This window comes from Snodgrassella sp. (genome assembly GCF_024103505.1).
In the GTDB taxonomy this organism is placed as follows: Bacteria; Pseudomonadota; Gammaproteobacteria; order Burkholderiales; family Neisseriaceae; genus Snodgrassella; species Snodgrassella communis.
Map to the genome: position 1 here is coordinate 1 of NZ_JAGGIJ010000006.1, position 192,338 is coordinate 192,338.

Genomic DNA, 192,338 nt, shown 5'->3' on the forward strand with positions numbered 1-192,338 from the left:
AACCTGAGCAGCCAGAACAACCTGAGCAGCCAGAACAGCCTGAGCAGCCAGAACAGCCAGAACAGCCTGAGCAGCCAGAACAACCTGAGCAGCCAGAACGGCCTGACAACTCTGAGAATTCAGCGGCTGTTGTTATTGAAAATAATTCACCAAATGGTCAAACTTATGCGACAACTGGTAAGCTTGTTGGATCTACCGGTATTAGGGCTATCAACAATTCCGATACTGGCGCGATTAGTATAAGTGTTGCTGATGAGGTAGTAGGTGAAACAGGTGCCGGTATCCATACGTCTGGTATAGCTGGTGCAACAAACGTTATTACCTTGCAGAATGGTGCAATTGTTTCCGGTGCTTCGGGAATTGCTATTCAGGATGATGATACTAATGCTAATGTCACTCTTGAGGACGGTTCTAAAGTTATCGGTGCAATCCAGCTTGGTAAAGGTAGTGACACACTTACTATCAATCAGGATGCTGATATTTCTCAATTGACGGCCATTGATGGTGGTGAAGGTAATGGTGACATTGATACCCTAAATATCCATGGTACACTCAAAGGCTCTTCTGTCAGCAGCGGTAGTGAGGGTAATATAGCTATTCTTAACTGGGACAATATCAATGTTAAGAAACAAGGCAAGCTTACTTTAACTGGTAATCTGGAAACCACTAAACTTGTGATTGAGAATGAGGGAACATTAGATCTTTCTCCATCACCTGTGTTAGCGAAAGCTATAGTACCGATTCAGGAAACAACCATTAGTGGTGATGTTGAAAATGCAGGTACTATTAGTCTAAGTAGTAATCACAGTGCTGGTGACCTGTTGATAATCAAAGGTGACTATACCGGCAATAACGGTATATTAGAGCTTGATACCGTTAGCACTAGTGCTACTGACAGATTACGTATTACGGGTAATGCAACCGGTACAACTTCTGTTACAGTACATAATGATGGCGGTCTCGGTGCTGATACTGGTGATACTGATGGAATCAACATTATTAATGTCCAAGGTACCAGTGAAGACGAAGCATTTAGTTTAGCTGGTGGCCATGTTGATGCTGGTGCTTTCGAATATCATCTGTCAAAAGGCGATGCTGATGGCGAAGGCGATGACTGGTATCTGCGCTCTAGGGTTGTAGATCCTGCATCATCTAAATCAAAAGTACTGTATCGTAAAGAAGTACCATTGTATGCTGCTGTGGGTGCTCAGTTGCGTCAAGCTGACAGTACTATGCTGGGTAATATGCATCAACGCTTGGGCAGTACGGCACAGTCTGATTCACGCATGAGCTGGGGTAGAGTTATTGCCACACGCGCTGACATTGAGCAGAATGGTGCCGCGAATGCTCGCAGTAAAGGCGACTATACTGGTCTACAGCTGGGTAGCGATATCTGGCAACATAACGGCTGGCATGTTGGTGGTTATGTCGGTTATCTGTATGGAGATTTGGATGTTGATGGCTTTGCCAGCGGTGTGAACGGCAGTGTTGGTAAAAATGCCACTAAATCTTACTTCCTCGGTGCCTATGGCAATTACACCCATGACAATGGTGCTTATGTAGATTTAGTACTGCAGGGCGCACGGCATAATGTTGACATTAAACCTAACGGCAACGCAAATAGTAAACAGAAAGGTCACGGTGTAACTGCTTCTGTTGAAGCTGGCAAACCGTTCTCTTTAGGTAACAGTGCGTGGAAGCTGGAGCCGCAAGCTCAGATCGTACATCAGTGGTTGGATCTGGATGACAGTAATATCAGTGGTAACACTACTGTTAAACAGGGACACGATGATGCATGGCTGTTCCGTGTCGGTGCTCGTATGGAAGGCAATTATCAGACCGGTAAAGGAACAATGCGTCCACATGCACGTGTGAACTTGTTCTATTCTCCTAATGGAACTGATCACACTACCTTTACTACTCGAAATGCCTCTACCACATTGCATAGTGGCGGTGGACATACCAGCGCTGAGGTAGCTGTTGGCGGAAGCTATGATGTCAACGATAATGTCTCAGTTTATGGTGAGGTTGGCCATACTTGGTCTAATGGTGGTGATACCAAAGTAAAAGCGCCAGTAAGTGGATCTGTAGGATTGAAAGTTCTCTGGTAAATTAAACTGAAACTTTGCGTATAAAGCGCATATCCTACACAAACCGGTACCATGTAATTTGGTACCGGTTTTATTATGTTTTCTGCCTTTATCACATCAACACTAATAATAAATATACGCGGTATAGTGCTTTCTTTGAACTTTTCCACAACACAGGAAAAAGGCTGAAATATAGGGAAAACGGGTATTTTGCGAGGAAAAAGGGCGAAAATTTGGAATTTAGCTTTTGTACTATCCTAGGCAAAAATTGCGCGATTTTTGAAATTTTTTAAGCAGATTGTAAATAAGGTTTGAGCAATGTTTAACCTGTTGCTAAAAGCCAGTTTTATAGCTTTGGATAATGTGTTTTGAACGTAATAGTTTTTTGCCTTCAGTATTACGTTGCCGTAAAACTTAAATTAAGCGTAAAAGTTAAAATATATTTTTTAAGACATGTTGTTACACAATATTTTTTATTTAGCTTTATAGTTTGTAACTTTTCGAAGATTCTACAACTCAAGAACATGATTAGCGTTGTAGCTTTTTCTTTATTGCTGTTTGCAATAAAGAAATTATATATATTTAGCACGTCAAATTCATTTGCTTATAACTGTGCGAATATGCAAAAGATAGCGTTATACATATATGCAAATCTTCTTGTTTAAAAAGTAACAGCTAAACAAAATTGCTTTATTGAAGTATCAGAAAGATTAAATTTCTTAATCACCAAGCACATTGGAAGAGTAAAAAACACAAAAGAATGCATTAGTAATATTGCTGTCGCAGTACAAAAGAATCAGCGAAAAGGTGCAAAAGTTTTTTTCGTCCCGCATATGCAAGCCGATTTGTCACTTGTGAAACTTATAGGGCAGATAAATAGTTAAGTGTATATGTGTTTTTTCTGTAAAGAGAACACTAAGAGGGGCAAAAAGCACCGCAAGTCTGCCATTAGGCTTAATACTATTTAATTTAACTAGAACAACATATAAAAATATCAATTACATATTGATTCCATAGTAAACTTAATTATAATTTCGAATACCATATTGCATATCAACAGTAATTAAATAATATATTAATAGCAATATTAGTGTTGGTTGGTTTTTATCAACACTATTTTAATGCTGTAAATGGTATTATCTATTTAAATATACTATTTTGTTACTTACAGCTTTTTTATTACGCAGCATGTTTTTGTACAACTATCTTTCAAGCTAAATGAAGCCTAATCGCTGATATTTTTAAATCCAGTTATTCAGCGCCGACGGAATTAAGTCATTTTCTGTTACTGATTTACTTCAATTATCTTATTAATAATTGGAATTGTATTATTTAATGTTATTACTGAATACAGATTTTGTTCTTTTTTGTTGTACTTGTTTAATCAAGCCACTATTAAAAAGCTTTATCAGTTAGTAAGTTTTATTCAAGTCATCCCTAAGGCTGGAAAACATATGTCTATTAAATATGACATTAATTCACTAAGCGGATAAAACAGCTTTATTACTTTCATATAAAGCTGTTTTTAAATGTCTATTTACAAAAAATGAGTTATTGTACTGTGGTCATCGCACTTTAGAATATTGTTAGCGGCCAGAATAACAACTACAAATGGCATAAAACCATATTATCACGATGCATTAATTCTTCTTCAGCGATATAACCCAAAAGAACTTCAATCATATGTGAGGGCTGGCGCAATAATCGCGATATTTCCCGGTCATTGTAATTAATCAGGCCACGAGCAATTTCGATACCAGCTTGATTACATACAGATACTAATGCTCCACGATCAAAATGACCAGAAACACCAATGCAACCTACTGATAATAAACTAGAATTATGCATTGTAAGTGCTTGAGCTGCACCATCATCAATGGTGAGTTTACCCACCAGTTGTAATTGTCCTGATAACCACTGCTGACGCGCATTCAGTCGGTTATCATCCGGTGTAAATAATGTACCGACCTCGTTACCATCAAGCAAATGCGAAAGTACATTATCGGCATGTCCATTAGCGATACAGGTTGCTGCACCACTTAAAGCAGCCCGTCTGGCAGCCAGTACTTTGGTATACATTCCTCCCGTACCTACACTGCTACCTGCACCACCAGCCATATTTTCCAGATCCGGGTGGCTGGCTGCAATTTTATGGATAAATTTGGCGTCGGCATATTGGCGCGGGTCGCGGTCATACAATCCATCCTGATCCGTCAGGATAATCAGCACATCTGCTTCAATCAGATTAGTAACCAGTGCCCCCAGAGTATCATTATCACCAAGCTTGATTTCATCAATGGTAACGGAATCATTTTCATTAATTATTGGCACAACGCCCTGCTTCAGCAGAGTACGGATGGTACTGCGTGCATTCAGATAGCGGGTACGATGGCTCAAATCATCATGAGTAAGTAAAATCTGTGCTGTCTGGATATGCAGCGACTCAAACGCAACTTCATATGCCTGTGCCAGCCCCATTTGCCCTACAGCAGCTGCTGCCTGTAATTCGTTAATCGCTTTTGGTCGTACGAGCCAGCCCAGCCGTTTCATTCCTTCTGCAATCGCACCACTGGAAACCAGCACCACCTGAACACCACGGGCTCGCAATTGTGCAATCTGCTGTGCCCAGTTATTCAGAATATTCTGGTCTACCCCATCTCCACCATTGGTAACAAGGCTAGAACCTACCTTTACCACCACACATTGAACTTGGCGGATATTAAATTCTGAATTATTCATGCTTACCTTGCAGTTGTTATTTTAACGGTTATATGAGTCATTTTACCTGTGGTTATTATCTTTGATAAGGGTATTCAACGGTTACAAAAACAGCAGCCATTGGGGCTGCTGTCTGAAAGAGCAAAGCGTTTTAACTATGCAGCAATGCCTGTACACACCAAGCCATCACGCTGTCCGGCACAACACCCCATAGCAGTAACAGTAAACCATTAACAGATAAAACTACTTTACCCAGAAAGGTCATGTTAAAAGTAGACTCTGCAACAGAATTATGTGTATCAAAATACATGGTTTTAACCACACGCAGATAATAGAAAGCCCCGATCAGTGACATGACTACTGCATATACAGAAACCCACAGATAACCACTAGCGAGTAATGCCTTGATAACCGCCAGTTTGGCATAAAAGCCCATCAACGGCGGAATACCGGCCATGGAAAACATCGCCAGCAGCATTAAAAATGCATACCAAGCATTTTTCTGATTCAGGCCAGCCAGATCGCTGATATTCTGGCATTCAACATCTCTGCCGGACAACAACATCAGAATAGCAAACGCTACAGAAGCCATTAAAGCATAGGTGATGGCGTAGTATATGGCTGCGGTACAACCAGTTTGCCCAGCCAGCAAGGCCAGTAGGATAAAACCCATGTGTGCAACGGTAGAAAAACCAAGCATACGTTTGATATTGGTTTGCATGATAGCGGCCAGATTACCGACTAACAACGAAGCAATACCCAATATTAGTAATAATTCACGCCAGCTTTCCCATTGGGTGAGCAAGCCATAAACCAGAATGCGGAAAGCAAATACTGTGGCGGCAATTTTTGGTGCGGTACCTACTAATGCGGTAACAGCGGTAGGTGCTCCCTGATACACATCAGGCACCCACATATGGAAAGGCACGCCACCCAGTTTAAATACAATGCCGGCTACAATAAATACTACGCCAAGTTTTAATAGCCACGGATTGGCACTGTTTTGACTGGCAGCCAACACCTGCTGCAATTGCAAAGTACCTGTTGCACCATAAATCAGTGAAATACCATACAGCAGCAATCCCGAAGCCAGTGCACCTAGCACAAAATATTTCAGTGCTGCTTCAGCTGCACGACCACTGTCGCGTTGCAGGGCAATTAGAGCGTACAGCGCCAGTGACAGCAATTCCAGCCCTACATACAGGGTAAGAAAATGACAGGCTGAAACCATGATATTCATGCCCAATAAGGCAAACAGGGTCAGTGTATAAAATTCGCCCTGATAGATATTCTTGGCGCGCAGATAAGACTGGCTGTAAATAAACAAGGCAATCACCAAAATATACATGCATATCTTGGCTAGCTGTGCCATACCATCCAATACAAACATATCATGGAACGCATATTGAGGCTGTTCTTTCCAAACCAGAAACTGTGCGGTTGCCGTTAAGATCAATCCAATGATTGACAAGGTACAGGTTATCCAGCGTTGTTTGTCATTGAGCCATAAATCCACCAGCAGCACTGTGAACAGTACTACAGTCAGCACCAGTTCCGGTACAGCGGGAAATATTGTTAAATCTGTCCAGTTCATTCACATTTCCTTACAGTTTGCTTTGTGCCGCTTGGACAATTAAATCATTTGCTGCCTGATGAACAACGGCGATAAATGGTTCGGGATACAAACCAAAACCGAGTACCGCTATGGCCAGAATCACCAGTATAAGCAGTTCGCGTTTATTCACATCTTTTAATTGCGCCACTTCGGGTTTTTTGATGGTGCCAAAAATAACCCGTTTAAACATCCACAGGGTATAGGCTGCACCATAAATCAGGGTTAACGCAGCCAGAGCACCAATCCAGAAATTGGTTTTTACTGCACCAACAATTACCATGAATTCGCCCACAAAACCGGAAGTACCGGGTAAGCCGGCATTGGCCATGGCAAACAGCAGCATGAAAGAGGCAAATACGGGCATACTGTTTACCACGCCACCGTAGGCAGAAATATCGCGGGTATGCATGCGGTCATACATGACACCAATACTCATGAACATGGCAGCAGAAACAAACCCATGTGACACCATTTGCATGATGGCACCTTTAAAGGCCCATTCATTCAAATATCCGCCGGTAAACAGGAAGAAACCTAAGGTAACAAAACCCATGTGGCTGATGGAAGAATAAGCCACCAGTTTTTTCATGTCTGTCTGTACCAGCGCTACCATACCAATATAAATCACCGCTACCAGACTCAGTACGATGATTACTGGCGCAAAATAACGCGCGGCATCCGGCAGGATAGGCAGCATAAAACGCAAGAAGCCATAGGCACCGATTTTCAGGGTAATGGCAGCCAACACCATTGAACCGCCAGTGGGCGCTTCCACGTGTGCATCCGGTAGCCATGTGTGGACTGGCCACATTGGCACTTTCACTGCAAAAGACAGGAAAAAACCAATAAACAGTAAAATCTGCGCCGTCATGGCAATGTGCTTGATGTTGTGCCATGCTTCAATTGAGAAGCCTCCAGTCTGGGTAGACAGATACACAAAACCAACCAACATCAGCAGCGAGCCCATCAGGGTATACAGGAAAAACTTGATGGATGCGTATACGCGCCTTGGACCACCCCAGATACCGATAATCAGATACATCGGAATCAGCATACCTTCAAAGAACACGTAGAACAAAATGGCATCCATGGCTGCAAACGCGCCATTAATCAGTCCCGACATAATCAGGAAAGCTGCCATATATTGTGCTGGCCGTTTCTGAATAACCTGCCAGCCAGCCAGCACCACCAGTAAGGTTGTGAAGCTGTTCAGAATCACAAACAGGACAGATAGGCCATCAACACCTAATGCATAGTTGATGTTGAGACTTTCAATCCAGACATGAAATTCTGTGAATTGGAAGCCACCATTTAAACGATCAAATTTGCAAAACAGCGGTATGGTGATTAAAAAGGAAACCAGCGCACCGATTAAGGCCAGCATTCTGGCTATACCAGCGTGCCTGTCTGAGCCAGTCGCCAGCACTACGATGCCGGCTGCTACAGGCAGCCAAATCGCCAAACTGAGTAAGTTATCGTACATATTTATAGCCTAAAGATACCAAGTTGAATGCTTTCAATTAACCGCCGAACATGGTTTTCAGCAATGGCCAGAAAGTCCACGCTACCAGCACAAACACACCAACCACCATTGCGGTTGCATAGGTATAGATGTAGCCGGTCTGAATCCGCCGTACCAAAGCTGCAATAGTAGCCACGACGCGCGCGGCACCGTTAACGATTAATTTATCAATGATGAAAACGTCGCCTACTTTCCAGAACAACGTTCCCAGCAGACGGCTGCCTTTGGCAAAAACGTTATAGTAAAGTGCATCCAGATAGTATTTGTTATCCAGCAGGGCATAAACTGGACGGATAGACGCCACGATTCTGGCTGGAATATGCGGTTTTTTCATGTAGAAGAACCACGCCAGTACTACCCCGGCAATCACCAGCCATAACACAGGTGTGGTTAGGCTGTGTAAGGCCATGGCAAAGATGCCGTGATATTCTTCTTCTACCGTAGCCAGCGCCGGATGCGCTGCACTGTTAATGAATATCACATGCTGGTAGAAATCACTAAACAACATTGGTTTGATGGCCCACATGCCGACAAATACTGAAGGAATAGCCAGCAGAATCAGCGGAATGGTTACCACTAGCGGGCTTTCATGCGGATTATCCTGTGGACGCAGACCATGGTGCTCTTCGCTGTGATGATGCTCACCATGCTCGGCTTTACGCCATTTTTCTTCGCCGTGAAAGACCAGAAAATACAGGCGGAATGAGTAGAAAGCGGTCACAAAGACACTGGCTACCAGCGCGACATAGGCAATACTGCTGAATGGCAGATTTGACGCTTTGACTGCATCGATAATGGAATCCTTGGAATAGAAACCAGAGAAGAATGGGGTACCAATCAATGACAGGGAACCAATCAGCATACAAATCCATGTTACCGGCATATACTTGCGCAAGCCGCCCATATGGCGCATATCCTGATCATGGTGCATGCCCATAATCACGCTACCGGCCGCGAGGAATAACAGGGCTTTGAAGAAAGCATGGGTCATGACATGGAATACGGCAATATTATAGGCTGAAGCACCCAGTGCCACAGTCATATAACCAAGTTGTGACAAGGTGGAATAGGCAATCACTCGCTTGATGTCGTTCTGAATCATGCCCAGAAAGCCCATAAACAGCGCGGTAATGGTGCCAGATACCATAATCACACCCAGTGCAGTATCAGACAGCTCATATAGTGGTGACATGCGTGACACCATGAAAATACCGGCTGTCACCATGGTGGCGGCGTGAATCAGTGCAGAAATCGGAGTTGGTCCTTCCATTGAATCCGGCAGCCATACATGCAATGGAAACTGGGCAGATTTACCCATCGCTCCTACGAACAGCAGAATGCAGGTGACGGTAATTAATGACCAAGGATGGCCGGGAATCAGTTCGATGGTGGCATTTTTCACTTGATCTATATACTGAAACACATCAGCATAGCGCAGACTGCCGCCAAAATAAGCGAGTATCAAGCCAATTCCCAATACAAAGCCAAAGTCGCCAACACGGTTAACCAGAAATGCTTTCAGATTGGCAAAGATAGCGCTGTCACGTTTGAAGTAAAAACCAATCAGCAGATAAGATACCAGCCCCACTGCTTCCCAGCCAAAGAACAGCTGGATAAAGTTATTACTCATTACCAGCATCAGCATGGAAAAGGTAAACAGGGAGATATAACTGAAGAAGCGCTGATAACCATCATCATCACTCATGTAACCAATGGTATAGATATGCACCATCAATGACACGCTGGTGACAATCACTAACATAGTGGCGGTTAGGTTATCAATCAGGAAGCCAACTGAAAAATCCAGCCCGCCCATGGTCAGCCAAGTATAGACGTTTTCATCAAAAGGCTGGCGGGTGCCGTTCATCAAACCATAAAGCACCCACGCAGATAATGCCGCAGAAATAGCCACACCGGCAATGGTCACACTATGTGCTCCCCTACGACCAATCAGCTTGCCACACAAGCCGGCCAGCAGTGAACCGATGAGCGGAGCCAAAGCAATAATCAGATAAATAGACATAATTTTCTCTTGTTCCTCTCACCCGTTAGCCTTTGAGGCTATCCAGATCCTGTACGTTGATGCTCTGACGGTTACGGAAAATCAGCACCATAATCGCCAGACCAATAGCAGATTCTGCCGCAGCGACTGTCAGAATAAAAAAGACAAAAATCTGTCCGGCTGTGTCACCGAGATAACGGGAAAAAGCCACGAAATTAAAGTTTACCGCCAGTAGCATTAATTCAATTGACATCAGCAGCACAAGTACGTTTTTGCGGTTCATAAAAATGCCCATGGCAGAAATGGCAAATAGTATCGCGCTGAGAACCAGATAATGGGTTAAGGTAATCATGCTTTTTCCTCTCCTGCTGTCGCTTCTTCACGGGTTTCGGTTATTGGTGTAGCCACTTCAGGCTGCATTTTCACCATACGGAAACGGTCTTTGGCCTGCACTTTAACTTGTTCGGCCGGATTGGTACGACGTGGATTAGGTGTTTGCCGGTGTACCAGTGCAATGGCAGCAACCATCCCCAGCACCAGCAATATAGCGGCCAGTTCAAACGGTAACAGATAGGTCGTGTAAATCTGCATACCTAAGTCACGTACATTACTGTAATCAGCAGGCAGTGGTTTGTCTGTACCCAAATGTGCCAAATCCAGCTGTGGATTTACCAGAATCACAATCAGCAGTGCAGCAGTCAGAATACCCACCAGTGCGGCAATGGGCGCATGACGCCAGAATCCAGCGCGCATCTGTTCAATATCAATATTCAGCATCATGATGACAAACAGGAACAGCACCATTACTGCCCCTACATAGACCACTACCAGCACAATGCCCAGAAATTCGGCCTGCATCAGAATCCACATCATGGCACTGGCACAGAATGTCAGCACCAGAAACAAAACTGCATGTACCGGATTTTTGGCAATCACTGTATTGATTGCGCCCAGCAGAATAACCGCAGCAAATACATAAAACAGTATTAATGGTAAATTCATGACTACCCCTTAGCGATACGGTGCATCTGCGGCTTTGCATTTGGCGATATCTTCTTCATAACGATCGCCAATGGCCAGCAACATGGGTTTGGTGAAATACAGATCTCCGCGTTTTTCACCGTGATATTCGAAAATCTGTGTTTCTACAATAGCGTCTACTGGACAGGCTTCTTCACAGAAACCGCAGAAGATACATTTGGTCAGATCGATATCATAACGGGTTGTTCGCCGTGTCCCGTCCTCGCGTTTTTCCGACTCAATATTAATCGCCATTGCCGGGCATACGGCTTCACACAGTTTGCAGGCAATACAGCGCTCCTCACCATTGGGATAGCGCCGTTGTGCATGCAGACCACGGAACCGAACCGATTGTGGCGTTTTTTCTTCAGGAAAATAAATGGTTTCTTTACGTGCAAAAAAGTTTTTTAAGGTTACTTTCATGCCCGCAAGCAACTCGGTCAGTAGAAAAGTTTTAATTATATTTGCCATATCAGTGCCTCTCCCTGTTTAACGCCATAAAGACAGGGGTGAAATCATCCACAAACCCAATACAATCACTGCGACGATGGTTACCGGAATCAGTACTTTCCAGCCCAGACGCATAATCTGATCGTAGCGGTAACGTGGGAAAGTTGCCCGTATCCACAGATAAAAGTACAACACCAGCGCCATTTTCAGGAACATCCACAGTACGCTTGGTGTACCAATGAAACCCCAGCTTTGCGGGAAGGGGGATAACCAGCCACCAAAGAACAACAGTGCGGTCAGGGCAGCCACAAGAATCATGAATATATATTCGGCCAGAAAAAATAAGGCAAAGGCAAAACCAGAATACTCAACATGAAAACCAGCAACAATTTCCGATTCACCTTCGGCCACGTCAAACGGGGCGCGATTGGTTTCGGCCACTGCGGAAATCAGATACACCACAAACAATGGGAACAATGGCAGCCAGTTCCATGAAAAAACCGAACCACCGGCATAGCCTTTGGCTTGTGCCATCACAATATCGTGAAAATCCATGCTGCCGGATACCATTATCACCCCAATCAGGGCAAAACCCATCGCTATTTCATAGGAGATGGTTTGTGCCGAAGCACGCATGGCACCCAGAAAGGCATATTTGGAGTTGGAAGCCCAGCCAGCAATGATGACACCATACACAGACAGCGAGGTAATCATCAGGATATAGAGCAAACCGGCATTGATTCTGGTCAGAAACCAGCTTTCACTGAACGGAATCACTGCCCAAGCAGCAAAAGCCGGCATCAGCGACATCATCGGCCCGATATAGAACAATGCCTTGTTGGCCTGCGACGGGCGGGTAACTTCTTTAAATAACAGTTTTAATACGTCAGCGAAGGGCTGGATTAAGCCATAAGGGCCGGTTACGTTCGGGCCGACACGCAGCTGCATGTAACCGATAACTTTACGTTCAAAATAAGTCAGATAAGCCACGGTAAGAATCAGCGGCAGCATGATGATGACTATTTTGACAATGACAGACACCAGTAAGCCGAAGTCGTTACCCAGTAATTGTTGAAACCACGCTTGCATGATTATCCTTTACTCAATTCAACAGTGGTCAATAAAGCACCCAGTTGCCAGTTACTCTGATGTAATGGCAACAACAGTACGTTTTCCGGCAGGGTGTCGTCAGCAGCCACGGTAACGGCCACGGTACTATTTCCCTGTCTGGCCAGTGCAGTATCCCCATCAGCCAGCCCCAGCGTATTCAGCGTGGTACTGTGAATCCGCGCTGTGGGCACTGCGGCATGTACTGTGTTCTGTAAGGGCGCAGAACGACGCACAATGCCATCGGTAGCATACAGACTCACTCCGCCAACCCGCACCAGACTGATATTGGGATCAGTGGTCGCAACCGGTTGTATTTGGTTATTCAGTAAGGCTGGCAACTGGTCTTTAGCAAGTGCATCTGTCAGGATCTGCTGGGTGTTTTCATATTCAAACCCCGGCAGTTCAAGCACGTTGCCCAGTACACGCAATACTTTCCATAATGGTCTGGCTTCACCGTACGCCTGTACCACGCCATGGAAAGACTGCAAACGGCCTTCCATATTGATGAGGCTACCGGATGTTTCGGTAAATGGGGTGATTGGCAGCATGACATCGGCCACCTCACGCAATACCTCACTATCATACGCACTAAATGCCATCACTGTCTGCGCCTGTTTCAGTGCGGCAATAGCCGCAGCACCATTGGCGACATCCATGTCTGGCTCAACATTAAGCAACATCACGGCCTGTTTTGGCTGCGCAATCTGTGCAGTAATGGTATGTTCTGTTTTTCTGGCGGCCACACCAAGCACTTCGGCACCAATACTGTTGGCTGCCTGTGGCAATATCCCGAGAATGCTATCGGTAGCCACAGCCAAGTCCTGTGCTGCAGCATAAACAGCAGCGGCATCCGGATGATTCAGTACATCAGCACCAAGAATAATGCTGGCTTTTTGTGCCTGTAATAATGTCTGCCCTACTTCGCTGTTAAGTGCATTACTCAACCAGTCAATCCACTGATACGGATGCAGGCTCACCTGTGCCAGCAAGGGCATAAACAATTCTTCAGCAGCAGCGGCCAAAACAGCTATTTTGGTACCATTTTTGGCTGCCTGACGGATACGAGCTGTGAGTAGTGGCTGTTCCTGCCGCAAACGGGCGCCAACCACCAGAATCACTTCGTTTTCTGCCAGTTGTTCGATGTTCTGTCCCAGCCATTGAGCGCCTTTAGCAGCGGCCGCCAAACGGCCATCCAGCGAACGCAGACGACTGTCTACAGCATTAATACCAAGGCCATCAGCCAGTTTACGTGCCAGATACATTTCTTCAATGGTATTGGCCGGATTAACCCACATACCAATCCCATCGGCACCAAAGTCATGGCTGACACCATGCAAACCTTTGGCAACGTAATCCAGTGCAGTTTGCCAGTCGACAGTATGCCACTGGTTATTCTGTTTGATTTGTGGCTGAGTTAAGCGCTGCTGATACAGCCCAGCATAGGCAAAACGGTCACGATCACTGAGCCAGCATTCATTGATGGCTTCGTTTTCCAATGGCAATACGCGCCGTACGGTGTGGTCTTTAGTCTGAACAATCAGGTTGCTGCCCAAGGCATCATGAGCAGAAATAGATTTACGCCGGCTTAATTCCCATGAGCGGCTGTCATAGCGGAACGGTTTACTGGTTAAGGCACCAACAGGACACAAATCAATCACATTACCAGACAGCTCGGTTTCCAGTGTTTTACCGGCAAACGGAGTAATTTCGGAATGTTCACCACGATTTTTCATCGCCAGTTCCTGTTTACCGGCAATTTCTTCAGTAAAACGAATACAGCGGGTACAGTGTATACAGCGGCTCATTTCCGCAGCCGATACCAATGGCCCCATTTCCTTGCCGACCACTGCATGTTTGGCTTCGGTATAACGACTGGCACCTTTACCATAGCCCATGGATAAGTCCTGCAACAGACATTCACCGCCCTGATCGCATATCGGGCAATCCAGCGGGTGATTAATCAGCAAAAACTCCATTACCCCTTTCTGGGCATCTTTAGTCATGGGTGAATTGGTTTTAACCACCATACCATCGGTAACCGGTGTAGCACAGGCTGGTAATGGTTTGCGTGATTTTTCTACCTCAACCAGACACATACGACAGTTGGCGGCGATAGACAATTTTTTGTGATAGCAAAAATGCGGAATAAAGGTACCGGCCTGATGGGCGGCTTCTATCACCGTACTACCCTGCTCGACAGAGAGTTGTTTACCGTCAATTTGAATTTGTAACATAGGTTCGCAATCCTAATTAAGCAGATAGTGCCTTAGCACCAGCGATGTTCTTTCATGGGTTTGCCGTGTTTGATGTAGTGCTCAAACTCGGGGCGGAAATGCTTCATAAAGCCCTGTATTGGCATCACTGCTGCGTCCGCCAGTGCACAGATGGTGCGTCCGGACATATTGCTGCCAATTGATTCCAGCAAATCCAGATCCTCCGGCCGGCCTTTACCAGAGGCAATACGGTGAATAATGCGATATAGCCAGCCGGTTCCTTCACGGCAGGGCGTGCATTGTCCACATGATTCTTCAAAATAGAAATAGCTTAGCCGCTCCAGTGCTTTCACCATGCAGACATCTTCGTCCATGACGATTACGGCACCAGAACCGAGCATTGAACCGGCTTTGGCAATGGCGTCATAATCCATGGTCAGTTCCATCATGATGTCAGCTGGCAATACCGGCGCAGAAGAACCACCCGGAATCACTGCTTTGAGCTTTTTGCCATGACGCATGCCACCGCATATATCAAGTAAATCTTTAAATGGTGTGCCTAGTGGAATTTCATAATTACCGGGACGCTCAACATGGCCGGATACAGAAAAGAGCTTGGTTCCGCCATTATTCGGAATACCTTTATCGGCAAACTGCTGGCCGCCATCACGAATAATGAATGGCACAGAGGAAAAGGTTTCGGTGTTATTGACGGTAGTAGGTTTGCCGTATAAGCCATAGGACGCCGGAAATGGCGGCTTGAAGCGTGGCTGGCCTTTCTTGCCTTCCAGCGACTCCAGCAATGCCGTTTCTTCACCACAGATATAAGCACCATAGCCATGATGGGCATACAGTTCAAAGCTGAATTCACTACCTAAAATATTCTGTCCCAGAAAACCGGCAGCCCGTGCTTGTTGTAAAGCTGTTTCAAAGCGCAGATAGCTTTCGAAGATTTCGCCATGAATATAGTTATAACCAGCGGCCGCACCCATGGCATAGCCACCGATAATCATGCCTTCAATCAACGCATGTGGATTATAATCAATGATATCACGATCTTTGAATGTACCCGGTTCACCTTCATCGGTATTGCAGACAACATATTTAGTGCCCGGAAACGAACGCGGCATAAAGCTCCATTTCAGCCCGGTTGGAAAGCCGGCACCACCGCGACCACGCAGACCGGAAGTCTTAAGCTCAGCGATGACATCATCCGGCGCCATTTTTTCATTGATGATTTTTTTCAATGCCTGATAGCCACCGCGCGCTATATAGGCTTCCAGCGTCCAGCAATTGGGGTCGGAAGTATCAACCTGATCGAAAATCACGCCATTCTGGTACATTGCCATCAGTTCAACTCCGCCAGTTTCGCTTCAATGGCTTCTTCGCTCATAAAGCTACACATTTTATGATTATTCACTAACATCACCGGCGCATCGCCACAGGCACCCATGCATTCGCCTTCTACCAGCGTGTATTTCCCATCAGCAGTGGTTTCACCATAGCGAATACCAAGACGTTTTTGCAGATACTCACCAGCATTCACGCCGCCACGCAAGGCACAGGGCAGATTAGTACATACGGTAAGTTTGTATTTACCAACTGGTTTGAGGTTGTACATATTGTAAAAAGTAGCCACTTCCAGCGCCTGAGCTGGTGGAATACCAATATAATCAGCCACTTCTTCAATAGTTTCAGGCTGCAACCAGCCCAGCTCGGATTGCGCTATACGCAGAGCCGACATAATGGCACTGCGACGCTGATCGGCCGGATATTTGGCCAGTTCTGTATCAATTTGTTTTAAGCTATCAGCGGACAACATTATCTATCCACCTCCCCGAATACAATATCCTGTGTACCAATAATGGCAACCACATCCGCCAGCATGTGACCGCGCGCCATTTCATCCATGCCTTGCAAATGGGCAAAGCCCGGAGCACGGATTTTCATCCGGTAAGGTTTATTAGCGCCATCGGAAATCAGATAGACACCGAACTCACCTTTAGGATGTTCAGTAGGCACATAGACTTCACCTTCTGGCACATGCATACCTTCAGTAAACAGTTTGAAATGATGAATCAGTTCTTCCATCCCGTCCTTCATGGCAGCGCGAGGTGGCGGTGCCACGGTATGGTCGTCAATAATCACCGGGCCGGGATTGGCTTTCAGCCAGTCCACACACTGGCGGATAATGCGGTTAGCTTGACGCATCTCATGAATGCGGCACAGATAACGGTCATAGCAGTCGCCATTAATGCCCACCGGTATATCAAAATCCATCTCAGCATAGGCATCGTAAGGCTGTTTCTTGCGTACGTCCCATTCAATACCGGAACCACGCAACATGACACCAGTAAAACCTTTTTGCAGGGCTCGTTCTGGTGAGACCACGCCTATGCCGACAGTACGCTGTTTCCAGATACGGTTGTCGGTGAGCAGATTTTCATATTCATCCACACAGGCAGGAAAACGGTTGGTAAAGTCTTCAATAAAGTCCAGCAGTGAACCTTCACGGCTGGCATTGAGTTTTTGCAATACTTTGGCATTGCGATATTTGCTGGATTCGTATTTTGGCATGAAATCCGGCAAGTCACGGTATACGCCACCGGGGCGGAAATAGGCAGCATGCATACGTGCACCTGATACTGCCTCATAAATATCCATTAGATCTTCACGCTCACGGAAGGCGTAAAGAAACACTGTCATGGCACCGATATCCAGTGCATGCGAACCGATACCCATCAGATGATTAAGAATGCGAGTAATCTCGGCAAACATCACGCGGATATACTGGGCACGAATGGGTACTTCAATATTGAGCAGACGTTCAACCGACAGGCAGTAAGCCTGTTCATTACACATCATGGATACATAATCCAGACGATCCATATACGGCAGCGTTTGCAGATAAGTCCGTGTTTCCGCCAGCTTTTCCGTACCACGATGCAACAGGCCGATGTGCGGATCGGCACGAACGATGTTTTCACCATCCATTTCCAGAATCAGGCGCAATACGCCATGTGCAGCCGGATGCTGCGGTCCAAAATTGATGGTGTAATTACGTAACTTAGACACCGTACTGCTCCTCTCTCACCACGCGCGGGATAATCTCACGCGGCTCAATCGTTACTGGCTGATAAATAACGCGACCTTCGGCCTCGTCATAGCGCATTTCAACATAGCCGGAAACGGGAAAATCCTTGCGAAACGGATGACCAACAAAGCCGTAATCAGTAAGAATACGGCGCAGGTCGGGATGGTTGTTAAACAGAATGCCAAACATGTCAAACGCTTCACGTTCGTACCAGTTGGCGCCGTTATAGATATCGACAACAGAATCGACGGTGGGAAAGTCTTCGGCTTCAGCCCAGACACGGACACGGATACGCCAGTTATTGGTTACAGACAACAGATGGCTGACAACGGCAAAGCGCTTGCCTTGCCACGGTTCATCTTTGTAGCTCTGGTAATCAACACCACACAAATCAATCAGCGTTTCAAATTTCAGTTCATCATGATCGCGCAGGGTTTGCATCAGCTGATGGTAATCAGCGGCATCACACTCCAGTGTTAGTTCACCGCGATCAAGACAGTAACGTATCTTAGCGCCGAAAGTGGTTTCACACACGGCTTTCAGTGTTGCTATATCTGCCATATTTTCCTCACTTTCATACACGCGCAATTGTGGCGGTACGTTTAATTTTCAGCTGCAACTGCAACAGGCCGTAAACCAATGCCTCTGCGGTGGGCGGGCAGCCGGGCACATATACATCAACCGGCACAATGCGGTCGCAGCCACGCACCACAGAATAAGAGTAATGATAATAGCCGCCACCATTGGCGCAGGAACCCATAGACAATACCCAGCGCGGCTCGGCCATCTGGTCGTAAACACGCCGTAATGCCGGAGCCATTTTATTGCACAGAGTACCGGCCACAATCATCAGGTCAGACTGGCGCGGTGACGGGCGAAAAATAATACCGAAGCGGTCAAGGTCATAACGGGCAGCACCGGCCTGCATCATTTCTACGGCACAACAAGCCAAACCAAAAGTAGCTGGCCACAATGAACCGGTACGCACATAATTGAGTACGGTATCGGCAGTTGTTGTGACAAATCCTTTTTTTAAAACGCCTTCTATTCCCATTCCAGAGCGCCTTTTTTCCATTCATAAACAAAGCCGATAACCAGAATCAGCAGAAATACCATCATCGACCAGAAGCCATACGCGCCCAGCTCTTTAAACACCACAGCCCAAGGCACCATAAAGGCTACCTCAAGATCAAACAAGATGAATAAAATGGCTACCAGATAGTAACGCACGTCGAATTTCATGCGTGCGTTTTCAAATGCCTCAAAACCGCACTCAAACGGTTCCTGTTTCATTCTGTACGGACGATTGGGCCCGAGTAACAGACCGAGAGAAATAAACAGAACACCGGCGGCAAAGCCAACCAGTATGAATATCAAGATGGGGAAATAATTCGCCAGCATAGTTGCGCCGACCTTATGCAAATATTGGTAAAGTTGATGTATTGTAACTAATTTCGAACGTTATTAAAAGTACGTATTACATTAATCAATAATAAAAAAATAATATTTTCAATGGGATATTGATAATAATTATCATTATTATTATTGAAAGACTATTTTTGATTTCCCTTTTTTTCCCTCATATAAAATAATAAATGCACGTCATAAAATTTTTCTATTAATTCCTGCTGGTTACAACTTTTACAGCAAGATAGCATTTTATACTCATGCATATTAAATAAGCCAGATATACCGGTTTACTTATCAGATTAACTTTTATAAACTTGATTAGTCATAAAATAGCGTTTGTTAATTTTACAAATTTTAACTATGCACATTTATTAACAGCACTACAGTATAACCACTTGAAAATAAAAGGTATTAGTAATGCAATATCATCCCGTTTACTCGCCTGCTGAATGTCACGATATGAGCGACATTCGAAAAGAAATAGATCATATTGATTATACAGTGATTCAGTTACTTTCTGTCCGTTTTAATTATGTAAAGGCAGCCAGTAAATTTAAAAAAAGTACGACAGATGTTCAGGCCACAGAGCGTTTTAACAGTATGCTGGAAAAGCGCCAACAGTGGGCTGATGAGTTGGGATTGAATGGAGAAGTAATTAGAACATTATACGCCGATTTGGTTAAATATTTTATTGCCGAAGAATTAAAAGAGTTTGAACGCAAATAATTGAAGTGATTTGCGTTCACTCAGCCAATTTCTTGCACGCTATTCTGCTTCAGCGCGCCGAAAATCACGTATACGGAATCCCAGTGCAAACAAAGCACCAAAGTAAAGAACAATACCGGCAATAATCAAAGCACTTAACTGGCCAACTTTTGCCAAGCCATTACTATGCCAGTTAAATGGTAGCCATAGCTGCAATACCCATAGGCCGGCACCCATGATAATCAGTGCCAGAACCAGACGCACCAGAAAACGCCCCCAGCCCGGACTGGGTGTATACAATTTATGTCGCCGTAACAGGGTAAACAGCAGTGCCGCATTAATACAGGCACCCAAGCTGATGGCCAGAGCCAGACCAACATGATGCAGTTTCCAGACAAACAGCAGATTCATCAGTTGCGTCATGCATAAAGTGAAAATGGCGATTTTCACCGGTGTTTTGATGTTCTGACGGGCATAAAACCCCGGTGCGAGCACTTTAATCAGAATCAGACCAATCAGTCCCACAGAATAGGCCACCAGTGCACCCTGTGTCATCAGTGCATCGTATTCATTGAATTGCCGGTACATAAACAAAGTAGCGACCAGCGGGAATGACAATACCGCCATCCCTACTGCTGCCGGCAAGGTAAGCAGCATACACAAACGCAACCCCCAGTCCAGCAAAGCAGAAAAACTGGCAATATCATTGGTAGCCGAGTGTTTGGACAGCGTAGGCAAAAGAATGGTACCCAGAGCCACGCCAAGTACGCCTGTTGGTAATTCCATCAGCCGGTCTGCATAATACATCCACGATACCGAACCGGATTGCAGATAGGAAGCAAAAATGGTGTTAATTACCAGAGATATCTGAGCCACTGACACACCCAGAATAGCCGGAGCCATTTGCTTTAATACTCGGTTAACGGCCTCATCCCTAAATTTTAGCTTGGGCATAGTAAGAAAACCGAGCCGGAATAAATAAGGTAGCTGATACAGCAACTGCAATAATCCGCCCACAAATACTGCCCATGCCAGAGCCAGAACTGGCGGATGAAAATAAGGCGCCAGCCATAAGGCAAATACAATAAAAGAGATATTCAGAAAGGTAGGTGTAAACGCCGGAACAATAAACTGATGATAGGTATTGAGCACACTACCCACCAGTGAAGACAGTGAAATCAGAAAAATATAAGGAAAAGTTATGCGTAATAGCTGCACTGACAGGGAGAATTTATCGGCATCCTGCTGAAAGCCGGGTGCAGAAATATAAATCACCACCGGCGCAGCCAGAATACCGATGGCAGTAACAATAATCAGTACAAATGAAAGCAGACCGGCCACGTGCTGTACAAACGCCCGGGTAGCCTCTGGTGAACGAGTTTCCCGGTATTCGGCCAGAATCGGCACAAAAGCCTGCGAAAACGCACCTTCCGCAAAAATACGCCGCAGCAGATTAGGCAATTTAAACGCCACAAAAAAAGCATCAGTAGCCATACCTGCACCAAAACTGCGGGCAATAATGGTATCGCGGATGAAACCCAACACACGTGACAACATAGTCATGCTGCTGACTTTAGCCAAAGTACGCAGTAAATTCATCGGTAATGCCAATTGAAAATCAAAGGCGAAAGTGTACACTGGAATGCCAGCCGATTCTATACAGCCAGCGAAGCACCTTAAATCGCATTATTAACCTCGCCAAAGATTCACTGTACTGTCAAAAATGTATCCAGACAATAATTAACAGTTTACAAACAGTCCTAGTTATGGTTAAAAGACTGGAAGTATTTCTGATGGCAGAGATTTTGATTAAATTAAAATGATTTAAGGAGCACCCGATGAAAGTAGGCTTTGTTGGCTGGCGTGGAATGGTGGGTTCAGTATTAATGCAGCGTATGCAGGAAGAGAATGATTTTCAAAGCATTGCGGATGCGTATTTTTTCACAACATCAGCAGCAGGTACCGCAGCACCGGATTTTGGCCAGACCGCAAAAACTCTGCTGGATGCGCATAATCTTGATGTTCTAGCACAAATGGACATTATTGTTACCTGTCAGGGTGGTGACTATACCAAAGCAGTACACCAGCCTTTACGTGAACAGGGCTGGCAAGGTTACTGGATTGATGCTGCATCCACCCTGCGCATGAGCGATAAAGCAGTTATCGTACTCGATCCGGTAAACCGTCCGGTTATTGATGCAGCACTGGCAAATGGAATCAGGGATTTTGTTGGCGGCAACTGTACCGTATCACTGATGCTGATGGCACTCGGCGGCCTGTTTGAGCGGGATTTAGTGGAATGGGCCACCAGCATGACCTATCAGGCAGCATCCGGTGCAGGCGCACAGAATATGCGTGAGCTGATTAGTGCCATGGGCGCGATTGAAGCACAGGTTAGCTCCGAACTGGCAGATCCGGCCAGTGCCATTTTGGCCATTGACCGTAAAGTTGCCGAATTTTTGCGCAGCGATACCTATCCACAGGCACAATTTGGTGTTCCACTGGCTGGCAGCCTGATACCATGGATTGATGCCGATCTGGGTAACGGCCAGTCTAAGGAAGAATGGAAAGGCGCGGTAGAAACCAACAAGATTTTAGGCCGCAGTGCACACCCGATTGTTATTGATGGATTGTGCGTGCGCGTAGGTGCCATGCGTTGCCACAGTCAGGCATTAACCTTGAAACTGAAACAAGATTTACCAGTCGCTGAAATTGAAAACATTCTGGCCACCGCCAATGACTGGGTAAAAGTGGTGCCTAATGAAAAAACTGCCTCCATGCATGAGCTCACACCTGCGGCAGTAACCGGTACATTAACCGTACCTGTAGGCCGCATCCGCAAAATGGGTATGGGTGGCGAATATATCAGTGCCTTTACTGTTGGCGACCAGCTTTTATGGGGTGCGGCTGAACCTATCCGGCGCATGTTGCAGATTGTTTTGCAAAGCAGATAACTAACTGGCCGAAATCCAGCCATCATCATTTTTGGTAGCAACAGGACAGTTGGACATTTAACTGTCCTGTTTTACTATCCGTGCCATAACCGCAATCAGCTCAGCTTATCCCCGCACTCTGTCCAGAAAAAAACAGCCAGTCTACTGTGTCAGACTAGCTGAAAACTATGGCAGTTTCTACTTGAATAAAAACACTTACTGCACCAGCTCACTATGTTCATTGCTATTGAGTATTGCCTTATCAGTTTGATGCAGCCACTGGCTGGTTAAAGCACCCGCAGTCATGGCACCGCTGACATTCAATGCCGTGCGCCCCATATCAATCAATGGTTCCACAGAAATCAGCAAAGCTACCAGCGTAATCGGCAAACCCATTGCCGGTAGTACAATCAGCGCAGCAAATGTAGCACCACCACCGACACCAGCCACACCTACAGAGCTAATGGTTACCATCCCCACCAGTGTGACAATCCACCATGGATCCAGAGGATTAATGCCCACAGTCGGCGCAATCATGGTTGCCAGCATAGCCGGATACAGACCAGCACAGCCATTCTGACCAATGGTTGCACCAAATGAAGCAGCAAAACCGGCAATCGATTTCGGCACACCCAGACGCTGCGTCTGCGCCTCAACATTAAGTGGGATAGAAGCTGCGCTGGAACGACTGGTAAAGGCAAAAGTCAGTACCGGCCATACTTTCTGAAAATATTTACCCGGATTGATACCAAATATCCCCAGCAACAGACCATGAACTACAAACATCAGTGCCAGCGCCAGATATGATACCAGCACAAAGCCACCCAGCTTGACAATATCCTGCATATTAGAAGCTGCTACTACTTTGGTCATTAAAGCCAGCACACCATAAGGTGTTAACAGCATCACAACCCGAACCAGCTTCATCACCCAACTTTGTAACGTATCAATCGCCAACAACACCCGTTCACCCTTAGGTGCATCTTCCTTGAGCAACTTCAAAGCTGCCACACCCAGAAAAGCAGCAAAAATCACCACACTAATAATAGAAGTTGGATTGGCTCCGGTTAAATCAGCAAAAGGATTCTTCGGGATAAATGACAGCAACAATTGTGGTACCGATAAATCGGCCACCTTGCCCACATAATTGGTCTGAATCGCATTGAAGCGTGCTGTTTCAGCCTCACCCTGAATCAGTCCGCTGGCAGTCAGTCCAAACAGACTGGTCAGCAGCGTACCAATCAGCGCAGCAATAGCCGTAGTAAACAGTAATATCCCTATCGTCATCAGGCTGATCTTGCCTAGCTGGGTTGCATTATGTAGCCGTGCCACAGCATTCAGAATTGAAACAAACACCAGCGGCATTACCACCATCTGCAACAGCCCTACATAGCCATTGCCAACAACATTAAACCACTGTACAGAAGTTTCAATCACTGGACTGGATGTGCCGTAAACGAATTGCAGCCCCAAACCAAATACAATACCCAGAATCATACCCAGTAATACCTTTCGGGATAAGCTCCAGCAAGTAGTATGCGTACGGCTCAGCACCCATAACAACAACGCGAACACAACTGTGTTCGCGAGCAAAGATAAATTCATTTTATACTCCTGCGCCAGCAGCACATCGGCCAGCATTTGATACATAGTGCTAGCCCAGCATACGCAAAAGCCACCAGCTTGTGAAATAGCCTTTATGCATTCACTTATGCCTTTTTGTTATATACCAAATGAATATTAGACAACATAATTTAGCTTAATACATCCGCCTAATAACAACATTTTTTTGTTATCATGCACTTGTTCTGGTGACACAGAACAAATATCCTGTTTCAGATTTCCATACCGTCTATAACTTGTTTGATTGGTCACGTCCATGTCTGTCTATACCAGCGTTAGCGATGATGAGATGCGCAGTTTTCTGCGCGATTATCATTTAGGTCGGTTTATTGGTTTGCAAGGTATCGCCCAGGGCATTACCAACAGCAATTATTTTGTTACCACAACACAAGGGCGTTATGTACTAACAGTATTTGAGGCCATGTCTCAGGCTGAACTGCCCTACTTTCTGGATTTAACCCAACACCTGAGCGCCAATGGCGTAGCCTGCCCTGCCCCTATTGCACGAATCGACGGCCGTTTGGACAGTACATTAGTTGGCAAACCCGCCTGTCTGGTGACCTGTCTGTCTGGTGGCGATACCAGTAGCCCTTCTGCACTGCAATGTTTCAATACCGGAGCCATGCTGGCCAAAATGCATCTGGCCGGTACCAGCTTCCCGTTAACCATGAATAACCCACGTTATACCTCATGGTGGCATGAGGCCAGCAGCCGATTATCACCATTTCTGGATGCAGAAGACGAACGGCTGTTACAGGCAGAAATTGCTTTTTTTGATAAAAACGAGCGTACCGACTTACCTGCTGGCATCATCCATGCCGATTTATTCCGTGATAATGTCTTACTGAATGGCGAACAGGTAGCCGGCTTTATTGATTTCTACTATGCATGTAACGGCAACTTCATGTATGACTTGGCCATTGCCGTTAACGATTGGGCACGGCGGGCAGACAACCATCTCGACCACAACCTGCAACAGGCATTCATGCGCGGCTATGAAAGCATACGACCGCTAACTGATGCCGAACGGGATTACTTTCCGATTGCACAGCGGGCGGCTTGCATCCGCTTCTGGGTATCGCGTCTGCTTGATTACCATTTCCCGCAGGTTGGCGAAATTACCTTTATCAAAGATCCAAACGTTTTTCGCGATTTATTACTGAATCTGAGTACTTAACAATTGCAGTTCAAATTGCTTTTGTACTTGCCAAACAATCAGCGGAATGCAGACATAGAAACCATCTGCATCTGTATAAATGTGTACAACACCAGCCAAATTAAAACAACCTCATATTTAAAACAATGATACGCACTGAAATGCAATCATTAAATGACAATTGCCCCATAGCAATGCATCTAATGATTGCTTGAATTCTGACGTATACAAACTTACTTCGTAATCATTGTTACAAATTTAAAAATCACGGTTAGTAATCCTTATCTCAATAATTTGGTTTTTTCATCTATTATTTCAACTTAATAATAAATGGCGGCCTTATTAATAAAGTCGCCAATATTTAAAGAGAGACTGAATGATAAAATTAACTATTACCATCAACATAAAAATCCAAGAACAAATCAAAAATCAATTTCATTGCTGACGATTCTTACCGAAAACCGTTTCTTTCACAAACAATAAATAATTCTTATATTTAAAAATCAAAACGGTATCCGACATTTATTTGTTTTCGATCAAATCTATTACCCAGCGAATAAACCATGTCAGCATAAAAATTATGCCTTTGCTTTAATTGCACATTGACACCGATAGCATTATCCCACCAGTTACCACCAAAATCATATTTCTCTTTTGCAGCATGATTAAATGTATAAAATGTTTTACCACTAAATTCCTTTAGATAGCCTGTTTTAAAATAAATATCTACAGGATTTGCATTACCTTGAAGCGTGTATCCCAAAATAATACTTGCGCGTGCAATCAATGAATTATAACGGCCTAACTGAGTTGTTAAACCATTGGTCGCACTAATCGTTGCACCACTCTGATGAGAAAAAGTAACCTGAGCTTGGGGTTCCAAATACCATCCTTGTACATTTTGCTTTAGCGAAGATAGCTGAACACGTTTGCCAATTTCAGTGCCGATTGAAAAACCTTTAGTATTACCATGACCTTTAACATAATAGCCGCCACCGGTTAGACTATTGAACTTGTTAGACATATACATATACTTCACTAAGCCATCAACATAAAGACCCGTTTGGCGTTGTAAGGTAGCATAAAGCCCGGCAGAATAACTTTTAGAACGGCCATCACCAACATTATGATCCACATTACCTTTACTTAGACCACCCATAACACCGTAATAAACATTTTGATTACCAAGCTCCAGTTTTCGATCAATACCAAACTGCAAACCATAATAATTCATATTGAAATCAGATAAACGCTTATCATTAAAAGCGCTTAATTTACCTGTATATATCCGCCCCCATGATTCAGCATGAGTTATATCATTTGTGCGGATTTGTCCCATTCGTTGCAATAACGTCTGCGTTTCAACATAACTCATCAAATAATTTGAGTTAAGAATACTGGCTGCATTTTGCGCGGTATGCGTTAATAGTGGTTTTGGAGCAACTGGTTTATTTTGGCCGCCATTATCATTTGTATTGTTATTATCGCTGTCATTAGAAGCTACAGACCCTGATAACACCCAATCTTCAGTGCCGGCACCCCGATCATCACTGACTTTGGTTAACGTATTAAATTGATAGGCACCAATATCAAAAGACGGTGCAGACAAACCAAAATCAGCCCTACCTCCTTCTGTTTCAACCAATGTCAATTTTTCATTACCGGTTACCGTAGCCGCACCGGATTTATTATCAACAATAGTAATTTTATGACTACCTGCTGCTTGTCCTGTTCCTGTTATTTTAAGTAGATCATGTGCAGAATTTCTACCAATTGCAGTTCGCATTGCAAAAATACCCGCACCCGCTAAGGAGTCAGACATTAACGTCATCGCATTGGCACCATCAACAAAAGCCACCGAACTCGGAGCCGCATAGGTATAACCAAATTTTACTTTGGCATGATCACCAAGTGTTAAAGAATCAATACTTGAACTGCCGGTCATTTTCCACTGGCTGTCATCACCAGAAATGGCCAGATTAATCTCACCTTTATCTTGTGAATTAGATAGCGCATTATTTTCCATAGAGGTTAATAACGTTGAGCCATTAGCAAGATTAACATTAATGACACCTTTAGTAATGACGTCGCTACCTTCAATTAACTTACTAGCGGATGAAGAGACATCACCTTTAATATTAGATCTGCCAACAATATCCACCTCTCCAGCAAGTGCCACTATTGCATTATAATGTTGATCATCTTCAGAAATTATCCAGTTTTCATTTAAGCCACTATTAACCGTTAACTTGCCGCCGATTTGCTGCATGAAAATCGACGTACCATGCTCAGTAGTAAGATCTATCCCATTATCGAAATGAATAACGCTGCCTTCATCTGGCCTAGGATAGCTGTGATTAAATGGAACTTGGTCAAAGAAAATACCATCAGCGTTGTTACTACCAAACATTTTGATAATAACTTTATCCCTAAAAATTAATTTAGCGCCTAACGCATCAGAATTATTATTCCTTTGTGAATAAACACCATAACTGTTTTTGCCTGAAGAAATAATTTTTACTGCTTTATTAAAAGTTCCTGTTGAAGCTGCTGTAGTCGAATTATTGTAAGTACGAATACCAATAAACTGATCATTTCCCGTATCGGTTATAGAAACCTTTTCTTGAAACAACCCGTTTCCTGCACTTGCTATATAAATACCTGAACCACCTTTCAGACTTACATCAAGTTCACTATTAGCAATAACATCAGCAGATATGATATTAAAACCATAAACAGAATTGTAACCACCCGTGGCATTATTTCGAATAATAAATTTATCGGTACTACCAATATCACCAATAGTTAACACCTTGCCATTTTTAACACCAATCGCAGTACCGCGAGTATTCATATCAATATGCGGTGCAGTCGCAGAAGTGATTTTTATCTCGACGTTGTCATCCTTAGCCACAATACCCGTATTAGCATAATTTCCTATATTAAAATCACCGATAGTAATTGTGGCATTAGCGAATAGCGGAGTTATACATAACATTCCCGCTGAAACTTTAAATAATAAAATATTTGAAATTACTTTTTTCATTGAATCTACCAAAAATAAGGAATAATTATATTTATAAAATATTTACAGTAGCATTATAGTGATGTGAAAATAAGCATATGATCAAATACATACCTATTTTTATAATTTATCTATGCAAAATACTTTCCGATTGATACTGATATGTTCTCCGCCATTCTCACTGACCATACCTATACCGTCATAAAGGACAGATTGATATATCCCCTTATGAACTGATTAATTGATTAACATATAGAGCTAAATATTCCCCATACCACCATCAATAAGCATTTCTGATCCAAACATAAAAGATGATTCATCCATGGACAGAAAACAGTGGCTTTAGCGATCTCTATTCCTTTACCCATACACCGTATTATTACCAGCGTCTTCATTGCCTGTTGTAAATGTTTTACCGCCTCAGGAGCAATTATTGACTGATGGGTAACACCTGCTGCATTAATATATACAGCATCTAATCTGATTCAGATTTCAATTAATCTTGCAGCCAGATACTTCAATCTCAGACCCATCGCCGAGAAATATTAATATATTTGCGCCTAAATATTTTTAGCTTCTCATAACTTGTTTATTTCTACCTGTAATGGCTACATTAATACCTGCGGCCATCAATTCTCTGGCCATTGCCTGCCCTATCACACTAATTGCGCCTGTAATAAGTGCATATTTGCCTTGTCATTTTTTCATATTTTCCCTTGCAAAGTTAAATTCAGTATAATTTAAATAGTTTACTTATGAAAGTAGGTACCAAACAGATACCATTGGAAAATATTTATGCAGAATGAAAAAAATACAGATCAAAATTTTAACTGCCCTATGGTTAAATTCGTCAACCTGATTGCCGGAAAATGGGCTATCCCTATCCTATACCGCCTAATAATCACGAATGGGCCTATCCGTTTTGGCGAACTGAAACGTGCAATCTCGCCAATTACACAAAAAGAATTAACCAAACGGCTAAGGTTATTTGAACAAAAGGGATTAATCAGCAGGAAACTATATCCCGAAGTACCACCAAAAGTGGAATACCAGATAACAGAACTCGGAAAAACTTTAAAACCAGCCCTGAATTCTATAGCCCACTGGATGGAACAACACGAAAAAGAGTTGCTCTAATTAACTGGCTTGCATGCAAATCATTAAATCACGTGATATCACTTTTTAATTTAATAATAATTACTTCCATAAATTTATCAGGGGATATATCTCCTGAATTATCTTCACATGATATATTAATTTATTAGTGACACATTCATGACCCTTGTCATCATTCAGACAAGTATCTAACTTTTTACTTTTCATAACGTTACCAGCTTTATGAGCAAATAGAAACCTAATAGATAATCATGATGCAAATAGTAAAAGCAGACCTATAGTCATATTTAAATAACGCTTTGCAACCAGCCGACTATCATTTTGTTTAGAGACAACAACGCAGGTACAACAATAAAAGAAAAATATATCTTAAAGAAATAAAGCTTCTCATTACAGCCTTAATGTTTTCAGCAGCCATATTTAGCAAAACAATCTATTAACAGCACAATAATTCACACACAAAATAAAAAAATTAACCTATTGCTAATATTACAAAAAAACCAAGCAACAACAAATAATTAATTTTTTAATATTCATTTAAGCCTACATTTGCATAATCATTATTGCTGACTATAATCATTTCCATACTGCAAAGAAATTTTTATTAAAATCAACTTATAGAGGCATAATGAACACACATCAATCAACCCATTCCATCGCCAGAATCGTTACCCAAATAATTCTATGGCTGGTTACACTCTATCTGCTCATAGGAGGAGTCTGGTTAATCTGTCTGGGCGGTTCACCTTTTTACGCTATTCTTGCCTTAGCACTTGGGCTGTTCACTTACCTGTATCAGCTCAATTGCAGCAATAGCCTGTGGTACTTTGCCGCTATACTCATCGCCACACTGGATTGGGGCTTATGGGAATCCGGTACTGACTTCTGGGCACTGGCACCACGATTTGATATCCTGTTTCTCTTAGGTCTGTGGCTACTATCGCCTTGGTCAACACGTCAGTTAACCACACAACACAGTAGTAAAGCAGCTATTGCCATAGTTTTAACTACCATACTAGGCATTATGCTTTACAGCATTAATCACGACCCGCAAGAGATCAATGGCACCATCACACGTACCCAGCCGATACCAGCCGCAGATACCAATGATATTGCAGCAGAAGACTGGCCAGCTTACGGCCGCACTCAGAGCGGCAGCCGCTACTCACCATTAACCCAGATTAATACCAGCAACGTAAACCAGCTCAAAGTCGCCTGGACTTATCATACCGATGACTTCAAAACCGATAATGACTCAGCCGAAACCACCAACGAACTCACCCCAATCAAAATCGGCAATAAATTATTTATCTGTACACCACACCAGTTTCTGGACGCACTTGATGCCACTAGTGGCAAACGGTTATGGCGCTTTAATCCGAAATTGCGCAGTAACAAAACCTTTCAGCATCTTACCTGTCGAGGTGTCAGCTATTACGACGCCACAACAGCAAACAGTAGCGAAACCGCAGCATCACCCATATGCCCGCGAAAAGTACTGTTACCAGTCAATGATGGTCGTTTGATTGCTGTTAATGCAGATAATGGACAGAAATGCAAAGACTTCGGTAATGAGGGAGAAGTTAACCTGCAAGCAAAAATGCCTTACGCATTTCTGGGTGGCTACAACCCAACATCACCGCCTATAGTCACACCGAGCACCATTATTATCGGTGGTTCAGTCACCGATAACCTCTCCACCAAAGAACCATCAGGCGTGATACGCGGTTACGATGCCAATAATGGTCAATTAAAATGGGTGTTTGATACCGGTGCCAAAAATCCGAATGCCATGCCGGGCGAAAACACCACCTTCGTGCATAATTCACCCAATGCATGGGCGCCACTGGCCTACGACCAGCAACGCAATATCGTTTATGTGCCCACCGGCGTAGGTACACCTGATATCTGGGGCGGCCATCGCGACAAACTGAAAGAGCGTTATGCCAATTCCATTGTGGCACTGAATGCTTCCACCGGCAAACTGCTGTGGCACTATCAGACCACCCACCATGATTTATGGGATATGGATGTACCGGCACAACCTTCATTAATGGATCTCACCCTGCCATCCGGCAAACGAGTTCCGGCCATTTACGTCCTCACCAAAACCGGTAATGTTTTCGTGCTTAATCGTGAAACCGGCCAACCCATCGTACCGGTAACCGAAAAACCAGTACCACAAACCCTGAAATATGGTAACCCTACGCAAGGTGAGCACTATTCTGCCACCCAGCCATTTTCAGCGCTGAGTCTGACACCAAAAGACAAGCTCACCGATAAAGATATGTGGGGAGCAACCATGTTTGACCAGCTCATTTGCCGTATTCAGTTTAAACGTCTGAATTATGATGGCATCTATACTCCGCCTTCTGAAAACGGCACACTGGTTTTCCCGGGAAATCTGGGTGTATTTGAATGGGGCGGCATATCCGTCAATCAGGATCGCCAAATTGCATTGATGAATCCGATAGGTCTGCCATTTGTTTCCCGCCTGATTCCCACCAATCCAGACAGAACGCAACAAAAACAGGGTGCCGGTACTGAAAATGGCATGCAACCAATGTATGGTGCCCCTTATGGTGTGGAAATAAATCCCTTCCTGTCACCACTAGGCCTGCCCTGTAAACAGCCATCATGGGGGTTTGTTGCCGGAGTGGATTTACAAAGTAATCAGGTAGTGTGGAAAAAACGTATCGGTACCATTCGCGACAGCCTGCCAAAATTATTCGAATTACCACCATTGAAAATCGGCGTACCCGGCTTAGGTGGTGCAATATCAACAGCTGGTAATGTTATGTTTGTCAGTGCCACTCAGGACGACTATCTGCGAGCCTACGACACCAGCAATGGTAAGCTGTTATGGGAAGCCCGCTTACCTGCCGGTGGACAGGCAACACCCATGACTTACGCAGTTAACGGCAAACAATATGTAGTACAGATGGCAGGTGGTCATGGCTCATTTGGTACCAGAATGGGCGATTACCTAATTGCTTATACCCTACCTTAAGCTTTAATTAATATGGACAGCCAATAAACTGTCCATATTCTCAATCCAGCAAAAGCTTACCCATACAAAAAAAGACATGTTAACAACATGTCTTTTTTATCCTTAGTCTCAGTAAAGCTCAGACAACAATATTCACCAGTCGTTTAGGCACCACAATCACCTTTTTCGGTGTTTTGCCATCAACAAATCGTTGTACAGTTGGTTCAGCCAGTGCCACAGCCTGTACTTCATCATTACTGATATCAGCAGCAACCGTAATCTGCCCGCGCAGTTTACCATTTACCTGCACCATCAAAGTGATTTCATCCTGCACCAGTGCCGCTTCATCGACATGAGGCCATGCCGCATCCCATAAAGTTTGCTGCATAGACAATTCATTCCATAACGTTTCACACACATGCGGCACAATCGGCCATAGCAGACGCAATACCGACTCCAGCACTTCCTGTGCCACCGCTCGCCCCTGCTCTGAACGACAATCAGTACGATCATACTGATTCAGCAGCTCCATTACCGCAGCAATTGCCGTATTAAATTGCTGACGACGGCCATAATCATCCGTCACCTTAGCAATTGTACTGTGCAATTTCAGACGCAACGCTTTCAATTCAGATGCCAGCCCGTCCTGACTACCTGCAAACGCCGTTACACTGGCACCCTGCTGTAAATAATCATACACAGTACGCCATAAACGACGCAGAAAACGATGAGCACCATCCACACCAGCATCTGACCACTCCAGAGACTGTTCTGGTGGCGCAGCAAACATCATAAACAGGCGCGCAGTATCAGCACCATAACGATCAATCAGCTCCTGCGGATCTACACCATTATTTTTCGATTTGGACATTTTCTCAATGCCACCAATACAAACCGGTTTACCGTCTGCTTTCAACGTTGCAGCCAGTGGCCGGCCTTTATCATCCCGTTGTAAATCCACATCCTGTGGCGCGATCCACTCTTTACTGCCATTCGCACCCTCACGATAATACGTTTCACAAACCACCATGCCCTGAGTAAGCAAACGGGCAAATGGTTCATCAACATTCAACAGACCTTCATCCCGCATCAGCTTAGTAAAGAAGCGCGCATACAACAGATGCAAAATAGCATGTTCAATCCCGCCGATATACTGATCAGCATTCATCCAGTAATTGGCTGCGTCCTTATCCACCATAGCCGTATCACACTGTGGCGAAGCATAGCGCACCGCATACCAACTGGATTCAACAAATGTATCCATCGTATCCGTTTCACGGCGAGCCGGTTTACCACAGCATGGGCAGCTCGTTTCATAAAATTCCGGCATTTTGCTCAGCGGAGAACCCGCACCATCCGGCACTACATTTTCAGGCAACACAACCGGTAACTGCGTTTCCGGCACAGTCACATCACCGCAATCATCACAATGAATAATCGGAATCGGACAACCCCAGTAACGCTGGCGTGAAATACCCCAGTCACGCAGGCGATATTGCGTTTTCGGTGCACCGGCATTCTTAGCCTGCAAAATTTCACCTACACGCTCGAACGCAGCATGAAAATCCAGACCATCCAGTTCACCACTATTAACACACTGCGTCTGCTCCTTACTGCCATACCATTGCTGCCATGCTTGCGTATTAAACTCATCAGCAGCCTGAGTAGATGCAATAACCTGCTTAATCGGCAACTGGTATTTAGTAGCAAACTCAAAATCACGTTCATCATGTGCCGGTACAGCCATCACAGCACCATCACCGTAACCCCACAGCACATAATTGGCCACCCACACCGGCAGTACATCACCATTCAACGGATTAATAGCAAAGCGTCCGGTAGGCATACCTTTCTTTTCCATGGTAGCCATATCCGCTTCCGCTACCGAACCAGCCTTACATTCTGCTATAAACTGCTGCAATTGAGCATTATCCGTAGCAGCAGCAGTAGCCAGAGGATGTTCCGCAGCTACCGCAACATAAGTCGCGCCCATCAACGTATCTGGTCGTGTGGTATATACCTGTACAAAATCAGCGTACTCCCCCGTTAAACCCGCTTTACTGTCTTCAGCCAGCGCAAAACGCACCTGCATACCCCGAGATTTGCCAATCCAGTTGCGTTGCATCGTCTTAACCTGTTCCGGCCAGTGCTCCAGCGTATCCAAACCATTAAGCAACTCTTCGGCGTAATCCGTGATCTTGAAGTAATACATCGGGATTTCGCGTTTTTCCACAATCGCACCCGAACGCCAGCCACGACCATCTACAACCTGCTCATTGGCCAGCACAGTCTGGTCTACCGGATCCCAGTTCACCGTACCATTCTTCTTATAAATAATCCCCTTTTGAAACAGACGGACAAAAAGCCACTGTTCCCAACGGTAATATTCTGGCGTACAAGTAGCAACTTCCCGCTCCCAATCAATCGCAAACCCCAGACTCTGCAACTGCTTTTTCATATAAGCAATATTGTCATAAGTCCATTGCGCCGGTGCCACCTGATGCTTCATCGCTGCATTTTCAGCAGGCAAACCAAATGCATCCCAACCCATTGGTTGCATCACATTAAAACCATTCAGTAATCGATAACGGCTCAGTACATCACCAATCGTATAGTTACGTACATGCCCCATATGTAACTTGCCTGACGGATAAGGAAACATCGACAGACAATAATATTTGGGTTTCGGGCTAAAATCTTCAGCATTAAATAAACGGTATTCCTGCCAGCGTGCCTGCGCGGCCGGTTCAATCTTCTCGGGACAGTATTGTTCTTGCATCATGAATCATCAATTTATTGTATAAAAATAGACCACTATTATAACAGCTTACTCAAGACATCAGCCTGTAATTAATCATTTTAGCAACTGGATTAATCAGACCGTTATATCAATACCGCAAAAACACATCGCACATTCACCCAGATTACAATACCTTATGCATATAACATTCAATCAGACAAAAAAAACCACCGATACCAAGGGAGAGAATATCGGTGGACAATTTGCGGGAAAACACTAAAATTACTCAATATTGACTGTCAGGCAACAACAATACTGATACAATCATTATATCAATATAACCATTAAAAGCAGTTAAACTGTGCCAAGTCAGACAAAACAATTTATTTTAATCAGCACCATCAGCTAATTCATGTGAAGAATTAAATTTTTTCAACAATTTTAATGTTTTATCCGGATCATCATTACGTAATACTTTTTGTACCTCAGTTTCCAGTGTCAGCAGATCACTCTGAATAATCTGATTTTTTACCGCCAGAATATTATTTGCATTCATTGAAAACCGGCGTAATCCCATCGCCATTAACAACCGCGTATACTGAGCATCGCCAGCCATTTCACCACAAATCGACACCGGCTTATTCAAACGCGCCGCAGTACGGATAATATGCAATAATAACTTCAATACTGCCGGATGTCCCGGCTGATATAAATAACTCACACTTTCATCATTGCGGTCTGCCGCCAGCGTATATTGAATCAAATCATTTGTACCAACTGAAACAAAATCAATCAGTTTCAGAATAGAATTAACTGTCAACGCAGCCGATGGAATCTCCATCATAGCACCAACCTGAATATTTTCATCAAATTCTTCATAACGGTCACGTAACTGCTGTTTAGCTGTATTTAAATGCGTTAAACACTGCTGTATCTCCGTTACCGAAGAAATCATCGGCCACATCATCCGCACCGGCCCCAGAACAGCAGCCCGCATAATTGCCCGCATCTGCGTACGAAACATCACAGGTTCAGCAAGACATAAACGAATACCAGTCAAACCCAAAGCAGGATTCATAGCATTGCTGGTACCAAACCAGCGTGGATTTTTATCCACGCCCAAATCAATTGTACGAATGGTTACAGGCTTGCCTTTCAGCTTTTTAACCACATCTGTATATTCTGCATATAATTCATCCTCAGTAGGTAAAGTATCTCGGTTCAGATAAAAAAACTCACTGCGGTACAATCCAATGCCATCTATACCCAGATTATGCAATGCCTTAATATCATTAGCACTTTCAATATTGCCCAGCAACTCAATATTGATTCCGTCCTGCGTAGTCGCAGCCGTATTTTTCAGTTTATTTAATTGCCGCTTCAAGCTGCGAAATTCGCGCAAACGGCGCCGATATTCCTTCAAAATAACATTATCAGGTGCAATAATAACCACACCCATAGTGCCATCTACAATGATCAGCTCATCTTCATTAATCAATTCGCGCGCATAGCCCAATGCAATCACAGATGGAATATCCAGACTTCGTCCTAAAATCGCCGTGTGACTAGTCGGTCCACCAGCATCAGTTACAAAAGCCGCAATCCGACTGTCCTTGAAAAAAACAGTGTCTGCCGGTGACAAATCATGAGCAACCAGAATCGTATCTTCTTCAAAATCTTCGGTTTCAGCAACAACCTCAGTAGACAGACCGATCAGATTCTTAAAAATACGCTCAACTACCTGTAACATATCCTGCTTGCGTGCACGCAGATAATTATCTTCAATTGCATCAAACTGTTCCGATAGCTTATCTGTTTGCAGCTTTAATGCCCATTCAGCATTAACACCTTTCTCCTCAATAATATCAACGGGTTCTCTGGACAGACTCACATCCCCGACCAGCATCAGATGTAAAGAAATAAATGCTCCCAGCTCAGAAGGCGCATTTTGCGGAATATCAGTACGCAACTGCTCTAACTGACGGCGAGTCGTCTTAATCGCCTGCTCATAACGGGCAACCTCTGCTGATACTTCATCAATCGACAGCTCACGATGGGGTACATCGTCCATACCTCGAATCACCAGATGGGCTCGACCAATCGCTACCCCAGCTCCTACTGCCACGCCATGCAGCACAATACACATTATTCGTCTTCACCAAAACAATCGTTAATCAGCTCAACCAATGCCTGCATTGCCTGATTTTCATCCACACCGTCAGTCTCCAACTCAACCACACAACCCTGAGCTGCGGCCAACATCATCAACCCCATAATACTCTTACCATTAACCCGGCGATCTTTGCGCGTTACCCATACCTCGCACTGAAAACGACTGGCTACCTGCGTAAACCTGTTTGAAGCCCGTGCATGCAAACCAAGTTTATTAACAATCTCAATTTCCTTTTTTATCATGTCACAGCTCATCCTGATTAGAAATAGTCATAATGCCAGCAATAGCAGCTGTTTTAACCTCTTCAGCAAATTTATGCACATCATCCGCTTTGGCAAAATTTTGAAGTGCTTTAATCAGCATCGGAGCATTAAGCCCAGTAAGCAAAATAACATTGTCTCGCTTAATCATCCGACATACCAAATTACATGGCGTAGCACCAAAAATATCCGTCAGAATCAGCACCCCATGACCGTAATCCAAAGCTGACAGCTTTTCCACCACCTCTGTATGCTTACTTTCAAGCGAATCACTGCTGCGCACCCCAATTAGAGAAACCTTATCAGGCACAGAACCAAAAATATGCTGAATCAACTGCATATTTGCCTGCCCCACAGTCTCATGGGTAATAATCATCAAACCTATCATTGTATTACCTATTACTATTACAGCACTAAGTGTACCCAATAATTCCTTCTAAAGAAAAATAATTGCACCATTTACCCCTGAACAAGAAATAACGGACTAAACCCTAATACTGTATTCTCAGATAAAACTTACCATACTTATCACATAGTAGGAATAAAAATATCAAATAAAATAATATATTGACCTACAGTTCACCACCTTGTAGACAACGCAGAAATGCTTACCGTCTTAAACCATACAGATTAATTGGCTTACTACCAAATAACCAGTTAAATTAACCTTTCTTATAACAAAAAAAACAGCAAATGTTTAGTTATTAACAGAGCAATATATTTATTGAAACATTGCATTTCAAATTGTTAGAAACATAAATAGATACTCATCTATCAGATTAACTTCTAATTCACCATGTAATTTTTCTAAATAATAACTTTAACCATCTATAATACCCAACATCAGCACAAAATATCCCTCCTTCTCTCATCCTCCTATTTCAGAATGACATTTTTTCCCTTTAGATACTTTACAGCAGGCTTCTCTGTTATTAATAAAAAACATTTGTTCTCATCATTTCTGCCTTATATCCGAGTATGAGTATGAGCATGATTACTTATCATTATGCATTTTTAATAAAAGACACAATCATAACATCACCTTTCAACCTTAACTAACTACTGAGTAAGTTGAAATAGATAAGCTCATTATTCAAACCCATTATTTAATGAGCTATCCATTAGTTAACAACAGACATAACGATATAGTATTTTATATTACTAGATTAACTATTGATTATCTGAATTCTCTTCGGCTTCAAAGCAATCAATTAAAATATCCCACTCCCCATTCTCAATGGCGGGCAGCCCACCAGCAAGAACTAAGGTTTTGTCATTACAATCAATATATCCAGCACACGCCGATACTTCGGACGGTAAATCGGCACGAATCACTTCATCATCGACAATTTGCCACACACCATAATCTGATGTCGCCCATACTCTATCCTGATACCACACCATTTGACGGAAAGGCAACGCTAAATTACCACGATGAATCATACGCCATTCATCGTTACGACCTTTAAATACCGTACCACTTTGTGCACCAATATAGACAAATCCATCCTGACCGCAACAGACAGACTCAAGCAGCATATCGCTAGAGAAAAACACCTGACGCCATGTTTCACCATTAAACTGCCATAAATCCCCTTTGCCACCGCCAGCATATATCTCTGTTTCTGAAAAACCATCGATAAATTCGAAACCAGCGATAGAATTAGCCTCTTTTAAAGTTGGTCTTTTAATTCCATTATTTAATTCTTGCCAATTATTGCCATCGCCCCTTTTCGCTACATACCTAAAAGTACCCGCCACATAAGCATAGCCGCCAATGGAGCGAATATTTGTAATAACTGGTTCATCAGGTATTTGGTTGTCCTCTTCAGCACCGCTTCCAATTGCATAGATATATCCATTCATATCAGCAACATTAACTTGACTCAATGAGCGTGTTATCGTGGCAATACACATAGCCCCCCGTCCACTCCAGCTTACATTGCCCCATTGTTCATCTCCATGTTCATTATGATGATAAACGACTAACCTTTTTTTATACAACTCTTCATCCAGAACAGGATCCAAATCATCCCGAATCTTTTTTGCAAGAAAACAGATAAAACCGTTATCTTTTACTGCAACACCATTAATATAATAACCTTTAAAACATTTCATTATAGTCGGTTTGCATAATTTTTCATCTTTTTCCTTTAAATCTACTACCTAAAACAAAGCACTGATTATTACAAATAAAGTAATAAAGATGTTTAATACCCTATTTACATCTCATGCCTTATTATCTTATCAAGCCAACTATTCCAATCAATTTTATTTACAATCTGTAGGCACAAAATATAAACTAAATATTTTTATAACTATTCCTGAGTTTGACAATTTCAGGAGCGATTCCACAATAAACTTTCACCAAATTATTATTTTTAATTTATTAATCATAGGAAGATCCAACCCATAAATAACAATATCATTAAATTTATAAATGCAGCAAAATTAAAATTAATCGTATCATTCTCTATCCGCATACGGAACAGGTGAAAATCCATAACAATTTCAGAAAAAGATGCCATTTAACATCGCTAACATACGCATTCTGAGTTTTATCGAAATTTGATTTATTAACTGTCTGAAACAGTTATATTTAATTCAAACGCATATAACACTAATGTATTTTAAATATCTTAAGTTTTTATTTATATTTAATCTGAAATTTGATTTTTAATAAAACACTTACCTCATTACAGTAGTGATATACTCAACCGGTCTATTGCCCAGACTTCAAGCTATAATATGCTTCACTTGTTTCAGATAGCATTTTGGCATGGCTGAGAATATTTATTTAACAGCTCGCAGGAAAGATAATTTTAAGGCTGGGCTAACAACAGTGAACTCAATCAGAATGACTATCTCCTCTAGCCAGTTCTGTGCTTACAATCGGTAGCGCCGTATTGCACGGCATTCAGACAGATATCATTTTTCTAGTACAATACCATCCTGACAGCCATTACACTAACCACTTACAGCAATAATCCGGATGTTAAGAACCGTCTAAAATGGTGTCCGGAATTATACTGAATGTATTTGCTCAGGTGGCTTTAACTACGCCGTTCAACCCTTTTGCTATACCAGTACCAGCTATACTATTTATACTGGCAAGCTGATTATGACTATTGTCTAATCAGACTTTGAACCAGCATTGATTGCTATCAATATTAGCGTACATTAATCACACAGAAACTATTTTACTGATTAATTGTGAAATAGGCAGATACAGTTATTATCACAAATTATAAATACCAGATCCAATAAAAAAGACTGCTCTGATAGCAGTCTTTTTAAGTATAACATGTTGCAAACAAGGATTAACGTTTGAACATATTGCCGTATTTCTGATTGAATTTGTCTACACGACCGGTAGAGTCAACAATTTTCTGTTTACCGGTATAGAATGGATGACATGCAGAACATACTTCAATACTGAAAGTATCTTTTTCCATTGCGGATTTAGTTACAAAGGTATTACCGCAAGAGCAGGTCACGGTTACGTCGTGGTAGTTTGGTTGAATGCTGTTATTCATAGTATCGTCCTCGGTTGGCGGGTACAGGGGTTGTGCCTGTACCTCTTGAAACGGATGTTTGCAATCGGATAATTATACTCGCATGAGTAAGATTTTCAAGTAAATTAATACATAGCAACTGCGACATCAAGCCGGCTGCCAAACCTACAATAGCAGTTACCCGACTGATTACATCCTACTTTTTAAGTGTAACACTGCTGTCAAGACCTATACGTCTGACTCAAGCAGCCGCATATACCGAACAATTCAGGCACGGCGCCAGCTAGTACCACTAGCACCATCTTCCAGCACAATACCGGCCGCAGTAAGCTCATCACGAATACGGTCTGATTCTGCCCAGTTGCGTTCTGCACGTGCCTGTTGCCGTGCGGCAATCAGAGCCTCAATTGCAGCATTATCCAAACCCTGCGCCTTTTTACCTACCTCACCCTGCAAAAAAGCCTCAGGTTCACGTTGCAATAAACCCAGCAAACCGGCCAACCCTTTCAGGCACCCGGCTAGTTCAACATCATGAGTTTTGTTGATTTCATTCGCCAGTTCAAACAAAACAGCTACTGCTTCAACAGTGGCGAAATCATCATTCATAGCTGCATAGAAACGACGCGTATAATCATTTAACTGTGCATGTACAGTTATGTCTGCTGCCGGCGTATTTTTCAGGGCAGTATACAGACGGGTGAGTGCACCTTTGGCATCATCAAGATGTGCATCAGAATAATTTAATGGGCTGCGATAATGCGCACGTAAAATGAAAAAACGCACAACCTCAGCATCGTATTTTTGCAACACTTCGCGGATAGTGAAGAAGTTTCCAAGAGATTTGGACATTTTTTCATTATCCACACGAATAAAACCATTATGTAACCAATATTTAACATGGCTGGCAAAGTGATTCTGCTCATCACAACAACCCTGTTTTTCGGCGCCACAACTTTGGGCAATTTCATTTTCATGGTGCGGAAACTGCAAATCAGCACCACCACCATGTATATCGAAATATTTGCCCAGTAGAGCTTTGCTCATTGCAGAACATTCAATATGCCAGCCCGGGCGACCACGTCCCCAGGGACTGTCCCATGCAGGTTCCTGCGGTTTGGCAGCTTTCCACAGCACGAAATCCAGCGGATCACGCTTGTGTCCGTCAACATCAACCCGCTCTCCGGCACGCAGATCATCCAAACTTTTTCCGCTCAATTGTCCATACGGCGGGTATTCACGCACCGCATAAAAAACATCACCATTATCAGCTATATATGCTTTTCCATTTGCAATAATATCTTCAATCATGGCAATCATCTGCGCTATATATTCAGTAGCACGAGGTTCATGGTTGGGCGGGAGTACGCCCAAGGCTGCCGCATCTTCATGCATAGCCTGAATATAGAAATCTGTAAGCTCGGTAATACTGATACCACGTTCATTGGCGCGAGCAATAATTTTATCGTCTATATCAGTGATATTGCGGACATAATCTAGCTGATAGCCCAGTTCACGTAACCAGCGGGCTACGATATCAAATACGATCATTACCCGTGCATGCCCAAGGTGACAATAATCATAAACGGTCATACCACACACATACATGCGCACTTGCTGCGGATTAATCGGTGTAAATTCCTGTTTAGTTCTGGTTAAAGTGTTATACAAGCTGAGCATGTCTGTTTCCAAATTGACTAAGTGGTAGCAATGTACCCGAGTAATTTATTTGTATAAGGTTAATCTGGCTGTTTTCAAGAGCTAGAGAGCCTAAAAGCACGATTTATGTAGCCTAAATTGTAATATAGCGCGGTAAAATTGTCGCTTAAAGCAGTTCCAAACTCAAATAAATACCTTTTGCATACCAATATTCTGCCTAAGAGAGTTACTCTCTAAACCAGTCGCCTTACTTGCTTTTCTGCTACAGATGACATAAAACATTAATCGTGAGAACCAAAACAAGCTTTGAAGAGAAGGAGTAAGTATGACTATCATGAAACCACTGGCTGCGCTGGCAGCTGCAACCACTCTGGCCCTAAGTGGCTGCGTTACTGATCCGACTACTGGCCAAACACACGCCAGCAAAACAGCCGTTTATGGCTTAAGCGGTGCTGCCGTATGCGGTATTGTAGGCGCAATTACACACAACAGCCGCGGCGCGCGCAACGCGGCGCTAGGCTGTGGTGCCATTGGTGCCGGTATTGGTGCCTATATGGATTATCAGGAAAAATTATTGCGCCAGAAACTAGCCAATACCAATGTTGATGTTCAGCGCGATGGTAATCAAATTAAACTGGTAATGCCTGAAAACGTTACTTTTGCTACCAATAGCTCAGAATTAAGTGGCAGCGCCACTTCTTCCCTGTCTTCTGTAGCCGAAGTATTGGCCAAATACGTAGATACCAATATCACCATAGCAGGTTATACTGACAGCACGGGTAATGACAGCATCAATATTCCTTTGTCACAACGCCGTGCTCAGGCAGTTTCCAGTTTCCTGACCTCCCGTGGTGTGGCTTATAACCGTATAAGTGCAACTGGGTATGGTTCAGCCAGTCCGATTGCCAGCAATGCCACTGTTGAAGGCCGTGCGAAAAACCGCCGTGTGGAAATCCGAGTAAATCCTGTACAGCAGGCTCAGACCACAACCACACAGCAAACTACAACCTACGTACAGTAATTGCTGAAAAGGCCTGACAGATTACTAAGCAACTTAATCCGTCAGGCCTATAGGTGACTGGATAATCACGCTTCTTATTATGTGTATTCCTTTTGTTAATCTAATTATGATACTAGTATGGGCTTTCAGTGGTAATAGCAATCCTAATCGCGCCAACTTCTGCAAAGCCAATTTTATACTAATGGCAATTGGAGTAGTATTATGGTTTATAATCATAGCAGTATTTGGAAGTATTCTAGCCAACTCCACACCTGTATAATTAATTCATATTCTTAATAGTAGTAACCACAAAATTTGATTTGTTATATATTAAGATTTAGCGTATCTGATATATTGAATCGATTTCAAAACATAAAATATACAATGTGTGTAAAAAAGCACTTCTACTTGAAGTGCTTTTTTGATTTTAAATCATCTGCACTACATTATTATTTAAGCATTAATATTAATTTAATGATTGATTTAGTATAGTAGTTGACAATGTTTACATTTAATACCAAATTATTTTAAATCATTATTATTTTGAGTCCTGTCAAGTTTACAAATAAGGCCTAATCAGGCAGATATCTCTCCACAACCTCAAAAATTGTCTGCCATCTTAACGGATACAATTTAAAAATCTGAATCTGCCCAGTACAATCAAATGGCCACACATCATTCAAACCATTTCTATTTAAGCCATCGCAGAAACCAGCATCATCAATTACCAAAACATTTTGATTAAACCATCCAGCTTATTAATTATTCATAATTCAAAAAACCATAATCAAAGTTAATGGCATGGCTATAAATTCATACAAATATAATAGAGATTCTCAAGCAAAAACATTACCGGTTATAAGCGCAGCCCACTAGATAATCAGCCTGATTACCTAAATAATTTTACAGTTAATCTGGTGCTAATATGGGCGTTTGGTCAAAGTGGTAATTCTAATCGATTCAATTATTGTAAATCTTAAAGCATTATCTTTGCTGTCTGCATGGCACTTGGTAAGTATTATGCCACCACATAAGAATAAAAAATCATCATACTATTCAAATATATATACGCATAAGAACCAATAATCTGCATAGCCCTGATCAGATAAATCTATAAAAAAAGCACTTCGTTCTGAAGTGCTTTTTGCTATCGGTTCGTTTATGCATCCAATGAACGGTGCAGCTTCGCCTGCCGCTCAATGCGTTTGTTGACAAACCATTGCTGTGCCAGCGTTAGAATATTATTCGTCAACCAGTACAGTACCAGACCTGCTGGGAAGAAGAAGAACATTACCGAAAAGGCAACTGGCATGATTTTCATCATTTTTGCCTGCATCGGATCTGTTGGTGGCGGATTCATGAATGTTTGCAGATACATGGTTAGCGTCATCAGTACTGGCAGGATGAAATAGGGATCCTGACGTCCCAGATCGGTAATCCAGCCGAGCCATGGCGCACCGCGCAATTCTACCGAAGCAAACAAAGCCCAATACAAGCCGATAAATACCGGAATCTGCAACAGCATCGGCAAACAACCGCCAACAGGATTGATTTTTTCCTTTTTGTACAGCGACATCATTTCCTGCTGCATACGCATGCGATCATCACCGTATTGATCTTTCAATGCCTGCAAGCGTGGCGCCACAGCACGCATTTTAGCCATGGATTTATACGATGCATGGGTAAGCGGAAACAGAATTGCTTTCACAGTGAGCGTTAACAGAATAATCGCCCAGCCCCAGTTCTGTACCAAACCATGCCACCAGTTCAGCAGCCAGAATAAAGGTGAAGAGAACAACGACACTTTGCCGTAGTCTTTAATCATCTGTAGATGATCAGCAACTTTGGTAATGACAGAATAAATCTGCGGACCAGCGTACAGGGAAATACCGAAACTGCCAGTAGAATTGGCACCAATATCTTTTAAAGGTACACGCACACCAGTCGAATACAGGCCATCACTGCGTTTACGGATATCAATCTGGCAATCACTGCTGCCACAAACACTGCTGCCACCTTTGGGTTGCAGAATCCATGTAGTCATAAAGTAATGCTGGGTCATACCAATCCAGCCAGTGTTGGTTTTACGCTCATAATCTGCCCGGTCGCGACCAGAAGCATAATCACTGTCCAGATCCTTAAAGGCTACTTTTTCAAACTTACCATTCGGGGTATACAACACCGGGCCAGTATAAGTATGATCAAAATAACCGCTACCTTCCGGCTCTTTGTCATCGCGCAACACTCGGTAGGCCACATCCATTTGCAATGGCTGAGCATTATGATTGGTAATCTCATAACGCAGCCCAATCAGATAGCTGCCTTTGGTGAAGGTATAGACTTTGCTAACCTGCACGCCATCTTGTTCCGCAGCAGTCAAACGCACATCAAGCTTGTCACCGTTAAGCGTGTACTGTTTTTGTGCCGCAGTAAATGTGAGATTTTTAAACTGATAGTCGCCCTGACGGTTCAACAACACCGACTGGGCAATATACTGATGGCCATTAGTACCATTATCCAACAACACAAAAGGCTTATTAGCGTCACTGGTGGCTTTATATTTATTGAGTGTAAGCTGGCGTAAATCACCGCTTTTTTCATCAATAATCGCTTTAACAGTATCGGTACTAACCGTTATCGGCTCTGTTTTACTTAAAGCACCATCAGCAGCCACATTGGCAGAAGTAGCATTGCTGGTAGCTGATGTTTGTTGTGTTGCAGGCTGATTTTCAGGTTGTGGATATAACTTTTCCCAACCAATTAAAATCGCCATAGTCAGCACAAAAAATATCAATAATCGTTTGAAATCCATAGTGTATTCCGTGTGTGTTCGCTAAGGAAGTGGATCATGACCGCAGCCACCCCATGGATGACAGCGGCAAATGCGTTTTATCGCCAGCCAGCTACCCTTAAATACCCCGTATTTTTGCAGTGCCAGCACTGCATATTGCGAACAGGTCGGGCTATAACGGCAACGTGGTGGCAGCAGCGGGCTGATGGCATACTGATAAAACCGAATCAGACCCAGCAATAAATATCTCATTGCGACGTTGCTTTACACCCGTCAGTTGCCACAAGCAACTGCTGTAAAGTCCTGACTACGCCAGCATATTCCGTGTGCCGGAATGGCTGACGTATACGAATGATTATATCAACCGGAGGCAACTCATGCCGGTGCAGGCGAAACCATTCCCGTAACACTCGTTTCATGTAATTACGCCGGTTGGCACGTCTGGCCACTTTTTTGGCAACTATCAATCCCAGACGCGGGAAACCCAAAGCATTGCGTGCCTGAAAAACCTGAATCCAGGCACGGCTTTTTTGGCAACGTAACGCAAAAACGGATGAAAAATCATCCGTTTTTAATAGGCGATATTTTTTGCCAAAATGATAATCCATTCTTATTCTTACACAGCCAAACGTTTACGACCCTTAGCACGACGGGCTGCCAGTACAGCGCGTCCGCCACGAGTTTTGCTACGTACCAGAAAACCATGAGTGCGTTTGCGGCGGGTAACGGATGGTTGATAAGTGCGTTTCATAATTTATTCCCGAATTAACTCTAAATAAAACGTAGCATTACACAACAAGAACAGCACTTTGTCAATCAATATAATCTACAGCAAAGCTTGACGGCAACAGCTTTAACATAAAGTACAAATCATAGTCATAAACCTGTTTATTGCGTATAATTAGCATAATAGGTGCATTTTGTTTCCAGCCTTTAGCCAGTCCCGATTGACAGATAATTTAAGCTTCACGCATGACCCTGACAGAATTTTGGCCACAGTGCCTATTGCAATTAAAGCAAAGCTTACCCGCCCAGCAATACCAGATGTGGATTGCTCCGTTAACCGTAGGCGAGGAAAATGGCAACTGGGTAATTTTTGCACGTAATACATTTACGTTTAACCATATCCGCGAACGTTTCTGGCCTGCTGTAGAAAGTGCCAGACAAGCTATTTTGCCTGATGGCAGCACACCATTAATTCTGAAAATCGGTCAGGGGCGCCCCTTGCAGGCAGCCACACAGGCAGTATTACCAAGTACCCCAGCCAGCACGGCTACTGTAGACACGGCAGCCGCTACAGTAGTGACTGAAAATCCGGCCGAAATCATACCCAAAACAGACCCAGCAACTCCTGAGGCGACAGCCAAAACACGTGCAGCACCCAAACGGACTGAATCCGCTCAGGACATCATCGCCAAACGGCTGCGACACAGCCAGTCTAAAAGCGATAGTAGTCCTGCCGACAATGGCGAAAACAGCAATATCAAACCGGCCAAAGCAGAAAAACACGAAGCGGCTGCACCGGCAATTGCAGCCGATTCAGCTCATGAAAATAGTAAAAAATCCCGCTATACCGAAACCAACCTGAATCCTGAGCACACTTTCGCAGCTCTGGTACAAGGTAAAGGCAACCGTCTGGCTCATGCTGCCGCCCTGTCTATTGCTGAGAATCCGGGCAACAGCATGTACAACCCGTTTTTTGTCTATGGCAGTACTGGTTTGGGTAAAACGCATCTGGTACAAGCCATTGGCAACCAGCTCTTTGCCGCTGAAGCCAAAGTAAAAATACGTTACATTCATGCCGATGAATTTATTCGCGGCATCATGAACGCATTTCATGCCAAATCTTTTGATGCCATGCGCCAGCAGTATCAGCAGGTAGATTTGCTGATTATGGATGATGTGCAGTTTATTGCCGGCAAAGACCGCACCATGGAAGAGTTTTTTTACGTCTATAATCATTTAATTGACGAAAAAAAACAGGTTATTCTTACTTGTGATACCCTGCCTACCCATATTGATGGCATGGATGACCGCCTGAAATCACGTTTTTCCTGGGGGCTGAGTCTGGAACTCGAACCGCCAGAACTGGAAATGCGTGTGGCCATTCTACAGAAAAAAGCCGAGCTGGCGCAGGTAAAACTGGAAGATGAAGCCGCATTTTTCATTGCCAAACATATCCGCAGCAATGTACGCGAACTGGAAGGTGCATTTAAGCGTGTAGTGGCGCAGAGCCGTTTTGCCAGCCGGCCGATTGATGTGGGTTTGGCCACAGAAGCATTACAGGATATTCTGGCCGTCAATCACAAACCGATGACATTGGAACATATCCAGAATACAGTAGCCAAATTTTATGGCATTACCATCAGTGACATGGTGGGCAAAAAACGCACCCGTAATCTGGCTCGTCCGCGCCAGATTGCCATGACATTAGCCAAAGAGCTTACTCCACTTAGTTTACCCGCTATTGGTAGCGGATTTGGTGGTCGCGACCACACAACGGTTATGCACGCGGTAAAAAGCATCTCCAAACTCCGCAAAAATGATGCCGAAACAACCAAAGCGTATGAAACCTTAATGATGATTTTGCGAGATTAAACCAAGGAATAGAATATGCTGATTTTACAAGCAGAACGCGATAGTTTACTCAAACCGCTACAAGCCGTAACCGGCATTGTTGAACGTCGCCATACCTTACCGATACTGTCTAATGTATTACTGGAAAACCATCAGGGGCAAATTAAAATTCTGGCCACCGATCTGGAAATTCAGATTGATACCGTAGGGCCGAAAAGTGAAGCTGAGGACTTCCGCATCACCACCAATGCCAAAAAACTGCAAGATATTCTGCGCGCCCTGCCTGCCGGCGCCATAGTGTCACTGGGCTGGAGCAACAACCGTCTGGAGCTGAAAGCCGGTAAAAGCCGCTTTAATCTGCAAACCTTACCGGCAGAAGACTTCCCGCTGATGAGCGTTGGCGAAAATGTCGATGCTACCTTTACCCTGCCACAGGAAGCATTCCGCCAAATGCTGTCACAGGTACAGTACAGCATGGCTATTCAGGATATTCGTTATTACCTCAACGGCCTGCTGATGCAAACCGAAGGCAATCAGCTGCGACTGGTTGCCACCGACGGGCATCGTCTGGCCTATGCTGCCTGCAATATCGAAGCCGATTTACCTAAAGCAGAAGTCATTCTGCCGCGCAAAACCGTACTGGAGCTGTTTAAGCTACTCACCTTTCCCGAACAGCCGATAACCATTGAACTTTTGAATAATCAAGTGCGTTTTCGCTGCAATGACACCATTATCGTTTCCAAAGTAGTAGATGGTAAATTTCCGGATTACAACCGTGTGATTCCACTAGACAACGATAAAATCTTTCTGGCCAATCGTACCGAGCTGCTGGGTGCACTGGAACGGGCTGCTATTTTGGCCAATGAAAAATTCCGCGGTGCCCGTCTGCAAATCCAACCCGGCCTGCTGAGCGTAACCTGTAACAATAACGAGCAGGAAGAAGCGCGCGAAGAACTGGAAATTGCCTATCAGGGCGATACACTGGAAGTGGGCTTTAACATCAACTACCTCATGGACGTATTGCGTAATGTGCATGTAGAAGACTTGCAGCTGGCTTTTGGTGATGCAAACCGCTCTACCCTCTTTACCATCCCCAACAATCCGAATTTCAAATATATTGTCATGCCGATGCGTATTTAAATACCATTCATACAATAGTTTAGCAACTGCCGTAAATCACCTTGCCGTTATGAAACCAGCAAACTGATTTACGGCAGTTTATTATTTACATTCAGCATTATTATCCATAAATAAAAATCAGACAAAACATCATGTTAAATATAACAACTGGATGAAAAAAAACTGATTTTCTGTTATAATAGTCTTTTGGTCAATTGCCCTGAAACAAGCTTGTTTACACAGGCAAACCGGAATTGCGTTTAGCATCAAATCCCGGCTACAGGTACATCATTTAACAGCATGACCGCTGCTCCAGATTTAGTAAAGAATTCTTATGACAGATCACAGCTCTGAAGATTACGGTGCCGACAGCATCAAAGTACTAAAAGGTTTAGATGCCGTGCGCAAACGTCCCGGCATGTATATTGGCGATACCCAAGATGGTACTGGCCTGCATCACATGGTATTTGAAGTTCTGGATAATGCCATTGACGAAGCACTGGGTGGTTATTGTGATCACATCACCGTAGCCGTGAATGCTGATAACTCCATTACCATCGAAGATAATGGTCGCGGTATTCCCACCGATATGCACCCGGAAGAACACCGTTCTGCTGCCGAAGTGATTATGACCATTCTGCATGCTGGCGGTAAATTTGATAACAACAGTTACAAAATTTCCGGCGGCTTGCATGGTGTAGGCGTTTCTGTAGTCAATGCCCTGTCTGACTGGCTGCGCCTGACCATCTATCGCAATAATAAAGAACACTTTGTTGAATTCCGCCGTGGTGATGTTGTGGCTCCGCTCGTTGTAGTAGGCGATACCGACAAACAGGGCACACGAGTACAGTTCTTAGCCAGTACCGATACCTTCGGCAATATCGATTACCACTTTGAGACTCTGGCCAAGCGCATCCGCGAACTGTCCTTTCTGAACAATGGCGTGAGCATCGAACTTTTCGACAAGCGCGATGGCAAGCATGAAAACTTTGCCTTTAGTGGTGGTATTGCCGGCTTCGTACAATACATGAGCCGCAACAAAACAGCTTTACATGAAAAAGTTTTCTATGCTGCCGGTGAAAAAGATGGCATGAGCGTCGAATGTGCCATGCAATGGAACGACAGCTATCAGGAAAATGTACAGTGTTTCACCAACAATATTCCCCAACGTGATGGTGGCTCCCACCTGACTGCCTTGCGTCAAGTGATGACCCGTACCATCAACAACTACATTGAAGCGAACGAAGTAGCCAAAAAAGCCAAAGTAGACACCAATGGCGATGACATGCGCGAAGGATTAACCTGCGTATTATCCGTTAAACTGCCCGATCCCAAATTCTCATCTCAAACCAAAGACAAACTGGTTTCCGGCGAAATCGGCCCGGTGGTTAACGAAGTATTAAGCAAAGCCCTGTCTGAATTTCTGGAAGAAAACCCAACTGAAGCCAAAATCATTACCGGTAAAATTGTCGATGCAGCACGGGCGCGTGAAGCGGCACGTAAAGCACGTGAAATTACTCGGCGTAAAGGAGTGATGGATGGCTTGGGGCTGCCGGGCAAACTGGCAGACTGTCAGGAAAAAGACCCTGCTTTATCAGAATTGTATCTGGTCGAAGGGGATTCAGCCGGTGGTTCCGCCAAACAAGGGCGTGACCGTAAATTTCAGGCCATCTTACCGCTGAAAGGTAAAATTCTGAATGTAGAAAAGGCTCGCTTTGAAAAAATGCTGGCCAGTCAGGAAGTAGCCACCTTAATCACCGCACTGGGTGCAGGCATCGGTAAAGAAGAATTCAACCCTGAAAAACTGCGTTACCATCGCATTATCATCATGACCGATGCCGACGTAGACGGCGCGCATATCCGTACCCTGCTGCTGACATTCTTCTACCGGCAAATGCCTGAGCTGGTAGAACGCGGTTATGTTTATATAGCCCAGCCGCCGCTTTACAAGGCCAAACACGGCAAACAAGAGCGCTACCTCAAAGACGAATTTGAAAAAGACCAATTCCTGCTCAGTCTGGCACTGGACAAGATACGGCTAATTATTGGCGACAACACCCTTGAGGGTAATGCCTTGGCCGAAATTGCCAAACAATATATTCTGACACAAAACATAATTATGCGTGAAAGTCGCATCATTGACAGTGCCGTACTGAATGCCCTGCTCTACTGGAATGAGAATCTGGATTTAAGCACCGTAGCCAGTGCCGAAAAAGCCGTACAAACATTAACCACACTGGTTAATGATGACAATATCAGGCTGGAACGCATCGGTGCTGACGATGAAGTGCAAATGATTAAAATCACCCGTCAATTGCACGGTAATCAGATGGTTAGCTATCTGGAGCAAAAATTTGCTGAAAGCCGTGCCTACCAGAATATTCGCCAGACGGCCGCCACCTTAAGCGGCATCATCGATGCGCCGATTGAAGTGGTTAAAGGTGACAATAGCAACAAAGTTACCGGCTTTGCTCAGGCACTGGACTTACTGATGACTACCGCCCAGAAAGGGCTAAGTATTCAGCGTTATAAAGGGCTGGGCGAGATGAACCCCGAACAGCTATGGGAAACCACCATGGATCCCACCGTACGCCGGCTGCTGAAAGTCAGAATCGAAGACGCGATGGCTGCAGATGATGTCTTTGTTACCCTGATGGGTGATGAAGTTGAACCACGGCGCGCATTTATCGAAAACAACGCCTTAAATGCGCAGGTAGATATTTAAATCACCTTATCACACCAAAAGGATGGCTCAGCCATCCTTTTTTATCAATTATAGGAGCACGCTATAATCGAAGTATAGATTTATCCATTGAGACAATAAATAAAAATACATCATATGGCGATTTTATTGTTAAATTCTGGCCAAAATTTGTGCGGGTGCCAAGGTGAAAAACATTAATAAATTTATATACCCGATAATTTATATTATAGGGCTATTAATATTATTGGGTACTTCAACTAATAAATATCAGTGGATGCAGGGAATGGATAAGACGATAGTTCAATTGCCAGAAGATAGTTCTGCAAATACAGCGATTGGAACAACTATTTTAACTTTAATATTGGTTATTATGCAGATAATTCATTGCAAATTTGCCAGAAGCCGGCTTGAGAAAAACGCGGTAATTATACTGGCAGTGCTTACAAGCATGGTATGGGCGATTAAATTCAGTTAACAATTAATTTTATCCCATTTAAATTGCTTATATTGCCTCTTACCTTACGATAAAGCCAGATAGTCTGCCTGACAACTTTTCCAACAAACAGCTTGCTGCACCGGCACAGAGCAACCGGCTGCACAGCTATAACAACACAAATAAAACGCCGCTAATTCTTATCATAAAATATTATCAGCACTTGTTAAGCAAAGTGCCGATTAGCCAATCAAATCAGACGTGACAGTAATTAAAATCCACATCGCTTACAAGCATTGAATACAATAAATTTAAGCGTGCAATATTAAACAATAGTATTTCAGCCAGATGCCTCGTGGGTAGAATCTTGGCTATCAGACTGGCTAGCTGAATATACTGGCTACCACAAAACTGGCTGATGAATAATGAATCTGAGTTGCCCGCAATAACACCCATCAGCGGGAAAACCATAGAGTATCAGCACAGACTATATCCGTTTAACTGCACATATTAGCGTAGCCATATGGCACACTTAATCGTCCGCATCCAACCAAATACTGAATTGATATCTATTTAATCATCAAACACCGGCAAGAGAAATAAACAAAGAACAACTACCGCTTTGTTATACCACTTGCCCATAAAACATCAAACAATATCCAGCCAATCAAATATAAAATATTCACACAAACAACGTAACTTGTTGCACGCGAATTTATCCTGAGAAAGGAATATTAACCATTCCATTACGATTGCATGAAAGCATATTAAGCACGCCTGAATTAATCAGTTTTTATCAGGAAGATAAAACGTTAATTCTCATCTCCTCTTCCTGATGGTTCACAATTAAATTTCGCCACCTATGCCTTTAAACTTCTCAACCAGCTCAACAATTTTCTGGTATACCTTTTGTTTTTTGGGTAAATATTGCGGATTAAGCGGGCTCATTTTGGGCAGGATTTCGTTCAGCTCCGTGCCGTTGTCAGTAGCATATTCACGCCTTAATGAGGATGCAATATAACGTTTAGCAGCAGCTTCATTTAAATTTTCATCACCAATTAATGCCTTAACCTCAGCCTGTTGCTGCTGTTGGGCATACTGGTAAAAGGCATCAATCATACCGGCTTTATCAGCAATAGCATTTAAATCGGTATGTTGAATAAATTCAATAACCAATTCTTCCTTGGCACGATAGCCTAAACTGGAGCGGATTAAGCGCTGTGTATCGTCAACAATGACTTGTTTATTCTTATCTTGCTTGTTCTGCTCAAAAATTAATTCCAGAATATAATCCAAATTGATTTCTTGCGATTTTAATAAGTCCACCTCAAAAACCACATCATCCCAATCAATGGTTAGCTGCTCCTGTTTTTCAGCGGCTTGTTGTCTATACAGCCAGTCACGAATATCATGGTAAGTTGAACGGTAATTCTGGATTGCTCTTTCTGTTGGCAGCTTAATCTTTTGCATCCGTTCAAAAGCTTCATCTGAAACATAATACTGCGCTTTAAACTGTTCAACCGCCTGTTTATCCGTTGTATCCAGCTGTTGCAATGCCTTTAAAGCAATATATTCATCATAATTCTGTAATGCATTATCGGCACGTAAATACTGGCCAAATAATTTAACAAACGCTTTTTTATCTTTTTCAGTAATAATCTGATCCGGATGGGGAAAACGTTGCTGTAGCTCAGCCACAAGAGCTAAATATCCGCTATGGATTTCACCGGAAATCTCATCGGTGTAGCCTTGCATATATTCATCATAACTTTTTTCTAATACCACATCCTGAGTGTTTTTTTGGCCAAATAGTTTGATGGCGTCAATGGTGGCTGGTTCTAAATCACGAAATGCCACAATATTACCGCAGGTTTTGGTGTCATCATAGATACGATTGGTGCGTGAAAAAGCTTGGATTAAGCCATGAAAACGTAAGTTTTTATCGACAAATAGCGTATTGAGGGTTGGCGCATCAAAGCCGGTTAGAAACATACCCACCACGATTAATAAATCAATTTCCTGCTTTTTAACGCGCAAAGATAAATCACGGTAATAATTCTGAAATTGCCCGCTGCTAACATCATAGTTAGATTTAAACATTTGATTGTAATCATCAATCGCAGAGGCTAAAAACTCTTTGGCACTTTGATTTAACGCATTGGTTTCAAAGCTTTCATCAGCAATAGCACCAGCGGGGTCTTGTTGCTCATTAGCAGCAAAGGAAAAGATCGTAGCAATTTTCAATGGCTTACTGGATGATTGTTGCAGCTTTTTTAACGACTCATAATACAGCTTTGCCGCGTCCACACTGCTCACGGCAAACATGGCATTAAATCCTTTGCCGTTGCCATTTGAACGATGCGTTTTTTGTTTAAAACGTTTTAGGATATATTGGCTGATCTGTTCAATCCGTTTGGGATGCAGTAATGCTTGCTTATTTTCAGCAGCACTGAGTTTGTCCAGATTTTGCTCGCATTCAATCGCTTTAAAATGCGGGCGTACATCATTGTAGTCAACTTTAAATTTAAGTACTTTTTTATCGCGAATAGCGTCGGTAATCAGATAGCTATGCAACTCACGCCCGAATACTTTGGCGGTAGTTTGTTCGCCAAATGCATTAGCGTCCAGAATTGGGGTGCCGGTGAAACCAAACTGATAATATTTTTTGAACTTTTTCTTAATATTTTTTTGTGCTTCACCAAATTGTGAGCGATGTGCTTCATCAAAAATAAACACGACCTGTTTATTATAGATTGCTAAATCATCCTTAGTTTTTATCAGATTATTGAGTTTTTGAATGGTGGTAACAATAATTTTATTATCCTGTTTTTCAATATTGCGCTCCAGTCCGGCAGTACTATCGGAACCATTGACACTGTCTTTTGAGAATTTCTGATACTCTTTCATGGTTTGATAATCCAGATCCTTACGATCTACCACAAAAAACACTTTATCAATAAATTCCAGCTCAGTGGCCAGACGCGCTGCTTTAAAGCTGGTGAGGGTTTTTCCTGATCCGGTAGTGTGCCAGATAAAGCCCCCACTATGTGGGCTACTCCAGTTTTTGGCCTGATAAGCACTGATAATCTGCCATAAAATCCGTTCGGTTGCGGCAATCTGGTAAGGGCGCATAATCAATAAAGTATCACTGATGTCCAGAACGGAGTAAGTGATTAAAACACTTAACAGCACACGGCTGGCAAAAAAAGTGGCAGTAAAATCTTTTAAGTCTTTAATTGGTTCGTTTTCAACATTCGCCCAGTTTATGGTGAAATCAAAGCTGGTCTTATCCCGTTTAGTGGTGTTGGCAAAATACTGGGTATCGGTACCGTTTGAAATTACAAATAACTGTAGATATTTAAACAGGGAATTGTCATGATTAAAACTCTCTTTACTGTAGCGATGAACTTGACCAAACGCTTCACGAATGGCCAAGTCTCGTCTTTTAAGCTCCACCTGTACCAAAGGCAGGCCATTAACTAAGATGGTAACATCGTAGCGATTAGCATAATCACCGGTTTGCTGAAACTGGCGAATCACCTGTAATTTATTGTTGCTGAGATTTTTTTTATCGAGCAGATAGATATTCTGAATATGCCCATCATCAAACACAAAATCGTAGATGTGATTATGGTGAATTTTACGGCTTTTATCGACCATCGATTCATTCGGTTTATCCAGATACTCTAATACAAATCGCTGCCATTCCTCATCGCTAAACTGCATATTGTTGAGCGTTTGCAACTGCACCCGAATATTGGCCAACAATTTCTGCTGATTATTCAGCTCAGGCAAATATTCATATCCTTGACGGCATAAATCCTGAATCAATTCGTTTTCTAATTCATTTTCCGTTTGATATCCAGCCGCCGGCTCTTCAAGCTTGGTGTAGTTATCTAAAATAATATAGTGATCGGTTTCGGCAATCGGGGTTGTGTAATTGACCATCGTCCACTCCTGCTAGTTAAAATTGTAATTTTCGAGTAAATGATTCAGTAAAAAGGCAACAATTTGTTTTTCAGGCTCAGAAGGCTCGGGCACCATTTCATTGGATAAGGTTGAATGACTGGTAAAATTGATTATGCGGGTTAAGTATACGTCTCTATCATCAGGCAGCAAGTCTGACCAATGCCGATAGCCTAAAAAACAGGCGGTTTTTTCATACAGATTACGTAATAGGGTAAAATGATATTTTTCAATTTTATTTTCTTTAATCGCTTCTTGCAGCAACTGTTTTAAATACAGATGATAGGAAAAGCTGTGATTTGAATCGCCTTGTTTGTTTTCTAGTTCAAAATAGCCATCTGCTAATCGTCTTAGAATATAACCGTTTGGCAACTTCAATTCATTATAAAGTACATTATAAAACAGTGGATTATGGGTAGTGATAATAAATTTAATGTCAGATTCACTGGATTTGATTAATTGGGCAATATCCACTGCCAATTGAATCAGATGATTCTCATCTAATGAGCTAACCGGATCATCAATAAAAATATAGCGTAATTGGTCAAACTCATTAGTGGAACGCTCGCTTTTTTCCGCAATATTGCGCTCGGCAATCACCAAACTAATCAAGGTGAAAAAAATACTCCAAATTAAATTATTTTCTTCCCCCTTGGAGATTTTAATATTCTCGATACGCTGATCATTACCTGCTGCGAGCGAAAAAGTAATAGCAGAAAAATCTTCATTGAAATGTGGCGTTAGGTTTTGCTGAGTATAAGCTTGGAAGTATCTGGCCACATTTTGTTCCTGCCCTTGCTCTTTCAGAATCCAGTCCGTAAATGAATTGGGTTGTATGCTTAACTGATGCTCGCCTTGCTGATATTTATCGTTATCCCAGACAAATAAATCCTCAGTAAATGCGTTATAGTAAAGAATCTTATGCCGTGTTAAAGCACTACTGTCTTCTTCATCCGATTTATTCTGCGATACAATGAATTCTTTAAACGCTTGCGATAAACGTGTTTTACCGGTGCCATTAAAGGCATAAATCAATTGGGCTTTTTTTCCGTTTTTGGCAATTTTATCAAGCTGTTTTGCAATATTTATCAGTGTATTATTCATATTCTGATTATCTTGTCTTATTTATCTTCCACCTTAGGAAAGTCCAATAATAAATCCCGATAATACTCGTACTGTTTTTGGCGTAACTCAATCTCACACGGTAAACCTTCGGTCATGGAATTTGTTAACGCATCAAATTTATCTAAGATTTCGACAATTTGAGTTAACTTTGTCAACGGAAGAATAGGGATTTTGATGCTATTTAAATTCTTTTGATTTAATTTAGGTTGTGCAGCACCTGAAATATAAGGTGTTAAATCTATATTATTTAAAAAATACTCAATGAACTTACGTTCACCATAAGTCTTAAATTTCAATACGTGAGCGTGATTATTTACCCAAGTCTTGCCTGTAATACTAAATGCTATAGGAGTATTTCTTGCTAATAAATTTGCGCCATCTTCTGATATAAGCAATAAATCTTCTTCGAAAAGATAGTCTTCTACATAATCAACAATACCAGATGCTCCATAATACGGTATGCTACCTGACTTTCTTAGGCCACTTGTTACAGGTTTCCTCATATAATCAAGATTTTCTGCTATTTCTCCTAAGGTCTTCCACTCAACCTCATCCTCTTTAAATGTCAATAATTTATCTCGATAATAATCGTATTGTTTTTTCCGTGCTGTAAGCTCTGCTGTAAGCTCTGCTGTAAGCTCTGTAAAAGTGTCTAAGATACGGACGATTTCAGTCTGTATGTGTAGCGAAGGAATAGGAATTTGAATTTTTTTTAATTCACTCATTGGTAAACTAATAACTGGCGAACCAACAATTTTTTTACTATATTCATTTACTATATATTTTGAATTAAATAAATGAGATAAGTATTTTGAAACAACTATTTCTTGAACAGGTTTTATTACATAGACTCCTTCTTTGATATTCCAATTTTTAGGTTTTTCATCAATAACAGCTGTTTTTCCTACCGTCCCTGTCCCCGAAAATAAGATGTCGCCAGCCTCTAAATTCGAGCGGTTGTTTATAAGCTCTAAAGCTTGGTTATTAATTTTATCAGTCTTATCAAGGAAGACTATCTTTCCATTCTGAATTTCTCGAACAGTTATATAGAAATTCATAGCATCGGATGTATTCAACTTAAAGTTATTTCGTGGATTTAGCCCCGTTTTCAAAGATTTTATTACTTCCCCTAATGGTTTCCACTCAACCGCTTCCCCATCAAGTAGCTTAGCGATACTGTTTTGCATATTTGAATTGTTACTCATTTCTTGCGACTTTCCTGTTTCGCTTTATTTGCTAATACGTTGATGGTTTTCAGATAAGATATTTCTACCCCACTATAAACATTTCGTGAATGTTGTTGAACTGTTCGGATTTTCTGAACAGTTGCTTTTTTAAAATAAGCTTCAACATAAACTTGTTGATTATTAACATGGTAAATTTGAATGTGATTATTGCTCATGCATCAATCTCCGCCACAATTGCATCAATTTGGGCGCGTAAGCGATCAATTTTAGCCACCGTTTCTTTTAATTCTGCATTAAGCTTATTAATATCAATGATTTCACGGGTATCTTCGGCTTCCACATATGAGCTTACCGATAAATTATAGTCATTGTCGGCAATGGTTTGATTAGCAACCGATTTGGCAAAATATTCGATGTCTTGCTTGCTGGCAAATACTTGCACAATTTCTTCAATATGCTTATCAGTTAGGACATTATTATTGGTTTCTTTTTTAAACAGTTTGCTGGCATCCATAAATTGTGTGGTTCTGACGGTTTTATTTTTTGCCAGCACCAGAATATTGACCGCAATTGAGGTACCATAAAATAAGTTTGGTGCCAGTGATATCACGGTTTCAACAAAATTATTATCGATTAAATATTTACGGATTTTTTGCTCAGCACCACCTCGATAAAAAATACCCGGAAAAGTAACAATCGCCGCCCGTCCTCGCTCAGACAAGTAGCTTAATGCATGTAGAATAAAGGCAAAATCGGCTTTTGATTTTGGTGCAAGTATGCCAGCGGGGGCATATCGGTCATCATTGATTAAGGTTGGATCATCACTGCCAATCCATTTAATTGAATAAGGCGGATTGGAAACAATGGCATCAAATGGCTTTTCGTTGCCAAACTTAGGATTAAGTAGTGTATCCCCCAAGACAATTTCAAATTTATCGTAATTGATGTTGTGTAGAAACATATTCATACGAGCAAGATTATAGGTGGTATGGTTAATTTCCTGACCATAGAATCCATCCTCAATGATATGCTTATCAAACTGTTTTTTTGCCTGTAACAATAAAGAGCCTGAGCCTGCCGCTGGGTCATAGATTTTATTGATTTTTGTTTGATTATGTAAGGCTAATTGTGCGATTAATTTGGATACATTCGGCGGGGTGAAAAATTCTCCTCCTGATTTACCGGCTTTAGAAGCATAATTGGAGATTAAATATTCATAAGCATCACCAAACACGTCAATATGATTATCTTCAAATTGCCCAAAATCCAGCTCGGCAATGCCATTAAGTACGGCGGCTAGCCGTTTGTTTTTGTCGGCTACAGTATTGCCTAAGCGGTTGCTGGTGGTGTCAAAATCGGCAAATAACCCTTTAATATCGCTTTCGGAAGGATAGCCGATAGCTGAACTTTCAATCGCATTGAAAATATTAGCCAAGTCAGTATTTAAACAGGGATTGGTGCTAACTTCCGTTACAATTTTACAAAATAATTGGCTAGGATAAATAAAATAGCCTTTGGATTTAATGGCATCCTGTTTGATTTCGTCGGTAATCTTATCATCGGAAATTGATTTATAATCAATACTTTCATCGCCAGCCTGCATATAATCAGCAAAGTTTTCACTAATAAAGCGATAAAACAAGGTGCCAAGTACGTATTGTTTGAAATCCCAGCCATCGACAGCGCCTCTTACTTCGTCGGCAATTTTCCATATTTGGCGTTGTAATTGGTCTCGTTGCTGGATACTGATGGCCATGATTAAATTCCAATAAAAATCTGTGTGTTAAATATTAGGCTTATTGTGATATTTAAGCGGTAATAGTGTATTTTATCAGTATGGCTGCTTATTGGTGCATCAGGGTACAAAATAATATCCGCTACTTAGCAATAACTGCGTTATAGGGTCTTTAATATTAAACTTCTGTCCTGCATTGTGTATATTGCTTTTACAGGTGGCGATTGATTCTGGCAACAGATTGGGTAACAGCTCAGCACATTGCATTTTGCCTGTACCGATTGAGTATGATTGATTTTCTGATGTTTGCTGTATTGCTCAGTCATCCATTATTTAATAACGATAGCAGTTGCGCAGGAGGCATCATTGCAAATACTTTATTTTCTTCTATAGCACTTTTTGCAGTAATAAGTTGCATTCAATTTGGTATTTAACCAACTAAGGCAGAGAAAATCAAAGTGGTCATGGCTGCGGATAATGGCGTTGTTACCCTGATGGGTGATGCAGTAAAAGCACAGCGGGCATTGATTGCATACAATGTCTTAAATGCGCAGGTAGATGTTTGAATCACTTTATTCCATCAAAAAAGATGGCATAGCCATCCTTTTTCATTGTCATGATTATATTCAGTAGCCAATCTGAACTGGCTAAATATCTGATACAGCAAAACCAACTAAATCATCAGCCTTTGACACAGATAACCTGACGCAATTGATGCCTGATTTCCACCAGCTCCTGCTGCGCCTGCATTACGGCATCGATATCTTTGTACGCCAGTGGAATTTCGTCGATTACTTCCGCATCTTTACGACATTCTACATGGGCGGTAGCCTGCATCTGGTCGGCAACGGTGAATCTCCTTTTGGCTTCGGCGCGGCTCATTACCCGCCCTGCACCATGCGAACAGGAATGAAAGCTTTCGGTGTTTCCCAAACCGCGCACGATATAACTTTTTGCTCCCATTGAGCCCGGAATAATCCCCAGTTCGCCCTCGCGTGCAGACACAGCACCCTTACGGGTAACAAATACATTCTTACCAAAGTGCTGTTCTTTCTGCACGTAGTTATGATGGCAGTTTATGGTTTGCAGATGCGTGGTAAATGGCACATCTATCACTTGGCGTAATGCAGCAATGGTGTTGTGCATCATCACTTCACGGTTTACGCGGGCAAAGTCCTGCGCCCAATGCACAGCTTGCAGATAATCACGACAATATTCGGTGCCTTCGGCAAAATACGCCAGATCGTTATTGGGCAGATAGGTATCAATAAAATACTTTTTCATTTCTTTTTGTGCCAGCTCACTGAAATATTTGCCAATGGCATGGCCAATACCACGGGAACCGCTGTGCAGCATAATCCATACCTGATCGGTTTCATCCAGACAAACTTCGATAAAATGATTACCGCTGCCCAGTGTACCCAGATGATGCAAGCTATTGGCTTTTAAAAAGCGCGGATATTTGCTGGTGAGTTTTTCAAAGCCGGGCAATAACTGCTGCCAGTACGCTTGTACAATCGGTGGCGGATTATGCCAGCTACCTTTATCATATTTTTTATTACCCGGGGTGGAGCCATGCGGTACGGCTTTTTCAATCGCCTGCCGCAATGGCATTAAATCTTCCGGCAAATCCTGTGCGGTAAGTGATAATTGCACAGCCATCATGCCACAGCCGATATCCACGCCAACCGCAGCCGGAATAACTGCGCCGGTGGTGGGAATCACGCTACCAACGGTGGAACCTCGTCCCAGATGTACATCGGGCATTACGGCAATATGTTTAAAAATAAAGGGCAGTTCTGCGGTTTGCAGCAATTGTGCTTTGGCAACATCTTCTACTGGTACGCCTTTAGTCCACATTTTTACGGGACGGGTTTTATTTTCTTTTAATACTTCATATTTGTGCATTTTTATCTTTCATTATTTTTCTGTTAATCAATCAGCCTAGGTTAGGCTGCTATTTCGCCTGAATGTTAATCAAACCATGTAATAACTGATCCAGACCGCCCACAACTGAAATTTTGTCGATGCGTTCAGCAATGCGTTCCAGTGTTTCCATTTCTTTCAGGCGCAAAGCCACCGGATTGTTTTCCATTACTCTGGCGGTATTCAGCAGGGAGCGGGTGGCGGAAGTTTCTTCGCGGCGACGGATTACATTGGCCTGTGCCGCTTTTTCAGCCTCCACTACCTGCGCCAGTATGGTTTTCATGTCGCCCGGCAGAATTATGTCTTTTACGCCTACGCTAATGGTTTCAATTCCATAGCCTGTCATGTTCGCCTGCATATGCGCATTGATGACTTCGTCAATCACATCTTTGTTTTCCAGTAATTCATCCAGTGTGCGGGTACCAATTGCTTCGCGTAAGGCAAATTGCAATTGCCGGTACAAGAGTTCCACCGGCTGGGCAGCTTTGGCAAAAGCAGTTAATACATCGGTATAACACCAGTTGGCGACCAGATTGATACGCAGATTGACTTTGTCACGGGTTAGAATTTCCTGTCCGGAAATTTCGACAGTCTGCAAGCGTGTATCGACGATTTCAACGCTGATTTCGCGGTTAAAGCGCCAGTAAGCGGTAATGCCAGCATCCAGTAGTTGTTCCACTTTGCCATTTACTTTTAATACGCCAACATGATAGGCCGGTACCTGTGCAATCAGCACGCTGCTGTCACCAATCACTTCTTTCTTACGCAATTTTGGCTGTAATAATTGCTGTACCATTTGTTCTGAAAGCTGGTAGCCGGCCGCCAGTTCGATAGTCTGCATGTGCTGCTTGCAATTATTCTGCCAATATAATCTTTTTGTTCCCGGCGGCAGGATTTCTACCAGCAGGTCATCCTCGAAGCGTAATCCGGCCTGATTAGCGCCTACCTGCATCTGTACACAGTATTGCTGCATTTGTTCTGGTGCATTCTGCTCAATCGTGGCCGCCAGCAGGTCATCGATACGGTTGTCCTGTAATTTGAATTTTCCCAATACAAGTTTATGTTTGAATTCACATAAGCCTATTACGGATTTTGGCGGAATAATCTGTACAAACTGGTTATCTACGAATAGTGTGCCAATCTGCTCATCTACAAAATAATGCAGTTTGATATTGTCGATACCGGTAATTAATCTGGCGGTATTTTTGGCCTGTATCAGTTCCAGCGCTATTTCATCCGGCAGGCGGTAGCCCTGCTGCAAAGTGACTTTTTTAATCGATTGCGCCTTATAACTCTGCCAGTACAGTGCTTTGGTAGCGGGCATGATAATCTCTACCAGCATGTTTTCTTCATAGCGCAGGGCAATTTCATTATCGGCAACGTTAACGATATGGCAATATTTTTCTACTAGCTGCGGATAAAAATTAAGTAGCTTTTCAGCGATGTTCGGTTCGATTTCGGTATCGGCCAAATCTACCGGATAATAAGTTATTGCTGAAAAGGGATCCCAGAAAGTATGCCGGCCGGCGCTAACGATGGTGTTGATTTCATCCCGTTTATTTACAACAGCCAGCTCACCTTTTTTTACATCGATTATGGTTAACATATTCATTCTCCAGTCTATTGCAGCCAGTAAATCGGATGAACACAATCAAACGGATTAAGTAACGGAATAACAGGGGAAAGATTCATCACCATAATCTAATCACTGCCTGATTATGATTAATAAATATTTTGCCTGCTATCCGGTTTTTTTATCCAGACAAAAACAACGATGTTGAGTTTGTTCGGTTAACCGGTTTTTCCTGTGCCTAAGCTTTTGCTACTCTGCTTATTCCCATTTACTGACTGGTATTGCTTAATACGACAAGTATTACTAAGTGTTTTTTGAAACAGGAATCGAACCTGTCACAGATTGGTTAGGTGCCAATTGCTCTATCCAGTGAGCTATTCAAAAATACTCCGTGAAAGGGAGGTGTCTTTCATACTCAGGGATACATGTTGATAATGCATTTATACTGATCTTGCGACCAATCCAACTGCATTCGCTATGCACCTGACTGCCATATCAGACAGCATGTATTGCAGACACAGGCTTTATTGCAATTACTGTACCAACAGGTAAATTTTTTAGATATTTTTTATAAGCTATTATTTTTCTTAATTAAATAATTATACTTTTAAATTATTTGCTAGTCCTATATTGTTTAAATCCAACATTATTTTATAAATTTATATATAATTTTATTTATATTTATAAACTAGTAAAACAATCCTATGAACAGGAAAAACGTTGTATTCGGCTTTTTAGGCAATGTGCTTGACCAGCGCGGTAAAGGCAGAAAACGCTGGGGGCGCTGGCGGCCAACGGTTGATGTCTGTAATCATCCGGAACTACCGGTATCCCGCTTTGAGCTGCTGTATCAGGTAAATGATAATGAGTTACTGGCTGAAATTATTCAGGATATTAAAACCATTGCCCCGGATACACAGGTTAATCCGGTTGCAGTGCATATACATGACCCGTGGGATTTTGAGGAGGTGTATACCTGTTTACTGGATTTAGCTAAAAGCTATCAATTTGATTACGAACAGGAAAATTATTATTTAAATATTACTACCGGCACGCACGTTATGCAGATTTGCTGGTTTCTGCTGGCAGAATCACGCTTTTATCCGGCCAGACTGCTGCAATTATCGCCGACCAAAGGAGCAGCACGGCATGAAATGGCGTTAGCTGAGCCGGCAGCGCATCAACAGTTATGCTGCCGCGGACAAATCAATATCATTGACCTGAATCTGAACCGCTACGACCAGATTCTGACTCGCTTTCAGCAATACGCCGGACAGGCTACTGAATTACTCAAATCCGGCATTGCTACCAGAAACCAGCACTATAACCAATTGATTACTGAAATAGAACAGGTAGCCAGCCGCTCGTATGCGCCTATCCTGCTATGTGGCCCTACCGGCGCCGGCAAATCGTTTCTTGCCCGGCAAATTTATCAGCTAAAACTGAATAAGCATCAGATTGGTGGACGATTTGTGGAAATCAATTGCGCTACGCTGAGCGGTGATAATGCCATGTCAACTTTGTTCGGCCATAGCAAAGGGGCTTATACCGGTGCAGTTATGCCCAGAAGCGGGTTACTCAAAGAGGCTGATAACGGCCTTTTGTTTCTGGATGAAATCGGTGAACTGGGGCTGGATGAGCAGGCGATTTTGTTAAAAGCTATCGAAGAAAAACATTTTTACCCTTTGGGTTCGGATAAGCTGGTCTCCAGCCGCTTTCAGTTGATTGCCGGCACTAATAAAGATTTAAAACAGGCAATTGCCTGTGGCGCTTTCAGGGAAGATTTATACGCGCGGATTAATTTATGGAGTTATCAATTACCCGGGCTGGCAGAACGCAAAGAGGATATTGAGCCGAATATTGATTTTGAGCTGGCACGCTATGCACAGGAATATGGCACCATGCCACGTTTTAATCAGCAATCCAGAACCCGCTATGTAAACTTTGCTACTTCGGCCAGCGCGCTATGGACAGGTAATTTCCGCGAACTCACTGCGTCCATTACCCGCATGGCTACACTGGCCACGCAAGGTAATATCACTTTGACACAGGTTGAAGATGAAATTCAGCGCCTACAACAACACTGGCAGCAGACAACACCCACCAATACGCTGATTCCGGCTGAAATTGATGAATTCGACCGCTATCAGTTGGAAAAGGTAATTGAAGTATGCCGTAAAAGCCGAACGCTATCCGAGGCCGGCCGTTATCTGTTTGCTGTATCGCGGGCACAGAAACAACGCGCCAATGATGCCGACAGGCTGAAAAAATATCTGGCCAAGTTTGATTTAAGCTGGGAGCAGATAAAAGAAAGATAGTGGTCATTACGTCATTTAAAGACAGCATAACTGCTTAAATTTGAATATGAGGTAATTTATCGGAAACGATTATTCTTGATAACTTACCTCAAAATCATAACCACAAAAAATCAGACTGCCGACAAAACGGTAAGCAGGCAGTCATTCGATTAACACACCATGCGCTGTAGCAGTTTTTTAAACTCTTCACCCACCAGAGGATGCTTCATTCCATACGCTACTGTTGCTTCCAGATAGCCAAGCTTATCGCCACAATCATAGCGTCTGCCGGCAAAAGCATAAGCAATCATTTTCTGCTCGGTGAGCAAGCGGGCAATGGCATCGGTTAACTGGATTTCTCCGCCCGCCCCGCGCGGTAAATTAGTGAGAAAATCAAAAATGCGGGCAGATAAAATATAGCGTCCCACTACCCCCAGATGCGAAGGTGCTTCGTCCGGATGCGGTTTTTCCACAATACTTTTGACATAATCAAAGCTATCTTCGCGGGCGGTTTCTACAATACCGTAAGCTCCAGTCTGTTGGGGGTCGACATTTTCCACACCAAGCACATTACAACCAGTACGGTGATAAGCATCCATCATCTGGCTTAATGCGCCGGACTGGGCATCAATCAGGTCATCGGCGAGCACTACGGCAAAGTTTTCTTTGCCCACAGCGGCACGGCTGCACAACACCGCATGTCCCAGTCCCAGCGCAGCCGGCTGGCGGATATACAGACAGGTGACATTAGGTGGCAGGATATCCTGCACAAAATCGAGTAATTTGTTCTGATTGCGATAAGCCAGCTCGGTTTCCAGCTCATACGCTTTATCAAAGTGATCTTCAATACAGCGCTTATTGCGGCCGGTAATAAATACCAGCTCGGTACAGCCGGCTGCCACGGCCTCCTCTACTGCATACTGAATCAGTGGTTTATCCACAATCGGCAGCATTTCTTTCGGGCTGGCTTTGGTAGCCGGTAAAAAGCGTGTTCCCATACCTGCTACCGGAAACACACATTTACGGATTGGTTCTGTTTTCATCTGCTTCTATTCTTTAATTCCTAACATAGCCATCAACGCAGCCTGATCCAGTATGGTAACACCCAGCGCCTCGGCTTTGCTCAATTTGCTGCCGGCTTCAGCACCAGCCACGACAAAATCGGTTTTTTTCGACACACTGCTACTGACTTTGCCACCGGCTTCCTCGATGTGCTGCTGCGCCACATCCCGCGACCAGTCTGGTAATGTGCCGGTTAACACAAAAGTTTTACCGGCAACAGCTTCATTGGCCGCCGGCGCTATTTCTTCTGGCTCGCCGGCAAGTAATTGCTCACGTAAAGCAATGGTTTTTTGCAGTAATAAGCGGTTTTCCGGCTGGGTGCACCAGTGTTGCCAGCTTTCCGGTAAAGCTTTATCTGTTAATAGCTGCGACCAGTCCATCCCCACCAGTTGCCACAGCTTCTGTGCTCGGGTTTCGGTTAAGCCGGCACCGGGCAGACGTGCCAGTACCCGCTCAGGGGCAAAATATTCACGCAGCGGTATCCGGCGGGTTTCTGCCTGTGGTTCTACGCCCGCATCAAGCAATTCCTGCAATTGACCAGTCTGATCTTCCTGACTGAAAAAATACGCTACCGAATGCGCCACAACAGTACCGATATCCGGCAAACAGGCCAGTAATGGTTCAGTAGCCTGAGTTAGCGTGGACAAATCGCCAAACGCCTGTGCTAATTGCTTGGCAGTGCGTTCACCCACATGAAAAATACCTAAAGCATAGATAAGATTGGCCAGCGGACGCTGGCGGCTGGCTTCGATGCCGGCCAGAATATTTTCTGCCCAGCGGGAAGGTTGCTGTTTGGCCGCCCTACCGGTAGTGGCTAAGGCCAGTTCATCCGCCGCTGCTTCTGCACTATCCGCTGCTTCCTGTTTGGCCTGCTGTTTCATAGCCAGCAAATCAGCCAGTTGCAAACGGTACACATCGGCAAAATGATGCACACGTCCCTGTGCTACCAACAGCTCAATCTGCCGTTCGCCCAGATTTTCAATATCCATCGCTCGGCGTGATGCAAAGTGAATCAGTGCCTGTACCCGTTGTGCCTGACATAACATGCCACCACTACAGCGCACCACAGCCTCCCCCTCTTCACGCACAATTTCATGTCCACAAACCGGACAATGTTGCGGCATACGGAAAGGCGGAAACTTGGGTACGGCCTGTGCCGGCGTGAGCAAATCTGTCTTTTCTTCCACCATTGGTCGCTGTGCCAGTACCACAGACACAATTTCCGGAATCACATCACCGGCACGCCGTACAATGACGGTATCACCCTCACGTACATCCTTACGCTGTGCTTCACCTTCGTTATGCAAAGTGGCATTGGTGACAGTTACACCGCCAACAAATACCGGCGTTAAACGCGCTACCGGGGTAATTGCACCAGTACGTCCAACCTGTACATCAATTGCTTCAACTGTGGTGAGCATTTCTTCAGCCGGAAATTTCTGCGCAATGGCAAACCTTGGCGCCCGCGCCACATAACCCAGTTGTTCCTGTTGTGCCAGATTATCCACTTTGATTACCACACCATCGATACCAAACGGCAAATCTGCGCGTATCTGATAAATATGCTCATAAAAAGCGAGCACTTTTTTGATATCAGCCTGATAACACAAAGTATTCTGTGGCGGCACGGTCAAGCCCCAACGTGCCAGCAGCGTCAGCTCTTCACTGTGACTATCCGCTACAAAATGCTCGTCCAGTCTGGCAATTCCGTAAGCGTAAAAGTGCAGACGCCGGCGTGCAGTAATTTTCGGATCCAGTTGGCGCAAGCTGCCAGCCGCTGCATTGCGCGGATTGGCAAATGTTTTCTGATTTTCTGCCTGCTGATGTGCATTAAGCCGCTCAAAATCCGCTTTCAGCATCAGCACTTCACCACGCACTTCCAGTACATCGGGCACATTATCGCCATGCAGACGCAAAGGAATATTTACAATGGTACGCGCGTTAGCGGTGACATCCTCACCGGTATAGCCATCACCACGGGTTGATGCTTGCACCAGCAGACCATCGCGATAAAGCAAGCTGATGGCCAGACCATCAAATTTCGGTTCGACAATATATTCAGGCTCCGCACCCAGACCATCGCGCACGCGCTTATCAAAAGCATACATTTCACTATGGTCAAACTGATTATTATCGTCCAGCGGCGAAAACGCATTATTCAGTGACAACATGGGAATCTGATGCACCACAGCAGTAAATTTTTGTTGTGCGCGCCCGCCCACGCGCATACTGGGACTATCTGGCTGGCGCCATTGCGGATACTGCTCTTCCAGAGCCTGTAATTCGCGGAACAGCCGGTCATATTCGGCATCCGGTACAGTAGGCGCATCCAGATCATAATACTCATGTGCATAGCGATTAAGCAGTGCAGTTAAATCAATAATTTGCTGTTCGCTTACTGTATCCATTCCGGTTATTCCTTCAGACAGCTATAAAGAAAATGGCAACCCCCATTCTGCGGCTTGCCATCTCATCACAAAATTAACAATACAGGCAATATCAGGAAAACAGCCTTTTCGTCAGCTCACTTCCGGGCTTCAACTCAACCTGCTTCATTTCCTTCTGCCGTTCCACTACATAGCGGCGTACTTCACGCAGCCATTCCGTAGACAGCTCTTCAACTTTATCATTGACCAGATCCAAGCTCAGCTGGCTGGAAAGCTTAACCGCCATATCCATAAACTGATCAAAACATTTTTCGCCGTTCGGTATGTGTACTATATCAAATAACATACTGAATCCACGATAATTTTGATTTGCTAACAATGTTGCTGTAAACGGTGAGTTATCCAGCGTTACAATATTGAACAAAGGTTCACCATTACTATCGGCATAATAGAATGCCCCATCATGCCCCAGTTCAAAACCCAGTTTCTCAACCGCTGTACGCAACTCCATACCACTTACATTCGTGCGTGACACCAGATGAATAGCAATTGTCTGATCAACCCGTGCACACAGCTCATCCAACGGCCGCGCCACATTCAGGAAAGTATTAATATCCGTTAACAGTAATTGGCCATCCATTTGCTCAGCAAAACGATTAGCCTGTTCACCAAAATGTGCCAGCTCTTCATGCGTGAGCAAACCACTGCGGCTAATGGCCTGCAAACCAACCACAAAACCCTGATAATAAACACTGGGAATCGGCTCAGCCACCTGATAACGGTCATCCATGGTACAGCCCACCAGCCGAAAACGTGAACGGCTGCTCAAACGCGGCATGGCGTGCAACTCTTTGGGTTCATACAAGGCAATATAGGCCAGATAGTCAAAACGCATATCAAACCATGGCAGCGGCTGTTTAGACATATCGCGCACATCCAGTAAGGTTTTACGACCTTTTATCGGCATAGTCCGTGATAATGGTTCCATATCGCTGCGTACGGCCGGATTTTCTGAGCTTGCCTCTTTCTCATCGGTCACGGCTACCGGTTGCGCAGCAGTAACGGCATCATCCTGTATGCAGCTATCACTGGCCTCAGGCACAGTTTGCTTATCAGTAGCCACAGGTTCAGGCTGCGCTTCAGATGCATCAGCAGCAGCAGTATCTGCCTCATTTACTGGCGGCATCGTATTGCCATTTGGCACAGACTGCACCTGAGTGCCATCACGTACCGAGCTCACCTGACTGTCCAGTAAGGCATCCTTATTGGCATGTCCAAACTGATCACGCAATTGTTTGCGGTATTGGCTTTCCTGATAAATATTGTAGACCAGCACTGCCAGAATGAACGCCGCACCCACTACCAACACAATCAATACAGAATCACTCATTACATTCCTACTAGGCAATTTGCGGAAGCCGCAGGTTAATTAACAGTTAAACAGAATTATAACCAAAAATACCCCCGCCGGCAGCCTTAAACTATAGCGGCCACTGATATTGCGTTATCACCGGCAAACCCCATGCACGCAACCGGTGCCATTGAAAAAAATGCCCCGGATCGGACTTTCGCCCCGGTGCTATATGCTGATGCCCAGTGATAGCCTGAATCGGGTAGTGCCTACACAGTACCTGCAATAATTCATTTAACTGCATATACTGAGATTCTGTAAACGGCTCAAAATCACAGCCTTCCAGCTCAATCCCAATTGAAAATGCGTTACAGCCTTCACGTCCGTCAAAACGCGACACTCCCGCCTGAAAAGCCGCATCATCACAGGAAACAAACTGGGTTAATGCCCCGCTGCGCTCAAGCAGGAAATGGCTTGATACTCGCAAATTGATAAGCGAACGCATAAAATCATCCGGCTCATCCGGCTTAATCTGATTAGTAAACAGACGCTGCACAGCCTGTTGTCCATATTCAAACGGTGGCAGGGAAATATTATGTAATACCACCAGCGATACCTCAGCCGGCTGCGGGCGCTGGCTGAAATTCGGTGACGGCATATGCGTACACTGCTGCAACCAGCCGTCTGTCCATAGTGGCTTCTGTTCGCCCTGCATCCTCTTCGCCTTTATAATAAAAGTGCCTACCTTAATACAGCTTTGTTTAATCGTCCACATTTAGCAAAAAGTCAGGTCAGAATCTGTACACGATAATAATTAACCAAAAACAGGCCAGAACAACCTATATGCACAGCTAGCAAAATTAGATTTTTCTGTTAAAGAAACAGCCACATATACAATCGCACATATAAAACACTTGCCAAGTACGCTTATATCTGGTTTAATGCGCACTCTTCCCCGATGGCCAGATAGCTCAGTCGGTAGAGCAACGGACTGAAAATCCGTGTGTCGGCAGTTCGATCCTGCCTCTGGCCACCATTAATAACCGCTGAATGCGGTTATTTTTTTGTCTGTTGAATTCAAGTTATATCAATATAAAAAATAAAAAAGATTTTCTTATTTAAAAGTTTACTTGAAAAATTTCTACTTACAGGTTCGATCTATTGCATGACTGAACTAAAACTCTATAAAATTTTCATAGTCATGAAAATCTAAAACAACCGTCCGATTCCATAATAGGTTCTGTACTAGTTATCTTTATAAATTCAAAAACATCATTATAAACTCAATAAAATCCCATATGACCTATTATCATGCTAAAATTTAATGTAAAATTATAGATAATTTCACATACCTTTACAGCTTTGTTAGTTAAAAATTTAAGTTTATTCAAGGAATAAAAAGTGCTTAAGCTTGAAGAAATAGAATTTAGCGCAGATGGTTTTCGTAAATTAAAAAATATAAAAATTAAAATAGCTCCCAGATTGACAGCAATCGCAGGGCATAATGGAATAGGAAAATCTACAATTTTAGGTTTAATAGCTCATTGTTCCGGTTTAACCAAAGGCGAGAAAAGTTTTTTTAATAAAACTTTTCAATCAAATTTTCAAGAAGCATTTTATTTAGATTATTATGATGACTTCAAAAAAAACGAATCTGAAAACAACATATATAATAAACATTCCATAATATTACAATATAAATTAAATAACCAACTGACTATAAAAAAATCTTATTCTTTAAATTTACAAAAACACCCTATCGAAAAAAAATTATATAAAAGCCATATGGTTAAGGTTATTCCCAAAAAAACAAATACCAATACTAGGCAAAGTTCATTATTTGATCAAAAAAATCCTACTGATGAGAACAATAAGTCAAAGCTTTCAGGGTCAAAAATTCTCATTTGGCGTTTACGTATCATTCCAAGAACAATTTCCCCGGAAAAAATTTCTAGTTATAGTATGCATAACTCAGAAATCCTTAATCAAAAAGAAGCAGAACATTTAATGGGATCTGCAAAAATTCCTATTCCTACTATTTATTTAGGGATGAGTAGGATGACTCCTATTGGTGAATTTGATGTTACTTTAATAGATAAAAAGATCTCTATGAGAATGGATAATGAGGATAAAATTTTCATACAAGAAGCTTTTAATCAGGTACTTTCAACTTTCACAGATAGAAATGAAATTACCACTCATATTTTTACTAGCTCTAAAAAAGGTTCTTGTGTTCCATCTTTTGAATATAACTCATTTGCAATATCTTTAGGGCAAGATTCGCTTAGCTCAATAATTACAGCATTAGCATCATTTAACCGGCTTAAACGGGTACAAGAAGCCAATTATAAAGGCGGGATTTTAGTAATTGACGAAGTTGATGCTGGATTACACCCTAGAGCACAGGAAAAATTGGTTGAATTGCTGCACTGTAAAGCCAAAAAGCTTAATCTACAAATTATTATAACGACTCATTCGCTCACCATTCTCAAATCCATACTTGATAAGAATGACCATAAGGGAGAAAAAGTTAATGATGTAGTTTATTTAAAAGATTCTAATTTTCCACATTTAATGGAAAATCCAACTTATACTAAAATAAAAAATGACATGTTAGTTTTGCCTCCAGTGGAACCAAAAACTGAACCAATCAAAATATATTTTGAAGATGAAGAAGCGGTTTTCTTTTTTAAACAAATACTTAAATTTAAAAATATTACAAATTATACAGATTATTTTGGTAAAGAACTAAGACTTATAGCAATATCAGTAGGGTGCAATGTTCTAATGGCATTACACAAAGGCGATGAATATTTTCGCAAAATAATTTTAATTCCTGATAATGATGTTTATAACAGTAAAAATAATAGAGATAACATTGATAATAATGATCTAATATGCCCCTTACCGGGCAATAAAGAATTTAATGTAAACACAAAACAAGGAGATAGACCTCCTGAGAGTATTTTATACAAATATTTATTTGAAAAAGTATATGATAAATCAGATAGTTCAGTAAGAGATTTTTGGACAAATATGCCTAATGGATACACAAGCGATTACGTATCAGAACGGGTTTTAACATTATCAAAAAATGGGGAAGTTATTAAATATGAAAGGGAAAGTTATAAAAATTGGTTTCGAACACATTTAAAATTTTTTGAAGAAAGTAAATTAATATTATTCTGGTGTCAAGAAAATCAAACTGAGATTGATAATTTTCTTAGACGATTAAAATCGGCAATTGAGTTAGTATCTCAATCTAAAGAATAAAGTAGCTTAATATATACGTTAAATTTTTTGATACAATATAAATACATTATAGACAGAGATTGAATATGGCTGGAAATTCAAAACCTTTAACTCCATTACGCTATCCGGGAGGAAAAAGTGCCTTCTCACCCTTTGTCAAAAAAATCCTGGAAACAAATAATTTAGTTGGTGGCCATTATATGGAACCATTTGCAGGAGGATGTGGTGTTGCATTGGATTTATTATTTGATAACTATAGCAAGCATATCCATATAAATGACTTAGATCCTGCAATTTTTCATTTTTGGCAAGCAATTACTCAAGAACCAGACGCTTTTCTTTCATTACTTTCTAAAACGAAAATAACTATTGATGAATGGTATCGGCAAAAAATTATTTTACAAAATCCCAATGATTATTCACCTCTAATACATGGCTTCGCTGCATTTTTCTTAAACCGGACTAATCGCTCTGGAATTTTAAAAGCAGGTGTAATTGGTGGAAAAAATCAGACTGGGAACTATAAATTAGATGCTCGATTTAATAAAGATCGTTTAGCAAAACTTATAACTCGTATTGCTGGATGTGCAGACAAAATTCATGTCTACAATTATGATGCAATTGAGTTAATAAATAAAATAGATATTATATTACCTGAACAATCATTCATTTATCTTGATCCCCCCTATTATGTTAAAGGTCAGGGTCTTTATCGAAATTTTTATACTCATCAAGACCACGTGAGTATATGCAATGCATTAGGCAATATCAACCACAAATGGATTGTATCATATGATAATTGTTCGGAAATCAAATCAATCTATAAGAACTATCGACAAAAAGAATATAATTTATCTTATTGTGCGTGCAATAAACAGAAAGGTTCTGAAGTAATGATTTATGGAGATAATGTAGAAATCCCCAAAAAACCAATTTCTGAAATTTTACATATTAAAATATAAAGTTAACTTTAAAGACAAATTTGTAATTAAACACACTCTATTTACCAAAATTTAATTAATTGCACGGCTAAATATTACCTAATACTTATCTCGAACAAAAGTTCATATTTTAACCTAAATATTTTAACTAATTACCGATCTCGTTACCATTTCTAAGTAATATAGTTTTATACTTTCCAACTTGGCAGACGTTTTTAGACAGCCAATAACCAGAAGTAGGTAAATTATAGGATATTGCCATTTGTGCGTTATTTTTATGTCTGTAAACTTTCACCAATATTATAGTTTCACCAGACGGGGATTACTGGTTGACTGCATCCGGCTATGTCGAAAATCAACTCTTAAACTGCCGGATTAGTGTGTTTCAGGCGGTATCAATATAATATAAGCATATTTAATACAAATGCTTTAATAATGGACATGCTTAAATTTAATGAAGTGATTTAAGTTCTTTACCCAAAAAAAACTAGTCTGTTCAAGAATTCTGTTCATATGCTATTACAATCATCTACTGGATGGCAATGGATTTCAGGCTATATTTGGGGAGAAAGCTTACATGCAATCTGATATTTCTGGATTACAGCAACAGCGGTTTTTTCAATGTTATAGGTAATGCGCTTATCACTCAGACATAAATAGACGGCTGGCAATAGGTTTTGATTGAAGAAGCTCTGACAATACCACCACCGGAGTAGCTTGAAATGGCTATCGATTATAAATGTAACCGCTGAACAGAAATTTAAGTATTAGGCCACTAGCATCAGCCCGATTTTTTAATGAAAAAATAATCATAATCTATTTTGGTAATTGATTGATATTAATTTTAATAATTTAAACGGCTACTTTATTTATTAATTTGATTTATTCTGAGTGCCTATTAAAATAATGCTATTAGTGTAAAATAGCTCGCCATCATCCATACAGGATAAGCGAAATCACTAATTTAAAATAAGTTATGTATCTGTCTGAATTATGCGGCATCTTGCGTGCATTGCTTTATTCACTTCTATTGCCATGATTAACAGCTAGCCGGTTTATCCAGCTAAACCCACTGACAATTTTCAGTACACCTTATGATGAAGACAAAAACCACTAAGCCGGAAAGTGACGGTTTGCTGTTACAGCCTGTTGCCAGATCGGTAACAGATGCAACATGCCATACAAATAAAAATTAACTTGAAATCAATTTTCAGCAATAAAACAAGCACAATAAAATCAGCAGGCAGAAAGCTTTTACTTAGAATGAAAATACACAGCAAACAACCGAAACATCTGGTATGCAGCAATAATTGACAGTATCAAGCTTTAACGGCAAGATAAAGCCGTTGTGTTCAATAGCACAGCCAGCTTTGACAGGCTGATTAAAGAGGCAGACACGCTGCTATTCACTTATGGAATAGCTTTTTTGTCTGTAAATGTTCATTGCTTCACCTGACTTATGGTGGACAATGGCAGGGAGGCTTTACGCCTACCGGTTCTCTTTGTCGGTCTGTCAACCCTGCCATTTGTCTGCCGCCATCCGTGTTTGACAGCACTATTGCGGCTTTATGACCAAAGAGAAAGGCAATTACATGAATATCTACAAGGCGAATCTCTCCCATCACGTACGGCAATCTAATCTGCTTGCACAACGGTTGTGCGCACGCAGGTGGCGTCAGTACACAGAGATAAATTACATGACAAATACAAATAATATATTTATCATCAATAAATGTGCACAGGGAGACAGGCAATGAGATTTCTTGCACCAGATAAGGATGCACTGTCCAGTGCACTGCATGACAACTTACAGCTACAGCAACCTTTTGCACTTTACTATTTACAACAAACTACATCAATCGGCAATCCGTGGCCTGACGAACCAGAGGAAGCTACCGAATACACGGCTTATATCCTGTCACCTTATATCATCAGGGTTGACTCAGACTGGCAGGACAGCGGGCTACTGGTTTTTAAACCTTGCAACAGCATTATCAGAGCCGAAACTCTGGTGTTTTCATTTTGCCAAAAGCGCAACTGGCAACCTTTGCTGTGGCATGGTATAGAACCCTTAGCACAACAAATATGGCAGGCAGTATATAAGCCCTAACATACGCTACCTATGGTGACATCATCATAGGCAGCTGTCTTATTTCCCCAACCAGACCAGCCTGAACAGGTAATATTCTCAATCTGTTCAGGCCGGCAATACCTTTAACCAATATTTATGGCCACTACCATTTTAATTTAACATCTCTTAACTTATATATCAATAGTTTGGCTTTACCACAATAGCAATATTGTGAATATTGACCAGCCGGACTTCTTATTTATAACGAACATTCTATTATTAGCTAGACGACATCATTGTTAGCTAAAATTTAGCACCATTAATCCGGGTAACATGATTAGCGGGTATATGTATCCGCAACCATTCTGATTAAAATATATTTACAAAAATAGCCAGAAATTATTTTAGTAAGTTAATAAATAACATTAAATATTTATAAAAGACATAATTTAATTGTTTCCTAACATTTGCAAAAGATGTATATTGATAATCCTTATCAATTGTCATCCAGTCATAATCTGATTGATATTGATTAACAGAACTAAAATAGGAAAATCAAGAATGCTGTTACAAAAATTTGCCATAGCTAGTGCTGCCCTTATCTCTATGGCAGCTTTTGCTCAGGAATACCCAATGGGTAAACCCATCATCAAAAACGGAATGGAAATTGCTGGCGTCTATCTGCCGCCCATCACTATGGATACCGAAGGTATGGATCACAGCAATATGCATCTGCCAGCCAGCAAAGCTGATGTACATATGGAGGCTGATATTCATGCGACAGAAGGTAATCCAAACGGTTTTGCCGAAGGTGACTGGATTCCTAATCTGAATATTGATTACACCGTCACTAAACTTACTAAAGGCCAATTTGAGCACTCCGGCAAATTCATGTCTATGGTTGCCAATGACGGCCCTCACTATGGGGACAACATTAAACTGAACGGTCAGGGGAAATATCGTGTTACCTACCGTATTTCCCCACCCACTGCCAACCAAATGGCACGTCATATTGACAAAGAAACAGGTGTGGCACCGTGGTTCAAACCATTTGAAGTTAGCTGGGACTTTGATTACGCCGGTGTTGGTCGTAAAGGCAGCTACTAAGTAGTACTGGTCAGTACGGGGATTATTCTGGTTTTAACTGGCAGAATAATCCTCTAAGACATGATTACGACCACAATCCTTTCCCGTAAGCGTATCCCACATGAAAAAATTTTTTCTTATTATTTTAAGCTTATGCGGTTTCATGCTTTCATATTCTGCTATGGCTGATGACAAAGTCACTCTGGAACTGAAAATGAAAGATGGTGACATGATGCCGTTAATTCTCAACGCTCCGGCCAACAAAATTATTCGGATTAAAATCACCAATATTGGCAAGGGTCCGGTTGAGTTTGAAAGCACTCAGCTGGTAAAGGAAAAAGTACTGGCACCGGGCGCTTCATCAGTGGTGGTAATAGCTCCGAAAAAACCCGGCACCTATATCTTTTTCGATGATTTCCACCTGAATAAGCCCAAAGGGCAGCTAATCGTAAAATAAGAACAGGATATAAATGGGACAAGTCATTTTTGTTGTCTGGCGCGAATGCTTCGAAGCACTGCTCGTTGTGGGTATTATTTATTCATGGATTAAACACAACCCCGAAAGCCGTAATGGTATGCCCTACCTGTATGGCGGAATAGGACTCGGTGTACTGATATCCATCATACTGGCTTTGATTATCAACGGTATATTTAAAGAACTTAGCGATGACCATCAAACAATATTTATGATGGGGATGTCTGTACTGGCCTGTATGCTGATTGTACAGATGGTGTACTGGATGAACAAACACGCCCGCAGCATGAAATCCTCACTGGAAAAGGAAATGGCGCAACAGGTAGCCCGCCATTCATGGTGGGGAGCATTATTTATTATTGCGATTGCCATTGCCCGTGAGGGCAGTGAAATCGTTGTATTCCTGTCTGGGCAAATCATGCAGCTTAACAGTCATAATTACGCCGGCTTTTGCATTGCCGTACTTATCGGTATCGCAGTATCAGCGCTAACTTTCTATGCCTTTATTCTGACCAGCCGCTTCATTCAGTGGAAAAAATTTTTTACCATAACCGGCATCATACTATTATTTCTGGCCATCTCATTACTTATGAGGGCAGTTGAAGATGGCACCAATATGTTACTGGAACATGACATTTCCATCCCCGATTTTCTGATTAGCCCGGCATGGGATACCTCATACTTGATTGACGATAGCGGTTTGATTGGCAGCTTCACGTCTTCACTCTTTGCCTACCGTTCGCAGCCAATGTGGATTAGCGTCATTACTTTTGGCGTATTCTGGCTGTTAATGGCAATACTTTTTTTAAGGAAAAAATCCAAATGAAGCAGCACAGGTTTTATGCTCTGTTCCTGTGCTCGCTGTTGCTACCGGCAATATCAGCGGCACACGGCTTAAGGGCACCTCTTATCGACGACACCAATGCAGTCACAGCCAAAGGCGATATTCCCACCCCTGCCAAATACCATTCAGCTATCAGGGCTTATCAGCAACAGGTTGTCCGGCAACTGAAAACCACGCAGCAATATCTTAATGCCATTGTACATGCCAGTCAGAGCGGGCAATTATTACAGGCACAGCAGGATTATGTCCGCGCACACCAGAGCTACGAACAGGTACGAGTGATAGTCAAACTGTTTGGCAATGCCGACCAGAACATCAATTCACGCGCTGATTACTATCTGCAAGGCATCAATAACCCTAGTTTCAGCGGGTTTCACCGATTGGAATATGAACTGTTTGTACGCAAAGACCTGCAACAGGCACAGGCAGAAGCCAGCAATCTGCAATATGGAATCATTGATTTACAGAAACGGGTAGCATCAGATGAGCTGGATATAGCCAAGGTTATCCAAGCGGCATCTGATTTTCTGGAAATGATTTTGCAAACCAAACTTGCCGGTAAGGAAAATCAGTACAGCCATAGCGATTTAGCCGATATTCAAGCCAATGTAACCGGTTCAGCCCAGATTGTGCAGCAGCTCGCTGACTTTATTCCGGCCGAGCAACGAGCAGCACTTGATAGTGGCTATCAGCAGATTTTTGCTGTTCTCCAGCACTATCAGTTACCACAAAATCAGTTTCAGAGCTTCAGTCAACTCAGCCAGACTGACCATGACAGCCTGTATTCGCTGTTAAGCATTCAGACCAGTCTTCTGGCGCAACTGCGGGCACAATTAGGCGTTCGTGTTTATTACAAGTACCCTCATTAAGGTTTAAGTTATGCAAAAGAATACCTTCAGACACCAGCCAGACTCAGCTGCCACGCCTGAAGACAATCCTGCCAGTCTCGGCCGCCGCCACGGCATGAAAATGCTGCTGGCCGGAGGACTGGGTATAGCCGGTATCGGTGCCAGCAAACCAGCCAGTGCGGCCAGCAACTGTACACACGATTATAATCAGGCAGTCGATTACTGGGGTAGCCATCAGGCCGGCGTAATCACACCAGACACTAAAGAAGCTATCTTTGTTACCTTTAATGTCACCACACGGGAAAAAGCTCAGCTACAACAATTATTGCAGCTTATTTCTCAACGCATCGCCTATCTCACCCGGCCTCAGCAACTGACCACAGGAAAAAATGATCAGCTACCACCAGTGGAATCCGGGCTGCTCGGCCATAACCTGTCACCCGATTCGCTTACCATTACCGTAGCGGTAGGTGCCAGCCTGTTTGACCAGCGCTTTGGTCTGGCCAAACACAAACCGAAAAAACTGATTCCCATGCCTCGCTTTCCCAATGACCGACTGGAAAAAAACTGGTGTGGCGGAGACTTATCGATTCAGTTTTGTGCCAACAGCCGCGAAAGCGTGATTTACGCCTTGCGCGACCTGATTAGTCACTGTAACAAGCTCATGGTACCGGTCTGGAAAATGGACGGGTTTCTGCCGGCTCGTGATATCGACAGGCACAGTACAGCCATCAATCTGTTTGGCTTTAAAGACGGCACCGGCAATGCACCCATCACCGATAGCAAACTGATGGATGAACTGGTATGGGTAACTGCCGCTAACCATGAACCTGCATGGTGTCTGGGTGGCAGTTATCAGGCTATCCGCCTGATTCGCTTTAATCTGGAATTCTGGGACAGAACACCACTGGAAGATCAGGAAAACGATTTTGGCCGTTACAAAATCAGTGGCGCACCTATCGGCATGCAGCACGAAATGGATGATCCGCAAATGAATCTCGACCCGCATGGCGACCGTATTCTGTTTGATTCCCACATGCGCCGTGCTGAACCACGTATTCCGGAACGGCATGTAGCCAAGCTGCGCCGGCGCAGCTTCAGTTACTCACTGGGTATCTTACCCAGTGGCCAGCTTGATATGGGACTGATTTTTGTTGCCTATCAGAATGACCTGAAAAAAGGCTTTATCGATACTCAGAACCGCCTAAATGGTGAACCACTGGAACGCTATATCAAGCCATTTGGTGGTGGCTTTTTCTTTGTATTACCCGGAATGGCCAGAGAAAACGATTATCTGGGCAAGCAGCTGCTTGAAGGATAAATCAGCAAGTAATGAGAACATACCTCATTCCTATCTAAGCCTGAATAGCCAGAAGCATATCCATATTAAAAGAGCACCCCCAGCATAAGCTGTGGTGCTCTGATTTATTTATTCAGGCGGGCATTCACCTGCCATCATCTCAGTCACGCAAAATCTTATCCACAATCTCACGGCTGTCTTTGGATAACCCTTCATGCTGCTGAATCCGCTGCAACTGTTCAGCCATTAATGCCTTACGCTGCGGTTCCAGCCGGCCATACAGATTAAATGCCTGCACCAGACGCGACGCCACCTGCGGATTAAATCCATCAATACGCAATATATGCTCAGCAATAAAGCGATAACCACTACCATCGGCAGCATGAAAATGCTGAATATTACGGCTAAAACTACCCAGTAATGAACGTACCTTGTTCGGATTTTCCAGACTGAAAGCCGGATGCTGCAATGCTGCCTGTACCTGTTGCAGGGTATCGGCACGCTGGCTGCTGCCAATCAGAACAAAATACTTATCCATCACCAGATCATCGTGCGCATGACGCTGAGCAAACTGGTTTAATAACTCATCGCGCTTGTCATCAGATAAATGATTAATGGCCGACAGCATTCCGAATTCATGCGTCATATTAGTGGCGCGCTGCGTATATTCACTTGCAATAGTTTGCAGTACTTGCGCACTGGCCTGTACTCCCCATTGCAATAAAGTATTGCGTAAGCTGCGAACACCGGCCAGATCAGGGTGATATTCCTGTGGTGCAGCGTGCTTACTGTTCTGCTCCTGTGTATCAGCCCATGTACGCCAGTGCGTCAGCGTGTCTTCCATACTGGCAGCCAAATCCTGCAACAATGCCTGCCGTGCACGTACATACAGCTCAGGATTAATGCTTTGCGCATCTTCCCATAATTCCGCTTCAGTCGGCACCTGTAGTAATACTGCTTTATAAGCCGGATCAATATCTGCATTCAGTGCTGCCGTAATGGCCTCAGCCAGCTCAGCATGATGAGGAGCTGGTTGATTTGCTTCCAGTGCAACCACATTAGCTGCTACAGCACGCCGGTACAGGGTTTGCGCAGCTTCCCAGCGGGCAAAGGAATCGCTGTCATGTGCCAGCAGCAACATCAAATCAGCATCGCTATACGGATAATCCAGTCTTACCGGTGCACTGAAACCGCGCAACAATGATGGTACTACCTCCTGTGCAACATCATGAAACACAAATGTCTGTTGTGCCTGATTAAATACCAGCACAGTTTCCTCTACCACCGCGTCTGTATCGGCCAGTCTGAATACCACAGATGTACCATCCCGACCAAGCAGCCCAACTTTAACCGGAATCACCATCGGCTGCTTGTCCGCCATATCAGGTGTGGGAGGAATATACTGCTGTAGATGCAGGCTGAACGTACGATTGCCTGCATCATATTCACCATGCGCCTTAATCTGCGGTGTACCGGCCTGACTGTACCATAAAGCAAACTGCTCCAGATTAACACCATTGGCATCAGCCATAGCCGCACGGAAATCATCACAAGTCACCGCCTGACCGTCATGGCGCTGAAAGTACAATTGCATACCTTTCTGAAAACCGGCTTCGCCCAGAAGTGTATGATACATGCGTACCACTTCAGCACCTTTCTCATACACAGTCAACGTATAGAAATTATTCATTTCTTCATATGAAGCCGGCCGTACCGGATGTGCCATCGGGCCGGCATCCTCGGCAAACTGCATACTGCGCAGTACCCTGACATTATGAATGCGGCGTACTGCCCTGCTGGCTCGATCGGCTGAAAATTCCTGATCACGGAATACCGTCAACCCCTCTTTCAGCGACAACTGAAACCAGTCACGACAAGTTACCCTGTTACCCGTCCAGTTATGGAAATACTCATGGCCAATCACCCCCTCAATTGCTTCAAAATCGGCATCAGTAGCCGTGTCACTGCTGGCGAGTACATATTTAGTATTGAATATATTCAGGCCTTTATTTTCCATGGCGCCCATATTGAAATCGCTCACGGCCACGACCATAAAAATATTCAAATCGTATTCCAAATTAAAACGCTCTTCATCCCACTGCATCGCATGCTTCAATGACTCCAGCGCAAAACCGGCCTTGGCACGGTCTTCCGGACGGGTATAAAATTTCAGCGCCACTTCTTTACCGCTGCGGGTGGTAAAACTGCCCTCCAGCATCGCCAGTTGTCCGGCCACCAGTGCAAACAGATAGCTTGGCTTGGCAAACGGATCACGCCAGCATACCCAGTGCCGGCCATTGTCCAGCTCACCACTGTCAATCAGATTACCATTGGACAACATAACCGGATAACGCTGCTTATCGCCAATTATCGTAGTGGTAAACTGGCTCATTACATCCGGCCGGTCAAAATAATAGGTAATCTTGCGAAAGCCTTCAGGTTCATTCTGGGTATACAGATTATCACCAGACTCATACAGCCCCATCAGCGTTTTGTTCTGTGCCGGATACAATCTGGTGGTAATCTCCAGCACAAATTCGCTATCTGGCACCACATGAATAATCAGCTTTTCATCTGCAACTGCATATTCATGCGGACACAAACACTTACCATTTAAAACAATCTGCAACAGCTCAGCACTACCATCCAGTACACAAGGTTTGTCTGCCTGCCGCGGCACCACAGTCATGCGATTGAGTACAGTAGCATAAGCATCTTCCAGAGAAAAAGTCAGATTAATATCAGCTACCGCAAAATCCGGTGCCTGATAATCTTTTAAGTAATGAACAACTTTATTTTCACTCATATTTAACACTCTTAATATCCAAATCTGTTCTGTCTATTGTACGGCTACCATGCACACAATCAACCCCATCACCACCATGCACAATGGCAATAACATTTACACCTGAACATGCAGCCATTATTACCCGGACACAATTCCTGCCATACACAATCTGTACCACTTGCACCAAACAGGTACTATTCATATCTAATCTGATAATCGTCAAGGCCACCAATACGACTACCGTTTTTCGTAATCGACAACAGTAATAATCCAGCCGTAGATAACGCCAGCTATACTGCATCATTATACCCACAGTAAGCAGCCTAACCATGCAGTTAATCAATCACAAAATCGAATGAATCAGAAAAACACCTGCAATAAAACCGGTCAGACGAAAAATAATAACTACCATACCCATACAAGATATAACGAGAAGATTTGAACAGTAATATCATCAATAGCTTCAGTCATCAAATCAGCGCAATTAAAATAATATTGTGCGGCGGGAACAGTCAGACAAAGTATTAACCATTATGAATAATCAACAGCAGTAAATGTAATGCCATCAGAGACACATGAAAGACTTGAATATTTTATTTGAAAAATGGCTGATTACAGTTATCAATGAGAAAGGGTAAAAAAGTTATACCATTCTGGCCGGAAAAAATTGATTTATATGAATTTTATACAAGTGGATTAATAGCTTAATTTTTCCTGTGGCAGAAAAAGTAGTCTATTGATAACTTTTTCAGCACTAACAACCCTTTTAAAAAATGAATTAGAACAATATAAATAAAATCAGTTTAGTTCAGACAATAGATGGGCAAAAACAACAACACAAACAGCGATAGTTTTTCATCATTATACAACCATATAATGCTTTCTGAATATTTTTAGCCATATTTGACTGGTCATATTCATACCTTTCCAACCATCATCAGCTCTAACGACAACATCTAAAAATTTCAGAATGTTTGACATTACTTAAATTAATATTATTCGCGGTGGGCTAACAAACTTCCTGCAAATTAAATAAATATCAGTTATTGATAACATTAACTATTCTTATCTAATCCGCACTTATTTAATACAACATCACCTCATTCATAACCCATACATTAAGATATTGCCAGCAACTGCAATAAATTGTGATACAGTATGATGATTTCAAGCTGGCTGTGCAGTTAACAGCACGCCCTATATTAAATATATGAATATAGATCTGCCAGTGCCCGAAATCCCTTTTTAGTATAAATAACTTAATACAGGGGATACTATCCCAAAAATTAAACCATGTTTTTGATTCCTGTTTTCCAGTCTCTAGAGGATACACCATGAACCGGCCACCCGAGTTAAAACGTACACTGAAAAACCGACATTTACAGCTAATTGCCATTGGCGGAGCAATCGGTACCGGCCTTTTTATGGGTTCAGGCCGCACCATCAGTCTGGCAGGACCATCTGTACTGCTTACCTATATCATCATCGGCGCATTTCTGTTTTTCGTTATGCGTGCCATGGGTGAGCTGCTATTGCACAATTTGCAGTACAAATCTTTTGTCGACTTCATCACTGATATTCTTAATCCCACTGTTGGCTATTATGTTGGCTGGTCATACTGGTTTTGCTGGGTTGTGATTGGCATGGCCGATATCGTGGCCATTACCGGCTATACCCAGTTCTGGTGGCCAGAAATCCCACTCTGGCTGCCCGGTATCATATGTATTATTGTCCTGCTGACATTGAATCTGTTATCCGTCAAACTGTTTGGTGAGCTGGAATTCTGGTTTGCACTGATCAAGATTCTGGCTATTCTGGCACTGATTGGCTGTGGCGGCTATCTATTACTCAGCGGCTTTGTCGGCCCCAGCGGCATTCCGGCACGAATCAGCAATTTATGGTCTTATGGTGGCTGGATGCCACATGGCTGGTCTGGTTTTTTTGCTGCCTTTCAGATTGCCATCTTCGCCTTTGTTGGTATTGAACTGGTTGGCACCGCATCTGCCGAAACAGATGATCCTAACACTACCTTGCCAGCAGCCATCAATAAAATACCAGTGCGCGTGATTGTCTTTTATGTATTGGCCTTAACCATCATCATGACAGTTACCCCGTGGAGCAAGGTGGCACCAGACCGTAGCCCGTTTGTGAATATGTTCACCCTGATTGGCATCAGTGCCGCAGCATCGATTATTAATTTTGTCGTGCTGACCTCAGCCTTATCCTCGGCCAATAGTGGCATGTTTTCCACTGGCCGTATGCTGTACGGTTTATCGAAAAATGGCGTTGCGCCGAAAGCCTTTGCGCGACTGTCTGCCAGTGGCGTACCACAAAACGGTTTATTCTACTCCTGCGCGCTGCTGCTGATCGGTATTGGACTGCTCTATGCCGAAGGTGATGTTATGAAAGTATTCACCATCGTTACAACTGTATCCAGCATCTGTTTTATCTTTGTCTGGGCAGTTATTCTGATTGCCTACCTGCGTTATCGCAAGCTTTATCCAGAGGCTCATGCGCGCTCAGTCTACAAAATGCCTTTTGGCATACCCATGTGTTATGCATGTCTGATTTTCTTTGTATTTGCGCTGTACCTGTTCAGCCAGGATAAGGATACCCTTACCGGCTTAGTAGCGACACCGGTCTGGTTCATTCTGCTGACCATATTCCTGCCCCTGTATCGTCAGCAACTGAAAAAATGCATTGCCTATTCAGACAACACTAATAAATCCCATTAACAGAAAAATCTGTCCTGTTTAACTGCCATAAATGCAGCTAAACAGGACAAGATGATTGACAATAAACAATAAAGCGCTTTCGCGCTTTATTTTCTATTATTCGTATTCAGGATAGTGCCAGAATGGCTGTCCAACCTGTGGCGTAGAAGCCTGCGCATTATGCCGCGGCACTACTGGTTCCGCTTCATAAGCCAGCCGACCAGCATTAACCGCCTGCGCAAACGCCTCGGCCATCATTACCGGATAACCACTGCGCGAAACTGCCGTATTAAGCAATACACCATCAAAGCCCCATTCCATGACTTTTGCTGCATGTGAAGGTAACCCCAATCCAGCATCCACAAGCAGCGGAATATCTGGCAAACGTTCACGCAACACATGTAGGGCGTATTCATGTACCGGCCCCAGACCTGTGCCAATCGGAGCAGCCCAGGGCATCAGTGCCTGACAACCAACATCCAGCAAACGACGGCAGACAATTAAATCTTCTGTACAATACGGCAATACCTTAAAACCAGCCTTAATCAGAATATCCGCCGCCTGTACCAATTGAAATACATCTGGCTGCAAAGTATCATCGTCACCAATCAATTCCAGCTTGATCCAATCAGTTTCAAATACTTCGCGCGCCATCTGTGCCGTAGTCACCGCCTCTTCCACACTCAGACAACCGGCGGTATTGGGAAGAATAGGCAAAGCCAGCTCCTGTAACAAACCCCATAAACCCTGCCCATGCTCGGCTGAGCTAGCCGCCTGCCGGCGTAACGCTACAGTAATCATGGCTGGTTGCGCTTTTCTTACTGCTGCGCGCAGCACGTCCGGATTAGGATAAGCAGCAGTGCCCAACAACAAACGACTATCAAACTGCTTATCATAAAGTTGCAAAGCCATAAGCCTTCCCCTCTGCACATAACATTAACAAATACACCCAAACAACCGGCAGCCATCCTGAGTGAAAAGAATTAGATTTTATAACCAGAACAACCACTTTGCATCTGTTTTATCAAACAGAATAACATTGAATAAGCTTACTGCACGCCAGCTTATGCCAGAAGAATTACCACTGATAACTACTCATGCCTATGGCGTGATACAGCACCTAAAATAATAACTGGTAACAGTACTTACCGTTATGCCCATGTAAATCTTCATAATAAGAAAATAGCAGTCAGAAACAACAGATATTTCCCAATCTCAGAATAAACATGAGCACAATGCGATTAACTACAGATATCAGATTTGACCTGCCAGCCGACAATTATACTTAACCGCCACGTGTGGAAAATCAGACAAAGCTTACTGAAATTCCGGATCTGGTTTCTTGGTCAGGCGGCTACGCAGATCACGGCGGAAAACCTCAATCGTCCACATCCATAACAGCGTACCTACCAGCTCAGAAAACAGCTCATCAAACGGCAGATTCCATAGTGCCGGTGACAGATTCAGTATCGGCAACATCATACCGTGAAACAGAATAGTCACCCCGATACCAAACGCCAGCCCCTGCCACAGCTTGACTTTAGGAAAAAGCTCCGCAGCCACACAGTAAATCACCGCCCATGCAATCGAAAACAGAATATGCACAGCACTGCCGCCCCAGTTCACTACCTGATCAGAATAAGTGTAGATCATATTGTGCATATCAATGCCCATATCCTGAATCATCTGAATTGGCGGAGCCACACGGTCTGGCGTGCGTGGCGGCATCACGCCCTCCGTACCGGATTTCACAAAAGCTGAAATCAGACCACCCATAATACCGGCCAGAAAAGCCACCCCATAATGGCGACTGGCTGGCTGAGTGCGAGCAAACAGATCAGACATAAACTTAATTCCTCTTAATATAATAATTAATATTATTTTTTATTAATTAGTTTATAACAAAGTCGCAAGTGTAAATGTAGATCAGAGACTAATTCAAGCTAATTTACCCTTCAAAGCCACAGCAACTTAAATATCAATAGCAAAAAAATCTGTCTGCTCATTCATCTATCTGCAAGCTGATTTTATTTATAAACACAAAAGCATATTTTTAGCATATCTTTCCAGCCACAAACATCAATTCATTTAGAAATTAACAGACTAAATTGATTTATCAGCATGCAAAGACTATCCCTAGCCGAATAGCGAAAAACCTGTATTCAAGCGGAGCTTCTAAAATAAAATCAGAACCGCAGCCAATATACTAGCCGCCCACTACCGGGCTTACAATATCCACCCTGTCCTGCGGTTGTAAATGATAGCTTGAATACTGCTTTCTGGTCACAAAAGATGTATTTACAGCAACAGCAAATGGCGTTTCAGGCATCAGATACTCCACCAGATCAGCGACAGTCTGGCCATCAAAATCAATTACCTCATCATTAACACAAATATGCATCAATTCCCTTCCCCATTTTGATTGACGGCTAAAACATCAATGTCATAGCACGCCTGAGCATCAGGTAATGGCTGCTGTTGCATCAAAGCCTGCAATACACGCACCGTAGCAATACTCACCGCAGGTGAAATCATAAAACCATGTCGGAACAGACCATTAACCATGACAACACGACTCAGCTTATCATAGCGTATTTCCGGATTTTCATGATTAAGCGTAGGCCGCAGCTCAGCCAGACTTTCCAGAATCCGTGCCTCACCAAAGGCCGGATGAACCGTATGCAGAGCAGACATCAGCTCCAAACCACTGCGTACACTCAGATTACTGTCATCTTCACTTTCAATCTGCGTAGCCCCGATAACAAACAGCTTATTCTGCTTGGGTGCAATATAAATTGGATAGCGCGGATGCAATACCCGAACTGGTCGCCGAAGCTCAATATCCGGCGCATAAACACGTAATACTTCTCCTCGTACCCCACGTAAGCGGCTTTGACCGTAGCGATTCCAGTTACTTTTGCCACCGTAGCCACGACAATCCAGTGTCCAGTGTGCCAAAGCAGCACATTCCGCCAAATCACGCCTACACCCCCAATGGCAGTTCACCTGTAACCGGTCGAGCTCATCCGCCAGAGCCAGCAGAATCTGACGGTTATCCAGTTGCCCTTCCGTCGGCAAAAACAGCCCTTGCTGAAAGCGGCCGGCCAGCTGTGGTTCGTGTTCACTAATCTCCTGATTGTGCCATAGCCGCCAGACACTACTGTCCTGATGGGCTCGTTGCAAATGCTGGGAAAATTGCTTGGCCAAAGCCTGATCCTGCGCATGCCACACAATCAGCGAACCATTTTGCTGCATGAATACCGGTATCGGAAATGAATTCACCCACTGGCGCCAGATGGGCAAGCTGGCATAGCCTAGCTGTACCACCAGCGGCGTTGCGTCCACCGCTTCAGCTGTTGGTGCCAGCATCGCAGCAGCAGCAAAAGCAGCAGCCTCTTCACCATTACGCTTACCAGCATTGAGCAATACCACCTTGCAGCCCTGATCTGCCAGTAACCACGCAGTCAGACGCCCCAATAAACCACCACCCAGCACCGCAACATCAAATTGTTTCATTGCGCACCTATTTTCTTTGAGCTGAAGCCTTATCCCGAGGTATCGGCCTGTATCCCTTAGCGCCAGCAATTAATCCAAACAAAACATTACACAGTATTCATTTATCCGTTTCTTGAATAAATCCAGCCCAGCAAGTATAACCTCTATATAACTCATAACAGGTATCCCCTATCATGGCTAAGGTTTTTCCGTTACATCCTAAACATCCCGAACGAATCTGTTGGGGCTGCGACAAATACTGCCGTGCCGATGACCTGCAATGCGGTAATGGCAGCATCCGTATTCCTCATCCCTGTGAGGATTTCGGCGAACAGTGGTATCTGGATGGAGACTGGTCAGGCCTACTCTCCGACGCACAGCGCGCGCAAATTGCCATAACCAGTAAATCATCCGCGCCAGAAATTAAAGCACAAAAGCCCCACATCAAACTGGCTTTAAAAAAATAGCTCAACTTCCCTGATATCACACCCTACTGTTAGAACCCATACCGCAAAAAATTTCCTTAAACCGGCTCATAGTATTTACTAAGACATCTATTCTGAATCAAATAAACAATTACCAGTAATAGACCACATAAACATAGCAGCAATAGCCGCAACACCCATAGCCTGTATTCACACCACAGCAGATAGCCTCAGCGTAACGTACCATAAATAATTCAGAATACGGGTGGCACTAAAAAACCAGCCGGCACACCTTAAAATTACAGTTGGACAAACGCTACAGCAGAAAAAAATAAACCGCCTGCAAACATTCGCAGGCGAGTATCAAAAACCTTCAAGATCCTCTAAATTTTAGATTATGCCTCTGTATTCTTGGATTTTTTCAGACGAAACGCCTGTGTTACACACTGTAATTTATAAGCACAATTTTGGCAATAGTCTGTAAAACCAGCGCGACAAAAGACAACAATCATCTTATTTTTCTTAAATACTATTATTGATATTGCTCAAAAATAGCAAATTATCGAATTTTATAGCTACATAAGCAAAAAAGGGCAGATGATATAACCATCATCTGCCCATATGCTACACAACTTAGATGCAATAAACCGTTTAGCTCATCTGTACTGCCTGAATTGCAGTCAGCGCAACAGTGTAGACAATATCTTCAATCAGAGCACCACGAGACAAATCATTCACCGGTTTGTTCAGACCCTGCAACATCGGCCCTACACTCAGCACATGCGCACTGCGCTGTACCGCTTTATAAGTTGTGTTACCGGTATTTAAATCGGGGAACACAAATACCGTTGCCTGACCGGCAACCTTACTGTCTGGCGCTTTCTGTTTGCCCACGCTCGGCACACTAGCCGCATCATACTGCAAAGGTCCGTCGATATGCAGATCGGGGCGTTTTTGCTGTGCCAGTTTAGTGGCAGCCGTAACCGTTTCCACATCAGCACCACTGCCAGATGAACCAGTAGAATAAGAAATCATCGCTACTTTTGGTTCAATACCAAATGCTTTAGCAGAATCCGCAGACTGAATAGCAATATCAGCCAGCTGCTCGGCTGTAGGATTCGGATTTACCGCACAGTCACCATATACCAACACCTGATCCGGCATCAGCATAAAGAATACACTGGATACCAGACTGGCACCCGGAGCAGTCTTAATCAGCTGCAAGGCAGGGCGAATAGTATTGGCTGTGGTATGCACAGCACCGGATACCAGACCATCCACATCACCTGTAGCCAGCATCATAGTGCCCAGAACTACCGTATCCTGCAACTGTTCCGCAGCCTGTTCCGGTGTCAATCCCTTGCTCTTTCGCAATTCCACCATAGGCGCAATATAACGTTCACGGATACTGTCAGGGTCAACGATTTCCAGCGTGGCGGGTAAAGTAATTCCTTTCGCCTGCGCTACTTCTTCCACCTCAGCTTTTTTCGCCAGCAGTACACAACGGGCAATACCTTTATTTTCACAAATGGCAGCCGCAGCAATCGTGCGTGGTTCATTACCCTCAGGCAGAACAATGCGTTTATTCGCAGCACGGGCACGCGCCATCATCTGATAACGGAATGCCGCCGGTGCCAAATGTTCTGCTACCGGTTTTGCCAGCTCCCCACAAAGCAGCTCAGCATTTAACTGAGCAGCCACAGCCTTGGCTACATCTTGAGCCTGAGCCACATCCACACCAGCGGATATAGCCGTAACCACACCGATACATTGAAGCTTTTTGCCGTGTGCAGCCAGTGCAGCCTGCACTTCAGCGGCAAAACCGGCTGCCGGTGTATGCTGAGCATCAGCAGTTAAAATAAAACCACTGATTTCAGTATGCCCATATGCATAATCATGCATAGCCAATTGCAGCTGGGCAGCCACCGCTGCCGGCGTCTGTTCCGCTACTGCGGCCACCAGAATTACCCGTGCATTTAATGCAGCCGCAATCTTCACATTTTGTGCTGGCAAGTAAGTTCGGCCGGCTTCAGGCACAGCCCCTTCAACCACCACCACATCGTGTTTCGCTTCTGCCATCTGATAAAAAGCAGCAACAAACTCTTCTACTACATCATCTGCCTGCCCCTGATACACACGCTCATCCAGACTGGCCAGAGACTGTGGCGCAGGTAAATTTTGCTGTAATACAGTTTGCACCAACGCAGATGTATTATCCGCAGCCACATCCGCAACAACTGGTTTGAAATACAGCGGCACATGTCCGGCCTGCACAAAAGCCTGTGCTACGCCCAAACCTACCGCGGTCAGACCTGTTTGAGCGCCGGTTGGCACCAGCAAAAATTGCGACATAACTATCCCTTTCGTCTAAATAACACCAGCAGCAACCGCTGCACTTACTTTATCCCTAACGATTATAATTTACTTCGTTTCACCATATCACAAACTACATCAACTTTTGCATGAAAAAACATTAGTCAGCCGGATATATCCACTTACCACCACCATTCCAGTTCTGATTTAACTTACCCAATCACCCATTACCTGAATCAGATATCAGATATGCATGACAACCCAAGCAATTTTTTGTCATTTCATCCGCACAGATAGCAAGCCAAACTAAAAAACAGCCATCATCCAAATCCGCAAAACAAGCTGGCAATAACAACAGCCATATAAACAGAATACATAGATAGATCAACTTTCTTAACCGGGCTAACAGCCTACCCTTGATATCTATTCTGTATCACTAATTTAGTATTTCAGCATTTTCCAGTTTCTGTGTACACTCTAGCAGCAAGATCACCCCTGAATTACGCTGAACATCAATAACACCTCAACCAACCCTAATGACATAAAATCAGGGCAATATTAATGTAGCTGTTAGTCAAATACTCAAATAATGAAAAAAAACTTTTTATATCCTATTGCATTTACTTTTCTCATCTTATGTTCTTTATATTTATATGGAAAAGTTGCTATGGACAAATTAACGACCAGAGAAAATTCTTCGAAAGCGTCCGCAGATAGGGCAAGCCGATTAAAAACAGTGGGCACTTTTTTAAAGCTCCACTGGAATTGCATTTGAGAGTACAGGCGCAGTGCATGTCATCAATTGGTCTGGCGACTCGGTTACTAAGATTAAAGCCAGTGGTGAGCATGAAACCGTCTACACAGATATTTCTGCTCCTGCCGGCATTGCGATCGATGCTGATGATAATATCTGCATCTCCTCATATCATGATAATGATATTTTAAAAATAGCCACTAACGGAAAGTCTCAAAAATTTCAGATGGCTACCACACACCAACAGGTATTGCTTTTTCTAACTCAGGAAAATTACTTATTACTAATCGATCAAGTGGGGAAATTATTGCGCTGGATTTAAAAATACGAAAAATTGATGTAAAAACAAAAACCGTAAGCACAATAGTTTCATCTTCGCCCGGTGCCGTTGTATTAGCTTTTCATAACAATCGTTACTATATTGGCACATGGCAGAATGAACCTGTTTATATGTATAGCAATAATTAAAGTAACCACATAATCGCTCATTAAGCTGATTATCGTCTCAGACTATTAAACATAGTAGGCTGATACCTAAAAGAACTTAGATTGCTTACATAGCCAATCTAAGTTCACGATTCAATTCAAAATACACCCTAAAAATTAGCACACCAACGTTTTCTAACCAGAATGCGGCATAAGTAAATTCCAAAAACTTAACCGCATCATTTAGTCTTGTACAGCAACTTCCCCATTAGTGCCCACAATGAGAATTAACCTGCCGGTAAAACCAGCGCACCAGAAATTTCTTGTGCCCGATTAGCGTATACTGACTTAAAAATTCTGTATAAAAAACGGTAACACCAGACTTCAGAGGCTATCACTATCAAAATTATCACCAACCAAAACCCTGTCTAACTCAGACCTCAATACACACCATCATCTGGTAAGCTGTGTAGACAAACATCTGCCAATCTAAAGGTGGCCGTCATCCCCGCGCTACAGATTAGCCAGCGCCCTACTCATCTCATAAAAATCGCCCCGCATTTGAGACCACAGATTTTCACGCGCCTGACCAAACTGCTCTTCACGGCCAAGCAGTTTACCTTCAGTAAAAGCTGTATATTTTCTTGGCACATGGCCATCAAACCAGTAATAAGTCTGCGATGAAGTACTTTTTGCACTATAGCTACGGTTTAAATCATACAGCCCGCTGGAATGCACTTCCGCCACCATTTCTGCCTCATTAACCGTCTTCACACTATACTGTTTAAAATAAAAATCCTCATAAACAGGCTGATCCACCATATTGCCATTATCATCAGCCACCTGCTTCGTGCCCACCCTTAGATTTTCATGCTTGTCATGGGTTTCAATATTCTCCTTATACTGCTGAAATTGCCCATGACTCATACTCACATCAATCACCAGATTAGCCGCACCGGCACTGCTGACAAAACTCACATAATTTTTTTGCAGCGCAGAGCGGATATGGTCAGCCAGATAGCTATTGCCGCGGACAAAGATCTGTACCTGCCCCTTACGTGCATAAACATCAGCCAGTTTAGTTGCATTTTTATATGAATTACCATAAGGACTGTATACCTCACTGGCCGCACTGAACAAACTGGCTGCCTCACGGTACTCACTCAAATGTTTTGCTTTACGCACAATAGCCTGCGCCCGCTGATACTGGTTTTCTGCCTCAATAGTGCGCCATTTTTTTTCATAGATATCAGCCAGCTTAGCACTATCCTTATATTTACCTAAAGGCAGATAAACCTCATGCGCCTTACGAAAATTTTCTGCTGCCTGCTTATAATTGCGCTCTTTCACATCCGCCTGCGCATCAGCATAAAATTCCTGTGCAGCAGTTTTATAATACAGCTTCTGATTATCCTCAGCGCGCTTATGGATATCTTTATAATTAAAATATTCATAGCCCTGACGATACAACTTGGCCTTGCGCAGATAATCATGACTATTAGTCGCCACAATAGCACTGGCCTGCTGGTAAAACTGTATCGCCAGAGATTCTTTCAGCCCGTCTACCGTATACAAACTTAAATATTGCTCTATATAAGAACTGTAGCTTTTATCTTCCAGCTCAGTTTTCAGCGCCAGCAACAACTGATAATTCTTAATCCGCGTATCATAATCCGTAGCAGCCGCCTGCTGAATATTTTTCTGTGCCATTTCGGTCAGGCTGCCAACTGTAGCCTGCAAATACAGAATATCCTTGTCTTTCCATGGTTTATTCTGTTGCTTGAGCTTCTGGCTTTTCGCATTAAAATTAGTAGCCAGAATTTTCACCCCACCGATATAGTCACCGGTTTTAAACTTGTCTTCCGGCTTAACCGGCAGCACACAACTTGCCAAAAACAAACACAAAACAACCAGTAAAAGTTTCCTCATAGAGATATCCCCTCAACTATAAAAACAAGCATCTGGCAAAAAATAAAACCGCATATTAACATTGACTAAAAAAGCCGACAATCAATACCCCTACTCGAATAACCCCATATCGTACAAACATCATTTCTGCATCAGAATACTGACGCAAACCACCCAATACAGCCACCGTTTTGATAGCAAAAACTGCGACACTGAACCACAACAATGCAGTAAGCATTCTGATGTGCTGAAATTAAGCTAAAATACAGATACCATAGCAGCAAACCGATCGAAAGCTTCCTCAAAAACCCACACCCTGCGATAGCAATCCATCACGCCCCTAATCGTATCAACTAAAGATAACTGATAATGCTATTTAAAAGAAAAAACCCATACTACAATCCGGCGAAAGCCCATCACACCCCCTATGGCTTCCGCAATCTGGAGCCAACCGTCATCAAGCAGCTTGAAGTCTGGCGCTGGAGCTGGGAAAGACACCGCCAGCACCTGCCCAAACCACCGCAACACGGCTATGAGCTTTTTGCCCGCAACTGGTATCAGACACCAGACTTTACCCTCAGTGGCAACCGCCTGTGGTGGATTAGTCATGCCACACTGCTGCTGCGTTTACAAAACTGCATGATTATTACCGACCCGGTATTCTCACAGCGAGTATCACCTGTCACCTTTGCCGGTCCGAAACGCCGTACCCAGCCAGCAGCCAGCATCGCCCAGCTTCCTCCCATTGATGTTATCGTCTTATCACACAACCATTACGATCATCTGGACAAAACCAGTATCCGCCAGCTGGCTGCCCGTTTTCCGGCCATCACAGCCGTTGTGCCATTAGGCCTGAAAAATATTCTACAAAAACTGGGCATTAATAACATAGTTGAACTGGACTGGTGGGAACAGGTAAGCATCAAAAATATTCAGTTTCATGCCGTACCGGCACATCACTGGAGTCAGCGCGGTATCATCGACCGTAATCATAGTCTGTGGTGTGGCTGGATCATGCAAACCACTCAGGGCAGCAGCACTTATTTCAGTGGCGACACCGGATTCAGCGAAATAATGTTCCGGCAGATAGCTGAACATTTTGCACCCATAGACATGGCCGCCATCCAGATAGGTGCCTATGCACCGCGCTGGTTTATGCACAATCAGCATATCGACCCACAGCAGGCAGTAACTATTTTTAAAATGCTGCAATGCCGGCAGGCCATTGGTATCCACTGGGGCGCTTTTGAACTAACCGATGAACCACTGGATGAACCGCCACAACTGCTGGCCTCAGCCTGTGCGCAGCAACAACTTGCCCCCGGTCGCTTCGAAAGTATCAAAATGGGAGCCAGCCGCATCATTCCTGCCTGATCTTGTACAGCAACAGCAAAAGCTGCAATCTCTTCCTAAAACTTGATTTTTCATGGGCATTTTACTGAAAACACTACTAGCCTAATCCAGCATACTTTATACAATCTTATGAAGATTCAGAATTGTATTCGATTTTATCAACATATAATGGAAGTGTTTATTACAAACCATACTGATATCTTTTATGCAGACTGGAAAATCATGCTAAAACAATGCATGAATAAGGCTCAATGTAGATATTTATTCATTTGTTCAGGAAAATAAACTAAGCAACCAACCATGTTTTATTCATGAATAAAAAGCTTTTATCAATTAATTAATTGATTCCATTAATATCACAATAGAACATAACATCAAATTCAGCACTACAATCACCCCAAGCAGACCTACTTCAACATCAACAAGACAATATTTAATTAATTAACCAAACAATATGCTAATAAATTTTGTCGTGCTTTTTATTTCCCCAAATAAAATTAATTAAAATAAGGACAAAAGCATAATATTACTGCTGAATGATTCTATAGAAGAAGCCAAAGACATCATAACAACACCTCTTCTATATTAATGATTTAGCACATTTTGATTGCACCTATTTTAATGCATCAAAATGACTACCTTGCTTATCATTGGCATAGAAAACACAATAATATATTATTAATCTTGACCAGAATTTATTCTTTTACAAGCCTGCGCTTTTTATATTGAATAAGCCAGCCTAACTCCTACAACTTTAGTGAATTAAGAGAAAGACTAAATTGCAAAAGCCAGCAGCACTTATTTTCCAAACATATAGGGCGGCTAACAGCATGATTAGATTGACAAATTACCGCCCTGATATAAACTTTCAGCATCAACCCACCAGAATAAACCTCCACTGCCCGAATGAGATTCGCTTTAACATTTACACCTGATTACTTAAATCAGCCATCATACGATTAAACTCTTCACGGTAAGCAGGAGCAACATAGGGGCGTAATAACGTAAGCGTCTGGTGCGTCCCGCGGAATTTCGATGTTTCCGTCAGCTTGCTTGCATACAAAGTGCTGTCATAATCGCACCAATATTTGGTAATCAGCCAGATATTAACCGCCATTTCCTTGCGGGCAACTTCATCTGTCAGAATAAACCCCGTATCGGTTAGCTGCTGCAACAGATTTTGCAGCATTGGCGACACTTGTACCCGGGTGAAATTATTGTGTTCGCCCAGCAAATCAGCACTGCGCGACAACATCGCATTTAAATCACTGAACAAAAAACGGTAATTCCACAACACATCATAAACACCCAGCATATAATTCTTGATAGCATCCGTATCCTGTGGCGGTTTAACCTGTTGCAGATAGCACAACAGCTCCTCACTGTAGCGCTTGAACAGCTGCATGATAATTTCATCTTTATTACGAAAGTGATAATACAGATTGCCCGGACTGATACCCAGATAAGCAGCAATGTGATTGGTACTGATGTTACGTTCACCCTCCTCATTAAAGAGCTTCAGGCTGGCATCAATAATACGATTATAAGTATTAGGGCGTGACTCTTTCACCATATTAATTTCTTTCAGATTATGTAGTGTATCATCGCGCAAAACATACATATGGCACCTTCAACAACTCGCCATACATCCCCGTGCTCATGGCAGCCATACCGGTTCTGGTTCCAGCTGCACCTGAAAACGTTGTGCCACACAGTCCTGAACGTGTTTAGCCAGCGCAACCACATCTGCGGCACTGGCCTGACCCCTGTTTACCAGAACCAAAGCCTGCCGTTCATGCACCGCGGCACCACCAAGCTGATAACCTTTCAGACCACACTGATCAATCAGCCAGCCGGCAGCCAGCTTCACCCGTCCATCAGGCTGCGGATAATGCGGTAAAGCCGGATAGCAGTCTAATAAAGAAGTCGCCAGCGCAGCCGGCACAACAGGATTTTTAAAGAAACTGCCGGCACTGCCCAGCACACGCGGATCAGGCAGCTTCTGCTGCCGGATACGGCATACAGCCTGTGCCACCATACTGGCCGTTAGCGTCTGTCCCTGAGCCTGTTCTGTTACTACCTGCGCCAGATCACCATAATGCAACTGTGGCGTAAAACAGCGTGACAGCCGAAACCGTACCGCTACAATAACATAACGTCCCGGTTCACCGTGTTTGAAAATACTGTCACGATAGGCAAAACAGCAATCAGCGCAGCTAAGCCAGCGCAGTTGCCGTGCTTCAAGGTCAAAACACTGCACCGCCTCAATACAGGATTGTACTTCAACACCATAAGCACCAATATTCTGTACGGGCGCAGCACCCACTGTACCGGGAATCAGACTGAGATTTTCCAGATCATTCCAGCCCTGTGCCAGCGTATACTGCACAAATTCATGCCAGTTTTCACCCGCAGCAGCTTCTACCAGCACCCGCTCACCATCATCTGCTATCAGCCGGATACCTCGGTTGGCAACACGAACCACCAGCGCTGGATAATCCGCACAAAACAGGATATTACTCCCACCGCCCAGCCATAGCACACTTTGCCGGTCAAATTGGGGCAATGCCATAATGTCCGGCAGCTGAGCAGCATCATTTAGCGTTACCAGCCAGCGTGCCCGTACCGGCAACGCAAAAGTATTTAAGGGCTGTAAATCTGCATGTTCAATCACATCCATCATCATTCTTTTTCCGCATGTGCCAGCGCAAATTTTTCACTTTGCCAGTGCAGATACCATACCAGTGCCACAGCCGCACCCGTTAATGCCAGTACCAGCGATAGCCAGAAACCATACAGCGCCATACCGAAATACAAACCAAACAGACAGCCAAAGCCCAGCCCCAGCCCCCAGAAGCTGAATGCGTGAATCACCATCGGAATCTTAGTCAGCTTGTAGCCGCGCAGAGCATAAGAAGCAATTGTCTGTGTGGCATCCGATAACTGGAAAACCGCCGCAAAAATCAGCAGTGTCCCGCCCAGCAGGATTACTTCCTGATCAGCAGTATACAGACTCACCCAGAAATGCCGGAACAACAACAGCATCACCCCGGTGAAACAGGCGCCCAAAAGCCCCATGCTCAGCCCCACACCCGAAACAAAGCGGGCACGCTGCCATTTACGCGCGCCTACAGCCTGCCCGACACACACAGCCAGCGCAATACCCACACTTTGCGGCAACATATAAATCAGAGAAGTAATACTGATTACCACCTGCTGCGCAGCTACCTGAGTTACCCCAAAGCGCGCAATCAGTAAACTAATAAAAGTAAACAGACTCACCTCAAGGAAAAACGACATTCCAATCGGAATACCCAGCCGCAACAGAGAACCCTGCAAACGCCAGTCTGGCCAGTCAAAGCGGGCAAACAGCGCAAATGGAGCGAAAAAACGTTGGCGCACCACATAGATACCCAACACAATCGCATTAAACCAGAAACAAATAGCCGAAGCCAGACCGCAGCCCGCCCCGCCCAGCTCCGGCATACCATACTTACCATAAACAAAAACATAATTCAGCGGAATATTCAGCAACAGCGCAATCAGGCTCACCACCATAATCGGTTTTGGGCGGTTTAAAGACGAAGCAAAGGCATAAAAAGCCCGATGAATCATCGCTGCCGGCATACCCAGCGCAATAAAGAACACAAACTCGCCAAACACACCATTTACATACGTACCCATATTCAGCCAGCGCTGCATCGGCGCAATCAGCGCCCACAACAGCAGCATACCCAGCACCCCCAGAAACAGCCCGAACCACAGCCCCTGCCGCCCCTGTTCGCCAATTTCCGTGGTTTTTCCGGCACCATACAACTGTGCCAGTATCGGCTGCAATGCTGTCATTACGCCCAGAAAAGTAATATATAGCGTAATAAATACATTCGAACCCAAAGCCACCCCAGCCAGATCGTTGGCACTGGCGTGACCAGCCATCACCGTATCTACCACACCCACACCTACCTGCGCTGCCTGTGCGATAAGAATCGGTAACGCCAGCCGCAATAATCTGCGGCATTCGACCAGCAACTCGCCCCGGCCATGCTGATTCAGTTCAAACAACATTTTTCACACCTACAAACTCAAATAATACAAACAATAAAAGACGGCAAGCCGTCATAATCATCAGGCAGCATGATGCCGCATATATCACAACAAAACAGGCTGCCTGAAATTCTTCAGACAGCCTGCCAGCAAGAAAATCAGTTAAGCGCGTTTACGGAACTCAAAAGTACGCGAATCAATTTCCACTTTATCGCCATTTTCAATATAAGCAGCTACCTGAATCTCGGCACCACCTACCAGACGGGCATTCTTCATTACCTTACCAGAAGTATCACCTTTCACCGCCGGCTCAGTGTATTCCACCTCGCGTACGATAATGGTAGGCAATTCCACAGAAATAGCACGGCCATCATAGAAAGTCACTTCACATTTTTCTTCCATGCCATCCACAATAAACTTGATGGCATCGCCAATGTTCTCAGCTTCCACTTCATACTGATTGAATTCATCATCCATGAAAACATACATCGGGTCAGCAAAATAACTGTAAGTGCACTGCTTGCGATCCAGTACTACCACATCAAACTTCTCATCAGCTTTATACACTGTTTCCGTAGCAGCACCAGTCAGCAGATTTTTCAGTTTCATTTTCACCACGGCAGCATTACGACCGGATTTATTGTATTCGGATTTCTGCACCACCATTGGATCATTGCCCACCATAAATACATTACCCGGGCGCAATTCTTGTGCGGTTTTCATCTTTAATCTAATTTCCCAATAAAGTTCAGCAAATAATTAAGTATATTATTTTAGCGGAAGATGGCTAAATCTGGCTAGTTTTTCCAGCGCACTGTCCTGTACATGCAGCATTTCAGACCATACTGCGGCCAATTTTACCCAAATTTGCCAGCTCGCACACAAATTCTGCCACGCCCTTACACGCCCTGCTCCGTCCAGACTGCCTGTGCCGTTCAAATCATCCGACAACGTCATAAAAGCCTCGCGCAATCCGACAGGCCAGCCTGCCGTAGCCCTGTTCCAGAATGCATGCAACTTGTGGATATGGACTTCATCATCCTGCCGGTAAATATGCCAGAAAAACGGCAACCCGGCCCATAATGCGCGCACAAAACTATCCTCACCGCGCACAATTGCCGCATCAGCCAGCCACAGCAGGCGGTCAAATGCTGCCTGTGGCACAAACGGAATGCGCACCAGCGTCAGCTTATCCAGCACCAGAACATCCCCGTCCTGTTGCAAAGCATCTGGAGCGATTACCTGTTGAGCGCGCAAACTGTCTATCACCTGCCCGCCGGCCAGCCATAGCGTTATCGGCGTATCAGCCTGCTGCCACATCAGCATCCATTGTGGCCAGCACACCGCAGCATAGGCAAACACCAGCCACAACCGACCATTATGCCGTAACGGCAAACCATACTGCTGCCTGAATGCCTGCTGTAGCTCCGGCTGCTGCAAAAATGCAGCTCGCTCAGCCACATAATCAGCTTCACGCAACAAACCACCACTGGCCGCATCAATACCCATAAACCAGAAATACTTAGCCAAGCCATTGGCCTGCAACGATGGCATAGCATGTAAATCCACCGCCCAGTCTTCTGCCGTCAGATACTCCCAGTTCAGCCACAGAGGTCGGCATTCAGCCATCCGTGCCAGCACCGCTGGCGGTAAATCGCAACCAAATGTCTCTATCACCAGCACCGGATCAGTAACATCGGCCAGTTGCCGTTGCACCACAGCCTCATCATCCTGCCACACTTCCACCACAATCTGCGCCTGATAGACTGCGCGTTCTGGTACCAACCTATCCAGCGCACCCACATCATCAATCCACAAACGCACCCGCAGGCATAAGAATTCCGCCAGCAGACAGCTTAAGCGCCAGCCCACACCCACATCACCAAAATTATCAATGACCCGAACAAATACCCATGCCTCATTTGCAAAATCAGCCGGCGGTGCACACACAGGCAAATTCAGAGATTGCATAAAATTTCCTTACCAACAGCATAACTTAACGCATTACCATGACCAATCATCATCCTGTCAAGAGCAAAACAGACTTGACAAACTGATTTTATCCACATGAATTAAACTGATTACCCCCAAACACATAAAAAAATGGAACAGGCTCATCACAGTCTTATATATTTTTAAATATATGTTTTTAAAAGATTTAATTTTCAGGGTTATTTTTTAGGCAACCACTTACAAGTCTTGATTTACAGGCAATTATCCAAGCACAGCTTTCATTTTCCACAGATTTATCCACAGATATTGTGAGCATATTTTTAACTCCTTTAACAACAAGGTTTTTTACATCAAATCATCCTCACAACGAAAAATAGTCAGAAACCCATGACTGCTATGGTAAAATAAACCATGCTCTCCAAAGTAGTAAAGCCATTATGTCTGATGCACTTTTTGCCAAAGAAACCATAACAGTATCTCTCGAAGAAGAAATGCGCCGTTCCTACCTAGATTACGCCATGAGCGTTATCGTGGGACGCGCCCTTCCCGATGTGCGCGATGGCCTGAAACCAGTTCATCGCCGCGTACTGTACGCCATGCACGAATTGAATAACGACTGGAATCGTGCCTACAAAAAATCGGCACGTATTGTCGGCGATGTTATCGGTAAATACCACCCGCACGGCGACACCGCCGTTTACGACACCATCGTACGCATGGCACAAGACTTCTCCATGCGCTACATGCTGGTAGACGGACAGGGTAATTTTGGTTCCGTCGATGGCGACAGCGCCGCAGCCATGCGTTATACCGAAATCCGCATGGCCAAAATTGCGCACGAATTACTGGCCGATATCGATCAGGAAACCGTCGACTTCATTCCCAACTACGACGGCAACGAAAGCGAACCAGCCGTACTGCCTACCCGGATTCCGGCACTGCTCGTTAACGGCTCATCCGGTATCGCCGTCGGCATGGCTACCAACATACCGCCACACAACATCAAAGAAGTGCTTGGCGGCGCCAAAGCCCTACTGGCCAACGAAAACCTCAGCATCGACGAACTCATCGACCTGATTCCGGCACCTGATTTTCCTACCGGCGGCATCATCTATGGCCTTTCCGGCGTGCGCGAAGGCTACCGTACCGGCCGCGGTCGCGTCATCATGCGTGGCAAAACCCACATCGAACCAATCGGCAAACACGACGACCGCGAAGCCATCATCATTGATGAAATCCCGTATCAGGTAAACAAAGCCAGACTGGTTGAAAAAATCGGAGAGCTGGTACACAACAAAGTTATCGAAGGTATTTCCGACCTGCGCGACGAATCAGACAAATCCGGCATGCGCGTCGTTATCGAACTTAAACGCAACGAAAATGCCGAAGTCGTACTCAACCAACTCTATAAACTAACACAGCTGCAAGACAGCTTCGGTATCAACATGGTGGCACTGGTAGACGGCCAGCCACGTCTGCTCAATCTGAAACAGATACTGAACGAATTTTTGCGTCACCGCCGCGAAGTCGTTACCCGGCGCACCATGTTTGCCTTGCGCAAAGCACGCGAACGTGGCCACGTACTTGAAGGTCTGGCCGTAGCCCTGTCCAACCTTGACGAAATCATCACCCTGATTAAAGCTTCCGCAACCCCACCTGAAGCCAAGGCTGCCTTAACCTCACGTCCGTGGCGCTCAGGTCTGGTTGCTCAGATGCTTGCCCGCAGCGACATCGATGCACAACTGGTTAAACCACAGGATTTACCCGAAAATACCGGATTGCTTGGCAACGACTACTTCCTCTCCGATGCACAGGCACAGGCCATCCTCGACATGCGCCTGCAACGCCTTACCGGTCTGGAACAGGATAAAATCGTTGATGAATACAAAAGCGTCCTCGATATTATTCTCGACCTGCTCGACATTCTCGCCAATCCAGTGCGCATCAACCAGATTATCCATGATGAACTGACTGCCACTCAGGAACAGTTTGGTGATGAACGTCGCAGCGAAATCAATGCCTTTGGTGGCGACATTGCCGACGAAGACCTGATACCCAAGCGCGACATGGTTGTTACCCTCACACATGGCGGCTACATCAAAACCCAGCAGGTAGACGACTATCAGGCACAACGGCGTGGCGGCCGTGGCAAACAGGCCACCGCCACCAAAGACGAAGACTTCATCGAAACCCTGTTTATCGCCAACACCCATGACTACCTGCTGTGCTTCACCAGTCTGGGCAAATGTCACTGGATAAAAGTATACAAACTGCCCGAAGGCGGCCGCAACAGCCGTGGCCGGCCGGTTAACAACCTGATACAGCTCGAAGAGGGTGAAAAAATCAACACCATCCTGCCAGTACGCGAATTCAGCGAAAACGAATACGTCTTCATGTGTACCGAACAGGGCATCGTCAAAAAAACCTCACTGCTCGACTTCTCCCGTCCACGTAGCGCCGGCATCATCGCCCTCGGACTGGACGAAGGCGACCACCTGATTGGTGCCGTCAAAACCGCCGGCAAACACGACATCATGCTGTTTTCCAATGGCGGTAAAGCTGTCCGCTTCAGCGAAGACAACGTTCGTGCGATGGGGCGCAGTGCTCGTGGCGTTCGCGGCATGAAACTGGCCGAAAACAATCAAGTTATCAGCCTGCTGGCATACGATGCCGAAGAAGACAGCAACAAACTGGTACTCACCGCCACAGCCAACGGCTTTGGCAAACGTACCGCCGTTGACGACTACCGCCGTTCCGGCCGTGGTACTCAGGGTGTAATTGCCATTGATACCGGTGAACGCAACGGTGACCTCGTGGCCGCCACCCTCGTAGCCGATAGCGACGACCTCATGCTGATTACCAGCGGTGGCGTACTGATTCGCACCAAAGTCGATCAGATACGTTCTACCGGCCGTGCCGCGGCCGGCGTAAAACTCATCAATCTTGATGAGGGCGAAAAACTGGTGAGTCTGGAGCGCATTGCCGAGCCGGAAGAAAACAGCAACACCGAAGTAGATGTACTGGATGCCCCGGAAGATTAAATCCAGCACATGAAACCATAAAGCCGACCTTACCAGTCGGCTTTATTCTTATCCAAACAACTATTCTTACCGTACTCCCCATAGCAATACCCCACTTGATAACAATAATGAAATCTATTATCATCTTCATTCGCAAAAACAAACCATACCCACAAAGGAAAAACCATGTATGTTTGTCTGTGCAATGCCATCACCGATCGCCAGATAAAAGAAACCGTTGCCGCCGGCGCTTCCAGCCTTACCGACTTACAGGCACAGCTTGGCGTAGCCACCTGTTGCGGCTGCTGTGCCGATTTGGCCAGCTCATACCTGTCTTGCCGCCACGACAACCTAAGCAGCTGCACCAAAGCCGAAAACAAATAAACACCAGATAATCTGCCGTCACACTGGTTCATTTAAAATCCAAGCTGACAGATAAGCAGTAAAACCAATACGGCCGTAATAATCGACTACTTGCGACGCAGCAATTTATATTACATTGGCATAATAATCAGTTTTTTTCTGAATTTTCCTAATTAACTACTTGCCAATATCCTGTTGCTGATAATAACCATCCACCGCAATATCGGCCAGATAAGTCACATATACAAAATCCGTCATACAGCGAACTATGACAACCAGCTGCCTTCATCTCATGCCATAATAATTAATGGACATTATCCGGTATAGGCAAAAAATGCTGTTTATCCTCAAACAAGTAGTATTCGCCCAGACTACAATGCAATAAAAGATAATATATAAGCTATTCTTCTTCCACTTCCGGCCAGATATCACCGTAGTGAATAAACATATTTATCCACATAATAATATGATATTTTTTACGAATTACACCCGTAATAATTCAAGCATGATGCCCGATACTGCTCAGATATTCAGCAAAGCTTACTTGATCAGACAGCGTCCCTTGCTGACGCTGCTGATACCAGTCAATCTTATCATTCAGAATCTGCACATGCTGTTCCAACTGCGCCTGCTGCTGCAAAAAAGCCGCACGCGTCTGCAACAGCAATTCCAGACGCTGCCCAATTGTCGCGTCGCCCTGACTGCGCAGTAATACATACTGCTGAAGCTGAACCATACTCATACCAGTATTTTTCAGATGTAACACAAAACGCATCCAATCAACGTCCTTTTGCGTAAAATAGCGACGCTGACCCGACGTTCGCTGCGGTGCAATGAACCCCAGACTTTCATAATAGCGTACCGTAGCTGGCGTTAAACCAAAAATATCGGCAAAAGCGCGAATACTAAGCATTTTGCCTGATGTAGAAATATTAGTCATGTACAAAACAAAGCCCAAATAAACAGAAAAACCTTTTCCATATTAAAGAAAATACCGCAAACATAGCAGCTGGCAGCCAACCCGAAGTACAGAAAATATAAGTAAACAACCACCCACAGATTTCATCGATATTGCAGCAGGCTGTCTGGAGAGCTGAGAAAAATCGCCGAACAACTGCCTGTGACATACAGTATTCCCGTAACAACACCAAGTTTGCCTGACCGGCGTACGATAACACCTAGCCACTATCAACATTATTGTTACGTTTGCAACGCCCTTAGCCGATGCATCGGAAAACATTAGCTAAACGGCGAAAACAAAGCCGGCAACTGCCTTACTTGTGAATATACTCGCTGCAAATGATTCAACTTTAAAACAACAAGCTTCAACCCTAAACAAAATAATACTTGAGTTAAAGTGAACTTGAAGTTTTAGACTGTAATGCATAGTACAACAGGAGCGAATACATGTCCTTAGCATTCAAGCAGATTTTTCCACAAGGTACGGTTAATTGTAATTTTGCGCAGTATTTTATCGGTCAGAGTTATTTATGCAATCTGGCTGCTATGGATGGCAATGTTGATGTTGACGTAAGCAATGTAACTTTTGAACCTGGCTGCCACAACCACTGGCACAAACACCAGCATGGATATCAGATTCTGTTAGCCACTGCCGGACAGGGCTGGTATCAGGAAGCCGGCAAGCCGGCACGTTTACTTAATCCGGGCGATGTAGTGGTTATCCATGCTGGTGTAAAACACTGGCATGGTGCAACCAAAGACAGCTGGTTCAGTCATATAGCCATTACCAAAGGACAAAGTGAATGGCTCGAACCTGTTACCAGCAGCGATTACAACGCACTGTAATTATTCTATTCACAGGAAAACCCAATGAAAAAGCAGACAGCAGGTCATGATTTATTAGGTGAATTTGCCCCACAATTTGCCCATCTGAATGATGAGCTATTATTTGGTGAAGTTTGGTCACGAGAGCAGCAATTACCAGCACATCAGCGCAGCATGATTACTATTGCTGCCCTAATCAGTGCCGGTAATTTCGAGCAATTAAGTGCGCATTTAAGTATTGGCAAACAGAACGGTATTAGCCAATCAGAAATCGTTGAAATAATTACTCATCTAGCCTTTTACGTCGGCTGGCCGAAAGCCTGATCAGCATTCAGTCTGGCTAAGGAAATTTATAATAGCAGCGAAAAATAATTTAGCTGTAACTACCTCTTAAAATAGTACAGCTCCAAAATATAAAATGCTTTCCATTAACTCACAGAGGATTTAAACAGGAAATAGGTAACACTTATCCATTCATATCTATATTAAAAAACCGAAACTGGTATCTCTATCAAAGGGCTTTGCGGGAATATACTGGAGTAAGGAATCCTCAGACATCAAACGTTGAAAGGAACTGGAAATTGAAAATCGTAAGCTCAAGCAGATATTTGCTGAGTTGATTGTAAAATCTCAACATCTGAAAGAAATCATAAAGAAACCGTAGTATCCGCTCAGACAATATCTCAATTGCCATGAGCAGTGCGATCGTTGGCTTAAACCGCTGTGCTTTCTATTATCCACCTAAATTGCGAAATCATTTGGCAATTTTGGTACTAAGTGCTATCACTGACAAGTATTTACGCCCTCTTTTACCCACTAATAATGATGAATCCAAAGATAAGAATAAAAAGGTAATCTGAATTATTTTAATAGTAATGAGAATATTGAAATTTTTGATAAATATTCCAAACCTACCCCTAGCACTTGACTGCAAAACAGAGAAAATATAATAGGGCAGCCAGTAAAAGCAGTAATTAGCGATTATTTCACCAGTGTTAATTGTGATCATCATTATGTTGATAGCATATCTATATCAACCATAATATCAATACATCAAACCAACAGGCGGCTTAGAAATTGCTTTAACTATATTTTTGACGCTAAATATGTGATTCACAGTGAAGATGGATACAGTAAGCGGCATAAGCACGCTAATTATCAACAACTCGCCAGTAGAACAGTTATAACTAAATTAAAACCGTCAATGATTGGTTTTATACTGAAATATCGTAGTGATAATCATATTTAAAACACAAATGAATAAAGACAAAGATTAATTAAATCAACCAGATTGAATTAATCTTATAAAATATCTAATTATTTATGCCGGACTTAAGCAAAGCTCCTTAACAGCAATACCAGCTTCAACCTGTTTTAATATGGATAGAATTAGCGTTCGGCCATTTATTCATATTTGAATCCTTTTCCAACTCATTGAGGCGCCTAATGGTTTATGACAAAATGGCTATACCAATTTGAAATTTTTGGGTTGAGAAATTAATTATGCAAGGGAAATATAGGCATGTTTTATCTATCTGATGCTGAACTAGACAGATTGTTACTGGATGATATTGCCTATGGCGATTTAACTACCCGCGCTTTAGGTATTGGCCAGCAAAACGGACAGATATCATTTTGCCGTCGTCAGACTGGTCGGGTAAGTGGTGTGGCAATTGCAGTAAGGTTGTTGCAGAAGCTGGCACTGAAAGTAGTGACACATGTTAGGGATGGGGATGATGTAGCAGCAGGCGCGGTACTGTTGACGGCGGTTGGTAATATGGAAAATCTGCATCAGGGCTGGAAAGTGGCACAGAATGTACTGGAATGGTGTGGTGGTGTGGCTCAATACATGGCGCAGATGGTGGCTACTGCACAAACCATTAATCCGCTGGTACAAATTGCCTGTACACGCAAATCTATTCCCGGCACTAAATCGTTGGCTATTGCTGCGATAATTGACGGTGGTGGGATTTTGCATCGGGCTGGTACAGCTGAATCAATTTTGCTGTTTGCTAACCATCGGCGTTTTTGTGCTGAGCCGGACAATTGGGAGGCAATGGTGACACGTTTACGCCGAGCGGCACCGGAAAAAAAGGTTATTGTGGAGGCAGATAATGTTGATGAAGCATTGGCGGCGCTGAGCGCACAGGCCGATATTGTGCAGCTGGATAAGTTTACGCCGGAACAATTCGCATGGGTATTGATGCAACGCCAAGTACTGGCACCTAACAGTTTGCTGTCAGCTGCTGGCGGAATTACGCTTTTAAATGTGGCAGATTATGTGCGCGCGGGTGCAGAACTGCTGGTCACATCTGCACCTTACTATGCACAGCCCACAGATATTAAAGTGTGGCTGGAACCTGTTTAAATTTGATGCTGATTTCTGGCTTAAATTTTCTGAACCAGATGGGATTACTCCGGTTTATCTCCATACAATTTGTACTGGTTTTAGAGGGTGATCAGCTAAAAAACAATAGATTTTTATTTAATGGTAATTTTTATGAAATAAAATTTTTAAAGATCAAGTATGGAAAAAAAATAATTCCTTGGCGAAAAAATACTTCAAGCAAACATGTGGTTAAGGTAAAGATGTAATTTTGCTAATTTGTATTAAATCTGGAATGTTTTATGGGGCTATAAAAGTTTATCTATTATTTATCCAGACCTTGTTGCACCATATGTGCCGCCCTGATAACCGCTCTGGCTTTATTCTGGGTTTCCTGCCATTCCAGTTCTTCGTCGGAATCAAATACGATTCCGCCACCACTTTGTATATATAGTGTGTTATTTCTGATAACGCCGGTACGAATGGCAATACATAAATCCATATCTCCGGAAAAACTCAGGTAGCCTACAGCTCCGCCATAGATGCTACGTTTGTTTGGTTCCAACTCTTCTATGATTTCTAAAGCGCGTACTTTAGGTGCACCTGAAAGTGTACCGGCCGGAAAAGTGGCGGCCAGTACGTCGATATTCGTCATTCCATCCTGTAATTCACCGGCCACATTGGATACCAGATGCATTACGTGGGAATAGCGTTCGATAATCATTTTATCGGTAACTTTTACCTGCCCTATTTTGCTGACGCGGCCAACATCATTACGGCCAAGATCAATTAGCATGATGTGCTCGGCCACTTCTTTAGGATCGTTAATCAGTTCTTGTGCCAATGCCTGATCCTGCTCTGGCGTCTGGCCACGAGGGCGGGTGCCGGCTATCGGGCGCACTGTTACGCTGTTTTGTTCGCGCCGGACGAGAATTTCGGGAGAGGAGCCGACAACATGAAAGTCATCAAAGTGGTAATAGAATAAATAAGGAGATGGATTCAGCGTGCGCAAGGCGCGATACAGGCTTAGTGGATTATCATGAAATGACATGCTCAGACGCTGACTGGGCACTACTTGCATACAATCACCATTAAGGATGTATTCACGTACTCGTTTAACATAGCTCTTGTATTGCTCTTCACCGGTTTCTGCAACGGGTTCGGTTTGTTTGCTGCCAAGTGACAGCGGCAATTGTACGCTCTGGCGCAATGCGGTACGCAGTTCCTCCAGCCGTGCGCGTGCCTGCTGATAGCCATCTGGTTTACTGGTATCAGCATAAACAATCAGGTAGATTTTTCCAGATAAGTTATCTAATACAGCCAATTCCAATGAAAGCAGCAGAAAAATATCTGGTACATCTATGGGGTTGGGTTTATCTGCCTGTTTGAGGCGATGGGCAATCTGCTCGAAATGATAAATGGTTTCATAACCGAAATAACCAACCAGCCCACCGGTAAACCGAGGTAAATCTGGAATAGCAGGCGTTTTGTATCTGGCTTGAAATGCTTGAATAAATTCCAGCGGATTACCCTGATGTACTTCAACCAGCTGCGCCTGCTGATAAACTTCGGTGGTTTTAGCGGATATTTTTAAATAGGTATCACAGGGCAGGCCAATAAAGGAGTAGCGGCCAAACCGCTCACCGTTGACTACGGACTCAAGCAGGTAGCTGAATGGTTTATTTGCTAGTTTCAGGTAAAGCGATAAGGGCGTATCCATATCTGCCAGCACTTCCTGTACTAAGGGGATATGGGTATAGCCGTTGGCAGTTTGCTGCTGGTATTCAGCTAGGGTAATCATGTTTTTCTACTTTGTCTAGGTATTGTTACGCTGTTTTGAATATGAAAATTTCTGCACTGCTGCTCTTTTCTGATTTATATCATAGCGTAATTCTGAGTTAAACGCATTTGTGGCCGAACAGGGCAATTTAATTGCCAGTATTGGGGATTGTATTATGGTGTTTTGATGGATATTTTTTATGCTGGTATCTGGTACAGAAAGACATTTCTACCGCTGAAATTTCAGGTTAAGCAAAAAAATTTATTTTTGTATGGTTATTGATGTGTTGTAGCTAAGTTAATTTAAAGATTGCTGTAGCTGAATTTTAAAAAGCTGCCTGTATATAGGCAGCTTTTGGGCTAATTTATTCTTCAACCGGTGCTTCGCCGTCTGTCTCATCCAGCTGCCCTTCGGTAATCTGGGTGGTGATGCCAACTTTGTTGCGAATTTTAAGGTTGATTTCATTGGCAATTTCAGGATTGTCTTTGAGCCATTGGCGCACATTGTCTTTACCCTGACCAATTTTGCTGCCATTGTAGCTGTACCAAGCTCCGGCTTTTTCTACAATTCCCAGTTTCACGCCGATATCAATCAGTTCGCCTTCCCAGCTGATGCCTTCGCCGTACAGGATATCAAATTCAGCCTGTTTGAATGGTGGGGCAACCTTGTTTTTGATAACCTTGACGCGGGTTTCGTTACCAAGAGCATCATCACCTTTCTTTATCTGACCAATCTTGCGAATGTCCAGACGTACAGATGAGTAGAATTTAAGGGCATTACCGCCGGTGGTAGTCTCGGGGCTACCAAACATAACGCCGATTTTCATACGAATCTGGTTAATAAAGATAACCAGTGTATTGGTTTTTTTGATGTTACCAGTCAATTTACGCAAGGCCTGACTCATCAGACGAGCCTGTAAGCCCACGTGGCTATCTCCCATTTCGCCTTCAATTTCGGCTTTAGGTACTAGTGCAGCCACTGAATCAACTACCAGCATATCTATCCCGCCACTGCGTACCAGCATATCGCAGATTTCCAGCGCCTGTTCTCCGGTATCAGGCTGAGATACCAGTAATTCTTCAACTTTTACGCCCAGTTTGCGTGCATAGATGGGATCAAAGGCATTTTCGGCATCGATAAAAGCACATACGCCACCACCCTTCTGGCATTGGGCAATGGCTTCCAGACATAAGGTGGTTTTGCCGGAAGATTCCGGGCCATAAATTTCTACGATACGGCCACGGGGTAAACCACCCACACCTAAAGCCAAGTCCAGCCCGAGGGAGCCTGTAGAGATTACTTCAAGATTTTCATCGGTATGACTTCCATCCATTTTCATGATGGAGCCTTTACCAAAATTTTTTTCTATCTGCGCTAATGCAGCAGCTAATGCTTTACCTTTTTCATCTGACATGATGCTGTGCTCACTTACTCTGTAATTGACTTCAATAATTCAATTATCGCATAAGCCTTTGATCAGGTGTTTAGCAAATGTGCAGTTATTCTATCTGTTTGAATATTAAAATTTTGTTATCTGTTATTGCGGGAGTAAATGCCCGTCTGTGGCTGAATGCAGATGACCGCAATTATTTCAGCAGGATGATGTTTTACGAATTTTTATTAATTTTTAGGTAGATAGCAGCCAAGTTTATAACGGCTTGATAAAGATGATACACTATTGGCTTACATAAGTGACTGTATTGTTGCTTTGGCCATGACGTGATGTTTGGTATCTAGTGTTATGGTGCTCTTCTTAATAATGTTGACGCTTGAACAGTCATCAATTCTATCGAATTCGTAACAGTTGCATGTCATTGCAGACCGCAACTGGAGGTTGTCTAATATGAATGCTTTTGCCAATCTGGGGTTATCTCAGGAAATTGTCTCTGCGCTAACAGATCAGGGCTATCAGGAACCTACACCAATTCAGCATGCAGCTATTCCAAAGGCTTTGGCAGGTATGGATTTACTTGCAGCTGCGCAAACTGGTACCGGAAAAACCGCTGCCTTTATGCTGCCCAGTCTGGAAAGGCTGAAACGTTATGCCAATAGCAGCACTTCACCGGCCATGCATCCGGTGCGCATGTTGGTGCTGACGCCAACACGTGAACTGGCTGACCAGATTGACCAGAATGTGCAGGGCTATCTGAGAAATCTGTCTTTACGCCAGACGGTGTTGTTTGGTGGCATGAATATGGAAACTCAGAAGCAGGATTTACGTCTGGGCTGCGAGATTGTCATTGCTACGGTTGGGCGTTTACTTGACCATATTCAACAAAAGAATATCCAGCTGAATAAGGTGGAAATTGTGGTTCTGGATGAAGCCGATCGTATGCTGGATATGGGTTTTATTGATGATATCCGCAAAATCATGCAAATGCTGCCACCACAACGTCAAACTCTGCTGTTTTCGGCAACTTTTGCGCCGGCAATCCAGCGATTGGCTCAGGATTTTATGCACCATCCGGAAAAAATTCAGGTAGCCGCACAAAATACGACTTCCGCCAATGTGGAACAGCATATTATTGCTTTGGATAATGGGCGCAAACGTTCGTTATTACAACGATTGATTAATGATCTGAACATGAATCAGGTTATTGTGTTCTGTAATACTAAGCAAAGTGTTGATCAGGTTAACCGGGAATTAAACCGTCGTGGTATCAGTGCGCAGGCAATTCATGGTGACAAATCACAACAGACGCGGCTGGAAACACTGGCGCAGTTTAAAGACGGCAGTCTGCGCGTGCTGGTAGCCACTGATGTGGCTGCACGTGGTCTGGATATTGCTGAGCTGCCGTTTGTAATCAATTATGAATTGCCGCTGAATGCGGAAGACTATGTCCACCGTATTGGCCGTACTGGTCGGGCTGGTGCTGAAGGTGTGGCTATTTCACTGATGGATGAGCAGGAACAGAAAGTATTTAATGCCATTAAGGAATTAACTGGGAATGACTTGCTGATTGAGCGGATTGAAGGTTTTGAACCACGCTGGTGGGAGCAGACTCCGGCTAAACATAAAGCATCACAGGCTTCTTCCGTCAGGGTTGAGTGTGATGCTGCGCGTGAACGTGCAGTCAAACCTACTCCGAATAACGCTAGTAAAACACAGAATAATAAGGAAGTTGCTATTCCCTGCCAGCAGATTCCGGGACGTGCGCGCCGCTTTAGCCGCCACAATCATCCGCAATGTGCTTTGCTACAGCCAAATTATGGCGCACGTAAAACCAAAATCCGTATTTAACTCCAACATCTAGTCATTTGAAATAATTATATTTTTTTAAAAAACATTTTTTATTAATCAATAAATTGCGAAAAAATTTGGGAATTAATACAACTATAGGTATAATGCGCTGCTGTGGCGGGTCTCCCCGCATGGTTATTTAGGACAACGGGTCAGGTGCGGAAGCAAGCAGCCCATCTTAAAGTGACTAGTGCCGGGGGTTTGGCTCGCCACCTTCATTTCAAGCTTTTCTCCACCTTCTATCTTTCATATTTTCTCTTGTTTATCAATTAATTGCTGTATTCATTCTTATGCTTTGCTAATCTGTTTTAATCAGGTTGCGACAAGGGTTTACCCAATGAATATACGTCTTTTTTCATCTGTAATTTCTGTATTGCTGTCTGTCAGTTCTTTTAGTTGTCTGGCAGAGGAATTGAATTATGGTGTAGTTGAATTAAGTGCACAGGCTACGCAGGCTGTAGCCCGTGATGAGATGGTGCTGGTGTTAAAAATTCAGCAACAGGGAGCCAACAGGCAGCAAATCAGTCATACTGTTACTACTCGCCTGAATCAGGTTCTGGCGGTGGCCGGCCGGCATGATGATTTTAATACGACACAGTTAACCCGCACGGTTGAACCCAGATTTGACTATCTGAAAGATAAACGGGTGGATAATGGCTGGCAGGACAGTGCGCTGATACAGGTCAAAAGCACGAATTTATCTGCGTTGAACAAGTTTGCTGCTGATGTACAGAATCTGGCTGCCATTGTAGCGATTAATTATCAGGTGGCGGATACTACGCTGCAAAATTATGAAGCAAAGCTAACTCAGCTGGCTATTGCGCGTTTTCGGCAACGCGCAGTACAAATTGCTCATGAACTGGGCGGACATGGCTATAAAGTGGTGAGTATGAGTCTGGGTAGTAGTCAGGATGCGCAGAATTATGGTGCTTATGCTGCGCCGATGTTGTTAAGTCGTGTGGCAGATTCTGCTCCGGTTCAGGATACTGCTGCGGGAGAAACACGGTTAACGTTAAATATTAATGGCAAGATTCAGGTAACAGGATTACCATGATGCAATTCTGATAGCAGTTTGAAATTTCTATTGAGCTGAAACTAAGCCGGTGAGATAAGAAAAAGCCAGTTCTAATGAACTGGCTTTTTCTTTTTTATTGGCACGCCCACGGGGAATCGAACCCCGGTTACCGCCGTGAAAGGGCGATGTCCTAACCGCTAGACGATGGGCGCGTTGTCTTACTGGTGCACCCGGAGCGATTCGAACGCCCGACCCTCTGGTTCGTAGCCAGATACTCTATCCAACTGAGCTACGGGTGCGTGAAAGATGTGCAGTATAGGCAATATTAGTATTACTGTCAATACCAGTCATCATTAAAAAATGGCAATAATAAGCAATATATTGTTTTAGAAAAAGATAATGCAGGTATTAATCTACCGGACAAAATACTTCGGATTTTTTTAATGCTGATGACGTTGCAGATTGACTGTATAGCAAGACATTTTGGTATAAAATGGTTATTCTTTTGCGTCTTCTGTTCGCGTCATGAGTATTGTTGCTAATAATGACGCCGCTGCATTTGCCGAGCTGGCAGCGGTTCTGTTTACGCTGCCTTTGCCTGTTGCCATTGTTGATCTTGAAACCACTGGCGGGCACTTTGAGCACGACCGGATTACTGAAATTGCTATTCTGCGGTTTCATCATGGGCACATCAGCCGTCATCAATGGCTGCTTAATCCGCAACAGCCGATTAGTGATTTTATTACTCAATTAACTGGTATCAGCAATGAAATGGTGCAAAATGCACCTGCTTTTGCTGATATTGCTAAGGAGCTGCTGCCTTTATTACGTGGTCACCTGCTGGTTGCTCATAATAGTCGCTTTGATTATACATTTCTGCGCCATGCCTTTGCACGCTGTCATATTAACTTTGCCGCACCAACTCTGGATACTGTTCCCTTTTCACGTAAGTTATATCCTCAGCACTTTAAACATAATCTGGATAGCATTATTGAGCGTTTTGCGATTAATATTGCAGCTACCGAACGTCATCGTGCAATGGGAGATGTACTGGCACTGACAGAATTTCTGCAATGCAGTTTATATGAAAAGACTGCTGCTATCTGGCTGGCACAATGGCAGGCTCTGATTAAACCGGGCTATTTACCCGCATGGCTCAAACCTGAATTACGCCAGCATTTATATGCTTTACCAGATAGTCCGGGCTTGATTCTGTGGCAGGCAGCACGGCAAGAGGCAACCACAATGATGGTACAGGAACGGGCATTTACTGATATCTGTACGTTATTACAGGATAAGAATGTGCAAAGGCAATGGCCGCAAACCGGTACTGTTGATTTTATTCCGGCTAACAGCATTTTACATGCGCTATGGCTGCAAGGCTATTATCAGCTGCAACAACAGGCACAACCCTATGCTGATGAAACAGTCCCGCCAGCCAAATGGTATACGGTTTCTTTTGTGGCAAACCATCATGATCAGCTACAGGCACGAATTATTACGCTTAAGGAAGGTATTCTGTCACAACCACCTTATGGATTATTCATGCATCCGCGTGCTGCCAAACGGGCACTGGCTGACTGGGCACGCCGCTATGGTTTATGTCCGGCAGTTCTGGATATCACTCCTCAGAGTCTTGCTCGCAATGAGCCCTGTCCCAATCAGGCAGCGCAGTTATGTGACGGCAGTTGTCGTCTGGATGCGGCTACGCAGAAACAGAATGAGCTGGTATTACAATATGCGCCGTTATTGCCGGTTTGTGACTGGGGTAGATGGCATCAGTTACAGCTTACTGAGGTCGAAGCAGTAACGGCAGCAGAAGTAGTGTTGGAAGCGCAGGCCGGCTGTATACGACTAGATGAACAGCACTGGTATTTCCATCCTCTCTTACCGAAACTCCTGAAACAGCGGCTGAAAAGACCAGCAAATATTGTATTTGTACGCTGAAAAAGATAAAAATATCAGGCTGTGACAGTTATACTGTTACAGCCTGATATTGATATTACGGATAATACTGAAAGAAGTATTGCTCAGGATTTACTCTGCTGTAAATCCTCACTTGCGGTCGTTACTGCATTGTCACGTGCTGTATGTTTGGGCTGAGTAAGCTGGTCATGTGTATGCCCGACATTTGGTCCAATGCGATCGGGTACTTGATCCGGCATACCATTAATTGGTATTACTGTTGCTTCGGTGACATCAGTATAAGGTACAGATGTATCAGTATCGGTTTGTGAATTTTTATTCTCAGACTGTGTCATAAATGCCAGAGTCACGCTTTTGTTGGCACGTTTCTGCAACTGCTCTTGAATGGCTGCTTTTTCCATTAATTGCAGTGCATCACTGTTCAGCTGTCGTAACACTTTCTGATAACTGTGATTTAACTCATCTATAGCACCGGCTGTATCAATAAAATGTTTATCCACCTGCTGACGGTAGCTATCAAAACTGGCTTTCACTGTCTGATACTGCTGACGCTGTTTACCGCCACGCATAAACAACCACATCAGACCAAGTCCAAGCAACAATCCGATTATTGCAGCAACTGATACATATAACCAAAGCTGACTATTCATGCTGTTTTCCTTTTCCCAATCAATATTGCGTCTGTTATCACCAACGACTATGACTATACTAGCCATCGCTCATTATTTTAACTGCTTACTGGTTAAACATTTAGTTATTTAAGCTGTTTTCAATGCTCCTGCTTGTTAAACAATCAGATAGCCAGCCAGCGATAACACCAGCAGGCTGAGCACAGCTGCAAGCAGATCATCCAGCATAATACCAAAACCGCCGTGGACGCGTGCGTCAAACCAGCGGATAGGCCACGGTTTCACTGCGTCAAAAAACCGAAAAACCGCGAAGGCAGCCAGCCACCATATCCAGCCTGATGGTATACAGAATAAAATCAGCATCATGGCAGCAATTTCGTCCCAGACAATGCCTCCATAATCTTGCCGGCCTAATGCTTTTTCAGTGTAGTCACAAATAAAGATACCTACTAGAAACAGCAATACAGCCAATACAATGCTGTACCAGAAAGGTAAATCCAGCAGCAGCCAGCAAGCCGCCAGTGGAATAGCCGGCAGTGTGCCGAATGTACCGGGGGCTTTCGACGCCAGCCCGGTACCAAAGCCAAAGCCCAGCCAGCAGACAGGGCGCTTACATAGCCAACGCCATGTTGGTGTAACTGGTGTTGTAGTTGTTTCGGGTTTAGCCAAAATGATCAAATCCTTGTTGTTGTAGTTGTATCACGTTACCTGCATGATCATGTAAATGCAATTGAGTACCTGTGGTAATGACGCCAATACGGGTTACGGGGGTGTGGGCTCTTTCGGCGGCAGCTATGATTGCCTCACGTTGCGCTGGTGCAGCAGTAAACACCAGCTCATAATCGTCACCACCGGCTAACAGCCAATGTCTGAGCTGAGCCGGAGTGAGATCTGGCTGCTGCGCTAATGCTGTCAGTGTAGGAATTAAATCTGCATTAATTTCAGCACCGACTTTACTGGCTTTAAGAATATGACCGATATCTTGCGCCAGACCATCGGATATATCCTGTGCTGCATGAGCCAGAGACAATAGCTCCTGTCCCAAGGCTACCCGTGGTTCCGGACGCAATCGTCTCTCTTCGCACTGAGCAAAAACTGTTGCCGGTAAGGTGACCTTATTCCAGTGCCTATCCAGAGCAGCCGCAGCCAGTCCAAGCAAACCAGATACCCAGATATCATCACCAGCCTGTGCGGCATCGCGCCGTAATGCCTGCTGATATGGGGTTTCGCCAATAATATTAACATTGAAAACCCAGTTGCCCTTGGTGGTATCGCCACCTATCAGCGTGACACCAAAACGTGCGGCCAGTGTAAACAAGGCATCACAAAATGCAGTTAACCAATCTTTATTTAGCTCAGGCAAAGCCACACTGAGTAAAGCCCAGCGCGGTCTGGCTCCCATAGCAGCCATATCCGACAGATTGACTGCCAGTACTTTATGCGCCAGATCTGCGGGTGCAACATCCGGAAAGAAATGTGTGCCGCCTACCAGCATATCGGTGCTGAAGTGTAAATAATAGCCACTGCGAGGTCGTATGATAGCCGCATCATCACCAATGCCTAATACCAGTTCGCTATCTTGTTGCTGACGCTGTAGATACAAGCGGATGAAATCAAATTCTGTCACTACAGATCCAATTTATTTTCAGAAGCCAATATCTGATTTTAATGGCTCTGTGCTCATCTTGCCAGAAAAGCCCGGGCAGGAAATTCAGATCAATGTTCAGACACCCGAAAATGCAACTCATTACTTGATAAACTGCACGAAACAAGTACACCAATTATGACTGAAAAGAGGAAAAAAGCTAGAATAACTCAATACTCATCTATTCAGATATTTTCTTTTTAAAGCGTTATACTTAGCTATGCACAACGTTCTTATTCTGGGAGCCAGATCACCTGCCGGTCTGACATGGGCACGCATGATGGCCAAGGCGGGCTATCGGGTACATATAGCTGAAAGCTTAGGCTATCCATTAGGCCGTTTTAGCAAATATACATGTACTTATACCCGTCTGCCGCCACCAAAACAACAGAGCAAACAGTGGCTGGAACAACTGATACAATTGCTGCTACGTGAGAAAATTGATACTGTCATTCCTAATTGCGAAGAAGTATTTTATCTGGCTTCTGCTGATGCACTTATTCAGCAGGCTCACCCCTGCCAGCTCTTTACCAGTGCTATGTCGTTATTAACACAGCTGCATCACAAAGGCTTTTTTGCGCAGCTGACGCAAAACTGGCCGGTTACTGCTCCTGAAACGATTTTGCTGACTAATCAGGCTGAGTTTACAGCATTTAAACAGCAAAAGTTTTCGGCTGATAAGCAGTGGGTGTTTAAACCTGCCTATTCGCGCTTTGCTACCCGTACTGTGCTTTGTCCCAAGACAATTGAATACAGTCAACTTCAGGCCAATCCTCAACAACCTTGGGTAGCTCAGCAATATATAGACGGACAGGAATATTGCAGTTACAGCATTATCCGGCATGGACAGCTTGTTGCCCATAGCTGCTACCATCCGAAATACCGTGTCGGCCAAGGTACCGGCATTTATTTTGCCCCGGTACAGCAAATAAAAATCCGCCAGTTTGTTGAGCATTTTGCCGCACAGACTCACTATCATGGTCAGGTAGGATTTGATTTTATCGAAGACTCAGCGGGCAGAATATATGTGCTTGAATGCAACCCACGCGCCACCAGTGGGATTCACTTTCTGGAACAATTGTCACAAACAGTACAAACAGCTATTGCTCATGCAGTCATGCAAGCAGATGCAGGCTTACCGGCAACTCAACTTGAGATGGATCTTCTGCAACCGGCTATGCATAATCTGGTTATGCTGTTCACTCCGCAGACGTGGCGGTTTTTTACCCAAAAGACTTTCTGGCATGATTATCATCGGGCACGCGATGCTGTGTGGCAAAGACAGGATATGCTGCCGTATTTAATCCAGCTTATACCTACAGCAGAAATCGTGTTTCGCGCGATGTCATTACATATTGATTTTCTGGCTGCAACTACTGTAGATATTGAATGGGATGGAGCCCCGCTTACATTTTACTGATACTCACTAAATTCATGCTAATAAATCCATACACAGCAGATACAGCTACTCCCTGTCAGGAGTTTACCCGACAACTATGTCTTCTGGGCGACACTTTTGTCAACAATGCACCATTTAAGGTAACCAGCATCGCTATAGACGGGGAAGAAATTCCTGTTATCTGGAATACCGGCAATAATGCTCAAACCAGCTGGATATGCAGCTTGCTGAATAGTTATGGCCCTTCATCGCGTGCAGAACTCAGTTTAATTGAAACCACTAAATTGCTGCGCGTGCTGTTTACCAGCTTATCCTATACGGCTTAATTTTTATTACAGAGCTGTGGTCTGGGCAGTGGAATTTTTCTGGAAAACTGGTATTTACCAACCACACTTTATCCCGCTCAGCGTTCGGCACAGGGTATCATCGACGCTGTAAAAATACTGGAAAGACAGGCAGCAGAACAGGGACAGAATCATTTGCCGATCATTATCCGCTCACTCACTCCTGCCCTGCATACCGCAATGATTGACCAGCTCAGGCACAGTGGCTTTCTGATGGTTCCGACCCGACAAATATGGATTGCCGACAACATCCGCGACCACTCATGGCGCCAGCGATCGCACATTAAAAGAGATTTAAGTCTTGCAAGAAAATATGCTGCGCAAACAGAATGGGTGGCGGGTGAAGATTTCAGCGACGAAGATTTTGCAAGAAGCCTGTTTTTATACAATCAGATATACCGTGGTAAATTCCCCGAATTCAATCCTGACTATAGCCTGTCTTTTTTTAAAACAGCAGTAGCCACCGGTTTTATCAAGTTTTACGGGTTGCGCTCCGTAAATTTTGTTTATATCATAGAGGCGACTTTTGTTCACTTTTTTGGCGAGGATCAAATTTATTTTTAAAAAACAATGAGATTTTACAATGAAAACATTAATAATTTATTCTCATCCATATGAAAAGAGCTATAATCATGCTATTTTGGAAAGAATTGTATCTCTTTTGAAAGAAAGTGGAAAAGATTTCGATATTATTGATTTATATAAAGACGGCTTTAATCCAATATACACTTCCGAAGAATTAAGGTTATATAGTACCGGACAAACAACAGATCCTTTAGTAGAAAAATATCAAAAAATGATAACGGATGCATCTGATATCGTTTTTATATTTCCTATTTGGTGGTATGATTTACCAGCTATCTTAAAAGGTTTTATTGATAAAGTATTTAAAAAAAACTTTTCTTACATTGATACTCCAACGGGCATAAAGGGTAATATTAATCATATTAACTCAACTACAGTTTTAACTACTTCTGAGGCCCCTACATGGTTTATCCGTTTCTTTGCAGGGAATAGCATTAAATCTGTTTTTATTAATTCAACTTTGAAACAATTAGGAATTAAGAATGTGACTTGGAAAAATATGGGAAAAATTAAAAATGTTTCTCAAGAGAAGAGACAACTATTTTTAAAAAATCTCAAATTTTAATTTGTTTTCTTAAATCCGTGATTGATCATCGCCCAAAAAGTGTACAGAAGTCAGCTCTGATTCAACAATCAGATAATTTTGCCGGTTATCCGGTTACAGAATATTCTACCGCCAAACCACCGTTAAGTGCCTTTGTCGGCATTGTTCGGCGGGATAATCTGTTTAGCACGCCACTATTTGGATATGATCTCAGTCGTCCGCGCAAAGAAGGATTGTATCGTCGTCTGATGTTAAAAGTTTCTTTAGAAGCGGAACGGCATCAGGGCAGCGTACACTGTAGTGGCGGTGCAGGAAATTTCAAAGCATTACGGGGGGCACAATCGCATGTAGAGTATGCAGCTGTGTGGATGCAACACTTACCGGCCTACCGTCAGGCAATATTTAAACTACTGGCTAAAACCATTGATACCTTTATTACGCCTTATGCTGCCAAAAATCAGTTATAGCTGAACTTAACAGCAATACTTACATTAAAATATTATTTTTTCAGTTATTTATATATTTGAAATACCTGCTGGGCAGCACCATAACCATCAGTAATCCATGATGCCTGTAAAGGAAAAAATCGCAGATTCTTGAGCAAGACACAATAAAATTATTAATGGAAAAGAGCACTTAGCTGTGAGAAATAAGATGTGTTGAAATTTTTGCTCAAAATATCCAGAAAAAAATGACTAAGAATTGTCTGAAAATAGTCACTATTGGTGCAAGCAGCCAGAAAATTAATTAATTCTTTATTCTGGTATGAGGCGTTAAGGCAATAGACCACTGAGTTCACCAAGAAACCAGTTTACCCGCGGATCTGGAGTCGGACGGGTTAGCGCAAAGTAGTTCACGATATTGGCTGCCTGCTGGGTTAGCAGAGGTACCAGTACACCGCTGCGCACATAAGGTTCAGCAACTTCTTCCGATAAAAGACCAAGATGACTACCTGCAAGAATAAACAACAGTGTAGCCTGCTGTTTATGAGCCGCTGCGGTTGTATTACCGCTCAGCAAACTATTTCCCTCTTGCTGGCGGGCGTAAGTGCGCTTTACCCACTGATATTCTTCAGTCAATAAATTCAGCGTTAAATCTTTAATCTTAGCTGCCGGATGTGAAGCGTGGCAATAGATATACTCACGTTCTTCAAATACCAGCTGATACTGTAAATTTTTCAGCAGACTGTAATAATAACCAATGCCAAGATCCATCTGATTATTGGCTATGGCAATTTCAATATCCTGCGGGGCGCAGATATCTATCGATAGCCGTAATTCGGGATAATGCTGATAGGCACTGGCAATAACCTGATTGAAAACACGCTGGAAATCCGCCGACAGGTGCTCAACCAGCCCGATGCGCAACGTACCAGACAAAACCGAACGATGCCATTTAATATTCTGCACCTCACGGTGAAATTCATTAGTTGCCTGTAATAATAAGGTACAGGCTTCGTATAACTGATGCCCTGCTTTAGTTAAAGCAAAACCGGAACGACCCCGCCGGCACAGGATCACACCCAGACTTTCCTCAAGATGAGCCAGATGCGTGCTAATCGCCGATTGCGACATATTCAGCCGCTTTTGTGCTGCGGTCACACCCTGACATTCCACAATAGCCACAAAAGCCTGTAATGCTTTTAAATCATGTTTAATCAAAGTGTGTAACATAAGCACCCCTTAGCCGAAATTAATTTAATACTGGAATATGCACCTCGTCACCACAGGCAGCAGATAAAACCTGACTCAATATCGCAAAAAATTCACTGCCATCCCGTGCGGAAAGCCACTGTCCTTGCTGACAGGCAAAATGATAGCCACCACTTTTCGCTGCTATCCATAATTCCTGCGTGGCAGCATGGCGGTTAACAATGATCTGCGCCCCACTATCCGCTTCTATCGTGAGTACATTACCACTGGTCTCACAGTCCAGACTCCAGCCACCGGCATCAATACTCTCTTCAATGTGGCCAAACAGATCATCGCTATACTGTAAAAATTCACTTTCGGTCATTTTGCTTACCGTAATTCTACATTTTATTACATTCAAACTGTTATCTTGCCATATAATATGTCTGAATCCTAGTTTTATCCGCAATGGCAGTTTTACTACACCTGCTATTTCAACCATAGAGAGCCGGATTAATGCATCGTTTTTTATTATTAAGCATACTTGCCACCAGCCTCCTGTCTGCCTGTGGTTATAAAGGTGACTTGTATTTACCCAAGGAAGGCGATAAAACCAAATATGGCGTAGTACAAACCGGCCTGACCATCGACCCTATTGACCAGAAAAATCTGCCCAGACATGACTGATTCCCTGAAATGTGAACAAATACCCTATTGTGCCCTAGCCGCTGAATATGGCACACCACTCTACATTTACAGCCAGCAAGCGATGACTGCTGCCCTTAACCAGTACCAGCAAGCTTTTGCCTCTTTACATCCGCTGATATGTTATGCAGTCAAGGCTAACGGCAATTTATCCATTCTGCGCCACTTTGCCCGGCTGGGCTGTGGTTTTGATATTGTTTCCGGCGGTGAGCTAGAACGGGTAATACTGGCTGGCGGCGATACGGGCAAAACCATTTTTTCAGGCGTAGGTAAAAGCAGTGCTGAAATTGAATTTGCTTTGCATAACAACATTCGCTGCTTTAATGTTGAATCACTGGCTGAATTGGCACGCATCAACACAATTGCCGCCCGTCTTGGCAAAATTGCCCCAATCTCCTTACGTATCAACCCAGACGTTAACGCTCATACTCATCCGTATATTTCCACCGGACTGAAAGCCAATAAATTTGGTATTGCCTATCAGGATGCCATAGCAGCCTATCAATTAGCCACTACACTGCCTCATTTAAAAGTTACCGGAATTGATTGTCATATCGGTTCACAGTTAACCGATTTATCCCCATTGATAGAAGCACTGGAACGCATGTTGCTGCTGGTAGATAAACTAGCTGAGCTGAATATCGAATTAGAGCATATTGATTTAGGCGGTGGCGTAGGCATTGTTTATCAGAATGAGGACGTACCGGATTTAGCCGCATACGCAGCCGCAGTGGACAGATTGCTATCCGGACGCAATTTGCAGTTAATGCTGGAACCGGGGCGCAGCCTGATTGGTAATGCCGGCGGTTTGCTCACCACGGTTGAATACATCAAACAGGGGGAAGAAAAGAATTTTGTGATCGTTGATACAGCCATGAATGATCTGATGCGCCCTTCTCTGTATCAGGCCTATCACAAAATACTTAATGTCAGCACGGCAACAACAGATGAATTTGTCGCCGATGTGGTGGGGCCAATCTGTGAAACAGGCGATTTTCTGGCCAAAGACCGTACTATTGCCGCAAAAGAAGGCGATTTATTACTGGTTCAAAGCGCTGGTGCCTATGCCTCAAGTATGGCCAGCAACTACAATACCCGCTGTCGTGCAGCAGAAGTATTGGTTAATGGTACTGACCACTACCTTATTCGCCGGCGCGAAACGCTGTCTGAATTACTGGCCAACGAACAAAGCTGCCTGAAATCAGTTTAATGAGTCAATTGTACCTTTGCTTAACCTATTACTTTTACCTTTTTTATGTACCCATGCAGCCATAAATATTGTTTTTAAATAGATTTAAGAGAAGTACTATTAGTGTAATAAGCAGTGATCCGGATTTATCAAATTATATTGATATAAATAAAATATCAGCAATTAAGCATTCTTTGGGTGGATAGGCTGTCATTACCGCTGCTGTATGAGACTGAATACTTGGTTATTTAGGCAGTACTGAATATATGGATATACTTCAGTAATAAAAAGGACTTTGTATATGGACTATTACATTAAAACATTCTCTGAATTATCGACTAAAGAATTTTATGAAATTGCCAAATTACGTATTGCTGTTTTTGTAGTAGAACAAACTTGTCCTTATCAAGAAATTGATACTTATGATGAGCAAGCTGTGCATACATGGATGCAAGAAGGACAAACAATCATTGGGTATACACGAATCATTGATCAGGGTTCTACTGTTACGTTTGGCAGGGTTATTATCCGTCCAAGCCATCGTGGCAGGAAGTTAGGTAATCAATTATTAGAAAAAACGCTGGCTGTGATTAAGACACAGATGCCAGATAAACCGATTGTCATCAGTGCGCAGGCTCATTTAACTAACTTCTATGCTGCATATGGATTTGTTCCTGTTTCTGATGTCTATCTGGAAGATGATATTCCACACGTTCGGATGCGCAAAGAAAAACAGTAATATTGAAATCATTCTTAGAGATAGGCAGCGTGTGAAATATCGCCGACAAATAAAAGTAGCAGGCTAATTATTTCTTCTACCATAAAATATAATTTTATATTCAATCTGCCACTAAACCGCAGAATAGTACAGTAGCAAAAAAGATCGTCGTCGTAGTCTATGCAAAAAAAGCTGGCGGGATGATACGGCGATGGCGATATTTAAAGCCAATAAAACTGAGTTTGCTGCTGAAGAAAAACCATGACTAGATAATAATTATCCTCAATCTTTGCTACTGATGTTTATGGATTGAATCATGAACAGTTACATTCATTCTTAGGTTGTCCTCCCGCAGAATTTAACAAACCACCACGCCTTAATTTTGTTGTTTGAATAGGTGTGGCTATGCCAATATATTGTTAATCAATACCTAACTAAAGGTATACACAGACGCCACGGTAGTTAATCATGAATCACAGCACGCTGCCAGCCTGATTTTTCCGGCCACAGACATTGTAGTTAAGTACGGTTTTAAGCCAGTGAGGTAATCATGCCGGCAGCAACTGTGTGATTAGTGGCTTCGTCAATCAGAATAAAGGCACCGGTAGCCGGATTGGCTTGGTAGGTAGTCGCTACGATCGGTTTCTGCACGCTGAGCTGTATCCGGCCGATATCATTCAGTTGCAGGCTGTCACTGTCTTGGCGGTGATTCAGGCTCTGTACGTCCAGCAGATAATCAACCTGTCTGATTCTGGTATAAACAGTTTGTGTAGTATGTTTGAGCCAGTAGCGTCGGGTGGCATTCAATGGTTTGCTGTCAAACCAGCACACAGAGGCGCTGATATTTCTGGCAGGCTGCAATGTGCTGTCTGCGGCAACGATGCTGTCACCGCGTGATATGTCTATATCATCAGCCAGTACTATGGTTAGTACGGTACCTGCCTGTGCCTGTTCAACCTGACCGGCCGGCGTATAAATGGCGGTAATGGTGCTGATCTGGCCAGCCGGTTCGATGCGTACACTGTCTCCTACACACAGGCTGCCCTGTTCCAGCCGCCCCTGATAACCACGAAAATCATCGGCACTGCTGCCATCCAGCCGTGCAACCCGCTGTACTGGAAATAGTGCCGGTGCGCTCAAAAGCTGGCTGTTACGGTTGGCAACAGGCAGACTTTCCAGCAACCGCAATAATGGCTGTCCCTGATACCACGGCATATACGCGCTGGCGGTTACGATGTTGTCTCCATTGAGGGCGGAGATGGGTACGTAGTTAATATTGTGCAAATCCAGTGCGCTAGCCAGTTTATTATAGGCACGTTTGATGGCGTTGAATTTTTCTTCACTGTAGTCAAGTAAATCCAGTTTGTTTACAGCCACGATGATGTGTGCTGTCCCGAGCAGTTTGAGAATGGCACTGTGACGCCGGGTTTGCGGTAATAAAGCCGGTGTGTGTTCGCTATAATCGAGCCGGGTAGCATCTATCAGGATAATGGCGGCATCGGCGGTTGAGGCTCCAGTCACCATATTGCGGGTGTATTGTTCATGCCCGGGGGTGTCGGCAATGATGAATTTGCGTGCCGGAGTGGCAAAATAACGGTAGGCTACGTCAATGGTAATACCCTGTTCACGCTCGGCCGCGAGACCGTCGGTAAGCTGAGCAAAATCAGGCACGCCATCGGCGGTACGTTTATGTTTGCCGTGATACAGCGCAGCCACTTGATCGGCCAGTAAGGACTGGCTGTCAAATAGCAGGCGGCCTATCAGGGTAGATTTGCCATCATCTACGCTGCCGGCAGTAATAAAACGCAATACGGAATCGGTGCTCATCGGTGTCTCACTTTTTTAAGGTTGCTGTTTCGCCAGCATCTGTTGCAGGCTCTGCCAGGCGGGCGCTAATTCACTGAAACCGTCTTCGGCCATTAGGTGGCCACCAGACGGCACATAATCGATACTGCTATGCAATGCATGGGCAATCGTGCTGCTGGCTGCTTCGGGAACATAGGGGTCATTGGTGGAAATTATGCTGTGTACCGGCATACTGATTTGCTGCAAAACGGTGAAATCGGGCTGGCTGGCATGGATATAGTCATCCAGTATCTTCAATTCAGGCAGCTGAGTGGTAAAGCCGGCTGCCAGTATCAGCCCGCCCACCCTCGCCGGCCGGTGCCGGCTGAGAAAGTGCAGTAAGGTGATGACGCCGAGGCTGTGGCCAATCAGAAAGGTGTTTGCCTGAGGCTGGCCGATAATCTCATCCAGTGTCTGCTGCCAGACTGTGGCCTGTGGACAGTCTGGTTCGGGCATGGCCGGCTGGATTACGGTGGCACCGGCAGCACGTGCCTGTGTGGCCAGCCAATCAAACCAGTTATCATGCGGGCTACTCTGAAAGCCGTGCACGATAAATACCTGCGGTGCTGCTGTGGTTGATGTATTGGCCATCAGAAATAACCTGCTTTCTTGCGTTCTTCCATTGCTGCTTCCGACACCTGATCATCCATACGAGTGGCATTGCGCTCGGAAATGGTGGTTTGTGCGGTTTCGGCTATGATTTCTGCTGCGGTGGCCGCTACGCTGGCTACGGGGCAGGTGCAGGAAATATCGCCCACGGTACGGAAGCGTACGCTGCGGATTACGCTCACTTCGTTTTCTTTTTTCGGTGTCAGTTCAGTTACCGGCACCAACATATTGCCGCGTTCTACTACTTCCCGCTGGTGCGCATAGTAAATCGGTGGCAAGGCAAGCTGTTCGCGCGCGATGTATTGCCAGATATCCAGTTCTGTCCAGTTGGAAATCGGGAATACGCGCATGTTTTCACCCGGATGCAGGCGGGTATTGTATAAATCCCATAATTCCGGCCGCTGGTTTTTCGGATCCCACTGCCCAAATTCATCCCGAAAAGAGAAAATCCGTTCTTTGGCACGGGCTTTTTCTTCATCCCGCCGCGCACCGCCCATTAATGCATCAAAGCCATTGGCTTCGATGGTTTCCAGCAGGGTGATGGCCTGTGCGGCATTGCGTGAATCGGTAGCGCGGCGCAGGGTTACACTGCCGCGGCGGATAGAATCTTCTACGCTGCCAACAATCAGCCGCGCGCCCAACTGTTGTACGGTGGCATCGCGAAAAGCGATGACTTCTGGGTAGTTGTGTCCGGTATCTATATGTACCAGTGTCAGCGGTAATTGCAGGCTGTGTCCGGGAATCTGAAATGCTTTGACAGCCAGTGCCAGCAGTACTACTGAATCTTTGCCGCCGGAAAACAGCAACGCCGGATTACGCGCTTCGGCCACTACTTCGCGGATGATGTAAATCGATTCGGCTTCCAGCCAGTCCAGATGTTTGTCTTGAATACTCATGATGTTTCCGTTATGGCTGCCAAGCATGTCGGCCATGCCTGCAACGCTGGGTTGATTGCTGCCTATTTATGCAAACCACATTCTTTACTATCCTGACTTTCCCACCACCAGCGTCCGGCACGAATGTCTTCACCGGCTTTTACGGGACGGGTGCAGGGCTCACAGCCAATGCTTGGATAGCCTTGCTGGTACAGCTCATTTACCGGCAACTGCTGCATCCGGGCATATGCCCATACTTCGGTTTCCAGCCAGTCGGCCAGAGGATTGTATTTGGCGATGCCATGCGCTTTATCCTGTTCCGCCAGTGCTAACGCTGTACGCGTTGTCGATTGCTCCCGCCGCTGTCCGGTTATCCACGCATCGGCCTTGCTCAGGGCGCGCCCAAGCGGTTCGATTTTGCGGATATGGCAACATTCACGTCGCAAGGCAACGCTGTCATAAAAAGCCTGTTTGCCATGAGCAGCTACATAGGCATCAACGGCTTCTTCATCCGGCCGGTATTCGGTAATGCGGATACCCCAATGCTCATAGGCGGCACGCAGCAGCTTCTGTGTTTCGTTATTGAGTGCGCCGGTATTGAGGGTAAATACTTCAATTGGTAGCTGCGCGCGCACAATGACATCGGTAATCACCATGTCTTCAACCGCCAGACTGGAGGCAAATTTAATATGCTGATGCTGCCGTACAATCTGCTGTAAACGTGTCTGCAACTGGGCGGTTAAGGCCGGCAGGCGTTTGGCGGCGGCCGCATCATGCGGTGGTGTCCACAGGCGGGGGCGCAACATGGTTATGACTATCCTGAATCTATAATTTATTAATCACAGCAACTGTTTAAGCAGATTACTGTCTGAATCACACGGATAGTAGCAAGCACAGGCAACGGCAAGGAAAGAATAAAAATTTCTTTCTTTATAACCAAATCCCCAGTCTGTGCATGGCGATGGCAGATATAACTGCCAACGCTTTGGTTAGAAAAATTGCTTCTTTTTCAGGCGGGCACTGGTGATTATAAGATGGTGGACTAAATACAACGATAAGCCAGTATGAATCACTACCCGATATTTACTCATTTACACCAGCGCAAGGTATTACTGGTAGGCGGCGGTCTGGTGGCCGAACGCAAGGCCAGTGCGCTAATACAGGCCGGCGCGCAGTTACAGGTGGTTGCAGAGCAGGCCACTGCTCAGTTTGCAGAGTGGTTTGCGGCACAACAGGCCGAATACATTGGCACGGAATTCAGCCCCGATTTATTAAATGGTGTGTTTCTGGTGGTTGCAGCCACCAGCGATCCTGCGCTGAATCAGCGTATTTTTCAGGCAGCCGAGGCGGCAGCCACTTTCTGCAACTGTGTCGATCAGCCGGCCTGCTGTTCCTTTATTGTGCCGGCACTGATTGACCGCAGTCCGATACAGGTAGCGGTGAGCAGTGGCGGCCACGCGCCGGTACTGGCGCGCCTGATTCGCCAGCAGATTGAAGTGTTGCTGCCATTCTCGCTGGGGCGGGTGGCTGCGGTAGCCGGACGCTGGCGCAAACAGGTGAAAACTGCCTTACGCAGCCTCAGTGAGCGCCGGCGTTTCTGGGAGCAGCTATTCCAGCATAGCCGCTTTGGCCAGCTCATTGCCAGTGGTGATGAAGCGGCGGCAGAAATGCTGTTGCAGCAACAGTTAACTCAGCACCAGCCGCTGCCGCAGGGTGAAGTGGCGCTGGTGGGTGCCGGCCCGGGCGATGCCGGCCTGCTAACTTTACATGCTTTGCAAGCCATGCAGGCAGCGGATGTGGTGTTATACGATGCACTGGTATCGGCAGAAGTGTTGGCACTGGTGCGTCGCGATGCTTTAAAAATCAGTGTGGGCAAACGCTGCGGACGCCATCAGGTGCAACAGCAGCAAACCAATGAGCTGCTGGTAGAGTGGGCACAGCAGGGTAAGCGTGTGGTACGCCTCAAGGGCGGTGATCCGTTTGTCTTTGGCCGTGGTGGCGAAGAATGTGCGTTCCTGCATGCAGCCAATATTCCTTTTCGTATTATTCCCGGCATCAGTGCCGGTCTGGGGGCTACCGCCTATGCCGGTATTCCGCTCACGCACCGCGATTACGCCCAGCGTGTTTTGTTCGTTACCGGTCACCAGCAACTGGGCAGCCAGACACATGGCTGGCAAACGCTGGCTCGTGCACAGCAAACACTGGTGATTTATATGGGCACGTTGCAAGCAGCGGAAATCAGCCGGCAGTTAATTGCCCACGGGCGGGCGGGCAGTACGCCGGTAGCGATAATTTCGCATGGCACTCAGGTCAGCCAGCATGTATTAACCGGTGAACTGCATCAGTTAGCAGCACTGGCACAACAGGCTGCTACGCCAGCGCTGATGGTTATTGGGGAGGTGGTACGGTTGCGCCAGCAACTGGCGTGGTTTCAGCCACAGGACAACTCTGTCACCGGCGCGGCAGCAGCTTAGCCATAAGCTGCTTGCTGCCATAAAAAAACAGCACGTACACAGACGTGCTGTTTTTGTTTTCTGTACAATCGGTTTTAGCCTGCCCGTGCTGCTGTCTGGGCATAATTAGCCAAGCCAATTTCTTCAATCAGATCTAGCTGGGTACTCAGCCAGTCCAGATATTCTTCATTTATTACTTTTTGCTGCTCAAGCAAATCACGTGACACAAAGTCCAGCTGGTTTTCACACACGGCAATCGCATCGGCCAGCGCGATATGCTTGGCCTGTTCCGCCTGCTGGTCACATTGCAAAATTTCGGTGATGTTCTCGCCAACCAGAATCTTGCCATACTCCTGCAAATTGGGCAGTCCCTCCAGCAGCAGAATGCGTTCAATCAGCGCATCGGCACTTTTCATATCGCGAATCGAATGTTTGTACAGCACTTCGCCTAGCTCGGCAAAACCCCAGTTGCGTAAAATCCGTGCATGTAAAAAATACTGATTGATGGATACCAGTAGTAAACCCAGATTTTTATTTAATGCCTGTAAGGCCAAACGGTCACCTTGCACATTGTTCTCCTTACAACTGGCTTTGCAGATAATTTGCCAAACCCATTACTTCAATCTGGCGTAATTGCTGTTCCAGCCAGTGAGCATGATCTTCTTCGGTATCTTTCAGCTGTGCCACCAGAAATTGCCGGGTGACATAATCCTGTTCCTGTTCACACAGTTTAATGGCATCTTTCAGGTTCTGGCGCACACTCAGCTCGGTAGCCAGATCATTTTGCAGCATACTCACTACATCAGTTCCGACATTGACGGCATCCGGCACCATGTTTGGCTTGCCATTGAGCATCAGAATACGGTGAATAAACTGGTGAGCATGGTCGGTTTCTTCCTGCATTTCATGATCTATGCGCTGAAAAAGCTGCATATAGCCCATATCTTCATACATACGTGAGTGCGCAAAATACTGGTCACGGGCGGCTAGCTCTCCTGCCAGTAAGCGGTTTAAACAATCCAATACAACTTTTTTGCCTTCCATATTTACTTCCTTTTTGCTCAAAGCTGTTCTGTTGCCATAGCCAGACAGCTTTGATTAATCATTAAACATCTGTCACCAGTCTGGCATGATCCTGTAGCTATCATTACCAGAATAATTATTTAAATAGAATAAATTTGCTATTAATTTTCATACGTGCGCCGCAAAAAAATATTTATATAGCATATTAAACATATATTTGCATTACAGTCCTGTATCCAATGAAAAATTAATGAGTATCAGTATTTTGAGTAGTCCTAGATTGCACACTCAGTTCAATCTGCGACCTGCATCCCTTTAAGCATTTGTATAAACTACAGAATACTTTAAATACAATAATCCATGCATCTATTTCGACTTATCATAACATTAAATTTCATGACGATTTTTATCTAAATGAGACTAATTTTCATCATTATTCACTTAAAAATTCTATATTTATAGATAATATTCAATTAAAACAAATTATTAGAACAATAATGGTTATCATCATTTATTAAAATCTTCCTGATCTCCCATTGCAGGTCGAAAAATTATAAAATATTTTTATTTATTAACTATATTTAACCTATAAAATGGCTTTTGTGTGCTTCGAATGATGAATCATCAGGTAGGCAGCCCGTGCTAGCCCACTGGTGGCATCTGTGACCAATATTTTCATGGTAGCAACACCATGCCTCCAAGTGTCAGGCCGGCAGCTGTACCAAACAGCATCAGTGGTTTACCCACATGCACCCGACCTGTCGTCCATGCTTCATGCATTACCGAAGGGAGGGAAGCGGCTACCTGATTACCGCGATAACGGTAAATATCCACATACTGATCCGGCCTGATATGTAGCTGCTTACAAATGTGTTTAATCGCCAGATGGCTGGCCTGATGCATCAGCACACAATCCACTTGTGGCATACTCAGACCGGCCTGTTGCAATAGACGTTCGGCAAAGCTTTCAATTAGTGTGGAGGCCAGTCTGAACAGCTGCTTGCCTTTCATATCAAACAGGAAATCGCTGTCCTCCATCCCTATCCGCAGATTACGCCGCGTCCCGCCAGCACGGATCTCACACAAATTTAACCCTTCAGGATAGGTTTCCAGTAAAAACGACAGAATACCACTGCTGCCATCGCCTTTTTCCACAATTGCACAAGCTGCACCATCACCAAAAATCAGCGCAGATTCCTCATCATCCCAGTTAAGCCCGCGCGACGCCAGATCCGCAGCAACAATAGCAATGCGTCGATATACGCTCTGATTAAGCAGACAGGCTGCCATTTCCAGCGCAGTCATAAATCCGACACAGCTGTTATTGATGTCAAAACTGGCGATATGCTGAGGCAAACCGCTAATTTTCAGAATATGCGCGGCTGTATAGGGTAAAGCCTGTGTACCGATTGCCGCAGCAGAAATCAGCAGATCTATAGATTCCGGTGCAATCTGCTGGCGTTGCAACGCATCGGTCAACGCCATAACGGCCAGCTGTGCCTGACTGACATCATCAGTAATATGAAAACGGTGCTCAATACCGGAACGTCGCTGCACATAACCATCAGGCTTGTTAAAACGCCTGTCTAATTCAGATGACGTCACACATTTTGCCGGTACAGCGGCACCTGTAGACAGAATTTTTAAGGGCATAGTTATACGGCCTGATTTTTGGGCAGTCATCCGTTTTTCCTCATGTTTTAATAATCATCATTTAAAAAATAATATAATAATAATGATGATTCAGCCTCTGTCTAATGATATGCGTAAACTGCAACAGATTACAAAATTAACCTATAAACTGATTATTCTGATCAAGCTAATACCGCTATTGTTAATAGTTTACAAATACAGATTTACCATCATATTTATTTTTAAACGAAATTTCTTACTATCCTGTATTTTTTAGACCCGCAATTGATGACTATACTAAATAAAATTATGATAAATACACAAATTTAATTAATAGGTTAATTTTTAGTTACAATTATTTGTGTAGTACCTCACCAACAAACAATATATTTTTATTCATATAAAATATAATAAAGGTCTGTTTTCATAATTCAGGCATTAAAAATAGCTATTCATAATAGCCATTTAAAAGCCGCAAAAAATCCGTACGGAAACTCATTTTTCCTGCTGACACTCGGCCAGAACAGATGAAAAGATCCCGTACGGATTAATCTGGATTACAAGCAAATTACTGCTTTACAGTACGATACCGCCAGTAACCCCATATACCTGAGCTGTTACATAACTGGATTCATCAGACATCAAGAAAACGTAGGTAGGTGCGAGTTCAGCAGGCTGCCCGGCACGACCAAGTATAGATTCACTCTGACCAAATTTTGGAATTGCTTCAGTAGGCTGGCCACCGGTGATTTCCAGTGCAGTCCAGATTGGGCCTGGTGCCACAGAATTTACTCGAATACCTTTTGCAGCTACCTGTTTGGCTAATGCCTGAGTAAAGGCCACAATCGCTGCTTTAGTTGCAGCATAATCCACCAGATTGGCACCGGGCTCAAAAGCCTGTACAGAACTGGTGGTAACGATGGTTGCACCAGCGGGCAGATGAGGCATAGCAGCCTGAATTACCCAGAACAGGGAAAATACATTAACCTCAAATGTTTTTTTCAACTGTTCCGTACTGATATCACAGAAACGCTCTACTGCAGTCTGTTTGCCGGCAACCAGAGTTAAGCCATCCAATCCGCCCAGCTCTGTACGCGCTTTTTCAACCAACTGTTTACAGAATTGCTCATCACTTAAATCACCGGGAATGCAGACCACTTTACGGCCGGCTTCCTGCACCAGTGCCGCAACCTGTTTTGCATCTTCTTCTTCCTCGGGCAAATAATTAATTGCCAAATCTGCACCTTCACGGGCGTAAGCAATAGCTGTAGCGCGCCCGATACCCGAATCGGCACCAGTCACCAGAATTTTTCGTCCGCACAAACGGCCATGACCTTCATAACTTTGTTCACCACAATCTGGAACCGGATCCATTTTGCTTTGCAGACCCGGTGCAGACTGAGACTGTTTAGAAAAATCTTGATGATAGTACTTGGTTCTTGGATCTTGTAAACCTTCTTGATGATTCATAATACATCTCCATGTTTAACAATGCTTTATCCAAATGGAACAGCAAAACCATCATACGACAGATTATTATGCGAGCAAAGAAAGTTTCCTGTAATTTATGTCAACATTGTAGTTAAAATTTATTAATCTCAATGGCTTAGATTTTTATATACAAATTATGACAGAATATAACCAAAGCAGGATGAATACTAAACATAATTATCCATATCCAGCACAACAACCTGCTGCGGTAAACCTCAGAAACGGTGCGTATACGAAACACCAGCAATATGTGCATTTGAACGGTAATCAGCTATACCACGTACGTTACTTGATACGTGTGCGCCCTGATCCTGCTGGTTCATATGTGTATGTTGAATATGCAGATAAGCGTACGACACGGCTACAGTATCGTTTTTGTTTACATCATATTTCACGCCACCACCAAACAGCCAGCGGTTACCATCTGGAATGGTTGACAGCCGTGTGGTTGAGCTACGCACCGGCGACTGGTCATAATTAACGCCAAACCGCCACTGCAAATGCGGATTCTGCTGATAAGAAGCGCCTACCCCAACCGCATAGGTGTCTCGCCAGTTGGTGGCGATATGTGTGGTATTCGAAGTAACCCCATGTACCGGGTCAATCGTTTTATCATGTTCAAACTGAATATCCAGCTGATGCAGACGCGACGAACGTGTCCAGCTCACATTACCAAACACATTCCACTGCGGATTCACTTTCCACATGCCGTGCAGCGACACCACTTCCGGCGTGGTAATTTGTACCTCTGCACCTTCCAAAGATTTAAAGCCAAACTGCTCAAACAACGGCGCATAGTTTTTCGCGTAGCTGCCCATTGGCTGCCAGCGTGCAGTACCGTGCAAATGCTGGTTAATTTTGGAACGATAGCTGATACCCACCCGCACATCATCATTCATATCCCACAGCCAGCCGGCATTGAAACCATAACCCCAATCATTGCCCTTAACTGTAGCGCGCGCATCAAATGCGCCTGGCGCTTTCTGATGCAATGCAGCCTGCGGGATACCAAGCTTTGCACTGCCTACCGGCGCAAAATCGGCATATTTCTGCACTTCCGCATGCAGGTATTGCGCAATCAGTCCTACACCAACTGAATGCCGCTCATTAATTTTATATGCCACAACCGGATTAATATCCAGTGCTTTCACATTAGTTTTATTCACATTGTAACGCAGCACCGAATCTGAACTGTCATTGGTTCTGGCTGCATACGGAATATATACCCCCAGCCCCATACCCCATTTATCATTCAGGCGGTGGGAAAAATACAGCTGCGGCACCAGTTGTGCCGTATTGGCAATATTGCCGTGTTCAGGTCCCTGCACTGAGGAGCCGTCTGTAAACGTACCACGGGCATTATGGTATTTAATCTCAGGTTTGATTACAAACAGATTGGTATCAATCTGCGTACCATCCAGATTCACCAGTCCGGCCGGATTAGTTACTATAGTTGCCGCATCTGCGGCCTCTGCTGCTGCCGCATTACCGGTTGCTACCGCTGTTACCGACTGTAACCCTAAATGATATCCAGAAGCATATACAGGAGAAATAATCATAGCAGCACTCATAAATGCAGTGCTTATCTTCATCACAACTGGTAAACGTCTTATCATCGTGTTGTTTCTCAAAAGCCGAAAATAAAAAAGACCTAATTAAAGGTCTGAAAACAAATAAAAATTCAATAAAAATTGAAAATCAACTAAATTTGAGTGTTTATTCTAACTCAAAAAAACAAAAATTGCCGTTTAATAGTCTTACAATTATTCAACTAAATTAAATTCCTGATATCTGAATATAATTCTTCTTCACCCTAAAGTCATAAGAATTCAACCTAACGGCCATTCCTGTATAAATTGAAATTACTAAACCTCACTAACATATAAATACCAGCAAATCAGACTGACAAATTAAAACCACAAAAATCAAATAACAGCGAAATTATTTTAATCCACCCAAACTTGAAACATATATGTGCAGCAAAACCTGCTGTCTAAGTCTCATGCCAGCGATGGCCATCAGCTAACTGAGAAGCCATAAATATTCAAAACACAAATACAGCCAGAAAATAATTATAAAAACCTTGATACAGTCAAACATCAAAACCCATTACTGCACCACTTCTGTATTTGCCCGACTTTGCAATCATTAATTATTTTTTATACAGCAATTGCCGCATACCAAGGCAACCTGTACAACAAAGTATTACAAACAGCGCAACCGTAATTTCGGCCATTTTTTTCGGAAGCATCTATTTGAAAGCCATTTACAGCAGCCTGTACCAATGGTTACACTGTCACATTATTCTTGGTTCTCATGGTTACACAGTAATGTTTCAACGACTGAAGCGTACCTGGCCATTATTATTGTTATGGCTGGATCTGATTTACGGTTTCGGCCTGAATATTGTTGCCAGCATTTCACTAGAACCAACACCGGTGCCACGAAATAATTTACCGGTATCACCAGAAATCGCTTTCAGCTGGTTGCAAGTAATCGCCAATGGAGGCATGGTATTAACCCTCAGCTTTACCTTCTACATCCTGCTGCAACTGAATCGTGCCGTGCAGCGACATCAGTTCTGGTCACTGACACCGGTAAGAGTGGCCGCACTGCTGATTGTACTGGCTTTCAGCCTGCCTGCATGGTGGCAATGGTTATGGGCATTATGGGCACTGGTTCACGGCCATCATGTCATTGAATGGCATAATCTGCATTATCTCATGGTTTCAATCCTGTTACTGTATCCGGCTGGCTTGTGTCTGCATTTACTCTGGATTCGATATCGGCAGCACAGTAGTATGGATGATTCGGATAACTCCGGCCAACCTGCAAGCACTCAGTCACCATCCTGATTAACCGGCGCAGCCTCAAGCAAACACTGGCTGCTGGCTAATATAGGGTAAAATATGCGCCAGCAATACAGTTGCGAATTAAACTTATATGAACACACAATCCATTACGACCTTACTCAACAGCATCATCATTCCAGCCAGTAACCGTACTTTGGGCAGTGAAAAAGCCGTAAGTAACGTTACCATCGACAGTGATGGCATTCATCTTGACCTTACCTTTCCCTATCCGGTTGCACACCTTATTGAAGAACTGCAACAGCGTATCGATCAGGCTATCACTGCCGAATTTGGCGATACACCATTATTTGTACAGGTACAGCTGGCTATCGGCAAACATAAAGTACAGCCTGGCGTACAGACCATTGCCGGCGTAAAAAACATCATCGCCGTAGCGTCAGGCAAAGGTGGGGTAGGTAAATCCACCACCAGCGCCAATCTGGCGGTAGCCTTAAGCCGTATGGGTGCGCGCGTAGGTGTGCTTGATGCCGATATTTATGGCCCCAGCCAGCCCACTATGCTTGGCGTGGCCGGACAAGAACCGCGCCAGCATGCAGGTCAGATGATTCCAGTGATGGCTGCCGGTGAAATTCAGGTGATGTCAGTGGGCTTTCTGGTCGATACCGATCAGGCAGTTATCTGGCGCGGTCCGATGGTGAGTCAGGCTTTGCAGCAGCTACTGTTTCAAAGTCAGTGGGATGATGTGGATTACTTGATTATCGATTTACCACCCGGTACCGGCGATATCCAGCTCACACTGGCACAGAAAATTCCGGTTACCGGTGCTGTAGTAGTCACCACCCCGCAGGATGTGGCTCTGATTGATGCACGCAAAGCTGTGAATATGTTTCAGAAAGTCAATATTCCCATTTTTGGCGTGCTCGAAAACATGTCCGTACATATCTGTTCTCAATGTGGCCATACTGAATCCATTTTCGGGCAGGATGGCGGTAAAGAACTGGCAGCCACACTTGGCGTTCCCCTGCTGGGACAGCTACCATTAACATTGACTGTACGTGAAGCCATGGATAACGGTACCGCCTGCATACTGGCACAACAGCAGCCTGAAATTGCCAATCTGTACGAACAAGCCGCATGGAAACTGGTGCAGGCACTGGCAGATCAGGGCAAAGACTACAGCCAGCGTTTCCCCAAAATTGTGGTTGAATAAACCTGAACAAACAGAGACAGTTTCCCAACCATGCGCTAATATTCATAGCGGTTGCAACTGCACAACCGTTGACATAGTCTACCCGCGCCCGGCTACGCAGCAGAAGCAGCAATACCGGGCTAACCCATTGTTATCCATAATAACTATGGTGATGCCATTTTATGAACACACCGTTTTGGCCTTTACTGGCTCTACTTGCTGATGGTCAGGCACATAATGTCCGAACACTGGCAAATACCCTGAATAAAAAAATTCCCCAGCTCAATGCAGCCTGGCAGGAAATGCCTGTCCATATCCAAAATCTGCTGCGTCAACACAATGACATCTGGCAACTCACCAAAACCTTGGCACTGATACCAGAACACATTTTTAATGATTGTGCCCGCCAGCATGGGTTTAATCCGCGCCTGCTGGTACAAACCACCTCCACCAACACCATCCTACTGGAGCAACTGCGCCACGCCCCTACTGACACCCTGCCACAAATCTGTCTGGCCTATGAACAGACTGCTGGCCGTGGCCGGCAGGGTAAGTCATGGCAAAATCGTATCGGCGAATGCCTGATGTTCAGCCTGAGCTGGTCATTCCTGCGTCCACAGGCTCAATTAGGCGGTCTGGCACTGGTTGTAGCACTGGCTGTAGCCCAAACCCTGCGCGAGCTAGGCATAACAGCACAAATCAAATGGCCGAATGACCTGATGCTGGATAACAGCAAACTCGGTGGCATCCTGATTGAAACCATACCACAACAGAAACAAACTACCGCCATCATCGGTATTGGCTTAAACTTCAGTATTCCCGATCAGATAGGCACAGCCACTGCCATCCAGTCACTACAGCCGCAGGCACAGGTAACACAGATTTTTCAGGGTATTCTGGCTCGGCTGGTACAATACCTTCCACACTTCAATCAGCATGGACTCAGCCCGTTTCTGAATGATTACAATCTGCTGCATCGTGATCAGGGACAATTGGTACATTTGTTAGCCAATGGCTGTAACCTTGCCGAAGGCACAGTCAGCGGCATTGCTGCGTCTGGAGCCCTGCTGCTGCAAACTGCCAACGGTGAACGTAGCTTTGTTACCGGCGAAATCAGCCTGCGCCCGGGCACAGCGCAGTGCCCCAAGACACAGAGCAGCAAAAAACGTTATCTACTGCTGGATGCGGGCAATAGTAAACTTAAATGGGCATGGGTAGAAAACGGTTGCATACTCAGCTATGGCAAAGCAGCCTATTACAACCTGCAACCTTTAATACAGGACTGGGCACAACATGGTGCCAGCGTACAACGCATTATCGGCTGTGCTGTTTGTAGCAAAGTACGTCAGCAACAAATTGCCAGCATACTGCCGTGCTCAGTAACGTGGCTGTCCTCCATGCCGGAAGCGCTTGGCATCTATAATCATTACCGCAATCCGGCTGAACATGGTGCCGATCGCTGGTTTAACGTAATTGGCTGCCGGCGTTACAGCCAGCAGGCCTGCGTCGTGATCAGCTGTGGTACAGCCGTCACAATAGATGCGCTTACCGATAACAATCATTATCTGGGTGGCAGCATCCTGCCGGGATTTCACTTAATGAAAGAAGCCTTATCCAAACGCACAGCCAACCTCAACCGCCCACTAGGCAAACCCTATGCTTTTGCCACTACCACACCGAATGCCATGGCCAGCGGCATTATGGATGCAGTCTGTGGTGCCATCGTACTGATGCATACGCGCTTACAACAGAAAATCGGCGCCGGCAAGCCTGTCGACATCATTATCACCGGCGGCGGTGCCAATAAAGTAGCTCAGGCACTACCCAATACATTTGTCTTAGACAACCGCATTGAAATTGTGGATAATTTAGTGATTTACGGTTTACTCAATTGGGTTGAATACGCATGAAATGGCTGTTTGCAATCTTAGTAGCATTAAATATTATTGTTTTCGGCAGCATGATAGCTGGTAAATTGGTACATGGTATTTCTGCCTCGCCCGCTGTGGCCAGTGTGGCCAGTGCCCCCAGCCCTGCTGTTGAAACAGTCGCACCAGCCAATCCGGACATCAGTGTGCGCCACGATGTTGAGGCGACTGCCAGCAGCATGCCGGTTGCCAGAACCGCCAGCAAAATCGATACCGTTGCGGCTAACAAACCAAAGACAGACAATCCCACTAACGTGGACAAATCCGACAAGTCCGACAAATCGGAAAAACCGACTACACCCACAACCAATACCTGTACTGCCACAGTCACCCTGCCAGAAGATGATTTTCACCGAATCAAAGGTCTGCTTAATCACTGGCCGTTTACCACCAGCCGCTTCATCGAACAGGTCAGCAACACAACCAAACCACATCGTGCACCCACACCCACCCGTTACATGGTGGCACTCTCCTCCAGTAGCGACAGCAACACGCGTGCGCGTCTACAGGAGCAAGGTTTTGACTACGGAATCAATCAGGGCAAAGTCAGCCTCGGTGTATTCAACCGACGCGAAGACGCCGAAAGCTTAATGGCACGCGCCAAAATGCAGGGATTCAGCGATGCTTTCGTCACCACCCTGGGCGGCAGCAGTAGTGACAGTGATAGTGACAGCCAGTCTGCTCATTCCGCTACCAGCATTGCCAAAATGCGCGTTGTATTCAGTAGCGTGGACAACTCAGCCATACATGACATTAACGCCATTACTGGTCGTTACGGCCGTATACAACGCAGCGGTAACTGTCAGTAAGCTAGCAAATCGCCCAGAGGCTTCATGAGTACCCGTGCAGTTATCCTGAAAAACATATCCGCCAATCTGTTACTACAACTGATAACTGCACTGGGCGGATTCATTCTTCCGCCACTGATTGTCGTTACCTATGGTTCGGCTACCAATGGCATGCTCGCCTCCATCAAACAGTTTATTGCCTATCTCACCCTGCTTGAGGCTGGCATTGGCGCCGCCGCCATCGTTGCCCTCTATCAGGCACTCACCACCCGCGACAACCAGCTGCGTAATCGCATTCTCGCAGCCACCCATCACTTCTATCGCATTTGTGGCAGCCTGTTTGTCATTGCGCTACTGGCACTGGCCATCCTGCTTGCATGGCTTACCCACAACGAAATCAGCGCCAGCCTCACCTTTTATATGGTACTGGTAATGGGTGCGGTCAACATCCTTGATTTCTTCTTGTTTGGCAGCTACCGCGCACTGCTCACCGCCGACCAGAAAACCTACATCATTTCCACCATACAGGCTGGTAGCATCCTCGCCAACATTGCCGTCTGCTACTGGCTGATTAGCGCCGGTTATAACATCCTTACCGTACAGATAGCCTCTACCCTGATACAGGCGAGTAAATTCCTGCTCTACCGCCAGTATGTCAAACACCACTACGACAACCTGAATCAGTACTACAACAAACACAACGCCTACAAGCTGCAACAAACCTGGGATGCCCTCACCCACCAGCTTACCGGCCTGCTTATATTCAGCTCCCCACTGGTATTGATTACCCTTTTCCTGTCACTAAAAGATGCCAGCATTTACGCCGTCTATGCCCTGATTTTTGGTGCCATCAAAATGGCTCTACAATCCCTGTCGCAGGGGATGCAAGCCATCTTCGGCCATAGTCTCGCCACCAACCCCGAACGTGTCCGGCACAACTTCTGCCGCTATAATCGCCTCTTCATGTGCTTTCTCGGCTGGGTTTACACCTGCACCGGCCTACTGCTGACACCTTTTATTCAGCTCTACACCCACAACATGACTGATGCCAACTACCACCAGCCAGCATTGGCCATTCTGTTTTTACTGGTAGGCATCATCGAAAACAGCCGTATCCCCAGCATGACCATCATCATGGCCGCTGGCCGCTACAAAGCCACCAAACCACAGGCACTGCTTGAAGCAGGTCTCAACATTGCCTGCTCCCTGTGCTTTATCCAGTTATGGGGCAGTGCCGGCATCCTCTTGGCCGCACTGGTATCCTTCCTTTACCGCAGCAGCGAAATGGTACATTACACCTGCAAACATATCCTGTCCCTGTCCTGCATACGCCCTTACCTGTTATGGCTGGTGGTATTTGCCACCATCGCCATCACCATCACCATCGGCTGGCAACCCGTCAGCAGCATCAGCGTACACAACTATCTGGACTGGATTAAACTGAGCTGCATTACCGGCCTGAGCACCGCCATACCTTTTGCCCTTCTGCTGTTTCTCATCTATCGCCTTCCTGCCCAATGATACCCAAACTGATTCACTACTGCTGGTTTGGCTCTCAGCCACTACCTGCCACCACCCAGCGCTATCTGGATAGCTGGCGCCAGTTTCTGCCCGACTACCAAATCCAGCTATGGAACGAACACAACTTCGACTATCAGGCCAATCCCTACGCCCGCGCCGCCTACGCCGCCGGCAAATATGCCTTTGTTGCCGACGTCTGTCGCATTCAGGTACTGTATCAGCACGGTGGTATTTATCTGGACACTGACGTACAGATGGTGGCCTCATTCGACCCTTTCCTGCACCATCACTGCTTTACTGGTTTCGAGCAGGGCATGAATCCCTACACCCGCCAGCTCACCTGTAACCCACAGGCCGGCGTCATGGGCTGTGAAGCCGGCAGCACCCTCATGCAGGACATCTGGCAGCAATACCAGAACCTCGAATTCAACCCGCAGCAACTCATCACCATCAATCAGCTATTCAAACAGCTCTACCAGCAGCACGGCATTATCCTCAACAACCAGCAGCAGGAAGTCCCCGGCTACGTCTGCGTCTACCCCAGCGACTACTTCATGGCCAAAAACGCCTATACCCATGAACTGAACCGCACCGCCAATACCGTCTGCATTCATCACTACGATGGCACATGGCTTAACGACAGCAAACGCATCGACCAGCTCAAACGCCGGCTACTCAACCTCCTGAGAACCACCCTCGGCGCCCACAACAGCCAGAAACTCATCACCCTGCTCAAACGGAAACATTAATGAACACCAACACCGACAATGCCCCGATTGATTTCGTCCTGCCATGGGTAGATGGCAGCGACCCGGCATGGCAGGCTGAAAAAAACCACTACCTGCCCCAGCATCATGGGCGCAGCGATGCCACCGGCAGCAACCGCTATCAGGACTTCGGTACCCTGCGCTACGTACTGCGCTCTATTGAACAAAATTGCCCGTGGTATCATAAAATTTACCTGATAACCGCCGATCAGCGCCCGCACTGGTTACAAACCGGCCATCCAAAAATCGAAATTGTCAGCCATCAGCAATTGTTTATCCAGCCGCAGAACCTGCCCGTATTCAACTCATCTGCCATCGAAATGAATCTGGTCAATCTCAAAGGCCTGAGTGAACACTTCGTCTACCTCAACGATGACACCGTTATCCTGCGTCCCACCCCGCGTGAACGCCTGTTTCAGCACGGCCTGCCGGTCGACTTTCTCTGCCATGGCTGGTTCAAGCGCAGTGCCCTGTTTCGCCGTCTACGCGGTCAGAACAGCTGGGTAGACGCCCTCAACAACAACATCGCCCTGATTAACCGCATCTATAAACCCGCTACCCTGAACACACAGCAACTTTTTGCCCCCAGTTACAGCCTGCGCGAAAAACTCAGCAACACCCTGCTTAAATATCTCCACCGCCACTACTTCTGGTTTGCCCACTGGCACCTGCCCCAGCCATATACCCGCAGCACCCTGCAACAGGTCTATCAGCATTTCCAGCCGGAAATCCTCGCCTGCACGGCCAACCGCTTTCGAGCTCACAACGACCTCACCATCTACCTCAACCGCTACTGGCATCTGGCCAGCGGTGCTTTCGTCCCTCATAAACACAACGATGGCTTCGTACGCAACATCAGCAATCTGGCTGAACTCAACAGCGCCATCGAATACCTGCACCAACATCCTGAAATCCGTTTTGTCTGCCTCAACGACACCTGCACCAGCAATAACAGCAGCGAACTGGCACAACTCAACACTATCCAGAACACATTCTACGAACACTACCTGCCCAACCCGGCCTCATTCGAACAAAACAGCAGCCAGTTGCCACTGCCATCGCATCTATAATTATAAAAAAATCAACAGCTATCCTTAATTTAACAGCACAAACCCACCGCGCCGGCCACCCAAGCGGCACCGACCAACATTGTTGCGATATAATAAACAAATCTTCACAGATTACCGGTACAGACACCCACTGCTGCCAGCACAATGAGAACCCGTCCTTTTTCCGTTCTGCTTTCCCTGTATGCACAGGAACAACCTGACTGGCTCAGCACCTGTCTGGATAGCCTGTGCACGCAGAGCATACAACCAGAAGAAATCATCATCGTACTGGATGGCAGCATTGGCACCGAATTGCATCACGTACTCAGCCACTACCAAACCCGGCTGCCGCTGCAAATCATCCCCCTGCCACAACACGTCGGCCTTGGTAACGCCCTCAATATCGGCTTGCAGCATTGCCAGCATGAATGGATCATGCGCATGGACACCGACGACATCTGCGCACCAGAACGCTTTGCGCACCAATGGGCATATATCCAGCAACATCCCCAAATAGCCCTGTTCAGCGGCCAGATAGCCGAATTCAGTACCACCCCGGAACACACCAGTGCCATCAGACAAGTGCCCCTTAGCGACAGTGCCATCCGCCACTATGCTCAATGGCGCAATCCCATCAACCACATGGCTGCCGCCTATCGGAAAAGTGCCGTACAGGCAGTAGGCGGCTATCAGCACCACCAGTGGATGGAAGACTACAACCTGTGGCTACGTCTGCTAGCTGCCGGTTTTCCCGCTGCCAACCTGCCCGAAATTCTCGTCTACGCCCGCGCTGGCCACAACATGCATGCACGCCGGCGCGGACTGCGCTACCTCAGCAGCGAATGGCAGCTTCTGCGGCTTAAACGCCGCCTCCATAGCCAGCCCCTATTACCTGCCCTAAGTTGCTTTGTCCTGCGCAGCAGCAGCCGTCTGCTACCTGCAAATCTGCTGGGCAACCTCTACCAACATTTGCGCCTGAACAAATAAAGCACCTATTATGCGAAGTTTATTGTCCTACAAAAGTCGCCTTTTCTTCGGTACCCTGCTGGTCATGCTGTTGCCACTAGCCATCATGGAGCCTATCAAAGGCTTCTCTCAAGGGCGTGCTGCCTTCCTCACCAGCATCGTCCTTGTCGGCATTGCCCACATCCTTAACACCAAATCCCTGTCCGTATTCAGCAATTTTCCCGGCAGGAAATCCGCTGTCATTGCCCTGCCGCATACTTACTTCTGGTTTTTCGGCATGTGGATGGCCGCCAAATTCTTCAACCTACCCTATACCGTGTGGTTCCTGTTTATAGCCGGCTGCGTGTCACTCTTTCTATGCGTAGCCTACATCTACTACCGCAACAAATTCATCACCACCTACGCCTACCTGCCCTATGGCCGTGCCTTAAATGCCGACCAGCTGCCCAACGTCAACTGGATAAAACTTACCAGCCCCAGCCTGCCCGCAGCCACCACCATCAACGGCATCGTCGCCGACCTGCACGAACCCGAACTTGATCATCACTGGCAGAAATTCCTTGCACGCCAGACCCTCAACGGCATGCCCGTCTACAACATCCGTCAGGTAGAAGAATTTCTAACCGGCCGCGTCAAAATTCATCACCTATACGAAAACGACCTCGGTTCCCTTTTACCCTCACCTACCTACGTCCTCATTAAACGCGTCGCAGACATCCTGCTTATCCTGCTGTCTGCCCCCATTACCCTGCCGGTAATGCTTATCACCGCCATCGCCATCAAACTCGAAAGCCCCGGTGCCATCCTGTTCCGCCAGAATCGCGTCGGGCGCGGCGGGCACGAATTCTGCATCTACAAATTTCGCAGCATGTGCAGCGACTCCGAAAAAAATGGCGCCCAAATGGCACAACTAGGTGACGCCCGTGTCACCCGCATCGGACACATCATTCGCAAAACCCGCATCGACGAACTCCCCCAGTTCTGGAACATCCTCAAAGGCGACATGAGCCTTATCGGCCCACGCCCCGAACAAAAAGTATTTGTCGACCAGTTTATTCAGGAAATCCCCTTCTACGACTACCGCCACATCGTCAAACCCGGCATTTCTGGCTGGGCTCAGGTCACCCAAGGCTATGCCGCCGACACCGAACAGACCCAGATAAAAATCGAACACGATTTTTACTACATCAAACACTTCTCCTTCTCACTGGACATACTCATATTTTTTAAGACCCTCAAAACCATGCTCACCGGCTTCGGCGCACGCTAAACCAGCAATCACCATAACAAACGCTACCAGTAAAACCATACCGGTAGCGTTACAACCCACATAACCACCTATACCGTACAAAAAGCAATTGGATAGGCTACACCAATTCATACAACCTTATTAGGAGAGACTTCACACAAGAAAGGGAAAAAAATACATCAACAAAAACGTGCCAGCCGAATTTTCAGTACTGATTTCAAAGCGCACATGATTACACCTTAGCAGCAAGGAAAATCATGCAGCTAATTGATCAAAGAATATAATTTGCCCGCACCCGCTTTAGACCTTTGCATCAGCCAATCAGGCAAAAGAATTTATTGAAGAATAATCAACATCATATAAAATAAAAAGCTTGGCATATGGGTAAAAGAACGAGTAGAACAGGACATAAATTTCATGAATAAAAAATTACTAACTATTGATGAAAAAAAATACCCTATTGCATGGAGATTTAATTCTAAAGATTGCTTATTGTCTTCTGCTGAAAAAAGCAAAATTGTTTTTCTTGATCCGGAAGAATCTGATCATCTCTGGAATATGACTTTTCCATTTGAGCATATAATTAAAATGGACTCATCATTCTTCTCAGTTATAGAAAAAATTAATTTAAATTTTGAGCATCCTAAAGAATCTTCTTTATTCTTTAAAAAAAGATTAACAGACAGCTCACTTGTTTTTTTCTTTTGGAGTAAAAAAGCAAGTGCGATTATACCTACGGATATTTTCGTAAAATCATGGGATGATTTTTTTTATCCTAGTGATGAAACAAGTATTCTTTTTATTGCCAATAGGAATAAAATGATTTTTTCTTACGAAGAAACATTTTTTTACGTAGATATATTACGTAACTATCCCCTAAAACAACCTAGTTTTGCAGAAATTTCAGCTTAACGCCTGCTTTGGTTTTCGCCAACATTTCGCTGACATTTTCCCCCAGATGCAAGGCCAGACCGATAGTAAGCATATCAATTACCATCAGCTGTAACAGGCGAGAAATCATTGGCGTGTATTTTTTACTGTCTTCTGGCGTGATAACACTAATCACGCAATCGCAAGCTTGGGCTACCGGTGAATCGGCGCGGGTAAGACCAATAATTTTAGCACCATTTCCTTTTGCAATTTTGATGGCATCAAGTAAATCGCGTGATGAACCGGAATGGGAAATAACTACCAGTACATCCTGTGGAGACAGCACAGCAGCAGCCATCAGCTGCACATGACTATCAGTATAGGCTACTGTAGACAAGCCAAAACGAAACAGTTTGTGCTGAGCATCCATTGCTACAATACCGGAATTACCGGCACCATAAAATTCGATACGGCGGGCTTTAGCCATAAGCTTTACTGCTGTATCCAGATCAGCGGCATTAAGCGAATTACGACTGCCCAACACAGTGGCCGCAGTGTTAGCGATAACTTTATTGAGCACATCCTGCATAGAATCTGTGCTGTTCAGTTCTTCATGCACATAAGGCATACCGTCATGGCCAATACTGGCTGACAGGTTGAGTTTGAATTCTGAAAGCCCGCTAAAGCCCATACTGCGACAAAAACGAATAACAGTAGGCTGGCTGACACGGGCTTCTTGGGCAATATTGGCAACAGCTGCTTGCACAAACCATTTACTCTGAGCCAGCACACACTCAGCCACCCGGCGCTCTGCCGAGGATAATTCAGGTAATTTCTGGCTGATCCTAGCTAACATTCTGCGCTCCTGTTTTACTGGAACAACAAAACAAAAACAGAAATATATCTGTTCACTGCATGCATAATAAACCTGCTGATTTCTCTTAATATTGCCCGTTTATCCTAATCATGAGCATAAACAAATGCAATATCATTGGCACAGATTAGCGATAATGGCATAGCAATAAAACGATCATAGTTATTATTGTTGCCGTATTAGCTATGTTTTTAGTATACGCAGCTTCCTAAATCAGTTTTCTGACTGCCTAGCAGCGATACTGGCCTAATGCGTTGAATATAATCTCAAGCAAGCGCTGATTATCCACACTTTCCATGACATTGACAGGCTGATGAATTACTTCAGGCATACCCACAGTAAGTCTTAAAGCACCTTCTTTCCAGCGTCGGCTACTGGCACGAGTACAGTCGCGCGCAGTGGATACGTCAACAATATAGGGCGAGCTGGTAACGATATCACTGTCTATCAGTTTGGCCACACATAAAACATCATGAATCCAGCAGCCCGCCAGATGGCGGGTCTGGATGGAATAATCCATCCATGGGCGTGAAGTGCGCACGATAAAGTCGGTTAGCGGATTAGCAAAGCTTTGCAGTTTATCCAAATCCTGATGGGTAAGCATAGTCTGGGTGGTGACATCCAGAGGCGCCAGTGTAATATTGGCACCGCTTTCAATTACAATTTTGGCCGCTTCAGGGTCGACTGCAAAGTTGGTATCTTTCAGATAGCCGTCCAACTGAAAAACACCGCCCATGATAACGATTTCAGCTACCGAACGGGCAAAATCCGGATATAGTTGAATGGTATGGGCAATATTGGTCAGAGGGCCGATGGCTACCACGGTGATTTCACCGGGGTTGCCACACACCAGTTCGCCAATCGCCTGCGCCGCATGAGGTGCGCTGTAGTCATTGAGTGCGGGCATTGGCGGCAGATTATCCCATAAAGAGAGCAGCCCCTGTTTGCGAACATTATTATCCAACTGTTCGCGCCATGGAGCAGCCGGTTCAATCAATGCCTGTGCCGCACCTTTAACTACCGGTATATCTTTATTCAGCTCTTGCAATAGCTGGCGAGCTACCCGATAGCCGGTATCACGTGGAGTATTACCGGCCACAATAGTAATAAGTTCAAGTTTGATTGAATCTGCGGCCAATGCCAGCGCCAGTGCCAGACCATCATCAACATTTGCCCCTGCAATGCCATTACCGGGATCACAGTCAATCACGATGCGCTTCATAAGTATTACCTATGCGTCAATGGTAACGGAGTCAGTAGCTGACTCCGGTACATATGTTTCAATCAGTTTGTCAAAACGATTAAATGGCGTCTTCTACCGCATTCAGATCACGCCCGCGGGTTTCCGGGGCAAAGAATGTGGTGAAGAAACCAATGCCGGCCATGGCTGCAAAGTATATGGCAATCGGCCACCATGTATGATAATGATTAAGTAATACCGAGGCGACTAATGATGCGGTGCCACCTGATATGATTCCACCGAGTTCTTTGGCCAGTGCCATTTTGGAATAGCGGTTACGTACACCAAACAGCTCCACACCATAGGCTGCCTGCACACCAAAAATACCCAGTGAAGCCAGACACATACCGATAACAATAATACTGGCTACAATAAAGGGATCACGGGTTTCCAGAAACATATAGGCCGGAACGGCATACAGCATCAGCAAGAAACAAAACCAGCGGTAAACAATACGGCGACCATAACGATCGGACAACCAGCCAGCAAAAGGTATCACAAAGAAACCAAGCAACGAGGCAACGAATACCGCTGTAGTGGCAACGGTTTTATTAACGCTCAGAACATTAACTACATACCCAATGACAAAACCCTGCGCAAGATAAGATGGGCCGTTTTCGCCGATGCGCAAGCCCAGCATCACAAAAAAGGCTTTATTCCTTGCCCAGAACGAAGTTTTGCTGGACAGAGTATCAACTGGTGATTGGGTAGAAGTAACGGTTTTAGGTTGTGCTTGTAGTTGTTTTAATTCGTTTTGTTCCTGTTCGAAAACGGGTGTTTCACGTACATGCCGGCGGATAAGGGTTGCAGCGACGGCAATCAGGGCACTGAGGATAAATGGGATACGCCAGCCCCAAGTGATTATATCATCTTCATTCAGCCTTAATACCAATAGCCATACCGCAGAAGCAATCAACGTACCGCTGTTAGAACCAATGCCAATAATGGAAGCAATTAAGCCACGATGTTTTGGCGGTGCATACTCTCCTAGCATAACCGTAGCACCTGAAAGCTCGGCACCGGCACCAAAGCCCTGTACAAAACGTAATACAACTAAAATCATGGGGGCCCATAGACCAATAGTGGCGTAGCTGGGAATAAAGCCAATCAGGGTGGTGGAAATCCCCATCAGGGCAATGGTGGTTACCAGTACAAATTTCCGTCCTTTACGGTCGCCCAGCCGGCCAAAGAAAATGGCACCAATCGGGCGGGCAACAAAACCAACTGAATAAGTGGCAAAACTTGATAACAAAGCAACTGTGGGGCTAACATCCGGAAAAAATACTTTGCTGAATACTAGGCCTGCGGCCAGGCCATACAGGGCAAAATCCACATATTCCATGGTGGTACCAAGCCAGCAGGAAAGTGTTGCCTTAATAAATTCCAGTCGTCCTTCGGGGGTGGCTAAACGTTGTTCAGCTGCGCTCTGCTTATGGCTGTCAACTGACGATTGTAAGTCACTCATTCAAATATCCTATGGTTACAAATCAGGGTAATACTACTTAGAAACAAAAGGTTAAAACAAAATTTCCAGCACAAACTTGCTGCCGAAATAAGCCAGCATCAGGCTGACAAATGACACAATGACCCACCATGCCACTTTTTTCCCGCGCCAGGCCTGCGTATGGTGTCTGAACAGGATAACCAGATAGATCAGCCACGACAGCACGCCAAACACCGTTTTATGGTTAAAGCGTGCCGGTTCACCAAATACAGCCTCGGAAAATACTGTGCCACTGATAGCCGCAATAGTCAGAAGCACAAATCCCGTTTGCAGACCTTGAAACATTAATTTTTCAATTGCCAGCAATGGCGGCAGGAATGATTGCTGCGGTACCGTTTTGCGCCGGTGCAGATAATGGTTACGCACCAGCATCAGCCCGGCTAGCAGTGTGGTGATGCCAAACAAGGCATACGCCAGCAAAGCCGACAACACATGTATCATGAAAGCACTATTGTGCATCGGATAAGCAGTAGGCTGCCCCGGCAACAGCCAAGCAACCAGCAACACCACTGCTGAGCAGGGAAACAACGCCAGCTGCAACCCTTGCAGCCGATAACGAAAACTACCCACCCAGTACAGCAGCACCATTAGCCAGGTAATGAGATTAAGCGCATGACCAAACCCCACCAGCAGCACTCGTTGCTGTAACATGGGCTGCCACACCACAAAAGTATGCAGCAGCAATACCAACAACAACAGCAACTGCTCGCCTCGCAACGGATAAGCCACATCAGTATGGCGTTGCCAAAACCGCCATGCCAGTACAGAAAGCACAGCATAGGCAAGAATAAGCACCAGCAACAATAAGCTCATGATTTTTCCGCAGCAATAGCGCGCCAAAACTTGGCGCGCATAGTGTAAAATAGGCATTTATTTATCACGATGCCTGCTCCAGACTTGGGCAGGCATCGCAACAGGACGCCATTTTATAACCAAATCGCTTCTTGTCCTACCCATTTATTGCGTCAATTACAGACAACAGCCAATTTTCACCCGATATATACAGGCTGCTTACACATAGCTGGAGATGGTTTCGATGCTAGACAATTTATCCGATCGCTTTAGTAAAATTGCGAAAACCCTGCGCGGACAGGCGCGTTTGAGTGAAGACAATATTAAAGATGCCCTGCGCGAAGTACGCATGGCGCTACTGGAAGCAGACGTTGCCCTGCCAGTTGTAAAAAATTTCATGGCTTCTGTAAAAGAACGTGCAGTTGGGCAGGAAGTCATTGGCAGCCTCACACCGGGACAGGCATTTATCGGGGTGGTGAATGACGCCCTTACCGAGCTGATGGGTACTGAGAACAGCAGCCTCAATCTGGCCGCGGTACCGCCGGCTGTCATCCTGATGGCGGGTTTGCAGGGGGCAGGTAAAACCACCACTGTAGGCAAACTGGCACGGCTGCTGAAAAACGAACAAAAGAAAAAAGTGCTGGTGGTTTCCGCCGACGTGTACCGACCAGCAGCGATTGAACAGTTAAAATTGCTGGCCCAGCAGGTTGAGGTGGATTTTTTTCCATCTCATGAAGGTGAACAACCAGTTAGCATTGCCCTGAATGCACTGGATCACGCCAAAAAACATTTCTATGATGTATTAATGGTCGATACCGCTGGTCGGCTGGCTATTGACCAGAAAATGATGGACGAAATCCAGCAGATTCATGCAGCAATTAATCCCGTGGAAACACTGTTTGTGGTGGACGCCATGCAAGGGCAGGATGCTGTAAACACGGCACAGGCCTTTAATGACACCCTGCCCCTAACCGGTGTGGTATTAACCAAAATGGACGGTGATGCCCGTGGTGGTGCTGCCTTATCAGTACGCCATGTAACCGGCAAACCGATTAAGTTCATCGGTGTCGGCGAAAAAATCAATGGTCTGGAACCATTTTATCCTGATCGTCTGGCTTCACGCATTCTTGGCATGGGCGATGTACTCTCACTGATTGAGGATGTACAAAAAGGCATTGATGAAAAAACCGCACAGCAGATGGCCAAAAAGCTGCATAAAGGCAAAGGTTTTGACCTGAATGACTTTAAAGCACAGATTCAGCAGATGCGCAAAATGGGCGGGATTGAATCGATTATGGCCAAACTACCGGGCGACATGGGACAAATGGCCAAGCAGGTACCGGAAGGCACAGCAGAAAAAGCCATGAGCCGGGTAGAAGCCATCATCAATTCAATGACAGCCAAAGAACGTGCCAACCCACAGCTGATTAAAGCCAGCCGCAAACGCCGCATTGCCAATGGTTCTGGCGTTACCGTGCAGGAAGTAAACAAAATGCTCAAACAATTTGAGCAATCACAGAAAATGATGAAATCATTTACTAAAGGCGGAATGGGTAAATTGATGCGTCTGGCCAAAGGCATAAAAGGCATCATCCCTCAATAATCACCCCAAACTGCCTGACTAGTTCAGGCAGTTTTTTATTTCTGCTATCGGTGCCACCTCAACAGACAGTTTTAATTCAGCCTGTACATACTGATATTTTTATTGTAAATTATTTAGGACAGTTGATTTTTTCTGTTCAATCACTCTACTTAAAAAAAGGAGTAATATTATGCGTAAATTTAATGATAAAGGCTTTTTTCGAGCCAACCAGTAAACGCCGTAAAGGTTTCCCGTCCGAAACCAGCGTTAAACGCGGATTAGTACGGATTGTTCATGGCGATAAAATTCTGCATGAAAAGCTGGGTCGCAATGATCGTTGTCCATGCGGCTCTGGCCGCAGCTTTCAAAAAATGTTGCCTAAAAACAGGCTGCTTTCGATGGCAGCAACAGACATGACTATTTCCGCTGATGTCTGCCACTTGTATCGTTACTGATTTAATCAGCCTTTAATTGCTATCTTCCGGTATGCTACTAGTGTTACCAGCATACCGGAAAATTATTAATTGCTTTTGCATAGCTGATTGATGGGCAAATAATCAACAGATACAGCAATTGGGCTATGCTGGCACCAATATCAGCCAATCACCATACCGATATACACTGCACTTCACTTTTTCACCGATCTTATCGACAAATCATTACTCATCTTATTTACTTTCGCACACTAACAACGCGTAGTTTGCTGCCATATTATTCAGACGCTAACAAAAGCGCATCATCTTAAACCATGCATTAATGCATGAGTTATAATTGAAGTCTTATTTTTTGATTTTTCCTAACTCAGTAACCATGTTAAACACCCAATATTCTCCCAGTGAAATCGAAACCCGTTTGTATCAGCAGTGGGAACAGCGCGGCTACTTCGACCCGTCTCTAGATTTAAGTAAACCCTCTTTCGCTATTCAGCTGCCACCACCAAATGTTACCGGTACCCTGCATATGGGACATGCGTTTAACCAGACCATCATGGATGGATTAACACGTTATCACCGCATGAAAGGCGAAAACGTCTGCTGGATACCCGGTTCCGACCATGCCGGTATAGCTACTCAGATTGTGGTGGAACGCCAGCTAGCTGTGGAAAATATTTCCCGCCATGATTTGGGTCGTGAAGCGTTTATTGCCAAAATCTGGGATTGGAAAAAATTCTCCGGTGGCACCATTACCGAGCAAATGCGTCGCGTCGGCTGCTCAGTAGACTGGAGCCGTGAATACTTCACCATGGACGAAGTCCGTGCTGAGGTGGTAACCGAAGTATTTGTACGCCTGTTTGAGCAGGGACTGATTTATCGTGGTAAACGGCTGGTAAACTGGGATCCGGTACTGGGTACAGCGGTATCCGATCTGGAAGTGGAAAACATCGAGGAAAACGGCCATATGTGGCACATCCGCTATCCACTGGCTGACGACCCGAACAATGCGCTGATTGTAGCCACTACCCGCCCAGAAACCTTACTAGGCGACGTAGCCGTGGCTGTACATCCTGAAGATGAACGCTATGCCGGCTTTATTGGTAAACAGGTAATCCTGCCATTATCCGGCCGCACTATTCCAGTCATTGCCGATGAATATGTGGATAAAGACTTTGGCACTGGCTGCGTAAAAATCACACCAGCACACGATTTCAACGATTACGAAGTGGGTAAACGCCACCAAACTGTACTGATTAACGTACTGAGTCTGGATGCCAAAATCCTGCCGCAGGCAGAAGTGTTTGATTTTCAGGGGCAGGCACAGACAGCTATCAACCTGCCGGCGAAATATGCTGGTTTAGATCGTTTTGCTGCACGTAAACAGATGATAGCCGACCTTGAAGCAGAAGGCTTACTGGTTAAGATAGAAGAACACAAACTGATGACGCCAAAAGGCGACCGTACCGGCAGTGTGATTGAACCGATGCTCACCAGTCAGTGGTTTGTCGCCATGACCCGCAGTGCCAACAATAATGTTGCCCATCCGGAACCAGAATCAGAATTCAAAGGTAAAACCTTAACCGAAAAATGTATCCATGCCGTGGAAAGCGGACAGGTACGCTTTATCCCGGAAAACTGGGTAAATACCTATAACCAGTGGATGAACAATATTCAGGACTGGTGCATCTCGCGCCAGCTATGGTGGGGACACCAGATTCCGGCCTGGTATGACCAGACCGGCCACGTATATGTTGCACGCAATGAAGCCGAAGCACGTGCACAGGCCGGAACAGATGCAGTATTAACCCGCGATGAAGATGTACTGGATACATGGTTTTCTTCCGCACTAGTACCCTTCTCTACTCTGGGCTGGCCGCAAGACACACCCGAATTGCAGGCATTCCTGCCGTCTCAGGTACTGGTAACCGGCTATGAAATCATTTTCTTCTGGGTAGCGCGCATGATTATGATGACTACCCACTTCACTGGTAAAGTACCATTTCATGATGTCTATATTCATGGCATGGTGCGCGACCATGAAGGCAAAAAAATGTCTAAATCCGAGGGCAATGTGATTGACCCGGTAGATTTGATTGATGGCATTGATCTGGAAAAACTACTGGTAAAACGCACAACTGGCCTGCGCCGGCCGGAAAAAGCGCCACAAGTAATCAAAGCCACACAAAAACTTTTCCCTGATGGCATTCCGGTATTTGGTGCAGATGCACTGCGCTTTACCATGGCCAGCTATGCCAGCCTTGGTCGCAGCATTAATTTTGACTTCAAACGTGCTGAGGGCTATCGCAACTTCTGTAACAAACTGTGGAATGCCAGCCGCTTTGTGCTGATGAATATTGAAAACCACGATTGCGGACAGAACGAAAGCCTGCCATTAAACTACAGTTTCGTTGATAAATGGCTGCTGACCCGTCTGCAACAGACTATCACCGCAGTGAGCGAAGCAATGGATACCTACCGCTTCGATATGGCCGCACAAACACTGTATGAATTTATCTGGAATGAGTACTGCGACTGGTACGTAGAGCTGGCCAAAACCCAGCTCCAGTGTGGTGACGAAGCACAACAGCGCGCAACACGGCGTACACTGGTACGGGTACTGGAAGTGGTGTTGCGGCTGCTGCACCCGATTATGCCATTTATTACGGAAGAATTGTGGCAAACCATCGCGCCTTTGGCCAATGCAAAGCATACCGAAAGCATCATGCTGTCAGCATGGCCACAGGCAGACAACAGCCTGACTGATACCGAGGCAGTAAACCAGATGCATTATTTGCAGGAGCTGGTGAATTCCGTACGTAATCTGCGTGGTGAAATGGGGCTGGCCATGAGTGTAAAAGTGCCGCTGCTGGTAGAAAGTTCAACAGATTTGAGCACATTATTGCCCTATCTACTGCTTATGGCTCGCCTGAGTGAAGCCAGACAAATAGCACAGCTGCCGGAAAGTGATGATGCTCCTGTAGCAGTATGTCAGGGCGCACACCTGATGCTGAAAGTAGAGATAGACAAAGCTGCCGAAACCGCACGTCTGCAAAAAGAAGCAGAAAAACTCCAGAAAAACATCGATAAAATTACTACTAAGCTGGCCAAACCGGGCTATACCGATAAAGCACCGGCACATCTGGTAGAGAAAGACCGTAGCGAACTGGCACAACTGCAGGACAAAATGGCCAAAATCAACTTGCAATTGCAGAAATACCGCTAATTAAATTATTTACTTTGTCATAGCAACCACCAGACCATAAGCATATATATTTGCTCAGTCTGGTGGTTTTTCATACCAAATTTTCATATCAATTAAGTATAATTTAATATTAGGCGAAAATAATTTATTTTTTTAAAAACATACATTTAAACAAGTACAATATATTTAATTTGTATTTGATTTACACATTATTATTTTATTTTATAATAATCTTATGTAAAATTCAGCAATAATGATTTGTTTTTTGGCCTATTATTCCAAAGACATATGAACTGGATATACTGAAAGATTGGAGCAATAAGATGGTAAATACATCTAAATACTCGTCCCTCAACATCGTCCTGATTCAGACACGTGAAGCATTACTTTCCCATTTTCGCCCCATGCTGAACGATATCGGCATCACCGACCAGCAATGGCGTATTATCCGCCTACTGGCAGAAAATGGTATCATGGATTTTCAGGATCTGGCTAGACAGACATGCATTCTGCGCCCAAGCCTCACTGGTATCTTGACGCGACTGGAAAAACTGAATTATGTGGTTCGCCTCAAACCCTCCAATGACCAGCGAAGAGTATTTCTGAAACTGACACCAACAGGAGAAAAACTGTATGAGGATTTCTGTGTTGAAGTAGATGCGCGCTACAAAGTACTGGAACAGCGCTTTACTCAGGAAAAGCTGCAACAACTGGGTAAACTGCTGAAAGAATTTACCAATATCGCTGTTGATAAAGAAGAAAAAGAAGCCAGATAACATGGATCAACCATCTTCAGCTATGGCTTTGCAATACCGGGAAGCCATGTCCAAAGTGGCGGCAGCAGTATTTGTCGTCACCACAGAAGGTTCTGCCGGCCGTTATGGCATCACGCTCACTGCTGTCACCTCAGTAACGGACACCCCACCCACACTCTTATTATGTATTAACCGCAATGCGCGTATTCAGCCAATTCTGCGTGCCAACAGGCAGTTGTGTATTAATGTTCTGGCCACTACACAGCAAGATGTAGCCGAACACTTTGCCGGCATGACATCTATTCCAGCAACTGAGCGCTTTTTGCAGAATGAGTGGCAAAATCATCAGCATACCACCCAGCCTCAGCTAGTAGGTGCACTGGCACATTTACATGGTCATATTATCGACAGTCATGATATGGGCAGTCACAGCGTGTTTTATATAGCCATTGAACATATCCACGTGAATTCGCAGGAAAATCAGGGGTTGGTGTATTTTCAGCGGCAGTTTGCTCAAACTACTGCACTAACAGATCAAACAAGCTACGGCTAAATCATTTATCTACCAAACTGGCTATTACTACCTGTTAGCACTGATAAACAAAAACGGACCGTCCATACAGGTACAGTCCGTTATCACTGGCAGAAATATTTATTTTACAATCTGTACCAGCTCACCCGCTGCATAGCGGTTAGCCATTTTTTCCAAAGAAATCGGTTTAATCTTGTCTGCATGACCAGCGGCGCCAAATGCGACATAGCGATCGATACATATCTGTTTCATTGCTTTAATGGTTTCAGTAAAGTATTTGCGCGGATCGAATTCTGCCGGATGTGTAGCCAGAAAACGGCGGATGGCTCCCGTACTGGCCAGACGTAAATCAGTATCAATATTTACTTTGCGCACACCGTATTTAATCCCTTCCACAATCTCTTCCACCGGCACACCGTAAGTTTCCGGAATATTGCCACCATACTCATTGATAACCTGTAACCACTCCTGCGGTACCGAGCTGGAGCCATGCATCACCAGATGGGTATTGGGCAGGCGTTCGTGAATTTCACGAATGCGGTCAATACGCAATACATCACCAGTTGGCTTACGAGTAAATTTATAGGCACCATGGCTGGTACCAATAGCAATTGCCAGCGCATCTACACCCGTATCCTGCACAAAGCGCGCAGCTTCATCCACACTGGTGAGCATCTGCTCATGGCTGAGCTTACCAGCAGCGCCTACACCATCTTCTTCGCCGGCTTCACCCGTTTCCAGATTACCCAGACAACCGATTTCACCCTCAACTGATACCCCGCAGGCATGTGCCATATACACAGTTTTACGCGTAACATCCACATTGTACTCATAAGTAGAAGGTGTTTTAGCATCACTCAGCAGCGAACCGTCCATCATAACTGATGAAAAACCCAGCTGAATAGAACGCTGACAAACTTCTGGCGATGCACCGTGATCCTGATGCATGACCACCGGAATATGCGGAAATTCTTCAGTAGCTGCCAGAATCAAATGACGCAAAAATGGTGCACCAGCATATTTACGCGCACCGGCACTGGCTTGCACAATCACCGGAGCGTTAACTTCATCGGCCGCTTCCATAATCGCGCGCATTTGTTCAAGATTATTGACATTAAACGCCGGCAGACCATAACTGTTTTCAGCAGCATGATCCAGCAGTTGACGCATAGAAACTAAAGCCATGAGATTCTCCGTGTGTACTTAGCAATAATGGGTAAAAATTCGGCGTAATTATACCACCATGAGCCATATTTGTAGGCTTGAGCATAAACTATTCGGCAAACCCATATCTAAACAAATAACCACATGAATTATTGAAAAAAAACGACTTGTTCGCGTCGTACAGTCAATGGCAGCCAGTCACCTGCATTCACTGCCTGATGCAGTGGCAGCCACCAGCGTAATACCCCGTATTGCGGATGCAGCAACTTCACATCATATAATCTGGCGGTTAAACCCACCTCAATTACCTGTACCTGCACCCCGTTTTGCCGGTCGTATTGCAGCGCATTCTGCGGTATATAGCAGGTATCACTGACATTATCGCAGCCCAGCAGACGCGCAGCCCAAGCATCTGCCGGCTGCGCCAGCAATTCAGAAATCTTACCCTGCTGCACCCAGCGACCATACCTAAGTAGGCAAATGCGATCAGCCAGCGCAAATGCCTCTAGCGGACTATGAGTAACCAACACAGTAGGGCATTTCTGCTGGCGTAGCAAACGCAAGGTTAATTGCTGCAAACTGGCACGCAAAGTCGTATCCAGTGCTGAAAAAGGTTCATCTAACAGCAATGCCTGTGGTTGCAGAACCAATGCCCGCGCCAACGCTACCCGTTGCCGCTCCCCGCCGGATAATACCCCTACCGGCTGAGTAGCTGCCTCAGCCAGCCCCACTTCAGTTAAAAGCTGTTGTGCCTGCTGCCGAGCGCTTGATTTACTTACCCCATGCATACGCAGGCCAAAAGCTACATTCTGCCAGACATTCAGATGTGGCAACAAAGCATAGTCCTGAAACATCAATCCGATACGGCGCCGTTCTGGCTGCAAGAAAGTGACATCTGTATCATTAATCAATATTTTGCCACTATCCGGTTTCGTCAGACCTGCTGCCATATTCAGCAAAGTCGACTTACCACTGCCACTCTCACCCAATACCGCCACCAGCTCACCATCGGCCACTTGCAGACTTAAACCCTCTGCCACCACCTTACCAGCAAACTTCTTATGAACCTGCTGCCAGCTCAGCATATGCGTTGTTCCTTTCTGTCTCTACCCCACTCCAGCAAGGCAAAAATCAGCATTGCCAGCAACATCAGCAGTAAGGTCAGCACCATCGCACGGTCATAGTTATCACGCCCTGCTGTACTCAGATAATAATAAATCAGCGTAGTTAACGTCTGCCATTCAGGCCGCGATAAAAACAGCGTGGCCGCAAATTCCCCGACACAGGTAGCCGCCGCCAGTGCCAGCCCGCGCTGTATAGCCGGACGCAACAGCGGTAAAATCACATACAGCAGCACCTGTATGCGACTAGCTCCCAGAGTCCGCGCCGCCTGTGTATAACTACGCGGCAAACTATCCCACGCCGCCAGCACATCCTTAGTAATAAACGGATAGGCAAGCAGCGCATAGGCACATACCAGCATGCTTAATGATGCCGCCCAATCTGGGTAGCACAATAACAGTCCAAACGACACACACACAGGCGACACCATAAACGGCAAGAAAGTTAGCATGCGCAACCACACCAGCCGCCGCGCCAGTGCCGCATGCGTACAACCCAGCAGCAGCGCTAACACCATTGCCATTGCAGTAAAGCGCAAAGTATTCCAAAACGCTTGCCATGTAGTGCTTTCCAGTAATACCAGCCATGAGCTGCCCGCCAGCCCAGCACGCCAGCCAACCGCCAGCAGCGGCAGCACACAACAGCCTAGCAACAGCAGCAATGCCAGCAATAGCGCCAGTTTCTGCCGTGCAGTCGGTTTTTGTGGAGGTCGCATCTGCACCACTGCCGTTTGTGCCGTATATTTACTCAGACAGGCATACACAACACCAGCTAGAAAAGTCGTTGCCAGCGTCCACAGCACCAGCACACCGGCCTGTGCCATATCCAGCTCATAGGCAATCAGCTGGTAAATCTGCACTTCCAGCGTAATGTAACGCTGCCCCCCCAGCAACAAAGCCAAACCAAAACCAGAGAAACAGTACAAAAACACCATGCACATACCACCAGCCAACCACGGCAACATTTGCGGCAACTCAACATAAACAAAACGCTGCCACACCCCTGCACCCAGAGTCTGCGCCGCATACAAACGCGTCGCCGGTACCTGACACAAGCCCTGATAGGCCGCACGTACCATCACTGGCAGATTAAAAAAAACATTGCCATACAACAATAACCACGGTGTTTCTTCCCAGCCACGCCACAACAGCCCCTGCGCCCCGAACAGTGCCAGAATCCCCATACCAGCCACCAGCGTTGGCATCACAAACGGCAGCATCAGCAAACGCAACACCCAGCTTCGGCCTACAAACTGCAAACGGGTAACCACCCACGCCACCGGCACCCCCAGCAACAAAGTCAGCCCGCTGCTGATAGCGGCCTGCCAAGTTGTCCAGCCCAGTAAACGGCGCAAATACTCATCCTGCCAAACCATACGGAAACTGTCTGCATCCGTTTGTTGCAGCATCGTCCACAACGGCAGCAGCACCACAGCCAGTAAAAACAGCAGCGGCAACAGTAACAGCATTCCCAGCAGCACTTTTTGCGCCATACCACCAGCGTTTGCTTTAATGCCGTTTACCTTCATATGCACCTGTTCATTACCTTTAAACTCACCGTTTGTACAATCAAACAGGGCACCACCATGCCCTGTTGTTACTCCCTAATCTAGCGATGGCAGACAGCCCTATTTCAGAGCAGCGCCCAACATCTGCCTAGCGTTGCACCACCTTCACCCACTGCTTTACCCAGCCTTGCTGTTTTGCGGCCATATCAGCCATACCCGGTTGGGCAACAATAGTAGGAATACTCATATGAGCATATACCGGTGGCAGCTTCACCCCTTTCACAGCCGGATAAACCCACATTGATGTAGGTATGGCACTTTGTACCTGATTGCTTTGCAGATATTGCACCAGCTTCGCCGCCAGTACCGGCTGGCTGGCATTATTCAGCACCGCAGCACCTTCAATCTGGCGGAATACCGCACCCTTAAAGCGCAAATCCCCAGTTGGCGGCGTCTGGTATTTGCCTTTACCATAATACACCTCGGCTACCGGACTGGAAGCATAGCTCACCACCATCGGCCGGCTACCACCATTTAGCGTGAAATCAGTGTAATAAGCCTCACTCCAGCCCTTGGCCACTTTCACCCCGTTCTGGCGCATTTTTGCCCACCACTGCCACGTACCCTGTTCACCGAGGCCACCAATATTGGCCAGCAGAAACCCCAGCCCCACCGTTGAAGTGGCCGGACTAGGCACCACCAGCAAATCCCTGTAAGCCGGGCTGGCCAGCTCTTCCAGCGAGCGCGGTAAAGGTTTCTTGTGTTTCTGGAACCAGGCCTTATCATAATTAATAGCAATATAGCCATAATCCACTGCCAGCACCTGCGGCAAGTCCACGTTTACCGCGCGGCTGGCCGGCTGGCTGGCAGCAAACAGCTTAAACTGCTGTGCCTTGCTGATATTACTGTTATCCAGACCATACACCGCATCGGCAATCGGTTTGGCACGCGTTAAAATCAGCTTATTAAGCATCTCATTGCCACTGCCAACCTTAATCACAGTTAACTTAACCTGATTATCCTGCTCAAACTGAGCCAGAACATTTTTCGGCAAAGCAAAAGAATCATGCACTGCCAGACGCACTTCAGGCTGCGCCTGTGCCCATGCGGCCATCAGCATACATAATGCCCCGATTAACCACCTACCTGCCTTCATCCCAGCCTCCTGCACTTAAAATTATCCATATCCTGTGTACAATCATACCTGTTTTACGTGTACATAGTACAAACCTGACGCCAACTTACAAATCATGACAACCCATTACTGGCTATTCGATCTTGACAATACCCTGCATCAGGCGGATGCAGGCATCTTCAGCATTATCAATCAGCACATGACCGCCTATCTGGCTACTAACCTGCACATAAACAGCGCAGCAGCCTCACAACTGCGCCAGCAATACTGGCAGGACTACGGCGCCACACTGGCGGGGCTCAGACTGCATCATCCCAAAATAAACCTGCACAACTTTCTGCTTGCCTGTCATCCACTGGCGCAGATTCTGCCCCTGTTGCAGCCCATGCCACAGCTACAGTACACATTGGCACACCTGCCCGGACACAAAATAGTTTTTTCCAACGGGCCCAGCCATTACGTGCAGGCACTCATAAGCGCCATGCAAATTCAGCCACACTTCCATGCCCTGCTTGGCACAGACAACCTTGAGCTATACCACAAACCCCACCCTCAAGCCTACCACAACCTGTGCCGGCAGCTGCATATACAGCCACAACAATGCATCATGGTAGATGACAGTCTGGCCAACCTGAAAACCGCACATACACTGGGCATGCGTACCGTATGGTATGGAAAACACAGCCATCCCACCCCTGAAATCAATGCCACAGCCCCAGACATGTCCAGCCTACTGCACATCGCCTCAGACCTATTGTGAGACGCTATACGCCAGCACACAAATTCTCTACAATAACAGCCTATAAATCACCAACCACAAAGGACAACACCATGCGTGCGGGAATCTGTTTATTATGCGGTTTACTGGCTCTCAGTGGCTGCACATGGGAAACCTATCAAGACGCTACCGGCCAAACCAGACTGCGCCAGAAATACGAGCCGGGTACACGAGTGGTATATCAGGATGGTACCTACTCGCACAACATGCGTTACAACAGCATGCGTCCCGAACCCCATGCCATGAAACCCAGCGTAGGTGATGCCAACGAAAAACTACCGGCACATACCCACTGGGCAAACCCAGACAGCAGTGCCGAATAATCCACCTACACCCACACACAGGGCTGCCAGAATCAGACATGAATTCCGGCAGCCCGTTTAAACATCTGAATACATACTGATTTATGCCTACTACACCCCTTAATATCGTTATCCTCGCTGCCGGCAAAGGCACCCGCATGTATTCCCGCCTGCCCAAAGTACTGCATGAAATCGGTGGCATCAGCATGCTCCAGCGCGTTATCCACACCGCCCAGAGCCTGCACCCCGACAACATCAGCGTCGTCATCGGCCATGGTAAAGAATTAGTGCGGCAACGCATTCAGGCAGATGTGCACTGGGTTGAACAAAACCAGCAGCTGGGTACCGGCCATGCAGTAAAAATGGCACTGCCACACCTGAGCAGCAACGGACGTACCCTGATCCTGTATGGCGACGTACCCCTAATTGACCAGCAAACCTTACAGAATTTACTCAGCATTGCCGGTGAAGATATCGGCCTGCTGACCGACGTACTCGACAATCCCACCGGCTATGGCCGCATCATTCGCGAACAAGGTAACGTCATAGCCATTGTCGAAGAAAAAGATGCCACCAGCACCGAAAAAGCCATCCGCGAAACCAACACCGGCATCTTCGTACTGCCCAATCACAAACTAGCACAATGGCTCAATGCCCTGCAAAACCATAACGCCCAGCAGGAATACTACCTCACCGATGTAATTGCACTGGCACAGCAGGACAACATCCCCGTACATCCGCTACAGGTACGCACCTCATGGCTGGCAGCAGGTGTAAACAACAAACAGCAACTGGCACAACTAGAACGCATCCTGCAACAGCAGCAGGCCACCGCCCTGCTTCAGGCCGGCGTTACCCTGCGCGACCCGGCACGCTTCGATTTACGCGGCCAGCTCACCCACGGACAGGACGTAACAATCGACATCAACGTCGTACTCGAAGGCAACATAGAACTGGGCGACAACGTAACCATCGGAGCCAACTGCATAATTAAAAACACCATCATCGGTGCCGGCACCACCATTCACCCCAACTCCCATCTGGATAACTGCATCATTGGCAGCAATGCCCAGATTGGTCCATTTGCCCGTCTGCGCCCACAGGCACAGATTGGCGACGCCGTACACATCGGCAACTTTGTCGAAGTTAAAAACAGCACCATCGGCTATGGCAGCAAAGCCAACCACCTAACCTATCTGGGCGACGCCACCGTCGGCGAACACAGCAACATCGGTGCCGGCACCATCACCTGCAACTACGATGGCGTCAACAAATACCGCACCACCATCGGCAATCAGGTACGCATCGGCTCCGGCAACATGCTGATTGCGCCCATCACCATCGGCGACCGCGCCACCACCGGCGCCGGCAGTACCCTGAGCAGAAACTGCCCAGCCGACAAACTCACACTGGCGCGCAGCCGCCAAACCACCCTGCCAGAATGGCAGCGTCCTGAAAAACCAGCCAAAGAGTAATCCCCCTCCTTATTCACGCCATCAACCCATCATGCTACAACCGCATGACGAGTTGATGGCTGCCTACCGCCACCCTTCTTCACCCACGCAAACAGCCCATCAAACATCAACTAAACACTCAAAAACCAGATACACAAAACACATAATCACAACAAAATTAAATAAAACAGAATCATAAACCGCATAATAATTACATAAAAAGCCATATTATTGACACAAACCCCTAACAAAACTGCTTCACTTAGCCATCCATGCATGCAAATTAACAACCAAACGTAATATCATGCACAATAAAAATGATTCCCACTTAAAACAACAACAAAATACCTACATCCAAAGGTTTAGCGCAGTGTCAACACTTACCCTCGATCAACTACCGTTTGGGCAACCGGCAGTGATTACCCACCTATTGCCAGAATCCCTACCATTTCGCCGCCGCCTGTTAGCCATGGGCATCACCCCCGGCAGCCACGTCACCGTTATCCGCACCGCACCCTTGGGCGACCCGCTGGAAATCAAAACCCGTGGTTTCTACCTATGTCTGCGGCGTAGCGAAGCAAAAGCCATTAGCGTAGTTGAGGTAAAAAAATGAAAATTGCATTAATTGGTAATCCCAACAGCGGCAAAAGCACCCTCTTCAACACCCTTACCGGTTCCCGCCAGCAAGTAGGTAACTGGCCGGGCGTCACCGTTGAGCGCAAAACCGGCAGCATCCAGATAAACCAGCAACCAATTGAAATCGTCGACCTTCCCGGCACCTATGCCATCGAAAACCTCGACATAGCCGCCTCACAGGACGAAATGATAGCGCGCGAATTCGTCCTCAACGAACCCGACACCCTGATTATCAACATCATCGACGCCACCAACCTGCAACGCAGCCTATACCTTACCTTTCAGCTACTTGACCTGAAACGTCCCATGCTGGTGGTACTCAACATGATGGACGCCCTGCACAACATAGGCGAAAACATCAACATCAGCACCCTTACCCACCAGCTCGGCTGTCCGGTTATCGCCATTTCTGCCGCCAAAAAAACCGGCCTGTCCCAACTGCAACAAGCCATAACCGCAGCCATTACCCATCCCGTACCAGCCAACCCACAGCTGGATACCCTTGGCAGCAAACATAGCAGCATCATCCGCAACCATCTGGCACAACTACCCGCAGACAGCACCGTTCACCAGCTCGACCAGTGGGCACTGATTGAACTGCTACTCAAACAAAATCCCATCCCCCTTAGCGAAGCAGAAAACCACACCTTGCAACAGTGCCGCGATGCCCTGTCCGACTGGTGCAACCACGAAATCGACATCGCACTGGCCAGCGCCCGTTACGACGCCATCGACCAGCTAAGCCGTAGCGTTATCGAAAAGCCACGCGAAGCCAACCTGTCACTGTCAGACAAAATCGATCGCATCACCCTTGGTCGCTACAGCGGCATCCCGTTTTTCCTGCTTGTCATGTACCTCATGTTCATGCTGGCAGTAAAATTCGGTTCCGTATTCATCGACTTTTTTGACATCCTTTTCGGCACCATATTTGTCGACGGCTTTTCCACCCTACTCACCAGAATTGGCGCGCCAGAGTGGCTGATTGCCATCCTCGCCAACGGCATCGGTAGCGGCATACAGACCGTCGCCACCTTTATTCCCGTTATAGCCGCCATGTTCCTGTGCCTGTCATTTCTCGAAGATTCCGGCTATCTGGCGCGTGCCGCCATGGTAGTCGACAGAGGCATGCGCGCCATCGGCTTACCGGGCAAAGCTTTCGTACCCATGCTGGTAGGCTTCGGCTGTGGTGTACCAGCCATCATGGGCACACGCACCCTCGACAGCACCCGCGACCGCCTCATGTCCATCAGCATGATTCCATTCATGTCCTGTGGTGCCAGACTACCGGTATATACCCTCTTTGCCGTCATCTTCTTCCCCCACAACGCCTCTACCGTCGTATTTATCCTTTACCTGCTCGGCATAGCCGTAGCCATCCTCACCGGCTTCATCCTCAAACACACCCTACTGCCGGGTGCCATCACCCCATTCATCATGGAAATGCCCGCCTACCGTCTGCCTACCCTGCGCGGTATGCTCTACCTCACATGGTCACGCCTCAAAGGCTTTATCTTCCGCGCCGGACAGGCCATCGTCCTCATGGTAACCATCCTCAGCCTGCTCAACTCACTTGGCAGCGATGGCTCTTTCGGCCACAACGACAGCAGCCAGTCTGTCCTGTCTGTAGCCAGCCAGAAAATCACCCCGGCATTTGCCCCCATGGGCATCAGCGAACACAACTGGCCGGCTACCGTAGGCATATTTACCGGCATCTTTGCCAAAGAAGCCGTCATTGCCACCCTCAACTCCCTGTACTCCATGAAAGCAGAAGAAAATGGCGGCGAAGAACACTTCAACCTGCAAGCCGGCGTCATCAAAGCCCTGCAAACCATTCCCGCCAACATCAAAGAACTGGCCAGCTCCTTCCTCGACCCCCTTGGCTTCAGCGCACTAGACCAGAGCGCCGACAGCGTACAGCAGGATATGGACATCAGCGCCAGAACCATTACCAAACTAGAAGCCTCCTTTGGCAGCAGTACCGCAGCCATGGCCTACCTCATATTCATCCTACTGTACACCCCATGCGCCGCCGCCCTTGGCACCATCTACCGCGAAGCAGGCGCGCGCTGGATGCTGTTTGTCGCCGGCTGGACATTTCTCACTGGCTGGAGCTGCGCCACCGTCTACTACCAATACCATCAGCTTAGTCATAGCACCAGCGCCCCTTACTGGATTGCCGGCGTAGCCTGCCTTTTCAGCATCATCGTCTGCGCCATGAAACTCATCGGCAGCCGGTGGCAGACCAGCCAGCCAACCATAAAAACCAGCCCACGCAGCACAAACAACGGCTGCCACTAAATAGCCAACTATTTTTACCAACTATCAAACATATTGACACTCAACAGCAGACCGATGACCATAGCCAGTGGCTAACTAAAAAGTTGACGCTGCACTAAAAAGCAAAACATGACATACACCTAATGAAGTAATTACCATTGCTTCGCATCGCCGAACCGAGTTACTAACTGAGCTGAAAAATGCAAGTCAAATGGACAGATAAGGCATGAGCTAACTTAAACATCATTGTGCGCTAACCTTCCAGAAGAACCCAACAGCGGCATTTGATATTGAAGATTTGATATTGAACAGCGTTCAAAATTAATCACTATATATAGCCTATCATCAATACCATGCAGCATTTAGGTACTACCAAGGCCAAAATGGAATTTTTGACTTACCAGAAAGTGCCGCGAATCATCATTGGTAATGGATTATGAATAAACAAGAAACACAGTTGATCGAGATTGAAAAAAAAGCTGATGAGCTTATGCAGGCAATAAATGCTTTTGCATTTGCTCTTCGCCATGAACATCAATTTTTCCCAGATATAACCGTTAGCCTATGTGCTGAGGCCATACACAATATTTCTAATATATCTGCTCTTGTTTATAGCTTAAATCCTGAATTGAAACCATCATATCTACAAACAACTGATTTCTCTAATGCACTTGAAGAGGTTAAAGAACAATTAACATGGTGCTTTCCGCCTTGTACAAAAAAGCATATAGAACAAGAATAATAATGAGCCAGTACAGCTAAAAAAAGCCCGTTTGGATTTTTTTCATTGTTTAGCTGTACTAGCTCAAACCTAATCTGACAGACACCACCTACTCATCGGCATTACCTCGCAATAGCTTAGCGCCCTCCCTGCAGCGGTCACGCCCCATCAAATAATTAACGAATCCAGCTGCGCCACCTTTTCCTCGATTAAAAACTGAACAATCATAATCAGCCTTCAAGATAGCCACCAACGGCATTTAAAGCCCGTTCTGTGGCTGCCAGATGGATAATGATAGTAAAGGCATCTAACTGCTTCAGGGCACCAACCTTAACAACCCCGTTAATGTTTCGGGCTATCTGGTTTATATCAATAAAGTAGCCATTAGCAATAAGTTACTTACACCTTGTAAAGTGTTTGCAATAGTATAGACATTTTTACCCAAACAAATAGTGATATTTTCCTCATCATCACTATCTATTTATTCAATATTCAACAGCTCAACCAACAGCAACCACCCACCAGAGGATTACCAGCACATGCTCATCACCGCCATTCGCGATTACCTCCACACCATCGGACAGGCTAGCCTGCAAGATTTAGCGCGCCATTTTCAAGTACAGGAAAGTGCCATGGAGCAAATGCTCGCTTTCTGGCTCAGAAAAGGCACCATTCGCCAGCTTACCCCCAGCCAGCCCGCCTGTAACCAGAACAAATGCAGCGACTGCATCGCCTGCCCCGACGGCGTAAAAAAAATCTATCAAATCACCACCAGCCCACATACAACCATTCCCATCAACCCAATTAATCACAGCACCTGACAACCCCCTATCTAAGTCAAAACACATTAGCAACGTGACAGCATAAATCAATGTCAAATCCATATTAACCAGAACAAATAACTGACAGCACAGCAGCACAAAAATAACGCATTTGATAAATAAAGATAATTTATTCAAAATATCCACAACCACAAATCATCAACATAGCCATACCTACCGCTTAGCATCAGCCACCATTAACAAACACTACTGTGCAAACCAGTCATTTCCATTACAATCATCTTCTCAAACAAAATAGAAACAGCATCAACAGGCGCCGCGATGCACACCAGACAGACTACCACTGCTGCATTAGCCCATAACCAGCAACAGCATAGCCCGTCTCACCATAACCCCGCATCCGCACCACTCAGCCTGTTCGTAGCAAAAGGATAAACCATGTGTGGCATAGTCGGCGCCATTCGCGCTCAGAATAACGTAGTAGAATTTCTTACCAGCGGTCTTGAACGACTGGAATATCGCGGTTATGACTCCTCAGGCATCGCCGTATGGACACCAAATAGCATCGAACGCGTGCGCCGCGTCGGCCGCGTCAAACTCATGGAAGAAGCCGCACAGGCCGCCGGCCTCAAAGGCTGCCTTGGCATCGGCCACACCCGCTGGGCTACCCACGGCGGCGTTACCGAACCCAACGCCCACCCGCATATCTCCAACGACCAGATTGCCATCGTCCACAACGGCATCATCGAAAACTTCGAAGCCGAACGCAGCCGCCTCCAAGCACTGGGCTATGAATTCACCTCACAAACCGACACCGAAGTCATCGCCCACAGCATTCATTACGAATACACCCACACCAGCAGCGGCAACCTGTTTCAGGCTGTTCAGACCGCGTGCCAACGCTTTCAGGGTGCCTACGCCATCGGCGTGATCGCCAAAGACAACCCCGACCAACTCATCGCAGCACGCATGGGCTGCCCCCTGTTAGTAGCACTGGGTGAAAACGAAAGCTTTATCGCCTCCGACGTCTCCGCCGTTATCGCCTATACCCGTCGCGTCGTCTTCCTCGAAGATGGCGACATCGTCCAGCTATCCACACAAGGCATCGACACCCTGCTCGACAAACACAACCAGCCAGCACAGCGCGAAATCAAAATGTCCGAGCTGTCACTCGCCTCTCTCGAACTGGGGCTATACAGCCACTTCATGCAAAAAGAAATCCACGAACAGCCCAAAGCCATCACCGACACCGCCGAAGTATTTCTCGTTGGCGGCTTTGAGCCAGAAAACTTTGGCGCCAGCGCCGCCAGCATCTTCGAGCGCATCCGCAGCATCAAAATCCTTGCTTGCGGCACCTCCTACTATGCCGCCCTTACCGCGCGCTACTGGCTCGAAGCCATCGCCCAGATACCCACCGATGTCGAAATTGCCAGCGAATACCGCTACCGCAAAGTCATCGCCGACCCCGAGCAACTCATCATCACCATCTCCCAGTCCGGCGAAACCCTCGACACCATGGAAGCACTCAAATATGCCAAATCACTTGGCATACAGCACAGCCTGTCCATCTGCAACGTCATGGAATCCGCCCTGCCGCGCGAAAGCGAACTGGTACTGTATACCCGTGCCGGCGCCGAAATCGGCGTAGCCTCCACCAAAGCCTTTACCACCCAGCTAGTAGCCCTATTTGGCTTAGCTGTAACACTGGGCAAAATGCGCCGACTGGTTACCCCTGCAGAAGAAGAACAATACACCAGCGAACTGCGCCTGCTGCCCGGCAGCGTACAACACGTACTCAACCTCGAACCGCAAATCGCCAGCTGGGCAAACCAGTTTGCCGCCAAAAACAACGCCCTCTTCCTTGGCCGCGGCATCCACTACCCCATCGCCTTAGAAGGCGCACTGAAACTCAAAGAAATCACCTACATCCACGCCGAAGCCTATCCCGCCGGCGAACTCAAGCACGGCCCACTGGCACTGGTAGACCAGAACATGCCCGTCGTCGTCATTGCGCCCAACGACAGCCTGCTGGAAAAAGTCAAAGCCAACATGCAGGAAGTAGCAGCACGCGGCGGCGAACTCTTCGTCTTCACCGACCTCGATAGCGAATTCACCGCCGGCGCAGGCGTCCACATCATCCGCACCCCGCGCCATATGGGCGTACTCTCCCCAATCGTCCACACCATACCCGTACAGCTACTGGCCTACCACACCGCACTGGCACGCGGCACCGATGTGGATAAACCGCGCAATCTGGCGAAATCGGTGACGGTGGAGTAAAAAACAATTTAATTTAAAAATCTATTTAACTTTTAAATTCAATATAAATAAAGCCTCTACTTTTGAATTTAAGTAGGGGCTTAATAATTTAAATAAATAATAATTTTTTAGTAACTAAATTACAATTACCCCCTAAAATAGTAGGGTTCCTGATCATCGCATCATTCTGTAACCTAGGTTGATAATGGTAAGCGCAGTGGTTTAAACCAACAATAAAGCAGCCCATAACAATAGTAACAGAATGACTTTCTTGTAGCTCCAAAGCCCAGGCTTTACGTGCCTTAATAGGCACTAGAGCTTTTTTATGATTTCCTCCTGAAGCTGAGATTTTAAGCTTAGCTCAGCAAACATCTGCTTAAGCTTACGGTTTTCAGCCTCCAGCTCCTTTAAACGTTTGATATCTGAAGTTTCCATACCACCGTATTTGTCGCGCCATTTATAAAAAGTTGAATTCCCCATACCATATTTACGGCAAAGTTCTTTAACGGGGATACCGGCTTCAGCTTCTTTCAATATAGATACAATCTGATGTTCAGTCATTTTTTTCATGATTAAATCCTCTGTGGGTTATCTGTGGGTTAATGGAGAGAATTTTCTACTTTTTGGCTGTACTATTTTAGGGGATAGTTACAATTGAATATTAAATTCATGGTGCTTCTCATTTTTGTTAGTAAGTTACTATTAGTATTAGGACAATTAATGGTGTTTCTAATTGATTACATAGATCAATTGACATCCATTGGTTACCATGGACGATCAAATAAATTTTTAACCAAATAGTTGTATAAATATTCTTAACATTTGATTATTAAAATCTAATGCTACTTATAGTCTGTCGACTTAAAGTCATCAAAAAGATATAAATTCAAAAACTAATTCTATGTTATTCGGATAAATAATGACGCTACAAAAAATAGTGGCTAGAAATATTTTTTACTATAGGAATAAGATGCATATTTCACAAGAAAAGCTTGCAGAGATATGTGGATATCATAGGACTTATATTGGTTCTGTTGAAAGAGGAGAACGTAATATAACGTTAACTACTATTGAGTCAATATCTCAAGCATTTGGTATTGAGCCTTATAAACTTTTAATGAAAATTGATGAATGAAATATTTATGTGTAAACCTATAAAACCTAAATCTATGTCAGATGCTTTCTTTGAAAAATGTTTATCTGTTAAATCAAAGCGACCTAAAACCGTTATCGATCATTTATTAACTTATGGTTCTATTACTACAGAAGAATTAAGCGAACTCTACGGATATGATCATCCTCCTCGAGCAATTAGAGATGTGAGAGAAAATGGAATTCCATTAGAAACATATAGAGTTAAAAGTCCAAAAACAGGAAGAATGATTGCTGCTTATAAGTTTGGCGATCCTTCACAAATTATTGCCGGAAGAATCGGCGGTAGAAAAGCTTTTTCAAAGGAGTTTAAACAGCAACTTGTTGATTATTATGATTCAAGATCTACATTAAGTAATGAAAGATTAGAACCTAGATATTTACAAATTGATCACCGAATACCTTATGAAATTTCGGGAAATGATTCAGCAGAAAAAATAGAAGAATATATGCTTCTTGATGCATCGGAACAAAGAACAAAAAGCTGGTCATGTGAAAACTGTAAAAATTTCAAAGAAATTAAGAATATGAATATCTGTAAAGAATGTTTTTGGGCATATCCTGAAAATTATAACCATATTGCAATGCATCCTCAACGGCGGTTGGATATTGTTTTTAATAATGATGATATTGATATCTATGATAAAATGGACACTCTATCTAAAGAAAATAATAAATCCGTACAAATCTTAACTAAAGAGGCAATAAGCTTGTACTTAAAGCATAAGTCATGATTTGTGTTACTAGGAACCTAGGTTGACATCGTTTGTTTGAAAATTTAGTTTAGGTTTTAACATTTCATAAAATATTTTCCTAAAATAGAAAAATGGCAATATGTTTCAGCAATATTTCTATGCTTTTTAGCCTATTTTAAAAAATGTTAACTTTTACAAGAGACATATCTGTTTTGGCTTTTATACATGATTGACAGTTTGCTTAAAGAAAGTTTAATTTTTCTGATAAGTAAAGTCTTTCAAATGTTGTTTGATTTTTCCCATTTAGAGTCGCTTGAGATGACCTACCAGCATTGATTAGAAAATGTTTCATGTTTAAATAATCAGGAAGTATCGCTGTATACTCTGCATTCCCTGTTTTTCCATCATAAGATAGAATAAAATCAATATTTCTCTTATTTAAATATTCTAAACCTTGTATTAAGTTTTCCTTTTCTAATTGGGAAAAGTAACGCCTATCTTTTCCATTAGATGTCCCATGATATGGTGGATCCATATATATAAAATCATTTTTTTGGGCTATAGGTAATACATCCATAAAATCACCACAAAAAATTTCAGTTCTATTTTTTAGTAAAAAGCTAGCTCTATTAATTGATTCAGCCATTTTATTTGGGTGTGTTCCGGCTCTTCTTTTGTCAGCTGATTGGGTAAACTCCCCCTTTTTATTGAATCTTATAGCATTTTTCACACATCTAACAATTAAGTACAGTAAATCGATGGGATCCCTATACTGATTAAATCTTTCTCTTATTAGATTAAAGTCTATATTATTTTCATTAGCTACAGCTGACCATATTTTTTTATATTTTTCGGAGGTTTTATTAGGCTCATCTATGATTAGTTTCCACAGTTCCATTAATTCTGGTTGTTTATCATTGATAATAAATCGCTTAGCTAAGTTATGATGAGCTGCAAACAAAGTAATTGCAGCAGAACCCGCAAAAGGTTCTATCAAACAATCAATATTGCTTGGAAATAGTGAGCAAATTTGATTAGCAATCTTTCTTTTACTCCCTTGATAAGGAATAGGATGGGGTATTTTATTACACATAAAAACTTTTTATCTGATACTTATAGTCATCATATCATAAATAGATATAAAGTTTATAATTCTAAATTGATAGAATCAATTTGTAAATACCCCATAGTTAGAACAAGATTCAAGTAGAAAATCATGCTGCTTGTTTTAGTGTTTTATACTCAATCGGCGTCATATTATTTAATGCTTCATGAGGTCTTTCAGTATTATAAATGGTTAGCCATTCTTCGGTTACCTTTCTTGCTTGTTCTAGATTATTAAATAAATATAAATCCAATATTTCCGTGCGATAGGTACGATTAAATCGTTCAATATACCCGTTTTGATATGGACTGCCGGGGTTGATGTAATCTATAGTTATACCATGTGATTTTGCCCAATTAGTAAACGTGTTTCCAGTGAATTCCGGTCCATTATCTACTCGTATTTTTAGTGGATAACCATGATATTCGGCCAGTTTATCCAGATAACGGGTAATCCTGCCAGCTGGTAAACTGACCGCAATATCAATGCCTAGCGCCTCACGATTAAAGTCATCTATCACATTGAAAGTTCTAAAGCGTCGTTGATTGCGACTGCCGTCACTCATAAAATCCATTGACCCGCATTCACCTTGTTTATTGGGTACTGATAGCCTTTCCGGGCTTCGTGGTGGAATACGCTGTTTACGCTTTACCCTGAGATTAAGCTTCAATTCACAATACACCCGATACACACGTTTATGATTCCATTTATAGCCGAGCTTTCTGATGCGATTAAAACACTTGGGAAAGCCCCAGCGTAAATGCTTATCGGTGATCGCACTGAGTACCGACCTAATCACTGAATCATCCGGTAACTTGGGCTGATAATAGTAAGCACAGCGGCTTAAGCCAACAATAGCGCAGCTCATAGCAATAGTAACAAAATGATTTTCTTGTAACTCCAAAGCCCATGCTTTACGTGCCTTGGTAGGCACTATAGCTTTTTTATGATTTCCTCCTGAAGCTGAGATTTTAAACTGAGCTCAGCAAACATCTGCTTAAGCTTGCGGTTTTCAGCCTCCAGCTCCTTTAAACGTTTGATATCGGAGGTTTCCATACCACCGTATTTTTCCCGCCATTTATAAAAAGTTGAATTACCCATACCATATTTACGACAAAGTTCTTTGACAGGAATACCGACTTCAGCTTCTTTTAAAATAGATACGATTTGATGCTCAGTCATCTTTTTCATGTTCAAATACTCTGTGGGTTAATGAAGAAAATTTTCTACTTTCTGGATGTAGTATTTTAGGAGATAGTTAGATATCATATTTCTTCCCATGCAAAGATTTGCCGTCATTACCAATACAAAATAATGCTCACCAGACGTGATTTTTCTGAATTACAATTAGTTTTTGTTAACCTGAACTGCTGTTTTGATAATTTACACTATAGAATTTAGATTATAATTTTGTATTGGAAAACTAAGCTTTAGTTTATGCACAGAATCTTCTTAATTATGTTAAGCAAGTCTGTGCAATTATATCATCAAACCATAAATTTTATTTCAAATAAAGGCGATGCTGAATGCAATATGTTGAGACTAGCCATAATGACAAATACCAGATTGCGATATTGGCTTTTCTGGTCGCATTTTTTACTTATATTTGTGTTTACGGTTTTGAGCTTACACACTTCGGTTTGTCGATAGATGAGGAATTTAATAACAATATTTCCCATACTATTGCTATTGGCAGATGGGGGCATGCCTTATTAAAAGCCAGTATTTATCCTGAGCCTTTTATTCCTTTTTATACTGAGATGCTGACCTTTATTTTATTGTCAGCTTCATGTGCGCTAATTGTTTATACCTTTTCCCTGAGCCTGAAACAAACGCTTTTCTTTGCGGTTTTATATGCTTCCTCCGCACAGTTTGCTTATCAGCTCCAATTTCTCAACCAATGTGATACGGTGGCCACAGCCATACTGTTGTCGTCTATAGCTGTATATTTAATCGTTAGAAAGAATTCCTTTCTGCATACAGTCCTTATTCCGGCTTTGCTGTTAGGTTATGCTGTAGCCATTTATCAGTCGATAATCTTTTTTTCTTATTCTTTATTGCTTGCCTATTTGTTGCTAGATATAGTTAGAGACACAGAAGATAGCAGGCATTTAAAACTGATATTCAGGTTAATAATAGCTTCAATTATCGGGCTAATCCTGTATTTTGTGCTGGGAGAATTAATTCTGAATTATTACCATCTTCACTCAGAATCTTATTTAAGTGATATGTTTACCTGGCTTGAGGAATCACCCAAACAGGCACTGAAAAAGATTAGTCGCAGTATCGAACATTATTTTACTCTCAAAGCACCTTACGGGATGAATACGTTTGTACTGGCTGTTGTATTTTTAATCCTGCCGCTATTTTATCCGCTAAGAAGAAAAACAAGATACAGTTTGTATGCATTTTTAAGCATCATCACTTTGTTTTCCATGAATATAGTGCTTGGCGAGGAATTATCGGCCAGAACAATGACCAGCTTTGCTATATTTTTGGCCTCTGCTGGACTAATTAGTTTTATTATTATCAGAAAAAATAAATATTTATGGGCCATAGCGGCTTTTTCATTTCTGTACGGTATGGCCACCGTGAGTAATCTTTTTTATACTGACTATATTGCCTACAAAAAAGATTACCGGCTGGCTTCTGCTATTGCCAACGATATAGCTACAGAATTGAATGTATCTTTGGAATCGCCAGTTAAAGTCTATTTCTTTGGCGCGCTGGATATTAAACGGGTAAACCGACCCAAAAATTCGGATATGTTCGGTGCTTCATTTCTTAACTGGGATCATGGTAATTCTGACAGAATTTCTGCATTTATGAATAAAACAGAAATCGCCAACATTGTGCCCGCATCCTATGATGAGATTAAATCGGATTTAAATGCGGTATATACAGCACCTGTCTGGCCGCAGAAAGGCAGTATTTTGCAGATAAAAGATGTGGTGGTGGTAAAACTGGGGCAAAATGTAGGTTATTGCCCGAATGGTATTAAAGAAAATACTAATCCTCAACAGTGTTTATAAGATTATCGACCTGTTTTTTATTATCCTGAGTATTTTGCTGTTACTGCCTAATACGGTGGTAGCAGCCGTCTTAACCCATGCAGCATAATGATACAGAAAAACAGCAGGTTTCTGCCCAACAAGGGGAGGTAGCTGGGTTGGCGCAGGCTAATGGTTTGTTCGGGGTGGTGTTTTTTGGCGGCCAGCGCACTGGACAATTTGCGCAGGTAGTCAATACTCATCGGCCACTCTTTCACACCCGCTAGCCAGTGTGCAGGAATGCCTGCCTCACCCAACTGAATACCGGCAAGCGCGCCGGCGATGGCGGCGGTAGTATCTGTATCGCCACCGGCGTGTATCAGTGCGCTGATGGTTTGTTCATAGTTACCGTAGTAGCGCAGCCACGCGTAGATAACGGCAGGCACAGTATTATTAATATAGCCGGTAATGCCTTTTTTCTCTAGTTGCAAGGCCAGTAGGTAATCGCTGAGTTCGGCCTGTTGTTGTAACTTTTGCTGTGCCAGTTGTAACTGGCAGGTCAGTTGCTGGCCGTTCAGGCTGGGCATGATGTCGGCAAAGAAGCTGTCAATAGGGGCTTGTGGCTGTTGCTCCCTGGCCTGTCTGGCGGCCATAGCGATAACCCATGCGCCCTCTTCTGCCCGTGGGTCAGTATGGGTGATGATGGTAGCTGCGCGGACTATTTCGCGCATGGTGAAAGGATTATCGGCAAAAAACCAGCCAATCACAGGGGCACGCATAGCTGCGCCATTACCGGCGGAGCGAATACCACTTTTGGCCGGACTGATGCCCAGACACAATTTGCTACAGGCTTTAAGGGTAGCCATACCCAAACCGGCCGGTAAGGTAAGAAACCAGCGCCGTAACCGGCTTGCCAGTTGGCGGCTGAAATCATCGGCATTCTGGTGACCGCTTAGCAGACTCTGCGCCACCATGACTGCGTGCTCGGTGTCATCACTGCACAAGCCTGCCCTGCCCCATGGTGTAACTATCAGGCTATGCTGAATCAGGTTACCAAACAAACGAGAGGCTCGTTTGGGTGTCAGTCCTTCCCGTGCCAGTCCTATGGCATCACCTACAGCGGTGCCAAGTAACAGGCCACTAATCTGTTGCGCTGATTGTGTTTCTTGCATGGATATTCCAGACGATCATATTAACAATATACGCTCACCCCAATGCCGGCGCGAAACGATGGATAGATATACTATCACTTTATGTTAAAAAAATACCTGATTTTATTAATGCAGTTTAGCTATTTTGGCAGACTTAAGTCCAGATTGGTCTAACCGGCAGATATCAGCTTAAATCTATCTGGCCGTAAGGATTACTGCAACTACTATGTACGGTAAATCCGGTACTATTGTGTATGCGGGCAAATCCTTCATCTACATGCTTATAACCTCAGAATAGATTTAGCCCAATGATTGCTTTCGTTCAGGCAGATTTCTGGCGTTTTTATGTTCGTTGGTGTGTATTAATAAACTGGATATTGTTGGATAGCGCCGCTATAAAACCGTTACTATATAATAATTATTATTTAATTTTTGCAGCTTTTCATTGATATCTGCGCTACACAATCATGGGCGCTGAGCCGTTTTGATGCAGCCTGTTCTGGCTTGCTGTTTCAAGATAGATGGCTAGTAAGATACACTAGAGCGGATGGCCATGCAATATCAGGCTATGATGGCCGAACTCATTCAGGCAATAGCGCATACAGTTATCATTAATGGCAGCCAGTTTAATGCAGTGTGGCAGGAAGTGCAGACTTGGAACGAAATTACTTTTCTGCTACATACGGTGAATATTATTGCGCAATTTTCCGGTGCGTTGCCAGCAGGAAAAAAGGGTGCCGGTTATTTTAATCTGCAACATAATCAGGGTTTCAACGGGCACATCTGCACGCAAAACTGTGTATATATTGCTTTTGTTGTGCGCAGCTTTATGCTTATGACCACGGCTGCAATTATTTTCTAAACCGGCAAGGTGAGATTATGTTCAAGATTTTTGTTGGCCGTGATAAAAAGCGTCCGCTAAAAACAGAGCAGTTAAGCAGTCTGGCACAACACTTTGGTTCTGCCTGAGGAGAAACTGATGAAAACTTTATTATTGTTTGGGGTAAGCCCGAAAATGGGTACGGGCTATCAGCTATTGCAACTGGCGTTGCAGCAGCCATTGCAGTGGCGCTGTATTGCGCTGGTACGGGACGCGGATTTTGCCCGACAGTTAAGCCAGCAAGGGGTAGCAACGGTGGTTGGCGATGCTACTGACGAATCCAGTGTCAAGAAAGCCTGCGAGCTGGCCGGTAACCATACGGTGATTGTATCGACATTAGGCGGTTCGGCAGGTGCGCACTATCTGGCACAGCGGCTGATTATTGATACGGCCGAACACTGTGGTATCAAGCAGATGCTGCTGGTTACTTCTCTGGGCTGCGGTGATTCATGGCCTACGATGTCGGAACGGGCAAAAAAAGCTTTCGGACATTCAGTACGGGAAAAGTCTCTGGCAGAAGTATGGCTGCAAACCAGTACGCTGAATTATGAAATTCTGCGCCCCGGTGGTTTGGTTAATGGTGCAGTTACCGGTACAGGGAAATGCTTTTATCAGCAGGAAATACATGGTTATATTCATCGGGCAGAACTGGCAAGTGTGATTATGCAAAGAATCAGCACTGCAACACTGAATAACTGTGTTTATACAGTTGTTGACCCGGATTTGCTCCCTGCGAATAAATAAACTGTAACCGGCCAGATTGTGGATAACTGTACTTATCCACAACTGGAAAAACTGGCCATCCCATCTGCAAACATTACCAAGCAGACAGACTGGCCATTATTTCGTTACCCTATTACTCAGGCTTTTTTCACAAAACACGCTTTAAGCATGATTTTCATGCCATCTACTTTGCAATCAATTTCGTGGTCGCCTTCAACCAGACGAATACCTTTGGCTTTGGCACCTTTTTTCAGCACAGTGCTGCTGCCCTTAAGTTTGAGGTCTTTAATCAGAATAACATCATCACCATTAGCTAGCGGATTACCGTTACTGTCTTTAACATCCAGCTCCTGTGCGCTGGTGGTACTGGCAACATCCCATTCATGTCCACATTCAAGGCAGACAGTAAAAGTGCCATCAAAGTAATTCTGTTCGCTGGCGCATTGTGGGCAGATAGGGGTTGATTCAGACATGATTAGACCTCTGCAATGGTAAAAGCGGCGATTGTACCTAATTCTGCCACAATCACCACATTTTTATGTACTTCTTACGCGCTTTTGCAGCATTTCTGCTGCTGATACAGAAATTATGTCTGCTTCTGGTACTGCCACACTGTTCCTTCCACGTATTTGCACATCAGCTTATACTCGTTTGATTCATTCATCGCCAACTGATAGCCACAACTGGTACATTTGAGCAATATTCTCGGTAATGCCAGCTTAGTGAGCACTTTACGGTATTGATGATGACTCGAATCGCTTCTGTGGTATTAGAGAAAGAGAACAAACTTGTTTAAAGATAAGATACAAATAACAGGGTGGCGATTTGGCCACCCTGTTATTATTGTGCACCGCTTAGAATTCGGCGTCGATATCAGCAATGCTTACCAGTTTGGCATTAACAAATTCTTTTAAGCCCAAATCTAGCAATTCACGTCCGAAGCCGGAACGTTTTACGCCACCAAAGGGTAAATCGGCTTTCACCATAGTAGGGTGATTAATAAATACCATACCGGTATCAATCTGCTGAGCCAGTTGAGCACCGCGTTCTTCATCTGCGGTAAAGATAGAACCGCCAAGACCATAAGGAGTATCGTTGGCAATTTCAATGGCATGAGCAGCGTCCTTGGCACGATACACGGAAGAAACCGGACCAAAGAATTCCCAGTGCCGTGCCGGATTATCCTGCTTAATATTGGTTAGAATAACCGGCCGGAAAAAACAACCCTGCGCAGGCATATCCAGCGCAATTTCTTCAGCATGCGCACCCAGTTTAACTGCCTCGTCCAGTTGCTGTTGCAGGCCTGTAACGGCGGAGCGGGAAGACAGTGGTGCTAATGTAGTGGCTGCATCCATCGGGTCGCCCATACGCAGTTGCTGGATACCTTCACGATACAGTTTCAGGAAACGATCATATACGCCATCTTCCACGATAATACGCTTGGCACTCACACAAACCTGCCCTGCATTCCAGTGACGGCCGAACACTGCCCATTTAGCGGCCTTTTCGATATCGGCATCATTGAGCACGATAAAGGCATCGGCACCGCCCAGTTCCAGCGTGCATTTTTTCAATGCCGCGCCTGCCTGTGCAGCCACAATCGCACCTGCTCCTTCTGAACCTGTTAAGGCCACACCGCGTACGCGCGGATCGGCAATGATTTTGGCCAGTTGTTCATGGGTTGGATAGAGATTCTGAAAGGCGCCCTGCACTAATCCAGTCTGTGACAGCATGGCGGCCATTTTAGCAGCACACTGAGGAACATTAGAAGCATGTTTCAACAGAACAACATTACCGGCAGCCAGTTGTGGCGCAACAATACGTGCTATCTGGTAATACGGGAAATTCCACGGTTCTACCGCCAAGATAATGCCTTGCGGGGCAAATTCGATACGGGCACGATTGCCTTTATTAGAAGTGACCGGCAACACTTCCGGCTGAAGCTGACGTTCGGCATTTACCGCATAATATTCAAAAATCTGCGCAGACAGCTCAGTTTCTGCTTTGGCTTCACTAAACAGTTTGCCCATTTCTAATGTCAGCAGACGGGCATATTCATCAATATTGGCACGTAGAATGTCGGCTGCTGTTTGCAGAATACGCGCACGCTGGGCAAATGTCGTGTTTTTCCACTCACGGAAAGCAGCATCAGCACCATTTAATGCTGCTTCCAATTCAACATCGGTGGTATTAGGAAATGCCATTACCTGCTGTTCGGTATAGGGATTGGTACTAGCGTATGCCATATAATTACCTTTCATAAATAAGGGTTGCACCACGGATACTGTCCTTTTGACTGACTAATTACGGGCAGCTTCTGAGACAATCAGTTGTATATACTATCCGGGAGTGGTTGTGTTTCTGATGTATATGTTACTGCTACTTCTAATTTATCTATAGGTCCGATAAAGGTAGACGACAATATTATTTACCATCCCTAAATATCCATATTTAGACATGATTTTGTATTCGATTCAGTCTAACAATTATTTACCGTGTTATCAAGTAAACACTAAACTAATAAAATATGGATTTTAGAAAACCACTTTAATGGTTGCAGCAAGCAGTCTTCAGCTTGAGAAAATTTCTGCGCAGGGCTGCCTGTGTTTTCCTGCTAGGCAATAATAACGATTTTTGTTTCCTAAAACGCTATTGTAATAACCATACTGCCAGCTTAATCTGTTTTGGTTCTGTCTAACTTCAAAGGATATACAGATGAGTAAACTAGTCATTGTATTTTTTTCAGGTTACGGCCATACCCGTAAAATAGCTGAAGCAGCGGCAGCAGATACAGATGCCTTGCTGGTAGAAATTGATGCTAACGGCAATTTGAATGATGAGCAATGGCAACAGCTTGATGCTGCCAGAGGAATTATTTTTGCTGCACCCACTTATATGGGCAATGTACCGTGGCAATTCAAAAAATTTGCTGATGCCACTTCGGCATTGTGGGCTAAGCGTGCCTGGCAGGATAAAGTGTTTGGCGGATTTACCAATAGTGCCAGTTTTAACGGCGATAAACAGGTAACGCTAATCTGGATGCAGACTCTGGCCGCACAGCATGGTGGTATCTGGGTGAGTCTGGGATTATTGCCAGCAAATACCAAGCAAGCAGATCGCAATGATATCAATACACTTGGCGGTTCTATTGGTGCTCTAGTACAGACACCTGCCGATGCCAGTGTAGATGAAATTCCACATGGTGATATTGAAACTGTCAAAATTTATGTGGCACGGATAAGTGAAATTATTAACAAGTTAGATTAATAATATTTCTATCACTTTGAATATCAGTTTAGTACGCGATCACTTTGTCTTTTAGAGATAAAGTGATTGCATACTAGACTGTCTGAATAAGTGTAGCATACCATTTCAACGAATATCCGGCCTCTGTCTGGTTTTCAACCATGAAGCAATTATGGCAATCAGTAAGGCACTAAACACTACTGCCAGTGAAGCAAAAGAAGGAATATGCCACCACTTGGCAACCAGCATTTTACCTCCGATAAAAGTTAATACTACAGCCAGCCCGTATTTGAGATAAATAAACTTTTCTACCACATTGGCCAACAAAAAATACATCGCGCGTAAGCCCAATACTGCAAAAATATTGGAAGTGAAAACAATAAACGGATCAGTTGTTACCGCAAATACTGCCGGAATACTATCCACAGCAAAAACCACATCACTCAATTCGATTACCACCAAAGTAAGTAGTAATGGAGTAGCCATGCGCTGGCCATTTTCAATGGTAAAGAATTTCTCCCTATTCAGCTGCTCACTCACGCGCATATGCCGGTTCAGCCAGCTTACTAGTGGATTATCAGACAGGCCTTTATCCTCGGCCTTTTCTGGCAGCATCAATTTAATACCACTATAAAGTAGAAAGACACCAAATAAATACAGCACCCACTCAAAACGGCTAACCAGTACCGCCCCCAAAGCCACCATAATGGCACGCAGAACAATCGCGCCTAGTACCCCAAAAAGTAAAACTCGATGCTGATATTCGGCAGGTATCTTAAAATAACTGAATATCAGCACAAATACAAAGATATTGTCGACTGATAATGATTTTTCCAACACGTAACCTGTGAGAAAGTCCATCACCGAATCCACAGCCACATCCGAACCAACCGCAGGATTATGTGCCAGTTCAAAATACAACCAACCCGCAAATCCCAAAGAAACAGCAATCCATACTGATGTCCAAAGCAATGCTTCTTTCGTACTAACGCGATGCATACCCTCTTTTTTCAGCGTGAGCATATCAATCGCAATCATAACAATAACAATGACGATAAATACGCCATAAAATAGTGGTGTACCTACTGAGTTCAGCTGCATGTATTCTTCCTGCTAAAATTTTTCATCATACAAAATCCGGCGATAATAACAACCACCATATTCAATTGAAAATGCAATATACTGACCAACAATCCAACAATAGCATATCCAACAAAAAAGATAATCCCTGCATCACCAATTAGAGCTTTGCCGACACAAACAATCTGTTTTATGCTACAAATACTGGCAATATAGTCTGGTTGTAGTACGCTTCAGAGCAATCATGATGTATAGCAAATCGTCACGTTGAATAGGGTAAATTAAAAAATACTGTCATGAATACACATAAAAGATTCATTTAGCACCCTATTCATCGACAAAAGATTTGACGATTACGCCATAGCAAACAATATATATCTTTGTTTTTTGCTTGGTATTTTGCAACTAGTTGTTCCTCTTAGTGTAGGATATTTGCAGTCCAAATTGCACATATCAATAAATTATATTCCAATACCGGTACATAATATCGCCAACACAATAAGCACAGATTATAAATAATTATGCCATACACTAATTATCCAAACTGATATACACTAAATCTTTTTCAAGAACGACTAGAATGCCGCTGCACATCGCTCTCTACCAGCCCCAAATCCCCGCCAATACCGGCAATATCGCCCGTACTTGTGCCGGTACCCATACCAGTCTGCACCTGATTCGTCCACTCGGCTTTTCTACTGACGATAAAATGCTCAAACGCGCTGGCCTCGATTACTGGCCACATGTAGACATTCATTACCACGATAGTCTGCCAGCCTTTATCGAAATGACAGAAACTCAAACTAATGCACAGGTATACTTGATAGAAACGTATGGCACACGCAATTACACTGAGTTCGATTTTAGCGATAGTTCGAAGGAGATTTATTTCTTATTCGGTCGCGAAACCAGTGGTCTACCCGCACAATTCGCTCAGGCACGTAGCAGTCACTGTCTGCGTATTCCTCAGTCTGAGCATATCCGTTCCTTAAA

156 protein-coding genes, 4 tRNA genes, 1 other RNA gene and 2 pseudogenes are annotated in these 192,338 nt (G+C 44.6%); 73 read left to right on the forward strand and 90 right to left on the reverse strand.

Annotated features, from left to right (window positions below; genetic code table 11):
- Positions 1-2,111: autotransporter family protein (locus J6578_RS07060; RefSeq protein WP_287954196.1), on the forward strand; the 2,111-nt coding region annotated here is incomplete at its 5' end.
- Between the two features lie 1,584 nt (positions 2,112-3,695).
- On the opposite strand, the gene proB is transcribed toward J6578_RS07060, so the two are convergent.
- The 15 genes from proB to J6578_RS07135 form a co-directional block, all read right to left on the reverse strand.
- Positions 3,696-4,829: a glutamate 5-kinase gene (proB, locus tag J6578_RS07065; RefSeq protein ID WP_287954197.1), complete on the reverse strand. Its 1,134-nt coding sequence runs from the start codon at positions 4,827-4,829 to the stop codon at positions 3,696-3,698.
- A 130-nt stretch (positions 4,830-4,959) separates the two neighbouring features.
- A complete protein-coding gene (nuoN, locus tag J6578_RS07070) occupies positions 4,960-6,402 on the reverse strand; it encodes an NADH-quinone oxidoreductase subunit NuoN (protein WP_287954198.1) in 1,443 nt (480 codons plus the stop codon).
- A gap of 10 nt (positions 6,403-6,412) precedes the next feature.
- Positions 6,413-7,906: an NADH-quinone oxidoreductase subunit M gene (locus tag J6578_RS07075; protein ID WP_239365682.1), complete on the reverse strand. Its 1,494-nt coding sequence runs from the start codon at positions 7,904-7,906 to the stop codon at positions 6,413-6,415.
- A gap of 37 nt (positions 7,907-7,943) precedes the next feature.
- A complete protein-coding gene (gene nuoL, locus J6578_RS07080) occupies positions 7,944-9,968 on the reverse strand; it encodes an NADH-quinone oxidoreductase subunit L (protein ID WP_093091955.1) in 2,025 nt (674 codons plus the stop codon).
- 25 nt (positions 9,969-9,993) lie between these two features.
- Positions 9,994-10,299, reverse strand: coding sequence for an NADH-quinone oxidoreductase subunit NuoK (nuoK, locus tag J6578_RS07085; protein ID WP_025329732.1), 306 nt, complete (start codon positions 10,297-10,299; stop codon positions 9,994-9,996).
- The gene (locus tag J6578_RS07090; RefSeq protein WP_037407257.1) at positions 10,296-10,949 is read right to left on the reverse strand and encodes an NADH-quinone oxidoreductase subunit J; all 654 of its coding nucleotides are present in this window, start codon (positions 10,947-10,949) and stop codon (positions 10,296-10,298) included. Before J6578_RS07090 ends, nuoK begins: the two co-directional genes overlap by 4 nt.
- 9 nt (positions 10,950-10,958) lie before the next feature.
- Complete coding sequence (gene nuoI, locus J6578_RS07095; RefSeq protein WP_093091953.1) at positions 10,959-11,438, reverse strand: NADH-quinone oxidoreductase subunit NuoI; 480 nt, start codon at positions 11,436-11,438, stop codon at positions 10,959-10,961.
- A gap of 18 nt (positions 11,439-11,456) precedes the next feature.
- Positions 11,457-12,506 (reverse strand): NADH-quinone oxidoreductase subunit NuoH, encoded by a 1,050-nt coding sequence (gene nuoH, locus J6578_RS07100; RefSeq protein WP_037407263.1) that lies wholly within the window; start codon positions 12,504-12,506, stop codon positions 11,457-11,459.
- Between the two features lie 2 nt (positions 12,507-12,508).
- On the reverse strand, positions 12,509-14,761 hold the full coding sequence (nuoG, locus tag J6578_RS07105) for an NADH-quinone oxidoreductase subunit NuoG (RefSeq protein WP_093091951.1): 2,253 nt from the start codon (positions 14,759-14,761) through the stop codon (positions 12,509-12,511).
- A gap of 32 nt (positions 14,762-14,793) precedes the next feature.
- Entirely contained in the window at positions 14,794-16,089 is a 1,296-nt protein-coding gene (gene nuoF / locus J6578_RS07110) for an NADH-quinone oxidoreductase subunit NuoF (RefSeq protein ID WP_287954200.1), read from the reverse strand.
- Positions 16,089-16,562, reverse strand: a complete 474-nt coding sequence (gene nuoE / locus J6578_RS07115) for an NADH-quinone oxidoreductase subunit NuoE (protein ID WP_037407269.1) — start codon at positions 16,560-16,562, stop codon at positions 16,089-16,091. Before nuoE ends, nuoF begins: the two co-directional genes overlap by 1 nt.
- Positions 16,562-17,815, reverse strand: a complete 1,254-nt coding sequence (locus J6578_RS07120) for an NADH-quinone oxidoreductase subunit D (protein ID WP_093091947.1) — start codon at positions 17,813-17,815, stop codon at positions 16,562-16,564. The genes nuoE and J6578_RS07120 overlap by 1 nt, the downstream gene beginning before the upstream one ends.
- A complete protein-coding gene (locus tag J6578_RS07125) occupies positions 17,808-18,395 on the reverse strand; it encodes an NADH-quinone oxidoreductase subunit C (RefSeq protein ID WP_287954202.1) in 588 nt (195 codons plus the stop codon). Before J6578_RS07125 ends, J6578_RS07120 begins: the two co-directional genes overlap by 8 nt.
- A gap of 13 nt (positions 18,396-18,408) precedes the next feature.
- Positions 18,409-18,888: a NuoB/complex I 20 kDa subunit family protein gene (locus J6578_RS07130; RefSeq protein ID WP_037407271.1), complete on the reverse strand. Its 480-nt coding sequence runs from the start codon at positions 18,886-18,888 to the stop codon at positions 18,409-18,411.
- Positions 18,879-19,235 carry an NADH-quinone oxidoreductase subunit A gene (locus tag J6578_RS07135; RefSeq protein ID WP_093091945.1) on the reverse strand — a complete coding sequence of 119 codons (357 nt, stop codon included), beginning with the start codon at positions 19,233-19,235 and terminating at the stop codon, positions 18,879-18,881. The genes J6578_RS07130 and J6578_RS07135 overlap by 10 nt, the downstream gene beginning before the upstream one ends.
- 426 nt (positions 19,236-19,661) lie before the next feature.
- Here J6578_RS07135 and J6578_RS07140 point away from each other — a divergent pair, with 426 nt between their 5' ends.
- The gene (locus J6578_RS07140; RefSeq protein WP_287954203.1) at positions 19,662-19,970 is read left to right on the forward strand and encodes a chorismate mutase; all 309 of its coding nucleotides are present in this window, start codon (positions 19,662-19,664) and stop codon (positions 19,968-19,970) included.
- A 39-nt stretch (positions 19,971-20,009) separates the two neighbouring features.
- On the opposite strand, the gene murJ is transcribed toward J6578_RS07140, so the two are convergent.
- On the reverse strand, positions 20,010-21,548 hold the full coding sequence (gene murJ / locus J6578_RS07145) for a murein biosynthesis integral membrane protein MurJ (protein ID WP_287954204.1): 1,539 nt from the start codon (positions 21,546-21,548) through the stop codon (positions 20,010-20,012).
- A 239-nt stretch (positions 21,549-21,787) separates the two neighbouring features.
- Between murJ and asd the strand changes: the two genes are divergently transcribed.
- Positions 21,788-22,903: an aspartate-semialdehyde dehydrogenase gene (gene asd, locus J6578_RS07150; protein ID WP_100150146.1), complete on the forward strand. Its 1,116-nt coding sequence runs from the start codon at positions 21,788-21,790 to the stop codon at positions 22,901-22,903.
- A gap of 195 nt (positions 22,904-23,098) precedes the next feature.
- Here asd and J6578_RS07155 read toward each other — a convergent pair whose 3' ends face one another.
- The gene (locus tag J6578_RS07155; RefSeq protein ID WP_287954205.1) at positions 23,099-24,532 is read right to left on the reverse strand and encodes an L-cystine transporter; all 1,434 of its coding nucleotides are present in this window, start codon (positions 24,530-24,532) and stop codon (positions 23,099-23,101) included.
- 229 nt (positions 24,533-24,761) lie between these two features.
- Between J6578_RS07155 and thrB the strand changes: the two genes are divergently transcribed.
- Positions 24,762-25,682 (forward strand): homoserine kinase, encoded by a 921-nt coding sequence (thrB, locus tag J6578_RS07160; RefSeq protein WP_093091937.1) that lies wholly within the window; start codon positions 24,762-24,764, stop codon positions 25,680-25,682.
- Positions 25,683-26,157: 475 nt separating this feature from the next.
- Here thrB and J6578_RS07165 read toward each other — a convergent pair whose 3' ends face one another.
- Together J6578_RS07165 and J6578_RS10330 are read right to left on the reverse strand one after the other, a co-directional pair.
- Complete coding sequence (locus tag J6578_RS07165) at positions 26,158-28,707, reverse strand: autotransporter outer membrane beta-barrel domain-containing protein (protein ID WP_287954207.1); 2,550 nt, start codon at positions 28,705-28,707, stop codon at positions 26,158-26,160.
- 549 nt (positions 28,708-29,256) lie between these two features.
- On the reverse strand, positions 29,257-29,364 hold the full coding sequence (locus J6578_RS10330; RefSeq protein ID WP_144362309.1) for a hypothetical protein: 108 nt from the start codon (positions 29,362-29,364) through the stop codon (positions 29,257-29,259).
- A gap of 117 nt (positions 29,365-29,481) precedes the next feature.
- Between J6578_RS10330 and J6578_RS07170 the strand changes: the two genes are divergently transcribed.
- Together J6578_RS07170 and J6578_RS07175 are read left to right on the forward strand one after the other, a co-directional pair.
- Complete coding sequence (locus tag J6578_RS07170) at positions 29,482-29,823, forward strand: winged helix-turn-helix transcriptional regulator (protein ID WP_287954208.1); 342 nt, start codon at positions 29,482-29,484, stop codon at positions 29,821-29,823.
- Positions 29,824-30,430: 607 nt separating this feature from the next.
- Entirely contained in the window at positions 30,431-32,812 is a 2,382-nt protein-coding gene (locus J6578_RS07175) for a glucose/quinate/shikimate family membrane-bound PQQ-dependent dehydrogenase (RefSeq protein ID WP_287954209.1), read from the forward strand.
- A 118-nt stretch (positions 32,813-32,930) separates the two neighbouring features.
- On the opposite strand, the gene leuS is transcribed toward J6578_RS07175, so the two are convergent.
- From leuS to cysS, 7 genes are all read right to left on the reverse strand, one after another.
- Positions 32,931-35,570 (reverse strand): leucine--tRNA ligase, encoded by a 2,640-nt coding sequence (leuS, locus tag J6578_RS07180; RefSeq protein ID WP_239365707.1) that lies wholly within the window; start codon positions 35,568-35,570, stop codon positions 32,931-32,933.
- A gap of 349 nt (positions 35,571-35,919) precedes the next feature.
- A complete protein-coding gene (gene ptsP / locus J6578_RS07185; protein ID WP_287954210.1) occupies positions 35,920-37,677 on the reverse strand; it encodes a phosphoenolpyruvate--protein phosphotransferase in 1,758 nt (585 codons plus the stop codon).
- Positions 37,677-37,946 (reverse strand): HPr family phosphocarrier protein, encoded by a 270-nt coding sequence (locus J6578_RS07190; protein ID WP_100150141.1) that lies wholly within the window; start codon positions 37,944-37,946, stop codon positions 37,677-37,679. The genes ptsP and J6578_RS07190 overlap by 1 nt, the downstream gene beginning before the upstream one ends.
- 1 nt (position 37,947) lies before the next feature.
- Entirely contained in the window at positions 37,948-38,340 is a 393-nt protein-coding gene (locus tag J6578_RS07195) for a PTS sugar transporter subunit IIA (protein WP_176715064.1), read from the reverse strand.
- Positions 38,341-39,134: 794 nt separating this feature from the next.
- Complete coding sequence (locus J6578_RS07200) at positions 39,135-40,082, reverse strand: hypothetical protein (RefSeq protein WP_287954212.1); 948 nt, start codon at positions 40,080-40,082, stop codon at positions 39,135-39,137.
- Between the two features lie 1,202 nt (positions 40,083-41,284).
- On the reverse strand, positions 41,285-41,500 hold the full coding sequence (gene rpmE, locus J6578_RS07205; protein ID WP_037407294.1) for a 50S ribosomal protein L31: 216 nt from the start codon (positions 41,498-41,500) through the stop codon (positions 41,285-41,287).
- Between the two features lie 246 nt (positions 41,501-41,746).
- Entirely contained in the window at positions 41,747-43,156 is a 1,410-nt protein-coding gene (gene cysS, locus J6578_RS07210) for a cysteine--tRNA ligase (protein WP_037491212.1), read from the reverse strand.
- A gap of 304 nt (positions 43,157-43,460) precedes the next feature.
- Here cysS and J6578_RS07215 point away from each other — a divergent pair, with 304 nt between their 5' ends.
- Positions 43,461-44,156: a YiaD family glycine zipper/OmpA-like lipoprotein gene (locus J6578_RS07215; protein ID WP_051608220.1), complete on the forward strand. Its 696-nt coding sequence runs from the start codon at positions 43,461-43,463 to the stop codon at positions 44,154-44,156.
- 1,138 nt (positions 44,157-45,294) lie between these two features.
- On the opposite strand, the gene yidC is transcribed toward J6578_RS07215, so the two are convergent.
- The 4 genes from yidC to rpmH are packed head-to-tail and all read right to left on the reverse strand — an operon-like array spanning position 45,295 to position 47,677.
- Positions 45,295-46,947 (reverse strand): membrane protein insertase YidC, encoded by a 1,653-nt coding sequence (gene yidC / locus J6578_RS07220; protein WP_287954213.1) that lies wholly within the window; start codon positions 46,945-46,947, stop codon positions 45,295-45,297.
- A gap of 21 nt (positions 46,948-46,968) precedes the next feature.
- Positions 46,969-47,178: a membrane protein insertion efficiency factor YidD gene (yidD, locus tag J6578_RS07225; protein ID WP_037407304.1), complete on the reverse strand. Its 210-nt coding sequence runs from the start codon at positions 47,176-47,178 to the stop codon at positions 46,969-46,971.
- Positions 47,175-47,534, reverse strand: coding sequence for a ribonuclease P protein component (gene rnpA, locus J6578_RS07230; protein WP_037407306.1), 360 nt, complete (start codon positions 47,532-47,534; stop codon positions 47,175-47,177). The genes yidD and rnpA overlap by 4 nt, the downstream gene beginning before the upstream one ends.
- 8 nt (positions 47,535-47,542) lie before the next feature.
- Entirely contained in the window at positions 47,543-47,677 is a 135-nt protein-coding gene (gene rpmH, locus J6578_RS07235) for a 50S ribosomal protein L34 (protein ID WP_004283944.1), read from the reverse strand.
- A 221-nt stretch (positions 47,678-47,898) separates the two neighbouring features.
- Here rpmH and dnaA point away from each other — a divergent pair, with 221 nt between their 5' ends.
- From dnaA to J6578_RS07255, 4 genes are all read left to right on the forward strand, one after another.
- Positions 47,899-49,524, forward strand: coding sequence for a chromosomal replication initiator protein DnaA (gene dnaA / locus J6578_RS07240; protein WP_287954215.1), 1,626 nt, complete (start codon positions 47,899-47,901; stop codon positions 49,522-49,524).
- A gap of 15 nt (positions 49,525-49,539) precedes the next feature.
- The gene (gene dnaN / locus J6578_RS07245) at positions 49,540-50,643 is read left to right on the forward strand and encodes a DNA polymerase III subunit beta (RefSeq protein ID WP_093091921.1); all 1,104 of its coding nucleotides are present in this window, start codon (positions 49,540-49,542) and stop codon (positions 50,641-50,643) included.
- A 313-nt stretch (positions 50,644-50,956) separates the two neighbouring features.
- Positions 50,957-53,347, forward strand: a complete 2,391-nt coding sequence (gyrB, locus tag J6578_RS07250; protein ID WP_287951216.1) for a DNA topoisomerase (ATP-hydrolyzing) subunit B — start codon at positions 50,957-50,959, stop codon at positions 53,345-53,347.
- Positions 53,348-53,510: 163 nt separating this feature from the next.
- Positions 53,511-53,801, forward strand: coding sequence for a hypothetical protein (locus J6578_RS07255; protein ID WP_287954217.1), 291 nt, complete (start codon positions 53,511-53,513; stop codon positions 53,799-53,801).
- An 804-nt stretch (positions 53,802-54,605) separates the two neighbouring features.
- Here the strand turns inward: J6578_RS07255 and J6578_RS07260 are convergent.
- From J6578_RS07260 to J6578_RS07295, 8 genes are all read right to left on the reverse strand, one after another.
- Positions 54,606-57,707, reverse strand: a complete 3,102-nt coding sequence (locus J6578_RS07260) for a type I restriction endonuclease subunit R (RefSeq protein ID WP_287954219.1) — start codon at positions 57,705-57,707, stop codon at positions 54,606-54,608.
- A gap of 12 nt (positions 57,708-57,719) precedes the next feature.
- Positions 57,720-58,829 (reverse strand): AAA family ATPase, encoded by a 1,110-nt coding sequence (locus J6578_RS07265; RefSeq protein ID WP_287954221.1) that lies wholly within the window; start codon positions 58,827-58,829, stop codon positions 57,720-57,722.
- 17 nt (positions 58,830-58,846) lie between these two features.
- Complete coding sequence (locus tag J6578_RS07270; RefSeq protein WP_239325775.1) at positions 58,847-60,055, reverse strand: restriction endonuclease subunit S; 1,209 nt, start codon at positions 60,053-60,055, stop codon at positions 58,847-58,849.
- Entirely contained in the window at positions 60,052-60,252 is a 201-nt protein-coding gene (locus J6578_RS07275) for a hypothetical protein (protein ID WP_287954224.1), read from the reverse strand. The genes J6578_RS07270 and J6578_RS07275 overlap by 4 nt, the downstream gene beginning before the upstream one ends.
- The gene (locus J6578_RS07280; protein WP_287954225.1) at positions 60,249-61,793 is read right to left on the reverse strand and encodes a type I restriction-modification system subunit M; all 1,545 of its coding nucleotides are present in this window, start codon (positions 61,791-61,793) and stop codon (positions 60,249-60,251) included. Before J6578_RS07280 ends, J6578_RS07275 begins: the two co-directional genes overlap by 4 nt.
- A 660-nt stretch (positions 61,794-62,453) precedes the next feature.
- The gene (locus J6578_RS07285; protein WP_287954226.1) at positions 62,454-63,680 is read right to left on the reverse strand and encodes an RtcB family protein; all 1,227 of its coding nucleotides are present in this window, start codon (positions 63,678-63,680) and stop codon (positions 62,454-62,456) included.
- 49 nt (positions 63,681-63,729) lie between these two features.
- Positions 63,730-65,304 carry a slipin family protein gene (locus J6578_RS07290; protein ID WP_287954227.1) on the reverse strand — a complete coding sequence of 525 codons (1,575 nt, stop codon included), beginning with the start codon at positions 65,302-65,304 and terminating at the stop codon, positions 63,730-63,732.
- A gap of 278 nt (positions 65,305-65,582) precedes the next feature.
- Positions 65,583-65,655 (reverse strand) — tRNA-Arg (locus J6578_RS07295).
- A 320-nt stretch (positions 65,656-65,975) separates the two neighbouring features.
- On the opposite strand from J6578_RS07295, the gene rtcR reads away from it, so the two are divergent.
- The gene (gene rtcR / locus J6578_RS07300) at positions 65,976-67,589 is read left to right on the forward strand and encodes an RNA repair transcriptional activator RtcR (RefSeq protein WP_287954229.1); all 1,614 of its coding nucleotides are present in this window, start codon (positions 65,976-65,978) and stop codon (positions 67,587-67,589) included.
- Positions 67,590-67,738: 149 nt separating this feature from the next.
- On the opposite strand, the gene galU is transcribed toward rtcR, so the two are convergent.
- The 4 genes from galU to ampD form a co-directional block, all read right to left on the reverse strand.
- Positions 67,739-68,611 (reverse strand): UTP--glucose-1-phosphate uridylyltransferase GalU, encoded by an 873-nt coding sequence (gene galU, locus J6578_RS07305; protein WP_093091907.1) that lies wholly within the window; start codon positions 68,609-68,611, stop codon positions 67,739-67,741.
- A 6-nt stretch (positions 68,612-68,617) separates the two neighbouring features.
- A complete protein-coding gene (gene ligA, locus J6578_RS07310) occupies positions 68,618-71,038 on the reverse strand; it encodes an NAD-dependent DNA ligase LigA (RefSeq protein ID WP_287954231.1) in 2,421 nt (806 codons plus the stop codon).
- 91 nt (positions 71,039-71,129) lie between these two features.
- Positions 71,130-72,392: a cell division protein ZipA C-terminal FtsZ-binding domain-containing protein gene (locus J6578_RS07315; RefSeq protein WP_287954300.1), complete on the reverse strand. Its 1,263-nt coding sequence runs from the start codon at positions 72,390-72,392 to the stop codon at positions 71,130-71,132.
- Positions 72,393-72,498: 106 nt separating this feature from the next.
- Positions 72,499-73,083, reverse strand: coding sequence for a 1,6-anhydro-N-acetylmuramyl-L-alanine amidase AmpD (ampD, locus tag J6578_RS07320; protein ID WP_287951227.1), 585 nt, complete (start codon positions 73,081-73,083; stop codon positions 72,499-72,501).
- Between the two features lie 245 nt (positions 73,084-73,328).
- Here ampD and J6578_RS07325 point away from each other — a divergent pair.
- The 9 genes from J6578_RS07325 (at position 73,329) to efeB (ending at position 83,206) form a co-directional block, all read left to right on the forward strand.
- A tRNA-Phe gene (locus tag J6578_RS07325) sits at positions 73,329-73,404 on the forward strand.
- 365 nt (positions 73,405-73,769) lie between these two features.
- On the forward strand, positions 73,770-75,641 hold the full coding sequence (locus J6578_RS07330) for an AAA family ATPase (RefSeq protein ID WP_287954233.1): 1,872 nt from the start codon (positions 73,770-73,772) through the stop codon (positions 75,639-75,641).
- A 65-nt stretch (positions 75,642-75,706) separates the two neighbouring features.
- Positions 75,707-76,582 (forward strand): DNA adenine methylase, encoded by an 876-nt coding sequence (locus J6578_RS07335; protein WP_287954235.1) that lies wholly within the window; start codon positions 75,707-75,709, stop codon positions 76,580-76,582.
- A 1,732-nt stretch (positions 76,583-78,314) separates the two neighbouring features.
- A complete protein-coding gene (locus J6578_RS07340; protein ID WP_093091891.1) occupies positions 78,315-78,671 on the forward strand; it encodes a hypothetical protein in 357 nt (118 codons plus the stop codon).
- Between the two features lie 522 nt (positions 78,672-79,193).
- A complete protein-coding gene (locus tag J6578_RS07345) occupies positions 79,194-79,739 on the forward strand; it encodes an iron transporter (RefSeq protein WP_093091889.1) in 546 nt (181 codons plus the stop codon).
- A gap of 100 nt (positions 79,740-79,839) precedes the next feature.
- Positions 79,840-80,175: a cupredoxin domain-containing protein gene (locus J6578_RS07350; RefSeq protein ID WP_100150124.1), complete on the forward strand. Its 336-nt coding sequence runs from the start codon at positions 79,840-79,842 to the stop codon at positions 80,173-80,175.
- A 13-nt stretch (positions 80,176-80,188) separates the two neighbouring features.
- On the forward strand, positions 80,189-81,019 hold the full coding sequence (locus J6578_RS07355) for an FTR1 family iron permease (RefSeq protein ID WP_093091885.1): 831 nt from the start codon (positions 80,189-80,191) through the stop codon (positions 81,017-81,019).
- Entirely contained in the window at positions 81,016-81,906 is an 891-nt protein-coding gene (locus J6578_RS07360; RefSeq protein ID WP_287951230.1) for an EfeM/EfeO family lipoprotein, read from the forward strand. The genes J6578_RS07355 and J6578_RS07360 overlap by 4 nt, the downstream gene beginning before the upstream one ends.
- A gap of 10 nt (positions 81,907-81,916) precedes the next feature.
- Complete coding sequence (gene efeB, locus J6578_RS07365) at positions 81,917-83,206, forward strand: iron uptake transporter deferrochelatase/peroxidase subunit (protein WP_287951231.1); 1,290 nt, start codon at positions 81,917-81,919, stop codon at positions 83,204-83,206.
- A 139-nt stretch (positions 83,207-83,345) separates the two neighbouring features.
- Here efeB and pepN read toward each other — a convergent pair whose 3' ends face one another.
- Together pepN and J6578_RS07375 are read right to left on the reverse strand one after the other, a co-directional pair.
- A complete protein-coding gene (gene pepN, locus J6578_RS07370) occupies positions 83,346-85,991 on the reverse strand; it encodes an aminopeptidase N (RefSeq protein ID WP_093091879.1) in 2,646 nt (881 codons plus the stop codon).
- Positions 85,984-86,277, reverse strand: a complete 294-nt coding sequence (locus J6578_RS07375) for a hypothetical protein (protein ID WP_287951232.1) — start codon at positions 86,275-86,277, stop codon at positions 85,984-85,986. The genes pepN and J6578_RS07375 overlap by 8 nt, the downstream gene beginning before the upstream one ends.
- A gap of 1,030 nt (positions 86,278-87,307) precedes the next feature.
- Here J6578_RS07375 and J6578_RS07380 point away from each other — a divergent pair.
- Positions 87,308-88,708 (forward strand): amino acid permease, encoded by a 1,401-nt coding sequence (locus J6578_RS07380; protein ID WP_287954238.1) that lies wholly within the window; start codon positions 87,308-87,310, stop codon positions 88,706-88,708.
- Between the two features lie 96 nt (positions 88,709-88,804).
- Here the strand turns inward: J6578_RS07380 and J6578_RS07385 are convergent, their stop codons facing one another.
- The 4 genes from J6578_RS07385 to J6578_RS07400 all read right to left on the reverse strand — a co-directional run bounded on the left by J6578_RS07385 (position 88,805) and on the right by J6578_RS07400 (position 92,203).
- Positions 88,805-89,599, reverse strand: coding sequence for a thiazole synthase (locus tag J6578_RS07385; RefSeq protein ID WP_093091875.1), 795 nt, complete (start codon positions 89,597-89,599; stop codon positions 88,805-88,807).
- 405 nt (positions 89,600-90,004) lie between these two features.
- Positions 90,005-90,532, reverse strand: a complete 528-nt coding sequence (locus J6578_RS07390) for a YagU family protein (protein WP_287954240.1) — start codon at positions 90,530-90,532, stop codon at positions 90,005-90,007.
- A gap of 361 nt (positions 90,533-90,893) precedes the next feature.
- Complete coding sequence (gene thiS / locus J6578_RS07395; protein WP_093091871.1) at positions 90,894-91,088, reverse strand: sulfur carrier protein ThiS; 195 nt, start codon at positions 91,086-91,088, stop codon at positions 90,894-90,896.
- Complete coding sequence (locus J6578_RS07400) at positions 91,088-92,203, reverse strand: FAD-dependent oxidoreductase (protein ID WP_287954242.1); 1,116 nt, start codon at positions 92,201-92,203, stop codon at positions 91,088-91,090. The genes thiS and J6578_RS07400 overlap by 1 nt, the downstream gene beginning before the upstream one ends.
- Positions 92,204-92,376: 173 nt before the next feature.
- Here J6578_RS07400 and J6578_RS07405 point away from each other — a divergent pair, with 173 nt between their 5' ends.
- Positions 92,377-92,649, forward strand: coding sequence for a DUF3079 domain-containing protein (locus J6578_RS07405; RefSeq protein ID WP_037407349.1), 273 nt, complete (start codon positions 92,377-92,379; stop codon positions 92,647-92,649).
- A gap of 609 nt (positions 92,650-93,258) precedes the next feature.
- Here the strand turns inward: J6578_RS07405 and pta are convergent.
- On the reverse strand, positions 93,259-94,959 hold the full coding sequence (gene pta, locus J6578_RS07410) for a phosphate acetyltransferase (protein WP_287954244.1): 1,701 nt from the start codon (positions 94,957-94,959) through the stop codon (positions 93,259-93,261).
- Between the two features lie 749 nt (positions 94,960-95,708).
- Here pta and J6578_RS07415 point away from each other — a divergent pair.
- A complete protein-coding gene (locus J6578_RS07415; RefSeq protein WP_287954246.1) occupies positions 95,709-95,996 on the forward strand; it encodes an NHL repeat-containing protein in 288 nt (95 codons plus the stop codon).
- A gap of 617 nt (positions 95,997-96,613) precedes the next feature.
- Here J6578_RS07415 and J6578_RS07420 read toward each other — a convergent pair.
- Both J6578_RS07420 and J6578_RS07425 read right to left on the reverse strand, forming a co-directional pair.
- Positions 96,614-98,029, reverse strand: coding sequence for a hypothetical protein (locus tag J6578_RS07420; protein WP_287954247.1), 1,416 nt, complete (start codon positions 98,027-98,029; stop codon positions 96,614-96,616).
- Positions 98,030-98,084: 55 nt separating this feature from the next.
- Positions 98,085-98,246 carry a hypothetical protein gene (locus J6578_RS07425; RefSeq protein ID WP_239351141.1) on the reverse strand — a complete coding sequence of 54 codons (162 nt, stop codon included), beginning with the start codon at positions 98,244-98,246 and terminating at the stop codon, positions 98,085-98,087.
- Between the two features lie 131 nt (positions 98,247-98,377).
- Between J6578_RS07425 and J6578_RS07430 the strand changes: the two genes are divergently transcribed.
- On the forward strand, positions 98,378-99,382 hold the full coding sequence (locus tag J6578_RS07430) for an MBL fold metallo-hydrolase (protein ID WP_239351139.1): 1,005 nt from the start codon (positions 98,378-98,380) through the stop codon (positions 99,380-99,382).
- A gap of 904 nt (positions 99,383-100,286) precedes the next feature.
- On the opposite strand, the gene J6578_RS07435 is transcribed toward J6578_RS07430, so the two are convergent.
- From J6578_RS07435 to earP, 5 genes are all read right to left on the reverse strand, one after another.
- Entirely contained in the window at positions 100,287-100,940 is a 654-nt protein-coding gene (locus J6578_RS07435; RefSeq protein ID WP_239365692.1) for a TetR/AcrR family transcriptional regulator, read from the reverse strand.
- A gap of 78 nt (positions 100,941-101,018) precedes the next feature.
- Positions 101,019-102,044, reverse strand: coding sequence for a UDP-N-acetylmuramate dehydrogenase (gene murB, locus J6578_RS07440; protein ID WP_502957993.1), 1,026 nt, complete (start codon positions 102,042-102,044; stop codon positions 101,019-101,021).
- A complete protein-coding gene (locus J6578_RS07445) occupies positions 102,044-103,426 on the reverse strand; it encodes an MATE family efflux transporter (protein ID WP_287951237.1) in 1,383 nt (460 codons plus the stop codon). The genes murB and J6578_RS07445 overlap by 1 nt, the downstream gene beginning before the upstream one ends.
- Positions 103,427-103,567: 141 nt before the next feature.
- On the reverse strand, positions 103,568-104,128 hold the full coding sequence (gene efp / locus J6578_RS07450) for an elongation factor P (protein WP_025331610.1): 561 nt from the start codon (positions 104,126-104,128) through the stop codon (positions 103,568-103,570).
- Positions 104,129-104,173: 45 nt separating this feature from the next.
- Complete coding sequence (gene earP, locus J6578_RS07455) at positions 104,174-105,376, reverse strand: elongation factor P maturation arginine rhamnosyltransferase EarP (protein ID WP_287954249.1); 1,203 nt, start codon at positions 105,374-105,376, stop codon at positions 104,174-104,176.
- 419 nt (positions 105,377-105,795) lie between these two features.
- Between earP and gyrA the strand changes: the two genes are divergently transcribed.
- Both gyrA and J6578_RS07465 read left to right on the forward strand, forming a co-directional pair.
- Positions 105,796-108,399 (forward strand): DNA gyrase subunit A, encoded by a 2,604-nt coding sequence (gyrA, locus tag J6578_RS07460; RefSeq protein ID WP_239365580.1) that lies wholly within the window; start codon positions 105,796-105,798, stop codon positions 108,397-108,399.
- A gap of 165 nt (positions 108,400-108,564) precedes the next feature.
- Positions 108,565-108,762 carry a (2Fe-2S)-binding protein gene (locus J6578_RS07465; protein ID WP_287951239.1) on the forward strand — a complete coding sequence of 66 codons (198 nt, stop codon included), beginning with the start codon at positions 108,565-108,567 and terminating at the stop codon, positions 108,760-108,762.
- A gap of 478 nt (positions 108,763-109,240) precedes the next feature.
- Here J6578_RS07465 and J6578_RS07470 read toward each other — a convergent pair whose 3' ends face one another.
- Positions 109,241-109,681, reverse strand: coding sequence for a MerR family transcriptional regulator (locus J6578_RS07470; protein WP_287954251.1), 441 nt, complete (start codon positions 109,679-109,681; stop codon positions 109,241-109,243).
- 467 nt (positions 109,682-110,148) lie between these two features.
- Between J6578_RS07470 and J6578_RS07475 the strand changes: the two genes are divergently transcribed.
- The 3 genes from J6578_RS07475 to modD all read left to right on the forward strand — a co-directional run bounded on the left by J6578_RS07475 (position 110,149) and on the right by modD (position 112,894).
- Positions 110,149-110,547, forward strand: coding sequence for a cupin domain-containing protein (locus J6578_RS07475; RefSeq protein ID WP_093091845.1), 399 nt, complete (start codon positions 110,149-110,151; stop codon positions 110,545-110,547).
- A 24-nt stretch (positions 110,548-110,571) separates the two neighbouring features.
- Entirely contained in the window at positions 110,572-110,850 is a 279-nt protein-coding gene (locus J6578_RS07480; RefSeq protein WP_287954252.1) for a carboxymuconolactone decarboxylase family protein, read from the forward strand.
- A gap of 1,198 nt (positions 110,851-112,048) precedes the next feature.
- Positions 112,049-112,894: a ModD protein gene (gene modD / locus J6578_RS07490; RefSeq protein ID WP_287954254.1), complete on the forward strand. Its 846-nt coding sequence runs from the start codon at positions 112,049-112,051 to the stop codon at positions 112,892-112,894.
- A gap of 283 nt (positions 112,895-113,177) precedes the next feature.
- On the opposite strand, the gene trpE is transcribed toward modD, so the two are convergent.
- Complete coding sequence (trpE, locus tag J6578_RS07495) at positions 113,178-114,653, reverse strand: anthranilate synthase component I (RefSeq protein ID WP_239366325.1); 1,476 nt, start codon at positions 114,651-114,653, stop codon at positions 113,178-113,180.
- Between the two features lie 343 nt (positions 114,654-114,996).
- A complete protein-coding gene (gene recA, locus J6578_RS07500) occupies positions 114,997-116,046 on the reverse strand; it encodes a recombinase RecA (RefSeq protein WP_037407382.1) in 1,050 nt (349 codons plus the stop codon).
- Between the two features lie 429 nt (positions 116,047-116,475).
- On the opposite strand from recA, the pseudogene J6578_RS07505 reads away from it, so the two are divergent.
- The 3 genes and pseudogenes from J6578_RS07505 to J6578_RS07515 all read left to right on the forward strand — a co-directional run.
- Positions 116,476-117,646 (forward strand): annotated as a pseudogene (locus tag J6578_RS07505) (DEAD/DEAH box helicase); the annotation flags it as partial.
- Between the two features lie 343 nt (positions 117,647-117,989).
- Positions 117,990-118,087, forward strand: an RNA gene (gene ffs / locus J6578_RS07510) — signal recognition particle sRNA small type.
- A gap of 123 nt (positions 118,088-118,210) precedes the next feature.
- Positions 118,211-118,927 (forward strand): SIMPL domain-containing protein, encoded by a 717-nt coding sequence (locus J6578_RS07515; protein WP_287951318.1) that lies wholly within the window; start codon positions 118,211-118,213, stop codon positions 118,925-118,927.
- 98 nt (positions 118,928-119,025) lie between these two features.
- Here the strand turns inward: J6578_RS07515 and J6578_RS07520 are convergent.
- Both J6578_RS07520 and J6578_RS07525 read right to left on the reverse strand, forming a co-directional pair.
- A tRNA-Glu gene (locus J6578_RS07520) sits at positions 119,026-119,100 on the reverse strand.
- Positions 119,101-119,110: 10 nt separating this feature from the next.
- Positions 119,111-119,187, reverse strand: a tRNA-Arg gene (locus tag J6578_RS07525).
- Positions 119,188-119,413: 226 nt separating this feature from the next.
- Between J6578_RS07525 and J6578_RS07530 the strand changes: the two genes are divergently transcribed.
- Entirely contained in the window at positions 119,414-120,835 is a 1,422-nt protein-coding gene (locus J6578_RS07530) for a 3'-5' exonuclease (RefSeq protein WP_287951317.1), read from the forward strand.
- Positions 120,836-120,918: 83 nt separating this feature from the next.
- Here J6578_RS07530 and J6578_RS07535 read toward each other — a convergent pair whose 3' ends face one another.
- From J6578_RS07535 to thiL, 3 genes are all read right to left on the reverse strand, one after another.
- The gene (locus J6578_RS07535; RefSeq protein ID WP_051608226.1) at positions 120,919-121,464 is read right to left on the reverse strand and encodes a ZapG family protein; all 546 of its coding nucleotides are present in this window, start codon (positions 121,462-121,464) and stop codon (positions 120,919-120,921) included.
- Positions 121,465-121,599: 135 nt separating this feature from the next.
- Positions 121,600-122,121, reverse strand: a complete 522-nt coding sequence (locus tag J6578_RS07540; RefSeq protein WP_502957589.1) for a phosphatidylglycerophosphatase A family protein — start codon at positions 122,119-122,121, stop codon at positions 121,600-121,602.
- Positions 122,105-123,070: a thiamine-phosphate kinase gene (thiL, locus tag J6578_RS07545; protein ID WP_287954258.1), complete on the reverse strand. Its 966-nt coding sequence runs from the start codon at positions 123,068-123,070 to the stop codon at positions 122,105-122,107. The genes J6578_RS07540 and thiL overlap by 17 nt, the downstream gene beginning before the upstream one ends.
- 238 nt (positions 123,071-123,308) lie before the next feature.
- Between thiL and J6578_RS07550 the strand changes: the two genes are divergently transcribed.
- The 5 genes from J6578_RS07550 to J6578_RS07570 all read left to right on the forward strand — a co-directional run bounded on the left by J6578_RS07550 (position 123,309) and on the right by J6578_RS07570 (position 126,427).
- Complete coding sequence (locus J6578_RS07550; RefSeq protein ID WP_287954260.1) at positions 123,309-124,508, forward strand: ATP-grasp domain-containing protein; 1,200 nt, start codon at positions 123,309-123,311, stop codon at positions 124,506-124,508.
- On the forward strand, positions 124,478-124,813 hold the full coding sequence (locus J6578_RS07555; protein ID WP_287954261.1) for a hypothetical protein: 336 nt from the start codon (positions 124,478-124,480) through the stop codon (positions 124,811-124,813). Before J6578_RS07550 ends, J6578_RS07555 begins: the two co-directional genes overlap by 31 nt.
- A gap of 153 nt (positions 124,814-124,966) precedes the next feature.
- Entirely contained in the window at positions 124,967-125,395 is a 429-nt protein-coding gene (locus J6578_RS07560; RefSeq protein ID WP_287954263.1) for a hypothetical protein, read from the forward strand.
- 19 nt (positions 125,396-125,414) lie between these two features.
- Positions 125,415-125,981, forward strand: a complete 567-nt coding sequence (locus tag J6578_RS07565; protein ID WP_065610530.1) for an NAD(P)H-dependent oxidoreductase — start codon at positions 125,415-125,417, stop codon at positions 125,979-125,981.
- Between the two features lie 17 nt (positions 125,982-125,998).
- Positions 125,999-126,427: a hypothetical protein gene (locus tag J6578_RS07570; RefSeq protein WP_093091824.1), complete on the forward strand. Its 429-nt coding sequence runs from the start codon at positions 125,999-126,001 to the stop codon at positions 126,425-126,427.
- A gap of 306 nt (positions 126,428-126,733) precedes the next feature.
- On the opposite strand, the gene J6578_RS07575 is transcribed toward J6578_RS07570, so the two are convergent.
- Both J6578_RS07575 and cyaY read right to left on the reverse strand, forming a co-directional pair.
- Positions 126,734-127,633, reverse strand: coding sequence for a LysR family transcriptional regulator (locus J6578_RS07575; RefSeq protein ID WP_037407401.1), 900 nt, complete (start codon positions 127,631-127,633; stop codon positions 126,734-126,736).
- Positions 127,634-127,652: 19 nt separating this feature from the next.
- Complete coding sequence (gene cyaY, locus J6578_RS07580; RefSeq protein ID WP_100101254.1) at positions 127,653-127,976, reverse strand: iron donor protein CyaY; 324 nt, start codon at positions 127,974-127,976, stop codon at positions 127,653-127,655.
- 131 nt (positions 127,977-128,107) lie between these two features.
- Here cyaY and lptM point away from each other — a divergent pair, with 131 nt between their 5' ends.
- From lptM to J6578_RS07595, 3 genes are all read left to right on the forward strand, one after another.
- On the forward strand, positions 128,108-128,278 hold the full coding sequence (lptM, locus tag J6578_RS07585) for an LPS translocon maturation chaperone LptM (protein ID WP_051608227.1): 171 nt from the start codon (positions 128,108-128,110) through the stop codon (positions 128,276-128,278).
- Positions 128,271-129,506: a diaminopimelate decarboxylase gene (lysA, locus tag J6578_RS07590; protein WP_093091820.1), complete on the forward strand. Its 1,236-nt coding sequence runs from the start codon at positions 128,271-128,273 to the stop codon at positions 129,504-129,506. The genes lptM and lysA overlap by 8 nt, the downstream gene beginning before the upstream one ends.
- Positions 129,507-129,786: 280 nt before the next feature.
- Positions 129,787-130,224 (forward strand): GNAT family N-acetyltransferase, encoded by a 438-nt coding sequence (locus J6578_RS07595; protein ID WP_287954264.1) that lies wholly within the window; start codon positions 129,787-129,789, stop codon positions 130,222-130,224.
- 510 nt (positions 130,225-130,734) lie between these two features.
- Here the strand turns inward: J6578_RS07595 and J6578_RS07600 are convergent.
- The 4 genes from J6578_RS07600 to J6578_RS07615 form a co-directional block, all read right to left on the reverse strand.
- Positions 130,735-132,030 carry a sulfate adenylyltransferase subunit 1 gene (locus tag J6578_RS07600; RefSeq protein WP_287954265.1) on the reverse strand — a complete coding sequence of 432 codons (1,296 nt, stop codon included), beginning with the start codon at positions 132,028-132,030 and terminating at the stop codon, positions 130,735-130,737.
- 15 nt (positions 132,031-132,045) lie between these two features.
- Positions 132,046-132,639 carry an RBBP9/YdeN family alpha/beta hydrolase gene (locus J6578_RS07605; RefSeq protein ID WP_093091814.1) on the reverse strand — a complete coding sequence of 198 codons (594 nt, stop codon included), beginning with the start codon at positions 132,637-132,639 and terminating at the stop codon, positions 132,046-132,048.
- Positions 132,639-133,553 (reverse strand): sulfate adenylyltransferase subunit CysD, encoded by a 915-nt coding sequence (gene cysD, locus J6578_RS07610; protein WP_037407542.1) that lies wholly within the window; start codon positions 133,551-133,553, stop codon positions 132,639-132,641. Before cysD ends, J6578_RS07605 begins: the two co-directional genes overlap by 1 nt.
- A gap of 62 nt (positions 133,554-133,615) precedes the next feature.
- Complete coding sequence (locus tag J6578_RS07615; RefSeq protein ID WP_420917653.1) at positions 133,616-134,338, reverse strand: phosphoadenylyl-sulfate reductase; 723 nt, start codon at positions 134,336-134,338, stop codon at positions 133,616-133,618.
- A 258-nt stretch (positions 134,339-134,596) separates the two neighbouring features.
- Between J6578_RS07615 and cysG the strand changes: the two genes are divergently transcribed.
- Entirely contained in the window at positions 134,597-136,006 is a 1,410-nt protein-coding gene (gene cysG, locus J6578_RS07620; RefSeq protein ID WP_287954267.1) for a siroheme synthase CysG, read from the forward strand.
- Between the two features lie 74 nt (positions 136,007-136,080).
- Here cysG and bfr (J6578_RS07625) read toward each other — a convergent pair whose 3' ends face one another.
- From bfr (J6578_RS07625) to J6578_RS07645, 5 genes are all read right to left on the reverse strand, one after another.
- Entirely contained in the window at positions 136,081-136,554 is a 474-nt protein-coding gene (gene bfr, locus J6578_RS07625) for a bacterioferritin (RefSeq protein ID WP_239366407.1), read from the reverse strand.
- A gap of 10 nt (positions 136,555-136,564) precedes the next feature.
- Positions 136,565-137,029 carry a bacterioferritin gene (gene bfr, locus J6578_RS07630; RefSeq protein WP_037407419.1) on the reverse strand — a complete coding sequence of 155 codons (465 nt, stop codon included), beginning with the start codon at positions 137,027-137,029 and terminating at the stop codon, positions 136,565-136,567.
- Between the two features lie 654 nt (positions 137,030-137,683).
- Positions 137,684-138,691, reverse strand: coding sequence for a 3-oxoacyl-[acyl-carrier-protein] synthase III C-terminal domain-containing protein (locus tag J6578_RS07635; RefSeq protein ID WP_287954268.1), 1,008 nt, complete (start codon positions 138,689-138,691; stop codon positions 137,684-137,686).
- Between the two features lie 525 nt (positions 138,692-139,216).
- Positions 139,217-140,110: an SDR family oxidoreductase gene (locus J6578_RS07640; protein WP_093091802.1), complete on the reverse strand. Its 894-nt coding sequence runs from the start codon at positions 140,108-140,110 to the stop codon at positions 139,217-139,219.
- Between the two features lie 236 nt (positions 140,111-140,346).
- Positions 140,347-141,690 (reverse strand): OmpP1/FadL family transporter, encoded by a 1,344-nt coding sequence (locus J6578_RS07645; RefSeq protein WP_287954270.1) that lies wholly within the window; start codon positions 141,688-141,690, stop codon positions 140,347-140,349.
- A gap of 696 nt (positions 141,691-142,386) precedes the next feature.
- Here J6578_RS07645 and J6578_RS07650 point away from each other — a divergent pair.
- The 10 genes from J6578_RS07650 to J6578_RS07695 all read left to right on the forward strand — a co-directional run bounded on the left by J6578_RS07650 (position 142,387) and on the right by J6578_RS07695 (position 153,313).
- Entirely contained in the window at positions 142,387-142,986 is a 600-nt protein-coding gene (locus tag J6578_RS07650) for a hypothetical protein (RefSeq protein WP_287954271.1), read from the forward strand.
- An 88-nt stretch (positions 142,987-143,074) separates the two neighbouring features.
- Complete coding sequence (gene apbC, locus J6578_RS07655; RefSeq protein WP_100139569.1) at positions 143,075-144,154, forward strand: iron-sulfur cluster carrier protein ApbC; 1,080 nt, start codon at positions 143,075-143,077, stop codon at positions 144,152-144,154.
- Between the two features lie 161 nt (positions 144,155-144,315).
- Positions 144,316-146,043 carry a biotin--[acetyl-CoA-carboxylase] ligase gene (locus tag J6578_RS07660; RefSeq protein WP_287954272.1) on the forward strand — a complete coding sequence of 576 codons (1,728 nt, stop codon included), beginning with the start codon at positions 144,316-144,318 and terminating at the stop codon, positions 146,041-146,043.
- On the forward strand, positions 146,040-146,870 hold the full coding sequence (locus J6578_RS07665; protein WP_093091792.1) for an SPOR domain-containing protein: 831 nt from the start codon (positions 146,040-146,042) through the stop codon (positions 146,868-146,870). Before J6578_RS07660 ends, J6578_RS07665 begins: the two co-directional genes overlap by 4 nt.
- A gap of 24 nt (positions 146,871-146,894) precedes the next feature.
- Positions 146,895-148,370, forward strand: a complete 1,476-nt coding sequence (locus J6578_RS07670) for a lipopolysaccharide biosynthesis protein (protein ID WP_287954273.1) — start codon at positions 146,895-146,897, stop codon at positions 148,368-148,370.
- Positions 148,367-149,119, forward strand: coding sequence for a glycosyltransferase family 32 protein (locus J6578_RS07675; protein ID WP_093091788.1), 753 nt, complete (start codon positions 148,367-148,369; stop codon positions 149,117-149,119). Before J6578_RS07670 ends, J6578_RS07675 begins: the two co-directional genes overlap by 4 nt.
- Positions 149,119-150,207 (forward strand): stealth family protein, encoded by a 1,089-nt coding sequence (locus tag J6578_RS07680; RefSeq protein WP_287954275.1) that lies wholly within the window; start codon positions 149,119-149,121, stop codon positions 150,205-150,207. The genes J6578_RS07675 and J6578_RS07680 overlap by 1 nt, the downstream gene beginning before the upstream one ends.
- 144 nt (positions 150,208-150,351) lie before the next feature.
- Positions 150,352-151,173 (forward strand): glycosyltransferase, encoded by an 822-nt coding sequence (locus tag J6578_RS07685; protein ID WP_239428452.1) that lies wholly within the window; start codon positions 150,352-150,354, stop codon positions 151,171-151,173.
- A gap of 10 nt (positions 151,174-151,183) precedes the next feature.
- Positions 151,184-152,422 (forward strand): exopolysaccharide biosynthesis polyprenyl glycosylphosphotransferase, encoded by a 1,239-nt coding sequence (locus tag J6578_RS07690; RefSeq protein WP_287951303.1) that lies wholly within the window; start codon positions 151,184-151,186, stop codon positions 152,420-152,422.
- Positions 152,423-152,818: 396 nt separating this feature from the next.
- Positions 152,819-153,313 (forward strand): hypothetical protein, encoded by a 495-nt coding sequence (locus tag J6578_RS07695; RefSeq protein ID WP_287951302.1) that lies wholly within the window; start codon positions 152,819-152,821, stop codon positions 153,311-153,313.
- On the opposite strand, the gene J6578_RS07700 is transcribed toward J6578_RS07695, so the two are convergent.
- The 4 genes from J6578_RS07700 to J6578_RS07715 all read right to left on the reverse strand — a co-directional run bounded on the left by J6578_RS07700 (position 153,288) and on the right by J6578_RS07715 (position 157,702).
- Positions 153,288-154,127 (reverse strand): MurR/RpiR family transcriptional regulator, encoded by an 840-nt coding sequence (locus J6578_RS07700; RefSeq protein WP_093091780.1) that lies wholly within the window; start codon positions 154,125-154,127, stop codon positions 153,288-153,290. The genes J6578_RS07695 and J6578_RS07700 overlap by 26 nt on opposite strands.
- 247 nt (positions 154,128-154,374) lie before the next feature.
- Positions 154,375-155,367: a nucleoside hydrolase gene (locus tag J6578_RS07705; RefSeq protein WP_287954277.1), complete on the reverse strand. Its 993-nt coding sequence runs from the start codon at positions 155,365-155,367 to the stop codon at positions 154,375-154,377.
- A gap of 79 nt (positions 155,368-155,446) precedes the next feature.
- Complete coding sequence (locus J6578_RS07710) at positions 155,447-156,850, reverse strand: MFS transporter (protein ID WP_093091776.1); 1,404 nt, start codon at positions 156,848-156,850, stop codon at positions 155,447-155,449.
- Between the two features lie 51 nt (positions 156,851-156,901).
- Entirely contained in the window at positions 156,902-157,702 is an 801-nt protein-coding gene (locus tag J6578_RS07715; RefSeq protein ID WP_093091984.1) for a cytochrome C assembly family protein, read from the reverse strand.
- 223 nt (positions 157,703-157,925) lie between these two features.
- On the opposite strand from J6578_RS07715, the gene ffh reads away from it, so the two are divergent.
- The 5 genes from ffh to hpaC all read left to right on the forward strand — a co-directional run bounded on the left by ffh (position 157,926) and on the right by hpaC (position 164,207).
- Positions 157,926-159,284 carry a signal recognition particle protein gene (ffh, locus tag J6578_RS07720; protein ID WP_093091774.1) on the forward strand — a complete coding sequence of 453 codons (1,359 nt, stop codon included), beginning with the start codon at positions 157,926-157,928 and terminating at the stop codon, positions 159,282-159,284.
- Positions 159,285-159,466: 182 nt separating this feature from the next.
- The gene (locus tag J6578_RS07725) at positions 159,467-159,718 is read left to right on the forward strand and encodes an SEC-C metal-binding domain-containing protein (protein WP_239366454.1); all 252 of its coding nucleotides are present in this window, start codon (positions 159,467-159,469) and stop codon (positions 159,716-159,718) included.
- A gap of 355 nt (positions 159,719-160,073) precedes the next feature.
- Positions 160,074-162,920, forward strand: a complete 2,847-nt coding sequence (locus J6578_RS07730) for a valine--tRNA ligase (protein WP_287954278.1) — start codon at positions 160,074-160,076, stop codon at positions 162,918-162,920.
- Positions 162,921-163,222: 302 nt separating this feature from the next.
- The gene (gene hpaR, locus J6578_RS07735; protein ID WP_037407454.1) at positions 163,223-163,675 is read left to right on the forward strand and encodes a homoprotocatechuate degradation operon regulator HpaR; all 453 of its coding nucleotides are present in this window, start codon (positions 163,223-163,225) and stop codon (positions 163,673-163,675) included.
- A 1-nt stretch (position 163,676) separates the two neighbouring features.
- A complete protein-coding gene (hpaC, locus tag J6578_RS07740; RefSeq protein WP_239366470.1) occupies positions 163,677-164,207 on the forward strand; it encodes a 4-hydroxyphenylacetate 3-monooxygenase, reductase component in 531 nt (176 codons plus the stop codon).
- Positions 164,208-164,306: 99 nt separating this feature from the next.
- Here hpaC and fba read toward each other — a convergent pair whose 3' ends face one another.
- From fba to J6578_RS07760, 4 genes are all read right to left on the reverse strand, one after another.
- Positions 164,307-165,371 (reverse strand): class II fructose-bisphosphate aldolase, encoded by a 1,065-nt coding sequence (fba, locus tag J6578_RS07745; RefSeq protein WP_037407455.1) that lies wholly within the window; start codon positions 165,369-165,371, stop codon positions 164,307-164,309.
- Positions 165,372-165,499: 128 nt separating this feature from the next.
- Positions 165,500-166,435 carry an ABC transporter ATP-binding protein gene (locus J6578_RS07750; protein ID WP_287954282.1) on the reverse strand — a complete coding sequence of 312 codons (936 nt, stop codon included), beginning with the start codon at positions 166,433-166,435 and terminating at the stop codon, positions 165,500-165,502.
- Positions 166,429-168,000, reverse strand: a complete 1,572-nt coding sequence (locus J6578_RS07755; RefSeq protein WP_502957994.1) for an ABC transporter permease — start codon at positions 167,998-168,000, stop codon at positions 166,429-166,431. Before J6578_RS07755 ends, J6578_RS07750 begins: the two co-directional genes overlap by 7 nt.
- A 127-nt stretch (positions 168,001-168,127) precedes the next feature.
- A complete protein-coding gene (locus J6578_RS07760; RefSeq protein ID WP_287954283.1) occupies positions 168,128-169,135 on the reverse strand; it encodes a thiamine ABC transporter substrate-binding protein in 1,008 nt (335 codons plus the stop codon).
- Between the two features lie 94 nt (positions 169,136-169,229).
- Here J6578_RS07760 and J6578_RS07765 point away from each other — a divergent pair, with 94 nt between their 5' ends.
- The 8 genes from J6578_RS07765 (at position 169,230) to glmS (ending at position 178,344) form a co-directional block, all read left to right on the forward strand.
- Positions 169,230-169,874 (forward strand): pyrimidine 5'-nucleotidase, encoded by a 645-nt coding sequence (locus J6578_RS07765; protein WP_287954285.1) that lies wholly within the window; start codon positions 169,230-169,232, stop codon positions 169,872-169,874.
- Between the two features lie 71 nt (positions 169,875-169,945).
- The gene (locus J6578_RS07770) at positions 169,946-170,215 is read left to right on the forward strand and encodes a spore cortex protein (RefSeq protein WP_100150045.1); all 270 of its coding nucleotides are present in this window, start codon (positions 169,946-169,948) and stop codon (positions 170,213-170,215) included.
- Between the two features lie 83 nt (positions 170,216-170,298).
- On the forward strand, positions 170,299-171,669 hold the full coding sequence (glmU, locus tag J6578_RS07775; RefSeq protein ID WP_287954286.1) for a bifunctional UDP-N-acetylglucosamine diphosphorylase/glucosamine-1-phosphate N-acetyltransferase GlmU: 1,371 nt from the start codon (positions 170,299-170,301) through the stop codon (positions 171,667-171,669).
- A gap of 349 nt (positions 171,670-172,018) precedes the next feature.
- The gene (locus tag J6578_RS07780) at positions 172,019-172,261 is read left to right on the forward strand and encodes a FeoA family protein (protein WP_287954287.1); all 243 of its coding nucleotides are present in this window, start codon (positions 172,019-172,021) and stop codon (positions 172,259-172,261) included.
- Complete coding sequence (feoB, locus tag J6578_RS07785) at positions 172,258-174,582, forward strand: Fe(2+) transporter permease subunit FeoB (protein ID WP_287954288.1); 2,325 nt, start codon at positions 172,258-172,260, stop codon at positions 174,580-174,582. Before J6578_RS07780 ends, feoB begins: the two co-directional genes overlap by 4 nt.
- Before the next feature lie 415 nt (positions 174,583-174,997).
- The gene (locus tag J6578_RS07790; protein WP_100150040.1) at positions 174,998-175,303 is read left to right on the forward strand and encodes a hypothetical protein; all 306 of its coding nucleotides are present in this window, start codon (positions 174,998-175,000) and stop codon (positions 175,301-175,303) included.
- Positions 175,304-175,821: 518 nt separating this feature from the next.
- Positions 175,822-176,103: a FeoC-like transcriptional regulator gene (locus tag J6578_RS07795; RefSeq protein WP_080701825.1), complete on the forward strand. Its 282-nt coding sequence runs from the start codon at positions 175,822-175,824 to the stop codon at positions 176,101-176,103.
- A gap of 399 nt (positions 176,104-176,502) precedes the next feature.
- Positions 176,503-178,344 (forward strand): glutamine--fructose-6-phosphate transaminase (isomerizing), encoded by a 1,842-nt coding sequence (gene glmS / locus J6578_RS07800; RefSeq protein ID WP_287954289.1) that lies wholly within the window; start codon positions 176,503-176,505, stop codon positions 178,342-178,344.
- A 326-nt stretch (positions 178,345-178,670) separates the two neighbouring features.
- Here the strand turns inward: glmS and J6578_RS07805 are convergent.
- Positions 178,671-178,893, reverse strand: a pseudogene (locus tag J6578_RS07805) (transposase); the annotation flags it as partial.
- A gap of 400 nt (positions 178,894-179,293) precedes the next feature.
- Between J6578_RS07805 and J6578_RS07810 the strand changes: the two are divergent.
- Positions 179,294-179,458, forward strand: a complete 165-nt coding sequence (locus tag J6578_RS07810; protein WP_502957991.1) for a helix-turn-helix domain-containing protein — start codon at positions 179,294-179,296, stop codon at positions 179,456-179,458.
- On the forward strand, positions 179,451-180,209 hold the full coding sequence (locus J6578_RS07815) for a helix-turn-helix domain-containing protein (protein WP_287954290.1): 759 nt from the start codon (positions 179,451-179,453) through the stop codon (positions 180,207-180,209). Before J6578_RS07810 ends, J6578_RS07815 begins: the two co-directional genes overlap by 8 nt.
- A 202-nt stretch (positions 180,210-180,411) precedes the next feature.
- Here the strand turns inward: J6578_RS07815 and J6578_RS07820 are convergent, their stop codons facing one another.
- Positions 180,412-181,263 carry a Dam family site-specific DNA-(adenine-N6)-methyltransferase gene (locus J6578_RS07820; RefSeq protein WP_287954291.1) on the reverse strand — a complete coding sequence of 284 codons (852 nt, stop codon included), beginning with the start codon at positions 181,261-181,263 and terminating at the stop codon, positions 180,412-180,414.
- A gap of 121 nt (positions 181,264-181,384) precedes the next feature.
- Positions 181,385-182,472 (reverse strand): IS3 family transposase gene (locus tag J6578_RS07825; RefSeq protein ID WP_502957992.1). Its coding sequence is split into 2 segments (ribosomal slippage): positions 181,385-182,223 and positions 182,223-182,472, totalling 1,089 coding nucleotides; the frame shifts between segments, so codons are not numbered across the junction.
- A gap of 329 nt (positions 182,473-182,801) precedes the next feature.
- Here J6578_RS07825 and J6578_RS07830 point away from each other — a divergent pair.
- Positions 182,802-184,307: a glucosyltransferase domain-containing protein gene (locus tag J6578_RS07830; protein WP_287954292.1), complete on the forward strand. Its 1,506-nt coding sequence runs from the start codon at positions 182,802-182,804 to the stop codon at positions 184,305-184,307.
- A 47-nt stretch (positions 184,308-184,354) separates the two neighbouring features.
- Here the strand turns inward: J6578_RS07830 and J6578_RS07835 are convergent, their stop codons facing one another.
- A complete protein-coding gene (locus tag J6578_RS07835; protein ID WP_287954293.1) occupies positions 184,355-185,437 on the reverse strand; it encodes an ADP-ribosylglycohydrolase family protein in 1,083 nt (360 codons plus the stop codon).
- Positions 185,438-185,969: 532 nt separating this feature from the next.
- On the opposite strand from J6578_RS07835, the gene J6578_RS07840 reads away from it, so the two are divergent.
- Positions 185,970-186,278, forward strand: coding sequence for a ChuX/HutX family heme-like substrate-binding protein (locus J6578_RS07840; protein ID WP_180296233.1), 309 nt, complete (start codon positions 185,970-185,972; stop codon positions 186,276-186,278).
- 117 nt (positions 186,279-186,395) lie between these two features.
- Complete coding sequence (locus J6578_RS07845; RefSeq protein ID WP_287954294.1) at positions 186,396-187,040, forward strand: NAD(P)H-binding protein; 645 nt, start codon at positions 186,396-186,398, stop codon at positions 187,038-187,040.
- Between the two features lie 116 nt (positions 187,041-187,156).
- Here J6578_RS07845 and J6578_RS07850 read toward each other — a convergent pair whose 3' ends face one another.
- Positions 187,157-187,492 (reverse strand): zinc ribbon domain-containing protein YjdM, encoded by a 336-nt coding sequence (locus J6578_RS07850; protein ID WP_287954295.1) that lies wholly within the window; start codon positions 187,490-187,492, stop codon positions 187,157-187,159.
- Positions 187,493-187,873: 381 nt separating this feature from the next.
- Complete coding sequence (locus tag J6578_RS07855; RefSeq protein ID WP_287954297.1) at positions 187,874-189,265, reverse strand: NAD-dependent succinate-semialdehyde dehydrogenase; 1,392 nt, start codon at positions 189,263-189,265, stop codon at positions 187,874-187,876.
- 469 nt (positions 189,266-189,734) lie between these two features.
- Between J6578_RS07855 and J6578_RS07860 the strand changes: the two genes are divergently transcribed.
- A complete protein-coding gene (locus J6578_RS07860; protein ID WP_239428466.1) occupies positions 189,735-190,286 on the forward strand; it encodes a flavodoxin family protein in 552 nt (183 codons plus the stop codon).
- A 105-nt stretch (positions 190,287-190,391) separates the two neighbouring features.
- Here J6578_RS07860 and J6578_RS07865 read toward each other — a convergent pair whose 3' ends face one another.
- Complete coding sequence (locus J6578_RS07865; RefSeq protein ID WP_093093873.1) at positions 190,392-191,366, reverse strand: TerC family protein; 975 nt, start codon at positions 191,364-191,366, stop codon at positions 190,392-190,394.
- 559 nt (positions 191,367-191,925) lie between these two features.
- Here J6578_RS07865 and J6578_RS07870 point away from each other — a divergent pair.
- Positions 191,926-192,338 (forward strand): tRNA (cytidine(34)-2'-O)-methyltransferase (locus J6578_RS07870; RefSeq protein ID WP_287954298.1); only part of this gene is annotated, 413 nt, incomplete at its 3' end.

What these genes read in the sequence shown, in the direction of transcription:
- proB (WP_287954197.1), bottom strand. Translation starts at nt 4,829, where the DNA reads ATGAATAATTCAGAATTTAATATCCGCCAAGTTCAATGTGTGGTGGTA.
- nuoN (WP_287954198.1), bottom strand. Translation starts at nt 6,402, where the DNA reads ATGAACTGGACAGATTTAACAATATTTCCCGCTGTACCGGAACTGGTG.
- J6578_RS07075 (WP_239365682.1), bottom strand. Translation starts at nt 7,906, where the DNA reads ATGTACGATAACTTACTCAGTTTGGCGATTTGGCTGCCTGTAGCAGCC.
- nuoL (WP_093091955.1), bottom strand. Translation starts at nt 9,968, where the DNA reads ATGTCTATTTATCTGATTATTGCTTTGGCTCCGCTCATCGGTTCACTG.
- nuoK (WP_025329732.1), bottom strand. Translation starts at nt 10,299, where the DNA reads ATGATTACCTTAACCCATTATCTGGTTCTCAGCGCGATACTATTTGCC.
- J6578_RS07090 (WP_037407257.1), bottom strand. Translation starts at nt 10,949, where the DNA reads ATGAATTTACCATTAATACTGTTTTATGTATTTGCTGCGGTTATTCTG.
- nuoI (WP_093091953.1), bottom strand. Translation starts at nt 11,438, where the DNA reads ATGGCAAATATAATTAAAACTTTTCTACTGACCGAGTTGCTTGCGGGC.
- nuoH (WP_037407263.1), bottom strand. Translation starts at nt 12,506, where the DNA reads ATGCAAGCGTGGTTTCAACAATTACTGGGTAACGACTTCGGCTTACTG.
- nuoG (WP_093091951.1), bottom strand. Translation starts at nt 14,761, where the DNA reads ATGTTACAAATTCAAATTGACGGTAAACAACTCTCTGTCGAGCAGGGT.
- nuoF (WP_287954200.1), bottom strand. Translation starts at nt 16,089, where the DNA reads ATGGCAATGTACCAGAATGGCGTGATTTTCGATCAGGTTGATACTTCC.
- nuoE (WP_037407269.1), bottom strand. Translation starts at nt 16,562, where the DNA reads ATGTTGTCCGCTGATAGCTTAAAACAAATTGATACAGAACTGGCCAAA.
- J6578_RS07125 (WP_287954202.1), bottom strand. Translation starts at nt 18,395, where the DNA reads ATGGCAGATATAGCAACACTGAAAGCCGTGTGTGAAACCACTTTCGGC.
- J6578_RS07130 (WP_037407271.1), bottom strand. Translation starts at nt 18,888, where the DNA reads ATGGGAATAGAAGGCGTTTTAAAAAAAGGATTTGTCACAACAACTGCC.
- J6578_RS07135 (WP_093091945.1), bottom strand. Translation starts at nt 19,235, where the DNA reads ATGCTGGCGAATTATTTCCCCATCTTGATATTCATACTGGTTGGCTTT.
- J6578_RS07140 (WP_287954203.1), top strand. Translation starts at nt 19,662, where the DNA reads ATGCAATATCATCCCGTTTACTCGCCTGCTGAATGTCACGATATGAGC.
- murJ (WP_287954204.1), bottom strand. Translation starts at nt 21,548, where the DNA reads ATGAATTTACTGCGTACTTTGGCTAAAGTCAGCAGCATGACTATGTTG.
- asd (WP_100150146.1), top strand. Translation starts at nt 21,788, where the DNA reads ATGAAAGTAGGCTTTGTTGGCTGGCGTGGAATGGTGGGTTCAGTATTA.
- J6578_RS07155 (WP_287954205.1), bottom strand. Translation starts at nt 24,532, where the DNA reads ATGTATCAAATGCTGGCCGATGTGCTGCTGGCGCAGGAGTATAAAATG.
- thrB (WP_093091937.1), top strand. Translation starts at nt 24,762, where the DNA reads ATGTCTGTCTATACCAGCGTTAGCGATGATGAGATGCGCAGTTTTCTG.
- J6578_RS07165 (WP_287954207.1), bottom strand. Translation starts at nt 28,707, where the DNA reads ATGAAAAAAGTAATTTCAAATATTTTATTATTTAAAGTTTCAGCGGGA.
- J6578_RS07170 (WP_287954208.1), top strand. Translation starts at nt 29,482, where the DNA reads ATGCAGAATGAAAAAAATACAGATCAAAATTTTAACTGCCCTATGGTT.
- J6578_RS07175 (WP_287954209.1), top strand. Translation starts at nt 30,431, where the DNA reads ATGAACACACATCAATCAACCCATTCCATCGCCAGAATCGTTACCCAA.
- leuS (WP_239365707.1), bottom strand. Translation starts at nt 35,570, where the DNA reads ATGCAAGAACAATACTGTCCCGAGAAGATTGAACCGGCCGCGCAGGCA.
- ptsP (WP_287954210.1), bottom strand. Translation starts at nt 37,677, where the DNA reads ATGTGTATTGTGCTGCATGGCGTGGCAGTAGGAGCTGGGGTAGCGATT.
- J6578_RS07190 (WP_100150141.1), bottom strand. Translation starts at nt 37,946, where the DNA reads ATGATAAAAAAGGAAATTGAGATTGTTAATAAACTTGGTTTGCATGCA.
- J6578_RS07195 (WP_176715064.1), bottom strand. Translation starts at nt 38,340, where the DNA reads ATGATTATTACCCATGAGACTGTGGGGCAGGCAAATATGCAGTTGATT.
- J6578_RS07200 (WP_287954212.1), bottom strand. Translation starts at nt 40,082, where the DNA reads ATGAAATGTTTTAAAGGTTATTATATTAATGGTGTTGCAGTAAAAGAT.
- rpmE (WP_037407294.1), bottom strand. Translation starts at nt 41,500, where the DNA reads ATGAATAACAGCATTCAACCAAACTACCACGACGTAACCGTGACCTGC.
- cysS (WP_037491212.1), bottom strand. Translation starts at nt 43,156, where the DNA reads ATGCTCAGCTTGTATAACACTTTAACCAGAACTAAACAGGAATTTACA.
- J6578_RS07215 (WP_051608220.1), top strand. Translation starts at nt 43,461, where the DNA reads ATGACTATCATGAAACCACTGGCTGCGCTGGCAGCTGCAACCACTCTG.
- yidC (WP_287954213.1), bottom strand. Translation starts at nt 46,947, where the DNA reads ATGGATTTCAAACGATTATTGATATTTTTTGTGCTGACTATGGCGATT.
- yidD (WP_037407304.1), bottom strand. Translation starts at nt 47,178, where the DNA reads ATGAGATATTTATTGCTGGGTCTGATTCGGTTTTATCAGTATGCCATC.
- rnpA (WP_037407306.1), bottom strand. Translation starts at nt 47,534, where the DNA reads ATGGATTATCATTTTGGCAAAAAATATCGCCTATTAAAAACGGATGAT.
- rpmH (WP_004283944.1), bottom strand. Translation starts at nt 47,677, where the DNA reads ATGAAACGCACTTATCAACCATCCGTTACCCGCCGCAAACGCACTCAT.
- dnaA (WP_287954215.1), top strand. Translation starts at nt 47,899, where the DNA reads ATGACCCTGACAGAATTTTGGCCACAGTGCCTATTGCAATTAAAGCAA.
- dnaN (WP_093091921.1), top strand. Translation starts at nt 49,540, where the DNA reads ATGCTGATTTTACAAGCAGAACGCGATAGTTTACTCAAACCGCTACAA.
- gyrB (WP_287951216.1), top strand. Translation starts at nt 50,957, where the DNA reads ATGACAGATCACAGCTCTGAAGATTACGGTGCCGACAGCATCAAAGTA.
- J6578_RS07260 (WP_287954219.1), bottom strand. Translation starts at nt 57,707, where the DNA reads ATGGTCAATTACACAACCCCGATTGCCGAAACCGATCACTATATTATT.
- J6578_RS07265 (WP_287954221.1), bottom strand. Translation starts at nt 58,829, where the DNA reads ATGAATAATACACTGATAAATATTGCAAAACAGCTTGATAAAATTGCC.
- J6578_RS07270 (WP_239325775.1), bottom strand. Translation starts at nt 60,055, where the DNA reads ATGAGTAACAATTCAAATATGCAAAACAGTATCGCTAAGCTACTTGAT.
- J6578_RS07275 (WP_287954224.1), bottom strand. Translation starts at nt 60,252, where the DNA reads ATGAGCAATAATCACATTCAAATTTACCATGTTAATAATCAACAAGTT.
- J6578_RS07280 (WP_287954225.1), bottom strand. Translation starts at nt 61,793, where the DNA reads ATGGCCATCAGTATCCAGCAACGAGACCAATTACAACGCCAAATATGG.
- J6578_RS07285 (WP_287954226.1), bottom strand. Translation starts at nt 63,680, where the DNA reads ATGCACAAATATGAAGTATTAAAAGAAAATAAAACCCGTCCCGTAAAA.
- J6578_RS07290 (WP_287954227.1), bottom strand. Translation starts at nt 65,304, where the DNA reads ATGTTAACCATAATCGATGTAAAAAAAGGTGAGCTGGCTGTTGTAAAT.
- rtcR (WP_287954229.1), top strand. Translation starts at nt 65,976, where the DNA reads ATGAACAGGAAAAACGTTGTATTCGGCTTTTTAGGCAATGTGCTTGAC.
- galU (WP_093091907.1), bottom strand. Translation starts at nt 68,611, where the DNA reads ATGAAAACAGAACCAATCCGTAAATGTGTGTTTCCGGTAGCAGGTATG.
- ligA (WP_287954231.1), bottom strand. Translation starts at nt 71,038, where the DNA reads ATGGATACAGTAAGCGAACAGCAAATTATTGATTTAACTGCACTGCTT.
- ampD (WP_287951227.1), bottom strand. Translation starts at nt 73,083, where the DNA reads ATGCAGGGCGAACAGAAGCCACTATGGACAGACGGCTGGTTGCAGCAG.
- J6578_RS07335 (WP_287954235.1), top strand. Translation starts at nt 75,707, where the DNA reads ATGGCTGGAAATTCAAAACCTTTAACTCCATTACGCTATCCGGGAGGA.
- J6578_RS07340 (WP_093091891.1), top strand. Translation starts at nt 78,315, where the DNA reads ATGAGATTTCTTGCACCAGATAAGGATGCACTGTCCAGTGCACTGCAT.
- J6578_RS07345 (WP_093091889.1), top strand. Translation starts at nt 79,194, where the DNA reads ATGCTGTTACAAAAATTTGCCATAGCTAGTGCTGCCCTTATCTCTATG.
- J6578_RS07350 (WP_100150124.1), top strand. Translation starts at nt 79,840, where the DNA reads ATGAAAAAATTTTTTCTTATTATTTTAAGCTTATGCGGTTTCATGCTT.
- J6578_RS07355 (WP_093091885.1), top strand. Translation starts at nt 80,189, where the DNA reads ATGGGACAAGTCATTTTTGTTGTCTGGCGCGAATGCTTCGAAGCACTG.
- J6578_RS07360 (WP_287951230.1), top strand. Translation starts at nt 81,016, where the DNA reads ATGAAGCAGCACAGGTTTTATGCTCTGTTCCTGTGCTCGCTGTTGCTA.
- efeB (WP_287951231.1), top strand. Translation starts at nt 81,917, where the DNA reads ATGCAAAAGAATACCTTCAGACACCAGCCAGACTCAGCTGCCACGCCT.
- pepN (WP_093091879.1), bottom strand. Translation starts at nt 85,991, where the DNA reads ATGAGTGAAAATAAAGTTGTTCATTACTTAAAAGATTATCAGGCACCG.
- J6578_RS07375 (WP_287951232.1), bottom strand. Translation starts at nt 86,277, where the DNA reads ATGATGCAGTATAGCTGGCGTTATCTACGGCTGGATTATTACTGTTGT.
- J6578_RS07380 (WP_287954238.1), top strand. Translation starts at nt 87,308, where the DNA reads ATGAACCGGCCACCCGAGTTAAAACGTACACTGAAAAACCGACATTTA.
- J6578_RS07385 (WP_093091875.1), bottom strand. Translation starts at nt 89,599, where the DNA reads ATGGCTTTGCAACTTTATGATAAGCAGTTTGATAGTCGTTTGTTGTTG.
- J6578_RS07390 (WP_287954240.1), bottom strand. Translation starts at nt 90,532, where the DNA reads ATGTCTGATCTGTTTGCTCGCACTCAGCCAGCCAGTCGCCATTATGGG.
- thiS (WP_093091871.1), bottom strand. Translation starts at nt 91,088, where the DNA reads ATGCATATTTGTGTTAATGATGAGGTAATTGATTTTGATGGCCAGACT.
- J6578_RS07400 (WP_287954242.1), bottom strand. Translation starts at nt 92,203, where the DNA reads ATGAAACAATTTGATGTTGCGGTGCTGGGTGGTGGTTTATTGGGGCGT.
- J6578_RS07405 (WP_037407349.1), top strand. Translation starts at nt 92,377, where the DNA reads ATGGCTAAGGTTTTTCCGTTACATCCTAAACATCCCGAACGAATCTGT.
- pta (WP_287954244.1), bottom strand. Translation starts at nt 94,959, where the DNA reads ATGTCGCAATTTTTGCTGGTGCCAACCGGCGCTCAAACAGGTCTGACC.
- J6578_RS07420 (WP_287954247.1), bottom strand. Translation starts at nt 98,029, where the DNA reads ATGAGGAAACTTTTACTGGTTGTTTTGTGTTTGTTTTTGGCAAGTTGT.
- J6578_RS07425 (WP_239351141.1), bottom strand. Translation starts at nt 98,246, where the DNA reads ATGCTTACTGCATTGTTGTGGTTCAGTGTCGCAGTTTTTGCTATCAAA.
- J6578_RS07430 (WP_239351139.1), top strand. Translation starts at nt 98,378, where the DNA reads ATGCTATTTAAAAGAAAAAACCCATACTACAATCCGGCGAAAGCCCAT.
- murB (WP_502957993.1), bottom strand. Translation starts at nt 102,044, where the DNA reads ATGATGGATGTGATTGAACATGCAGATTTACAGCCCTTAAATACTTTT.
- J6578_RS07445 (WP_287951237.1), bottom strand. Translation starts at nt 103,426, where the DNA reads ATGTTGTTTGAACTGAATCAGCATGGCCGGGGCGAGTTGCTGGTCGAA.
- efp (WP_025331610.1), bottom strand. Translation starts at nt 104,128, where the DNA reads ATGAAAACCGCACAAGAATTGCGCCCGGGTAATGTATTTATGGTGGGC.
- earP (WP_287954249.1), bottom strand. Translation starts at nt 105,376, where the DNA reads ATGCAATCTCTGAATTTGCCTGTGTGTGCACCGCCGGCTGATTTTGCA.
- gyrA (WP_239365580.1), top strand. Translation starts at nt 105,796, where the DNA reads ATGTCTGATGCACTTTTTGCCAAAGAAACCATAACAGTATCTCTCGAA.
- J6578_RS07465 (WP_287951239.1), top strand. Translation starts at nt 108,565, where the DNA reads ATGTATGTTTGTCTGTGCAATGCCATCACCGATCGCCAGATAAAAGAA.
- J6578_RS07470 (WP_287954251.1), bottom strand. Translation starts at nt 109,681, where the DNA reads ATGACTAATATTTCTACATCAGGCAAAATGCTTAGTATTCGCGCTTTT.
- J6578_RS07475 (WP_093091845.1), top strand. Translation starts at nt 110,149, where the DNA reads ATGTCCTTAGCATTCAAGCAGATTTTTCCACAAGGTACGGTTAATTGT.
- J6578_RS07480 (WP_287954252.1), top strand. Translation starts at nt 110,572, where the DNA reads ATGAAAAAGCAGACAGCAGGTCATGATTTATTAGGTGAATTTGCCCCA.
- modD (WP_287954254.1), top strand. Translation starts at nt 112,049, where the DNA reads ATGTTTTATCTATCTGATGCTGAACTAGACAGATTGTTACTGGATGAT.
- trpE (WP_239366325.1), bottom strand. Translation starts at nt 114,653, where the DNA reads ATGATTACCCTAGCTGAATACCAGCAGCAAACTGCCAACGGCTATACC.
- recA (WP_037407382.1), bottom strand. Translation starts at nt 116,046, where the DNA reads ATGTCAGATGAAAAAGGTAAAGCATTAGCTGCTGCATTAGCGCAGATA.
- J6578_RS07515 (WP_287951318.1), top strand. Translation starts at nt 118,211, where the DNA reads ATGAATATACGTCTTTTTTCATCTGTAATTTCTGTATTGCTGTCTGTC.
- J6578_RS07530 (WP_287951317.1), top strand. Translation starts at nt 119,414, where the DNA reads ATGAGTATTGTTGCTAATAATGACGCCGCTGCATTTGCCGAGCTGGCA.
- J6578_RS07535 (WP_051608226.1), bottom strand. Translation starts at nt 121,464, where the DNA reads ATGAATAGTCAGCTTTGGTTATATGTATCAGTTGCTGCAATAATCGGA.
- J6578_RS07550 (WP_287954260.1), top strand. Translation starts at nt 123,309, where the DNA reads ATGCACAACGTTCTTATTCTGGGAGCCAGATCACCTGCCGGTCTGACA.
- J6578_RS07555 (WP_287954261.1), top strand. Translation starts at nt 124,478, where the DNA reads ATGGGATGGAGCCCCGCTTACATTTTACTGATACTCACTAAATTCATG.
- J6578_RS07565 (WP_065610530.1), top strand. Translation starts at nt 125,415, where the DNA reads ATGAAAACATTAATAATTTATTCTCATCCATATGAAAAGAGCTATAAT.
- J6578_RS07575 (WP_037407401.1), bottom strand. Translation starts at nt 127,633, where the DNA reads ATGTTACACACTTTGATTAAACATGATTTAAAAGCATTACAGGCTTTT.
- cyaY (WP_100101254.1), bottom strand. Translation starts at nt 127,976, where the DNA reads ATGACCGAAAGTGAATTTTTACAGTATAGCGATGATCTGTTTGGCCAC.
- lptM (WP_051608227.1), top strand. Translation starts at nt 128,108, where the DNA reads ATGCATCGTTTTTTATTATTAAGCATACTTGCCACCAGCCTCCTGTCT.
- lysA (WP_093091820.1), top strand. Translation starts at nt 128,271, where the DNA reads ATGACTGATTCCCTGAAATGTGAACAAATACCCTATTGTGCCCTAGCC.
- J6578_RS07595 (WP_287954264.1), top strand. Translation starts at nt 129,787, where the DNA reads ATGGACTATTACATTAAAACATTCTCTGAATTATCGACTAAAGAATTT.
- J6578_RS07600 (WP_287954265.1), bottom strand. Translation starts at nt 132,030, where the DNA reads ATGAGCACCGATTCCGTATTGCGTTTTATTACTGCCGGCAGCGTAGAT.
- J6578_RS07605 (WP_093091814.1), bottom strand. Translation starts at nt 132,639, where the DNA reads ATGGCCAATACATCAACCACAGCAGCACCGCAGGTATTTATCGTGCAC.
- cysD (WP_037407542.1), bottom strand. Translation starts at nt 133,553, where the DNA reads ATGAGTATTCAAGACAAACATCTGGACTGGCTGGAAGCCGAATCGATT.
- J6578_RS07615 (WP_420917653.1), bottom strand. Translation starts at nt 134,338, where the DNA reads ATGTTGCGCCCCCGCCTGTGGACACCACCGCATGATGCGGCCGCCGCC.
- cysG (WP_287954267.1), top strand. Translation starts at nt 134,597, where the DNA reads ATGAATCACTACCCGATATTTACTCATTTACACCAGCGCAAGGTATTA.
- bfr (WP_037407419.1), bottom strand. Translation starts at nt 137,029, where the DNA reads ATGGAAGGCAAAAAAGTTGTATTGGATTGTTTAAACCGCTTACTGGCA.
- J6578_RS07635 (WP_287954268.1), bottom strand. Translation starts at nt 138,691, where the DNA reads ATGACTGCCCAAAAATCAGGCCGTATAACTATGCCCTTAAAAATTCTG.
- J6578_RS07640 (WP_093091802.1), bottom strand. Translation starts at nt 140,110, where the DNA reads ATGAATCATCAAGAAGGTTTACAAGATCCAAGAACCAAGTACTATCAT.
- J6578_RS07645 (WP_287954270.1), bottom strand. Translation starts at nt 141,690, where the DNA reads ATGATTATTTCTCCTGTATATGCTTCTGGATATCATTTAGGGTTACAG.
- apbC (WP_100139569.1), top strand. Translation starts at nt 143,075, where the DNA reads ATGAACACACAATCCATTACGACCTTACTCAACAGCATCATCATTCCA.
- J6578_RS07660 (WP_287954272.1), top strand. Translation starts at nt 144,316, where the DNA reads ATGAACACACCGTTTTGGCCTTTACTGGCTCTACTTGCTGATGGTCAG.
- J6578_RS07665 (WP_093091792.1), top strand. Translation starts at nt 146,040, where the DNA reads ATGAAATGGCTGTTTGCAATCTTAGTAGCATTAAATATTATTGTTTTC.
- J6578_RS07670 (WP_287954273.1), top strand. Translation starts at nt 146,895, where the DNA reads ATGAGTACCCGTGCAGTTATCCTGAAAAACATATCCGCCAATCTGTTA.
- J6578_RS07675 (WP_093091788.1), top strand. Translation starts at nt 148,367, where the DNA reads ATGATACCCAAACTGATTCACTACTGCTGGTTTGGCTCTCAGCCACTA.
- J6578_RS07680 (WP_287954275.1), top strand. Translation starts at nt 149,119, where the DNA reads ATGAACACCAACACCGACAATGCCCCGATTGATTTCGTCCTGCCATGG.
- J6578_RS07685 (WP_239428452.1), top strand. Translation starts at nt 150,352, where the DNA reads ATGAGAACCCGTCCTTTTTCCGTTCTGCTTTCCCTGTATGCACAGGAA.
- J6578_RS07690 (WP_287951303.1), top strand. Translation starts at nt 151,184, where the DNA reads ATGCGAAGTTTATTGTCCTACAAAAGTCGCCTTTTCTTCGGTACCCTG.
- J6578_RS07695 (WP_287951302.1), top strand. Translation starts at nt 152,819, where the DNA reads ATGAATAAAAAATTACTAACTATTGATGAAAAAAAATACCCTATTGCA.
- J6578_RS07700 (WP_093091780.1), bottom strand. Translation starts at nt 154,127, where the DNA reads ATGTTAGCTAGGATCAGCCAGAAATTACCTGAATTATCCTCGGCAGAG.
- J6578_RS07705 (WP_287954277.1), bottom strand. Translation starts at nt 155,367, where the DNA reads ATGAAGCGCATCGTGATTGACTGTGATCCCGGTAATGGCATTGCAGGG.
- J6578_RS07710 (WP_093091776.1), bottom strand. Translation starts at nt 156,850, where the DNA reads ATGAGTGACTTACAATCGTCAGTTGACAGCCATAAGCAGAGCGCAGCT.
- J6578_RS07715 (WP_093091984.1), bottom strand. Translation starts at nt 157,702, where the DNA reads ATGAGCTTATTGTTGCTGGTGCTTATTCTTGCCTATGCTGTGCTTTCT.
- ffh (WP_093091774.1), top strand. Translation starts at nt 157,926, where the DNA reads ATGCTAGACAATTTATCCGATCGCTTTAGTAAAATTGCGAAAACCCTG.
- J6578_RS07725 (WP_239366454.1), top strand. Translation starts at nt 159,467, where the DNA reads ATGATAAAGGCTTTTTTCGAGCCAACCAGTAAACGCCGTAAAGGTTTC.
- J6578_RS07730 (WP_287954278.1), top strand. Translation starts at nt 160,074, where the DNA reads ATGTTAAACACCCAATATTCTCCCAGTGAAATCGAAACCCGTTTGTAT.
- hpaR (WP_037407454.1), top strand. Translation starts at nt 163,223, where the DNA reads ATGGTAAATACATCTAAATACTCGTCCCTCAACATCGTCCTGATTCAG.
- hpaC (WP_239366470.1), top strand. Translation starts at nt 163,677, where the DNA reads ATGGATCAACCATCTTCAGCTATGGCTTTGCAATACCGGGAAGCCATG.
- fba (WP_037407455.1), bottom strand. Translation starts at nt 165,371, where the DNA reads ATGGCTTTAGTTTCTATGCGTCAACTGCTGGATCATGCTGCTGAAAAC.
- J6578_RS07750 (WP_287954282.1), bottom strand. Translation starts at nt 166,435, where the DNA reads ATGCTGAGCTGGCAGCAGGTTCATAAGAAGTTTGCTGGTAAGGTGGTG.
- J6578_RS07755 (WP_502957994.1), bottom strand. Translation starts at nt 168,000, where the DNA reads ATGAAGGTAAACGGCATTAAAGCAAACGCTGGTGGTATGGCGCAAAAA.
- J6578_RS07760 (WP_287954283.1), bottom strand. Translation starts at nt 169,135, where the DNA reads ATGAAGGCAGGTAGGTGGTTAATCGGGGCATTATGTATGCTGATGGCC.
- J6578_RS07765 (WP_287954285.1), top strand. Translation starts at nt 169,230, where the DNA reads ATGACAACCCATTACTGGCTATTCGATCTTGACAATACCCTGCATCAG.
- J6578_RS07770 (WP_100150045.1), top strand. Translation starts at nt 169,946, where the DNA reads ATGCGTGCGGGAATCTGTTTATTATGCGGTTTACTGGCTCTCAGTGGC.
- glmU (WP_287954286.1), top strand. Translation starts at nt 170,299, where the DNA reads ATGCCTACTACACCCCTTAATATCGTTATCCTCGCTGCCGGCAAAGGC.
- feoB (WP_287954288.1), top strand. Translation starts at nt 172,258, where the DNA reads ATGAAAATTGCATTAATTGGTAATCCCAACAGCGGCAAAAGCACCCTC.
- J6578_RS07790 (WP_100150040.1), top strand. Translation starts at nt 174,998, where the DNA reads ATGAATAAACAAGAAACACAGTTGATCGAGATTGAAAAAAAAGCTGAT.
- J6578_RS07795 (WP_080701825.1), top strand. Translation starts at nt 175,822, where the DNA reads ATGCTCATCACCGCCATTCGCGATTACCTCCACACCATCGGACAGGCT.
- glmS (WP_287954289.1), top strand. Translation starts at nt 176,503, where the DNA reads ATGTGTGGCATAGTCGGCGCCATTCGCGCTCAGAATAACGTAGTAGAA.
- J6578_RS07810 (WP_502957991.1), top strand. Translation starts at nt 179,294, where the DNA reads ATGCATATTTCACAAGAAAAGCTTGCAGAGATATGTGGATATCATAGG.
- J6578_RS07815 (WP_287954290.1), top strand. Translation starts at nt 179,451, where the DNA reads ATGAATGAAATATTTATGTGTAAACCTATAAAACCTAAATCTATGTCA.
- J6578_RS07820 (WP_287954291.1), bottom strand. Translation starts at nt 181,263, where the DNA reads ATGTGTAATAAAATACCCCATCCTATTCCTTATCAAGGGAGTAAAAGA.
- J6578_RS07830 (WP_287954292.1), top strand. Translation starts at nt 182,802, where the DNA reads ATGCAATATGTTGAGACTAGCCATAATGACAAATACCAGATTGCGATA.
- J6578_RS07835 (WP_287954293.1), bottom strand. Translation starts at nt 185,437, where the DNA reads ATGCAAGAAACACAATCAGCGCAACAGATTAGTGGCCTGTTACTTGGC.
- J6578_RS07840 (WP_180296233.1), top strand. Translation starts at nt 185,970, where the DNA reads ATGCAATATCAGGCTATGATGGCCGAACTCATTCAGGCAATAGCGCAT.
- J6578_RS07845 (WP_287954294.1), top strand. Translation starts at nt 186,396, where the DNA reads ATGAAAACTTTATTATTGTTTGGGGTAAGCCCGAAAATGGGTACGGGC.
- J6578_RS07850 (WP_287954295.1), bottom strand. Translation starts at nt 187,492, where the DNA reads ATGTCTGAATCAACCCCTATCTGCCCACAATGCGCCAGCGAACAGAAT.
- J6578_RS07855 (WP_287954297.1), bottom strand. Translation starts at nt 189,265, where the DNA reads ATGGCATACGCTAGTACCAATCCCTATACCGAACAGCAGGTAATGGCA.
- J6578_RS07860 (WP_239428466.1), top strand. Translation starts at nt 189,735, where the DNA reads ATGAGTAAACTAGTCATTGTATTTTTTTCAGGTTACGGCCATACCCGT.
- J6578_RS07865 (WP_093093873.1), bottom strand. Translation starts at nt 191,366, where the DNA reads ATGCAGCTGAACTCAGTAGGTACACCACTATTTTATGGCGTATTTATC.